Origin of the sequence: Bacillus sp. FSL R10-2780 (assembly GCF_038006125.1) — a bacterium.
GTDB classification, from domain to species: Bacteria; Bacillota; Bacilli; order Bacillales; family Bacillaceae_G; genus Bacillus_A; species Bacillus_A cereus_U.
In genome coordinates, this window is record NZ_JBBOUQ010000003.1 from 1 (window position 1) to 200,641 (window position 200,641).

Sequence of the window (200,641 nt, forward strand, 5' to 3'; positions counted from 1 at the left end):
TTCTACCACATATGCAGTTACTAAATTTGGCATGCGATGTGTTTTTGGGTCAAAAAAATAGAAGGGGTTCAGACGAGATACGTGTAAAACTAGGTCACAGTAATACATTTTTTACTAAACATTGTTTTTCAGTGATATTTGTAACATAAACGTTCGTTTAAGGAACTTCATTTATTTCTAATAAAACTAATAGAAATACAATCAAAAATTAGTTCCAAAACTCATTATCAAAAACAAAGCACCATAAAAAGGGTTAAATATCGTTTATGGAACATTCTTAACGTATGGTAAAACCAAGTTTTTTTCCTTGAAAATTCCTTGGCGTACGAAATTCGCGTGTTGTTGGCGGGACCCCATCGCCATCAAGTTAAGAAATGCATTGTCCCCCAAAACGAAAAAAATGAACTAAATTCCCACGGACAACTATAAAGAGATAAAATCTTCGTTTTGGGAATACTTCAAATTATTAGCTTGATAAGCATGTAAGGTGATCCCTATGTGCTCTTTTTTCTAAAGGCTACGTGTAAGGAATTAAAAAAAACCTAGGGATCAGCGAATTCCTGAGGGGGTACCTGCGTATTATAACATATTTGCAATTACGTTGCGTTTGGGTTTAAAATGCGCATCTTTTTCATTTACATTATAACCACCATATTTAAGTTTATAAGAGTTATGCTTTTTAGATAAAAGTAATTACTTGTTTTATAAACTTGTAACCAAAATAACCACTAAATCCGAATAGTACTATTGCGGCAGATATAGATACCCATTTAATAAAGGTTGGATTTAGAAAACGTCTAGTAAAATGAACAAAGCCTAATAAGACCATATCATGCATAAAGATACCTAATAAAATACCTACAGCTATTAATATAAATGTAGATGTACTTGCATTACCTAATGAAGAGACTAGAACCGGACCAAAGACCCCTATCCAAAATACAATATTAGCCGGTGATATAGCAATCATAAAACTAGATAAATAAGCTGTTAATAAAGATTTATTAGGATCTTCTCCCTCTATGTTAACTTCTGACTTTGCTTCTTTAATACTTTCTATTCCAATAAACATTAAAAACCCAAAACCTAGTAGCCACATAACTGCTTCTACCCATGGAGTGGTTAATACACTAGAGAACCCTAGATAAATCAGGACTATTAAAGATAAATCTACAGTCATTCCTCCTATACCTACAAACCAACCATGTACGAAACCATTTCTTATTCCTTGTTTGGTCATTTGGACAGTCATAGCACCTGCAGGTATTGATAAAGATAAACCTAACAAAATATACGTAAAAAGTGTTACAATCATAAAAATTCTCCTATTTTAGTTAATTACTATTCTTTTCATTTGGTTCAACAAATAGAACTAGAGCATGGCGATTTTTCACATTACTTCTAGCAAGCTCCAAAAAATCGCAAAGTACCCCTTTGTTGAAGATCAATGCCTAAAATCCCATAAGATCCTTAACATGTTTAGCGTTCTTTTTAGATGTTAATTTTTCAAGTAATAAAAATGCAACATCAAAAGCTGTACCTGGATTTGAAGATGTAATAATATTTCCATCTTGAACAATTAAATCATTTTGTACTATTGCACCGAAATTCTTTAACTGCTCTTTTCGTTTACTCGTTGGATGACTGTATGTGATGGCTTTTTTATCTATAAGAATTCCACTTTTTCCAAGTGCTAATGATGCAACACAGATACTGGCAATAGGCTTCTGCTTGGCATAAAAATGTTGAATAACATTTAAGAATTCTCTACTGTATGCATCCTGATAAAAACCAGCTTCTTCAAAACCTCCTGGAATAGCTAGTGCATCAAACTCATCTAATTGAATATCATCAACCGTTTTTTCGGGTATGACAGTAAAATTCCAAGTACAGGTTAATTTATTCCGAAGACCAACTGTTACGACCTCGGTTGATCCATCTCCCTCCCATTTATTCCAACCTAGTACGTCTGTAAATACACTAGCTTCTACTGCTTCAAATCCATCAGCTAATAATAATAAAATCTTTTTCATATCGAAAATCGCCTCCTGATATCCTTATTTTATATAAATATAGAAGGCTGATAAATAAGTTCAATAAGGATATTCGATTGTTTAGCTTTATTATATAAAGAATTTAAGTTATTCTATCTTATAAAAAAAGGTTGGATAATTTATGGATCAAGTTGATAAAAAAATCGTGGGATTATTACAGTCAAATGCAAAAATTTCAATGAAGGATTTAGCAGAAGCCGTTCACTTATCTTCTCCGTCAGTAACTGAGCGAGTACGGAAGTTAGAGGAGCAACAAATTATTGAAGGTTACCATGCACATGTTTCTCTAAAAAAAATAAACCGTCCAATTTCTGCACTTATATTGTTTAAATCAAAGGATTGTAAATCATTAGCTAACTTTTGCTATAATCATCCAGATGTACTTGAATGTTACAGAGTAGCAGGGGAAATTAGCTATATTATCAAATTAGCAACATATTCTGTAGAAAGCTTAGAACAATTTATTGATGATACAATGCAATATGGTACGCCTTCAACGAATATTGTGTTATCTTCTTATGAAAAAAAAATAATTGCTCCCTTTATTAGTGAAGGATAAAAATACTGGCCTAATCAATTAACTATTGCTTACTCAATAATCCTTAATCTTTTAAAAATAGCCCTGATTTTTCTGACTTGTATAAAAAATCAGGGTCTCTAATCATTTTTATCGTTTTGGGGTAATCCATTTTTCTTAGCTTGATGGCGATGTATGGTGACCCCTATTTAGGACATATATTCATTTTAGAAAGGATAATTTTAAAAATGGAAATAGAGAATTTACTTAGAGTTACGACAAGGTGGGAATTAAGAGATTGGCTTGAAGAAAATTCAAAAACAGAAAGATTTTGTTGGGTGATAGTAAGTATAACTGAACAATCAGAAGTGATTCAGTATTTAGATGCAGTTGAAGAGGCACTATGTTTTGGTTGGATTGATGGCATAAAGAAGAAAATATCAGATACTGAACTTGCTCAAAGGCTTTCCCCAAGAAAGAAAAACAGTAATTGGACAGAATTAAATAAGGAAAGAGTAAGGAGATTATATCAATTAGGTTTGATGAAAGAAGAAGGACTGAGAGTTCTTCCTGATATGCGACCTGAATCTTTTACTATAGATGCAGATATTGAAACTCGTCTGAAAGAAGATGACCAATTATATCAAAACTTCATTAATTTTCCTGATCTATACAGAAGGATTAGAATTGATACGATACAAAGTTATAGAAATGAACCTAATATTTTTAATAAAAGATTGGATAAGTTTATTGAAAATACCAGGGAAAATAAAATGTACGGTCAATGGAATGACAATGGTCGCTTAATCAATTATTAAGGGAAGGAAATGAGAATTGAAATTAGAACGTTTGATATCAATCATATTCAAGCTCTTAAATAATGAAATTTTGTCAGCTTCTAGTTTAGCTGATGAATTTCAAGTATCACCACGGACAATTTATAGGGACATCGAAGCTATTTGTGCTGCTGGAATACCAGTTGTTTCTTACCAAGGGACTAACGGGGGATTCGGTATAATAAAGGGATACAAATTTGATAAAAGCTTAATGGGTTCTTATGACATTCTGAATATAATTACAGTATTAAGTAGTTTATCGAATATTTTTAAAGATACAGAAATTGAACATACGATAGATAGACTAAAAGTACTGGATACAAACAGTAATAATAAGTCTTTATTGGTTGACTTGGAAAGCCATAGAACAGAACCCAATTCATTAATGAATCTGCGAAAAGCTATACATGAAAAAAAGGTAATACACTTTAATTATGTAAGTAATAAAAATGAATTTACATCTCGTGAAGTAGAACCTATTCACCTTCATTATAAGTTCCGTAACTGGTATATGTATGGTTATTGTAGAGAACGTCAGAATTATAGAGAATTTAGATTATCACGTATGATGGATGTAACTCTGACACAAGAAAAGTTTCTAAAACATCACGAAATTAAAGACGAAGCATTTTATTCGAACCGTAATCTGGTGGGGTTTGAGGATGTAGTAATCTGGGTGAGTCCTAATTCCTTAGCAGAAGTATTAGATCAATTCCAGAATTCTTCAAAAACCATTAACGATGACGGAAGTATGACAATTACAATTTGTGTTTATCAGCCTCTACAGGCTGGATGGCTTAAATCGATTCTTTTAAGCTTTGGTAGCGGTGCTAAAATTGTAAAACCGATGGAACTGCAATCAATTTTAATAGATGAAGCAAAAAAAATAATAAAAGTTTATGAAGATATATGACAAGCTGCTGTCATATATCTTTTTTTATAATCTAGATATCAACTTTTAAAAAACCAGAACTAAAGGAGTAGATGTTAAATGAACCATGCAAAAAATATGTATAAGTACCATCTTTGGGCTAATAAGGTGTTACTAGAAAGAATAAAAGAATTACCAAGCAATGTCCTATATAAAGAGGCTAATAGTTCATATCCAAATATTGCTCAAACGTTTAGCCATATCTATGTAGTAGATGTTATGTGGTTACAAGTACTTAAAGGAATTGGTATGCAAGAAGCATTGGAAGCTTCTATGGCATTATTAGAAAAGACTAATTTATATTCTGTAGATGAATTTATTAAGTATTTCGAAGAACTAGCTTCACAGTATGAAGAATGGATGAATAGCCAAAAAGATTTAGAACAAAAAATTAATTTGAATAATCCTTGGTCAGGTGCTAGAGAGACTGCATACTCAGAAATTGTATTTCACGTTGCTAACCATGGTACCTACCATCGAGGTAACATAACAACCATGCTAAGACAACAGGGGCACGCTTCAACAATGAATGACCTCGCTTTATATTGGTATCAGAGTTAGGGCAAATAGTACTTGTCAATTAATGATAGTTCATATGAGAATACAAATAAAATATTAATCTGCTTTCTATATAAATGTCCTTTAATAAAACTAACGGTGGCGTTAGCTTAATAAGCCAAATTAAAAATCGGTTCCTAAACGTAAAGGAATCGATTTTTCTATGCTGTAGTTTTCTTAACGTTGTAAATCCGTATTTTCCTGACGTTATCCCTGGTACAAGAAATCCTATATGATAACCAACACTATTTGGTTCTATTGTTACATAAACCACTTATTCCTACTTTTCGGGGGATGGGCAAAAACACCCTTATATGTTTGTTTTATCCTGGTTCTCATTTGTCACCTAAACGTTTGTTTACATGACAAGCGAAAATGAAAGCTTAGACGAATAAAGGAATTTTATAAAAAACCAGATTGGAAATAAAAGTAAGCCTATAACCTATTTTTACACGTATCTCGGCTGTACCCCTAAATGAAAATTCTCTTTTTCTACAGTTTGTTATTTTGAGAATTCAGCTCATTTTTTCTTTTTGGGGTGTTTACTTTTCTTAAGTTGATGGGCATGTTGCCTTACCCCTACTAGATATAAGATTTGTGGCGAAAAATCCATTTCAGCTTTATATCATCTGCATCTCATCTTTACAGGATCCAATTATATTTGTACTTGTAACACATATTAAAACAAGGAAAAGAGGAAATAATATGGCAAAATTTAATGCGAAATTATTAACGACACTAGGTATTTCAACAGCATTATTAGTAGGAGCTGGTAGTACCTATGCAGCTCAAAAAGAAAAAAATGATTCAGTAACAACAAAAGCCTCAACTGAAAATGTTTCGGTAGAAAAAACAATAAAAGCACCAACTTCTGAAGAAATTGAATCAGTATTACAAGGAGAACCTACACCTCCAAGTATTAAAGTAGAAGGTTTATTTTCTACAAATGGGAAGCCTGATTATACTGCTGATTTCTATTTAAACGATGCAAAACTATTTTCTTTATTAAAAATTAGCGCAACAGATTTAAAACAAGAATTAGCTAAAGGTAAAACTGTTGTAGAGATTGCGGCAGATAAAAATATTTCTAAACAACAAGTGATTGATGTGATTTCAAACACACAGATTGACGTACAAATTGAAGGTGAACAAAATGGAGAAACTCCTAAAAGCAACCGTTCAAAGGAAGAAATGTTAAAGGATATTGAGCCCAACGTATTACAAGTTATTGAGCATAAAACAGAAACACCGTGGAAGTAGTAACCGTTTTGGTGCAAAAAAGAATAAAATGCATATATTCCTAAGGGACTTGTATCTTATGCTACAAGTTCAAACAATTGATGGGTGAATTCTTTTTGATTTTGGACAGACTGGTACCGTAAATCAATCTGTTCTTTTTTAAAGTACTAGTATCAGTATATCCAAGTTTAGGAGATTACTTGCAAGAGGCTTTGTTTTTTTGCACCAGAGCCATCAATTCTTCATTGTACGTTTAGATACACGTAATGATTATCAAACGCAACTGGTATTTAACATGGACCATGTACATTTCTTTGATGCTGAAGCACAACTACGTATTAAGTGAAATAGTATCTTTTTGCACCAGAACTCACCAGATTATTTCGGGAATTTTGTACATTTAGAAACAAACGAACCTATTCTTTTTATGTTAAGGAAAAGGTAAAGATACCATCAAAATAAATGAAAAAAGTGTAGAACCTCCGTTCTACACTTTTTTCTGTAAATAGAAATAAAACAACACGCCATCAACTGTATTATGGACCCCATACTCAGCTCCATGAAGTTCTAAAATATTTTTTGAAATGGCAAGTCCAAGACCTGTTCCACCTTGTGAGCGTTGACGAGCTGTATCAACCCGGTAAAAACGATCCCAAATTTTATCTAATTGATCTTCTTCAATATGGGCACCTTTATTTTCTATACAAACTTTTATGCGACTTGGCTCATCTATTGTAGAAATAATAATATTTTCTTTTTCTGGCGTGTAACGAATAGCATTTGTGATAAAGTTTGTGAGTACTTGTTCTATACGATGGTAATTTGCAATGACTTCAATTGCAGAAAGATGTGCGTGAACATGTAATTGCTTTTTTGTTATCTCCATAGATAATTGTTCACAAATATGCTGAATGGCTTGGTCAATATAAAAAACATCCATCTGCATTTTATACGTACCAGATTCAAATTTTGCTAACTCAAGCATATCCACAATTAACATATCCATCTTATCCACTTCTTTTTCCATTGCCTTAAAGTAATACTCTTTCTTATGACTTGCAACACCATCTTTTAAAATAGAAATACAACTTTTCATAATACTTAGAGGTGTTTTTAACTCATGCGATACCCCTGAAATAAACTCTTTTCTTGTATGTTCTAATTTCTTTTCTTTCTCTATGTCTTGCTGTAACTGCTCAATATGCGAATGTAATGTATTTGAAAGTAAATTAATATTTTGAGATAAATCACCGATTTCATCCTTTGACATGACTGGAACCCTTTCCGAGAAATCTAAGTTTACAATTTTTTTGGTTGTCTTGTTTATTTGTAATAAAGGCTTTGCAATCTTTTTTGAATAGTAAAAAGAAGCTAGAAAAATCAGAAGCAACACAAACATAATAATATAGACATAATACTCTTTTATCATTTGTACAGCTTCATCAACCGGCTGCAACGAAGTCATTGAGAAAATGTATGTTATTGCACCGCTTTTATCCTTTATGGGTTTTATTATGAGCTTATATTTAATATCATTCTGCTCATAATCTATTTCTTGTAATGAATCATAGTTAGTATTCTTTTCATTTAGCAATAAGTCTGCCTGAAACTCTTGTATCCTTTCCATAAATAAGTTATTTGTATAAGCAAAATTCGATTGTGTACTGTCAGCCGAAAGTTGAACCTTTGTAATTTTCCCTTCTATATATTTTTGAGGTACTTGTTCATCAAGTTCTTTTTTAAGTTCAAGCTTCTCTTCTTCAAAGTACTCTTTAGAACTATATTTATTTTTAAGTTTTTGTACAATTTCATTTATTTTTTTTTCTAATGCCGGATTTATCAAATTTGGAGTTGCTGTTTTGAAGAATACAGAATAAGGAATGAACGTAGCATTTTTTTGTATCCCTCTTACAGTAACTGTTTCACCTAAAGGGAATATTTCATTTGAAATATTCCTCGTATGATCGTCCGCAACCTTGAAATTATACAGTGGTATAGAAATTGTAGAATTAGCGAATTGATTTTCTTTATTTTTAGACTGATCTAATTTTACTTCTATATAAAAATCATTTACATTCTTTAAATTCCCCTTACTATCTAATGTTGTAATCCATGTATTATGTTCTCGATAGAAATCTTGTTCTAACTTTTGAATGACTTGTGAATTTCCTTCACTTTTTAAATAATCTGTTTCAAAAGAACCCATGTTTGTTTTAATATCATCCACTTTTTTATTCGCATAAAATTGTTTAAAGAATATTGTTTGTCCAACAAAAATGGTTGCCAAGATCAACATACACAACACTGTTGTTAGCATAAATAATTTTAATACAATTCCTCTTTTCATACTTTATCCTCCAATTTACAACTCGCTGGAACGATGGTTATAATTCTCTTAGATTTATCATCCGATTTATTGCGCAATTTACTATACAATCATCACGAACAAATTCATAGCCACAATTTTTGTAATTAAGTGCGCTCTCTGGTAATGACTATACCTTAATTTGGCATTATGTATGTAATTCCGTATGAGTCAAGCTAATGTCTTTTCTTTCTAGTGTGGCTATAGGTAATAGGAAGTGTACATGAATACAAGTACTAGATAATATATGAATTGAATAATTCTTTTTTAAAGGTCCGACTGTCGAATAGTTGTTTCGTTCTTGCAAGTAATAATAGGGGAATATAAGGTTTTGTTGCGTAATTATCTGTCCCTAACTTAAATCCTAGTAACGTATCAGCTTCATCAACGCGAGCCGTCAACGTAGTGAAATTTGACACCTTAAACAGTCCATCCATCTGCTTTGGATAACATAATATCAAAAATAACTAAATGAACTTCGTTTTCTTCAAATAAGGACAATGTTTCGTTCCTATCTATTGCTTCTAATATTTTATATTCCAAATCTAAATAAAATGATTATTGAATGCAAAAAGCCAAATTGCTCTTGATTAGCAACAATTTGGCTTGAGGAACTTGGATTGTAAAAAATTCCTATAAGAAATACAATTCATTTTTTACAATCGATTTATCTTTTGACTTCTTTAATATTAATATTTGCGTGCTTATAAAAGATTAATTTCTTCTTATTATATTCATTCGTGTATGTATTAAAACTATCCTGATCTGAATGGATTTGTTCATAAGATTGATTAACCACTTTTATTTTTTCATTAATTGATTTTAGTTTTTCATCTTTTGCTTGTAGCATTTTGTACAGTTCTTGTTCTAATTGTAATGAGTTTTTATAGTCATCATGTAATTTCTTGAAAGATTCAGCACGATTTTTATACATATCTTGAACTTTTTCAGCCTGTTCTTGTAATTTCTTATCTTCTAATTTTTTTATATATTTATCAACAGACTTCACTTCATTTTGTGCATTTTCTAAGGTCGCTTTCTCTTTCTCTAATACTTTTTCACGATCATTTATGTTTGTTACAGCTTGATCTAACTTTTCTTTCACTACTTGATTGTTCTCTTTTCCTTCAAGTGTAATTTGAGTATATAACTCTTGTCCTTGCTTTTCTAATTCTGCTAATTTTTTCGTATCTTCATACATTGTCTTTTCTTGCTTTGCAGCATTTTCAAATGCTACATATAATTTTTCTTCTGGTTTTTGTCCTAAACAGCCTGACAGCAAAGTTACTGATAAAACTGTAATAAATGCAAGGTTTCTATATATCATCTGCAATTCCTCCTACTTAGATGCGATTATCCTTCCAAAAATTTAATGGGAAATGAGAAGCTTCATCATATACTTCAAATTCATAACCTTTACTACGAAGATCATCAATAATTCTTTGCAACGCCTGTACTGTCTGTGGTTTTTCATGCATTAAAATTACTTCGCGATTTTCCTTAACCTGAGAAATTGTTTTTTGAACAACAGCATCTGGATTTCCTGAGAACCGCCAATCTGAAGAATCTATTGTCCAATCCCACTCTTTCATGCCGACATTTACCATTTTATCCCGTAATTCTTGTTTAAGTCCGGGCATACTCCCATATGGACAACGAACAAGATTTGGATGAGTTCCAGTTACTTCTTTCATGATATTTTGCGCTTGTTGCATTTCTTCAACAAATTTTCCTTGCGTATACAGTTTTCCAAAATCGTGTGTCATACTATGAACACCTGGATAATGCCCTTCATTTACTAAGCGTTTTACACTTTCTTTATGAGCTGGGATATTTCCACCAATCATAAAGAAAGTTCCTTTTATATTATTACTCTTTAAAATATCTAAGATTTCTTTTTGAAATTGACTTGGTCCATCATCAAATGTTAAATATGCTACTTTACGAACCTGACCATTATATTGATCTGGTGCTGTTTTTTTCATTTCGCCCTTTGTTTGCTCACTTGCCAGTTGAACAGTATTTTCTTGGTTCATTACCCCTTTGGCAGGTGATGTGAAGAATTGAAACATAAAAATACCTAGTGTGATACAAGCAACTATTGATATAATCACCGTTGTTTTTAGTCCTTTTGTAAACATTCTAGTATGTCCTTTCTAGTAACCTTTAGTTATATATTTTCTACTGAATAAATTTATTCAGTAAAATTGAAATTTTTAATTATATACTGAACTTTATTTTTGGTTTAGTAGTCTAATTTAACTAGACTACTATTTTTTAAAATATTCTATAACACCATTAACAATTCCAGAGGCTATATCTGTTTGGAATTGTTGTGAATTCATTCGTTCCTCCGTGTCCTGGATCTATGATTATAACTTTTTCTGAATTTCAATTTTTATTAAGATTTCCTTTTAATTTTGGACCTAATAAAAAATAAACTGATACAAAACCTATAAATATCAGGATAAGATATAAAATTATTTTTTTTCAAAAAAAAACTCTTCCTAGGTCAACTTATTTTTAGTGAATATGTTAACAATTTATAGACTTGGTTAAACCGTGAGTGTTATAAAACCCCTACAAATATAAAAATGCATGTGGTATATTGATAAAATTCTCTTTGGTTAACCTTCTGAAATTCTGTCATACCTTTTGGGTACGACTATATGATAAAAGTTTAATGTAAAGATAAAGTGCAGATAACATGCAGATAACATGCATTTTTTTAAAGATTGTTATCTGCAAAAGGGGGCATCGCACACAAAACGGTTGGGATGATTGCTGCTAAATGTTATGTATCTTTTGTTATTTTTTGCATTTTTTATACGAGGGGTACCGCCAGCATTTTGGAAAAAAACCACGCTAAGCAAAAATAAAATAAGCCATCCATTTGGACAGCTCTTTTACATAATTCTCGTTAGCGGAAGTTAAATATTTATTTACGGAACTTACTTGCAAATATTCATCACAAAAATAAATATCAATAATGTCATTTAAAAGCTATCTCTTTTTTCAAATAAAAAACTAAATAAATTTATAATAAATAACCGTTGCATCTAATTCACCATTCGGAGAAATTGCATACCCCGGTATTTTGCCGGATTCTTGATATTCTAACGACTTGTACAATCTATTGGAAGGATCTCCTTCTCTAGTATCTAATACTAAAAGAGACCTGCTTTCTTGTTTTGCTCTTTCTTCTGCTTTTTGCATAAGTGAACGTCCAATACCGTTACGTCTAAAGCTTGGATGAGTCATTAACTTGCAAATTTCAGCTCTGTGGATTCCATTCGGCTTTGTAATTAAATGCAATTGAACACTGCCTGCCACTTTATTGTTTATTTTGGCAATAAACAATATCACCTCTGGTGCTAAAACAGTTTGCCAATACTTTGTCGATTCTTCTTGTTCCAGTGGAGGTAAAAAACCTATTGACGCTCCATCATCTACTACGGTTTTCAAAAGTTCAGAAAGCTCTTCAATATCTTTATCAAGTAGTTTAATCTCTTTTATTTCTAGATTTTGCATTACTTCTCCCCCTTTTTCCTAATTGTACCATTCGAAAGAAGTGATATGTTGTGTAATTTTGTTTGTATATGGTATTCATGTAAGGTTAACATAACGTCCTATTATTGGTAGCAAGGACAAGGAGGAACCCCTACTCTCATAAGGGAACCTCCTTTTTTGTTCGATGGATCTATGCATTTTTTTATACATTCCTATTTTGGTGCGCCTTTTGGCCTCCCCATAGTTCCCTATGTCTCCCGATTTTTTGCATAAAATCTTGCATGCTCTTAGCGTGGGGTTTTTCCGAAATGCTGGCGGTACCTCACCTGGAGATGTCAATTTTTTTTCGTTTGGAGTATTTGCCTTTCTTAGCTTGATGGGCATCTGGTGCTCCCCCATGTATAGGGATAAGAATTGTATGTGGACTAGTATTTTGTTCTATATATTTTTTATTAATAGATACGGTACGTGAAATTATTTCAAGTTCTAATTAAAAGCCCCCATAGACCATAAATCTATGAAAGCTGCCTAAGGGTATTTCTATTCGACTCCATTCTATTGTAGCAAGCTTTCACCAAATAGCAAAAACATAACGATCCAAAACCAAATAATCAAACGAAATGCACTCTTGAATCCTCCCCAGAGAGAAAATGTTTCCTCTTGCATTATTATCCCCCTTTCCTACTTGTCTTTTGGTTCTCCAAACCATTCATACATTGCCTGTCGGCTTATAATCCATTCCTTACGCTTCCCTTCAGGGTGCAAAAAATACTTCACTAAACCTTCTTGTAACATGCGCTCTAAATCATTTATTTGCTTCTCGTTCATTAGAGAGGGGCTATATTTATTCTTAATTGTCTCACGAGGAATCCCCCAATAAAAAGCTGCTTCAGATGGTGTCATGTATTTATCAATTTCTTTCATGGGAATTCTCCTTTGTTTGTGCTTTTCCTTTTATGTTACAATAAATAAAGAAGGAAATGGACTAGATTTCCTTCTACTTCAGTCACTCATTAACTAAGCCCTTTGTTTGCTGTTAAGCAAATGAAGGGTTTTTATTTTGCTTGTTTATATTTACTATCTATGACAGCCAAACGGATCAACTTCAGCTTAATATCCTTACTAAGAGAAAGCCATTCAGATGTACCAATTTTCATATCCTTTTCCTCCCTATTCCCTTTTTATACTTAAAGAAAATTAATCCCTTAAAACATTTGTATTTTACACTAATTTAACAACTAGGGAATCTTCATCATATTCATGAATGTGTAAATCATAGCGCATTTCTGTTGCATCCAGTACTTTACAAAACCTCTGATAGTAAACCGAATTACTTACTTCCATGCCAATTTCTCCATTTCTGAACAGATACTCTAAATCATCAATGATTTCTTTTACTGTATTCTCCAATATTCTCACTCCTTATCTCTATAAATAACCTTGTAAGGTTATTTTACAACAAAATAATCAACCTTACAAGGTTATTTATTTGTTTTTCAGATATTTTATAAAAAATTCTTTATAACATCCTTAATTCACTTTAAACCACTTATTTCCGCTTACAACAAATCCTTTGTTATTTAGGTCTTATGTCATTCACTTTTAAATAAACATTGGTTATATCGAAATCTGAGAAGCCGTTTTTTGATGAAAGTATGATTTTTTAAAGTTAATTCCTAAAAATAACAAAAGAGCTGGATTTTCATCACAGCTCATGTATTGATTGGTTCTGTGTGAGTACATGTCGGATATTGAGAACAACCAAAAAACTTATTTCCTGTTTTATTTGAATTACGAATCACTAAATCATGCTTACATGTTGGACATTTCCGTTCTGCAGGTTTTACCCCTTGATACACATCTTTAGCCGAATATTCGGGATTAATTTTATTAATCAACTTCTGAAGTTCTACACGATCTATTAGTTTTACATGACAAGCTTCCGCTAATTCCTTTGCTTGTCTTGTATATACACTGTTTGTTACAACCCAGCCCTCATGTGCTTTGTAATAGGCTTGTGCTGCATATATCTCTTGTACAGCACTGATGCCAACTCTATTTTTCATCCCGTAACGTTTCGCCTGGATTACAATACGATGCTTCCCCTTCAATACCAGATCCGCTCCAAAATCATTTGACTGCTTTGTGACTGTTGGAGAATAGCCCAACTGTCGAAAGAGAGCTTTTAGGTATACTTCGAATTGATGGCCGTCCATTTTATCTATATAACGAATACCAGACTTAGCCATTCGCTTTAATATTCTTCGCTCCTGGATCTTTCGGTACATAAATTTAGAAATACGAAAAAGAACATAAAGGAAAAAACCATACATCAAAATTTGTAATATGTTTGGCATTTCTGGTAGATTAGACACTTCGCTCCACCTCTTTAATTGGTTTCATTTTCTTTGGTTGGGCTGTTTCTTTTGCCTGTTGCTCACTCACTTGTTTCTTCCGGACGTCGTTCCAATCTTTTTCATTCGTTGGAATATCCTCTTTAAGATCTACAAAGCATTTCATTGTCTGAATGAAGTCTTTCCCAGCCTTATCATTATCAACTGCCATTATGACCTCTTTAATATCGTGCCCTTCTTTTTTGGCATCCATTAAAGATTGAATCACTGTTTTGGACTTCAATCCATGCATAGAAACCAGGCGAGCGTTTTGTATCTTATTTTGCTTGATACTCCAATGAGATAACATGTCGATTGGATCTTCATAAAAATAAATCTTATCCGGTTTACCTACATCAACCGTAAAACCGGCATTGATTTTTTCATAATTCGGGACAATTTGCTTAAAGCTTCCCCTTTTATTCTCCATTTTGACAGTACCTTGACGGTTCATTCCTATTACTTGCCCTTTGCCACCTTCTTCTCTCCATTTGAACACGACATTGTTTTTCTTATCCTGGACGATAAGATCCTTATTAATCAACCAGTTCACCAGGCGAGGATCTATTTTTCTTTCATCAATTAGGTACTGCTTGATCTCTGTTTGTTTCTGCACCTCTAAGTGTTTCGGATAGATGAAAGGCTGCTGCTCTTTTTTGCGTTCCTCTTCAGCTTTTGAACGATCAAACTCTTTGTAATCCCCTTTATTGATGTCTAATACAGCTTGCGGAAATGTCATTTCATAGTACATCATCGCAAAGCTAATCGCTCCATAGCCCTTTTCGCCACGACTATTCCAGGCGTATTGATTCCCTTTAACGATGAGACTGTCATGTTCCGTATGACGGTAATAGTTTCCCTCTTTCTTAAACGTTTCTCCTTTTGCTTCCAGATATGAAATCAAGTCAACTTTTCTTGCTTTCATCGCATCCTCCGTACTGACATGTGCCATTACGGAATCCCCCCTTTACTCTATAAAATGAAATAAAAAAGAGGACTATTCCGTTTCCTAGTCCTCTTTTACATACATTCAATTTTTATTTGTTGAATAAGAATTTTAATCACTTCTCCTGTACGCTGTATGATAAATGAGCGTCAAATTTTTTCCCGTTTTTGTTCGAGATAAACCCTTTAATCTGATCCGTTACATTCTTTTCTAATAACTTTTTCACATGGTTACTACTTAGATTTTTACCAGAGAATGTACCAAAAATAATGAAGTCACAGCCTTTTTTGTATTTCTCACATAAGTAATTACTTTTCCCTACAAGAACTCTACTTTTACATAATGGACATTTGCCAATGGTACGATCTTCAGTCGTTGGAAAACGGAATTTTAAACTTCCGTCCGCTTCCATATAGATAGCTGCTGTAAATTCTCCCTTTTCTCCTTGAAAGCCGTTGATAAAATCCGTTGTTTTATACTGAATTAACTTTTTCATCTGATTACCAGGGATTGCTTTCCCTTTCATCTTGGCTGGTAACATAAAATCACATCCATTTTTATGCTCCGTGCATCCATAAAATGTTTTACGATGAAGCATATCCCCTTTTTTACATTTTGGACATTTACCAAATGACAGCTCCTCTTGTGTTGGGAACTGAAATTTCACTTTCCCTTCATGTAACACTAGATAAGCGGAAAACTCCTTCTCATTGGACTTAAATCCTTTTAAAAGATCCGTTTTCTTATCCTCAAACAGCTTTTTCGCTTGCGCTTCCGGAATCGCTTTTTCTTTAATTTTTTTCGGTAAGGAGATTTCACATTCCGGATAATTACTGCACCCGTAAAAGTTGCCTTTATGAAGGATCTTTCCTTTTTTACAAGGGCATTTGCACACCTCAATTTGTTGATTCCAAGTATTAATAATGCTATCCGACACCTTATCATCCATTGCGCCTAGTTGTTCTACCGTGTCTTTTACAAATGTATTTGTTTTCTCTACAAATTCCTCATATTTCATTTCGTTCTTTTCAATCATGTAAATCATCCCTTCCATTTCAGCCGTATAAGCTGGATTTTTAATTGTATCTACCGGAAAAGCATCTATAAACGCACGACCAATAGGTGTAGTTCGAATTTGATTATTGGTGACATCAATATAGCTACGATCTAACAGTTTCGGAATAAAGGTTTCTTCCGTTGCCACTGTCCCAATCCGTTTTCCTTTCATGAGTTCCTTCAAATGTTCATCATCTAATTTACGTCCTGCCGTTTCCATAAAGGTTAAAATGGAACTTTCCGTATGAAAGGCTGGTTTCTTTGTTCGAGACTCAATCAATTCATACTGAACGATTCTGAAAGAATCTCCTTCTCGTAAAATAGGTATCTGAAATGCTTCAACTGATCCCTCTTCTATATCCTCTTGAAACACACTTAGAAACCCTTTCTCTTGTAGGATCTTCTCTTTTGTACTGTATGTGTTGCCCTCTTGATCTATAAAATGTACTTCTCTTACCAGGTAGATTGCTGGTTTCATAAAATTCCCGATAAATCGTTTTACAATCAAGTCATATAACTGTTTTTCTAATGGATTTCGGTTGGTCCCGACATATAATTTTGTTGTTGGGATGATGGCAAAGTGACTACTGACTAATTCATCATTAAATGTAGTATGTTTTTTTGTAATAGAAGATGGAATTATTTGTTGTACGAGATTTGCATAGGCGTTTTTTTCTAATGCTGCCATTACTTCTTTCACTCGTTCAACTTGTTCTGTAGGTAAGTGCCTGGATGAAGAACGTGGGTATGTGATAAAACCTTCTTCATACAAGCTCTGAATATGTTCTTTTGCTGTTTCCGCATTTATTTTCAGTTTGGCGTGAGCATCTTTGTAGATATCCGTTAAGTTATATAATAACTTTGGTTTCTTTTTTCTCGTACTCTCTTTAAATTCCGTTACGATTACATTCGTTTCTTTCAAGCTATCTCCAAGCTTTTGTAGTGGCGATGGATCTATCAGTTGCTCTTCTGTTTTCATTACTGGTGATAAACCGTTTTCCGTTAGTAGCTTTAAATTGTAATAGGTTTGTTCTTTATAATTTTGGATAGCGATTTCCCTCTGACGGATTTCATTCAAGATACACATTTGAACACGACCAGAAGCCAATAAAAATTGATTTTTTGCTAGTTTGGATGTACAACCTCTCGTAACATTAATTCCTAGAATGTAATCCAGGTATTGCCTCGCTTTAGCGGATTGAGCAAGTCCATCATAATCTGCTCCTGGTTCTAATCGGTTCAAGGCTCCCTCTAGTTCTGCGGCTTCATAAGAAGAGATAAACAGGCGTGATTCTCGCTTGTTCACACCTGCATATTCAACTATTTCACGATAGATAAGCTCACCTTCCTTATCCGCATCACAGGCGTTTGCCACATGATCTACATCGGGACGATTTAACAACTTAACCAGTATCTCAATTTGTTCAAGACTATCCGATTTTGCTTTATATTCCGGCTCTAAAATAATTGGCAAGTGCTCAAATTTAAACTCTTTGTATCTCTCATCCATTTCCTCTGGATATTTTAGTTCTAATAAATGTCCTCGGCACCAACTAATTATGTAATTTTCATTTTCATAGTAGCCATAATATGGCTTGCTCCCTGAATACCTTTGTGAGTTTCTAAATCTAGGTGATTTTAATAATTCAACAGCTACCTTCGACTTTTCGGCAATAAATAATGTTTTCCCCATACGTAGTACCTCCTATTAATCTGCAATTTCAGTTTCACGCTTCCATTTCTTATTTCTTCGCTTTTTCATCATTCTGTGACCAAATAATAACAATGTGTTCAAAAAGACAGCTACAAGGAACATACAGCTCGCAAACAGCCATACATTCATGACATTCGCTCCTTTCGTTTTACAAATGAGAAAGAGGTGATCAGTTACAATAAAGATGTTTAATTCTGCCCTTATAATCACACAAAACACCGTCCAGTTAACCTAGACGGTGTTTTTAATAGTTGTTTAATATCTCTGTATTGTGAATTACATTGCTTAAATTGAATAACAATAAAGTCGTTTAAAATCTAAGTCTTATTCAACAATCGCGCCCGATTCTTGAATAACTCAAGATTAGCTATAAATTCATTCATTTAAAAATCTATAGGACTTTGATATTTAATAATCTTGTTTTAGAGACCATACCAGCACTTTCTAACGTTTGTTTCGAGGGAGTGTTATAATACCAACAACCGCAAATCGGATTTAGATTATTGTCATAACACCATTCCTTTAAATGATGAATTATTGTTCTGCCTATTCCTTTTTTTCTGTATTGTTCATTTGTAAACATGCCCATATTTCCATATCTATCAAGTAACTTACTTGTTTCGATAATCCCTATTCCAAGCAGAATACTTCCTTTGGTGTAGGTGAATATTTCCCTATTTTCAATACGTTCCTCCACTTTATCAAGGAAGTCCTGGCATACCTCAGTTATTTTTGTAGCATCGCTAGGCACCGCAGCCCTGAATTCCCCATCTTTAAATAATTTTTCCTTTGGAACTTCCACTTTGTTATCTTGGAAAAAGTAAGCTTGTTTTTCGATCTTATAATCATGATCTAATACCAAACTTAAAAAAAGTTCGTCGCATGTTGGAACCAGTATTGACCGAATTGAATGATCCTTAAGAACATTTTCAAAAACCTCTTGGGATTTTTTGTAGTATGATAAATCTAAATAAAATTGAGTTAGGGACTGGTTACTCTGTATGGCATAATAACCTGCAACTTCGGAGTTGTAACTGATTGTATAAAATACGGAATTGAGAATGTGCTCCTCTAAAACGGAATCAATAGGAGAGCTTAATGTACTAACATATCTTTGGATTAAATCCCCAATATCACTTTGTTTACATTCTTTAAAATAAAAACTCATGTTTGGACACCTCGTATTTTTGTTGATCTTATTAGTACTCATGCAATATATCTTATTACTCATAAAATAAAGAGAATCTATCCAATAAATCATATAAAAGTATTAGTGTGAAATTCTATTTTAGTTTCGTGAAATCCTTCTCTAACCTCCAAGTTAGTTGTACAATCTTACTTTACAATCTGGCCCTTTTGTTCAATAGTATGACTGGCGTTTTTTAAACAACTTTATTATTCTTTAAACGACTTTATTGTAAATTAAACAACTTTATTATTACTTAACAAGAGGGCTTTTCCCTTTACCCTCTTTCATTTTCAGATATAAAAAAATCACTTTTCGTTTTCTCAATTGAGTAACAAAAAATGATTTAATCTGGTTTTCCTGTTATAAAATTTTTCATCGTTCCATTTCCATTGTTTCTTTTTTTCTACCCGATTTCTTTGTAGCCTTCGACTGCTCTACATTACCTGACTCTGGCTCTTTGTCTTTTTCTTTATGATTCGTTTGTTTTCCGTTCAATGGCTGAAATTTTTTATCTATATCCATTTCCTTTGAGGTTGTAGACTGATTCACCGTTATTCCTTCTTTCCCAAGTTTCTCATCCACCTGGTTTTCTAATTTCACTATATGTTCCTGGCTTACTAGCTCATTATCAATCGAAACATACTTTGTTGTATAATACCGCTCTTCAGCTTTTACACGAGTGACAATACTATCAATATTATCTGGTGTTTCTTCATATTGTGAACGCCTGTATGCTTCGAATTTTCGGCTTAAGTCCTTATCTAATGTAGTTGATTCTTTTTCTTTTGAAAGTTGAATTTGTTGATCTAAAGAGACAATAGGTGCATATCCTTCCTTTTTCATTTCTTTATATAATTCCACTTCTTTTTCATTAAATGAGTAATCTTTTTGTGCCTCCGCTTTATCAACTAAGTGTCCATATCTTTCATCTTTTACGATTTCATCTAGACTCATATTTGCATCCTTTTCATAAACCACAAATGACAAATTTCCTCTCCCGTCAAAAATAGAACTTTGAACCTTTTCATATAAATCTGGTTTTAAAATGTTATCTAAGGAGTAATTTTCCCGTTTCCCGTTCTTTTCCATTAGGAAAACAGATAAATCTTCCCGATTTGTTGAATCTTGATTCCATACAGACAAATAATCAATATCTTTCGTAACAGCATCCATCATGTGGATTCTTGCAACTTCTTCTTCATCGTGCAAACCGTTTGCTAATACTTCAATTGTAACTAAGTGGTTGGGTGTCTCTTTCGATTTTTCTAATGGATTTTCTTGTGCTTTTTCCATCGGTATTTCTTTGTTATTTCTATGATTCACTACCTCATCTTGTAACGCTTGTTTCACTTCATCCGATAGATACCGTTTCTCGTTTAACACTTGTTCATATGGTGTCTTGTAGTCACCATCACCCATATTGAAACGATCCATACTCACAAACTCCATTCTCCCAAAATCCCTATCGACTTCTTTTGGAATGGCAATATGATAACGAGCTTGATCGTAAGGGATGGTTTGACCTCTTTCTCTAGCTTCTTCTCTTGCTTTTTCAATACTTGAAATAGCTTCAGCCATTTTTTCATTGGCTTCTCCAAATGGGATCAGTTGATTATTCTTAAAATTTTCGTTGTCGCTCCATTGAACTAGCATAGTTGGTCGATTAATTTCATTCTGATTTAGTGCTGCATATTTTTCTTGATTCGCTTCGTTAAATGCATCAATAAATTCTTTATCACTCAATTTCCCTGCACCTTCTACAGGTTCAAACGCTCGATTTCTATCTGCTTGTTCCCTTAACTCTGTAAAGGAAACAAGCTCTTGTGTCGTATTACTTAAACTCATGTATTCCACCAATAAAATATTTTTTTCATCTTGCTTTTCATTTCTATTTGCCATACCTTCCACCTCTTTTTCATTTATTTTTTCTTTTTCCTTTTCTAATGTGTTTTGAATTGTCTCAATAAATTCAATGGAAGTTTCATGTACTTCTTTTAACAACTTGGTTTTATCTTTCATTTCTTTTCCTTGTGTCCAGCTTGCTAAATAACCTAAGGAATATTCGCTCGTATCAATCCCAAAATAAGAAGAAACGGTATAAGCTGTCATTTCTGCTTGAAACTCTTTTTCTGGTGCTGTGTAATTCATATGTGTCTCTGCTGTATGAAGTTTGGCATGCGCCAATTCGTGAAGAAGTGTTTTTACATTTTGTAATTCACTGTTTCTAGGATTCAAAGCAACCTCTTTTGTTAGGGTATAGCTCACACCTTTTGCAACACCCAGCTCTGATTTTGGTGCAATGATTTTCACACCGTTTTTTTCCGCAATGGCTTCCATTCCTTTGTACAAACTTTTATAATCTGTTACGCTCCCGTCTAGCCAACGATTCGGAAAAATACGAGGAAGATCTTCCGCTTTTGCGTTCGTTTGGGACACATCAAACACATGACCGACAGCAAAATATAAGCGACCAGGTATCACTTCTACGCTTTTAGATTCGATTTGTTTTTTCTCTTCCTCACTTGCTTTAGTTACTGTTTTCCAAGTGCCTTCTTTGTCTTTAAATTTTGCTACAGTTCGGTTTGGAACAAGGATTTTAATTCCTTTCTCACCCTTCTTAACCGGAAATCCTTTTTCTTTCCAAAAAGAAAAGGAACCCACTGCCCTGGCTCCCTCGAATTGACTCTGTATTAATGAAATATTAGATGGTGAATAGCGATAAAACTTTGCCATAAACGTTAAATAATCTTTTAAATCTCCTGGTGTACGAAAATAACCTTCTACGCTTTTTTCCATCTTTTTTGTTAAAGCTTGCACCGCTTCTTTCTTTTCTTCCGGTGATTTCGTTTGATACTTTTTCTTATAACTGTTACTCATGATCTTCTCCTACTCTTTCACTCGCTCTTTGCAATTCCTCCATTTCTTCTTCATTCCATCTCTCAGCTGTATCAAAGAAAAGCTCATGAGTTTTTACATTAACCGGAACTAACATATTTTCTTGATTCATGACATGGATTGCCAGTTCTCTCACTTGTTCTCTTGTAATTTTAATTGTTAGTTCTTCCTCTTTTACAAGTAACACAATTTCATCTTCTCCAATTTCTTTAATGACTCCTAATGCGATATCTTCACGAAATAATAACATCTAAATAACCTCCTGTTTTTTTATAAAAAGAAACAATGTAGCTTACGTTACATTGTTCTTTGATGCCTCATGATCTATGCGTTTTTGTCTCGCATGACTAATTCGTTCCGCTACGACTTCTTTTGCTATCTTCACACTTCCCATCTCTTGTTTATCAGTTGTAATAAGGCTATCTACGCCCTCTAAAAAGAAATAACCATTTAATAACTCAATTAAAATTTGCGTATTTCTATCCGCACTATTGGCACCAAGACGAATTTTTGTTAGCTCACTTTTTAACACATCGTGTAAGTTATTCGATACCACTTCCGTTATATAATTTAATGACCATTCTGTATTTTTGGCTGCTTCATGTTCCTTGCAAATTCTTCCCATTGCTTCCCCTGTATATCGAATTCCGTGTTCCTCCATGTAATCCTTTAAATAATCCTCTGTCTCTTGATCCATCGTTACCTGTCTTCTAATTGTACTCATTTAATAACCCCTCTCATTTTGGTATGCACTTTCTTTTTGCAAACGCTCATAATACTTTTGGTTCTTCCAGCTTTCATATTCACTTTTAAAAGCACGTTCCACTTTCCTCATAGAATACTGAATAGATACATTCTGTTGAAATTTTTGAAACGGCTTTGACTTTTTCATGTGATGGATTCTCTTTTGTTCTTTATCATATGCCTTCATTTCTTGTAAAAAGGCGTTCCCCATTCTTTTATATAGGTCATTGATTTTATTCGTTTTATAATTTTCATATTGCTTCTTATCATACTTTCCTTCCCCATATGCTTCTTTAAAAACTTGCACTTCTTTATCTAATTTTTGGAGAAACTGATCGTAATCTTTTTTATGATGATGTTGAATATATCGACTGCTTAATTCATCAATTTCCGGCTTCAATGGTTGAATTGTATTGTAGCTATATTGCCACTGTCTTTTATCACTTGGTAACTGTTTATAAATTCGTAAAAACAACGGTTTCAAATGTTGATTGCGCCAATCAAAAACGGAATCCTCTTTTTTCTTTCCCACCATATTGTTTCGAATCAGATCATTAATTTGTTTTTGTTCCTGCTTTCGATCTAACAAATTATTTACGACTTTCCCCTTCATCGCATCCAATGTTTTGGGTTTTCTTTTGCCACGTTCTCTCGTTGGAAAAGGTTCAACAGTTGCTACATGAATATGAATATTATCCGTATTAAAGTGAATGGCTGCCGACCAGATAGAGCTTTTTTCCAACCCCTCTTTTTTTTGCATTTCCTTCATCGCAAGCCGTGTTACATCCATTAACTTTTTTTCATCCAATGTTTTTGTTTTCTCATCATAAATTCCTTGTTTCTCTAGCCAGGGATTATGAAAAGAAATGACATCTTGCCACATGATACTTCCATTCTCATGGGCGGTTTTAAACATTTCCTTTAAGGACTTTTTTTCACTTTCTGTTAAACGATTTGCGTGTTCCGTAAATAGTGCCGATGTCTTTTCTGAATTCCCCATATAGTCTTGATACGTTTCGAACATTTTCGGATTCAGCTTCACTTCACTTTTCGCTTCCTCCCGATCTACATAATCAATATAGTTCTGAAATGCATCCGAACTTGGCAACACAAATTTCGTTTTTAAAACAACACCTGGTGTGACGGAAGACTGAACAGGAACGGCATTATTCATTTTCAACATCCTGCATCATCATTTGAATAAACTCATTCATTTTTTCCATTGCGCTATAACAATCACTCATCATATGGATATTCTTTTCAATGAGATTTTCTAATTCCATTTCCCTTTTATTTTGTTGCTGAAAAAATGCCAACATTTCAATTTGATCTTTCAAAAATTTTTGTCTGGATACTCCTTTCCTTTTTGCGATTTCATCTATTTTCTTTAAGGCAACTGGATCTATATCTCTTATTTTTAGATTCACAATTTCCGCTCCTTTCTGTAATTCTGGGTAGAGATCAAAAAATAGTGAGAAGAGCATAAGGGGTTTCTGCCCCCACCGAGGGTGTGGGGCTAGGCGGAGCCTAGCGAAACGATGGGGGCAAGAAAATCCTCTAGGTGAGTACTCACTGATGACACAAATTAAACTGATGAGTACTCACTGATGATATAAAAACCAACAGATGAGCACTCAATGAGTACTCAAATTTCACTGGTGAGTACTCACTGATGACATGACTATTTTTACTTTTTATTAATTTCTTGTGCCTTTTGCTCTAATTTTTTGATCTTATCTCGTGCAATTTTTTGTTCTCCTTTAAACAATTCCACGTTCTTATCTGATGATTTTATTTTTGATTCTAAGGATGCTATTTTCGATTGCGTTTCCGTTTTTTCCGCATCGGTTTGATACTTCATTTCATCTTTTAGTTCTTTTACTTTTTCATAAACTGTCTTCGCATTTTCTTCTTCCAGTTTGATTGCTTTTCCATAATTTTTGATCTTTGTTTCAATATCTTTTTTGTCTCTTTCTATAAAATCTAACTCATATGTTTTTTTGTCTTCAGCTAACAATTCATCATTTGCTTTTGTTTTTCTTTGATCGGTAAAAATCGACTGAACAAGTTTATTCGGACTTTTTGTTGATGCATTTTCTTCTTCATATTCGTTAACATCTTGTGTGAATTTACGAATATCCATTTGTTCGTTTTCACTGTTTTTATTATAAATATCAAAAGCTAGCGCTCCCCAATTCGGAGATAATTCCTTTACTTCTACTACGTAATTTCCGTTCTCTTCATACAATACTTTGACAGGTAACTGAACACCTGGATTTGCTTTTTGCTGTGCCTTAAATATAAATCCTGTTTCCTCATATCGTTCTATCCGAAAGCGAATTTGTATAAAGTTTTTGTGTGGATTGTATTCCCTTTGTTCTACAATCAATTTCCCCATTCCCGACAACTTAATTACTTTATTTGTTTCCGTATGGAACAATCTTTCATCGTTCGGCATGTAAAATTTAGATGTCAAGAAAGCGAAAAAACCCAAAAATAGAAAGCTGATAATTGCTAAGTAGATCCACGACTTATTTTTTCTTAGATTGATTCTTTCACTCTTCTTACTAATTGCACCTATCACACTCTCACCCCACCTTTTTTCGTTATAAAACTTTCATATTGAGTTCTTCTACACTCGTAACTCGCCATGTTTCCTTTTCTTTTTTTATGATGATTCGCAACACATTGTTTACTTTTTCTTCTCGATTTTGCGTTGAATCTGTCGTGACATTTATAAATTCAGCTAACACATTTATCTCCTCTTTATCGGGTTCATTTTCTTGTAAATAAAACTTCATTTCTATTGGTTTCGTTTTATACGTATCTCCTAATTCGTATTTATCAGTTGGATAAAATTGTTGTAATAGTTCTTCACTCATAATGGATTTTGCTTTTTCTTTTCGCTCATTGTAGCCTTCTTTTTCTCGATGAAATGATAATTGAATAAACGTTTCGGCTGTCGATAAGTACGCTCTTCTCTGTTGTTCTTGTGCGGATGGAAGCACCTTATCCAGTCGTTTTTTTAAATCTTCATTTTGTTTTGTTAGTAATTCATTTGAAAGTTTTAACTGTTTTTCCTTTCCATCACTCATTGATTTTTTGCTCAAATAGATATTAAAAGCTGTCACACCTACAACTAAAATGACAAACACAATAAACAAAGATTTTCGTTTATCTTTCATATCCATTCCTCCTTTACTTCGTAATATCGTTTAGTTGTTTAGTAGCATTCCAGTAGGATTGTATTCCTGTTTTAGCCGCTTCTTCTGAAGGGAAATTTGCTACCACCCATAAATATGTTTTCCCTTCATAGTCAAATATATTGTGCTCTATAAAGTGTGCTATCTCGTTTGCTTTCAATTCCCGATGTAATAGAAAATTATCACCATCTTTTTCAATCAAATAATTCGATGGTTTTATAACTGCATTTTCAAATCCCTTAACTGGTGCTTCTATTAATTTCATTGTAATTTCCCCTTTACTTTTTCATATTTTTAGAACCTTCTTACATGACCAGAAAAGACTTTTTGCCAATACGGATTATTTAAATCTTCAATGGAAACACCTTTATTTGTTTGGCATCCAATGAATGTGTTTTTATCAATTACAATGCCAACATGCCCGTCATGTTTATAGGTATCAAAGAAAATAACATCACCCGGTTTCATATCATTTGCTGATACTTTTGTACCGATTTTATTTAATGTTTCCGTACTTACAGCTCCTATTGGACTGGTATACATCCCTACTTGTTCGAATGCCCAGCGTACAAAACTACTACAATCAAAAATCCCTCTTGCAATGTCATTTGTGTTACGTCCACCACCAAATACATATGTAGAACGCCCTATCCATTGACGACCTACATCGGCAACTTTTGAACCGCTACTTCCTCCACTTCCTGGATTTCCTCCACCACCAGAAACGACAGACCCCGGTTGATAATATTTCAAAACCGCATCGACGTACAGGATATCGCCATAACACGCTTGATACGGTACAGCTTCTGGTCTAAGGCAATGATACATGCCAGTATGTTTTACTTTTTGATACTGTTGTTGTGAAAATTTGATTGCTATTTCTTTCGTATATTTACCACCATTTGCACCAACAAAATCAAAAAATCCTGTTCCGAAGTTGTACGCTTGGAGGGCTGTTTTGATATGATCCATGTCACCAGGACTCGTTACACCAGCTCTTTCTATCGCATGTTTAAACTCCTGTACGCCAGCCCATATGCTGTAATCGGGATCAGTAATACAGTTTGGTGATTTACAATATTTCGTATTAAATGCACCCTCTGATGATTGCATCGGATCACTACCACGTCCTCCGCTCTCTTGCATCATTTGAGCAAGCATTAAAGCGACAAACGGTTCCACGCCAAAGGCTTTTGCATGCTTCCGAATCGTAGGTTCCCATTTCAAAACTTCGGGCGAAACGTTCATGACTTGCCCTTCACCTGTATACGTAATATCACCCGTGTCTGTTCCACTCTCTCCGCCCATTGCCGCAATAAAAATACTCATAACTCCAAGTAAGAGAAAAGAAAAAAGACCCATCACAATTAGTGCTAAAGTGATGAGCCATTTCTTTGGTATAATCTTTAAAACTAGATGCATGGTATTAAGCACCTCCTCCGAATAACATCAATTCTTCGTCCGTTACTTCTACATGGAAGTGAATGTTTTTTACAGCCCCAATACTTAAGATGACATCCCCTGTTGGCAAATGTGGAATCGCTGCAATTTCACTTTCACTTAACTGTCCTGCAAATACTTTTCGTAACATATCTAAACTGTTATTATCTTGCTGCATGATAAATTTGTACTGTGTAAGTTCAAATAGCTTTTTAATTTCATCAATCATTTCTTGTGAAGATCCTTCCGGTACAAAATCTCGAATCGTGTGACTTGCATATAAAAGCCCTGCAAAATATTTTCGATCTTCTCGGCTAAATTTAGTTAAAAACTGTAAAGCATGAGCGCTTTCTTTTTTCGTGTTTATGATATGATGCGCCTCGTCAATAATAATGAAATAACGAATTACATCTTCAAAAGCAAGTTGTTGTTTAGTATATGCCTCTAATTGTGGCGCACCATTGGATATCATTTCATCCCATATTAAATTAAAAACATTAAAAATTTGCGCTTGGAATACTTCCGGTTTAAAATTTGAAATGTTTCGTAAGGAAAACGATACAACTTGTTCTTTTTTAAAGTTTTCAATAGTGGAATGACCATCAAATAATTGTGCATATGCTTCTACTAAATTTACAAGATTTAATTCAATCAACTCTAGACGATGTTTTCTGCTTTCTCCTAAATTCTCATGGTGTTTTCTATTTTCTACATTCTCATATAATTCATCACGAACAAAAGATAAAAAGTTTGAAAAAATGGGATACTCATTTGGTTTTCTTGTTGTAATTTCATTTTTCGCTCCTTTTTCATCATTCCATAATCCCATTCGAATATATAATTTACGAAGCAAATTTTCATATTCTTTAATTTCATCATCTTTTGCTTCTGGCGCAATGAATCGATAAAAAATTGTCAGTTTAGATAGATGTTGAGTGAAACTAACTTCTTCAAGTTCTGCTGTCTTATATACTTGAAGTGGGTTAATTTGACCTTGCGAACCATCTAATGCAATTGTTTTCCCGTTCAGATCACGTACTGTTTCCTCGAATTCACCTACAATATCAAAAATACGAATAAAATGACCTTTACTTGCATAGTCTACTGATTTCTTTTTTAGTAATGTTGATTTTCCAGCACCAGGCTTTCCAATCATTACACCGTTATAAAACTTTCTTTGTTCGTCTTTATGAAAAATATCAAGAATAACATTTCCTTTTGTTTTCGTTGTCCCATAATACGTACCGTATGGATCGTTCAAATAAGAATAGTGAAATGGACATCCACCAGCCAAACTGACTGCCGGAATTTCTTTTCCCTTTCTTCGGTTCACATAATTTTTTTGTGTATCAAAGCTCGTTACGAGCGCATCCCATTCATACTCTTGTTCATTTAAAAAGACAGCTCCTCTAAAGTTATAAGATTCTAATGTTTCCATGATTTCTTTTACTTGTTTTTCTAACTCATCTATTGTTCTAGCGGAAACATAGATACGGATATGAATACGTTTCATGACCTCACCTTGTTTCAAATCCGTATAGAGAGCTTCCAATTCTAAAAATTCATTTTTTGCATCAATCCGATCTATATTATCCTTTGCTGTATCATGCCGAACACTTTGTTCACTCATGGATTTATTAATCGATTCAACAACTTCTTTTCGGTCATCACTCATGACATCTAATGTTGTGATCACATTTGGCATATTCATAATTTGCTCTAACCAAAAATCATTTACTTCTGTTGGATAATCGAAAACATGAATACAAGTACCTAATCCATCACCTGTTTGAACATAATTTTCTTTAAAACTGATTCCCCCTTGTGGCTGAACTTTAGCCAATAAATAAGGGTTGTAACCTTTCTTCTTTTTTAGTTCTTCTTGTTTTTCCTTTTTGGATTTTTTACTTTTGAATGCAAACATATTGTTTCCCCCTTACTACCATATATTTTTAGTTCCCAATTTTGCGTTTTGATTAAACAATTTAAACATAAGCTCTAGCTTTTTCTCTTCATCCACCTCTAATAGTTCGGTAGAGCGTTTGATATATCGCTTTGCTGCATCCACACGTTCTTTTACGATTAACTCCGTTTCTCCGTAAATAAATAAGAAGGCTTCCCGATTGGTTCTACCCCATTCTAAAAACTGAAGTTCTTTTAACTTTTGATTTAAAATTCGTTCATACAAAGGACTGGTACATTCTTTAATTTTCTTCTCAATATATCGTTGTTGTTCGGTTGTTTGACATGGGAAATTTAAAAAAACGAGTTTAATGGACTGTTTGTAGGCTTGATAAAAATACGCATGTGAGAAGATAACAAATGCTTGCTCGTCGCTATTCTTAGAGAACATATCGTCTCCTTCTACTTGAAGAATTTCTAAAAACTCCTCATTTTTCAGTTCAAATATGCCATCCTCTGTCATGTCTACAATTTGCATAATTTCCGCAATACTTTTCTTTACCTTTGGTGGTGCTTCTTCCTTTTTTCTAGATAAAAAACCTAAAAATTTTGGATTTTTCTTTTTCGAAACGTCTTTCTTTGGCTTTTCTTTCTTCTGTTTTTTTATTTTTGGTTCTACCTTTGGTTTTTCTTCTTTCTTTTTGTCGGGTACCACCTTCACAATTTCTTTTGGTTCAGAAATTGATTCTTTTACATTTTTTTCGTTAAATCGAAATGCTTTTTTCTGCGGTCTTTCTAGTTGTTTTGGCTCTTCTTTCTCTACATCTTTTTCGCTGAATAACGCCATATGTGATCCCTCCCTTATTGATCGTTATCAATGGCGCAATATGCACCTTTCCTTCTTAATAATGTAATAATCAACACTTCATACATTCGTTTTTGAGGATTTGTACTTGGTCGCCAAATCATGATAATTGCAATAGCTGCCATGAAAATAAGAAATGGTAATTGAAAGGAATCATGTACGAAGTTCCTAAGAATCATCGTTACAACTAATAAACCAATTAATAAAAAGAAATCTATTAAATAAAGCACTTTATTAATCCGTAATTCTGTACTGATTTCCTTCGGAATCCGATAGCTTCTCATCGGGATTCCCTCCTTTTCGACAATAAAAAATAAGCGTACGATTACGCTTATTTTTTATCTGTATTATTTTTATTTTTGTTCACGATATCTCTCCAACTTTTACCCGTATTTTGACCCATTTGATAAAAACGTTTTGTATTTTGTACCGTTTCAGAAGTATTAATTCGTTCTTGCACTCCTCTTACCTTTTGTTTCATGGATGATGTAGTATTTTTAACTTTATCGGTTGTATATTGTCCTAATGTCCGTGTTTCTTGACTTCTACTTGCTGCCACTTCTTTATCACTTTCATAAGGAATAATCGGGCTACTATGTGTCACCGTTACGATGTCGGCTGATGCCGGGCTTCCTCCACTTGGTACTGGTCTTGGTGTTTCCACTGGTACCGGGCTTCCTCCACTTGGTACTGGTCTTGATGTTTCCATCGGTGCCGGGCTACTTCCACTTGGTACTGGTCTTGATGTTTCCATCGGTGCCGGGCTACTTCCACTTGGTACTGGTCTTGATGCTTCTACTGGTGCCGGGCTACTTCCACTTGGTACTGGTCTTGATGCTTCTACTGGTGCCGGGCTTCCTCCACTTGGTACTGGTCTTGATATTTCCATCGGTGCCGGGCTTCCTCCACTTGGTACTGGTCTTGGTGCTTCTACTGGTGCCAGGCTACTTCCACTTGGTACTGGTCTTGATGTTTCCATTGGTGCCGGGCTTCCTTCACTTGCTCCTTGTCTTACTGTTCCTGGTGTTTGACTTCCTTCATTTGCTCCTTGCCTTACTGAACCTGGTGTTTGATTTCCTTCACTTGCTCCTTGTCTTACTGTTCCTGGTGTTTGACTTCCTTCACTTGCTCCTTGTCTTACTGTTCCTGGTGTTTGATTTCCTTCACTTGCCCCTTGTCTTACTGTTCCTGGTGTTTGATTTCCTTCACTTGCCCCTTGTCTTACTGTTCCTGGTGTTTGATTTCCTTCACTCGCCCCTTGTCTTACTGTTCCTGGTGTTTGGTTTCCTTCACTCGCTCCTTGTCTTACTCCTCCTGCTGTTGGATTTCCTTCACTCGTTCCTTGTCTTACTGCTCCCGGTGTTTGACTTCCTTCACTTGCTCCTTGTCTTACCGTTCCTGGTGTTTGGCTTCCTTCACTCGCTCCTTGTCTTACTCCTCCTGCTGTTGGATTCCCTTCACTCGCCCCATTTTCTTTTCCAGCTTCTTTCATTTCATCTTGAAGGCTTGTTGTTCCCGATTCTTGCCCATTTGCTACCCCAGGGTTTTCATTCCCTTCTTTTTTCATATCTTCTTGAATAGATGGCATACCACCATTCTTTTTATCTTCTTCCTTATTTATGTTACCTTTTTCTTTTTCTTTATTTGCTAAATCATTTCCATTTGCTTTTTTCTTATCTGCTTTTTTCATTTGATCTTGCAAGGACTCTTTATTTTCGGACTCATTCCCTTTTTTCAAGCCACTTATAAGACCAGCCATGCCACCTGTTGCCATTGCTGCCGCACTTGCTGTTTTAGCTGCCGCAACACCAGTTCCTTCCGCTGCACCTTTCGCTCCTTTTCCAATCATATTTCCTAGACCCTTCATTGGTTTTGAATTTGCAAGAGCGCCAATTCCTTTCCCCAGTGCGAAACCACCTGCTAACATGCCCCAACTGCTCTTTAATCCAATATCTATTCCAAATAGCCTTTCTACGACTGCCGGGCCATCTAAAACTGCCATACTAAATGCCGCTAATGCAATCAGATACGGCACACCATTTAATTTGTCATGGAGAAACGCCGTTCCCATTATATATAGCTTCAAAGATAGGAATATCATAATCGTTGCTATAAATATATTGAGGATATTGGATAACACGGCTTTTAACTTTTGACCATTCGCAACATCGGCTGGTGCTAATATGTTGGCTAACAAGTAGTTAAATGCCAATTCATAAAATAATCTAGCTAATTTAATACTCACCAATAACAACGTTGCGCCAGTTATTAGTAAAGTAAAGAATATGTTCCAAAAATTCCAATGCCAGCGATAATACTTTTCGGGAAAGAAATCAAACCAACCATCTTTCAATTCTGCTAGAGATGCGACTCCCATCCCATCCATCACTCTTTTATTTTTCAATAATTTTTGTCCATCATCTGATAACTTTTTATCTTTAGCAAACTCAAAATCCGAATCTATTTTTTCTGTAATATCTATCTGTCTAATGTTTTTTTCTGGAATATGATTTTTCGGATTCATATCCTCTTTCTTTTTCCATCCATTTTGATCTATCACTGCAATATCGGTTACATTCTTCTTAATAATTTCATCACTCAAAGAGCCTTTTTGTTCTGATTTTACAACTGCTATGGCATCATCGGTGAACTTATCAACCTTTGTCATACCAGTACTTAATAAACAAAGTACACTCAGTGTTACGAAAATATTGATGATAATTTGAGAACGGTTCATTTGTTTGTTCATAATGAACATGTAGCCAATATATAAAAACGATATGGCTAAAAGAACGACAAACAATGGATATAACATATCCACAAAATTTTGTATTTCCGGTGAATTAAAGAATCCTTTAATCCCCAGTATGGCATCTGTCACACCTTCTAAAGCATCTACAACTAAAGATAAGCCTACAATTAGGAACCATCCTAGCCAACGCAATACATAATTCACGATGTCCCCTACTTGAAGATAATCCGAGAATGTTTCTAAAACCTTTAAAATCTCTTCATCTTTCACGATTTACCCTCCTCTCATGCTTGCTATTGCCCTAATACTTCTTTTGCTGTCCAACTCACCCTTTCATTTAGTCTGTCGATACGAATAATCAATTTCCCTTTTTGTTCCCGATCTACTGAAAGGAAAAGAACCGCATCTTCTAGACCAAGAATGACCTCATTTTCTTCTGTTACAAATGGCGAGTAGCTATCTAAAATCAATTGCATTTTATCCGTTATTGTCGGTACACCCATTACCTCTTCCCCCTTTATATTTAGATTCAAAAAAGCACTCAATCATTTGAGTGCTTTTCTAACTTGTTACTTGTTCTTTTTCTTCTAAATCACGCAAGATTCGATTAATCTTGTTTTCGACTGCTTGATAAACACTTTTGTCGATGTAGTCATTGTGAGCTAACATTTGAAATTCACTGTAAAACTCGCCCATTTCTTGATTTTCCACTTCATCTATTGATTTGCCTAACTGTGCTAAAAAGAACTTATCAACCAGTTTCAAAACCGCTAAATCAGATTCAAAAAATTCGTTAACCGTTTTTCCTTTCCAATTTTCAATGGAGAGAGAATCAAACGGGCTATCTTCCTGCTGAAACGCCTCTTCCGGAATCTCTTCATCAATTCCCATCATTGTTGGTTCTTCTACTGACTGCGGTGTCTCTATTTGGGAAGAAGCTTCTTGTTCTTGTACTTGTTCTGGTTCTGATGTTTTTTTCTCAATTTGTTCTGCTTTTCTCTCTCCTAGAAAATCTACAATAAGTTTTTTCGGCTCTACATCATCATGTAAAGAGTGGATATCTATATCTAAAATAGATTTATCTGTATCGAACTCTACTCCTAAGTACTCCCATCTATATTTTAAAGCTGTTTCCTTCGTATTATAAATAGGTCGTGGTCTAATTCGTTTCCGCTCATTATCTTGACGCTTTATGACACGAATAACAGCACTTTCTCCTTCTTTAAAACTCATAAGCTCATTTGCTGTTAATAACGGTCGTTGATCTAAACCTTCCGTTTTATTTTTATCCGTAGAAAGACCTTTTCCACTTCGAGAAGGTAGATTAATCGTCTGATTCCCCAGTTTTTTGGACACTTTTTCTGCTGTTTCTTGATCGTTTGTTAGAATGTAGATGGTATTCCCACAGTTTCCATCAATGGTATCTGCATCATCTCCATACTTATTTTTTATTTGTGCGTATGCTTGAACAACAAGGTTAAAGCGAATATTTCTACCGAGACAAACCGTAATAATATTCGCCATTCCTTCAATACTAGGCATGTTTCCAAATTCATCAAGTAAAAATACTACTTCACGGTGGCATTCTCCCCCTCGAGCAAGCGATGCCCCCTTCGCTAATATGAAATAGAGCTGTCTTACAAAAATAGAAGCAATGACATGATTCGAAGAATCATAGTCTGGTGTAATCATGAAAATAGCCACTGGTTTATCAAAATAATCCACTTTTGTTACTTGCATATCTTCATTTTCTTCTACTATTTTAAATTCTGTATGACCTGTCTTTTCATCTATTTTTGTAATAGAAATAGATGTTTTGGTTTGAAGATTTCCCTTTTCATTACATTGAATGGTATCTCCAACTTTTATTACTTGCTTAAAATCTAATACAAAACGTCCTGTAATATCTGCCTTGATAGACTCCTTTGAGCCATCTGGAAATACAATTTCTACTCGTTTTCTGGGTTTTACTTTTCCTTTTATTGTTTTTCCAAAACCGATACGTTTTAAATCCACACTATTTTTTGCTGTCATTTTAGCGATTTCATCAAAAGTAAAAATAGAAAGTCCGTTCATTGTTTGGGTGAAAATTCCACCCCGTGTCGTTCCTTTCGAGAAATTTGAGGTTGCATATTGCATTTTCGCAACACTATCCGCTGGTAAACCTTCAAAGTATAAATCTAATGCATTTTGTGGATCTGCTTCCGGATCTACGATTACCTCTTTTGAACCAAGTTCTGATAACATATTTGCAACTGCATACATCGTGATTTTTTCTTCTGTACCTTCCGCAATGCATTTATCTGTAACGGCTAATATCATGGCATTACACAAGCTCATAGCGCACTGTTGCCAAAAAGGATCTTTTACAGTTGGGTTGTAATACAAGGTGTGTGAGAGTGTCTTACATAATGCCTGTGCCGTTGAATAATCTCCATCTTTATAAGCATCTTTTACAAGCTGCAATAAGTTATAACTCATAGAATCAAGTGGGTTTAACAAGTTCAAAACTTCAATGTGATACCCTCGTTCTTCCAGGGTATCTTTCGATGCCGTAAATAGTTCCCCTTTTGGTGTATTTATAATTAAAGAAGGCTGATGCTCCGCTCTGGAATAAACATCAATTGTTGGAAATACATAAGTTTCCCCTTTACCAGAGCGTGTTGTACCAATGATTAAATTATTTACCGGGCTATCATCAATAAATACCTTATCACCTAGTCGGGAGATAACAACACCGCCGCCACCTTTAAATGATTCCTCTCGATCTGGTACAGCTCGATACTGCTTTTTCAGCTCTTCAACAGTTGTAAAACGACTAGATCCTTTCTGATGATTATTTAAGTTTTTAAAGGAAGATTTCAGCTTATACACCGTTCTTGCAATGGTTCCAATCACTACAAGGAAAACAAGCATGTAGTAAATTGGATGCTCTGCAATTGGCATCCGAAAAAGAAATCCTACCTCTATATGAAATGGTTTGGGATGTAATAAGTCACTAAATGTTGTTTCTATCAGCTCTAAAGATAAGTTGAGTAAAAAATTAGCGATTAAAAACATTCCAACAAACAAAAAAGTACTCAATGGAATGAGTACTTTTTTTTCAGCTAACTTATATTTGATTGAAATTTCTTCCTTGTACATGGGCAAGTAAATCCCCCTTTAAACTGTTACATCTAGTTTTGACTCTTTTTTATTTAATTCTGTCGGCTTCTCTGGATTTGTCGGCTTTTCCGGTTCTGTTGGCTTCTCTGGATTTGTTGGTTTCTCCGGTTCTGTTGGCTTTTCCGGTTCTGTTGGTTTCTCTGGATCTGTTGGCTTCTCTGGATCTGTTGGTTTACCTGGATCTGTTGGTTTCTCTGGATCTGTTGGTTTTTCTGGTTCTGTTGGTTTCTCTGGATCTGTTGGCTTCTCTGGATCTGTTGGTTTCTCTGGATCTGTTGGTTTCTCTGGATCTGTTGGCTTCTCTGGATCTGTTGGTTTTTCTGGATCTGTTGGCTTCTCTGGTTCTGTTGGCTTCTCTGGATCTGTTGGTTTTTCTGGATCTGTTGGCTTCTCTGGATCTGTCGGCTTCTCTGGATCTGTTGGCTTCTCTGGATCTGTCGGCTTCTCTGGTTCTGTTGGTTTCTCTGGATCTGTTGGCTTCTCTGGATCTGTTGGTTTTTCCGGTTCTGTTGGCTTCTCTGGTTCTGTTGGTTTACCTGGATCTGTTGGTTTTTCCGGTTCTGTCGGTTTTCCCGGTTCTGTCGGTTTTTCCGGTTCTGTCGGTTTACCTGGATCTGTTGGTTTTTCTGGATCTGTTGGTTTACCTGGTTCTGTTGGTTTTTCTGGATCTGTTGGTTTCTCTGGATTTGTTGGTTTTTCCGGCTCTATTGGTGGGGTTGGTTTTTCTGTCCCTGTATTTTCCGTATTACTATTCTCACCCTCCGTTACAATTGGTGGGTTCACAATTGCATCTGGTTTCTTCTCTGGTGGAAGAATATCTCCTATACTTGCTACTGAAGAATCAATATTTTGATCGCCAAATGCAAAGTGATCTCCATTCACAGTGACTTGTGGCTTATTATCTGTAATAGCTGCAATCACATTATCTTTTGCTGTATCTTGAATTGATTTATCTGTCGTTTCTTTATCAAAGAGTGCTAGAACACGAGAGGTGGTTTCATCTCCATTTTGAAGATTACTTACAATGGATTTTTCTTTAAAATTAATTTTCGATTTATCAAGCTCTTCGAGAACATAAGCAACTTCATTATCCTTACTTTGAATTGCATTCTCTGTAATTGCTTCGAAATCTTGTTTGTTCAGATTTTCTTTCTTTTCCTCCGGCTTATTCTTATCTAGCTTTTTTGTAATAGCTGTTTTACTTTTGGATGATTCCTTACTTCCAAACCAACTGCAACCTGTCGTACTTAATATCAATGAACCACCAAGAAAAACAATTCCCATTTTTTTGTACAGATTCTCATAATTTAAAGGCATGTTATTCTTTCCCCCTTAGATGTTCTGTAGATCTTTATCAATTTTTTCAATCTTAGCTTTCTTTTCCTCTTCACTTATCGTAGATTGTTGAATATCTCGTTTCTCTAATTCTTTGACCTCTTTCATTACGTTTTTATTTCCTTGTGTTTTGGCAAAAGAATAACAATCTTCATATTTTTTTAGATGTACAAAAGCTTCAACAATAAGCTTTTCACGTCTACCATCCATATTGACTTTCCCCTTAAGTTTGATTACCTCCTCATATTTCTTATTAAGCGCTGCCTTTTCAAAGTTGATTACATCATTTTTGACATCAATTTCATTGATTTTATTCATGTTGTCTATCCCAATAAAATAAGCAACCACACTTTCTGCAAATTTCGGCTCATATTGTAATGCCTTATTTGCCTTTCCGTTTAATAAATAAGTAAATAAAACTGCCTTCTGACTATCTTTATCTAATTCTGTGTAATTGACCTTATCGAAGTATTTAACGGCTTCTCCATACTGCTGAATGGCTGCCTGTTGTAATCCTTTTACTACATATTGTTCCGAACCAGCATTTGCACTCGAAACTGGCTCGGAAGAGAATAACTTAAAGGCAAATATGGCACCAGCTCCCATTAACACCACGCTTCCTATGACACTCGCAATAATCTTGAATCCTTTTCTATTTTCCTTTCCAGGCTTTATTTGTGTTTTCACTTCATCCGATGGACGATAAGAGGGTTCTTCCTTCCTTTCTGGTGATTCTTCATGATATTCATATTCTTCATGAAAAGGAGAATCATTGATTTCGCTTTCTAATGTTTCTAACAGCTCCTTCTTTTGTTCCTCTTGTTCTGGATCTAATTGCATCACATTCATTTTTTTTGAAATGTGATCAAAAATATGATCTGCATATCTCGAACCAAGCGATAACGTACCGTTATAAATTTCATTAGCATGACCATCTAACAAATCGAAATCAATATGTTCTTGCCGCCCTGCCTCTCTATAAACTCGTTCTAATTGTTTCGTTAAGATATAAGCTTCATGAAACGAATATTGCTTACCCGACTCAATTTCTGTTCCATTACTACTCTTAAAAATGACAAACATGGCTTCTCCTTTCTTCCATTTGATTTATATTTACTTTCATATTGATACTTTTATAATCCCAGACAACATATATAACGATGAAGCTACTAACACAATAAAGGTAAATAATGAATAATATTTTAAAGCCCAATTTCCTTTAAACATTCTATAAGTAGCATATCCACCTATCATTATGACGAGCCCAATCATTCCAACTTGAAGTGCTAAATACATAATTCTCTATCCATCTCCTTTTTTACAAAATTCAAATTCTAAAAAAAGGCAACAAAAAAAGCCATACCCTTTGCATAGCTTCCTCATTGCCTTATTTATATTTATTGACTACTTCATCCAAAGAAATGGAAATAATATTTGACCAAATTTAACATTACTCGTTACGCTCTCTGATAAGTACATGCACCCCATTACGATAACGAGTCCGGCTGCCCCACCAATAAACCACCAAACACATTTATGTCTTCCTCGTTCACCACCCCAAATTAAGAGGTAAGCGCCCCAGCAAAATACAATTGCTGTACTAACCTGTGCTCCTCTTTGCATCCATGTAATAAATGAATTACCCGTATTAATTAGACCGTCCATCGCATCACCTAACACTAACATTTGAGCTACTGTTTCCAACATTGACATATACATTCACTCCCTTTTCATTTTTAGATGCTTACACGTTACTAAGTTGACTTAACTCATTCGACTTGCTGTCTTCTTTTACTTCTGTTGATACTGCCTTATAAGCCTGTAAAGCTTTCATTACTAAATCTTGATTTTCTTCAATGTATTTCTGATGATGTAAATGAAGCCAATGGTTATAATCCTCACCATTGGCTCTTAATAAGTTTGCTACCATATCTTTTTCTTTTTTTAATTCCCTTTGTGAAATCGTCACTATATCACCACCTTTCAATGATTATGTGATTACTTCTGATATTGCTCTTTGCAATTTTTAACAAAAAAACTAAGTTCACTTTCAAGTTCTGATGGTTTAATTTGTGGGATTTTAATATCTTTTTTTAATTTTCCTTTTTCATAATATGCTAGTGAATCTCTTTTTTGAGATAATCCCCAATCATACGGGTTACTTGAACCTGGTATATCTTTACCCTCTTCATCTAATTCTTGTACCTGGACTTTTTCTTGTTGAGCTACTTTTTTTACAGCATGAAGCCAATCTTCTCTCTTTTTCTTAGTGGAATTTAACATAACAAAACCTGTGCCATCCTCACTCATGAACTTCTTCATTTCTAACGGACTAAGTTCCATTACTTCCCCTTTTCCCGAACCAAAGACAAATGTTGAACCAATACCAATTGCAATTAACAGTCCAACAACAGCGGAAATGATCCACCCTTTACGACTCATGCATGTTCCTCCCTATGTCATATTTTTATAAGCGATTTTGAAGTGTGATGAGACACTTTTAAACTTCAACATCTGTCTTTATTTTATAACATTTATAGGAAAGTGGGATAGAAAATGGAAATATCATTTATGGCTGGAATGACGAACCCTGTATTGGCATGCGTATAGAAACTAACCCCGACCTAGCTTCTATATGCCCAATACCGCACTACGTATTTTGGCATGAACGTAGAACCTTATGTATCTACTGTTTGTATGGTTCATCGCTTCTTCAGAATGTCAAAATGGGATATTCCTCACGATCACTAGCGCAAACAGATTTTTGATACAATGCATTTTCCAGTGGTCACAGATGAGTTTTACGTTCTTACTCACCCAACGATAATCGTATACCTAACCCCTCTAGTGACCTTTTGAGGGGAGGCACGCATATATATTGTATATTTCACCTTTCTACATCATTACTGAAAGGAAGAGATACACAATATATATCTAAATTGTCAAAGAACAACTTACTTTGTGCTATGTTCTCAGCACACTTCAAAATCGCTTTTTTTATTTACACTTTTGTTTGACAGCTACTAATTCCGCATGTTTATTTTTCCGTTTAGCAATTAAGTTTTGATGTTCATCTCTAACCGAGCGCACTTGATAATAAATTTGAGCTACCTTTTCGATGCTTCCTGTGGTATTTTCAATTGCGATGGTGCCTTTCAGTTCGTATGTTTTTCCATCAAAAGTTTTGACACTATGAGCTTGTGATGCGGCAATATCATAGAACGTGAGCCTTTGTTCTTTTCCCATATGAACGCCTCCTATTTTTGATAAAGAAGGGAGAAAAGCGGTTCTCCCTTGTATAGTTTTCTAGCCATCTAGATAGGATAAAATAGTGAACGAGTGCTTGATATCATGCTAGGATTGTTGTGTTGTACGAAGTGATAATGCGTTGTGCTGCCTCTTTTCCGTATATGTGCTGTAATGCGGATTGAGATTCAACTACAATTGAATGCTGAATGTGGTATGTTGCGCTTTCTTTTAAAAACTGCTCCATATGAGGGATTGGGTACAAATCATATTGATGAAATACCAGGTGAATCGGTCTTATATTCTTGCATTCTGTTAGATACTGAAGAAAATTTGATAATGCTTCTCCTCTCTCTTGATACGTACTTATTTCCGTTTCTATACTGATATACACAACTGATTTTTGTTTTACATCCATTTCAAGAGTTTCATAACCAGTTAGCAAATCATGTTTAATGATGTGATATCCTTGTTTTTGTTTTTCATGATGTGTATCTTCAAAAAAGATGCCTTTCGGATCAAAAATGAAAATAAAATCATTGGTTGTTTCCTTCACACCTTCTATGACCGATTTGTAAGCTCCAAAACGAGCTTTTATGACACCTGCAACCCTTTTCCCTTCATCCAGTTCTCTCAACGCTCTAATCACCTTTGTATACTTCTTAGCTACGCCTAACATGCGTTGCACTCCTTCCTATTTCATTTTCCGCTTACGACTAGTATTGAAACCAAAAATAATCTCTCTGTTTCTCTAATTTCTCATGTTGCTCTTGCTGTTCATCTAAAATTCGTAAAAGTGTACTGATTGTACCTTGCCTTGTTTCTTTTGCTGATAAAGCTAACACGCTAAACATTTGATAGGCCGGATGATCTTTCTTTAATAACTCACTTAACTCTAAAAGATAGTTATCATTTTCTTTTGCTTGTTGTACAAATTCCTTAACCTTTTCTAAATCTAAGTAGTACAAATCTCCATGCCGTTGATTTAAATACAAGATACTTCCTGCCAGTAATTTTGTAGCGGATTCTATCCAGAAATCATACCGTTCTTTCGGCTTAATTACAGTTTGAGCAATAGAAATAGCTTGCATGAGTTCTTTAGAAAGCCAATCACCTTTACGATAATTCGTTCCTTTTCCGGGTTTCCCTAAAACCATTAGATTTTTTTCCTTTTCATATATATTTTTTATATCCAATGGATTAATAAGGCTTTGTTTAACATTACCGATGTAGATTCCGGACATTTCATTTCATCTCCCTCTCGGTTTCTTATATCTTGCTCCCTATCCAAAAAACAACTGTCCAAATGGGAATTACGAGTATGCATGCATTTCGAAATCCAATAGCAAAGCCTAACGGATTTTCATCAATTTCACTAAAATGAGCTTCATATTCTTTCATATCACGATTGAGCTTTCTTACGGTTTCTTACTGCAAATACAGCTCCAATTAACCCAAGTACGACACATGCAAGACCAATCCATTTTATGTATGGATTTTCGGCTTTACCGCCTGTTGTCGGAAGATACGTTTCGATTTTCTTTGGTGTTTGTTCTAGTTGTGGTTTCATAATAATCTGTTGTGGTGTCTCTAGTTGTGGAATAACAGGTTTTTCGGTTACTTTTGGTTGTTCCGGTACCTGTGGTTGTGGCGCTTCTGGCTTTTGTGGTTGTTCTGGCTGTTCTGGTTTTGGTGTCTCTGGTGTAGGTGGTGTCGGTTTCTTCTGATCCTTCACCGTGTGCTTAATAATTTGACCATCCTCTTTAATTTCAAAAGAGAATATTTCTTCATTCAGTAAATAGCCGTCTGGTGCGAATGTTTCTTTATACGTGTACTTTCCGTATGGAAGCTTGAATTTTGCAATGCCGTTTTCATCCGTTTTTCCTTTTGCAACTTCTTTTCCTTGTTCGTTAAAGATAGTAAATTCAGCGTTCGGAAGTTTATTGTTACCATCTGCAATATCTACCTTACTAATCTCCAACTCCCCTATGATTCGCTTGTTTTGCGCTGTTAGCATGACTGTCTTTCCTTGTTCCGAGATACTAAAAGGAATAAGTTCTTTGCTTAACACATAGCCAATTGGTGCTTGCTTTTCAACAAAAGAATATGCTCCAAATGGTAAGTCTTTCACTTCAATCAAACCGTTCTTATCACTTTTGTGTTCGCTTATTTTCTTCCCTTTACTATCTTGTAGAACGAACACCGCACCTTCTAATTTTCCACCTGGATTCTCTCCATCTAATTTTATAAGTCGTACGTTTCCTTTTACTTCTTTATTTTCAACTGTGAATGTTAGCATTTTTCCTTGTTCTTTAATCTCGAATGGATATTTTGTCTGATTAAGAAGGTATCCTTCTACCCCTTTTGTCTCAATAAAATAATACTTTCCATACGGAAGATCCTTCACTTGTGCAATTCCTTGTTCATTTGTAGTGGTTTTTGTAATTTCTTTTCCCTCAGCTGTATACACTGTGAACTCTACTTTTGGAAGAGTTTTTCCGCTGTCACTTAATTTCTTAATCTCGATGTTTCCTTTTACCTTAGTATTTTGCACTGTAATTGTTGCAACCTCGCCTGTTTTAACTTCAATCTGTTGTGGCTGCCCATTCAATACATAACCAGTAGGTGATTTTACCTCTTTAAGAGTATAAGTTCCGATTTCTAAACCAGAAAGGCTTGCTGAACCTTGCTCATTTGTAGTCATAGTGCCTACTTTTTGATTTGCACTGTTCATGACTTCAAATACTGCACCTTGTAGCAATTCTTTTTGTTCTCCCACTTTTACAACTTTCAATCCACCAAGGGATTTCCAGTTTACTTGTAAATCGGCACTCACCTTTTCCTCATTTTTTTCTAAAAGGACTGTTGCATCCTGGACTTTATCAGTTCCTTGATACGCTACTGCCTGCAAATTAGAAAGATTAGATGTTACTTTTAAGGAAAAGTTACCTGTTTGAGAGGATTTCGGTATCAAAATACGGAATTGTTCTCCTAAATTGAATTGTTGTTTTGCTTCACCTTTTGTTGAAACAACTTTCGTTCCATTCGGTGCTTTAGCTAGTTGAACTGTAAATACACCGTTCTTAGCGTTACTTTCAATTTGATACACTGTCGTTTCAAAGTACTCACCGTTTAACTTTGCTTCTTGATTGTCTGTTGGTGTTACATTCATGTACATGTCTTGTGTTTCCTGGCTTGCATTTGCACCATTAATAATGGTTTTTACGGCTTTTGCAACATTCCCATTGCGATGCTGAATTTCGTTAATGTCTATTTGACCTAACGCTGCCCAAACACTAAGCTGTGTCGCATAATGCGCCTCTTTCCAGTCAGAAACTCCTAATTCTTCTGGGCTTTTTTGTGGATATCCATTTAGAAGAACTCGGTACACAACATCGTCTGTACGCCCCATCTCTGGAAGGTCATTACCGTTTGGACTTAATTTCCCATAAGTTAAACAATACGCAATTTGGCCATTCGCATTCTTCAATAGTTCTGTCCGTAGGTCTTTCCCATACATGGGACTAAAACTCCAATTCATTTCATATTTCTCACGATTAATGACTTCAGCACTCGCTTTCGTAAGTGGAAATACAAAATTTAAGACAATTAGAAGCATACTCATGATAATGAGTAACGTTTGATACAATCGTTTCAACATACTAACAGCTCCCTCAAATGATATGCAGTTTTCAAAGATCTATTTAAATCAGAATTTTCTGATTTAAAAACTTAAAAAAATACAATAAAATTATAGCTTTTCCTCGTTGTTCATTTACAATATAAGAGTATAATTGTGTATTACAATAAATATTTCATTCTAATTTTGCTCGATAATACGTAGCTAAAAAGATCTTATCTATCGGTTCATTAAATAGATCAGCAAGAATCCTGGCTCGTTTCTCAATTATTCCTTTCTTTCCAGTTTCAATGTTATATAGCGTTTTAACTGGAATTTTAGAAGCCTGCGAAACTTCTTGAATTGTGAGTCCTCTTGTTTCTCTAACATTACGTAATACAGACAATTTCTCACCCCCTTACATACATTCTATTCTCCTTAAAGTAGAATGTCAACACTAAAGTAGTAATTTTTATACTTAAGTGATAAAAATTACACAAATAAACACTAAAGTGGTAAAAATTATACAAACAGATGAAGGAGGTTAATGCAAGTGGAGAATAATATATTTGGGAAAAACATAAAAAAACTACGAGCAATAAAGGGTCTCAGTCGAAAAGAATTTGCTGATGCAATAAACACCCCATATAGTACAGTCTCTAGTTGGGAAAGTGGAGAAAAAACACCTAAAATTGATCGTATCCCAATAATCGCTAAATATTTCAATGTAAGTGAGTCACAACTATTTCTTCATCCAATGAGCGATACTGAAGTTTTTGAAAAAAGTGATTTTGGTACTGATCCTATAGAGCGTATGGCTCAAATATTAATTGATAAATATAGAAATATTCCAGAAGAACATAAACCAAGAATAGAAAAAGAAATTTTAAGAATTGCACACCTTTTAGAGATAGAAATTGAGATGGAATCTCAAAATAAATAGTTAAAATATATTAAAATTTTTCATCTTCATATATATCAATCAGATCACTAAAAGCATCTAAGTCTCCATCTACAGTTAAAAGTATTTTTATAATTAAATTTTCCCATTTATCCATTAGATTACCACCTTTATATTTTTCTTTGTTCGTTAAAATCCAGTTTAACCATTTAAAAAACTCTTTATAAAGTAACAAAAGACATCGTTAAACGATGTCTTTTGTTACTTTTATATTTTTAAGATTTAGCCCATGCCACCGGGATCAGAACGAAGATATTGAGTTTCCTTTGACAGTGACATATCTTTCTCTTTATTGTCTAATAAACTCATTCCAGAAAACAAAATAAATGTTGTTATACATAATATGGCTATTTTTTTCATTTCACGCCTCCATATTCTAACATTTCTTTATATTCATTATATACTCGTGTTGCGTATTGGGAAAAGAAGTAATCGCCATTTTCAATAAACATTTGTTTGGAATCAGCAATCAATTTTAAATCCATCTTTGCTTGTCCTAAGTAACAATACTGAATAGGACTAAGTTTTTTATTTTTATCTAGAATTCCTAACAAAATATCAATTGCTCTATCGTTATCATTATTTAGTATGAAATATAGTGCTAATTCTGCTGGATGGAGCGTGTTTAAATCAATAGTTTCAATTTCTCTTTTATTTACAAGTTTTAAAAAATTTATATTGTTTACAGCGATTTTATATTTTAAAGCACTCTGATTTTCAAATACTTTCATTGCTCTTAAAGTATGTTTATATGATTGTTTATAATCTGTAAATATTAAACTTTCTCCCTTACGTAGATCAATCGTAGCCTCCATAAACGGAAAATATTTCAAATACTTATGTGACCGTAATTGATTATTACACTCATTAAATTCTTCTATTTTTAGCCTTCTTAATAATGAATAACTCCATATGTCATCTATCCAATATTTATATAGCAACTTTAAATCTTGATTTGTATGTACAGAAATGTTCTGATAAATACGGTTCCTATAGGTATCAAACATTCCAAAGTCTCCAATATCCCCAACAGACAACAAATAGAGAATATCAGAAATAATCTCCATATCTAAAGTTTCTTTTTCTGGAATGCTCTTCCGAATTTCTTCTACCATTAAAATATGCTCTTTAGGATTTCCTCCCCTTGGCCTATCATAAAACAAACTTATTAAAGGTGAATATTTTTTAACATAACTCTCCTTATGCTTACTCGTCATATTGATTAAATATTCTAAAATTAAATCATATCCATTTAAATACGCTATAATAAACAGTCTTTTCATGTTAATTTTTACATTTCTTTCATATTTCGAAAAAACTTCTATACAACATTTTTCATTTATAGCTCTATCTTCATTAAAGAGCGTGTTTGCCATTTTAAATACACTCAGCATGGAAATTTCTTTATGATATCGAAATAAATCTGTTAATGTAGATTTAGGTATGTCAAGTTCTCTTGCAAAACTATCATATGATCTATTTGTCTTATTCATTTGATCTTGCATCTTCTCAATCCAATTACTCATATATCCACACCTCTTTACACATCTTGTTAGAAAATTCAGACACATATATGTGGATTATAACAAACTAATGGTAATAAATTGTATATGTTACTACAAAATCTAGGTGATTCTGCATATTTCTCAATAATTGTTACACAATTAAGATTTTCAAAGTTACATTTTATCCTTAAAACACTTACATAAATACACTTTAGTAGAATTTTTACACTCCAAAGGATTGATATTATTAAAAAAGAACGATAGAATAAAAAGCATAAATAAAAATGACAAATGTAAATAACAACGAACAAATATAGATGAACGCAAAAAAAAACCTACCTCACAAATTTTTAATTGGTTCCGGTCGGCAAACTAGAAACCAGTTAAAAATTCCCAGGAAGTAGGATTTTTAGCACATTAAAATATATTCACTTTTATGTACTTATTTTATCATAAAGTGAATTACTTGTGAAGAAAATCCTCTACTTTTCCAACATTTTTCTGTAATTGTGTGGTGGGAAAAATAGGAGGATTTTTCTATGATATTGCAAAACTTTTTACTTAGTCGAGCAAAAGCGGAACTAAGTCCCCACATCAATCATTTATCCAAAACTCCTGGGGCTATAAATCAATCAATTAAGAAAGTTACTACTTATATTGATAGTATTGTCCTAGAATGCGAAGGTGTTACCACAAAAGATTACCTTACCAAAAGAAAATATGAAGCTTTAGAAACAGTTTTATCGTACCTAGTACAAGAAGGATATTCCCAAGTAAGGCAAGATCATATCAGCAAAAAATCAGGTATTTCAAAACCTGTCATTAACTACGTGTTAACATGGCTGCAAGATCTGGGAGTATGCCAACAAATTAGAGTGCGAAGACACGGTAAGATTGCCCCTTCAATTTACATTTTAACCATACATAACAACTATTTAAAAATTATTGAATACTTCAAGATAAAATGGGCTGTAGCTATTGATGTATGCTCTACTTTCACTGAATTTCTAAGTAAAAAGCTCTTTAAGAAGACTGTTGTAGCCAATCACGAAGATATAAAGAATGATATACAAGTCTCGTCTAATTCTGTAGATATTTTCAGCGCAAACAAACAAGCAAAATCAAATACGTATTGTGAATTAAAAGAAAAGAATAACAGATTACAAGATTTAGACGACTATCTAAGTGAGGATCAGAGAAAGGCTTATTACTACATTTTAAGTCAAGAACTAAATCACCTTAGTGAAAAGGATGCATACACAATTGCTTTAAGGATGCCACCTTATATCGACCGCTATGCTAGATGGGATTTTGAAGAATGTGTGCAATGGTTCCAATACAATGAAGCTCAAAATAGTAATCCCGCACATTTTATAAAAATGTTTGGACAAAGATCTAAACAAAATTGGGAACGAAGAAATCATAACGCAATAGAAAAGAACTCTCTACATGGCACAAATAAAAAAAGAGAATTTGTTTTCTATAATTTCTTAGAAGAAAATAATTAAATTTAAAAAATCATACTAGTATGTAGCCTTGCTTAAAAATATCAAATATAGCAAGGCTATTTGTCATATCCTCTTATAAAAGATCATAAACTTGTTATTTTTCGACACAAGAAACTTCAAAATACAAATCTTTTTATAGAATCTTTTTATGAAGTTCCAGGCAATTTACATATGAGATTAACGGTAACTTATTTCTGGATAATTCGTCATTTACTATCGAATTTATTTTGAAATTTACTAAGAGAAAATCCCGAATAGCTTGTCAGAGTATGTTTAAAGGCATCATAATTTATTCTAATGTTTTTATTGGTTTTACTTTTTAAAACAAGATTTATTTAATATAGCATTCTGAAAATCTTTCTGTTTTGTCTAATTTTAGGGAATCCGATTAAACTTGCAAAATATATAAATAATTATTCAGATTCCTATTATTGGCTTCCCTAAAATCTGATGAAATTCTATTTGTTTCAAATTAAGCACATTAATATGCTCCCCTTCTTCCCCCACTTCTAATATCATTAGCAATTGAATGCATTCTGAAAAGATCGTCCATACTAATAAATGTGAACTCCTAAATAGAGATTTGTAAAATCATTTCGATCTAAGACTAAACACCTCTAATGCCCTGCAGATTTTGTAAAGGTCTAAGACACCCCCATAAGCCATTTTTGGCGAAGATTAAGCCGTTTTAGGAGCCAGGAATATTACTAGTAATATCTAGAATTATCCCTTTTGCCCCTCAATAAAGGACTTATAATTGTTATATATAAGAAACTCAAAAAAATTATTCAAGATTTAAATAATACGTACCTTTTAAATCGAGAATTATTATTCACTAGTAAAACGCTACGTAAACGGATAGCGTTCAAATAGATTTCCTTATTAACTTTTCATGTATTTTAAATTAAAAGAATATTAACTAGATACTAATTCTATTAATGAAAGCTTTGATTCTTGCACATATATCTAGTAAAATTCTTATATTGGAAACAAACTTCTAATAATAAAATTTCAAGTAATTCTTTAATTATTGTATTATCTAATAAATATTCACTTATTTTCAAAGGTGAACGTTATGAAAACGGATAGCGTTTATAATTTAATTACCTCAATACTAGATACATAGACAAATCTAATACACAAGTATCTACACAGGATACCTTTTGAAAGTAATAAAAAATCTTACCTTGTAGCCCTATAAAGATTTCTATTTTTAGAGGAATGATCCTCCTAATAAAGAAAGAATATCTAACACACAAATAATGGAGGTGTGAAATTTGGAATATGGATATTTTGCACAAGAAGTAGCAAAGCAACTAGATATTAATACTAATACACTTCGTAGATGGTCAATTGAACTAGAAAAAATGGAGTACATATTTGAAAGAAATGAACGTAACCAACGAATTTATTATGAAAATGATATAGATATTTTAAAACAAATGAAGGAATACCTAAATCAAAACTGGAAATTAGAAGAGGCCGCTACACGAAGCATGGATATAGTCGGAGAAAACGCCGAAAAAACGGATAGCGTTCAAGAAGAACCTGATACTGAAGTAACACTTCAGAAACGTTCAGAAACGGATATTTCAATAATTCAAGATAAGTTTTCCTATATGTTTAACCAACAAGAAAAAATTGTACAACAAAACCAAGATATTATTAATTTACTATTACAGGAACGCTCAGAAAAGGAAGAAAAAGATTTACAAATTCAGTTACTACAAGAAAAACTGGATAAAACAATTCAATTGTTAAATGAAGATCGCCAAGAGCAACAAGATAACACTAAGAAAACGTTCATTCAACGTTTGTTCAATCGAAACTAATTCGGATATGCATTTTCTATCAAATACATATCCGAATTAGTAAAAAAATAAAAAAAGCGGAAATTACCGCTTTTTTTATTTTTTTTACTCATCTTCACAATGCTGAGTGTACATTTTTCAAAAGGAGTTCCTCTTATATCTTTTTTTTATAGCCATTTAACTTTGAAAGTAAAACATTTTTTTATAATATACATCTAACTAACACTCATCAAACGTTCATATAGCTATACATTTTTACTTAGCTTCATACATACCGCCTTTGTACATTGAAGAGAAGGTAAAGTGATTTAATTTATAATATTATTAATTGAAAAAACCTCAAGAATTCCTGTCTTTTATCATCCTTATCCAAAATACTTTTCTAAATTTAAACGAATCAAAAACATCTTAATCCCTTGATATCAAAAGGCCGAACGCGCCATGAACGCCTAGCGTTCATGCTAAATCCCAGTGTGTATATACTTAAATTCTATATAGTTGTTCCTCAACTCAAATTTTAATTCGATCTTGTATGAAATTTGAAGTATCGGTTGCAATTTTATTTCGTTTTAAGGAAATTCCAGCATGATCACAGCTATATACATATCTCTTTTGCCTTTCCTGTAAACTCCAAATATCCTCAGTATCGTTAATATCAACATATTCATCATACTTTGCAGAAATCAGCAAATTCTTTTATCGATTTTTGGGGAAGATTGACTAGGTTCTATAATTTCCCAACATTTTAATAAAGCTTCATCGGAAGCTCCATATTTTTGCAAGTCTTCTTTAATATTTTTACCAGATCGTGTCTTGCATATTGAGTGCGACATTCGATTGGCATACAATAATGTTACTAATTAAAGCTTTCATTATCGCTAAATCATTGAGCTTTATGAACGCTATTAATAAATTTACATTATACAACCAAAGCAAGGATATCTTAACACCTTATGGTAATGGATTTAATAGCTTATGAACGCATAACGTTCACGTTTTGTAAAGCGTTAATTTAACGCTTTACAAGCGCTCATACTATATTTTTTCAATCTTGTTGTAATGAAATTATTTATTTAATAATTAAAAGATTATCTTCTATATTTTATTATTAAACTAGCTCTTTGTAACACTAGTGTTACAAAGAGCTAAGATATGTTGAAGAGAATTTACTATATTAAAATTTGGTTGTCATTAAGTACTAATCGTTATTATAGCGTTCAGTATATGTTGCAATGAATCTTTTAACCTTATATATAATGATCCAGCTTTAATATTAGCAACTAATATATGTAGTTATAGCTCAGATCTATCTTATCCAGACTTCATTGATATGCCGTCATAACTATATTAATTTGTAGATTAATTCTCGGGATGTTCCTTAAATTATGCTTATTTATTACAAATATAGAATGATAAACTCATTTGTATCATTTAAATAAAACTACAAGGTCAAAATAATGTCCCCCTAAATTTAACAAACAAAGCCTTCTTGATCATCAGCTTGTACATCTTTTATCAAACTTTATAAACTATTTTAGTATCAGTCGCATTTCTCTCAAAAAACTCATAAACGTTGATATTAAAAGGATAGTCGCTACAAAAACGGACAGCGTTCACGTAATGTTAAACACTAAAATAACACTTCGATAACGTTTATACGGTAGAGAATTCAGATACATTCTCTAAAACATCAAATCCTCTTGAAAGTATTAAACTTGCAAATCCAACTACTTTATTTGCAAAAAATGAATTTCAACTTAAATAATTGAGTTGGATCATATACAAAATACTCACTCTAATCGATGCTTTCATTATTACTCTAGACCTAGAGAGCAATACCAAACTTTATTATGTAAACTGTGAACTCGCATTATATACATGGATCAAAGAAAGCAAAACGCCCTAAATTAGTTTACTCGCTCTATGGAATGACACCTACAATGAAACAGGAAAAGGATTAACTTATAATTCTTGCTCTGCAGAGCTCACCCAAATAAAAAGGCAAACTGATACAGGAAGCAAGTTGTGGTTACCAAAATAAAGACGTTAAAAATCTAAAACTTCGTGAGTCGGATTGCTCTTCTTGTAGCCCATCTTACGATAAAGATGTTAACGCAGGACCTAAATCTTAGAAACGAAGCTATTCGTCTCTTAATCGTAGGAATCTCCCACTTCAAACTTAAAAACATATCATAACAAAGTTACATTATACAACCGAAGCAAAGATATCTTAGCCTTATATAACGATACGATTTAGACATAATGATGCAATTTTAATATCAGCAACTAATTTATGTGTCGCTATAGCACAGATCTATATTATCCAGGTTTCATTGATATGTCGTTATAGATATATTAATTTACAGATTGATTCTTGGGATGTTCCTTAAAGCATGTTTATTCATTACAATTATAGGATGAATAGCTCGTTTGTATCATTCGCATCCCCTCAAAAAACTTATAAACGTTGATATTAAAGGGATAATCGCTACAAAAACGGATAGCGTTCACGTAATGTTAAACACTAAAATAACACTTCGATAACGTTTGTGCTATTAGGGATTAGGGGATTCGGATACACCCTCTAAAACATCAAATTCTCTTAAGAATATTACAATTTAAACCTTTAAGTCTAACCTTTATCTCTAAAAATATCTTAAAGGAATCCTATCAACGAATATAGAAAACTTCTCCAGGACCTATACAAATGAAGTACCAAACATACTATTAACTTAAAAAAAGTAAATCTATTCAATACGCTGAAAATAAATATAAAATAAATATATAATAGATATTTATTTTATATTTATTTTATATTTATCGGAGTGGTATTCCTAACACACCAACTCACGAAATAACATTAACCCTATTAAAATTTAAAATGTATCAAAAATATATTTATTTTATATTTTATTGATATCATTCCCTTCTGAACTCTTGATTTCATTCTGATTTTAAGTTATAATATAGTTAATAAATATAAATAAGAAATAAAAATTATAGAGGTGATGTATAATGACAGATTTAAAAGGGAAGAATCTTCATATAGACATTGAAGGTGATATTGGAAACGATTCTTTTAAAGGTTACATCAATGGTGAATACATAAAAATGAAAAACGTATATCAAAGCGTTTACTCAATGCCCAATGTAACTGAAACAAACACACAAAAAAATGTAATCAATTTAGTAGACAACATGTTTGTAAATATTGCTAGTAAATCAATTAGAAGATCCGGGATGTATTTTATTGGTAATCGAGCGATGCTAACAGGGAAGAACCCAAAAAACATGAACATTAAAGTAGGCCAAAAATATAATGATGATTTACCTCTAATTAATATGCTAGGACTAATTGCAAATAAATCAGTTCAGCTTGAGTGGGAAAGAACTGAACAACTACCACAATCAATTAATGTGACTGTTGATCTTATTTCAGCTATTCCAGCAAGCCAATGGACACCTGTAAATGCTAAGCACCTAGAGCAACGTTTTACTAATTCAAATCATGTTGTAGTTGTTTATGTAGGGGAAGAACAAGTAACGGTCAGTTTAGCATTTAACAGTGCAAACATTACTCAAGAAGGTGTTCCTCCTTTATATGCAATCCTTGAAGGCGAAGAAGATATGTTTAGTGATTTCATTAAACTATATAAAGACAAACTTGAGGTAGAGACTGTAAAAAAATCATTCTTTAAGAACAAAAAAATCTTGCATAGTGACATTGGAGATGGAACAACTGAGTATATATACACAGTTGGCGTAAATCCAGTAATTGATGCTTGTAGTGGAGAAAGACGTGGAGTTGGGCACGCTACAGAAGAAGCTGTTAAGCTATTAAACCAAGAGCGTGGAACAAACATTAAACGCCAACAATTTTCACAAATCCTTCAAGATCCAGACCATAAATATCATGAAGAAGCAACTGGGTACTTTAATATCACAAAAGTGGAACAGGCTGAACTTATCTTAGAAGATACAGGTGAAAAATATGTAAGTAACACAGCTAGTGAAGCTGAAATTTTATGTGTATATGGTGGGGGAAGTGTTACTTTTAAAGATGAATTATATGAACAATTATTAGAGTACTGTGAGCGAGTGGGTATGTACTTATTATGGATTCCAGAAAAATATGCTGTAGATATGAATGCTAGAGGGATGCAAGTAATCAAGAAAATTCTTACTCGAAAAAAGGTGAGATAATATGTCTGACAAGAAAAGAGAATCTTTCTTTTGGAATCTCAAAAAAATTGAGAACGAGGAATTCTTTAAATGGTTTGAATCTCAAGGGAATATAGCAGATTCATTATATAAACTTGTCTGTTACTTTATTGATAAACATGGCTTACAAGATGTTGGTGATTATAAGATTCAACAACAAATGCAAAGAGAAATCTTACTTCAAGATAAAGATTTTTTAAATGAGGTTAAACGGTTCCTATTGAATGATTCAAATCTCATTATCAAAAATGAAGACCCTAGCATCCATAATGAGAGAAAATCTCCTAATGAAGAAATTGAGACTTCTGAAGAGCAATCCGATAATGAAGATGTAAAAAAAGAAGACGTTTCTAAATCTGAAACAAAAACTTTGAATGATGAATATGAGGATCTTGATACAGCAAGTTTATTTGGCAATTAGTATATAAATACTCTAAAAAAAAGAGTCCTAGAAATAGGACTCTTTTTAATACTAATTTTTAGCTTTAACTTACATTTTATCGATGATGATTTGTCTTTTATACCATTGGTTTAATTTGCTTCTCGCCGTACTAGAGAGACGCTTTGTTTTTTTATTATAGAATCTAGAAAGAGTAGGCTGTGATATACCTATCTCTATTGATAGTTCTCGCATAGTTATATTCTTCTTCATATGAATAAACTCTATTTTCTCCCTGATAAGTTGTTCATTTTCATTCGTATCTAATGGTTTTTCTACAATTTTTACTGGATGACTTTCCTCATGTATTGTATCAATTGTTTTCTTTTTCGCTAAGTTTTCCATTGAACTAATTAATTCTTTGGGTGGCAATATTACTATTCCTAACTGTGAATAATAGTTTTTAAACCAATTCTTCTTTGTCAGTTTTTCTTCTTCTAAACCATTATGATATTCCCAATGAGAAATTACTTCTTCTTTTTCTAAATCACTAAGAACATTTTCTAATTGTTCACGGATACGATTAGGTTTTTGTTTTTGGTTTATCCCCATAACTGCTAACAAACCTTTATCTCCACCTATAGAATAAGGTCTTTGTAAGCTAGAAAACATTTGACGTATTCTCCATTGCCATGTCAAATATCGAATTAATCTTTTATGATATTTGTGTCTATAACTATTATATTCAAGTGCCTTTTTTGATAATAATGCGGTAGTACTATTAGATCCATATAGATATCCGGATAAGAAACTTCCCGGTTTGATTCGACACGATTCTATCCCCATGTATTCGTTTGTGTTTTTATCTCTCCATAGAACTACGGAATCTAATACAAATAGTCTTTTGATTACCTCGCGTTTTACTTCATAATGCTTACCTGTTTCAGCGCGATCATTTAATACGACTACTTCATTGTCATCATTTAGATATATAAAAATACTCGCTAGGGCCGCAATCCGCTTCGCAACTTTAATTTTATCTTCTACCCTATAATATTCGACACCATTTGCCTTAGCCTTTGAAATACTGCACATTTCTAAAACTTGTTCATATGAAAAATCAATAAATTCATCAGGCGATTTTGCTTCGTTCAACCATTGAATCGTGATGGTATCTAAACAATCTGCAGTTAGATCATCCATATTACTCATTACACCATCTACTAATGTATTCCATCTTGCTGTCTCTTCAATATTCGTTAACTTTAGATCTTCATCTTTATGAGAGGAAAGCTGTGCCACTCCATTACTATCCTTTGTTTCAATAGGATAAGATTTTAACCGTGTGTTTTCATCTTCTTCAAATTGATTTTTAGCTATTCCATCTCTTAACTTATAATAGACCGCGGAGTTATTTACTTCTAAATAGTTTTCATTCAATATGTTCGCATCTGATTCACTTGTTGCTGTGTGCACTATAGTACTAGCTGTCTGATTTTTACGAAACTCTTGTTCAATAAAGACACCTATAGTCTCATGAATAATTAATCTGTATTTATCTATATTTTTAAATATATCTAGAGGAGAAACACCTTTTCTTTGTTGTTGCTCTAACCACTGTACAAGCATTGAAAATGATGGAGAAAGGTATTCTGAAGTCACAATTTTACTTTGATCTGCTTCAACCTCAACATAATAGGAAACCCATTTATGCCACAATTGCTCATCTTGTTTATACAGTTGTTCAGTTATTGATAGTGCGTCTCTAAACAATTGTAGAACGTCTTCCATTTAAATTCGGCTCCTTATATACATTTAGTTATTATTGATCTTAATTTGAAAATAATTAGCTATATGATGTTCCTTTTTATAAAACTAGAAATACAGTCAGAATATTCAATTCTTTCATTTCACCCTTAACATGTTAAGGGCTCTAGTTTGCATACTTATAGCCCACTTTGTAACTGATTATACAAGACTGAATCGATTTGTAAAATCCAAATAGCAATTATACAAGTACTTATACAATAACCTATCTTTCATCCATTAGCTCTTTTTCTAGTAGATTTTCAGTAATATTATTTATAAATACAAAGTTCTACTATTTGTTATATATAAATAAATAGATTATTAAGCCGATACAAAGCATAATTTATACTATCTTATCTTTCTTAAACAAACACCATACATTTTCATAGCAAAGGAATGCAAGTATACTGATCTATACTGCATTCCTTTATTGTAATTGTATGTCCACTATATTTTTATTCTTCCTTTTCCAAAATTAAAAAACTAACATCCAAATTTCTTATTTTTCACCTCTTTCTGGATCCACTCCATTGTAATAAAAACTCTTCATTACATGTCCAAACTATTAGCTATCCCCCCTAAACAACAATAATTTTTAAAATAGTAGTTCCAACTGTATAAAAAACAAATTAAATCTTTACAAGAGAAAACAACTAGGATAAAAACAGATTGTTTTCTTTTATAAGGAAGAACAAAGAAAGAGTGGAAAAGCAATACACAAACGTGTAAATCACATGGAGTAAACCTATAAAAGAATGAAAATTCTGATAATTTATTCGCTAAGGGTTTTCGTTTACTCTTTCTTTGTTATTATGAGTTTAACATTAAAAATAACATAAATCAACAAAAAAACAAAAAATTCTTATATTTTCGACATTTTATTTATCTCGCTCTAATTTCACCTTAAAAACATAGTTACTGTAGCTGTGAACTACCCACCACTTACCGATTATCACCGCTTGAAGTGGGGGATTCCTGATTCTACAAGCATTGCCTATCTCTTACGAGATTCGGTCTTACACGCTCTCCACAGGCGTAGATTATACTGTTCGGACAAGACCTTGCCCTACAGTTATATAGATGTTATGTACATTTAATATGTTGGCTGATACGCAATTTGCGTTAAGCCGGCTTTTTCAATGTTAATCGCTGCATTGTGGTCACGATCCAGTACAGTACCACATTGTTTGCATACGTGCGTACGAACAGAAAGTGATCTCTTAACTGTTTCCCCGCAATTCGAACATTTTTGTGACGTGTAGTGCGGTTTTACCATTACCAAACATCCACCATTTCGTTTTGCCTTGTAGGAGAGGAATGTACGGAACATCCCCCAACCTGCATCGTGGATGGATTTTGCTAGGTGACGGTTACGTACCATATTTTTGATTTTTAGGTCTTCTATACAAATTACACCATAGCTGTTGGTTAATCGGAAGCTTAGTTTGTGCAAGAAATCCTTACGTTGATTCGCTATCTTCGTATGAATTTGTTGTAATTTGTCTACTTGCTTGCACCAGTTCTTCGAACCTTTTTTCATTTTTGAATGTTTACGTTGCGCACGTTTTAATTTACGCTCTTCTTTGCGTAAGAACGTAGGATTCTGAACTTCTTCTCCATTAGATAGAACCGCAAATTTTTTGATGCCTACATCAATACCAGTTGTTTTATTTGCATCACAAATAGAATCTTGGTTTACGTGTTTTTCAACACAAAAAGTCGCAAACCAACGGTTTCCTTGATGTTTTATGACAACTTGTTTAACGCGGCCATCTAATTTACGGTGCCATTTGATATCAATGACCCCTAATTTCGAGATAAGAAGTTTACCGCCTTTTGTGAGAGAACACATACGACGGCTTGTCCCCAAGGAACCATCCTTCTTTTTATATTTGAACATACCAAATTGAGTAAGAGTAATAGAACGATATTCTTTAAAACTTTTCATTTTTGGATAGCCAGCATCCTTTTTAAAGAACTTTTTATAGGCTTTTTCCAAGCGCGCAAACACTTCCTGAAAAGGTTGCGAAGGAACCTCTTTTAAGAAATGATATATCTTTTTATCAAGTTTTTGCTGATTTTGTAATTCATACCGTGTTAAGTCTTTTTTGTTTTGTTTATAATATCGTTGTTTATCTAGCAAAGCGGAGTTATATTGCTGACGACAAATGGAAATCCATCTCTCTAATGTATGTTGTTGTTCTATTGTAGGATAGATTTCAAACCTGTAGTTCAATTTCATTATGTCGTCACCTCCGAATATTTGTTCTAATAACTCTATTATAAACAAATTTTACGATGCTTTACCACTCAGAAGTACTTTTGTTAGGTCGGGCCATTCATCTCCCACCTACGCTTCGCTTAGAGGAAGGAGAATTCTGGCTGAAGTTCGTTAAAAGAGAAGTAAAAGTAAAAAAATGTAAGGATTAAAATATTAATGTTACTTCGAACACCCCAAATTCATCAAAATGAAAATTTATAGCCATATCATGTCCCTTTCCATCAAAACATGAAACAAAAATGACATTATGTAACTCTTTTTACTAACTCGAAATTTTTTTCTAAAAATGCTTCAAGCTTGATATATAAGCTTTTCTACTACACCTATACAATTCGTTATGAAAATTTATAGCTATATGATGTCCCTTTTTTTCAGAAGAAACCCCCATAAACCTTTTTATATTAAGGCTTTACATGTTTATAACCCTATTTTCATGTATTTATGCAACATGAAAATCCATAGCTGTATGATGTCCCCTTTTTTACCCAAACATGAAAACTAGCCTAGCCACTTCATGTTCCTTTTGTAATTATAAAATTACAGATAAACCCCATTAACATCACTATTTAAAAGGGTTCATCTGTTTAATTCACAATTATAAACATGAAAATCCATAGCCATATCATGTCCCTTTTATTTTTTTGAAAATCGATATAACCGTTGATTTAATCATGTTTACAAGGTTTTTTTGCTATTTCCCTTCTTTTCTACCAATATGAAAATCCATAGCCATATCATGTCCATAAAAAAAATTTCAAGAAGTCTGAAACCCCTTGATACACAAGGGATTAAAGGGCGTTTCATCTTTTTATTTTTTCTCTTAAAGGGACGCATTTCAGCAAATTTCGATTTGGTATAATCAAAATTGGTATATTTTATAGTGTTTTGGCATTTATTTCTGAATTTATAGGTAGGAGGTGAAAAAGATGGGAAAATCATTTATTATTCGTAATCAACGTAGTCTAAATGGACAATCTACAAATGCAGTTTTAGTAACACTGAAGTCTTGGCAAAAACTTGTTGAAACTTTCGAAGAGAAATACTACAGCTATAAAGATACATACCTTGAGGATATTGTTGATCATATGACATATGAGGAGCGCATTGCCGATGTGGATGGCTTCGTAGCACAGGCTAAACCATCTTTTTCACGTCGTACACTATCTGCTATTTCGGAAACAATGGGAAGAAAGCATAAATTATATGGCCTTACAAACGCAGATTTGGAAGTCTTCTTATATCTACATAAAAAATGTTACACGAATGGAATCATTCCAAATGTAACAATACATATGATGTGGGAAGATTACAAACTATATAAAGAAGAATTTGCTTACATACAGCATTCTCAATTCTATATTGCATTAAAGAAATTAAGTATACATAACATTATTACGATTGAAAATGAATTAGATGGCCGATATACAATTAAATTAACTCATTTTATGAATGAAGAAACTGAAAAGGCCAATGCATATGTTTATATTAGCCCCGTGGTATTTACGAAAGCTTTCTTTGAGCTATCAGTTGCATCTAAAAAGCTATTCTTAGATATTGCTATGCAACAGCACAGTGAAACTACACTAAAACGTTCCTTAGACAAACAAGATGAAAAAGGGAATAAAACTCATTTTGGTGGGATGTACCGCTTTTTACATAAAAAATATCCACATCAAATCCGCGCAGTTATGACAGAATTAACAACTGCATTACCATGTACAGGGACTTCACTATTCAAAATTTGTAAATTACAAAAAGGGGTTAAGAATAAAAAAAGATATACGACTCTATATCTATCCTTACATACGGATTTCTTATGTGCAAAAGAAACAGGAGAAGTACAGTATCGCGATCCATTCACACCAAAGCTTACTTATGCTCGTAAAGCTCGTTTTATCGAATCCGTACTACAAGAAATGAATATTGGTGAATTTACACAAGACATGAACAAGTTTATCCATGTACTTAAATATACATGCCATCGACAAATTCGAAGCGTAATTCATAGCTTACGTGACATGATAGATCGTAATGAAGAATATCCAAGCAAGTTAGTATATACACTGAAGAAATTATTAAATCAAACATCACAATATCAAATTCTTGATACAGCGGCTAAAGAAGGTATTTATCCTCTGATTACACAACATGTTCCGAAAGAACATAAAGAACAAGCTGTATTTGATTTCGGATTGCATTTCTCTATGTACTCTCTGCGAAACATCAAAAAGCTGTTCCGCAAAACGTATGAGTTACTAAACTACAAATTTGCTGTACCTGTTACAGAGGAATCGTATCACCGCAACTATCTAAAGTATCAAGAAGAAACGTTGTTTAGAAAGTACGCTTATGAACAAGGTACACACCTAAACGCTTATATGGCTTTAGAAATAGAAATACGTGAACTCTTAAAGGCAAGAGGACATAAAGAGCGCTCTATTCCTAGTGATGTTCGGGAATTGTTCATTGAAAAGATAGATAGATTACCGAAAGAAAAGCTTCGCGTTATTGAAGTACCAGATAACTTTAATTTAATTACATTTATGCGTGCCTTTGAACAGTTAATACGCGCTGGTATCCCAGTAACAACAGCTGAGCAAGTACTGACAGCAATGAAAACGAATTAATCATAATCAGCTCTCTATTTTTGAAAAAAATTCAAGATAGAGGGCTATTCGTGTTGATACGTTTATTGTGAAGAATTTTACTCATTCTTCACAATAAGTAACTTTACTCGATTCTATTCATAATAGAGTCTTTTTTTATGCAATCATATACAAAAATAGTGTGATACCTATCTCAATTTCCACACATACTTTCATAAAAACATGTTATGAGTTGTCTAAATACATTCAAATATCTACAAGAAATCATAAGAAAAAAATTAAATTTCGTGGATAAGTAGATAAATAACACATAATGTGAGTAATTTTGTGCAATTATCATTGATATATATAGCTTATACGCCTTCATCTATCAAAAATCATCAATATTAATGTGAGTTATGTGCTAGATCTTAATAATGTTGATTAATTAACACATAATGTGAATCTTTTGTGGGTAAATACAATAAGATTGTTGAGATTCAGTGAATTCACATGAAATTTTACGATTGAATAAATATGTTTAACAATGTATCAATTTGTTTCATTTTTTATGTAGGAATACTAAATTTCATTTATGATTATTTGTAGACTTTAGATCATAATATTGCCTATTTTTCCGTTGTGAGATTCTACCATTTATGATTTTTTACGTAATGAGATGTTAAAAGTGTATGTTACAGTAAGGATATACATACATTTGCCGGTCCTATATAAGTTTTATCTTTATATTTTTAATATATATAAGATATATATTTATATTAGATTTTATTAACTACTCTTCAATTACATTGTTACTAAAATAACTGAAAAGATTAATTTACAATTTTTGATTTTACTTTCGAACCACTTATAAAAGGAATAAATTAGGAAACAATATTTTTTAATCAGGTATATAACTGATTAAAAAAATCATACAATAAAAAAGAGGAGCACATGCTACCAACATGTGCTCCTCTTTTGATAACTGCTACCGTCAGGTGGTCGCTATCAATTATCATTTATTTTTAAGAAAACCACCCTTTTTTTGCTTGCGACGGCGTGAAGAAAGGGGAGTTTTCTTGTTATTAGCACAGTTTCAAAGAATTTAAGATTTTTGTCGAATGTCATTCCAAAATAGGAATGACATATTTTTTTTGGGACAAATTCGAAAATCCGTATCATTATCATATGTATTTAGTGTATCTAGAAATCTATATGGATGGTGAAGACATATGAGTCAATATCAAATGCTGTATAGTACACCTTATCTGTATTCTTCTCGAACATTGAATCAAATGTACAAAGCTAATAAAAATGAAGAAAACATATGCGCTATACAAGAGCATATGTTACGTCACGAAGTATACCTGGACCAACAATACCGAGGTTACTATTATTTAAGTCAAAAAATTGAGGAGGAGTTATACGGCGAAGAACATGCATTGTCATGGAATGAGCTACTGGATGATTATCAACTTTATAGAGATCGGAAGGGGAATTTATCTATCAAACAGAAAGGATGAGATAAACATGACAATCATTGGAGAGTTAGGGATTGTATATGGCGTGACCGGAGCTTCAGTTTTAGGAATAAAATTGCTGAAGAAGAAAGGGCTTTATCTTCCAGGTTGGTTGCTACGTGCGGGTCTTAAATGCTTGTTGATTGGGAGTGTTTGGTACGTTCTAATGGATATACTAGATGTGTTTCTACGTTAGTATTACATCTGGTAGTTGAAAGTAATTATAATAGCGCATCTTAAACAGCTTTTTCTAAGCTTCCATACAGGCTCAACTACCTTAAGGAGGTATGGAGGGAATGTTGTCACTTTTATTAATCCCAGCAACCTTTATAACTGTAGCTTATTTTTATCAAAGTAACGGAATGAGTGATAAGAAAAAAATTGCAACGTTTTTTGAAATTACAAAGATATGTGTTCAACATAAAGGTGAATTACAATACCCCATTTTTATAAAGGAAATTAAAGATGATATAAGTATGAATTATGTTTACAAGTTACCACTTGGTGTACCTAGTCAACTTATCCAAAAGTTAGCTGAAATATTAGAAGAAGGCCTATATAAACCTGTTAAAATATCGTTTCACCAAAGAGAGCTTCATATTCGAGTATTTAGCCAACAAATACCTGAAATGTGGAATTGGTCTAAGGATCTATTAAAAGAGCATACATGGAGCGTTATGGTGGGGAAAGCGTTAGATAAATATGTATATCATGACTTTGAGAAGACACCTCATATGTGTGTAAGTGGAATGACTCGTTTTGGAAAGACAGTATTCTTAAAAAATGTGATGACAAGTTTAATTTTACAACAATCTCAACACGTGAAATTTTTTATTGTTGATCTGAAAGAAGGGCTAGAATTTAGTCCTTATGAAGATCTATCCCAAGTTGTAGAAGTAGCTGAAAACCCGGAACGGGCGTTAGAGATGTTGGGGAGAGTACGCGAAAAGATGATAAAACAGATTGAAATGATGAAGAAGTCCTATTTTACCAATATCATAGACACATCAATTAGAGAACGTTGCTTCATCATAGTAGATGAAGGGGCAAATCTTTGCCCGACACAAGGATTACCTAAAAAACAACGTGATGTATTATTCATGTGTCAGGAGATGCTATCTGAAATCGCAAGAATCGGAGGTGGTTTAGGATTCCGGCTCATATTTTGTACGCAATATCCAACCTCTGATACATTGCCAAGACAAATTAAACAAAATGCTGATGCGAAAATAGGCTTTCGATTACCAACGACGGTCGCTTCACAAGTTGCTTTGGATGAATCAGGACTCGAGGATTTGCCGTCTCTTCCAGGAAGAGCATTGTTTAAAACAGATCGTACAGAGGAAATCCAGGTACCTTATTTAAAGGATACAGACATGTGGAAGTTACTGAAGAAATACAAGGTGGTGAAACAAAATGAGGCATCAAACGCTCAAACAGAAAGCGAGACAAATCGAGATTTTATCTACTTTGAGTAAGTTAGATTTTGCAACCAGGAGGCAATTGCAAGCCATCCACTGCCTAGGAAGTATTCGAAATGCAAATCGTGTATTAAAGGATTTGACGCCGTATTGTCATATTACTAAAATAGCTCGTGAGCATGTATATTATTTAAATAAAAAAGGGCGTGATTTATTAGGAATTACAAGGGAAGTAAAGAAAAGCAGTCAATTACAACACATATTAATGAGAAACGAAGGCTGGATGTGGCTTGGATTTCCAGAATGGAAAACAGAAAGATCTATAGAGTTTTCAATCAATGGTCAACGGTATCAGATTATTCCTGACGCAACGTATTTTGAAAATAATGTTCCCCATTTCGTTGAAATAGATCGATTGCAACATATGAAGGCAAACGAACATAAAATACAGTTATATGGCCATATAACAGATATCTACAAAAGACAGAATGCTATTGTTCCAGTAATTATCTTTTTCACATTATCAGACTATCGGCAATCCAAATTAGAACAATATGCTGCAAAACAAAATGTGTTTATGAGAACGTTCGTGATGGACCACATATTCTAGGAATTTTAAATATTGATATCCCAAAAATCATGATAATCAATGCGGTTATCAAATTTTCTTAGTGTTTTAATGATTTTAGTTGCGGATGTTAAAGTGGGAACACGATCCTTTTTATTCGCTAAATCACTTATTAATGATTTACTTAATCCAGTTTTTTGCACTAACCACTGTTGTTTAATTCCTCTACGATCCAAATAGTCACCAAATGGAGTTCTTTTTTTTCCTAGACCAAACATAAGGAATCCCTCCTAAATAAAGAATATCGTACTTATAGCTTGTACAATATTCCATAAAACTAAACCTTTGTTCATAAATATGGAATTATAATTTGAAACAAAGCATAGAATAATATAAAGAAAATCAAAAAATATGGAATAATTTTGAGGAATCTAGCATTCATAGTAATAGCTACAAGTTGCTGATACACTATCCTAATGGCAACTTGTTGCAAAGTGCATTCTTACAAAATAAAAAGCTTAAATCCATTGGTACACAAGGGTTTAGGCTTTTCTTAATTTATGGAGTAATGAAAACGAGTTTAATAAATTAAGAGATACTATATTGTTCAGTGGTCGAATATTGAAGAAATATATGTATATAATTTCACGTACCACAATAATAATTAAAAAATATTTTCTAAATGGTTGTATAACGCACAACCATAGGTTTACAATAAGAACAAATGTTCTGTTATTGGAGGGTAAAATGATGTTTGATTACTCAAAATGCATGAATCGAATGATTTTCTGCATAGACCTTTGTTCATTTTTTTCCAGTTGTGCGTGTGTCATGAGGGGATTAGATCCTTTAAAAGTAAAATTAGCTGCCGTTGGGGATGTAAATAGAAAAGGGGCAATTGTGCTGGCTGCCACTCCCGAACTGAAAAAGTTGGACATTTCTACGGCAACCAGATTATACGAAATACCAAAAGATCCAAATATAATTATCGTAAATGCAACAATGAGAAGATTTGTTGAAATTTCAAATCAAATCACAGAAATTTATACGAAGTATGTAACGTTAGAGGATCTACACGTTTACTCAATAGATGAGTGCTTTCTAGACATGCAACAAACAGCTCACCTTTTCGGACGTGATCCAATTGTAATTGCTAAACGAATTCAAAAAGAGATATATGATACAACTGGAATAACTGCATCCATTGGAATTGCGCCTAACCTATTCCTTGCAAAAGTTGCTCTTGATGTGGAAAGTAAACATTCAAAATCAAGGATTGCTATGTGGACATACGAAGATGTTTCAAAGAAATCATGGGAAATCAAACCCCTTCAAAAAGTATGGGGAATTGGAAAGGCTACTGAAGAGTCATATCGCTTCTCATATGGTATTGATGAGAGCCTGATTGCTAATAAATACATTCTGAAAAGCACTTCTATTACAAGATGGCAAATATTATTAGAAGACTGTTTTAGCCCCAACAAATTAAAAATGCTTCTTCTAGAACAAATAGAAGAAACCTGTTTTCGCTTACGATCTATTGATAAAAAGCTTTGCGGGAGTTTTCGCAAAGCTTTTGCCATGATATATAATTAATTATAATAGTAATTTTCGTATTTCTTCTGTACTGAGACCAGTGAATTTTGCAATATCTTCTAATGGCATTTCATTCTTATGCATACCACGAATTAATTGAATTTTTCCTTGTTCAATACCTTCTTCTAATCCTTCTTCTCGAGCATGAGCTATTTTAGCTTGTTCATCTAGAAGTATTTTCTCACGAGCTTCATAACCGCTTCAAAAGGTATTTATTTTATAGAAGTACTTCAAATATGAAGTTTTTAATGTTTTGAAGCAATGTTTTTCATAGATATCTACCTCCTTTAAAAGGTGTACCTTTTGGGAATGCTAATAATTGTTTTTATATGTAACTACATAAAATGAATTTGTTCATTGTTAATTTTTTACATAAAAAGTGAAATAGATGAGCAGGTGAAATGAATGTGTATCAGATAGTGGCTATAAAAAGTGGACGAGTTAATCTTGTTACTTTAAAAAGTCAGGAGTTTTATAGATGAGTAAAAAAAAGCAAGAAGCAGAACAAAAATAATACAAAAAAACTTGGAGGTGAGAAAGGCAGGGAAAGTAATGTGAGAAAAGAAAATGCCGTTTCTAAGATTGAGTTAGTAATCCAGGTGATTAAATTTGTAATGGTAGTCGTTGAATTTATTAATTGGTTTCTGTGAGACTGTTTTGAGAGTCCTAATTTAATAGGACTCTTTTAAAATTTTCTTTTTATGTTCTACCTTAAAAATAACAAAGGAGAGCAATAATTTCATATAATAGAAGGATATTGAGAACTTATGATTTAGTATACTAATTAATCATATAGAGTGCTATATCTTGTGGTAGTAAGTGTATATTTGGATTAAATTACGATGTTTTAAAAAAAGACGCGATGCTTTATCTCTTCAATCAAAGTGTTGGATGCAACTTATGATTGGATGAGACAAACAAGGCTTATAATTATGTGAAACTTTTTATTTTGATAAAAGGAGAAATTATTAGATGATAAAGTCGTTGGAAAATTGGTGTATAGATAATGATCGAATGGATATTTTAGAAGAATATGGGGGGAGATTAGGTGAATTTTTGAAGTTTACTAAGCCTTCAAAAATAGCCCATAATAGTTCGGAATATATAAAATGGAATTGTCTAAAATGTGGTTCGTATAAAGCGTTACAAGTCAAAGAACGTATTTTACTAGGTAAAATTGATTGCTTGAAGTGTAAGAAAGAAAAATCATTAAATAAGCGATTTGAAAAACTACAGTCGGAAGCTACAGACATTGGTTATTTAGCAAAGTCAATACAATCATCTATTCCAGAACAATATTTATACTATTATCTAAAAAAAGCATTTTATAATATTGAAAGTCAAAAACAATTTGACTGGTTGGGGAAGATGTCTATTGATATTTATCTCCCTGAATATAGAATAGGAATTGAATACGATGGAGAAAGATTTCACTCAAATAATTTTAATGACGAATTAAAATTTAAGCTCTGCAAAGATAATCAAGTAAAATTATTAAGAATAGTGGAAAGCTCTAAAGAACAACAAACAAAAACAGAGTATCCTGCGGATTGGTATTATTCATACTGTCCAAATCATAATTATGCTAATATTTCTGAAGTGATTTTAGAATTATTAAATTTCATAGATAAAAATAAAGAATCCACGTTTCGTGAATACCCTATCAGTCTAAAGAATGATAGGGGTAATATTGAGAAACAGATAAAAAAAGAATTTGACAAACGAACATTATTCTATAAATGGCCAGAATTAGTGGAGTATTGGGATTATGAAAAAAATGGGGATATACTACCAAATCATGTATTTAAATCAGATAAAAAAAGATATTATTTGAAATGTCCTAAATGTAATAAAGAATATAGCTTTCTTCCTCATAATAGAAGAAAGGCTATTCCTCCATGCTCTTGTGAAAAACCTCAATATGAAAAACGAACAAAGGATATAAGTTCTATATATGAAAATACAGGTTTAATAAACTTTGAGGATAATCTATTAGATAGACAGGTAGAGGATGAGATCTTGCGAGCAGCTAATTGTTTATATGAAAGTTATCGACATTTCGGAACTATTGAAATATGTCATATAGATCAATTCAGTAAACCTTTTCTAGTTTATTACCTTCACAAATATACAAATAAAAAAATATGCTAATCTTCTATAATGGAAGTATTTGGAACGTCATCATAAATATGGAGGTCTTTTATGTATATATCTGATGTGAAAATTTTGAATTACAGAAGCTTTTCGGAGTTTAATGTAAGCTTGAATGAAGGCTTATCTATAATAATTGGAGAAAATAATGTGGGGAAATCCAATTTTTTAGAGGCTTTGAGTCTTATCTTTAATAGTAATTACTCCTTACGAAAACGAACATTGCAACAAGAGGATTTTTGGAATGGACTCAAGATTCAAGGTACTTGGCCAGAGATTACAATTGAGGCAACTTTAAATGGAATCGAAACAGAAAACGAGCTTGCTATTACAAGTAGATGGCTGACAAGAAATCCAGGAGAGGCAAAACTTACCTACAAGTATAAACCAAAGGCAAATATTTCGGTTTCAGCTCCTCTTGATGCTACTCCTATTAGCAAAATTCAGCTTCCCCTTCATGAGTACGAGTGGATAATTTATGGTGGAGAGCGTGAAACATTAGACACCTTTGATTTTAATATGCTATCCAAGTTTGGAGTCGAGTATGTAGGGGCTCTTAGAGATGCAAATGCTGAATTAAAAAAGTCCTCTGGTCAATTACAGAGAATCCTAAAAAATTTCGATCTTGGGGAAGAAGAGCTTCATAAGATTTCAGGGAAAATTGATGAACTTAATGAGCAAATTATGCAAGGTAGAGAAATTCAGAAGGTACAGAGTGATATCAATGAACACCTTGGGAAAATTACTGGGACTATGAGACAGCGAGTGAAAATCCAAATGGGAGAAAGTGACTATGATGCTTTATTGAAAGATTTAAAGGTTCTAATCGGTTCAAATGAAGACAGAGTACATTCTGTTGATATGAATGGTCTTGGTTATAATAATTTGCTGTATATTAGCCTTTTACTTACTCAATATACAGCCATTAAGGAAAAGCGAAATCAAAATCATGACTATGTGTTTCCACTTTTAATTGTTGAGGAACCGGAAGCTCATCTGCATAGTCATTTACAAAAGTTCTTAGCTAATTATTTCTTTAATCAGAAAGTTTTGGGCCAGGTTATTATGACAACCCATTCTTCACATGTTAGTTCTCATGCAGAACTGGATAGTTTAGTAGTGTTTTATAAGGGAAACAATAAGACATTATCTAAACGTATTGGAACAATTTTTGATACAAATAAAAAAGAGGAAAGTGATTATAAACGGTATTTAGAAAGATGGTTAGATGCTACCAAATCTGATATTTTCTTTGGTAGAAAGGTCTTATTAGTAGAAGGAATTGCAGAACGTCTATTAATACCGAAATTTTTCTCTATGCTACAAAAGGGACACGCGGGAGAAGATAAAACATTAGAAAGTGAAGGAATCTCTATTATTTCAGTAGATGGTGTAGCATTTAGGCCGTTTTTACAGTTATTTGGATCAAAGGGATTAGATATGAAGTGTGCTGTTTTGACTGATAGTGATCCAGAATCTGTTCCTGTAATAGACATTCATGGGGATGAAGTGATTGGAAGTGACGACAAGGTTGTAAAAGAGGCAGCTTATCCTACGAAATTTGGTGAGTTTCCAATCTGTTCAAGAACAGCTGGTTTAATTAAAGATTTCAGCACATCCTCTAATATTTATATATCTAGTAATCTTAAAACATTTGAATATGATTTGATGATGGAGAATAATGCATCTTTCTTTCGTGAATTGATTCAAACATACGATATTGGAACAAAAGCAGAAAGGGAAAGAGTTGTTACTTTGGATGGGCACGAATTTGCAAAAGAAGCCTATGAGGTTATTTCAAAGGAGAAGGGTCAATTCTCCCAGTTCATATTAGATGAATTGAATAAAGGGAAAGTTCTACATATTCCAGCATATATCAAGCAGGTATTTAATTTTCTTACGAATGAAGAGGAGGTAAGAAGTGATGGTTGATAATGATGATTTCCGGAGAAGTATAGCATGTGCTCCTCATACTGATTCAATTACTGTACAAGCTGGACCTGGAAGTGGTAAAACGACGTTATTGATAGAGCGGTTGAAATATATAATTGAAAATCGCATAAATGCTTTGTCTGGGCTTGCTTGTATTACTTATACCAATGCGGCTAAAGAAGAAATCATGATGCGACTACAAAATGAAGGGGTGCAGCTACCTACTGAACTGTTTATAGGAACGATTCATTCATTTTTATTGGAGCATGTGATTAAACCCTACTCACACTTTAAGCATAAGGAAGGGATACCATATAAACTTGCTTCTGTGGGCTTTGCTAGGGGATATAAAGATTATATTGCAAATATGTTAGGACGTCCCCATTATCATATTAATGAGAGTATATTTAAAGCGTTCGAGAGCCTGGGCCGTGATGAAAAAGGAAATCCTTATTGCTATAGAGATAAGATTTCTCCTTCAGATGCGTTGACATGGAAGAATTTTATTAAAAATAGAGGGTACATAGATCAACAAGATGTGATTTATCTTTCTTATCTTATTTTAAAAAAGTATGGTCATATTCGGAATGCATTTAGTTCCCGTTTCAAATATATTCTTGTAGATGAGTATCAAGATGTTACTTATTATCAAGAGCAGTTATTTTCTTTGCTAGAACATTCTTCGTTCTTTTGCGTCGGGGATACAAATCAATCAATTTATAGCTTTACAGGAGCAAAGCCAGAAATATTTCAAGCAAAGTGGAACAATGAGAGTTACAGAAACTACATGTTAACCAACAATTTTCGTAGTACGCAACACATTGTCCAGTTTGCTAATTACAAAACAGAAATTGAGCAAACTGGAGCTGGTAACAATGCTACAAGAAAGCAAAAAGTGATATTTATAAAAGATATCAAAGAGGCTTCAGAGGCTATTCAATTGTTTCAAAGTATTTGTACAGATATAGAATGTGAGGAACAAAAGAAGCCATTTATGATTCTAGCTAGACGGAATGATTATGTGAAAAATATAAATAGTCTTTTAAAAAAACAAGAAGTGGAAGCAAGCCCTTTTTTAAAGAAATTAGCAAAAGAGCATTATCGTCGCTTTCAAATCTTGCAAAATTTCATATTGGCTATCTCATATAAACGGAGAAATGAATTTGACAGAGCTGTTGAAAGAATGAGTGAAGCCTTCAGCTATTTATTTTTTAATGAACATCCTAATTATATTGCATTAGTTGAAATTGGATATAGTATGTTTATGTGGAAGAAATTACAGATCTTTACGCTTCAGTTTTTAGATAACCTGGTATTAACAGAAACATCGGTGGAAGAGCTGTTTGTAGTACTGAAAAAATTTCTGATGGAAGAATCAAAAAAACTGTATGGTAAATCTATAGGGAAAAAACTAAATATGCTTAATTACAAATGGAAGAATCAAGTTAAAGCATCAAAGAGTACCATGTTATCCCATCTCATAGAGCAAGTAGAGCTGCAAGGGCACTTTTCTGAAAGTGAAGGCTCTGTTTTAAACATTCATGATGCAAAAGGTCAAGAAGCGGAATGCGTATTGGTAATGGCTGAATACGAATCTCAGCTTAAGGAGTGGCTTGGAAAAAATGGAGAAATAGAAGAAGCACGTGTAGGTTATGTGGCGTTTTCTAGAGCTAGAAAGTTATTATGTGTATGGGCTCCTTCCATTCAAGAAAGCAACTATATGCATTTACAACAACATGTTCAATTTGTAGATAAGACCTATACTGCTGAAATGGAAAGTGTTTAAAGGATATAACTTTCTGTAAGTTATGGTAATGGGATATGAAGTTTGGATAATTATCAAGACAGTGATAGTAAAATAGCTAATTACTTAACTAACTGTCTTTTTGGGCAGTTAGTTATATTTTTAAGTGATATTATCGCTCATATTAGTATTGTATTTTTGGAGATAATGGTTCACTAATTGGGATCCTACTACATCGCCATCAAGTTAAAATTTTATAATGCCCACAAAAAGGACGAATTAAACTATTTCAACAAACAAAACAGGGACACCATTTAGATTAGCGCTTAGTTATAAGCTATAACAAATATTAACATGTAGAGTTTTAATATTTGATAATTATGTTAATTCACAAACGAAAGCCCGGCTTCTCTCCCTAAAAATTCCACTTATTCACTTTATATAAACCACTTTAAATCAACGTCGGTATCATAATGAATTAATAAAAATGTAAATATAGGTTGATAAAGAAGAATGGGGGATTATTACTTATTAATCAATATTAAAATCGGAATATAATCTATTATTTTCCGATGAATTTATAGTTGTAATGAAATATAATTTTCAAATCAATCTTAAACTAGAAAAGTGTACCTTTTGGGTTTTTTATTTATATATATTATCTAACTTATATTTATCAGCTAATGTATTTTTTAGATAGTGGATGTGCAAGTGAAATTATTAATAAGTAAATGAATATATGAAGGAGGGCAAGATTATGAAGAAAGATAAAAAAAGATGATTGGAGGAAAAAAGAGATTGTAAAATTGATCGGGGAATACGACTTGGTGAAATAGCTGTAAGAATTTTAGTTGGATGGATTTTAGTATGTATAAAGTTCATTCTACTTGTTACTATCTTGTTTGGTATTCAATATTTTATTACTAAATTAGCATGAAATAAATCCAATAAAATTCAATAAGTATAGACAAAAAAGCTTATCCGTTAGCACTTAATGATAAGCTTTTTATTGTTGTCTTCATCTCTTTTTCGTTTTAGGGGGGATTTTGTTTTGTTAGCTCAATAGAGATGGGGTGCTATCCCCTAAAGAAAAAGGATCTGATATTCATATCAGATCCTTTTTCACTATGTATAATTATTTCACTGCTTCTTTTAATTCTTTTCCAGCTTTAAAAGCAGGAACCTTTGAGGCAGCAATTTGCATTTCTTCACCTGTTTGCGGGTTACGTCCTGTACGTGCAGATCTTTCACGCACTTCAAATGTACCAAACCCAAGAATCTGTACTTTTTCTTCATTTGCTAGCGCGTTTGTTATAGTATCTAATACAGCTTGTGTCGCTGCAGCTGCATCCTTTTGTATAAGTTCTGCTTTTTCTGCTACTACTTTTGTTAATTCCGTCTTATTCATTTTCTGCACCTCTTTACATATAATTAGGTGACTATTATAACGTGCCTATACTCCTGATGCAATTAATAACATATATCAAAGTAAAAGGTCAATGGATGTATCTGTATCGTGCTGTTGATTCGAAAGGAAACACAATTGATTTTTTTCTAAACAAAACAAGAGACCAGAAGGTTGCAAAGCGCTTTTTCAAGAAAGCTTTGCGATTTTTTCATGTTTCAAAGCCACGTGTTATAACAGTCAATAAGAGCCCGGCCTATCCTATAGCAATTGAACAGTTAAAAAAAGAAAAAAGCATACCTGATGGTATGCAACTTAGACAACAAAAGTATTTGAATAACATAGTAGAACAAGATCATCGCTTTATAAAGAAGCGAATCCGTTCCATGCTAGGGTTCAAATGTTTTGACACAGCTACATCCATTCTTTCTGGAGTAGAAGCCATGCATATGATTAAAAAAGAACAGCTTGATTTACGGGACCATTCTGTCCAAAATCAGAAAAAATTCATCCATTAATTGTTTGGACTTTCAGCATAAGATACGATTTTGTTAGGAATATATGCGCTTTATTCTTTTTTGTTTTATTTTTGCACCAGAACCATTGAACGGATCAACCGAACAACAGCAATTATTATTGCTAATGGTATCTTTGCAACGGTTCATTTTGATTGGTTCTTCTTCCCTTATTTTGTGAATAGATGCTTGAGTACATAGAGTTATGAAAAAATAAAAGATTTGAAATTATCAATGTCAGTGCATATTTTATATATTTAGTTTGTGTTTTGGGCAACAAGTTTTCTTATAAACTAGCATGGATCTATGTTTATAAGAAAATAAATTAAGGTAATAATAGTGACATAGCGATATGTCACTATTTCTTTGAGTTGCGAAGTATAATTTTATAAAATTATACTTTTACTGAAAAGAAAACAATCAAATTTTCTCCTTTGGATTTGAAAATTCCATTTTATTTTCAGAGAACAGTCCATCCTTTTTTTTCATACATCGATCTATAGCATAGTCAATATCTAAAAGCTCTTTATTTGAGAGGTTATTTTCAATTAAGATGATGGGAATATCCTTTAAAGAAAATGGTAAAACAGTATCTGTTATAATTAAATCTATATTTTCAAATTCCATAGCGGATTCATATAATTCCCAAACAAATTTCATTTTCAGGTTTGCTTTCCCCTTGAAATGTCTATTCATGTTATTCAAAGTAAAATCACTGATAATTTGAGAGCGGGATGTAAGATATAAAACATTTGGATACAAGTTCTTTTCTGCAGTAATGTATTGTAACAATAATAAAGTAAAAGACATCGTGACTTTATTATGGCATTTAAAAGCTTTTTTCTCCTCCCAAATACTCTGAATTCCAGCTACTTCTTTTAAAAATATAGGATATTCGTTAGTAATCCCTGTTAATACAGTTCGTTTTGATAAATATTGAAGCTCTGGCAACACACTTCTTACTTTTGCAATACAATAAAGACTAAACATTTTAATGACAAAGGTTTTATCATATAGAAAATCATACTCTAAATACTCTTTAAGAAAATGTAAGAATTCAAGAAACTCCTTACATTCATTTTGAGGAACATGTAAATGCCTAAAACCTTTATCTGCAGAAAATAGTTCTAGCGCCGTTACAATGTCAACTCTTGAATACTTTTCAAGAGCTAATTCAATGGAGTTTATATACTCAAACTCTGAAAATATTAATGCTAAATAAATGTATACTCGTTCTTTTATAGGAATTTCATAGTCTAACATTTCTTCCAATAATAAAAACAAACCATTAAACTCTTTAAAATACCCTTGCTGTATTAATTTCTCTTCAACACCAAAGCGTCGTTCTTCCGCTTCAAAGCCTTTCTGACTCCGTAACATACAAATACTTATAAAGTTTAAAAATAAATTTATACCAAAATGAGTAAGGGTTATTCCGTGTGTTGCCTCTAAATAGATCTTGAGCTTTAGCTTGAACTTTAGCGATATCTTCTGATGCGCTCTAAAGCTCTGAAAATAAGAATTACCATTTGTTAAAAATAAAATCTCGAATAATAATAAGCGAATGGCCCCTTCATTTCCCTCAATATAATAGGGCCTACTTTTTAAAGTTAAAAAAAATGGTTTAATCCTCTGTTCCACTTTCTTGAGTAATTCAACAGTCATGTTACGATTTATATGTAACAACTCTCCAAGTTCTTCTGTTGAATAACCTCTTCTTTCAACCAAGAGATTTAGTAGATGAAAAATTAACTCCTTATGATCATGGATAAATATGCTAGCAACTGTTTCATTTTTGGGATGAATTAATTTCATACCATATCCCTTTTTTGTATGCAAATTCCAAGTTTTAGGAAGGAATTCCCTTATAATTTTAATCTCATTTTGAATAGTTTTATATGAACATCCAATGTAGACTCCTAGTTCTTCAGAGCTAATCCATCCAACTGCTTCTTCTAAATATTTCAATATTAAAAACTGCCTTTTGGTTATAATATGTTTTTCCATAAAAAAATCCCCTTTTTGATATATATCTTTAAACTATTATTAGTCCCCATTGATTCATAATAAAAAACCCTTCTGCCTTTTGAACAAAAATTGAACAAATGCAAGCGTTAAACCAACACCTACTAATAATGCAACAACAGATAAGAATACAGCTTGTACTACTAAGTTATAAGTTAAATAAGGATTTTTTGTACCAATTGTTTTTAATACACCTAATTGTTGTGTTTTTTGTAAAGTAATAACATAGAAGAACACAACAATTAACAACGATGTAATCACAAGTGAAAATGCAATAATCATTGTTAAAGTTCCTTGCTCTTCTTTATACCTAAGAATGTTCTCTGCTTTTATTTCAAAAATGGAAGAAGCATTTGCATTGGATAATCCATTAGCTAACCCCGATACGATAAGTGCAAGAAATGATAATAAAATCATGATTGTACCAATTAATCCGCACCTTAATTTCGACTGTTTTAATTCTTTAAGAGCTAAAAACAGTACTCCTTATTTTGTAATTTGACTATGTATTTATCATAAATAAGGAGTATGAACAGATTATGAATGGACTGTTACAGGTTTTTTAAAAATATAGGATTTATTACGTGATGCACAGGATAGTGTATCGATGGAAATTTGTTGAATAACTTCAGCTTTCAACAAGAAATTTAGTAGCTGAAAAATTAAGTCCTTATGATCATGGATAAATATGCTAGCAACTGTTTCATATTGGGGATGAATTAATTTCATACCATATCCCTTTTTCGTATGTAAAATCCAATTTTCAGGAAGAAATTTTTTTATAATTTTAATCTCATTTTGAATAGTTTTATATGAACAGCCAATGTAGCCTCCTAAATTTTTAGAGCAAATCCTTCAACTGCTTATTTTAAATATTTCAATATTAAAAACTATCTTTTAATTATGATATATTTTTCTATAAAAACCCCCTTTTTGATATATACCCATAAACTATTACTAGTCCCTATTGACTCATCATAAAAAATCCCTCTGCCTTTTGAACAAAAATTGAACAAATACAGAGGAATTATTTTTTATACATGAATTTTTTGTAAAAAAGGGTAATGTTTCGAACAGAAAGTTATTAAAAACAATCCTGATTATATATTAAATATGTGTATGGAAATGTTATTTTTTTTCCCTTGTTAGGGGAAGAAAAAAGGATTTATAAGTTTTGATATCTTGTTATCATCAAAATAATAGAAGGTTTAAAGAGGTGCTGCGAATTAATACATTGCCTCTCTAAGGTAGAAAGAAGAAAAAGAATCTTATGGTTGAGGATATTATGAGTAATTGTAATGTTTCTCATATGGTTTGTGCCGAATTCCTTGTATCTGTAATGTATTTAGATAGACATGCTACGATTCTAAAAAGAAAATTAATAAACTAATATAAGTAAGGGAGAATGATGAGTACATTGTTACTTTAAGATATCCAAAGTGTGATGTATGAAGAAGATGCATATTTGTTAAAATTAATAGTGAACCTAATCCGCTTGGAAATTATTAATGAAATAATTAAACATAAAACATTACATGAAACACAGTTAACCAAAATTCTAGGTATTCGACAATCACCAACATCTCAACATCTATCAAAGATGAGGGGAATAATTTTAAATGTGGAAAGAAACGGTGTGGAAAATTATTATCAAATTAGTAATGAAAAGATGGTACAAATATTTAAAGGATTAAGGTGTCTAATGAAGTAATAGTTGATTAGGTAATCTGAGTTATATAGTATAAGTAAAATATTTTTATATAACTATAGTGAGTAGATTAAATTTAAATAATAAGCAACTGCTGTCTGTAGGAATAGAGGTAACTAATTTGAGAAGTTCACTTTCCCTGTTCCCCCGTGTCTTCTTAAAAGTAACTATAAATCAAGTTGCTTCTATTCCTATGTACAGCATTGTTACGCCAGCCATGTCATGGCTGTACATAATTTAGCAACGTGAAAAAGGATAATAAACAGAAAAGAAGCTATTTGGGGATAAAATAGTTTCTTTTTTGTTGAAAGAATCTAGTTTTTAGCGAGTTATATCGATATTTCAAAGGTGTTTCTTGCTAGTGATTTTCCTTTTTTAAGTACTAGGGGGTGGAAATAGAAACCTTTTCTTATCTTTAGTAAAGTGTAAATGTGTTCTTTATGAATTGTATGGGCAAATCTCAAGTCTAATTTCCTTTTGTTGCAAGCTAAGACATTCACTGGTATCACAAGTGAGTGTCTTAGCTTTTTTGTAGTTAAATTAGGATTTTAAGATGTTGGGGGAGTATTGGAAACTTCTAGATGAACAAATAAAATCCAACTTTGTTATGTGTTCTCTTAACCGTACGAAATCTACTATTACACGACAAAGGAAAGGTTCAAATATTGTATTGTAATTCCATCCCACTCTCTACGAAAGAAAACAAGACAGTAAGATTGACCAAAATGAAAAAATCAAAGATTACGAATTAAGAAGAGGCACTAACCTATAGAATTTTTCAATATATACAGATGTTATGTTGCTTATTTATTTTTATAGTTAAACCGAGTTCGCGGGGACATCAGAGTAATTTAAATAGAATATATGCAAGGGCAAAAAAAAAGAATTAAGACTATTTATAATATTGCAAACTCGAAAGCAGAAGGGACAGGTAACCAGAAGGTTAAAATTGTGAAGTCAACTTAAAGAAACAATATTTACTTTGATAAAGGAAATATTTATGACTGATAGAAGTTCCACATACTGGTAAAGTTATTTGAAGAAGGTCATTGGAAATCCATATAAATGGCTTTCCAATGACCTTGATGATGGATGCTTGTGTCAGATGAAACTTATTGGCGATGACGCTGTGCTTCGGCCACTTCTATAATCATTCAATCGGATTCAAGTTCGGTAAAAATGATGGAAGGTAAATCAACATGAGACGATACCTGTGTTTTCTAACAGGAACAGTTTTCGAATGGAAAATTCGTTACATTCTAGAAGAGAATCATGTGAGATCAGGCAGGAAACACAATCAAAAACATAGCTCAAGTGACAGGCAACAATGTACCATCACAAAAGTTAAATAAAGGGAGGGGGAAAGTTATAAATCGTTAAAATAATCTTAAAATTCTCTGGAAGGAGGAATTTTCACAGTGAAAAAGTATGTTGGTAAGGCGCTAATTCTGATGATGTCGGTGCTATTGTTTTTTCAGCAATTTGCTATATCTGCAGTAGCTGCCACGTCAGAAGTACCAAATTTGGAACTGAATTTTAAAGCGCTACAACAAGAAGTACTTTCTGGAAAAACAGCCGATTTTGAGTTAGATGTAAAAGTGACGGGATCACAAACCACACTAACGAACGGAAAAATCGTTGTGAACTTACCGAAACATTCCGAAGTTCCAGTGGTCTATCCACAGATTCAAAATGGTGTTCCTGATAAAACTTTAACAATTGCAGGGGTTAGTCCAATTTATGATGCGCAGAAAGGTACATTAACTTATACCTTTCCAGAACTAAAATCTGGGCAAGTCTATAAGACTATTATTCAGGCAGTTCCTGAATTAGGAAAAACACCTGTCAGTGATAAAGATAAAAACATCATTGAACTAGAATCAGATGTAAGTATCACGGTAGATCAATACAAGGATGCGTTGAATTCAGGAAAGAAAACAACAAAGGTAATTTCAAATGGAGCTGTTAGTGCTGCTACCGCAACATCAGAAACAGCAAAAGAATCTACCGCAACATCAGAAACAGCGGTAGCATCTAACGCTACACCCGAAACAGCAGTAGCATTTAACGCAACATCAGAAACAGCAAATCTAGAGTTGTATTTAAACTCTTTACAACAAGAAGTGCTTTCTGGAAAAACAGCCAATTTTGAGTTGAATGTAAAAGTAACAGGATCCCAGACAACTTTGACGAATGGTCAAATGGTTGTCAACTTACCGAAGCATCCAGAGGTTCCTGTAATTTACCCGCAAATTCAAAACGGTGTTCCGAATGAAACATTAACGATTGCTGGTGTGAGTCCAATCTATAATGCACAGAAAGGTACTTTAACTTACAAATTCCCTGAATTAGTATCTGGACAAGTCTACAAAACCATTATTCAAGTAATTCCTGAGTTAGGAAAAACGCCTGTTAGCGATAAAGGTAAAAATATTAGGAATCTAGAATCTAATGCGAGTATTAAAGTAGATCAGTATGCGGAAGCTTTGGACTCCGGTAAAAAAACGACAATGGTTATTTCAAATGGAGCAGTGAGTATCTCTAAAGCCTATACTAGTACAAAAAAGTACAGAAATAACAGGTGGACTTTGAGTACTGATAATCCGGTTCAAGGGGACTTAGGTGTTTGGACGATTAAAGCGAGCATCCCTAAAACAGATGCGGGACTTAGCTATATTCAAGAAAATGGTAAAATACGCATTGTTGATCAACTACCTGCAGAGCTTGTTTTTGATCCTACTTTACAAGACTCAGGGTTTACGGGTGTGTACAATGCAACCAATCGAACGGTCACTTGGGAATTTGATGCACCAACGTTTGCTCAGCAAGATCAAGTAAGCGTAAATGGGAACTTATTTGAAAAAGAGTTGAAAATAATTTTGTTGTTCGACCCTAATATTGCCTATAATTCAAAAATTGAAAACAAAGCTACCGCAACGTATCAACCTTATGGGAATATAGCTACTACACCAACGATTAGTGCGTCAGAAACAGCAGAAGTAGGGATTGCGAGTAGTGATGTTGATAAACCTGGTACACCTGGGGGTTGGATTTACGGATTTCATGCAGGAGCGCAAAATGGAATTGGCGGTTATACAAACAATGTGAATTTGGGGTATGTACCAACTGTTACAGATGATGCTCAATTGCAGTTCGGAAATTATATAGCTATCCATCCGTATGGTTTATTACACACAGTCAATTCTGATCCAAACGCTAAGTATCCTGATTTTCAACAAATTGTAGATCAAGGATACGCGTACTATATGATGGAGTATACGATTGATCCAAAATTAGATTTGACACATCTTGAATTAAAAGTTCCCTATTCATATTATAATGCAAGCAATCCAGCACATCCTCTTGCTAAATTACCGGATACTTTTATTCAATTAAAAGTAAATGGTGAATGGAAACAAGAATATCAAATTCAATACCCTATTGGAGATCCTGGGACATTGACGGAGAAGTTTGAGGTATCAAAATTCGGTAAAAATGCTGGTGAACATGTACAAGCTTACCGTGTGATTTACCGAAATGCCTCGGGTCAAATGAACACCGAAGTTTACTCCTATTATGATGTGTATGCAGGTGCAACAGGGACTACTACAAATAGTGTAAAGTATGAATTTAAGCTAAATGATGGCACCAAAGTAGCACTTACACCAATAGATGATACATCCGTGCATGGTAATCGACACGTCAATATTATTAACACTTTTGATACGGCACCAATTGTTCAATCTTCTATTCAGTTTGTAGATGGTGGAAACAAACCGTTAGCGACAGGTTCAAACATACAACGCGGAAACAATCGTATCGAAATTCAGTTCCAAAATGATGCTACGTCAGAAGCGAATATTAGAGGACCACTGGAACTTGTTGCCCTATTACCTAAAGGGGTCAACATACTGGACCAACCCAATATGTTATACAGTACGAATTCAGATAATCCGAAATATCAAGTGATCGGTGAGGTTAACGGCCAACAACAAATCAAATTCACTTTTGATAATTCGCGTTTACTACCTAAAGAAAAAGTAACTGCGAGTTTTGATGTGGATGTCACAAGAACAGCATTGTCAAATTTAGAAATGCAAGTGTATGGATTCTCAGCGAATACAGGGCTAAAAGTACCTACTTCTCAAGGAGATGTTTATACAAAATCGGTTCTAGAAACAGATACAAATGATGTAAATAAAAATGGAAATACGACTCAGCCTCGTGTGAAGTCGGCCAACAAGTATTCGATTATAAAGAACGATAACTTACAAATTACAAAACAAGTAAAAGGTAGTTTAGATAGTGATTTCTCACTATTTGGGCATACAAACCCAGATGGAGATGTAACGTATCGTTTCAATTTAACGAATACAACGAATGAAATTATTGAGCAGTTTATGTTTCTAGATGTATTACCGTCAGTAGGGGATTTAGGAATTACGGATACCACAGAACGAGGTAGTAAATTTGAAACGACATTAAAAGGACCTATTAGCTTTGCGGGAACGAAATGGCAAGACCAGGTCACGGTTTACTATAGTAAGTCCAAAAACCCAAAACGTGATGATTTATACGCAACAGTAGATTATTCGGTCGGTTCTACACCACAACCAAACCCAGCTGGTGCAGAGGATCCAAATTGGATGTTGGCAAGTGCGGTTACAAATTGGAACGATATTCATAGTTTCAAGATTGTCATGAAGGATGGCGTCCAATGGTTAGAAGGACAAGATATTCAATTTGACGTAGAGGCAAAAGCGCCAGCCTTACCAGTAGACGCAGCACTTTTTGATGAAAAGACACCTGAAGTGGACCGTGCTGCATGGAATTCCTTTGCAGTAACAACGAATGGACTTCTAGCTGTAGAACCATTACGGGTAGGGGTTGCAATGAAAGCACTACCTGGATCACTTGAACTTACAAAAGTAGACGATCAAACAGGAAAAGTTCTCTCAGGCGCAACGTTTGAACTTCGGAAATATGAATCAGACAATTCAACGGGGTATTCAGTAATAGCGAGTGGTACTACGGATGAATTAGGGAAACTGATACTTAAGGATCTCCCATTAGGTTCATATAAGCTTGTTGAAACGAAAGCACCAAATGATTATATGCTTTTAAGAGATCCAATAGACGTTAATATTACAACATCCGGAGAAGTGGTAAAACTAACAGTGAAAAACTCCAAAACAGGATGGGTGATACCGGAAACAGGCGGAATTGGAACCACCTTATTCTATGGAATTGGTGTATTACTTATGATAATCGCGTTATACGTATTTCTCCGTAAGAGAAATAGAAATAAATAGATTCAAAAATTTATAGAGACAGTGGGGAAAAGAAAATGAAAAAGATTTTAAGTCTATTATTCATCTTTGTATTAATGTTCTCAAACTTGCCAAGTATGGTTGCAAATGCGGCAACTCCAACGACTGGTACTTTAACAATCCATAAGTATGAACAAGAAAAAAATGGAGCGCCAGGTGCAGAAGGTGACGGTTCTGCAAATCAAACAATTCCTGATGGTGCAAAAGCATTACCGGGTGTAACATTTGAAATTAAGCAAATTACGTCATTTGAAAAGATTACAAATGATGGAAAAATCGCAACGGAAGTAGTAAAAACAGTAACAAATGCAACTCCAATTCAAGTAACAACAGATGCAAACGGGCAAGCGGTATTTCCAAATTTACCACTAGGTCGCTATGAAGTAAAAGAAATTGCTGGTCCACCACATGTTAACTTAAACAAAAATACGTATACAGTTGACGTTCCAATGACAAGCAAAGATGGTGTTGCGTTAAACTATGACGTGCACATGTATCCAAAGAATGAAATTAAACGCGGTGCAGTAGAATTAACAAAAACAGGTGCAGAAGATAAAGCATTAGCAGGTGCAGAATTCTCTATCTTTAAAGCAAATGGCACAGAAGTGAAAACAGGTTTAGTAACAGGTACTGACGGGAAAATTCGTGTAGACGGTTTAGAATACGGCGATTACTATTTCCAAGAAACAAAGGCACCAACAGGATATGTACTAGACTCAACAAAATATCCATTCTCTATTAAAGAATCAGGTACAATTAACGCAGACGGTACAATGACTTCTGGTGTTGTCGTACCAGTAGCAGTGAAAAACTTTGAAGAACCAACAATTGATAAAAAGATTAATAACGATTTAGAGTTTTTACCGATAAATCCGTTAAAAGATTACAATTATGATATTAAAACATTAATTCCAGAAGATATTAAGGATTATAAAAATTATGTGGTAACAGACATAATGGATGATCGATTAGTTATTCAAGGTACACCAGTTGTAACAATTGATGGTGTACAAGTAGATGCAAGCGTTGTAGAAGTAACTGTAGATGGACAAAAAGTAACAGCTACTGTAAAAGATTTTTCAAAGTTAGATGGTAAAAAAGAATTCTATTTACAAATTAAATCACAAATTAAAGAAGGCGTACCGGCAGGAACAGAAATCCCAAATACAGCAACAATTGATTTTACAAACAAAAATGATGTAACGGGTGAGAAAGAGACGAAACCAGTTATTGTTGTACCAACAAATGGTAGCATTTCGTTAACAAAAGTAGATGGTGCAGATGGAAAAACATTAGCGGGTGCAGAGTTTGAATTACGTGATAAAGACGGTAAAGTTGTAGTCGTACAAGGTCAACCAGTAAAAGGTGTATCAGACGAAAATGGTGTTATCACATGGAATAATATCCCTTACGGTGATTACCAAATCGTTGAGACAAAAGCACCAACTTATACAAAAGAAGATGGTTCAACAGGTTCTTACCAAATCTTAAGAGATCCAATCAATGTAACAATTGATGCAGATCATCAAACAATTAAATTAAATGTAGAAAATAATAAGAGTGGTTGGATCCTTCCTTCAACAGGTGGTATGGGAACAATCTTATTCTCTGTAGTAGGTATGTTATTAATGGCTGCAGCAGCATTTGTTTTCTTCAGAAGAAAAGCTGCAAATAACTAAATCATTACAAATTTATACCGGTGAACTGTGAAAAGAGGAGAAGCAAATCGCTTCCCTCTTTTCAATATGTTTACAGATTTAAAGGGGGCACTATGAAACGCAATATCATTTTTGGGTTTATATTTGTATTAGGGCTTGGTATTTTTTTATATCCAACCGTAAGCAACTGGTTAGCAACAAGAACACATTACTCTCAGGTAAGCTCTTTTGATACGAAAGTAAAATCACTTCAAAAGAAAGAACTCGAACGTCGTGAAGAAAAGGCAAAGGAATATAATAAACAAGTTCAGAAATCCACACAATCGCTTTCAGATCCATTTGCGGAAAAGTCAAAAGAGAATCAAAAGTCTTATGCGGACGTGTTAAATATTGGTGATGTCATGGGATATGTTGAAATACCTAAAATCGATGTGAAACTTCCCATTTATCAAGGAACATCTGAAGAAGTTCTGAACCGCGGAGTAGGATATTTAGAGAAGTCTTCTTTACCAGTAGGCGGAGAAAGTACACATACGGTGTTAACAGGACATAGGGGATTACCTTCAGCCAAGTTATTTACCGATTTAGACAAACTGAAAGAATCAGATGTTTTTTATATTCATTCATTAGATAAGGTTCTTGCTTATGAAGTTGATCAAATTAAAGTGGTTTTACCGAGTGAAGTAGAGGACTTAATGGTTGTGGAGAATCAGGATTATGCGACATTGCTTACATGTACGCCTTATGGGGTCAATACACATAGAATGTTAGTGAGAGGACACCGGATTCCTTATGAACCACAAGAAAAAGAAAAAGAAATGATTGCAAAACCATCTATGTTCGATGAGTGGGTGTTAATTGTCCCAATAGCTATTTTAACTATAGTTGTACTCCTTATCCTAATGAGAAGAAGAAAGAAAAAAGAGGTAAACAACTAGAATTAGTGCGTGGTGAATTTATGAAAAAAGTGTTAATAAGTGCGGTATTATTTGTTGTAGGGTTAGGGGTATTTCTATATCCAACTGTTGCAAATTACATGAATCATCGTGTTTATGAAACAGAAATAACGAATTATGAGAAACAGGTGGGCGAATTAGAAGACGAGAATATTAGTAAGAGATTTAAGGCAATGGAAGCTTATAATGGATCATTAAAAGGGCCAACCTTTCATATGGAAGATCCATTTACAAGTAATGAAAAGAAGAATACCACTCTTGTGAATTTCATTAAGAAAGATGATGTATTAGGTACAGTAATCATCCCAAAAATTAACGAAGAGCTCCCTATTTATTTAGGTGCGACTGAGGAGCATCTAAGTATGGGAGTCGGTCAAATTGGCGGGACCGCCTTTCCAATTGGTGGACAAGATACACATACAGTACTAGCAGGTCATCGTGGTTATCATGGTGCCAGGATGTTTAGGCATCTTGATCAACTACAGAACGGGGATAAGTTTTATATTCATATTTTTGGAAAGAAATTAACTTATGAAGTAACTGGTCAAGAAGTAATTTATCCAGAGCAAGTTGAAAAACTCGCAATTGTGAAAGGGAAGGATAAGGCTACACTACTTACATGTGAACCATATACTTCGAGTAAATATCGTTTACTCATTTATGGTGAGAGAGTAAACGATGAAGTAAGTCAAAATAATACAGAGAACATTATCAAACTAAGACAATATCAAAAACAAAACTTTATAAAAACAATTGTTTTTATATTCATGGGGCTTCTAGTTATCTTTTTTGGATTATTTGGTTTATTAAGGAAGAGATAAAGCATTGTTTTAAGATAGAAGAAAAGAAGGTTCTTTTGCAAAGATTACTAAACGGGGACCAACCACATCGCTTTCAAACTAACAAAACAAAATAAGGTTCCGGTGTCTGGTAGCTATCAAATTAAATTAAATAAATTCTTGGTGGACTATGCATTGAAAAATATTGAAAATGGATGTGATTGAGTTTGTCGATTTATGTGAAAAGTGCAGAAGTTTTAAAAGTATTGGCTCATCCGGTACGGATTACAATTTTAATAGAATTAATGACAAGAGGATCATGTAATGTAAATCAAATTGTAGAAATTCTAGGTATCCCTCAATCTATAGTTTCCCAACATTTAATGAAAATGAAATCCCAAAAATTAATTATGAATTATAGAAGAGGAAATGAAGTTTACTATAGTGCTCCCAATAAACAAGTTAATTTTATCATTGAACTATTACTAGAAAAAAAGTCTATAAGTTAATAGATGATATAATCTCGTTCGCTTAACAAATTCAAGTGATTGGTTTTTTTTGTTGCTTAAAATTTCCAGGTCATTAAACTAACCTATTACACCAAAAAAGTACCGAAATTTGGGTTCTGGATTTTAGTTGTAATGGGTTAACGTTTAAAAAACATACTTATAATGAATGTAATAATAATCATCTGTTAATTCTTTATTTAATCTAACATCAGAAGGAACAGGGATAGCTGAAAATATTATATCTGCGAAAGCAGGAGAAGGTACTGGTACTCATATTTTAGCATTTGGTGATGACAATACAGTGAAAGATGGTATTGAACTTTCTGTACCTGGTAAAACAACAAAATATGCTGAAAAATATAGTACATCATTAACATGCACATTAGCAGATGTCCCAGGACAAGAACAAGAAAAATACATGAGGAGACACTGCGATATTATGCAGTGTCTTTTATATAATGAAAAACTGTAATAAGGAAAGGAGGATTACATGTTACAAGGCCACCATATGAAAGATGAATCGCTTCTAAAAGGAGTGGTATTGCCTATGTGAGGGCGGTATTCAGTGAACTCTTCAAGATGTGCCAATGAATGATTGAAGATAGCTATATAAAACAAATATATATAAAGAAGAAATAAAGTTAAACAAATTCATAGATGATAGTGAGGAGAAACTCTTTTACTTAGAATATATGAGGGAAGAGTTCTCTTCATTAAATAAAGCGCTTTCATGTATGGGCAAGGAGATAGAAATTCTAATGAAACAGACGATTGTAGAGATTTATGAAGAGATTTTATCTGGGAAAAGGCGCTTTTTTCCTAAAGGGACATGGAAGGAAGATACACAAAGAGAAATAATAAAATTATTAACACGTCATTTAGTTAACGATATTTTGAAATGGAATGAGAAAGAGATTAAAGATAATTGGAATTTGGAACTAATAAAAAAATGGAAACTAGGTGGTGCGTGTAGTATTTGTTTTAAAGATAGTCCGTATCAAATGTTAGATGCAGCATTTCCAAATCGATTTGAACCATGGGAATTCAAAAGTACACCTAAAAACTATTGGACAAAGGAAAAGGCATTAGAAGTTTTATATTATTGGATTGAAGAAAAAGAACAGTTATCAAGAGAAGAGCTGTTAAATACGTTTGATTATAGGTGGTTGAAAGAAAGATATTTAGATTCTCCTCTTCAAATCCATTGGAATTCTAGTCCGTATCAAATATTAAATGAGGCGTACCCAAATCAATTTCAGCCATGGGAATTAAAGAAGGGGGCAAATAATTGTTGGAAAAGTAAAGAAGAAAGTTTAAAGATTTTTAGAGATATAGTACAAAATCTGAATTTATCTACAGAGGATATGAAGGAACAATATTCATTACATTGGGTAATACAACAAGGATTACGTACCCCATTAAACAAATTCTTTAGAGATAGTCCATATGAAATGTTAAACGCAGCATTTCCAGGTCAATTTAAACCGTGGGATTTAAGAGAAGCACCAAATAAGACTTGGATGAATAAAGGAGAAGCGATAACAATCATTCGAAATGAAATTGAAACATCTTCAATTTCTATATCGGAATTACATAGAATAGGGGTGAAGAAATGGATGATAGAGAAAAAGATGATCACACCTTTCGGTAAATTCTGGAAAGAAAATCCAGTTAAAATGCTAGCTGAATTGTATCCAGAAAACATTAAAAATCATTCGAATCTTTATTTAGAAGACTAGTATATGCTAGTCTTTTTTATTAATTTTCAAATTGAAGTAATAAAGAAAAGACATCCTAAGGTGCTTTCCTCCGGCTTGAACCATCTTAACTTTATTCATATTTATTGAATTTTCTCTTTAGCTTTTTACATTCGTAATGTAAGTCTGCGCATCTAGGCACTAAATATTCAAGCCCCTTAATTATATACTCTGGATCGTATTTTCGACCGCTTATTATGTCACTATTAAAATCGAATAATATTTCTTGATATTTTGGTGCTATGGATTTATATTCATCATTTAACTTGGATAATTCCTCTAGATGTTCTGTAGGTGGTTTTAGAGACATAGGTGATTTTATTTGTTCGTAAATAGAATCAATATTATCTTTGGATAAATCAAGTGTAATCCCAACTTGTCTAAATGATAGTAGTTTTTTCAGTAGAAAAAATCTTCATTATGCCACATCATAACTTGGGATTTAGTTTGCGACAAAGGATGGAGCAGCTAATAAATTAAACATGAGTTTTACAAAAGATACAAAATGTTAAATTCAAAAAACCAGTGATATCCTATTTATATGCTGATATCACTGGTTTTTTATATAGACTAATACATTTTGTATGGATTTATATATGATGTAGAATTGGCTAACTTCGAACTTGTTACCTTTCCTTTTCTTGTTCAGGTATCTCCTTCTTTTGCAATGTATGATTTATATTTTTTATTTTCACGCTGTATAGGAAAATCAGAAGGATTATTGAGTACATCAAAAAAATTTGTTTTCTTGGTTAGACGGATTGTTCTTTCTTGAAATCCAATCATTGGATACGAAGTAATAAAAACCCCTTCAAAAGGTGTACCTTTTGATGCGGAAGTTATTCCTATGAAATTAATGTAAACTTATATTAATTTGTTTTAATATTATATTTATAATTGGATTATTAAGTGATGTAGTGATGGGCAGGATGATTGCACGAATAAAAAACCGTTCATTCTTATAATCTATTCATAGAAAACAAAAGAACCACCCGGAAATAGATCCATAATGGTTCTCTTTACAAATACTTGGTACAATACTTTACTGAACTAGATAAGGTATGGGATTCACTGCATTTGTTTTTTCAAAATTCCACTCGCCGTTATGTAATTCAAAATGAAGATGTTGCCCGGTTGAATGTCCTGTATTCCCCATGTGTCCTATCATTTGTCCGGTTTCAACCCGATCACCCGCTTGTACTGTACGATCCTTCAAATGTGCATAAACGGTTGTATATAATTTCCCATCTATCGTATGAGCAATAAACACAACATTTCCATAGGAATTAGAGTAGTAGGATTTTATTACTTTTCCGCTTGTTGCTGCCAGGATTGGAACTTCACCTGGAGCTGTGAAATCTACTCCGTAATGCATTTCTCCCCAACGAACATCAAATGTAGAGCTGACTATCCCTTTCGTTGGGGACTTGAAAACAGCTGGAATAGAAGGAGTTTCTTGTGGTTTGTTTTGTAATACATAATGTTTAGCTACATATCCAAAGCCTGAACCGAAACGTATTTTATACCAAGAACCTACTGTTTCTACAACTTGTAATTGGGTACCATTTTTTAAAGATCCAATTATTGAAGTGTTAGTTCCCGCTCCGCTTCGCACTCTTAATACAGGAGTTGCAACATAATAAGATGGATTTCCTTGTACGGTGGTTCCTTTAACCATTGAATGGGAACCATCAGAGACAAATTCTTTTTTCACATATCCTGTTTTTCCATTATAAGAAATTTTATACCATTCACCACATTCTTCTAAAATGGAGATGTATTTTCCATTTGGTAGTACACCGAGAATAGTAGATTCAGCATTTGGCTCTATACGAACATTTAATGCAATCGCATTTACAATATATTGATTTTTTGGTTGTGTTTGTTTTGTGGGAGAAAGATAAGATTTTTGCATGTAACCAATTTTATTTTGTACATCTACTTTATACCAGTCAGGTGTTGTTTCTATTATTTTAACTGGAGTATTGAATGTAATATTTCCAATAGAGTTGCTATTTGTAGTAGCATCCTGATACAGATGTGCTTTGTCAAAATTTACAAATTCGATTTTTACTTTGTCATTTTGTGGTATTGATACAGCATGAGAATCAGCTGCTACTACTGAAGGGAGAAGCGTAGCAATTGCAGCAGTTGTTAATGAAAAAGTGGTAGTGATCATCTTCATATAATAATAAGCCTCCTTGGGGAATGTATTACAACATTAAAATGAAAACAATATTAAAGTGAAAGATATATATAAAGAATAGCAGATTTTTAAAAGTTGGGGTAAAAAAATATCAAAAAATGTCGAATTAAACAGAATTTTTAGATTTTTTGTTGATTCGTGTTATTTTTTATGTTAAACTCATAACAACAAAGAAAGAGTCACCGAAAACCCTTATCGGTTAAATTTTCAGAATTTTTAGTGTTATTTATCGGTTTACTCCATGTGATTTACACTTTTGTGTATTGCTTTTCCACTCTTTCTTTGTTCTACCCTATAAAAGAAAACAACCTGTTTTTATCCAAGTTGTTTTCTTTTATAAAAATATAATTTGTTGTTTAACAGTTGGGATTACTATTTTAAAAGTTATTATGGTTTATAGGGGGGCGATAGCTAATAGATTGGATATTTAATGAGAAGTTTGCATTACAATAGAGTGAATCTAGAAAGAGGTGAAAACTAAGAAATTCGGATGTTAGTTTTTTAATTTTGGAAAAGGAAGAATAAAAATATAGTGGATATACAATTACAATAAGGGAATGCAGTATAGATTAGTATACTTGCATTCCCTTATTATATTTATTTTTTTCTTTCTTTCTATATTTTTTTGTTCATAGATACCAGTAGCCATCTCAGTTTGGAATCAAATAAATGCTCTATTATTACTTAAATATATTTTAATCTTATTAAAAATGATCCTAAATCATATCCTGCATTTATTATTGCAATGGCTGAAATTATAGTTAATGGATATTTCACAAATGGATTATAAAAGATTTTTTTTGTTTTTTTCATGTTGTAGTCCTCCATTATATTAATCATCTTATTTTTAATGTTATCATGAACATAGATATAATGATTTGTTTTTTATTAGATATAAAATCCTGTTTGCATGTTTACTTTCATTTTATGTACAATAAGGGAAAGAAATAGTATAAGGCAGGGGGAGGAAGCCCATGTCCAATCAACAATTAGTGAATTTACGTATTGATTTTGCATTTAAACAATTATTTGGTACAAGTGGGAACGAGGATATTCTGGTTGCCTTTTTAAATGCTATGTTACATGATTCTTTAGAATCACCCATTATATCCTTACAGTTAGAAGATCCACATTTGCATCGAGAACATGAAGAAGATAAATTATCGATTTTAGATATCTCAGCGACATTAGATACGGGGACAAAGATAAATGTAGAAATACAGCTGAATAACAATCACGATATGATCAAACGAAGCTTGTATTATTGGGGAAGGTTATACACTTCTCAATTAAAAAAAGGAATGCCATATAGCTCACTTCATAAAACAATTACTATCAATTTGTTAAACTTTGTGATGTTTCCTGAATATGAAGCGTTTCATACAACAGGAATCTTGTGGAATCAGCAACAACAAAAGGTATTGAGTGATGATATAGAAGTGCATACTATTGAAATTCCGAAGTTAATGCAACAATGGCGTAATGAACAAGTAAATCCCTGGGAAGATTCGTTTGTTCGTTGGTTATTATTACTTCCAGCGAATGAAGATGAACACTTAACCCAAACATTGGAGGATATTGCTATGAACCAAGATCCAATTTTACAAAAGGCAATGAATAAGTGGGAACGTATGAGTCAAGATTCTTCTTTCCGTCAAGCCTATGAAGCAAGGGAAAAAGCATTAATGGATGAGGCTGCAAAGTTTGCTCATGCAGAACAACAAGGGATAAAAAAAGGAAGAGAAGAAGGAAAGCTTGCTGAACGTATTCAATTAGTTAGTGGTATGCATAAAAATGGAATGTCAGTAGAGGACATTGCAAAGTTCACGAAGTTAAGTATAGAAGAAATACGAGAAATTTTACAATCCTAAATAGATCAAAATAACACCTACAAATGTTTGTAGGTGTTATTTTTTGGGGGCATTCTCAATCGGGGAAACTTTTACGATCTATGCGACACCAAACTATTAATATGTGAAAAAGTAAACTTTTGGATAAAAGTTTACTTTCATTTTTATTTTTTTAAAAGAACATGTAGAAATTACTACAGGCCTGAAGGGAAGCAACGGGGAGAATGGCTATTCACTGTAGAAGCAATGGGAATTTTATATCCCAAAAAATAAAATATGCAGGATTATAGGAGTTGAGGTTTTTTGAGTAAATTATTTGTTTTTGGGAATGGTTTTGATCTAGATCATAAACTTCCCACAAGTTATGAGCATTTTCATCAATATCTTTTAAAAACTTATCCAGGAGCTAGGAAGTTAACGCCTTCTTATGACGTATCAATTCAAACACATGAATGGGAAATTGATGTTGGTAATACTGAAGCAGTAGCGTTTATTAGGCAGGCAATTAGTGAAGTAGAAGGGGATAACTGGTGGAATGTAGAGAGTAGTTTAGCGCATTTGCCGTTTGAAGATTACCTTAGTGATCAGGAAGATTTGTTTGATTTGTAGAATGATAAAGAGTTATTTAGAAATGTATCTAGAAATGAAGACACGTCAGATGCATTTTATCGTGTTATGTTAAAGTTCCATAATTTTCTTGTAGACTGTTTTAGATCTATTGATATATCTAAAACACGTTTGAATGCAAAGTTTGAGAAGGAAATTGATAGAGAAAATGACTTTTTCCTTACATTTAATTATACGTATGTATTTGAAGAGATATATGGTGCGGAAAATGTATGTCACATACATGGCGAACGAGATGATTTTGATGAAAATATTCTTTTCGGTCATAATCATGATCATGAAGGGGAAGAATATGAAAATTCACATATTGGTGCTACGGAGAGTTTGGGAAAAATACATAGACTATTAAAAAAGGATACGGATAAAGCCTTAGATTTAGGAATCAGGTTTTAAAGGTGAATTTAAAGTGTTTTCTATGAAAGAAAATGAAGAATCTGAGGATGAATAAAAAGAATGCAGATTAAAAACTGCATTCTTTTTATTTAATATCAATTAATTCATAGAGTTTAAACGTGTTCCTATTTTACTTGAATTCAACATAAAATTTTGTGTCTATAATTCCGAAAGCAACTTTACATGGGAACGGATTTTTTCCTGTTGAAGCAGCACGCATACAAGAAAGTACCCAATATTCCAGTTCTAAAGGTAAGCGGTATACTTGAATGCTACCATCATTGGTTTTTACTGATACGATTGGTGTATTTACCCTAGTTGTAGCGAAACCGTCCGTTGTTATCATTGCCACTGCATCATTAGTATGAAAACCGGTGCTTAAAACTTCATAAAGCTTTCCATCTTTCTCATTGATAATCATAGGTATGTTTAAATAAGGATAGTTATTTATATCATTATGAATAACTGTTCTTGAGGTATTCTTTCTTATCTGATTCCCTTGCATTTTATACACTCCTTTATAACAATCCAAACGTGATCACTTAAATCCATTCTATTTTACGTCTATTATATTCGAAAATTGTAGTGTCATCTTATTATAAAAAGCATCGGTACATATGACAGCACTATTTAGCGGATCAATATCAACAACAGTCATATAGCTTGAGAGTAAATAACCGTCTTCATAATGACATAGCAAAAAACAGGTCTTTTCGTTTCAAAATTACAACTAAATCAATTTTGAAACATATCAGTAGAATTCTAGATGTTTTGACACACCTATTTTTAAAAGTAACCCAAAATCCTTATTTGTAAGGATTTTGGGTTACTTTTTTCTTATTCCCCCTTTTCAAGGGGATAGACAAAAACACCCAAGAAACAAAAAAAGCTTGTGATTAGTAATCAAGCAAGCTTTTTTATCAAACTTTATTTAAAAGTTACACATTGTATGTTTTGGTAATACTTATGGTTTAACAGGTGAAGAATCAGTTAGAACATCTACTTCTGCTATAGAAGCAAATCCATTCTTTCCGTTCGTTACTTCCACTTTTACATATTTAGCGGAAACAGGTTCGAATGTTGCCAATTTTTGTGTCGTACTATCTTCCCATGTTCCAGAAGCTACTTTTTGATAGTTACTACCATCCATGCTTGTATAAATATTATAGTTTAAAATACGGCCATTTCCTACTTTATCTTGTCTTGGGAGACATGCTACTTGGGTAATTGTTTTCGTCTGACCGAGATCTAACGTTAAGTTGTATGGATATTGATTTGTTGTACTCCATTTGCTATGCCACATTGTATTTGGGTTTCCATCAATTGCGTTACTAGCTGGATCACGTGATTCCTCACTGTTTGCACTTGCTTTCATTATTTTTTTAGACAATACAGCTAGTGGTTTAACAGGTTTAGCATCCGTCGCTTCCCATATAGGGGCAATTAATGTTGGATTATTTAAAGCTTCTACTTTTTGTCTCGTTTCTTGTGATGCTTTCAGCCCCCATTGATCAAAAAATGGAAGTAAATTTTGTTTCGCTACTTTCGATGTATTGTAAATAAATAATTGTATTTTTTCTTCATTAGGTAATCTCTCTGGTAACTCTCGATATAGTTTGTGAAGATTTGGATAAAAATCTTCACCATATGCTAATTGAAGTTGCCAAAGCATAACAAGTTTCACAAACAAGTCGTCAATATTTTTATATTCTTTATCTGTTTGTTTTAAATATGTAAAGGCTCTATCGTAATCCTTATTTTGTTCTAAACGTGTTGGTTGATTCGGGAATAATTGCTTTTGTGCAGCTAAAGAATATAGGTTAACAGTTACTTCCCACGTACCTCTTCGATCATCCCACGTCCATGGCTGTTGCTGTCTTTTATGTCCTGCTTCATGCATTTGTCCCCATCCAAATTTATTAACATCTAAAGCACTTTCGATTGCGTTACCAGCAGTAGTGAAAAATACTCCATTAGTACTTGCATACATGCCCCAAGTTGGTTTTTTATGATTTTCTGCAAAAGGCCAAATGCGACGAGTTGGACGATGCTTCGGATTCGGGTCTGTTTCAGATAACCCTGATATCTTATCTTGTGCTCGAATCATTTCATCATATTTTTTTAATAGAGGAACAGGATCTTGATCCACAATATATTTCTTGGCACTATCCTGCGTAACGGTAAGTACTGCTTTTTCTGATTTCAATTGTACAGCATGTGCATCTGGGTACTTGTCCATCATTGCAATCCAGTCGTCTTTCGTATGTTTCCCTAGTTCAAAGAATGGAACAGGGCTCCCGCCTTGTGTTACTTTCACCGTAACTGTTCCTTTTTTTTGATAGTTATCAAACCCTAATAAACCACCGTTCGGAGAGGAGATCGTGTTAGAACCAGGAGAAAGGTCAATTTCTTTTCCCGCTTCTTTATCATATTCAGTTGTCCCAATAATCGCTTTAATCTTTTGTGTTCCCGATACCTCAATTGTAACTTGTTCATTCGGTTTTACATAGATTCCTGTTGGCATATATGATATTGTATATGATCTTCTTTCTCTTTCTGCTTCCTCATAGTAACTTCCTGTACCTGGAAGTTTAAACTCCCTCTGTTCATATTGATTTTCAGTTTGCGCGGCAACCGTTTCAGCTTGAACTGTCAAGTTATTTGTTATAGTAGGTGTAAATAGTGTGGTTGCCAAAATAGCAGATGTCGCAAGTACTTTCATCGGTTTTTGGAACATAAAATTATTCTTTTTCTGCATATAAATCATCCTTTCCTTTTCAATTCGTTCCATTAAAGCCCTTTCGATGAATGAATGTAATTGATTTCTATTTCCTGTCGGTTTCATTTTTTTGAAAATTAAGAAATAAGTGCTCGTAAATCGTCCTAGAGTTTGATAAATATAAAACATACCCGAAGAAAGAAATCTCGATCCGTGTTCATACTAAATAATTACGAAAGGTAGGATATGGGAATGGAACGAACCCATTTCCCTTTTTCTTATTACTCCGAATTTAACATCAAACAGGTCGTATAGCAATCAAAATTAGACAATTTTAGCTATTTTTCGACATTTTTTGTCAACTTACTAAAATAGTAGTCTCACGTCTATCAACTAAAAGAATTTGAAATCGGGTGTTTTTGTCTATCCCCTTGAAAAGGGGGAATAAGAAAAAAGGGTTCTGGTGCAAAAACTATAAGATTTATGTAACTAATCTCTGAACCTTAGACATACTAATACTCTAAAAAAGGACGTGATCAGTTTGGAAAAGCAAAACCTATTCAAGTGGAAACATTATCAGCCTGAACTAATCTTATTAACAGTAAGGTGGTGCCTACGGTACAATTTAAGCTTCCGTAACCTGGTGGAAATGATGGAGGAAAGAGGATTATCCATTGCTCACACAACGATTATGCGCTGGGTTCATCAATATGGACCTCAATTAGAAGAGAAAGTACGACATCATCTAAAATCAACAAATGATTCATGGAGAGTCGATGAAACCTATATTAAGGTAAAAGGGCAATGGATGTATTTATATCGTGCCGTTGATTCAGAAGGGAATACCATTGATTTTTATCTAAGTAAATCAAGAGATAAACAAGCCGCCAAGTGTTTTTTCAAGAAAGCCCTGGCTTTTTCGTACGTTTCTAAACCTCGCGTGATAACAGTCGATAAGAACCCTGCCTATCCTATAGCAATTCAAGCGTTGAAAGAAGAAAAACATATGCCTGAAGGCATAAAGCTTAGACAAGTTAGATATCTCAATAATATAGTGGAACAAGATCATCGTTTTATTAAGAAACGTGTGCGTTCTATGTTAGGGTTCAAGTCTTTTGGCACAGCTACATCCATTCTTGCAGGAGTAGAAGTCATGCATATGATCAAAAAAGAACAGATTGATTTACGGGATCAGTCTGTTCAAAATCAGAAAGAATTCATCCATCAATTGTTTGGGCTAACAGCATAAAATACAATTCCGCTAGAAATATATGCGCTATATTCTCATTTATTTTATCTTTGCACCAGAACCTCTTTTTCCACATATGTATACACTCCTAGTCTGTTGAAGTTCTATAATTCTTATTGATGATATCTTGCATGTTTGCGATAAAGAATAGAAGGAATATGATGCCTATGATGCCGCTAACCCAATAATATGTACCTCCAGTTGTGAATTTATCATAGAAGGAGTAGGCGTTCGAGATTACAAGAATTACTGAGCATATAGTAGAAATTACTAATGAACCGAAACTTCTCATGATGGTCACCTCAATTCTAAAAGTTATGATTTTATATATATATATAAAGATTCACAAAGGAATTACCATAGGATTAGTTATGATGAATTACTTACTTCCTAATATATAAAATAATCATGTAACAGATATAAAATATACATAGCGCTTAAAAAAATAATGTGTGGAGGAATTACGGCATAATGTCGAAAAAATAAGAATTGTGAGATTTTTTGTTGATTTATGTCGTTTTTAATGCTATACTCATAACAACAAAGAAAGAGAAAACAAAAACCCTTATCTAGTAAGATATCAGAATTTTTAGTTTTCTACGATTGTTTTACTTCTTGTGCCCTAGAAGTTTGTGCATTTTTTTTCACTCTTTCTTTGTTTTACCCTATAAAAGAAAACAACCTGTTTTTATACAGGTTGTTTTCTTTTGTAAAAATTTAATTTGTTGTTTTTATAACAGTTGGGATTACTCTTTTAAAATTATTATGGTTTATAGGGAGGCGACAAGTAATAGATTGGATATTTAACGATGAGTCTAAATTATAATAGAGTGAATCCAGAAAGAGATGAAAACTAAGAAATTTGGATGTTAGTTTTTTATGCGAATCAAATTCTAATATAAGAAAATAAAGTTAAGTGTCATAGTATAAGGTTATAGTATTACCTATGAAAATTTATTTGGTGCTACCCTTAGTTGACAAATAGCTCAAAAAAAGAACCCAATTAAGGTTCTTTTTTTGATGTTGATTATTTTTGTTCTAAAATACGTTCAACCTCATCTATGCCCAATTTACTGGCTTTAGCAATCGTTTCAAGTGGTACACCAAGTTCATGCATACCTTTAATCATCTGTATTTTTCCTTGCTGAACCCCTTCTTGGATTCCTTCTTTTTTCCCCTCATTACGAGCATGAGCAAACTTTGCAGCCTCATCCATTAAGGCCTTTTCTCTTGCTTCATATGCTTGACGGAAAGAAGAATCTTGACTCATACGTTCCCACTTATTCATTGCTTTTTGTAAAATCGGATCTTGGTTCATGGCAATGTCCTCCAATGTTTGTGTGAGATACTCATCTTCATTCGCTGGTAATAATAATAACCAACGAACAAACGAGTCTTCCCACGGATTAACTTTCTCTTCACGCCATTGCTGTAGTAACTTTGGAATCTCTACAATATGAACTTCTATATCGTCACTTAATAACTTTTGTTGTTGCTGATTCCAAAGGATTCCTGTTGTATGAAACGCTTCATATTCTGGAAACATCACGAAGTTTAACAAGTTTATGGTAATTGTTTTATGAAGTGAGCTATAAGGCATTCCTTTTTGCAATTGAGAGGTGTATAACCTTCCCCAATAATATAAGCTTCGTTTGATCATATCGTGATTGTTATTCAATTGTATTTCTACATTTACCTTTGTTCCTGTATTTAATGTAGCCGAAATATCTAAAATTGATAATTTATCTTCTTCATATTCTCGATGCAAATGTGGATCTTCTAATTGTAGGGCAACAATAGGTGATTCTAAAGAATCTTTTAATATGGCATTTAAAAAGGCAACTAAAATATCTTCATTCCCATTTGTGCCAAATAACTGCTTAAATGCAAAATCGATACGTAAATTTACTAATGAATTGGACATGGTTTTCCTCTTCCTGTTTCAGACTATATCTTTACCTTTATTGTACATAAAACTAAAGTCAATATGCAAACAATCCCCTATGACTTATATAGGGATATAAGTTTTTCTCTTAAAGGAATACATTTGGAACAGAGGGATTAAGTGAAAAGAAATAAAGGTACGCTCAAAAGATTTAATTTTCTGGAAATAAGTATTTACAAAAATATTTATTTGAATTAAAATACGAACTACAAAGATTCGACATTATACGACAAAATGATATTATTTTTCAGAATATTAAAACAACTAGAAGTGAGGTATCTATATGAATCTATTTCGAAAAAAATCTATTTCAGCATTATTAGCACAGTCAGAACAAAAAGGAGCATCTTTACAAAAAGAACTCGGTGCATTTGATCTTACTATGCTCGGGGTCGGCGCTATTATCGGAACTGGGATTTTCGTTCTTACCGGTGTAGCCGCAGCAGAACACGCAGGACCCGCACTTGTTTTGTCGTTTATTTTATCCGGTTTAGCCTGTGTATTTGCAGCATTATGTTATTCTGAATTTGCATCAACTGTACCGGTATCCGGTAGTGCGTACACTTATAGCTATGCAACATTTGGAGAATTAATCGCTTGGATTTTAGGTTGGGATTTAATTTTAGAATATGGATTAGCTTCCTCAGCTGTTGCATCTGGTTGGTCAGGGTATTTACAAGGTCTATTAAGTGGATTTGGGATTACATTACCTACGGCTTTAACAAGCGCATATAATCCTGAAGCGGGAACATATATAGACTTACCAGCAATCTGTATCATCTTTCTAATGACGTTGTTATTAACAAGAGGAGCAAAAAAATCAGCGCGTTTTAATGCTATCATGGTAGCTATCAAACTTTTTGTTGTCTTACTATTTATCGGCGTTGGCGCTTTCTATGTAAAGCCTGAAAACTGGACACCCTTTATGCCGTTCGGCTTCTCTGGCGTAACAACTGGGGCTGCAACTGTATTCTTTGCTTACATCGGATTTGACGCTGTATCAACAGCTGCTGAAGAAGTCAAAAATCCACAGCGTAACATGCCAATCGGTATTATTGCTTCTTTAACAATTTGTACGATTCTATATATCGTTGTTTCATTAGTTTTAACTGGGATTGTACCTTACGATCAGTTAGGTGTGAAGAATCCTGTTGCATTTGCACTACAATACATTCAACAAGATTGGGTTGCTGGTTTCATTTCTTTAGGAGCGATTACTGGAATTACAACTGTATTACTTGTTATGTTATATGGACAAACACGATTATTTTATGCAATTAGCCGCGATGGCTTACTACCAAAAGCACTTTCTCGCGTAAATAAAAAAACAAAAACACCTGTTATCAATAGTTGGATTACTGCTACTATGGTTGCTTTCTTTGCTGGTTTTGTTCCTTTAAGTAAACTAGCAGAATTAACAAATATCGGTACATTATTCGCATTCATCGTTGTATCAATTGGAGTAATTATTTTACGTAAAAAACAACCAGAACTACCGCGTGCTTTTAAAGTGCCTTTGGTACCATGGATTCCTGCTTTAGCTGTTCTATTCTGTGGATACTTAGCATTACAACTCCCAGCAACAACATGGATCGGCTTTGCAATATGGCTTGTAATTGGACTTGTTGTCTACTTCAGTTACGGTTACAAAAATAGTACACTACAAAAGGAACAAAAAGAAGACGTAGCATAATGAAAAAGCTGTTGTCCCATTAGGACAGCAGCTTTTTTCCGTTCTGGTGCAAAGTATTGTACCATCAAACATTTCAATAATCTCATTGAACAAGACCATCGTCATTTAAATTGTCTGGGTTTCAAAACCTTCGCTATGCTGCTCGCACTACTATTTTTTATTCCAATAATTACTTATGTTTACGATACTTCTCTTCCATTAATTGGCCGAACTGGTCGGTTATTCGTTGGGAATAATTTATGAAACGTTTCAATTTGTTTTTTGGACATCTCTATTGTCTGTTTCATCACAATCCACTGGACATTTTCTGTACAAGGAGGTGTTGTCAAAGAACCCATGTAATGGAATGACGAATGATCTGAAGGAAGAAGCTGTTTTATATCAATGGTATGCTGCACATCACCCTGTGAATTTTTGCTGTTCGGGAGATTTTCCCACATTTCTGCAATACCTTCGTTTTTTTGTCCTTCTTTTATCATAATACCTACTACTGCTAACTGACCTTGATCATTTTGATGGACCAGATGTAGTTCCATATCTGCATGTTTTCCTTCAAATTGATGTTCACTTGGTGTATGGAAATGGAATTGTTTTAATGTGTAACGACTTTCTCCCAGCGTGAGATAATCATCAGAACTATTTGCTTTCCCCTCAATACTATGCCCATTATTTTTAATAGAAAATGATATTGGTTGATAATTAATTTGCAAATGATTAGAATCCTCAACTGTTGATTTTATTTGTTCCGTTTTGATATCTATCGGAGATTGTTCTTGCCCATTTAAACACATTTTGTATTCTGGTTTCAATTCTCCCCAGTGCTCTGGACCAGTAGTCCCTTCATATGACCACTGCGTATTTTTCTCTGTAGATTTTTCTTGTGTAGCTGTATCCTTGTTTGACTGTTCTTGTTTTGCTGTGTTACACCCGATCAACACTGCACTCATTGTCAATATAAGGGGAGTTTTATAAAGAAACTTTAAGCCTTTCATACTGTTTCCTCCTAAGATGATAAAATATTGTATTTAAAGAATATTTCATGTAACTAAAGGTTCTGTTACAAATTCACCAAAAATATCAAGAATCTAGAGAAGCATCGTTCCATTATTATGTAATTTAAAATTTTAAATAGAGAAATGGGATATCGGAAGCTATACAGTTAATTTGTGAGCAAAGGAGTAACTGTGCTCATTTCTCAAGTTAGAAAAGCTTTATACAAAGTCAGATTGAAGTAAAAAGTTATTAAATACTATAAGAAATGGAAGCAAGAACATATTACATTTCCTAATTTGATATTATTCCGTGTGTCCTCATTTAGCATTAAATAGAATGACTTCTTACCAATACCCAAAATCGATTTTGTAATCTAATTTGGGTTCCAATTTTATTAATTTGGTCATTTTTATTTGGCATTACTTCATTCATTTCGAAACATGGGCTTGCTTTCCGACTAAATGTTTTGTTATATCTATACTCCCCCCTTATATCTAATCGAGATTGACTTTTAGTTTATATTCATTATAATTATATATAAATTATTAAAAAGAAATCAATATAGATTTATATTCTTTGATGTGATACTATATATTTCTGGTTCTGTTGCAAAGCTTTCGAAACGAAGTTATGCTTTTGAAAAGATAAACGGAAGCGTAATAAGTTAGATATTTTAAAGTAAAACAATTCAAACAAGATATTATTTGGGTGTTTTTGCTCAAATCTGCGAAATGGGGGAATTAGCTTAATTGGGGTCACTTTCCATCACCATCAAGCTAAGAAAATATCCCCAAAATAAAAAAGTGACTTCTCAAGATGAGAATGTACAATTCTATTTTGAGAGCGTCATAAAATTCTTAAGTTGATGGATATATATATGGTAACCCATACTAATTAACGACCAGTATTGTTTTGCGAAAAAAATGTCGAAATTATGCGAAATTTGAATTTTTTTGTCTTGTTATGCTTTATATTTAGTGCTAAACTCATAATACAAAGAAAGAGTAGCTGAAAAGATCCTCCTTTAAACTGAAAATATTGAAAATTCAGTTTAGTATACATCTGATTGATATTTACGCTTACTACTCTTTCTTTGTTTTATTTTATATATTATATCGGGTATAGATAGCGAGGTGACTGAGATGTGATTAATTGGTAAAAGTAGAGTGTGAGTATTCTGTTATTCTTATGACACCTTAATTACTTAAGTGCACATTTATTACAAATATTTGTAAAGGGAATTGAGGCCGATTGTGCCGATCTAGCAATGTGAAATTTGGTTTCATGCAAATAAAGAAATAAGCAACTACAATTAATTATGAATCTAGTCGTCATGCTGAGAATTTAATTGAAGGTTTGGTATAGCGAGATTTAGCCATGAAGTTTATAAGTCATGTAGATTGTGATTAAAATTCTAAATTCATAAGCTGACAAAAATTAGTGAACGTTACTGTTCATTCTTTTAAAAAGCATAGGACTACTTAATTATAAACCTAGGAAATGATATATAAGAGGTACATGAATAAACAAAATTGTTTGTGGTTTTTACTAAATGAATCAAAATTTAGGCAGAGGTTTAGCACAAGCACTTAAGGATGATATTTCGGTGTATGTAGGAGGGAATATAAAATAAAAAGTTTATCCCAAATGAGGTATTAATTTATGTTTGTTTTTTTAATTACACAATCAGTTACAAAAGTTACAAAAACTATTTTTATTATTTAAATAGTCTTAATATTACGGGTGGGAGCATGAAAAAAAATGTCCTTAGGGGGAGGTAAGAGAATCTGGTAAATAAAATTGTGAATCATTAAAAAGGTGCTATCAAACTTGGACATACTGATATTATGAATCTAAAAATGATGGGAAGTAGTATGAATAAGTCAATAGTATTTGAATGAAAACAGTATTAACCAGAAAATTTATGCTTCTAATGAGATGGCATACATGATACAACTTAAGATTGCAAGATTTGATAGGAATGATGCAAGAATATGGCCTTCCCGATTACAATACTATCATATAATTTCATATATCTAAATATTTAAAATTATGATTTTAGATCAGAAAAAATGAGGATTTATGGAGAATAGAAGAATTGTTTATAGAAAATCAATTTTCAAGATTTTAAGGTTATAACAATCGAAAGACAAAAATGCCATCAACCTATTGAGTCATTGTCATAGCATATTCATATTAGTAGCCATCTAAATATAATTGACAGGAGAATGACATGGTAAAAAGAGTGATTTCGATTTCTACGATTATAATGCTATTTATGTTGACGATAGGTCAGAGTTTCACATCTATAATAGCAAGTGCACAAGAATTAAATACAACAGGATTTGTGGATAGTTTTACATTCGACAAAACGGAATTAAATTATGGAGAACGATCGGGAATAAGAGTAGATTTTAGTGATAAATCCGGAAATCAAATGAAGGCTGGAGATACACTAACATTAACACTACCTGCAGAACTAGCAGGGTATAGTAAAGCAATTGACTTGAAGAATGAAAACGGTGTTAGTTTTGGTACTTGCCAAGTAACAACAACTAATGTGGTATGTACATTTAATGATACGGTTGAGAAACTTCAAAACATTAGAGGCTATTTGTCCTTTGAATTCAAAGCAACTAGTAATGTAGGAGTGAATCAAACGATACCAGTTGATACAAATTTAGGTACAAGTTTAGCAACTCAAAGGGTAACAATTAAAGGACCAACTGAGGGGACGGGTACAACAACATTTACTTACAAAACAGGTCAAATTTACCCAGAGGCTCCGAATGAAATCAAGTGGCAGTTGAATGTAAATACTACTGGTTCGGAACAGTTAAGTTCTGATGTTGTTTTGACCGATACTTTACGATCGGGTCAAACATTTAAGCAGGAAGACTTTACTATAATAGTTGGAAATGAGGATTTTACACCACAACAATTTAGGGATAAAGGCTATGGAACGATTACGTTTAACGGTAACTCTTTCGAAATTAGAGGTTATAAGGATTATGTAAGTGGGAAGTATTTCGGTATGCATTATAGCTCGGTTATAACTGATAGCGGAATGAACGAAAAATATTTGTATAATGATTATACAATTAGTTATCAGATTCTAAATCAGCCACCGGTAACCGTTTCAAAGGAATCCGAGGTTAAAAATATAAACGCAGATGGTGGTGCGCAAGGTGATTTACCGCCTAAAGGTACACTAAGAATTGTGAAGCATATTGAAGGAGATAATACAAAATTCATCCCAGATGTTACGTTTAAGTTGCATAAGGAATCGGGTGAACAAATTGGCGATACTTATACAACGGGTGCAGAAGGTATTGTTGAAATGTCTAATTTAGACCCAGGAAATTACTATGTAACAGAGATTAAAGCTCCAGACTATGTGGATTTCGATCCTCAAGTAAAAGTGCCTTTTACAATTGATGCAACTGCTCAAAAAGGTGTAAAGTTGATGATTCCGAATAAGGTGAAAACGACATCCATTTCAGGAACGAAGACTTGGAATGATAACAATGCAACAGATCGTCCGAGCACGATTCAAGTAGACTTACTGAAAAATGGTGACGTAATCCAGACACAAGACGTGACAGCAGCAAACGGTTGGAATTATACATTTGCAAATATACCTGCATATGATAATGACGGTAATGCCTATACGTATACAGTAAAAGAACATCCAGTAGCAGGATATAAATCGGAAGTAAACGGTTATAACATAACGAATACAAAAGATGCAAAAACAACAGTAGCAGGAACGAAAACTTGGAATGACAACAATGCAACAGATCGACCAACAACAATCCAGGTAAACTTACTGCAAAATGGCAACGTAGTTCAAACACAAGACGTAACAGCAGGAAACAATTGGAATTATACGTTTGCAGACCTAGCACAATATGATGCAAATGGCGTTCTTTATACGTACACAGTAAAAGAGCATCCTGTAGCGGGATATAAATCAGAAGTAAATGGCTACAATATTACGAATACAAAAGATGCAAAAACAACAGTAGCAGGAACGAAAACTTGGAATGACAATAATGCATCAGATCGACCAACAACAATCCAAGTAGATTTATTACAAAATGGTAACGTAATTCAAACACAAGATGTAACAGCAGCAAACAATTGGAATTATACATTTGCAGACTTAGCACAATATGATGCAAATGGTGTTCCTTATACGTACACAGTAAAAGAGCATCCTGTATCGGGATATAAATCGGAAGTAAACGGTTATAACATAACGAATACAAAAGATGCAAAAACAACAGTAGCAGGAACGAAAACTTGGAATGACAACAATGCAACAGATCGACCAACAACAATCCAGGTAAACTTACTGCAAAATGGCAACGTAGTTCAAACACAAGACGTAACAGCAGCAAACAATTGGAATTATACATTTGCAGACTTAGCACAATATGATGCAAATGGTGTTCCTTATACGTACACAGTAAAAGAGCATCCTGTATCGGGATATAAATCGGAAGTAAACGGTTATAACATAACGAATACAAAAGATGCAAAAACAACAGTAGCAGGAACGAAAACTTGGAATGACAACAATGCAACAGATCGACCAACAACAATCCAGGTAGACTTATTGCAAAATGGCAACGTAATTCAAACACAAGACGTAACAGCAGGAAACAATTGGAATTATACATTTGCAGACCTAGCACAATATGATGCAAATGGCGTTCTTTATACGTACACAGTAAAAGAGCATCCTGTATCGGGATATAAATCGGAAGTAAACGGTTATAACATAACGAATACAAAAGTGGCAAAATTGACAGTAGAAGGAACGAAAACGTGGAAAGATGGAAACGCAACAGACCGTCCGGCAATGATCAAAGTAGACTTACTACAAAACGGTAACGTAATCAAAACACAAGACGTACTAGCAGTAATGGGTTGGAAATATATATTCGCAGATTTACAAGCATACGATGCAAATGGAGTAGCTTATCAGTATGAAGTGAAAGAACATCCAGTAGCGGGATATCAATCTAGCGTAAGCGGTTATGATATTACGAATACAAAAGTAGGCGAAACAAAAGTAGAAGGAACAAAGACGTGGAACGATAACAACGCAACAGATCGTCCAAGTTCATTTAAAGTAGATTTACTACAGAATGGTAAAGTAGTAGACACAAAAGAAGTAACAGCGGCAACAAATTGGAAGTATACATTTGAAAAACTCCAAGCATACGATACAAACGGAGTAGCTTACATCTATACAGTAAAAGAACAACCAGTAGACGGATACAAATCGGAAGTAAAAGGTTATGACATTACGAATACAAAAGTAGGCGAAACGAAAGTAGAAGGAACGAAAACGTGGAAAGACGGAAACGCAACGGATCGTCCAAGCACGGTTAAAGTAGATTTACTACAAAACGGTAAAGTAGTAGATACGAGAGAAGTAACAGCGGCAACAAACTGGAAGTATACATTTGAAAAACTCCAAGCATACGATACAAACGGAGTAGCTTACATCTATACAGTGAAAGAACAGCCAGTAGACGGATATAAATCCGAAGTAAAAGGTTATGACATTACAAATACAAAAGTAGCACAGACAACAGTAGAAGGAACAAAGACGTGGAAGGACGGAAACGCGACAAATCGTCCGAAAACAATCAAAGTAGACTTACTACAAAATAGCCAAGTAGTTGCGACGCAAGAAGTAACAGAAGCAACAGGTTGGAAATATGGATTCAAAGACTTAGCGGCATATGATGCAGAAGGTAATGCGTATAAGTATGAAGTAAAAGAACAACCAGTAGATGGATATAAATCCGAAGTAAAAGGTTATGACATTACAAATACAAAAGTGGCACAGACAACAGTAGAAGGAACAAAGACGTGGAAGGACGGAAACGCGACAAATCGTCCGAAAACAATCAAAGTAGACTTACTACAAAATAGCCAAGTAGTTGCGACGCAAGAAGTAACAGAAGCAACAGGTTGGAAATATGGATTCAAAGACTTAGCGGCATATGATGCAGAAGGTAATGCGTATAAGTATGAAGTAAAAGAACAACCAGTAGATGGATATAAATCAGAAGTTCACGGTTATGACATTACGAATACAAAAGTAGCACAGACAACAGTAGAAGGAACAAAGACGTGGAAAGATGGCAATGCGACAGATCGTCCGAAAACAATCAAAGTAGATTTACTACAAAACGGTCAGGTCATCAATACACAAGAAGTAAGTGAAGCAACAGGTTGGAAATATACATTCAAAGACTTAGCGGCATACGATGCCGAAGGCAATGCGTACAAGTATGAAGTAAAAGAACAACCAGTAGATGGATATAAATCAGAAGTTCACGGTTATGACATTACGAATACAAAAGTAGCGCAAACAACAGTAGAAGGAACAAAGACGTGGAAAGATGGCAATGCGACAGATCGTCCGAAAACAATCAAAGTAGATTTACTACAAAACGGTCAGGTCATCAATACACAAGAAGTAAGTGAAGCAACAGGTTGGAAATATGGATTCAAAGACTTAGCGGCATATGATGCCGAAGGTAATGCGTATAAGTATGAAGTAAAAGAACAGCCGGTGGATGGATATAAATCCGAAGTAAAAGGTTATGACATTACAAATACAAAAGTAGCGCAAACAACAGTAGAAGGAACAAAGACGTGGAAAGATGGCAATGCGACAGATCGTCCGAAAACAATCAAAGTAGATTTACTACAAAACGGTCAGGTCATCAATACACAAGAAGTAAGTGAAGCAACAGGTTGGAAATATACATTCAAAGACTTAGCGGCATACGATGCCGAAGGCAATGCGTACAAGTATGAAGTAAAAGAACAACCAGTGGATGGATATAAATCAGAAGTTCACGGTTATGACATTACGAATACAAAAGTAGCGCAAACAACAGTAGAAGGAACAAAGACGTGGAAAGATGGCAATGCGACAGATCGTCCGAAAACAATCAAAGTAGATTTACTACAAAACGGTCAGGTCATCAATACACAAGAAGTAAGTGAAGCAACAGGTTGGAAATATACATTCAAAGACTTAGCGGCATACGATGCCGAAGGCAATGCGTACAAGTATGAAGTAAAAGAACAACCAGTAGATGGATATAAATCCGAAGTAAAAGGTTATGACATTACAAATACAAAAGTGGCACAGACAACAGTAGAAGGAACAAAGACGTGGAAGGACGGAAACGCGACAAATCGTCCGAAAACAATCAAAGTAGACTTACTACAAAATAGCCAAGTAGTTGCGACGCAAGAAGTAACAGAAGCAACAGGTTGGAAATATGGATTCAAAGACTTAGCGGCATATGATGCAGAAGGTAATGCGTATAAGTATGAAGTAAAAGAACAACCAGTAGATGGATATAAATCAGAAGTTCACGGTTATGACATTACGAATACAAAAGTAGCACAGACAACAGTAGAAGGAACAAAGACGTGGAAAGATGGCAATGCGACAGATCGTCCGAAAACAATCAAAGTAGATTTACTACAAAACGGTCAGGTCATCAATACACAAGAAGTAAGTGAAGCAACAGGTTGGAAATATACATTCAAAGACTTAGCGGCATACGATGCCGAAGGCAATGCGTACAAGTATGAAGTAAAAGAACAACCAGTAGATGGATATAAATCAGAAGTTCACGGTTATGACATTACGAATACAAAAGTAGCGCAAACAACAGTAGAAGGAACAAAGACGTGGAAAGATGGCAATGCGACAGATCGTCCGAAAACAATCAAAGTAGATTTACTACAAAACGGTCAGGTCATCAATACACAAGAAGTAAGTGAAGCAACAGGTTGGAAATATGGATTCAAAGACTTAGCGGCATATGATGCCGAAGGTAATGCGTATAAGTATGAAGTAAAAGAACAGCCGGTGGATGGATATAAATCCGAAGTAAAAGGTTATGACATTACAAATACAAAAGTAGCGCAAACAACAGTAGAAGGAACAAAGACGTGGAAAGATGGCAATGCGACAGATCGTCCGAAAACAATCAAAGTAGATTTACTACAAAACGGTCAGGTCATCAATACACAAGAAGTAAGTGAAGCAACAGGTTGGAAATATACATTCAAAGACTTAGCGGCATACGATGCCGAAGGCAATGCGTACAAGTATGAAGTAAAAGAACAACCAGTGGATGGATATAAATCAGAAGTTCACGGTTATGACATTACGAATACAAAAGTAGCGCAAACAACAGTAGAAGGAACAAAGACGTGGAAAGATGGCAATGCGACAGATCGTCCGAAAACAATCAAAGTAGATTTACTACAAAACGGTCAGGTCATCAATACACAAGAAGTAAGTGAAGCAACAGGTTGGAAATATACATTCAAAGACTTAGCGGCATACGATGCCGAAGGCAATGCGTACAAGTATGAAGTAAAAGAACAACCAGTAGATGGATATAAATCAGAAGTTCACGGTTATGACATTACGAATACAAAAGTAGCGCAAACAACAGTAGAAGGTACGAAAACGTGGAAGGACGGAAACGCAACAAATCGTCCGAAAACAATCAAAGTAGACTTACTACAAAACGGTAAAGTAGTTGCGACGCAAGAAGTAAGTGAAGCAACAGGTTGGAAATATGGATTCAAAGACTTAGCGGCATATGATGCCGAAGGTAATGCGTATAAGTATGAAGTAAAAGAACAGCCGGTGGATGGATATAAATCCGAAGTAAAAGGTTATGACATTACAAATACAAAAGTAGCGCAAACAACAGTAGAAGGAACAAAGACGTGGAAAGATGGCAATGCGACAGATCGTCCGAAAACAATCAAAGTAGATTTACTACAAAACGGTCAGGTCATCAATACACAAGAAGTAAGTGAAGCAACAGGTTGGAAATATACATTCAAAGACTTAGCGGCATACGATGCCGAAGGCAATGCGTACAAGTATGAAGTAAAAGAACAACCAGTGGATGGATATAAATCAGAAGTTCACGGTTATGACATTACGAATACAAAAGTAGCGCAAACAACAGTAGAAGGAACAAAGACGTGGAAAGATGGCAATGCGACAGATCGTCCGAAAACAATCAAAGTAGATTTACTACAAAACGGTCAGGTCATCAATACACAAGAAGTAAGTGAAGCAACAGGTTGGAAATATACATTCAAAGACTTAGCGGCATACGATGCCGAAGGCAATGCGTACAAGTATGAAGTAAAAGAACAACCAGTAGATGGATATAAATCAGAAGTTCACGGTTATGACATTACGAATACAAAAGTAGCGCAAACAACAGTAGAAGGTACGAAAACGTGGAAGGACGGAAACGCAACAAATCGTCCGAAAACAATCAAAGTAGACTTACTACAAAACGGTAAAGTAGTTGCGACGCAAGAAGTAAGTGAAGCAACAGGTTGGAAATATGGATTCAAAGACTTAGCGGCATATGATGCCGAAGGTAATGCGTATAAGTATGAAGTAAAAGAACAGCCGGTGGATGGATATAAATCCGAAGTAAAAGGTTATGACATTACAAATACAAAAGTAGCGCAAACAACAGTAGAAGGAACAAAGACGTGGAAAGATGGCAATGCGACAGATCGTCCGAAAACAATCAAAGTAGATTTACTACAAAACGGTCAGGTCATCAATACACAAGAAGTAAGTGAAGCAACAGGTTGGAAATATACATTCAAAGACTTAGCGGCATACGATGCCGAAGGCAATGCGTACAAGTATGAAGTAAAAGAACAACCAGTAGATGGATATAAATCAGAAGTTCACGGTTATGACATTACGAATACAAAAGTAGCGCAAACAACAGTAGAAGGTACGAAAACGTGGAAGGACGGAAACGCAACAAATCGTCCGAAAACAATCAAAGTAGACTTACTACAAAACGGTAAAGTAGTTGCGACGCAAGAAGTAAGTGAAGCAACAGGTTGGAAATATGGATTCAAAGATTTAGCGGCATACGATGCCGAAGGCAATGCATACAAGTATGAAGTAAAAGAACAACCAGTGGATGGATATAAATCCGAAGTAAAAGGTTATGACATTACAAATACAAAAGTAGCGCAAACAACAGTAGAAGGAACAAAAACGTGGAAGGACGGAAACGCAACAAATCGTCCGAAAACAATCAAAGTAGACTTACTACAAAATGGCCAAGTAGTTGCGACGCAAGAAGTAAGTGAAGCAACAGGTTGGAAATATGGATTCAAAGACTTAGCGGCATATGATGCCGAAGGTAAGGTATATAAGTATGAAGTAAAAGAACAACCAGTGGATGGATATAAATCCGAAGTAAAAGGTTATGATATTACGAATATAAAAATCAAGGAAGATCCAAAAGATCCGAACGTAGATCCAAAAGATCCGAGCGTAGATCCAAAAGATCCGAGCGTAGATCCAAAAGATCCAAGCGTAGATCCAAAAGATCCGAGCGTAGATCCAAAAGATCCAAGCGTAGATCCAAAAGATCCGAGCACAGATCCAAAAGATCCAAGCACAGATTCAAAAGTTCCACCAACTAAAGAAAATACTAAGACATCAGTATGGCTTCCTAACACAGGTGGAACATCAATGGAGATGATTTCATATATTGTAGGAATGTTGTTGGTAGCTTTAGGTGGATTCGTATTTGTTCGTCAACGAATGAGATAAAAAGACTGGTTATGTTGGTTTGAATTATAGCTTGATCAAAGTATTGCTACAAATATTGATTTATAAATAGAGGAAACCCACACATTTTGAAAAAAGTTTGATCAAAATGTGTGGGTTTTAATTTTGGATTCCTTAAGTTTTTATAAAAAAGATTAATCATCTTATTAAGGTGATTAATCTTCGGTTTACTTCAAAATCAATTGTGTTTTTTGTGTTTACTTTCATTCAATACACCATCAGCTAGAAATTTAATACTCGCTCCTATACTTAAAGCAACTATTACTCCTTCTATTTTAGTCTGATAGAAATTAAATATAAATAATACAACAGAAAGTACAATACTTAAGATAGCACTCATATAATATTTATTCACAGACTAGCTCCTTTTATTGTAATTTTGATAGAGTTGTATTATTGCCCTGTTGGTTTTTAAATTTGTTTTTCTCCTGCAGATTCACTTGTTTTTGCTAACTATTAGTTGAAGAAACAGGAATATCTTCGCTATTTTTGATAACGAAAGTAGGGATATATATAGAAATATCCACTTATAGAAATAGGGGAATTTCTATATTTAAGATTATTAGAAAGTTTATACCTCCCAAGAAGTCCCTACTTCAAACAGTTCGTAAAGCTGCTAAATGGCGAGAGTACAATATGAGATTTTCTTAACATAAACAGATAACCCTTTAGATAATTAAATCTAAAGGGGAAAATTTAATAAATTATATAACTGTACTTCATGGTTCTAGGATGTACCTAAAAAGATGAATAAGAGTTTTCTTTTTTGAGAGTAGATATAGGAAGATTTATATTAACTGTTGTTCCTTTTCCTACTTCACTTTCAATAAGTATCTTTCCTTGGTGCTTCTCAATAATTTTATAACAGATCATTAATCCTAAACCGATACCATTTTCTTTGAGACTATAAAATGGTTCTCCTAGGTAAGGTACACGTTCCTGTTCAATTCCACACCCATAATCAGTAAATCGAATGTTTACCTGGTTTTGATCAGGCACATATTCGATTTGAATCAAGATTTCCCCTCCCATTGAAGTTGCCTCAATTGCATTTTTTAAGATATTTATAAAAGCTTGCTTTAATTGATTCCCTTCACAAAGTATGAATGAAGTATCAGATGTAAACTCAGTTGTAATTTGTATGCAATTCATTATCGCTTGAGGTTCAAGTAACATTACAATTTGCTTCATTAATACATTCAGGTCATTAGTTTTAATTTCTAATGCCTCAGGTTTTGCTAATGTCATAAATTCATTAGTAATACTATCTATACGTTCAATCTCTGCTAACACTATATCTATATAATGCTCAGTGTTCTTATTTTCCATTGATTTTAATAACTGCATGAATCCTTTCATTGCTGTTAAAGGATTTTTAATTTCATGTGCAATTGCAGTGGATAATTGACCTACTACAGCAAGTTTTTCCGATTTTCGTAATAATTCTTCTGTTTTTAAACGTTCTGTGATATCTCGAGAGATACTCAAGAAAACATTTTTGCCATTCAAGTTAAAAACACGGACACCAAATTCAGTTGTAATTGTTTGTCCTGTCGGAAAAACAAATTCATCTTGCAAAGTGAAAGCAGTTTGCCCTTCTCTAATTTTTTCTATCACTCTTTTGATTATCGGAGAATCTGGCGGAACGTTACTAGGAAATGGCATCGAAAGAAGCTCTTCTCTACTATATCCAAATCTTTTACATGCAACAGGATTTACCTCAATAAATCGAGCTGGAAGTTGATCCTCATTTAGCTCTACTACATATACTGCGTCAGTTGCTTGTTCGATGAGCGCACGGTATTTCATTTCACTGTCTCTTAATTGTTGATGTAATTGACGGCGTTCTCTTTCTGCTTGTTTCCTTTCAGAAATGTCTCTACAAATTCCTGATAAAGCAATTATATTGCCCCTTAAATCTAGAATTGGTGAAACCGTCACGTTTACATCAATTAGAGTTTTATCTTTTCGTTGTCTAACTGTTTCTAACCTAGTAATAACAGGGTCTTGTATATTGGTATTACTAATATTTTTGATTAACTCTAAAGTTTCATTCATTAAAAAATCAGGTACGCAAGGTAATTTTTTTCCCAAGCTTTCTTTTTCTGACCAACCAAATATCTTCTCATAAGCTTTATTCGCTTGTATCATATGTCCATCTAAATCAAATATAGTGATAGCATCTACGTTATGATTTACAAATGACTCCAGACGTTCTTTCGTCACCTTTAGTTCATCTTCCGCATTTTTTCTTTTCGTTATATCAACCGTAGAACCAACTACCTCAATAACTGTTCCTTCTCGTATAACAGGCCTAAGAGAGAAAAGGATAATAGTCTCATCAGTTGGCCATGGCAGTTCGAAATTGACTTCTTCACCATCCCATGCCTCTTGATAATATTTTAGTAGTCGAGGAAGTAAATGAAATGGAACAATGGAAGAATCTATGGTCAGTAAACTTTTTCCTACCACTTGTTCGGAGTGAAACCCATGGTGATAAAATAACTGCCCATCACATAAAGTGTGGATAAAATCCCCATTTTCTTTTTTAAATTTAAAAATACCTCCTTGCAATTCATGTACGGTATCCCTTAATACTTGCTTTGATTCTAGTAAAGTTTCATTCGCTTTAGCTAGGTCTTGTGTTAAGTTATATAAATTTTGATAGGATTCCATAAGAAAAACACCAATTAAGAGTCCGCAAGATATAAATAATGTACCTTGGATGTCAAGAAGTATAAGTGAGATAGAAGGAAAAAAGAATCCAAATACCCAATGAATTATGGCTAGATAAACAGCTAGATAAAGAAAGACGCTTTTAAAGGGATGGGTATTTTTGAGATATGTTTTGAATATAGTATATATAGTAGCAATTCCTAAAGCAGCTATCAAAGCTGGTCCCCAATCACCACCAAGGTAGAAAATACGCATAAATAAAATAAAAATTAATGTAATCCAGCCAGCTGTACGACCAAAATAAATAAACGAAATAATAAGAGGAACGGCTCGCAAGTCATAAAACAATCCCATGTGCTTAAAATTAAAAATCATCAAAATAGCAGCTATGATACCTGAATATGTGCCCCAAAATAAATGGATAAATTTGTAATCCATTTTCCTTATAAATACTTGAATAAAAATAGCTGAACTAGCTAGGAAAGAAAAAATAGATAGATTAATGAAGAATCCTGTGAACAGCATGCCATATTCCCCCCTTTTTACATGTATTCGACAAAGAGTATAAAAATCCTACAAATTGCATCATAATTAGACTTATTATTCTAAATAACAAGACTGTTTTTGGAGGAGAGATATGAGTAGTGATAAAAATTTAGCTCCTTTTTACCAGGATTATCAATTGGGTGTGTTGGATAACAATATTTATATAATTTTCAGCACAAAAAGTTTCCATTCCAGAGAAAATCACATTCCAGATTTGTTTGTAATCGATTTTTAATGAATCGTTAATATATTTGGTATCGAATGAGATTATGTTTGTTATTCGGGATTTTAAGTAGCTTAAATGAAATTTCGAAAAAAAAGGGTTTGAGAATGATTTTTTTAAGGTTGTTGCATATATTTTATTAAGTATTGGAATTTTTAAAGGTTATTTTGGCAGGGTTAGCGAGGCTTGTGAAGAAACGTAGTGTAATTGTAAAAATATATGAAAACAAAAAGCATGTAAGGATGAGTTGTAAGCGTACTATTGGAAAGGAAGTGGGGAAATCATGATACATCGATATGAAATTGATTTTTCTGTGATGTATGATGGCAAGGTAACAGACTTACAATCAGCAATTATTCCAGCACATTCTTTAGAAGAAGCAAACAAGAAATTACAATCGGAAGTAAAGCGGAGGTTAGGGAAATGTGTTGTCACAATTGATCATACAAGCTTACTTGTTTCAGAGGATAGTCGATACACAATTGGATGAAATGAGGAGAGGAGTCTTGCAATCAGCAAGGCTTTTTTATCGTTTGAGTTTGATGGAAAGCGAACAATTACAGATTTAGTATATCTACCTCGACAAGATTGGTCAGAAAATGGTCATATTTTAAAGAAATTCGAATAGAAAATGAGTAAATCTTCCTTACAAAAATGTCACATTCCTGTAAGGTTATTAGATAGTTTAGCTACTTTTTCCATGTCATAATAAAGACATAAGAAACGCCAATTAAAAATTATAAGTTATAGGAGAGTGTCAATCATGATTGTAACAACAACGCAGGGAATTCAAGGGAAAGAAATTAGTGAATATATTGATATTGTAAATGGTGAAGCTATTATGGGTGCGAATATTGTCCGCGATTTATTCGCTTCAGTTCGTGATGTTGTCGGTGGTCGTGCTGGCGCTTATGAAAGTAAATTAAAAGAAGCACGTGATATTGCAATGGACGAAATGAAAGAACTTGCAAGACAAAAAGGTGCTAATGCAATCGTTGGTGTTGACGTAGACTACGAAGTTGTTCGTGATGGTATGTTAATGGTTGCTGTAAGTGGTACGGCTGTACGTATATAATAAGTTAGAAAACAGGCTCTCCCCGTAAAGTGTATATGCTTTACGGGGATTTTTTTGTTGAGAAAATTTTGGGAGTATACCCACAAGGCCGCTTGTACACATGTAATCTCAAAATAACATGCCATAATTTCATTTAAGTCAGTATTTAAACATCTTGCAAAAGCGGTAAATAAATGTACACCGAGGTTCCTACTCCAACTTTACTTGTTATACAAATTCTGCCCTGATGACTTTCAATAATTTTGTAACTAATCATTAAACCGAGACCTGTTCCTTTTTCTTTCGTACTATAAAAAGGTTCAGCAAGTTTTGCAATTCTTTCTTCTGGAATACCAATCCCCTCATCTGAAATACAAATTTCGACCTCATTGTTACTTATTTTCTTAGTGGTAATGATTATGTCTCCCCCATGTGGCATTGCTTCAATCGAATTTTGTAAAACATTGATAAACACTTGTTTTAATTGTTTTTTACAACAATCAATATATACAACGTCAGGATCCGTTTGGAATGTGACATGAATATTTGTCATAATTGCCTTTGTGTTAATTAATGATACAACGTTTTCTAAAATTACATCGATGCTCTCTTGTTCAAAAGAACATATCTCAGGCTTAGCAATCGATAAAAATTCATGAATAATAGATTCAATGTGCTCAAGTTCAGAAAGCATGAGTTGAAAATATTTTGATTCATGTTTCATTTGTATCTCTAATAATTGTATAAATCCTTTAATAACAGTGAGTGGGTTTCGCACTTCATGTGCAACCCCTGCAGCGAGTTGACCGACAGTAGCTAATTTATCTGATCTATTTAATAGTTCCTCTGTCTTTTTCCGCTCTGTAATATCGCGAACCATAACCATCACTTTATCTGTTAATAGCGGTAAACATCGTGCTTCAAAAAAGTAAATACTATTATGCATGAGCAAGGAGTATTCTACAATTTCTATGGAATTATTCTGCTGTACCCTTGCAATTGCTTCTTGTAGCTGCAGGGCAACATCTAAAGGTAACACATCCTGAAATTTTTTATACATAAATTGTTCGACAGGTACATAAAATCTTGATGGACAGCCGGCTTTATAATCAACGATTACTCCGTCAAGTCTTGTTAAAAAACATAAGTCTGGGAGTGCTTTAAAAATTAATTCTAACTCTGAAGATTTTTCTATAAGTTTTTCTTCTACCTGTTTCCGATGCGTAATATCAATACCAACTGCCCAGTAACTGTATCCAGGAACAGGGAATTCTTCTGAAAGGTTTGACCACAGGATTGTTTTTTCATCACCGTTTTTACAAGTAAGTGTCATTTCCCAATCACGAAAGTTTTTACCGAGTTCAGAAAATCCATGAAGTAACTGGTTCCGATACGTTTCATCTGGATAAAGTAGCTCTAACGCGCAAGGATTGTTAATAATTTCAGCGGCACTATAACCTGTTACAAGTTCACACTCTCGGTTCCATATGACAATATTCCCTTCTTCATCACAAGCATCAACCATAACGGGCATGTTGTGTAAAATCGTATATAATTTTTCAGCAGGGATAGATTGATCTTTCTGCAATTGCTGTAATGTATTCATTCCTTTATTCGTTATAATCGTTGCAAGGGATTTAAAGTATATAGTGCAAGATTCAATACTATCTTTAGGCGACAAAATCACAAAATCACCAATTGTATTTTCATTGAATATAATAGGGACATGAATTTTTGTATGTAAATGTATATCAGAGGACGGTGTGCCGTAATGAAATATGATTCCTCCGTTGCAATCAAGCAGCTGATGTGAAATCTGTGTTAAAAGATAAAAGTGTTCTGCCATAGTTTGTATTTCTTTTACGTCAATAATCTCGGTCAGTTTGTACATATTCTCTCACCCCTATTTATGTAAACATGCATATGTATTTATTTTTTTAATTTTCTTAGTTTTTATATTATACAAATTAAATGTGTCGAGGTACACAGAAAAGAGGGGTTATTTTAATTTTTAAATGATTCCTGCCAATTTTTCATAAAAATGCTTTCCAAAAACTCGCCTTAAAAACTATGTCCCTGACAGGTACTTTTTTGAATTACTACCTCAACTATCATAAACAATAAATGAAATCTTTACAGAAAAAAAACAACTTGGATAAGGACAAGTTGTTTTTTTCTAAAGGGCACAGCAAAGAAAGAGTGGAGGAAAAAATGCATACACACATGTCAATGATGTAAAGCAAACCAACAAATAAAACTAAAAATTCAGACAATTATATCGCTAAGGGTTTTTGTATACTCTTTCTTTGTAATTATAAGTCTAGCATGAAAATAAAAATAAAACAACAAAAATATACAATTTTCTGTTAAATTCGACATTTTTTCGCGAGTTACCATTTCCAAATTAAGCATCAATTACTAATCTATAAAAGGTGTGTGATCAGTATGGAAAAGGAAAATTTGTTCAAATGGAAGCATTATCAGCCTGAACTAATCTTATTAACAGTAAGGTGGTACCTACGGTACAATTTGAGCTTTCGTAACCTGGTGGAAATGATGGAGGAAAGGGGATTATCAATTGCTCACACAACGATTATGCGTTGGGTTCATCAATATGGACCTCAATTAGAAGAGAAATTACGACATCATCTTAAATCAACAAATGACTCGTGGAGAGTCGATGAAACTTATATTAAAGTAAAAGGGCATTGGATGTATTTATATCGTGCAGTCGATTCAGAAGGTAATACAATTGATTTTTATCTAAGTAAATCAAGAGATAAACAAGCAGCCAAGCGCTTTTTCAAGAAAGCCTTGGCTTTTTCGTACGTTTCTAAACCTCGCGTAATAACAGTAGATAAGAACCTTGCCTATCCTGTAGCGATTCAAGAGTTGAAAGAAGAGAAACATATGCCTGAAGGCATACAACTAAGGCAAGTTAGATATCTCAATAATATAGTGGAACAAGATCACCGTTTTATTAAGAAACGTGTGCGTTCTATGTTGGGATTCAAGTCATTTAAAACAGCAATTTCTATATTGGGTGGTGTTGAAGCCATGCATATGATAAAAAAGGGAAAAATTGATTTACAGAATCAGTCTGTCCAAAATCAGAAAGAGTTCGTCCACCGAGTGTTTGGACTTATAGCATAAAATACGATTCCGTTAGGAATCTACTATCATCCATGTTCTTCTTCATATATTTGCACCAGAACCCATAATTCTTTATTCGAGACAATGTATTCGTATCCCTATAAAAGTAAATGATTAAAAAACTTAATTATTTTTGTTTACTGTGAATGTGAGGTGTTCAAATGGCATATTTACAATTTAAAACTTCATACAAACCACACATTAACTCCACTACATACACAAACTAAAATTGTATAATTTAGGTAATTTCATTCATATTAAACATTCAAACATACTAATATTATGTAATACGGAAGTTACGCTAAATTAGAGAAAACAAATAAGGGAGAGAAAAAACTATGACGAGATTTGCGAACCATCATGTAGATAACACGATTTTAGAAGAGGATGTAGAGCTTTTAAAAGTTATGGCACACCCAATGCGTTTAAAACTGATCAGTGAGCTTTCTAAACATAAAACACTAAATGTAACCCAAATGACCGAAATTTTAAATATTCCACAATCGACAGTATCCCAACATTTATCAAAAATGAGAGGGAAGGTTTTAAAGGGAAATCGTCAGGGATTAGAAATTTACTATAGCATCCAAAATCCTAAAGCTGAAGAAATTATGGGGTTATTAGGTCCTATACAATAGTTTTCTAAATCACTAAATTCAAATGATAAAGTTTATGTAAAATAATAATCCATTTGAAAACTAAGATTTTTTTAAAAGACGCTATACATAGCGTCTTTTTTTATTTTAAGACCTTACTCATGAATATTATGATCATAAGTTTAGGTTTATCTCGTCTCAAACAGAGAGGAGTCGTAACATAAGTTACGACTCCTTCTATTTAATCGTTAAAACCTTGAAGTGATGTCATTCCACACATACACAGCACAGCAGTACGCTAACACAACACCAAACAACATATTTACTAACTCTCTTTCCATCTTACATTCCTCCTTTCATGTTTGACATCTATATATTTTCGATTCATCCCTCCTTTGCAGTTTGATATCTATATGTCTCTGACTCTCTGTAGCTAAGATAAAAGCTAGTGATATAAGGCAGTTTACATTTCCTTAGGTGTTTAGATTTCACCTAATTTTGCCATTAGAGGCTATACTTATATGTTTCTATATAAAAAAGCAGTTTGAAGATTTAGCAGTTTGAGATTTTTTAGTGGTTTAAGCTTTTTTAGCGGTTTAACTTCTTAGCAGTCTTAACTTCTTAGCAGTCTTAACTTCTTAACGGTCTTAACTTCTTAACAGTCTTAACTTCTTAGCAGTTTCAACTTCTTAGTGGTTTAATCTTCGTTAATGGTCTACCGATAAGTAGGGGAGAGGTTACAATTGAACAACGATGTCAAATGTCTGTTTTTCTTTTTGTCGTCTCAAAATAAAAGAATACTCTTTGTTTTGAGATAGTTAATTATTTTTAAATAGAAACTAATGTACCATAAGGATAAGGAACTAAGATAGAAACGCCTGATAAATTGCCATTAGCAACTAATGCGACTTTCACAGCAAATAGTAAAAAATAATTAACTAACATATTTAACGTTACTTTAAAATACCCTAATTGCATCTCAATAACACATCACTACTTGTCTTTTTGAAACGTAACTCAGAAAATCTATACAACTGCCGATAATAAAGATTATGTAAACTAAATAATTATAAACTTATATAGAAAGCCCGTAAAATCTTATTCTTTCTGAATATAAAAATATAGGGACCTTTATCGTTTTCCGTCAGTAGGCGTAAGCCTAACGTTTCTTGGTTCTGGTGCAAAGATAAAATAAAAGAGCATATAGCACATATATTTTTAGTGGAATTGTATTTTATGCTATAAGTCCAAACACTTGGTGGATGAACTCTTTTTGATTTTGGACAGACTGGCTCCGTAAATCAATCTGTCCCTTTTTTATCATATGCATGGCTTCAACACCACTCAATATAGGAGTTGCAGTTTTAAATGACTTAAACCCTAACATATGACGCACACGTTTCTTAATAAAACGATGATCTTGTTCCACTATATTATTGAGATATCTGACTTGCCTTATCTTTTGCCTTCGGGCATATGTTTCTCTTCTTTCAACGCTTGAATCGCTACAGGATAGGCAGGGTTTTTATCTACTGTTATCACACGAGGTTTAGAAATGTACAAAAAAGCCAAGGCTTTCTTGAAAAAGCGCTTGGCTGCTTGTTTATCCCTTGATTTACTTAGATGAAAATCAAGGGTATTCCCTTCTGAATCAACGGCACGATATAAATACATCCATTGCCTTTTCACTTTAATAAAGGATTCATCGACTCTCCATGAATCGTTTGTTGATTTAAGATGATGCCGTATTTTCTCTTCTAATTGAGGTCCATATTGATGAACCCATCGCATAATTGTAGTGTGAGCTGTGGATAAGCCTCTTTCCTCCATCATTTCCACCAACCAGGTTACGGAAGCTCAAATTGTACCGTAGGCACCACCTTACCGTTAATAAAATTAATTCCGGCTGATAATGCTTCCATTTAAATATATTTTCCTTTTCCATACTGATCACACACCTTTTATAGAGTAGTACTATCAGTATGTCCAAGTTTGATAGACCATTTTCATATACTTCAAAGTTTTTTGCATCAGAACCAAAGAAAAAGACATCCTTCCGGATGCCTTTCCACAGTTTCTAGGTTTACACATTTTGTAAATGTGATAGGACGTTAGGTTCGAATCTAACGATTAAAGAAAAAAATCTGAGCAGTTCTATTACATTATATGCTAATCTTGACTAGTAATTCTATGCAATTTTACATATTAGGAGTCACAACACATGCCCATCAAGCTAAGGTCTTGAAGTACCCCCTAAACAAAATTTTGAATTTTTCCACAGTTATTTATGTGAATTCAACTCGTTTTTTTCGTTTTGGGGGCGTTATAAAATTCTTAAGTTGATGGATATGGAGTAGCACCACATACTTATCAAAATTAGAATTTGAAATATCCCCAAAACGAAAATTTTATGACTCTACAGTTATTTATGAGAATTTAGCTCGTTTTTATCGTTTTGGGGAAGAATGTATTTCTTAACTTGATGACGATGGGGGCGAGTCCTTTCATCCACTTTACAAACAAAAACGAAGTCTTTCGCAAGACTCCGTTTTTGTTTGCTTACCAGGAATTACAACCGTTAATAGGAATTGCTTAAACCCTATTAACGGTTATATCGACTTTTTTTAAACTTTGCAACAGAACCCTTGGATTTCAGCCTTTCCAAACCGCGTCAACAACGTTTTCTGGTATTGAAACTATGAATATGATCAAGAAGGGACAAACTCTTCAAGGGGAGAAGTCTGTTCGAAATCACATACAACTTATCAATACGCTCTTCGGTCTCATTGCATAACAGTGGATTCCTAACAGCATCTGTCGCTCTCTTTTCAAATTCGATTATATTTGCACTCAAACCGAACCTTACCTCTTATCCCATGAGAAATCGGATGCTGTCTTTTCCAAAGTACATTCTAATGTCTCTAATTCTGTAAGTCCATATTTTCTATTTAGTGCTTGCAATATTAACCAGTCTGATACATGAATATTACTACTTAAAAATGGCCCATGTAAATACGTACCTATCAGATTTTTGTACAGAAGTCCTTCCTTTTTTTCTGTTACATTATTCCCATATCCCTGTAGAACTTGACCGAGACAGTCAAAAGAATGGAATGTTTGGCCACTATGATTTTCAAAACCCACTATTCTTCCGAATTTTTCAGATTGTACTCTTACATTCCCTACTAATCGACCCACTGAACCCGTGTCCTTACATGATGTATAAAACGGTAATATTCCTAGGCCTTGTATGATATCACTGTTTGCAGTTTCATAATAATCTCCTAATAGTTGATATCCTCCACAAATACAAAGTGCTGCTAAACCATCCTCTATTGCTGCTTTCAATTCTTTTCGAATTGAAAGCAATTGTTCTTGAACTATTTGTTGTTCATTGTCACTCCCTCCCCCAATAAAGATTAGATCAGCCTGAGATACAGGATAATCTTTTACTTGTTCCACATAATGAATATCGGCTTCTATTCCTCTCCATTCTAATTGCTTTTGTAGAATGGTTACATTCCCGCGATCGCCATATAAATTAAGCGTATTGGGGAAGTAATGATAGATAATCAATTTTTTCATAGTACCTCCAGATGTTAAAAACGTAATCGGGCCTTATATATAAATTCTAAGGAAAGTACCCAATTTATATCTTTATTTTTAGTGTCAACTCTCTATTCGGTGTATTTGAAATCTATATACGCTCAGGTGAACTACCCGCCACTTAACGTCCTAACAGAATGTTTGACGTGGGGGCTTCTCGGTTAGTCATTACTTTTGATAGCTAACGAATTAGTCCTAAGACAGCCGAGCTAACTCCCTTGTTCCAAAGGTTATTTTATTGCTATTTATGCTAACGCTAATAGACGTATTGCTTCATTTTTGATATTGATAGCTGAGTTATAATCTCTATCGAGATTTATACCACATATACAAGAATATACTCGTTCAGACAATGATATATCTTTCACAATTCCACAATTGCTACATGTTTTTGTGGAAGGAAACCATTTGTCTATTTTCACAAGTTGTTTGCCTTGTTCTTGTAGTTTATAAGCTAAAAAAGAAGTGAACATACCCCAACCATTGTCAGCAACACTTTTTCCAAAATTAAGTGATTGCGATATCCCTTTCATGTTTAGGTCTTCAATAGCTACAACATCAAAATTAATAGCTAACTCTTTAGACTTATGATGAAGAAAATTCTTTCGTTGGTTCGCTACTTTTTCATGTAATTTCGCTACACGAATACGTTGTTTGTTCCAACGTTCTGAGCCTTTAGAACGTCTTGCTAATACTCGTTGTACCTTTGCTAATTGGTCTAACATTTTACGATAAAACTTAGGATAATTGGCTTTCTCATCCTCAGAACTAACGTATAATCGATCCATTGCAAAGTCTAATCCAACAACTGTTTCTACTTCTTTTTGTAAAATCTCTTTTTCGTATTCTGTCAAGATGGACACATAGTATTTACCAGTAGGTGTCATAGAAATAGTACATGACTTGATAATATGGTCTTGTGGTATTTCTCTATGCTGTTTGATACGTACCATTTTCAATTTTGGCAATTTGATATGACCATTAAGCAACATAATATTTCCGTTTACTACATTCGTTGTATATGATTTTCTATCTTTTTTGCTTTTGAATGTAGGAAAGTCATTTTGACCACTAAAGAAATTCTTATAGGCAGTTTGCAAGTTTAGTTGAGCATTTGCCAAAGCTAATGAATCAACTTCTTTTAACCACTCAAATTCTGCTTTGTATTTCGCAGGAGTTGGAAGCTTTTGTTTCTTTAGTTGTTCCTTATCATCTTTGTATTTTTCGTACGCTTCTTTCCGTTCAGCTAACATTCTGTTATACACGAAACGTACACAACCGAAGGTTTTACGCATAAGATATGCTTGTTCTTCTGTTGGATACAAACGGAATTTATATGCTTTATTATGCTTTGTCATATCATTTCACCTCACATTTCACCTTGATTTTCAATATATTTCTTTACTACGTCTATTGGCGAACCACCAGTAGTTAGTAAGCAAAAACTTCTTGACCAAAACATCTCTTTCCAAAGTTTCTTTTTCACTTGCGGAAAGTCTCTCTTGATTAGTCGAGAACTTGAACTCTTATAAGCATTGATGAATTTTGTCATTTCTGTATTAGGATGTGCCTTGAACAAAATATGAACATGGTCTACATCATGATTCCATTCAACTAATATGATGTTATAGTTTTCAGATAATCGCACACACATGTCTTTTGCATAGTCTGACATATCATCATCAAACGCTTTTCTTCTGAATTTTACGACCAACACAAGATGATAATACAACAAAAATACAGAATGATTATTACTATCTAATTTCATTGATATACCAACCTTTATACCTTATAAGACGGATTATATCAGGGGCGAAATAAAGAGCAAAGCCTTTTGGCTACGCCAAATCGAAATTCATCTCCCACCTACCGTTGGGCTACGCCCTTCACACGCTTGAAGAAGGAGAATGCTTTCAGGGAATTCGTTAAATTATTAAACCAAACGTATATAGATACCATCTTATTTATGATGGGGACGCCGTTCCCTTAGTGCTTAAATATTGCCGGGCAGTATTTAACCCTGTGTAATTACTAATTACGGACGTTTCATTCCCTGCTGCAATGCTATTCTGTATGGCAGCAGAAATATTTGAGATAACTTTTATCCTATTCACAGAAATCCCCGCGTATTTTAAACGCACTGCAAGGTCATGGGCACGTGTTCCTGCACAAATTATATGGCTTACATTGGAGTTTGCTAATAGTTCATAATCTACATCCCAAATCCAAGAGATATCTTTCCCATCAGCAAGCAAGTCATTTAATATAAAAACATATTGTGTAATGTTTTTATTTTGTATGCAATAATCTATCGTGCAGTTCATCCCTTGTGGATTTTTAGCTAAGTTTAGATGGTATATATTTTGTGCAATGAGAAACTGTTGCATACGTCCATTGCTCGTGTGATATTCTCTTAATCCTTTGTGAATTTGCTCATAACTAAAACCTAAAAATTCTCCAGTTTTTATAGCCGTTAGCATATTATATGCATTGTATTCACCCTTCAAATTGGAAGTATAGGATTGATTTTGTATAGTAATCGTTAAGTTATTTTGTGATTGAATTGAAGTAACCTCAACATCTAATACGGGACTACTCATGGAGCACGAACAATAATATTTTCCAAGGTGTCCATAGTGAGTATATATATATTTCAATAGCCGGCCACAACAACAATAGACGGCATCTCTAATATTACTTTTATGAAAATTCCCTACATTTTTCTTTAAACCAAAATACATGGTTTTATGCTTTTCTTTAGTAAAATGTCTACTATATGGATCATCACCATTTAATAGCAAGTGAGCATCGCTAGAATGAATAGCGGTTTGTACTTTTGAAATCAGCGTATTGATTTCTCCATAACGATCCAGCTGATCTCGAAAGATATTTGTTACAACGATCAATTGAGGCTGTATTTGTTTCAGAACTTCGGTCATTGTCAATTCATCGACTTCGAGAACTGCTACTTTCACGCCTTGTATTTTCCCGCGTATATTACTTTTTTTTATAAAAGCAGAGGTAATTCCCTCTAATAAGTTAGATCCTTCTATATTACTGATATATTCACTTTTATTGGACTTAAAAATGGAGGAAACTAAATTACAAGTTGTTGTTTTTCCATTTGTACCGGTAATCAAAACCACGGTTTCCACCTGTGTCGCTAATTTTTGTAATGCATTCTTATATAAGTAATTCAGAATTTTCCCTGGAATGTTAGATCCATTAAAACCCAATTTTTTACTACTATATCCTGCTAACTTTCCAACTATCAATCCTATATAAAATAACAATATTAATCACCTTCCTTACTCGTCTCCTTCTAATTATTTAAAAAGACACTATTAAAATTATTAAAACGTTCTATGAAATTTCCAGTGTTATAAGTTTCTTTTATATCTCAAGTGAACCAAAGTTCCTGTTCTCTAGTAGAGGAGTTCCTATATCATACAATCTTGGGTTCTGGTGCAAAAACTTCAAACTACACGAAAATGGTCTATCGAAAAAGGACAAGTTGATTTATAGAATCAGTCTGTCCAAAATCAGAATATCTTCATCAAGAAACTGCTCGCGTTAACTGTTTGATAGAAGATTCTATTAGGAACCTCCTATTCTTTTTTACAATGTATTATAGTTCTCGCACCAGAACCTTTCATTCTACTTCCGAAATATAAATCTAATCATTAATATTTGTCTATTGTGGCCCCGAGAGAAGAAGATTTAATGAATTCTTTATTTTGATATTTCTTTAATTCATCAGGAGTACCAGTTACTACTGCTCCAACAATCTTCACCTTTTCTGGGTTTAATGTAGGATTATCCTTTTTTAATTTTGTTAATATTTCTTTTGCTTTATCAGCATATTCTCCATAAAACTCAGGGGATTTTAATGTATCTATAAAAAATTCAGGAGATTGCCAGTCGTTTTGTGAATTATACGGATAACCATATATATTTCCACGATTAAAAGATCCCACTTCTTCTTTAAGCTCTTGCTGATTGATACTATGTATCTCTTCATCTGATTCTGTGTCTATCCAAAGCCATTCTGTATTTTGTTTATCTAAAAGTTTTTGAACCTCACTAATTGAATAAGGGCGATCAAAAGATAGCGCATATTCAACATATTTATTTGATCCTATGTCATCAAGTAAATTCAAGTCATTAGGAACTTGTTTATATTGAACTTTCGGATGATAAAAAATAAGCTCTCTTTGTCCATTCTGACTGTTATAAATTTCCCAGCCTTTTCTTTTTTCGTTATAATGATTTATCCAATTAGAAGGTTCTTTTTCTGAACGAATAAGATTATAATGTCCTGTTGACGATTCCCAAGGTATGATACGCTCTCCTATTTTTTTCGAATAAGTGTGAGTTGTGTCAACGGAAAAAGAATTCCAATTATAAAATGATGCATTGTGCTCAATATTAGGTTCAGTAATAGATAACCATACTCCTGTAGCATTATCTTCCTTTGTCAGACGCTCAGATAACCAATAATTGTTCCCTATAGTCAGTCCACTATATAATGCAATTAGTATACTTCCCGTAATAACTACATTTTTTATAATCGCTTTTCTTCTACCTTTATGCATTGTTTTTTCGAATTCCTTATCATCTAAAAAAAGTTCAGATTGATTCTCATCATTCTTTATGTTCATTTTGTTCCCTCCTATATATATCAATAAAAAGTTGTTTGGCTCGAAATACCGTTGTTTTAACAGTCCCAGTAGTAACTTCAAATAAAATGGATATATCTTCATACCGTAATCCTACTACATATTTTAGAATTAAAAATTCTCTATACCTTTTAGGAAGCAAATCTAATGTTTTTTGTATTTCACCACTCTGTTCTTCCTGTAATAGACAATCCTCAGGTAAATCAGGTTCAAGATTTTCTAAGATACATAATTCAATTAAAAACTTATCTTTTCTTTTTTCCCTTCTCAAAATATCATAACTTCTGTTTATAGCTACTCTAAACAGCCAACTTTTTACTTTTTCAGGTGGAATACCTTCTAAGTTTTGAATATATTTTAAAGCTGTTTCTTGTACAATATCTTCTGCATCCTCTCTAGATATTCCAAGTTTTAATAAATAGTTAAAAATAAAAGCTAGGTACTGCTTTAATCGTTTTTGAAAAACATCATCTCGCATCTTTTCCCTCCTACTATATTTATAACGATTAACTTTCAATTTGGTTGACAGGTTAATCAAATTTTTTTACATAATTTTAATTGTTAATTAAAACACGAACAGTTCTTATTTATATTTTAGAATTCTTCCTTATTACAATGTAAACTTTTAACTATTAATTTACATCCATTCCCTTTATTTTATTGAATCTATCGTAAGTCACTCGTTTTCTCCTAAACCACTAATTAAAGGGTTCTGTTGCAAAAAGTCTATAAAACTTGGACATACTATGATTGAAGGATTGCTGCGGCATTGTACAAATATGGAAGTAGAGAAGAATTATGTAGATACACATGGACAAAGTGAAGTTGCTTTTTGTCATTTGCTAGGCTTCCAAATGATTCCAAGGTTCAAAGCTATTCATGCACAAAAATTGTATCGTTCAGATGTAGGTATGCAAGACTCAAATTCCAACTTGCAACCAGTTTTAACTCGACCAATCAATTGGAATTTAATTGAACAACAATGTGATCAAATGATTAAGTATGCTACATCCTTACGGCTTGGTACAGCTGAAACGGAGGCGGTTCTCAAACGATTTACCCGCAACAGTGGACAACCAGCTTATTGAGCACTTAGTGAATTAGGAAAAGCAGGATTTTTATCGACGGTTATAACATGAGGATTTGAAACATGAAAATCAATTGTATTTCCTTTTGAATCAACAGCACGATATAGGTACATCCATTGACCTTTAACTTTCACATACGTCTCATCGACTCGCCAAGAATCCTTGGTTGACTTAAGAGGTTCTGGTGCAAAGATTACTAATTTTCACTTACAATTAATAGTTTCTAATCTAATAATATTTCGACAATGGAATTAATAGTTTTGTTTTGAGCACTATAGTAAACCTCTAATCCTTTTCTATCATTCATAATTAATTTTTGAGATTTCATCTTCGATAAATGCTGCGAAACAGTAGATTGTGGGATACCAAGAATATCTACAATTTGAGTTACATTACATGCCCCTCTTGTAATTAATTCTTTCAAAATTTTAATTCGTATTGGATGAGCTAATGCTTTTAAAACTTCTGCGTTTTTTTCATAATTCAACAAACTAAACATCTCCTTGTGAAATAATATATTTTTATTATATTAATAATTTGATGAATGAAATTATTAATATTCTAGTTTTGCAGAATTTATGCTGCAGCATCTTTTCGATTTAATTTGTGTTTTATTCCATCAACATAATCCGGTATGCTCCAGTCCCCCTTATTCTCTTTTTTGCTTGCATTTCTACTTCCTTTAATTCATCTGAACAATAATATTAAAATGCTTTCAAGAGTAAAAATAGTTTTTGTAAGTTTTATAATTACTTTTGTAATTTAAAAAATATAAGCGACTTATAATAAGTCGCTTATACGTAAAAATCTATTTTATTTTGGTCAATACATCTCAATTTACTCACTGGTCTTCCCACATTTTGATACACCATTTCATTCTCTAATACTTCGATTTCAGTCAAAAACATTACATACTTTCGAATAGAAACTCTCGAAACCCCTGCTAATTTCGCCATTTCATCTGTTGTAAACGCTTGTCCATTAAGCGACTCGATTTTCTGCCAAATTAGTTGCAACGTTTGCTTCGTTAATCCCTTCGGAAGCTCTTTAGTGACAGCGGGTGCTCTTTTTTCTTTTTGTAAAATTAACGAATCTAATTCCGATTGACTAATTTTTGGTTGTTCTTTCATAAAAGTAAGTTTTTCTCGATATACAGTTAATGCCTCTTTAAATCGTTCAAATGTAAATGGTTTAATTAAATAATCTACTACGCCATATTGTAATGCTTTTTTGATACTCCCCATATCATGTACAGCTGAAATCATCATAATATCGATTTCTTTTTCTTGATTCCGAATATGCATTAAAAGCTCAAACCCGGTCTCTTCAGGCATAAAAATATCAAGTAATACTAAATCTACTCGTGATTTCTCTAATACTTCTATCGCTTCTTTAACTGATTTAACTGCATGGACAAGTTCAAACCCTCCCACTTGCTCTAAATAATGTGTATTTAACATTGCCACCATCGGATCATCTTCTACAATCAAAACTTTGATCATCTTATCTCTCATCCCTACTTTTAGGTATTTCAATCGTTATTGTCGTTCCCGTTCCTAACAATGAATGAACATAAATTTCCCCATTTATTCGCTGTATGCTTTCCTTTACAAGATGCAAACCATACCCCCGATTATCACCCTTTGTGGAATAACCTTTTATAAATAATGCATCAATTTCATCCTCTTGTATACCTTTCCCTGTATCTTGTACTGTAATGATTAATGTATCCCCATCTTGTATTCCAACTTCAACCTGCTTCTTCTCACAATTCATCACTGCGTCTAATGCATTATTAATCAAATTTCCGACAATGGTGATCATTTCATGAATGATACGTTCATCATATATTTCTGGTAAGTAAGAATCTTCTTTTATAATTAACTTTATATTTTTCTCTCTAGCATAACTAAGTTTACCTAGTAAAAATCCAGCAAATACTGGGCTTTGAATTTTTTTCATAATCCCCCCAATTTCATATTGATGCTCTGATACCATACTACTTACATATTTCTGCAATTCTTCATACTGTTTCATATGTGTTAACCCTAATACGACATGCATTTTATTCATAAATTCATGAGATTGTGCCCGTAATGCTTCTGCATATAACTTAATACCAGTTAGTTCCTCTGCTAGTTTTCTAATCTCTGTTTTATCACGAAATGTTGCAATCACGCCAACTATTTCTCCTTTTACATATAAAGGAACCCGATTAGTAACAATCGTAACCCCATAAAAATTTAGTTCTTCGTTTAATTGTACCTCGCCTGTTTGCAACACTTCTTTCATACGTGAATTCGGCGTATACAATTCAATATCTTTACCGATAAAATCTTCTGTAAGTCCACCTTTCTTTAATATTCGTTTTGCTTCACTATTAATTAAAGTTATTCTCGCCTCTTTATCTACAGCAATAATACCTTCTTTTACAGATTGTAGCATCGTATTTCTTTCTTCAAGAATTTTCGCTATTCTATGCGGCTCAAGACCAAATAAACTTTTCTTTATATGTCTAGCTAGCAATATCGCTCCTATAATTCCAACTAATATTCCAACACCAACACCGATATAAATAATATGTCTACTTTCTTTCACCCTCTCTTTTATATTATCAGCTGAAATTCCAACAGCGACCGCACCAAGTTGCTCACCTGTGTCAGCAAAAATAGGCACGAATACTCGCATAGAAATCCCTAAAGTTCCTTCTGCTAACGAGACGTGTTCCTTTCCCTTCAATACAGGTCCTTCATCGCCTCCAAGAAAATGATGCCCTATTTTTTGAGGGTCTGGATGAGATTTTCGTATTCCATTCATATCCATAACTACAATAAATTGAACATCTGTACTCTTTAATAGCTTATTTGTATATACCTGAATCAAGGAGGTATCTACCTTCCCCGTCAACCCATCAATTACAATAGAATCATTCGCCACAATACGTGCAATCGTTTTTGCCTTCTCTTCTTGGTTATCTTCTGTCGCTCGTTCAACATTATGGCTAATTAAAATGTCTGTTACGAGTAAAGAAACAATTACAACTGTACACACTAATAATGTGATTGTTTTCCATAAATTCAATAGTTTTTTCTTTTTTTTCATCTCTTCATTGACTCCCCTAGTTCTTCTACGCTATCTTTCGTAAATAAAAAATAAATAAGCTGTTATTATAAGTCTAACCTTGCTTATTTGATGTTATTATACTTTAAATTTACTCGTCATTTCTTGTAATTTTTCTATCGTTTCTTCTCTTCTAAGTTTTAATTAGCTAAACGAATTTATTTCATAATAAAAAATAAAATAAGAGAAATTCAATATAACAAGTATACTAAATTTCTCTTATTTTTCATTTCGAAAATCTAATATTGTCATTACTTTTGTAGCAAGAAGCATAAGATGGCCGTTTTAGTGTTGTCTATGAGTATAGTTAATTTTCAAAACGAAAGAAAGCTGCATAATTTTTAAAAATAATACCTAACTAGGTGTATTTAGCGTGCTCATTTTTAATGGGTAAATAGTATTTTAAGAGTTTTTTAGTTTATTTGAACGAAAGTTCATTTTGTTTCCGTTCTTAAGTTGATGGGCATGTATGGTGACCCCTATCAAAAGATATTGATGGAAAAGATGTTGTAATCGATTTAGCTCGTGAAGAGAAAAATAAAGTATACGATAAAAAATACAGTAAAAAAAGGACACGCTCGTCAGATACTCCTAGCAAGCGTGTTCTTTTACACTTTTCTATCAATGAAACTATTATTTTACTCCTACGTCATTCCAAGCTTTTTGTACAGCTTGATATGTCGCGCTATTAACGCCATCGTAATCAGCAACAGATTGTAATAAAGCAGCACGTGCTTTGCTGAAATCACTTGTTGGTGTTAAGTACGTTGTTAAAGCACGGTAGTAGATTTTTTCTGCTTTTTCCTTACCAATAGCATTGATTGTTAAATAAGCAGCTTTATTTGGAATACCGCTATTGATATGTACGCCGCCATTGTCTCCTTCTTCTGTTGGTGGTAAATATTGATAGTCATTCATATGAGCAGGTTGGCCATACTTTTCAGGATTTGATAAGCTGCGAAGTGCATCTCCTGCAACTTTTGGCGTAGTTACAGCTTCTCCTAAATCCCAGTTGGCTGGATCAACGAAATATCCAAATACATCAGAAAAAGATTCATTTAGTGCCCCGGATTGATTTAGGTATTCAAGCTCAGCTGACTTTTCAGTTACCGCATGTGTTAGTTCGTGTGCAACAACATCAAGCGAACCTGAAAGCGGTGCGAATTCAACACCATCGCCATCACCATAAACCATTTGTTGTCCATTCCAGAATGCATTATTGTAGTTGGTTCCGAAATTGATTCCAGAACGAATCGTTGCACCTTTTCCATCAAAACTGTTACGGTTATGAACATTTTTATAATAATCATATACTTTTCCTGCATTAAAATGAGCATCAACTGCAGGAGCTTGGCTCTTATCTATCCAAGCATTATCTTTATCGAATAGAGCGTAATTATCTGGATTTTGCCAATCAGTGCCATGATTAGTTGTAGTTGTCTCAATAACGCCACCATTCATCGGCTTTGTTGTGTCTTTTAAATAGTATTTTCCATATTGACTGCTATAAGTTGTATTCAGGCTTTTTCGATCCCCTAATACGCCGTTGCCATAGCCTTTTTGCGGAGTATCTGCATCTGTAACTGCATTATATGAATTTACAATTGTTCCATCTTCTGCGTTTACATAGATTTTCCAGTTTGCTCCATAAGGTTTAATGAATTGTAATTGTACTTTATAAGTTAAGTAATAATTCCCGTCTTTTTCATAAACAACTAAATCTGCCTTTTCATTTGTAGATTTTACGGTTTCTTTCATTTGTTCTAACGGAGTCCCATTTGTTTCTACAAATGTATCTTTTTTTGCTAGATTAATATGTTTCCATGCATTTGAAAGGGCAGTTTCATTTGAAATCTTTGCCTTTGTATTTCCTTTCAAACGTTCAGCGGCAGCGGGATGTACGTCTCCGTTTACCGTTGTTACTTTGCCATCACGATCTGTATGAACAATGAAACGTGCACCATCAACTGGAACTTTATTAATAGATTGAATGTACACATAATGTTTCATTCCTAAATCATCTGACTTTATTTCTTTCAGTGTTAAGTCAGTTTGTGGGTTGATTTTAAATAATTCTTTATTTTCTTCAAGGAACGATTTTACCGCCTTTTCTGAGTCTACTTTTTTACCAGATAATTTTCCTGAAAGGAAAGATGGATTTCCTTGTTCATCATTCCACTTTTTTTGAACGACTTCCATTTTGTCCAAAGCTTCTTGCTGCGATACTTGTTCTGCTGCAAAGGCACTTGAAAATGGAGCACCTAAAACCATTCCAGTTGCTAGTAATGTAACGACGGATTTTTTCATTTTTATTTCTCCTCTCAATACTACGTATAATAAAGATGTATCTTATTAAGGAATTATACAGAAAAAACATTATCTTGTTATTATAAATGCAAAATTACATATTTTTTTAAAATTCTAATATTTCTAACGTTCTATCAGCTCCTTGTTATAGAAACATCCTTTCTCACAATGATTTATGGATGGAGGAATTTAGGATGTAATGTTGCTAAACACTCTGTTCCAAAGGTTTTATCATTATTTTTTCCTGGTTCAACTTGAGAATTTAAAGACTGTCCACTATGTAAATCATATTCTAACTGAATTTTTATACCCGCTGTTTGTGCACAACCACCTGATCCAGGATACACACTAGCTAAATGTTTTGGCACTTGGAAAATCGTTGCATCTAAAATACGAATTCGTTGAAAATAAGCAATTGAAGAGCTTGGAATTACTGATGGTTCACAAGTTTTATTTTTTAATCATAAAGAGAAAATATGTTTTAAAAAGCAAACAGCTTTTTTATAGAAACTTTTATTGAGTCCTTCCGGATTAATAAAAGTTCCTGTTGCTGCATGAAGTTGACCGCATAGTCTAACTAAAGAATTACTCGCTACTCGTTGACTAATCCAAACACAGATAGTGGCTAAATCGTGGCCCGAAAACTTACGCTTTCGTTGTACAAAGTCTAGTTCTCTAGCAAGTCATTCTAAAAATGAAGGCGTAAGATATTGATGTAATTCTTCAGAAAATAGTTGTAATTCATCTTGAATTGAGAGATTCATAAAAAACGTCATCCTTTCTAATTTAGCTTATTTAGAAAAGATAACGTTTTTGTATTTGAGGATACTAAAATTTCTTAAGTTGATGGGGTATCGCCGATTTGGAAATCGAAATAAAGAAGTACCAAAAAGCAAATTTAAATATGTAGAAGAAACAAATGTATTTGCTTGTCCGATGGGATCTATTTTAGAGTATGCGAGAACCGATAGAGAAGGCTATCGTCAATATAAGTCTGATCCAACAGATTGTGTAGTTTGTTCATTGCGTGATAAATGTTTTTCAAAAAAACAAAAACAGAAAGTTATTACACATCATATTTGGGAGGAATATAAAGATATTGCCAGAAAAAACAAATTAACAAGTACAGATAAAAAACTATACAAGGTACGCTGCTCGACTATAGAGCGAAGCTTTGCGGACGCCAAAGAACTAAATGGCTATCGATACGCGCGGTTTCGAGGGCTGAAGTCTGTCCAAATGCAAGCGTGTCTCATCGCAGCTTATCAAAACATGAAAAAATAGCTCTCCATCTAACCAAAAGGGGTCTGGTGGAGGGCTATTTTTCTAAATTCTATTATTTTATATTGTTTTCTTTCGCTAAAATCAAAAAAGATTTCCCAACACTCTGAAAGAAAAGACGCTTTAAAGCGTCTTTTCTTTATTTTTATAATTTAGTTGTCTGACGCTTGATAATCATAAATCTTTTCACGAATAGCGGATGCAATAAATTCTTCAATAGAACTGTTCGTTTCTTTTACAATGTTTGTGATTGCATGGTATTCACTGCTTGTTATCGTTACTGCTTTAGTAACACTACTGCTATCTAAATACACACTATTATTAACACGTCTTGTTAATTTTCCTTCTATTATATATGGGGTTAAACAATCAATCCATTCTACCTGCATTTGCATTGGTAATTGAATAATGGATTGACGAACATCAAAGTACCAAAAACCATCTTCCTCAGAAACCTTAATATTTCTTGGTGATACATACTGTAGTATTAAGTCAATTAAGTGAAAAATGTTACTTCGCAATTGATTTGATTTAGGAAAACGAAACTTTACAAACTTTTGGTGATGACTTCTTGGTTTATCGGATAAAATATATGCAGGCTTATATCCCATTTTAATTGAAACTTCTAGTGTCATATTGTTTCCAAACTCGTCAATAAGCACAATATCTCCGCGCTTCGGAATGGATATAATGCGTGCTAATTTATTACCTTCCATAAATTTTTGGAACAATACTACATTATATTTTTGTGAGAATGTATACAGCGTATTGGCCTGATCCAATTGCTGTACCAATCCGTGTATTTCTTCCTCATTTACAAATTTAGTCTCACGATTACGATGTTTCTGTATAGTGCAAGTCAATACTCCTTCTTCTATCCACTTTTCAAGTTGATACATGCTCACATTATAATCTTTTGCTGCTTGATATAAGGTAATTCCTTCTGTTTCACGATCTTCTTTGAGCTTTTTTATGTCCTCTCGCTTAAATAAAAAGCTACCATCTAAACGCCAGGTCTCTCGATTAATTGGATTTAATTGTCCTTGTTTCATAAGAGTACTAAAAATGAAGCTACTAATTCCTAAATAAGCTTTTACTTCATTCGTATTCATATTTATTTCCTGTCTTTCAAACATACCTTTTCCTCCTATGTGTAAACTTCTGTTATGTGAAATCAATAATTTTATTATGTAAAGTTAAATTGATAAAAATATATAATGTGAATTTAATTATAACACAATCATAACTTAATTTATTTTTAAAATCATACGAAATTAAAATTCACTTTCTAATTAAATTATCTTTTATATAATTAGAAATTATATAAAAGATAATTTTAAAAAAATAATTAGATAATAACCATAGAAAATAGAACATTTTCTATAGTTATTCTTCACTTTCATTTTTAGCAAAATTAAATTTACTATGTAAATAATTTTGATTGTATTTCAGTTATAATAATAGATATAAAGGTAATTAATAAGGGGTTGAAGAATAATGAAATTTGAATTGAATACGATTCATAATGAAACTTCTTTAGAAAATATAGAGAAACAAAAACAAAATTTCACAAACATAATTGCAGTATGGAATCATGATTATATAGATCAAGCTGAATTTAAAAAGGAAAATAACGAAAGAAAAAATACTTATACATACGAGGGATTTTCAGATGAAGAGATACTGTACTATTACTTGAACCGGCAAACACATTTTGACCAGGAGAAGCGTATAAAAGATGAATCAAGAACTCTATACGCTCGTGATCTGAGTCAGTTTTACTTCTTTATCAAACAAAGTACAGAATTTCTGCAGCAAGATGTAAAAGATTATAAATTTGGCCAAGTCTGGAGGAATCTAAGAAAACGCCATATCCGTAACTATCAAAAATGGTTGTCCCAGGAGGCAATTTCCAATCAGTCCAAAGAAGGATATAAGCCATCTACTATTAGTCGGAAACTCGGAGTTATTCGCTCCTACCTAAGATGGTTATATGAGATTCAATATATCCAAGAACCCCTTCATGTGGAGATTCTAAGCACGACGGTAAATAAACAACATAAACCCAAACGTGAATTGTCATATGATGAAGTGAAGCAGTTACTAAACTACTACAAGGATAATGAAATTAACTATGCGTTATTGTCGATACTTGCTACTACAGGGTTACGTGTTGCAGAGGTGGCCCATGCAAAGTGGGAAGATCTTGAGTATGACGCTATAAGAGGACGATACTATTTAACGGTTGATACAAAGGGAGATAATGAACGGATTGTTTCTATTAATAAGGAGATTTTTAATCGTATTGCCGCGTTTCGAATTCGAAGAAGATTACCTATAGACATTGGGAATACAAATGGTGGAACGGTATTTCAAACTAAGAACCATACAGCTTATAGAGAGAATTACTTGTCACAATATATTTCTAAAATTATTAAGGATACTCAGTTACCCTTTACAGAGAACATCCGAATTACTCCCCACTTCTTTAGACATTTTTATGTACAGTACTTGTATGATTACAAAGGATTACCACCTCATGTCATCGCAGCTGCAGTCGGTCATAAAAATGATCGGACTACGAAAGAAAATTATCTGAAGCAAAGATTGACGAAAGATAATGATGCCGGGAATTTAATTTTGGAAGATGAATTTTAATTTTAAACACTTGATAATTAGTATTACAGTACTTCAATACTTCAATACTTCAATACTTCAATACTATTGTTTTTAGTTATGTAATTTTTATATAACTAAAAACAGTTTTTCGCCTATTTATTTGTATTTATTCTTACAAGTATTCATTGGTTCTTCGCCAAGAGTCCCTAAAAATTGTCGTATCTATAGGGAAGTGTGTAGAGCCTTGCTGAATTCTTAGTTCGCAGTACCCACAATCGAAAAGTAAAACATTTATAAAAAAAGAGTGCTAGTTATAAAATATAACTAGCACTCTTTTTTTATTGTGCAATTTCAAGGTAATCATAAATTATTTTAATACTCATGGCAATAAATATAATTGGAGTTCCAAATAAAATGGTAATTAATTCGCTCATTACAAATATCCCATAAAATAACCAGCTAACGATTCCGATTAGAGTCGCTGTAAATTTCGGTACTTCGAACTGTTAGCCATCGAAATAAAAAGATTCTTCTGAAATACCGATGTTTCAAAATGAATAACCACTGTTTACCTATAAACTTGCTTAGTCTATCCTGTTAACTACCTAATCTATGCCTTTACTGTCGAACATTCTTTTAAAGAATCAAGATGCTGGCAAAAGTATCTTTGTTTTACTAAATTCTTAGTAGTTTTATATCGAAAATTATTTTATCTTAAATAAACACTCTATACGGCGTTAATAACTCGCTTACTATGTCTTTAGTCTTAATAGTACAATCTAATCTGTTATTGGATGTGTATTGTTGTTTCCCATATGCTAAACAATTTTTCCGTATCTTTCTCATTTAATACATTTAGAAAACTATTTAAAATCATTAAATTTATGTTAGGAACTATTGTAGTCAGGCAGAATGAAAACAAGGAAGAATTGGTATAATGTTATATAAAAAACAAAAAGGAGATTTATTTGGGGGAAGTTATGAAAATATTTTTTGTTTGTGCTAGTCTAATAATAAATGTTTGTGCATTGCCAGCAGCCATGTTTATTGGAGTAATGGCAACTGATGCTCCTGGTAGTGGTCTTAAAGAATTCTTTATTGGTTTCTTTTTTATTCAGTGGTTACCACTACTCTTATTGGTTCTTTCGATATACTTTTTAATTAAAGAAAGGAAGAATAAACTTACGAATACATAACAACATTGGGTAACTATAGGAATTTAACTATATTTTTAATATAAAGAGAAGCGTTGACTGGTTTTGAGATTAAATAGTAATATAGTGATATATTGTAATAGGAATGATTAAGGTAAAAAGGGGAATATAATTATGATGTTGCGTTATGCAAGAGTTAGAGAGATTTTACAGCAAGGATATAATGTATCTTTAGTTAAAAATAGTAAAAATGGTCAAATAAACAGAGTGTGCTTTGAGATTTTAAAAGAGAAAGATCAGAGCTTTTTTCATATTAATGGTGGGAAAATGATTTCTGTAGGAATTAAACAATATACAAATTATTGGATTATGAGTACAGATGAACAAAACCATTACATTGCTATTAATCCGGATTTTGAAAGGAAAAATGCAAATTACGATAGAAATGATGAAAATCAAATGAAGCAAGCTGCATATCTATCTTCTTGCGAGGGGATATTAAGAGCAGTTATTGATTCTAAACTAGATGAAGATAAGAAAAGAGAAATTTTTAATATTCTAGGGAACTAACTATTACTTTAAATTAACACCTAACTATATTCGAATTATGAATGTAGTTAGGTGTTTTATATTTAAGAAAATCAGAAATATAGGGGTACGGAAACGATTCCGGGTATGAGGGGCCACTCTGGAAAAATATTCAATAATAAAAATCGTAGGAATTGATAATTCCTACGATTTTTTGATTAGAATTCTCTAATATTAATTGCAAAATGTGGTTTGAATCTCACTTCAATTGCTTTTTTCTCTTCAGAGCACTGAATATGGAGTGTATCATTGCGAGTATAGACGCGTTCTACAAATTTCATATTAACGTCAAATACACATCCTTCATTATAAGAAAGACTTAATTTAATTGTATTCTCATAAACTGACATAATCATTATTAATTTAAATCCTAAGTGATCCATTTTACGATACAGATACACACCTGCACCTTCAATCAAAAAGTCTTCTGGTTCACTCTCGAATAGCTCTAATAGTTCGTATTCATCATATTTAATATCCAATGTTTATAACCAACCTTCTGCACCGTAAAATAATTTTTATTATTTTTTCTTCGCGGGAACAGCAGTAATAACATCCCCGTTATCATTAAGTATAACATAACCATCTGCTCTACTATATTTCCATGTGCCAGGTGTATCAGCCGGAGCACGAGAACCCGTTTTGATAATATCTTCAACTACATTAGGTGTCATACCACGAGGGTCAATTTTAGAAAATAGCTCGTTATATTCCGCAGAACCTAGTTTATATCCTTTTTTAGCAGCCATTTCCCGAGCTCTTGAATTAAGCTCTGCTCTTATTTCAAGAGTATCTGGAGCCATTCTTTCTAAAGCATGCTCAGTATACTTTCGACCATTGATTACTCCTCCACCTCTTGGCATACTCCATCCAATACCAGAAGTCCCTTTTGTTGCATTTTCAATAGCCTTTCCTTTCTTTTCAAGGTCACCAATTTTCCCTACAACTTTACCAATTACACGTGTAGTACCACCGGATAGTGTACCCCATCCATAATCTTCTGGTCCATATTTCCTACCTGTTACCAGATCTTCACCTTTGATTAACTGTGCAATTTCTATTCCTGTTCCAACACCCGGTGAAATACCTAAGATAAACGCTAGATCTTGGTCATCTTCACGATTATATATTCTAGAAGGATCGCCGCCTAAATCACGTAGTGCATTACTTAAATCAATATTTCCAACGTTGATGGCTGCTGCAGGGATATTATACTTATGTTGGACAACTTTAGAAGCTGTATCCATGAACGCATTCCCAAAATCTAACCCCGTATTTACATCATTATAGATACCTGGTACTCTTTCTTGCAATGCTTGTAAATTTTTTGCTTTGACTGGAACATTCTTTCTTGTTACTTGTACAAGTTCCTCCATCCCAGGTTTCGCCGCATCTATAGAGTGTTTTAATTCGCATGACGTAATCGGATATTATTATGGTATTTCATTACTTACATGTTGTGTAGTATTTGAAAAAAGGTGATTTTAAAAAAGCATACTCTGTATTAGAAAATGAGGTTCTGGTGCAAACATTTTTTGAAGATATAAAGAAGTGAAGAGATTCCTAACGGAATCCGCTTTTATGCTGGAATACCGAATAGTTGATGAATGAGGTTCACTTGATTTTGGACAGACTGCCCCCCTTGAAAGGTTTGTCCTTTTTTCATCATATGCATGGCTTCAACACCTCTCAATATAGAAGTTGCCGTTTTAAATGACTTGAATCCCAACACAGAACGCACGCGTTTCTTAATAAAACGATGATCTTGTTCCACTATATTATTGAGATATCTAACTTGCCTTAGTTGTATGCCTTCAGGCATATGTTTCTCTTCTTTTAACTCTGGAATCGCTACAGGGTAGGCAGGGTTCTTATCTACTGTTATCACACGAGGTTTAGACACATAAGAAAAAGCCAAGGCTTTCTTGAAAAAGCGCTTGGCTGCTTGCTTATCTCAGGTGACTCTTTCTTATCAATCGTAATAACAATTAATTAAGGTCAAAACGATCTGCATTCATTACTTTAACCCAAGCAGCTACAAAGTCACGTACAAACTTTTCTTTGTTATCATCTTGTGCATAAACTTCTGCAATCGCACGTAGAACGGAGTTTGACCCGAACACTAGGTCAACTCTAGTTGCTGTTCTTACTACTTTACCTGTGTTGCGGTCACGTCCTTCGTATACGCCTCCGTCTACACGCTTCCATTCTACACCAATGTCAAGTAGGTTCACAAAGAAGTCGTTAGTAAGTGTGCCTGCACGATCAGTGAATACACCCTGTTTTGTGCCGCCATAGTTTGTACCTAAAGCACGCATACCACCAATAAGGGCAGTCATTTCTGGTGCAGTAAGGCCTAGTAGTTGTGCTTTGTCTACAAGAAGTTCTTCTGGACCAATACTGTACTCTTTCTTTTGATAGTTACGGAAACCATCAGCAACAGGCTCTAGCACGTCAAAGCTTTCTGCATCAGTTTGCTCTTCAGTTGCATCACCACGTCCTGGAGAGAAAGGAACAGTCACATCAAAACCTGCTTCCTTAGCCGCTTTTTCTACCGCAGCAGTTCCACCTAGTACAATTAAGTCAGCAAGACTTACATTTTTCTCAAGATGACTTTGAATGTCTTCTAGTACTGAAAGGACTTTTGAAAGCTGTTCCGGTTGGTTCACTTCCCAATCTTTTTGTGGAGCAAGACGAATACGTGCACCATTTGCGCCACCACGATTATCTGAACCACGGAATGTGCTTGCTGAAGCCCAAGCAGTTGTAACTAGTTCGCTGATTGTAAGTCCTGAGTCAAGAATTAGTACTTTAATTTTTTCTACTTCTTCTTCTGTTAATTCATAATCAACAGTTGGAACAGGATCTTGCCATATAAGATCTTCTTGTGGAACCTCTGGACCGAGATATCTTGCTTTAGGACCCATATCACGGTGTAAAAGTTTAAACCATGCGCGAACAAATGCATCAGCAAAATCATCTGGATTTGCATGGAAACGACGTGAAATCTTCTCATAGATTGGGTCATGACGGAGTGCTAAATCAGATGTAAACATAACTGTCGGAACTTTCTTGGATGAATCTGCTGCATCTGGTGCAAGGTCTTTTTCATCAGGGGCTACAGCCATCCACTGATATGCTCCTGCAGGACTCTTAGTCAACCACCATTCATATCCGAATAATAAATCAAAGTATCCGTTATCCCATTGTGTCGGGTTAGCAGTCCAAGCACCTTCAAGACCACTAGTGATGGTGTCGACACCTTTCCCGCTTCCATATGAACTTAACCAACCTAAGCCTTGTGCTTCAATTGGAGCTGCCTCTGGCTCTGGACCAATTTGTGCAGCATCTCCTGCACCATGTGCCTTACCAAAAGTATGTCCGCCTGCAATTAATGCAACGGTGTCTTCATCATTCATACCCATACGTCCAAAGGTTTCGCGAATGTCGTGAGCACTTGCAATTGGATCTGGCTTACCGTCTGGACCTTCTGGGTTAACGTAAATTAGACCCATCTGAACTGCAGCAAGTGGATTTTCAAGCTCTCTTTCACCAGAGTAACGGTTAGCCCCTAGCATTTCTGTTTCAGTACCCCAGTAGATGTCTTCTTCTGGATGCCAAATGTCTGCACGTCCGCCTCCGAAACCAAAAGGCTTAATACCCATTGATTCAAGACCAACGTTACCTGTTAGAAGCAATAAGTCAGCCCAAGAGATCTTGTTACCGTATTTTTGCTTGATTGGCCATAGTAATCTACGTGCTTTATCAACGTTCGCGTTATCAGCCCAGCTGTTTAGTGGAGCAAAACGTTGGTTACCAGTTCCGCCGCCTCCACGTCCGTCACCAGTACGATATGTTCCTGCAGCATGCCAAGACATACGGATAAACATTGGACCATAGTGTCCATAGTCAGCAGGCCACCAATCTTGGCTGTCTGTCATTAGATCGTGAAGATCTTTTTTAAGAGCTTCATAATCTAGCTTTTTAAATTCATCAGCATAATTAAATTCTTTTCCCATAGGATTAGATTTTTGGTCATGCTGATGAAGAATGTTCAAGTTCAACTGGTTTGGCCACCAGTCTCTATTAGTCGTAGCACTAGATTTGTTACTAGTAACACCACCTTGACTAAATGGGCATCCTCCAGTATTAGCGTTGGTATTAGTGTCCATATTTGTTTCCCCTCTCCATTTCAATTAAGCAGCAAATAATTTGATTAACTTATTAAAACAAATTAACATATTTGATTTTTGCTCTCTTCTCATCACCTCATAGGAGTGAAAGTTAAGCACAACTAAATGATAGCACCTTTCATTTGAAAGTCAATATTAATTTATAATTGTTATTAATAAGTAAACTATATCAATAAATTCGCTTGTAAGTACTTTGAAAATAATGGAAGAAGGTAGAAACAGAGCAACTCTTTGTTGTACCTAACCTATGATAATATCCACATAAAAAAAGTAATACTCATTTAAAATATCTCATGTCTGATTCTCCTAGACCCTGTTTTCTAGAGTATATATTCCCCCTTAAATCAAAGTGGAAAACACAAGATTTCTTCAGATTACGCAATATACTCTTTTAAATCTCCTTTGTTAACTTTTTGTTACCTTCAGATAAGCTATCTATATGTTAAAATTGATCCGTATCCCACTAATTAATTTAGTTAGTTAGTGAAGTTCTCTCTCAAAAATCCCCTAGGGAATAGGGGCCCTTTTCATTTTATAAACCTATTATTCTACTTCATCCCTTTTATCTATAAAGTAAATAAAAATCTTATGATAAAACTCCGTATGCTTTGCATCCCCAAGGATCATCATCCTCAACATCATTGTCCAAGAATATTTCCACTTTCACCTTTTTCCGTTCTCCATAATCATAATACTTTTGTTATAACCCTCTATATATTCTGTTTTCTCTTCTTCTGTATCAACTAATAGGGGGCATCATACATGCCCATCAACTTAAGAAAAGTAAACATCCCAAAAACAAAAAATGAGCAAACTTCTCAAAATAACTAACTGTAGAGAAAGAAAAATTTCATTTAGGGGGGGTACTTCAAAACTTTAGCTTGATAGCGATGTAGCGCTACCACATAATGTGATTAAACTCTATTGCTGTTCTTGTTCCACTACTACACAGACCCCTAATATGAATCCGTTAAAAACATGTGTGACGCATACATAACAAAAAAGTAACAAATTATTCATCAAGTTATATATTACCGAGCACTATGCTAAAATAAAATAAATAACTCCCAATGCTAATGGGGGCTATTTTTAAAATATTGCATAGGAACATCTCTATTCCTAATCCCGTTCCTATGCAAACATAACCTCCTTATGATTAACTCCAGTAACCATAAGGACACTTTAGCGCTGTTGATTTCTTATAAACAAATAATAAAAGGTAGACCCCTCTTATGAAAGAGATGTCTACCTTTTATTGTTTTAACTGGTCCTACTTTAACCGGATTAAAGCCTGTTGAAGTGGCTTTTCCACCTTTCACTCCAGCTTCACCTTTATTCTCTTCTTCTTTTTCGTGGAAAAAAGGTAATTTCAACTTAATTTTCAATTTCTCTCCTATTATTCTGATACTTTCCGACACTTCATCAATTGGAAGATAATTATCACAATTCACATCATGTTCAGCATCTTTTGAAGGTAATCTATAGTAAGGATTTTCTCCTCCTGCATGTACCACCTGTCTCATACAATCCATACAATGGAAGGTCCCAGTGTTTTTCATTTCCATCGTGACATTTTTACAATTCACTTCTGTTCCTTTACCTGTAGTGTTATTCCTTATATAATATGCCTTTCTCATAGGTTTACTTCTACCCATGCAAATGCCTCCAGTTTCACTGTTTTTCTGTATATTAAAATCATAACAATATTGGAATTGTATGTCATTTCAAGTGTCAAGCAATCTCATAGATTACCGGAATACAAACCGTTAACTATATATAACAAGGTCAATGCATACAAAAAACTTTATATATTACCCTGTAAATCAAAGTGGAAAACATAAGATTTCTTCAGATCACGCAACATAATCTTTTAAATAGCACTCACCTTTTCGTAACATGTTCAATAACTTATCTAATTCTTGACTTACTTGAATGACTTCCGGGGAAGTGAGAAAATAGTGTTTTGTTAGTTGAATCATTTCTTCTCTCTTTTTCTTTACCAGGTATCTTGGTGTTATACATTTCGGCATTCATTAGACAACCCACCTTTTATATAAAACTTCTCTATTTCACACGATTCGTTTTTAACGATAAAATTCTATATGTCACATGTATTATTTTTTGTTACCTTTTGTTACCTTCGGATAAGGTAGCTATATGTTAGAATGTTAAAGTATTCACACCCAAGCTATGTACAGGGTTACCACTAAAGAGTCCCTATTCCCCTAGGGACTCTTTACATTTTAAATGTCTGGTTATATTCCGAAACAAGCCTAACTTCAAAAAACTCCCCTTTCTTTTATCTGTTTTGGAGCTATCATATATGATGTGATTTTAAATAAAGAAGTGATATCACTTGGTATTCTAGTCCTAATTATTCTTCTAACAATATCAATTTATATAATTATAATGATGCATACATTTTGTTGTATAGGATTGTATTTTATTCTTTTTAGACTTGAATTGTGGCATATCATTTTGTTTCTTGAAAAAACGTGAAAAAGCATCTGCGAGGTTTTTCAATGAGGATTGAAGAGCGGTACTATCTACTTCTTTTAACCAAAGCGTATCTTGTCGTTTTTTTAATTGCGTAAGCTCGGCAGAGCAAGAAGGATAGGTTAATCCTTTTCCCGCTTCTTTATACGTATCATTCCAAAGAGCAAGAAAATGGTTAAATACAAAGCGACTGCAACCAATCGTTTTAGCAATTAATATTTCTTGTTTCTTATTTGGGTAGATACGAAATTTATATGCTTTATTTACTAACATAGGTTGCACCTCACTTTTTCATAGTATATCTACAGTATACAAAAAACGATAAAGTACAAACTAATTTTCCGCCTCATCGTTTACTTCCTTTCCATTGATATCCTTTTCCCCATACCGTAAGGAGAAACTGAGGATCAGAAGGACTAGGTTCGATTTTCTGACGAAGACGACTAATATTCACATCTATTACTTTTGTGTTACCTACACAACTTATACCCCATATTTTATTTAAGAGTTCATCACGTGAAATTGGTTTTATGGAATTTTTCATTAAATATTGTAAAATAATATGCTCTGTTGGAGTTAAATCAATTACTATCTCATCCCTATATAATTGTTCTTGCAGAAGATCTAACTGAAATGGTCCCGAATGAATCGATTTCATATCCCTTTTATTTTCTTTTACCCTTCTTAGCAATGCTTGTACACGTGCTACTAATTCAATTATACTAAATGGTTTTTTAATATAATCATCTGCTCCAATTGTCAAACCGTGTACCTGATCTTTCTCTTGAACACATGCCGTTAATATAATAATACCAATCTCTTCATTGTTTTTTCGTATTCTTTTGCATACTTGAAAACCATCTATCCCTGGTAACATAACATCAAGTATTACAATATCAACATTATGATTTTCTAAAAGCTCAAGAGCTTTTTCACCTGTATCGGTTTCTAAAACATTGAAACCAGCACGCTTCATATTTAATGTAATAAAGCTACGAATTGTTATCTCATCTTCTAATACTAAAATTGTTGTCATACTCACCGCTCCTTCTCTCTTGTTGATAATCGGCTATGTGTTTGATATAAGATTTAAGCTTCTGGTAGTTTAATTTTTTTGAAATTGCATATACATGAGCTCTTGTTTTCCATATGTATCAACTCCTAGGAGGCACCATATATGTTGATTAACTTAAGAATCTAGTAAAAAACTTCATCCTTTCTATTTAGCTTTTTAGAAAGAATAACGTAGGGATAGTCAAGATTTTAAGTTGATGGACATGGAGCGGTATCCCTAGTTTATCAGTTTTATATTAAGTAAGTGATAGGACTTTTTCGTCTGTAATCTCATTTTCACGCCAATCGCACCACCAAACAATTTATTACGTGAAAACGAAATGTGTTCCATCGTTTTTCCTATAATTTTAGCGTTTTTATATACACTTCAAAACGCTTTGACTAGATAATCCAAGTACTCTTCTGGTCCACTCAAATGAAATTGAATTTTCTGACTTCTGCTTTCTACATCTTCCAGCTGATACATAAGTAACCGATACCAATCGCAACCCTTTCACAACTACTTTAGTGGATTTCTCTAGTTCTATTTCAAACCAATTAGATGCCACAGTCTCACTTCCTTTGCATCAACTATGAAGTATTACTCGCTCCTTTTTAATTTTTTTTAGATGCTTTTCTAGTTCTGAAGGCTCTAATCCATAGAGTTGTCTTCTTCCATCCTTGTAAAATCCGCAATCGATCAGCTGACTAATGATACGCTGTTTTTTCTTTCCACATGATAAGTATGTTGTTCTAGCTTTTTTGGGTCTTTTGCATACTTTCAAGAAATAAATTCTTGTGTTGCCATTTCTACAAACTGAATATCAGACTCTACAAGGTAACGAATATATGCCGTTTTCGCTTTCATATATTCATCTTCATTTTTCCATCTATGATGGCTGCCGTCACAAAGTACAAAAAAGGAAACGTTTCTCAACTGACTTACCAATTTATTCGTTTGACCCTTCGGATTAAATATTTCTTTCGCTTTTTTATGTGCCTGTAACACTTTGTCTTTCGAACATCCGCATACAAGTAAATAATGTGGTATGATTAAACTCATTTTGCTATCTCACCTCTCTATTGCTCTCATACACAATCCAGAAAGGATAAGAACAAAGAGCACGCGTCGATTCTCTACACGCTAACATGATTTGAAAAGCATGATAAGAAGGATGATCCTTTTCCAAATGGCTAGTGCTATATTCTAAAAAGCCGTCATTCTTCTCACCTTGTACAACAAACGCCTTAAAATCGGATAAATGAGCCTGTTCTTTATGCTTATCCTTAATATAAAGGATTGCTCCACTTAAAAATGAATGTGTAGTTCTCACCCACGTTAATCCAGCGCCTTCATGAATCACTTGTTTTGTCATTTCCATTGCGAGTTCCTGTGCTTGCTTTTTCGTTTGAATATCAGCAATTCCATTCGAAACAATCATTTCTTTCACCCTTTCGTAGTTATGTAGTTTTCATATAGCTAAATACAATACAACTAACCAAAATGGCATTACCATTAGGAATCCATTTCTAATCCCTTTTGCAATAGCCAATGGATCATCATTACAGTATGGCATTTCCTTTTCTTCAACCCGCTGCAACATCTTTTTTGGGGGTGAAAGGCTCATATTGAATCTCCTTTCCTTTCAATCTGTTTTCATTTTCCATAACAAACTACCTCCAAAACAGCCTATACAATAAATCATAATAAATTTTATGCAAATTTCTATAATTGCATCCATCACTTCCCAGTATCCTCTCCTCGCAATTAACATTTATTTCAGAAAAAAACCACGGTAAGAAAAGTCAGACAAGAAAAGAGCCAGATTTTACCCCGTTAAGAGTAAATCGACTCTTTAATATTCAAAGGACGTAAGGAATGTAAACTTGTTGAATGTAATCCATCAAACTTTTATTCTCCTAAGAAATTGATATCTTCCCAACCCAAAGGCGAATATCGTACGCTAGGGAATTTTTCATTTAAGAAACTTGGTTTTTCCAAAACGCTGGCGGTACGCCTTTATCGATTATTCGCAAACTACAAAAGGAGCTTAATTCCTTAATTTCACCAATTACTTAATAATTAAAGATACAATTCCTAAAATTATACACAGTATCCCACCTGAAAATTGCCCTAGTCCAGACGCCTCCCCTAAAATTAAGAGATTGAAAATGTTTTTTCTTGTTTGCGTTTTTCCTACAAATGCATCATCTTTTTTCATTTTATATATACCCCATAATACTAAGACTACTCCAAAAAGTATAAATAATAGTTTTAACATCATAATATATTTACCTCTATTCATTAGTTGTATTTTGCTATATTGCTTGATTCTTTCTCTTCAATCGATAACTTAAAAACCCAGATATTCTAGAGGCTAATAAAACAGATGAATTATATTTTTGTTTTTCTAACGAAATAATCGTTCTTGAAGATACAAATACTTTATCAGCTAACTCTTGTTGTGTTATTCCATATTTTACACGTAACTCTTTTATTCTATTTTTCATTGAAATCTTCTAATTAAAGAAAACTATTATAATATTTTTTAGCTAATGTATTCGTAATTAGACAGCATATCATAATGAGAAATAGCCCAGTATTAATCGGAATTATAATCCATTTCGAAAGAAACATCATAAGAATAATCATAACCATAAGAATACTTAAGGTTATATGTGCAGCTTTTCCATCTATTAAATCAACCCTTTCATCATATTCCTTTGATAGCTCTCTTTCTAACTGTTTACCATTAGTTTTATGTTTAGTTTGAGAAACTAAAGCAAAAATTAATAATAATACTCCCGTAAGTATCTTTAAATTCCCCAAATAAAACCCTTCAGTAAGCTCAGCTGCAGTATGATCATACATTATTTCAAAAAAACCCATTGCAATAATTGCAAACGAACATAAATAAAGCTCTTTAAATCTATTTTTCAAACAAATCACTCCTAACACAGCCATATATTCAAAGTTTATTTAAAAGTATATTTTAATCAATATCTTCTTTTTTACATCCTTCATTAGTTAGTGAATAGTACATACTACCCTCGAAAGATATTAATATAATCTCAACCCAATATCAATTCTTTTTTTATAATTTTTATAAAAAAAGAATTGATATTGGGTTTTTAATGACATTTTTCGACAAAAGATTTACTTTTAGCAATTTTCACTTTATAATGATTATAACTTAATAAACATACTACATAACGTGTAATAATTACTTAGTTGAACATATAGTTATCAAAAGAGGGATTTTTAAATAATCCTACAGATGATGAACGAATGCTCATTACGGATTAACATCCGGAGATATAAGGAAATTAAAATTCCAGAAAAGATTTGTGATTAGTATGCTCAAATTTAGAAGATTACCAATTGGTTGGCGAAGTGTAGGGAATACACCAGATTTATGGATTTAATCAGATGTACAAGACCTGACGAGAGGTTTATATATAAAGTAGGTTATGACTCTTTTATTTATTGTCCAATTGGATTTATCATTTTAGCCAAGAAGACTCCTTCCTCAAGGAACGCGAAGTGAGTAGGTGGGAGATGAATTGGCTTCGGACAAGGGATGGCAGGAAGCCATCTTAATTGTTCGACATACATAAACTGTTACTTCACTACCTATCGAATATACGTTTGTTGTATAATAGACACATATCGAAATAGGGGTGAAACGAATGATGATCAATAAAGCATATAAATTTCGTATCTATCCAAATAAAGCACAAGCGACCTTAATCAATAAAACGATTGGCTGTTCTCGTTTTGTATTCAATCATTTCCTATCTCTATGGGATAATGCATACAAAGAAACAGGAAAAGGTTTGACATATGGTACATGCTCTGCCAAACTTCCTGCCATGAAGAAAGAGTTTGTTTGGCTAAAAGAAGTGGATAGTATTGCGATTCAGTCGTCTGTTCGCAACCTTGCGGATGCTTATACACGCCTTTTCAAAAAACAAAACAATGCCCCGCGTTTCAAATCTAAGAAGAACAACATACAATCTTATACCACAAAACAAACAAATGAAAACATTGCCGTTGTAGGAAACAAAATAAAATTGCCAAAACTAGGTCTTGTTCGATTTGCCAAAAGTCGTGAAGTAAAAGGACGTATTTTAAATGCTACAGTTAGACGGAATCCTTCTGGCAGATACTTTGTGTCATTGTTAGTTGAAACAGAAGTGCAAGAACTTCCGAAAACAAATTCTTACATTGGAATGGATGTGGGACTAAAAGATTTCGCCATTTTGTCAGATGGAACAACCTATAAAAATCCGAAGTTTTTTCGATCATTAGAAGAGAAGTTGGCAAAAGCACAGCGTGTTCTTTCTAGAAGAATGAAAGGATCTACTCGTTGGAATAAACAACGAGTAAAAGTAGCTAGAATTCATGAATACATGACGAATGCTAGAAAAGATTACTTGGACAAAATCTCGACTGAAATCATCAAGAACCACGATGTTATCGGTATAGAGGATTTGCAGGTATCGAATATGTTAAAGAATCATAAGTTAGCAAAAGCAATTAGTGAGGTATCATGGTCTCAGTTTCGAACTATGTTGGAATATAAGGCAAAATGGTACGGCAAACAAATCATTGTCGTATCGAAAACATTTGCTTCAAGCCAATTATGTTCTTGTTGTGGATATCAAAACAAAGACGTTAAAAATCTAAACCTACGTAAATGGGACTGTCCTTCTTGTTGTACACACCATGATAGGGATATTAACGCAAGTATCAATCTAAAGAATGAAGCGATAAGGCTTCTAACCGCAAGGACTGTGGAGATAGCCTAATAAATTAGAGTTCGATAGAACTCTTTACTTAGGAATCCCCCTCTTCTAAACGAAGTGAAAGTGGGGGTAGTTCAATGCAGAGTATTTTAGACTGGGTATGCTAAATACACAAGATATATATAGGAGGTTCCCCTTTTTGAATCCGAATAATCGTTTAACAACAAATCAAGGTTCTCCTATAGGAGATAACCAAAATTCTCGTACAGCTTGATCTTGTAATCGTTTTTGTTGCTGTTGTTTTGTTAATCGATGAACAATTACACGAGCTGGCACTTTATCAATCATTTCTACATAAGCATCAGCTATTTTACATGTTTGTCCTGGTTGAAGGGAGTTCATTAACGTCTCCATATCTATCTGTATATATTCTGTACCTTTCTTAATTCTTCCGTCTTGAAAATAATCAAGGTTAGGATTTTTTTGATAAATACGTGTATTCGACTTGATACGAGAGATATAGTAGGCCTCTTTATCTTGTATAATAGGTTTAATGAAAAGAGCCCTAAAGAGATAGGGGCTCTTTAGGGCACGCCTAATCGGGTAAATTGATTAGGAGGAATATGAATATTTTAACATATAGATGACTCATCTGAAGGTAACAAAAAGATAACAAATTAGAATGTATGGCTGTGTGTCCATCTTGATTGAATACGAAAAAGAGATTGTACAAAAAGAAGTAGAAACAGTTGTTGGATTAGGCTTTGCAATGGATGGATTATACGTTAGTTCTGAGGATGAGAAAGCCAATTAGCAAAGGCTCAGAACGTTGGAACAAACAACGTATTCGTGTAGCGAACCAACGTAAGAATTTTCTTCATCATAAGTCTACAGAGTTAGCTCAGTTCTCTTAGGACTAATTCGTTAGCTATCAAAAGTAACGACTAACCGAGAAGCCCCCACTTCAAGTAAGCTCGTAAGAGCTACTAAGTGGCGGGTAGTTCACGGGAAAGACCTATATCCCTATGAAATCAAGGTTTGTTACGTTTATAAATTCCTTAGCGTATAATTTTCTCAAAATGATATGGTGACCCCAAATATTCTTCGATAATCTATTGGGTATATTTGTATGCATCCCCTATATAAATCCTAGGGGATTGTTTGCATGTTGACTTTGTTTTTATGTACAATAAAGATAAAGATATAGTCTGAAACAGGAAGAGGAAAACCATGTCCAATTCATTAGTAAATTTACGTATCGATTTTGCATTTAAGCAGTTATTTGGCACAAATGGGAATGAAGATATTTTAGTTGCCTTTTTAAATGCCATATTAAAAGATTCTTTAGAATCACCTATTGTTTCCCTGCAATTAGAAGATCCACACTTGCATCGAGAATATGAAGAAGATAAATTATCGATTTTAGATATTTCGGCTACATTAAATACAGGAACAAAGGTAAATGTAGAAATACAATTGAATAACAATCACGATATGATCAAACGAAGCTTATATTATTGGGGAAGGTTATACACCTCTCAATTGCAAAAAGGAATGCCTTATAGCTCACTTCATAAAACAATTACCATAAACTTGTTAAACTTTGTGATGTTTCCAGAATATGAAGCGTTTCATACAACAGGAATCCTTTGGAATCAGCAACAACAAAAGTTATTAAGTGACGATATAGAAGTTCATATTGTAGAGATTCCAAAGTTACTACAGCAATGGCGCGAAGAGAAAGTCAATCCGTGGGAAGATTCGTTTGTTCGTTGGTTATTATTATTACCAGCGAATGAAGATGAACATCTCACGCAAATATTGGAGGACATTGCCATGAACCAAGATCCGATTTTACAAAAAGCAATGAATAAGTGGGAACGTATGAGTCAAGATTCTTCTTTCCGTCAAGCATATGAAGCAAGAGAAAAGGCCTTAATGGATGAGGCTGCAAAGTTTGCTCATGCTCGTAATGAGGGGAAAAAAGAAGGAATTCAAGAAGGAATTCAAGAAGGGGTTCAGCAAGGGAAAATACAGATGATTAAAGGTATGCATGAACTTGGTGTACCACTTGAAACGATTGCTAAAGCCAGTAAATTAGGCATAGATGAGGTTGAACGTATTTTAGAGCAAAAATAATCAACATCAAAAAAAGAACCTATTAATTGGGTTCTTTTTTTGAGCTATTTGTCAACTAAGGGTAGCATCAAATAATTTTTTATAAGTAGTAATATAAACTTATATTATGACACTTAACTTTATTTTCTTATTATTGATGAGATCGCTCATTTAAAATTGCATTATATAAAAACTGTGCATACTGTTCCCGTGTAACTTTCATATCCGGAGCAAATTCCCCTTCACCAATACCTGCTGCAATATGGTTTGATTGTACGGCACTAATTGCATCTTTTGCCCATCCCCTCGAAAAGGGGGAATAAGGGGTTCAACCGCGATATATACGTTATCTTAGCCAAGAAAATTAAAATATGAATTTAAAAGGGCCCTTACGTTGAATACATATATTCAACGTAAGGGCGAATTATTTTTGGTTTGAAATAAAGCTTGATTAAAAACAACTTAGGGATCTGTGTAGCCGTTTTCCTTAACGTACAGAAAATTGGCTTGTTGGTTCGTTACTCGTTAAAAATGTTTGTAAAGCTTCTGGAGGTTATATCAACTTGCATTTTATTTGCTAGAATACCATTTAGCTAACCACTCATTCCATTTATCCTTTTGAATAGTAATGGAAAATATAGTGTTTTTATCAGGCTTGTCAGTAAGACATACGGATGTATCATGAACAGATAAATATTGTCCGTGGTTATTTTTTAAAAAGAAGGTTTCAAATCCATAATTAACAAGCGTCCATACTTGTCCATAAGCACGAAATCCTGTAACGCCCACCTCACCATTTGCAGATGTAAGATAGGTTGCATTTGCTTCTATGTACACCTTATTAGATCCTTTTTCAATTGGAATAATTGTAAATATGCTCCTATCTTCTGGGATCCAATTAGATGAAGCAGAAATATTCGTACTATCCTCCCATGTCCGCAAGACGTTATCCCTGTTTCTAATTTTCACAGAAATAGAAGAACATTCTTCATTTTTATGCTGTGTAACGACAGCAAGCTTATGTCTCTTTATCTCAGCAAGTTCATCAGCGCTATAACTAAAAATCCCAGATTCTTTTACTGGATTTGAAGTTAGCGTTGCCAGTTTTCGTTTCTCTTCCGGTAGTGCATGAAAAAGTTTCTCTAGGTCAAAAGAAGCACTACCTGGTTTTATATTTGGAAACTCCTGTTTAATATATTTTAGAGCTAAAGGACCATTCATTTGACCACGATTGTCACTTTTTAAGTAATATGTTTGCCAATTCGTAAGCGCAATACCAGTATTCCCTTCATCTAATTGTTTTTGTGTAATATAATACACATCACGTTCATATAGATCTGAGGCATCTGGATTTAAGTCCACTATGATACCAGCTTGCTTAATCAAAAGTTGTTGACCATGTTTTATCGTTTTATATTCAACTTTCCCATCATTATAGAAAAGTTTAACTCTCTTAGAAAAGTTTTGGTTTTTATAATAATCATACACACTAATACCAAATTCTCCTTTATTAAAAGTAGGAGCTTTGTAAGCACGGTTTTCATTGTTAGCTAGATAATCATTTTTAGCACTTTGTTCGGATAAAAAAATAACAAAAGGCTCTTTTAGAAACGTATCATAGGTATCTCCAAATGTTGTAAGAATCGTTTCTCTTGTATCAACGTCTGCTTTTGCTTTATGTTTTATAAAGGGGTTGAAACTGAATACAATCCCCATCGCTATTCCTACAGGGGGGATTTTTTTTATATATCTCTTTATCTTTTCCTTCATGGATTTGCTCCTTACTTTCTAATTTATACTGTTTTCAACGTATTTACATTCATATCAGTAAGTTTATCTTAATTTAAATCCCTTTCAAAAGTCTTTCATAAATGTTACAAAACCATTTCATTGCTTCTCATACAAACACTTCTGTACTTTTGTAAGTAATTTCTTAAACTTAGACATATCGATAAGAATAAAAGGATTGATACATAAGTAAACCACCGATCATATAGTCTAAAAATACACTTTTGCGAAGAGCTTAACACCATGAATCTCAAAAACATAAGTGTGAGATTATTACTCGTACAGTTATTTTCTCTAGTACTGGAACTATTTATATCTTCCTCAAGGATGCTGTTCTTACCTGGGTTTGTTGAAGATAGTTTCGGTTTACTTGGAATTTGCATTACTACACCTTTATTATTATTTATTGGTGTAATTATGACATATCTTAAGAAAAGGCCTTTGTATAATAAGAACGAGACAAACTATTCCTTTTAGTTAGTATTGATTAAAATAAAAATTTTGTTTTGGTGATACTTAAAAATCTTCGGTTAATGAGCATGGGGCCAAGCTAAAAAATATAGAATACCGTAAAAAATTCGGAATTTTATACGATATTAATGTAAGACTTTTGTAATATTTATGAAAGACTTTTGAAAGGTATTTATACTAAGATAAACTTCGGAACGTTAAATGCAGTTTAACAAATAGAAAAAAATAGGGTAGCACAAAGTGAGGAGCACAATTATGAATGGAAAAGCAAAAAAAAGTATGCGAAAAATCCTTCCTGTAGGGATTGCAATGGGGATTTTATTCAGCGCCAGCCCCGTAACAGAATATAAAGTGAAAGCAGATGTTGATACGTTCGCAACGGTTGTTACAACATTTGGAAGTATCTATGACGCGTTTCTTGCAGAGCCATTTGGGAAATGGTTAGAAGAAATAGATGCAAAGAACAGTTATGCAGCTCGTCTTGAAAACGTTGCTTATAAAGCTCCTACTTTTAACAAAGGGGAATTTGGTATTAGTGTGTTTGATTATAATAAAGATCAAAATTTTAGCAAGAAGATTAAACTTGTTTATGCCAATGGGAAAGTTGAAAATAAAACAATCAAGCATGGACAACAAATTCGTATTAAGGACGCTGGTACAATAGTAGACTTAACTCCTGATGAACCAGAACTATCTAAACATGATATTTTGTATATTACACAAAAACAATTAGATGAAGGAAATACGGGGGTTTCACTTACGAATTTCAAAACCTATTATCTAAAAAGTGACAATAGCGGTGGTAAAAATGTTTTAGCAGCTGAATTTGAACGTCAAGAATTCCCAGGATATTTTCTTACTAATGGTTCTGGTTTACGTGATATTCGTTATGTTAATGAAGATCTTTTTAGTAAACTACCAGAAGGAAAACGAATATTAGCAACAATTACTTCAGAGCCAGTTGGCAAAGACGTTCTTTCGAATTATGCTACGAATGATCCTGAAGCTCGTGAGGATCTGAAGAAACGTATACTTGATATTTACACAAACCATAAAGACGGGGAATATTCTCCTATTTCTATAAAAATTGTAAATGATGGAATAAACCTGCAAGCAGGGGATTATGTCCATGAAGCAGGTGACGGGGATTCAAATTCAGGGACTGCTTTTACAATTACACCGATTAAAAATGGATCTAATAAGGTTATTATATCATCTGTCTTTAATGGGAAAGTAAGATATCTTACTTCTAAATCAGGAGATGGCAGTCAATGGATTTATACTCATGATGGAGATATCAGTTCTGATGAAATATGGGATCTTGTTGTTCGAAAAGACGGTCAGTTTTCTTTAAAAAATAATAAAGGGCAATATTTATACGTTCCTAGAAGTGGTAAAAGTGCACCAGCGAGGACTACTGGTGATATTAATGAAGCTAGTAAACTCACAGCTCGCCTTGCAGCACATGAGTGGAATAATTGGTTGATTGATTGGCATCCTCGTAAGAAAAATGAGACAAAGGTACATGAAGGAAAGACATATGACGGGTTAGAGTTCAAATTTGATGCAAAAGATAACTCTATATGGACTGCATACAATTCTGGAAAATTGATAACAAATAGTTGGATAAAAAGAGATAATTCTCATTATTATGCGGATTCTTCAGGAACTCTTTTAAAGGGCTGGCAAGAAATTGAGGGGAATACGTATTATTTTAATCCAAATAGTAATCACAGGACTTCAGGAGGCGGAACTGTCGACATTGATGGGAAGTACTATAACTTCAATGATGACGGTGTTCTACAGAAATCAGCATGGCAAGATCTATACTATTCCGATGCTTCAGGAGCGTTTATTAAAGAAGGCGTGAAAGAAATTGATAATAAAATTTATTATTTTAAAGATTACAAGCCTACTACAAATGTACTACGTTTAGAAGATCAAGGTGTCACTCTTCGTTTTTCCGACGAAGGTGTGCTTCTGATTGCTTTAGGATTGGATGGAAAAGCTCTAAACAAAACAGTTAATGTTACTTTGGACAATAAAACATTATCATTTGGGAAAGATGGTGGACTTCAGCCACTAGGGATCAGCAAAATAGGTAATACAGTGAATTATTTTAGTTTAGAAGATGGAATTAACTATTCCGGTTGGAAGGAATTTGATGGAAAAAAATATTATTTTAGAGATGGAAAATCTTCTACTGTGAATGGTACAGAAACGATTGACGGAAAAACATATTTATTTAATGACTGGGGACATGCTACTCAGATAGGTTTTGTAAAAACTAACGGTAAAACATACTATTATAATGATAAAGGCGAAATGCAAACAGGCTGGCAAAAAATCAATGATAAATGGCATAGCTTCGAGGATTCTGGAGAAGCTACGGTAGGAAAATTCACAGCTTGGGCACGCTCCGATTCACAGTTTGGATGGTTCGATTACTATGCTAAAGACAATGGCGAGATTTATGTAAACGAAACTGTTTCTCTTCCGACAAAAGATGGATATAAAAAACATATCTTTGATAGTTATGGACATTTTAAGATAGACTGGAACAGTTAAGATCATACAAAAACTATAAATAGGTGTTAAAAAATATAAAATAAAGCAAGAAATTATAAGACTGCAAGGCATTTTTTTCAGAAGGCTTTGCAGTCTGTTTATATTATCGCGCACGGTAATATAAAAATCGAAAACAATCTACAATCTTCTTTCTTTTTAAATCGTTAAGGCTTTTTCTGCCACATATAATGGTGAAAACTAAGGGGGAAAGTGAATGCAGATTGCTTTTGTTCTGCATAGTAACAATTTATATATTAAAAATGAAATGTAAATAGATTTATAATGAATTGGTGTAAAATACGCATAAATCTAGGTGGAGCATTTTTCTTCAATCATGCCATTTTTATCTTGGTTTATTGAGAGTGCTTTTGGATGGTTAGGCATTTTGGCTACCACGCCTTTATTGCTAATTATCGGTTGAATAATTCCACAGCTTAAAAAAGTGAAGGGTTTTGCATAACAAGAACAAGGCAGGGTGTTCCCTTTATTGCATCCATTGTTTCACTATGTATTATGTTATTACCTACTATGGAATTATCGATTGTAATAGCTCTTATAGTTAATGGTCTCATGGTTATCATAACAATTGTATTTTTAGTGCAAGATTTCTATAGACTGGATTAAAAATATAGGTTTATAAAGCTTATTAGCCTAACATTTTTAAGTATCTTGCTGTTACAATATTTGTCTTACTTGTAGGGTTATTGACAGGGTTGCTAGTGATCTTACTTGTAAAAGAGAACAGAGAAATGGAAAAAGTAAAGTATATTTATCAATAACAAGAAAAAAGGCTTTTGTAGATAGCTTGTTTGTTTTCTTCTATCCTTACAGAACTGTCATCCTTGTGTAAGGTTATTAGATAGTTTATTTAATGTTAAAATGTAATAATTAACTTATAAAAATTGATAATGATTTTTTAGAAATTATAGACGAGTGTTGTTCACGATTATAATAACAACTAAAAAATGATTGAGAAAAATTCAACATATACATAATAAGTGGAGGTAAATATAGTGGCTTTAAAAGTATTACTTATCGTTATTGGTGTAGCATTAATTTTATCGGGTGTATATAAAATGAAGAAGTATGATGCATTCGTAGGAAAAACTCAAACCAGAAAAAATCTTTTCAACTTGCTAATTAATGGTCAGAGTTCTGGAATAGGACAATTATTAAGTGGGATTATGTGTATCGTTTTAGCAATCGTAGCCTTTATAATTAAATAATTTGCAAATAAGGGAGCTAAGATATAGAATCTAGCTCCTTTTATTATGATAAACTCTTTAGGAAAAAACAAATATTGTATCATTTTTGGAGATTGATTTGCAACGTAATATATGCAACACCTGCCTTGGGGCTATTTTATGTTGTAGCGTACAGAGAATAAGTTGAAATGTGTCCAAACGTACAATTTTCTTTTTTGGATATGGTGAGGATATCACGGAAAAGTGGGGCGCGTCTCGCACTACGATTTATCACCCAAAGTGACAGCTACACTACTATAAGTGTTTGGCACTTATAAGCATAAATCAGTGACCATAGATATATGCCTTCAAGGATGGAATTTTTTTTTGATAATAATTGCTTAACAGGGGCACGGCAACGATTCTTTCTTTTTGGGGCCATTCAAAAAACAGATAGAATTCAAAGAACATATTGCATTCTATCTGTTTTTTCTTTTTTCACATAAAGAACATTGAGGCTGCTTATACTCTTATCAGTCAGATGGTTTACTAAAACATCATCATAACAGAAATAAAAACTTTTTTATATTTTACTAATATACAAATACTTTTGATGAGTTTTCCTCTAACAAACTAGAATTATAATTAGGTGCTAGTACGATGTTTGTATATGTTCCTGTACCCGAAAGGTATTTGTACCTATGTTTTAACCCCGATGGAATAAAAACAGATGCTGGACTTTCAATTATTTGCAATTCTCCTTCAATTTCAACTTCACATATGAGACCTGTACCATCTATTCTATTCCCCCAAAAAATAAAGGCACTATCACAATGATGTGCATGAGTATCTACATGTCCTTCTAAGTTCTCATCCATATGGGCGTCGTAAAATACACGCTGTATTACATAAAATGAAGCACGTTCATCAGTTCTATAATCCATCTGTACCCAACGCTCTCCTGGACCATCACGATGATATAAAAGCTCAGATGCTCCTTTTACAAATGGTTTACTAACTCGGAGAGACTTTGAAAGCCGAGGCCCTTTTCTTTCTATATGTTTTTGTTGTATGTTCCTTACTCTTCCTATCATTTCAGGTTGAATGCCCTCGTATGCTGAGTAATTCTGCTGAACAGCTTGTATATGATAGGATGCAGTATGAGTAAATATATTCTTTCCAATAATCGGTCTCCAATGATCTACTTGACAACCAGTAGCTAATTGGAGAGAGTGCGTTAATTCAGGAATCATCTGTAGTTTAAAGCATTGTAGATTACGCTTTTGAGATAAAAATACTGATAAATTTAGCAAATCAACAATCCCAGCACGTTCACCTATTCCGCACAATGTAGCATCAATGACAGATGCCCCTGAATCGATTGCAGCAAGAGCATTTGCCATGGCTAATCCTAAATCATTATGAAGATGAACTTCAATCTCACAAGGGAATGTCTCAACAGATTTCTTCACGATTGTCGCACACTGACCTGGCTCCCAAATTCCTACAGTGTCTGCTAAACTGATTCGATCTGCTCCAGCTATATGTGCAATCTGTCCAATGTAGGCGATATCTTCCCATTCCGTTCGTGAAGCATCTTCAATAGTAAAACGGATTTTCATTCCTAAAGATTTTGCTTCTTCAATAGCATGTTTCACCTGATTAATAACATAATCTTTTGATCGATTGGTATACTTTGTTTGTAAAGAAATAGGATTAATAGACGCCCAGATTCCTATCCAATCGGCACCAGCACGATAAGCCGCATGAACTTCTTCTTTTTTCGCCCGAGCATGCATAAGTATTTCGGCGTGCTTTGCAGATGCTGCAACTTCTCGGCAAATCTCTTCTTCTTCTTCAGAGATGCCAGGGTGTCCAACTTCGATAAGACTTACTCCAAAATCCTCTAACATGTGAAGTAATGTAATTTTGTCTTCCTTGGAGAAACGAATACCACATTGTTGTTCTCCTTCACGCAAGGTAGCATCTAATATTGTTAAACCCTTTTTCATTCCTGTTTGCCTTCTTTCGCTTCTATAAAGTTTAATGTTTGTTCGAATAGGGTATTACGATTCTTTTCATAAACAGCCCAGTGTGTAGCATCAGGGATTACTACTTCTTTTTTTTGTTTTGTACTTGTTAATTTTGACATCATATTTCGGTCTGCAAATATGTCATCTTCCCCGTAAATGACAAGTAATGGAGTGGTAATCTTAGATACATCATATAGGGGCTGATTTTTCCAAATATAAAATAAATCTTCAAGTGGACCGACTGGTCGACGAATCGTTTGATTATTTTTCTTACTCATAGGATCTGAATCAATAAAAACTTGTTTTACGGCATCCATTGCTTCGTTTGTAACAATTTTTTTATTTCCCATCATCATATGCCAATGATGCATTCCTTTATCAAAGTCCACCATTTGATAAGCTGGTGCTTCAGGATTAAACTGATTAGGTTGTAGTGGGTTTTCGAAAGGCTGTGTCATCATAGGAAGTGTGAACCCATGCATATATCCATATAAAATAAGTTTATTAATATCTTGAGAATGGGATATTGCATAATTTCCAGCCACAACACCTCCATATGACCATCCAACAATATGAATTTTTTTTACGTTTCTCTTCTTTTTAATCCAATTTACAATTGTTTCTAGATCCTTAGTTGCATCATTCAAATGAATAACCGGACGGTTTTGGGCAGGAGGATCTGACATTTCTTTAGGGCGAGAAGAACGACCAAACCCTCTGAAATCCATAGCCCAAGTATCATACCCTTTTCTGGCATACTCATCCATCCATGAAAATTTTGGTACATCAAATGCTTGAGCTGTAGGTACACTAAATGGTTCTAAAAATAAAATGATTTCATCAGATGTATACTGTTTTTTATTATTTAAGTTTTTATGAAGCAAAAATAAATTTTCTTCTCCTTGCTGAATTTCTAATTCTTGTTTTACCACTTTAGAAGTTTGATCATTTTGAGAGGTTTCTTTGATATTAGAACAACTAGACATAAGTATTATCAAAAAAATCCCTACTAAACTAATATGTGTCCATTTTATCTTCATTTAGAATATTCCTTTCATTTCATAGAAATGATAGCTATGATTCCAGCCGCAATAATTAATCCGGCTGGTAACCCTTTTGTAAATAATACGGCAATAAGAGTACCTATTAAGACACCTAACAATATCATAGGATTCATAGGTAGAACTCCTACACCTTTTCCTCCTATATATGACACAGTAAAACCTGCTAGAATGGATCCTAATCCGATAGGAGAGGTAATTAATTTTATTACGTGTTCACTTGTAATCTTTCCAGATGTAATTGGTACTAAAAGGAATAGCATCAGAAAGAAAATACCAATTGTAAAAGAATATTGTTGAATAAGATGTAATAAAGTTTTTTGTCCAACAGCAAGTAAAACTCCTAATAAACAAGCCGCACCAGCTAGCGCATAATCCTTAACAAGTAGAGCGAGTGTAACAATAATCCCCAGTAACAAAAAAGGAAGCATATTCTCTTACCTCATCTATAATGTTGTATAATCCCAACTATCATTTTCAGGTACAGACACATGTACCATATTTTGATTTGCAAGGTTAATTTGTATTAAATTTGGACTTATTACAGGTTTTAAGTCTTCTCGATTTATTATAAATTTAAATGCTTCAAAGCTTGCTAGAATGCCTACGATATTCGCAACGGGAGACAGCACAGCCCATGGACGATCTTCTTGTACATAATTATTTGCCCATTTCTCATCCGCACCATGCTTGACGGAATGAAGAGCACGTCCATCTTTTAATTTATGAATTTTATTTTGCATTTCTGGTGTTAGCTCTTGTTGATAAGACGGATATCCTAACGCGATTTCATAAGGCGTAGAGTCAGGAGTTAAAGACATGACGCCACCTCTAAAGGGAGGTGTAACTGCAATCCAAATAGAAGGAATCCCTAATTTTTGAGCTGTACGATGGATAATTACTCTCGCTACTAAATTATCAGTTGCATCTATAATGACATCTGTATTCGTTAGAAGTTCTAATGCATTGTCCTCGGTAACAAATTCTTTCGTTATCTCTATTTGTAATAATGGATTAATGTCTTGCAAAACTTCTAAAGCAACATCTGCCTTCGGCTGTCCTAATTTACTGTTGGAGCTTAGCATTTGTCGATTGATATTGCTTGCTTCAAATACATCTTGATCAATAACATGTAAAGAACCCACACCCATTCGCGCCAATTGGATGAGTGTAATTCCTCCTACGCCCCCTGCTCCAACTACAGTAACTCGAGAATTTTTTAATTTCTCCTGCTCTGCTACAGAGATAACACCAATATTTCGCGTAAAACTTTCTTCATATATATTTTGCATATCATTATTTTTTGTTAACAAGTTATATTCCTCCTTACAGTGTTTTATAATCCCATCCACCCTTTGGGACTTCTTTTACTTGAACCGGGATATGACTATCTAAATCCATTACAATGCCTTTAGGCGCTCTAGCTAGAGGTTCACGACCAGTTAAAACTTGTATTGCTTCATGAAAGCTAAATAGTGACAATAGATGAGCACGCATCGGTGTGATAATCCAGCCTGCTTTTCCATCACAAAAATCTTGCGCCCACTCTTTTGGTGCGCCTTTCTCCACAGAATACCAAGCTCGACTTTTCTTTATATCAGCAATTTGTTGTCTTAATTCTTGATTTGTTAATTTGCATCCGACACTTGAGATGTTTAATGCTTCTTCATAAGGAATTCCGGTTGGGAAAAATGTAGAAACAAATCCTCGTGTTGGGGGGCTACCTGACATCCCCACACTTGGTATGCCTAATTCTCTAGCTGTTCTATGTATAATAACTCTTGAAGGCATATCATCTACGGCTTCTACTACAATATCATGCCCTTTTATAAGCTCGATTACATTATCTTCATCTACTCTTGTTTGTATAAAGTTTGTTGATATATAGGGATGTATATCTTTTACAACCTGTTCTGCAACTTTTGCTTTTGGTTCACCTACAACACTAGAAAGCGCTAACATTTGTCTGTTAATATTAGAAACTTCAAATTCATCGGGATCAACACCGGTAATATGCCCTATTCCCATTCGCGAAAACAGAATTGCTTCATATCCACCTACTCCCCCTAGTCCAAAAATAATGACCTTCTTATTTCGAAGACATTCTTGTTCCTGTTCAGAATACACACCAATATTTTTCTTAACCATTTCCCAATAATATGAATCCATATCCATTTTGAAGTCTCCTTTATATGTAGTAACCATTTCAAAAAATAATTCCTCTATCTAAAAATAGTCTAGAAGTATGTCATTTTTGTGTGCTATTTGTAAAAAAATTAAAAAACTTTCAATTCTTAGTTTTTTAACAAATATTACTGATGAACAAGAGGTTAAACTATATTTGGATTGCGCTGATAGTGTTTTACGGGAATACAGATTTACTTTATCGAGCGTTTTATAACCTTGTTGAAAATGGTATTAAATACAATATCGACGGTGGTAAGGTAATGATTAAAGTTAAATCGGATAAAAAGCAGGTAATGGTTGAAATTAAAGACACGGGAATTGGTATCCCCGATGAGGAAAAAAAGAATATATTTGAGCCGTTTTACCGAGTGGATAAATCACGCTCTCGTGAATGGGGTGGCTCAGGCTTGGGACTTTCCATTGTGCAAAATATCATAACCAAGCACAATGGTAACATCAAATAGAAAGGATGCAGGCAAGCAGGCTCAATTGTAATATTATAGAATCTATCTATCGTATGGTAGAGGTTAAAAACATTCTAGGAGGAATTTAATATGAATAAAAAATTAATAATTGCTACACTTGTGCTAGGGGTATCTGTTGTTGGAGGATCTGCATATGCTGCGAGCAACAACGACATGTGGGAAAATACTAAGTCCAGTGAAACTGTCAACTTAGAAGAAATGGCTAAAGAAAAAGGGATCACGTTAGATGAACTAACTGCTCAGCTTGAAAAAGAAGGAAAGCTGACAAAAGCTGCTGAAACAACAGAGGCCAAGCAAGTAGAAACAAGCAATAAATAATATATAGAGTAACTGGAGCTGTCACAAAAGTAAACTTCTGCTAAGAGGGAGCTTTTGAAACAGCTCTGTTGTTCGTGAGAAGAGAAAAAAATATGGAGATCAAGAGTACAAACTAACCGTTATCGGTATTTATAATGCGGGGTATGATGATTTCTTTGAATAGCAAGAAAGTGGAATCCATCTTATATGAGGTGGTCTTTTTTATTCGTAAGGTGTCATATACAATTATACCATGTGCCAAGATCGAGCTGCATAGTATCAAAAATTCAGACCCTATAGGTTCTATTTGTCATGTACATTTTTATCATGTATGGGTTAGTCTAGTGAAAAAATAATTAATATTCATCTACAGTTGGCTGTAATGAGTTCTTAAGTTGATGGATATGTATGGTAACCCCTAACGTAGGAAAATCGGCTTTTTCTTTTCCAAAAAATGTCTTATCGTGAGTTTTATGTCATTTGGTTGGCGGGACCCCTTAAAGTCTTTACTTGTTCTTCTTCAAATTCATAATCTATAGCAAATCTATAAAATGGGAATTCATCTGACTGAATCATACTTTGCATAAGTCTAAATTGATATCTTAATAACGTCACTTCTTTGATTAAATCCATGTTCCTCCTCCTTCATTTCCCTAAATTAACCAGGTTATCATACCAATATATAACTTGAAATACAAATACTTATGATATATCACCCATACAATTTTAATTAACATAACCTATCATTATCAATAGTCAACGATGCATAAAATTTTCGTTATGGGGTTAATTAAAAATCTTAGCTTGATAGCGATGTGACGCTACCCCATGCCCATCAAGCTAAGATTATATAAGTTTAATTTCACTTGAGATTTTTTCTTTTTTCTAAAGATCCAGTATAAGCTCTTTAAAGTTTTGCATACCAAATAAATGAGCTCTATTTTCAAGTTCACAACACTTATTCCTTCTTAATTAACTCTTTTTAGAGGTAATTTCGCAACTTGCTTCCGAGTTCTAAACCCTAATGCGATAGCAGCGCCAATACAGCTAGAAAAACAACCAGCAAACAAATACAATGATGGATCTGACTCACCGATTAAAACGGAAGCTATTCCTCCAATTACCGGGAAAAGTGCAACCATATAGCCACTTTGAGCTCCTCCAATTTTTTCTACAAGCTTCAAATAGAATAACCATGCTACAAATGAAGCAAACAGAGTTAAATATAGCAACCCAAATAAATATGAAAACGATGTTGGAAATATAAATTCTTGTCCTTGAAATAATACAATTACTCCCATCAATATACTTCCCACTGTAAATCCAATGGCATTTGCATAGATAGGATTCACCTTGTGACTTGCATTTCGTGCCGAGCTGGCATCACCTACTGCTGTAATAAGCGTACCTAAGATCGCAACCATAATTCCTTTTATGTCATTGGACCCTTGAAAGTTGTTCAAATTCGGATAGATGAGAATACATACGCCTAATACACCAAAAATCCCCCCAACCAAAACGCGTGAATGTAACTTTTCTTTTAAAAAAATCCGAAGGGCAATCGGGGTCAAAATCACCTTTAATGAAAAAACCAATGTTACGATTGCTGCAGAACTCAAAATTGTGGCGTAATAAAGGCATAAATAGCTTAATGCAAAGTTACATACACCAAAAACTATTAAAAATGGGATATCTTTTCTTGTTGGCATCCCTATTGGTCGAAGGAACAAAACAAGAATCAAAAATAAAAAGGCTGTCATAACTAGACGATAAGTTAAGGATAATTCTAAGCTGACAGGAGTTCCTTGAATTTTTACTGCAATAAAGTTGAGTCCCCATACAATCAAACAAAATATGTACATAAATATTGTCATGAGTTTTCTCCCAAATTAAATTTTTTTCTAAATTCATTATTCATTTATACTGTCATTTCTAAAAGGTACAGTTTACAATAAATACAAATGACAGATGAGGTATTACAATGATGAATGAACTAATATTTAATATCAATCGAGAAAGTAACACTCCTATGTACCAACAAGTTTATCAATACATACGCACTCAGATTTTATCTGGTAAATTAGAAAAGGGTACAAAGTTGCCATCGATTAGACAACTTGCTATCCAATTAGAGGTCAGCAGAAACACAACTCAAGTAGCCTATGAACAACTGCAATCGGAAGGATATATTCGAAGTGAGAACAAAAAGGGATTTTTTGTAGAGGCTACTATATCGGATGAGACACTTAATTATGAACCCATTAGAGAACAGCATCATGAAACAAATCATGCTGCCATGAAAACTATTGACTTTAAGATTGGGACAGTGGATCAAGAGAACTTCCCTTTGAAAAAATGGAGAATGCTTACAAACAAAATCATTAAAGACTCTAGCATGTTTTCATACGGAGAAAAACAAGGCGACATTAAATTAAGGAAGGTACTAGCAGATTACTTGTTTCAATCAAGAGGAGTTAATACTTCTGCAGAACAAATTATTATTGGCAGTAGCACACAGCACTTGTTATTACTTTTGTCGTTGTTGCTAAAGCAAGACTATCATTATCTGGCCGTAGAAGACCCTGGATATAATATGGCAAGGGAACTTTTTGTTCTTCAATCATTTATCATTGATCCAATCCCGGTAAAAGAACAAGGCATCCAGGTCGATATCCTTTTAAAATCGCCTTCTAGACTTTTATATGTCACTCCTACTCACCACTTTCCATATGGAGTGACTATCCCCGTCAATGAAAGATTAAAGTTAATTCAATGGGCAAAAAGGGTGGAAGGATATATTATTGAGGATGATTATGATAGTGAATTTCGATACATCCATCAACCTATACCGTCTCTTCAAAGTTTAGATTCTAATGATAGGGTGGTTTATTTAGGAACTTTTTCAAAAGCACTGCTACCCTCTATCCGTGTCAGTTATATGGTTTTGCCTAGGAGGCTAATAAGTGAATATAAAAAGATACTCCCTTTTCTTGAGCAAACATCCTCATCTATTCATCAGAGAACACTGGCGACCTTTATGAATGAAGGATATTGGTACTCACACTTAAGGAAGATGAAAGCTTTGTATAAACGTAAAATGAATCTATTGAATAGGGAATTATTAAAACATTTTAAGAATTATGTTGAAATAAAAGGTGGTAGCTCAGGAATTTTCGTTATTATTGAAGTGAAAACAGAAATGAGTGAAAAAATGCTAATTGAAAGGGCATATGAACACGGAATTGTAGTTTATCCTTGTTCAAAATATTTCTCGAAATATCTACCACGATATCCGCATATTCAACTTGGATTGGGTGATTTATGTGAACAAAAGATAATAGAAGGAGTTTCTCAATTAGCAAAAATTTGGCTGTAATCTTGATTTTTCCCTTAAAAAAATTTTTTCGTTCTTCCTATTAAAGGTCATCATACATCGCCGTCAAGTTAAGAAATTAATTGTTCCCCCTAAATGAAAATTTTCTTTCTCTACAGGTAGTTATTCTGAGAAGTCAGCTCATTTTTTCGTTTTGAGGACATTTATTTTTCTTAAGTTGATGGATATGGGGTGCAAAGCGTTTTTTCAAGAAAGCTTTGCAGTTTTTTCATGTTTCAAAGCCCCGTGTGATTACAGTGGACAAAAACCCGGCCTATCCTATAGCGATTGAAGAGTTGAAGACAGAGAAAAAGATGCCTGTAGGCATCCAAATAAGGCAGGTAAAATACCTTAATAACATTGTAGAGCAAGATCATCGTTTTATTAAAAAGAGAGTTCGTTCAATGTTAGGATTGAAATCTTTTCGTACAGCTAAATCTATTCTTTCAGGAATAGAAGCGATGCATATCATTAAAAAAGGCCAACTTATTTTACGGGACAAGTCTGTCCAGAATGAAGTGAAGTTTATTCATCAACTATTCGGAATGTCTGCATAAGAATAGATGCCATTAGGAATATATATATACCTCTTTTAAATAAATGCAATCTTTGCACCAGAACCGTTTGAAGTGCATTTCTCATAGATAAAAAAGAGTTGTTCGATTGAACAACTCTTTTTTATCTATAATTTTATTTATAATTAGAATTTGTCAAAAAGGATATAAAACATAATATACTTACATTGACTATAAGCGCAAATATAGTCATAAAATCATTTAAAGGCATTAGTAGAAAGAAGAGTGTAAATATTGCTGAAACAAGTGGAATAAATTTTTGTGAATTACTTATCTCTTTATTTTTATGTAGCTGATAAGATTTTAAAAAGATGATTAATAAAACAAAAGATGTCGGAACTAATCCTAAATATCCCCAACCATCTTCAATAAACCATGGTAAAGAGCGCATTCGAGATGTGAAAATAAATAAATTTAATATTAACATACTAGCTATTATAATATTTAAACGTGAAATGATTGTTATTTTCTTCATTTTAATTACTCCCCAAAATTTAATTTATTTAAGATTTTTGCTGTGACATCAATCAAAGATTACTTAATAAGTTTTTTCAGGTGAATCTATTATAATTATTTTGTTATTTCTATAAATCTTTTTTCAAGTTCATTTAATTCAAATGAACTACATATTCTATGATTTTCTTTGTTTAAAATTCGGTAATGTTGAGAAAGGATGTTTTGTTGTATTTTATAACCATTCAACTCTTTTAGTTCTCGCCACCATAGTTTTCCTCCTAAAGTCTTTGGGAAACTATTATTATAATTTGTAAAAGCAATTGTTTTGATAATCTCGTTAATATCGTCTCCAAAAGTCATATGGACTATATCGCTATCTTCAAAAAGAGTGACCACACACACTGCGCCCGTCCATGTGAGACTGCGTCTCCCTTTTTCTATTTCTATTAAGGTTTTTTTGGATAAACCGATAATTTCAGACATTTTATCTTGTGATAAATCATTTTCAATACGAATAAGTTTTAATTTTTCATTTACTAATTGAATAAATTCTTGTTTATCCATAATATCTCTCCTCTTCTTATGGTGTAATTTTACACTACAAGAGTGTTTTTGTCTATAATAGTGTGATTTTACACTTTGATTTTGTGATATTTATTTTTTAAAAACAGGAGTTCCACCACATCGCTATCAAGCTAATAAAAAGAAATACCCTCAAAATGAATAAAATACGTTATTCTTTCTGTAGAATCATAGGAAAGGATGGCGTTTTTTGTATGTCTATTTCTGTATCTGACGAACTACAACTATTTGCACAGGAGATTCAGAGTCTGTTATCCCCAAATACCTTACAGAATCTAGCTAGAGATGCTGGGTTTGTACAGCGAACAAGTAAGTATCGCGCACAAGATTTAATAGCTTTATGCGTATGGATAAGCCAAAGTGTAGCTACTCTGTTCTTCTATCATGTTTCAAATGCGCCAATTAGGGGTCACCATACACGCCCATCAACTTAAGAGTGTACCAAACTGAACTTTTGTTCAGCCGGGTTAAAACATTCTTAAAATAGAAGTATATTCTTAAAAATGCGCATACCAAATAAACCCTAACGGGTTTCACTTTTTTAATTATGCAATTTTTTTTGTTTTCTCAATCCATTATACTCATAGACAACACCCATAATATCAAAGACAGTCTTCTTCTCATATCTGTGAGATTTTCGTCCATTTTTCTGTAGAAGATGGAACAGGCGGATTAAAATCTTTGTTATTTCTCGGGTGTTTTGCTGTATAGCTTGATAAAGAATGTATAGATGGTCTTGAATCATTCCAATGGCTTTATATTCGCTTAATTCTCTTTTCTTCTTTTGTAAAATTAATTGTCGCATCTTAAACATAGTAGAAGAACATAAAAAAATAGCGATGAGTTTTCCATAAATGTTGCATTCTAATCGCTCTCGTTTGATATTGTGCCAATCATGAATTTGAAATAAGGATTTCCAAGTTTTAAAGATAATTTCAATCTGCCAGCGGAGGGAATAAAAATCATGTATTTGTTCCATCGGAACCCATTCCAAAGGTGTATTGGTAACATAAATGTTCATACCAGCTAATCGTTTGCTTTTCTCTGAGTACGTAATACCCTTTTTACTTTCGGTATACACTTGTTTTTTTTACGTTCTCGAAGTTGTTTTTCAGTTAATCGATATATAATAACGCGTGTAAATAGTTTTTTATCCTTTCCAATATAAGCATCTGTTATTTCATAGACCTGTCCTGGTTTTAAGGTATTCATAATGTGTTCTAAATCAACTTTGATGTACTGAGACTGTTTTTTTACTGTCCCATTTCGAAAGTATTCAGGAAACTCATTTTTGATATACACCATATTATTTAATTTCAGCCGCAATATATAATATACCCCACGTTGGTCCATTTGATCTAAATCGTCCAGTGAATAATAACCCAAATCTCGAATACAAAGGTCGCCAGGCCGTAATGTCGCTAAACATTCTGTTCCAAAGGTTTTATCATTATTCTTCCCTGGTTCAACTTGAAAATTTAAAAACTGCCCACTATGTAAATCATATTCCAATTGAATCTTTATACCTACTGTTTGTGCACAACCACCCGAACCGGGATACACACTAGCTAAGTGTTTTGGCACTTGAAAAATCGTTGCATCTAAAATGTGAATTCGTTGAAAATGGGTTAGTGAAGAACTTGGAATCACTGAAGTTTCATAAACTTTATTTTTTAATAATGCAGAGAAAACATGTTTTAAAAAACAAACAGCTTTTTTATTGAACCGTTTATTTAGTCCTTCTGGACTAATAAGAGTTCCTGTAGCTGCATGTAGTTGACTACACAGTCTAACTAAAGAATCACTCGCTATCCGTTGACTCATCCAAACACAAATAGTGGCTAAGTCATGTCCTGAAAATTTGCGCTTTCGTTGAACAAAATCTAACTCTCTAGCAAGCTCTTCTAAAAATGAAGGAGTAAAATATTGATATAATTCCTCAGCAAATAATTGGAGTTCATCTTGAATCGAAAGATTCATAAAAAATGCCATCCTTTCTGCATATTTCTACAAAAAGAATAGCGATTTTTTCGCTATATGGATACAAATTTATCTTAACTTGATGGTGATGTATAGTGACCCCAAATATGCCCCAAAAACTTTACAGTAATAATTCTCATGTTACCTCGCTGGTTATTAGGATATTTTTTCTTACTATATGCATACTAAACGTACTATAAAAGGTACATAGAAAGTGAGGGAATCATGGCTAAATTTTTGAAGCGTTTAAAATATAGAGACAATCCTAAGTCATTTTCAATACGAGACAATACTCATTTTCAGAAAAAAAATATTGAAGACTCCCTCTTAGGCGCTGATTTATCGAAAAACATAGCTGATATTCAGAATATATTTCGTCAAGCACCTGATTTAGTGATTCGCCGGTTTCAAATAAAAGCAGATGGATTAGAAGCCGCTTTAGTATATTTGTCTGGATTAACAGATAAAGAATTGATTCAAAATCATGTTCTAAGTCCTTTGATGAATAGTGATTTTGATACCAATACGGAACTTCCAATTCCATTAGGACAAATCAAAATTATTAATACGTGGAGTCAGATTGAAAATGCTATTTTTGGAGGAGATAGTGTTTTATTAATCCACAGTCGAACAACAGCACATCAATTGGATACGAAAGGATGGCCACAAAGAAATGTTGAAGACGCTCATAACGAAATAGCTCTAAAAGGTGCGCATCAAGGATTTACAGAAATTAGAAGTCAAAATATCGCAATGATTCGAAGGTATATTCCTCATCGTGAATTAACGGTAAAAGAAATAGTAATTGGTGTACGAAGCAAAACGAGGATTTCTATTTTATATTTGAAAGATGTAGCTTCTGAAGATGTGCTGAAGGAATTAGAAACACGGATTCATAATATTACAGTCGACGCTGTTGCTAGTAATGGGGAACTTATAGAATTCATTGAAGATAACCCGTACTCACCGTTTCCACAATTTATATTAACTGAAAGACCTGATTTGGCAGTATCTCACATTCTACAGGGCAGATTTGTAACTGTAATGGATCATTCGCCTAATGTGTTAATTGCTCCAACAAATTTTATTTCCTTTTTTCAAGGAGTGGATGATTACGGTACAAGGTGGCTAGTTGCTTCGTCTATTCGGATGCTTCGTTTTATCTCCTTTATAATTGCTTTATTTTTGCCTGCGAGTTATGTTGCTTTTATTTCCTTTAATTTTGAAGTTATTCCTGTAGAGCTGTATTTATCTATTGCAGAATCAAGAACGCGCGTACCCTTTTCTCCAGTTATGGAAGCATTACTTATGGAAATAACATTGGAAACGATGAGAGAAGGGGCTTTACGGATACCTACTCCGATCGGTCAGACAGTTGGAGTTGTAGGTGGTATTGTCATTGGACAGGCGGCTGTTCAGGCGGGAATTGTAAGCAACATTATGATTATTGTTGTTGCTATTACAGCCATCTCTTCTTTTGTTATCCCTAATTATGATATGGGAGCGGCAGTAAGACTTTTACGCTTTCCGATGATGCTAGCAGCTGCCTTATTTGGAATTGTTGGACTTGTTATCGGGTGGATGACTTTAATTGGACATCTAATCAGTCTTGAATCGCTAGGTACTCCTTACGGAACGCCATTAGCACCGTTTCGCTTTGCAGATATGAAAGATGCTTTTTTACGCTTTCCTTTATGGGCAATAAGAAGGAGTCCTAAGGGTAATGGAACCATTCAATCTATTCGACAAGGAAAGAATCCTAATAAAAGGTGAAATCATGAAAAATTATGCCTATAATGACATCACTCTTATGCAGTATATTGTTTTAATCAATGGAATGCAGGTGGCCACTGGCGTTTTATCACTTCCGCGCGTGCTTGCAGAAAACGCTGGAACAGATGGATGGATAGCTATATTGATTGGTTGGATATTCTCCACAATATCAGGTGTTTTTATCGTGAAAACTGCTGCAAGATATCCCGAGGACACGATTTATGACATTCTTATACGATTGTTTGGAAAAATAGTAGGGAAAGCATTCGTTGTTATTTACATGATGTACTTCGCTTTTTATACTTGTATCGTTCTTGTAAACGCTATGCTTTTTCTTAAGGGATGGCTTCTTCCGAAAACGCCTGACTATATCGTTATCTTTTTGTTTTCGATTCCTACCTTTTTTGTTGCGCGTAACGGTCCTCGTATTATAGGGCGATACTCCGAACTTTTTTTTTATATGGCGCTTTGGATTCCGTTGTTTTTTTTGATACCGCTTAAAGAGAACGGAAGTTGGATGCCCTTCTTTCCGCTATTAAAAGAAGGATGGAAACCTGTATTAACGGCTGTACCGAACACTATTTTTGCTTATTTAGGGTTTGATATTGCTTTCTTTTTATATCCTTTTTTACAAAAAAAACAGTATGCAGTCCATGGAATGGTTATTGCAAACACATTAACGATGTTATTTTATTTATTTACTACTATTGTTTGTTTTGCTTATTTTAGCCCTGATAGCATTACGCAATATAATCAACCGGTACTAAATTTAGTGAAAGTAATTGAATTTCGTTTTTTAGAACGTTTTGACATGATTTTATTGGCTGTTTACTTAACCATTGTTTCCACATCATGGATTCCTGCCCTATACTGTTCTGTATTTTGTTCAAGCCAATTACTTGGAAAACAAGATCATAGCTCTCATGTAGTTGTTCTCTTATTGCTCATTATCGGCATCATATTTTGGACTCATCCTAGTTGGAATGAAGCCGAAATTTGGCAACAGGTATTTTCGAATGCTGGATTAGGATTAACCTATATATTACCTATCATTTTATGGCTGTACTGCTGTCTATATGAGAAGTTTCGCCAGGGGAGGATACATTGAAAAGAAAAGTACTATGTTGTATTTTATTATCGGTGTTCATGATGACTGGATGCTTTGATCAAACAAATGTTGAAGATGTTTCTCTTACTCTTGTTCTTGGTATTGATTTAGATCGTAATGATAATTTATTAGTGTATATATCTAGCCCTGTTTTCAATAAAGAAGCAAAGATAAAAGAAGAAACTACTGGTGTGAAATCTGCTACGGTTCGAAAATCTAGAGAGCAATTTGATGCTACGGTTATGGCGCTTACCGCGGGAAGTAAAACACAGGTTATTTTAGTTGGAAAAAGGCTACTGAAACGAAAAAACTGGGAAAATCACCTCGATCCATTTTACCGAGATCCCAAAAATACAGTTACCGCAAGGGTTGTCGCTGTAGATGGACCTGTTTCGGACGTCATCTTCTATAGCCCAAAAGATAAGCCGCGGCTTCCTATATATTTAACAAAACTAGTTGATACCGCTTCTTTAAGAAATATCACAGTAAAAACAACTCTTCAAGAACTATATGAACAAAGAGCAGACAAAGGGGTAACAGCAAATATTACTGAGGTGAAAAAAAAGAATAAAATATGGGTGACAGGTACAGCTTTATTGGATGAAAAAGGAAAGTATAAATTAACGCTAAAATCTGATGAAACCAAACTATTACGCATTTTGCAACAAAGAACTACAGGTGAGTTTCCATTCACAATTCCAATTAAGCTAAAGTCGGATAGCCAAGATAAAGATTGGATAAGTTTTACTGCCAATGGTATTAAAGTAAAGACAAAGGCAAGATATGATAATCATTTTATATTTAATGTAGATGTAAAGATGAGAATCGGTATTACAGAACGGCTTTTTTCGTTTAATACAAAAAAGGACGCAGCAAAATTACAAAAAGCGATTGAAACTAAGCTGGAAGCTGATTTCAAGCAATTAATACAAAAAATGCAAACTGCCAAAATCGATCCTATTGGGCTTGGAGGATATGCAAGAACTTACACATATCCAGAATGGAAAAAAGTCCAAAATAAATGGAATAATGAATTAGCAAAGGGCGATGTAAACGTCAAGGTTAAGATTAAAATTGGCGGGATGGGAACGATTAAGTAACACGAATTCAACTGGAATTCGTACTGAAATTGCAAGTACCTTCTATTTTAGAAGTGGAAATGTCTTTAATAGGGGTTCCGCCCCATCACAATCAAGCTAAGAAAAGCAAATACCCCAAAACGAGAAAATTGGCATCTCCAGGTGAAAAGGTACAATTTTTTATTTTGGGGTGCTATAAAATTTTTAAGTTGATGGACATGGGGTCACCATATCAAAAAAAGAAAATTGTACGTTTAGACATAAAAATGACACATTTCGATTAGTTCTCTGTACGTTAAGGAATTAGTTTGTATATTTGAGGAGATGTACGAGACAGATGTGAATTTAGGGGGATCCAATATTTTCTATTCAAATATGATAGAATAGAAGTATATGCAAAACGGAGGAAAAACAAATGAACTCAAACACAAAACAGTTTATTAATGATATCCAGCAAAGAAAGAACAATTATATAGAAAATGTATTAATAGCAATACAACACCCTAAAAAAGAGCAATCTGAACAGGTCATTCAAAATATAGTAGAGAAGATGGATATGATGATCAGTTTAGTTACTACTTACATGGCTATTGAATCAGAATCTATGAAAGAATTAAAAGAGCTTCAGAAAGAAATTATTCATGCTCAAGCATATATTCAAAAACGAAAACTTGAAGAAACACAGAGATAAAACCCTGTGTTTTTATTGGGTCGTCTATGACGCCGATCTGTTATAAATTAAATTAGATGTAATTTGATTATTGTTTTGGCATAATCCATACAATTTGTTGAATGCGTACAATATATGGCACCGTATCTTCAATGAGCAAATGATCTGGTTTCACATCTTTTAACTTTCCTCTTACAGTTTCAATAACCACATGTTTACCAATTACTGATTGTAATGTCTGATATACGTAGGGATTGGGTGTACTTACCATATGTTGTTCACTCAAGTCATTTCCTTCCGAATAACTCATTCTATAAGACTCCTTTCTAACTTGCATTCTTTCTCCTAATATATGATATAAATCTTATAAATATGCTAGAAGGATAATTCATTATAGGAACGGAAATAACATTTTAATAAGGTACGGTTTCTATTTCTAAATTGCTAAAAAATTATTTATATAAAGTTACTTTTACTAGTTAATAGGTGATGATATATGGATATTTTGAATGTACATTCAGGTTGTTCTTTTCAAGACATGTGTCATTTTAAATACGCCCTTTGTTAGCATACTGCTCATACTTTTTCTGAGATTCTTTCGTAATACGTGCGTTAAGTAAAATTGCTAACAATAAAAACACTCCATATTTTCCTCCTGTAGCTCCTATGATAATCACACTACTACAAACAAGTACAATTAATAGGATAAACGAAACTAAATAAATACGATCATAATTCTTTGACATCTTCTCGTATTTTATGCGTTCTTTCCTTGCATCCATCTAAATTCCTCCTTTACATTATCCATTTCACTCTCAAATAAATCTTGCCCTTAAAAAGGAAACAATATATCGTTTTAAATAATTAGTTTGTTTTTTTATCAACTAATTTATATAACGTAAAAAGAAATCCTACCAATATTAAGCTTTCCACCATGATAATCCCGACCCTCTCCTTCCTTTTAACCCCAACACATCAGATAAAAGTTATGTATATCCCATATTAGCTGTAGCAAACAAAAAGGATCTTCCCTTCTCGTAAAGGCTGATCCTTTTCTTCGTTCATTCAACTATTTTTAGCTATTCTTGATTAATTAGAATAACAGCTGGTCCATCTACACGAATTCCACCAACTTCGATTTTTTCATAAGGCTCAACCGTAATAGAAATGATCCCTTCCCGCTTCTTTAATTCATTACTTAATTCTTTTGTTAACATTTTTTTCATGTGTGCACTCCTTCTTACTGCTTAATTTACTATTGTTATGTAAATGAAATTTAAAATGGTTTCCTGGTCTGGAAACCATTTTTTGTAGTTGACCATATGGTGTTACCAGTTTGCTTATCAATTTTACGTAAAGAAGATAAACAATTACTATTCACTGTATCAGTAGATGTAAGAAATTCTTAAAGATAGCGGTGAGATTGATTGTTTTTTCTTCTAGAAATAATGACTTAGATAGTATATTACCTAAAACAATGAAAGCCCTACCTCTCTTTCATCCTTACGGCTCCTTGTCCGTGCCAGTGTGAATCAGGATTGCAAAAATCAAGTGACTATTTAATCGAGTTATTTGATGCAACTTCGAACGTTCGTAAAAGAAATTTAAAAATAAAAATGGATTAGATTGAAGTAATAACAAAAGAGGTTCCTACTCTAAAAGTGAGTTGAAGAAGTTGAATGTCTTTGAAATGATTTACTTTTAATAATAATCATATTCCCGAAAAATTCAGGATATTTTCGGGGGATGTAATACATTATCTATAATGAATCTTAACAGAAACTTTTTATTTGATTTTCAGTGATTCCTTTAATTAATCCTAGTTCACTAATCAAAAATTCATGTGCGTTATCCAACATTTTTTTTTCGCTTGTATTAAGTGCCTTTTCTTTCTTCATACGCATTAAATCACGTACAACTTCAGCACCTTCTTGTATTTCACCCGTTTTTATTTTGTCCGTGTTCACTTTATACCTTTGTTTCCACGGCAATAATCTATCTGATTCTCCATGCTGAAAAATGTGTATAATGTGTTTTAATGCAAGTATATCAGTAACTGGGCGTATACTCGAACTCAATATTTTACCCATAGGAATCATGACTTGCATATTACTGATTGACATTTTTATAACATAATACCGTTGTTTTTTCCCTGAGAATTCTTTTTCTTCTATGGCTTCAATTATACCTGCTCCGTGCATTGGATAAACAATGTTATCGCCAATTTGAAACATATAATCCACCTCCATATATGGTAACCTTGTTAAGCTTAACATATATGTGATTTTTTATCAAATATTTAATAATATCATAAATTTATTTTTAGTGTCAATATCTTTTTCTTCAAAAATAAAATTTAGTAAAAACAGCACCAAATTTATAGGGAGCGTGTCGGATTTCGAATAAAGGGAAGGGGGATTTTCCCGCGTATATTCTGAAACCTCTACTAATTAACGTAGATCAGTTTTCCCTTGAAAACGACCAAATCGATCCCGTATTTTTTTCAATCTTGTGTGGTACTCCAAAATCTCAATTCTTGCTTTTTCAGCTAGAGGTGCAATTGGTCTTAAATCTTTTAACCCCCAATAATCAACCACTACATCAAGTACTTGATCAAAATATTGTAGCGGTCCATAGTTAGCTTCTTTTGCAATCACAGCCATTCTATTTTCAAAATCAGGCATGACAGCACCTGGCATTTTAAAATTCATAATTACATTGGCAATATGATAGCAATAATTAGGTTCCAATTCCAAATGTGTTCGAATGACGTCTCGATAAAACGCATAATGAAGAGTTTCATCTTTTGCAAGACGGCGTAATAATGTAGCAAGATCTGGATCATGCTTACTTGCAACCTTAGCTACATTATTGTAAAACACCATCGTTGCAAGTTCTTGTAGCGTCGTATATGTCATTGCTTCGATTGGTGTGTGAAAATCGGGCTCAAATCCACCCTCAACGACTGACTTTCTTAATTCATGTAATCGTTTGGGATTCACACTTCGAGTGAGTAGTAAATATGTCTCCAATAAATTCGAATGTTGATCCTCTTCTGAAGTCCAAGTATGAATAAAGTCTGTAATAACAGAAAGGGACCCTTTAAAAGTCGCAGATAAATACGTTGTAAACCATGGTAAATTCACTTCTGTTAATAAAGCTGTTTCAATGGCCGTAATTACACCAGAAGGAAGAGTAACTTGACTTTCATCCCAAGGAACTCTTTTAAAGTCCATTCCCTTATCCCATGGTAAAAACTCATGATAACCCCAGTCTATCTTCTGCGCTCTTATTTTATGTTGTTCATACAGTTCTTTTAAACGTGGTTCTAATCGGAAATCTAAATCATTTGTTAGCATATATAAGTGCCCCCTTTTCTTATCATAGATAGTCATTCTATTTTTACATTCATTTTTATCCTTAAAAATTTTCTACAAATAAATATTACTTTCCTTTATTTAAGTCAAACATAACAAATTTGTAACAAAACTCTTTAAGAGCCCTATATTTTTATATGATTTTTTCAAATCAAAAGGGGAACCGTTACATATATTGTCCTTTTTTATAAAAGGGGTTCTGATGCATACGGTGTGTTGCTTAGCCTAGATAAAAAAACGATCATCAGTAAATAGAGAATAACATTCATGGATGAAGATACTCGTCATGTTGTAAATCTTGGTGATTGTAAAAAGGTGCATGCCCATAAAGAATCGTTTTATAATAAAGATTGATAAACAATTAATCTTTCCTGCGTTTTCACTACTTTCTAATTTTGTTATTGGTAGCAAAAACTGAAAAGAGTAATGGTATTTTATACACACTAACAACTTATTTAGATGTAAAATCCAAGATGTTAGATTAAGCGCTTGAAAAATATATACAGTTGATGAGATAGCCTTAAACGACAATTCTCAACAAGATCACTGTACATTGGCTATGATGGGGTTATTTTCACGGTTAGACCGTGCACAAAGGGAAGAGGCGATAAACATGCAGTCAACGGAAGCGCATATGAAGGAAAAACAACGTAGAGAAAAAATAGAAATAATATTTAGTCACAGGGTAAAAGGAGAAAGTTATTTTCACGGTTCCTCCTATCAATGGAAAAACATTGTATACCAAAATTATAATAGGATACAACAAAAAGAGTTAGAAATTGAACAACTCATTTTAAAAATGGAGAAATCAGGGATTCGTTTTACGCAACACCGTTTACTTATACAATATCCCGTCATTGATTTTGTAAAATATATAGCTAAGGTTAATAAGGAAACCCTCGAAATACAATAATTATGATTATATGTTCAAAATAAATAATCATATTCAAAGGAAACCTGTATAAAAAGTTTATTTTTGAAACTTTGTTAACGAAAAGTTCAAAACTCATTGCAATATTCTTTTTATTCTCAATACTCTTCATCTTTGTTATAATAATAACCATAACGTATTCTAGTCGTTTGTATATCTTCAGATTTTGTGAATTTTATTACACAAAAAGACAACTCTTAATTAGAGTTGTCTTTTATTTTTTCTCGATATACATAATACTATCCTGGTGCAAAAACTCCAAGATTCTTACAACCAGATAAAAAGTAGGATTTCTCATAGGAAAGATACTACCTTGTTTCCTCATATTCCTTCATTATTTTATAAAACGTATTTTTCTTTAGCTCTAACATTTGCATAAACATAACAGCTGTTATTTCTCCACTCTTCCATTTTGAATGAGTTTCTTCTATTTATACAAGTCAAACCTGTCCAAAATGTTCTGAAAAGAACAAGGCACAAGACAGAAAATACAATTGTACATGTGGGTTTGAGAAACATCGTGATATCGTTGGGGCGATGAATATTCGCTACGCAACTGTGATTGATGGTAACAGTCAATCAGCCTAAGCACCTATATGGTCTGGTTTAGGAGGGGCAATGAGATGCCCTCATCTTGAAGGCTGTTCAAAACAGAAATGGACTGCGAACGCTTAGTCATTCAAGAATCCCACCCGTTAATCCGTAAGGATTAGGGCTTGCAACTTCAGTCGTGGGAGTCTCAAGAAGGTATTGTGATTATGGAGAACGGACAAAAGGCGAAAGTGGAAATATTCTTGGCCAATGATGTTGAGGATGACGATGATCCGTGGGTATGTAAGCGTACGAAGTTTTATCATAAGAGTTCTATTTGCTTTATAGAGAAAAGAAATGAGATAGAATGATAGGTTTAATGAAAAGAGCCCTAAGGAGATAGGGGCTCTTTAGGGCTCGCCTAATCGGATAAATTGATTAGGAGGAATATAAATATTTTAACATATGGATGACTCATCTGAAGGTAACAAAAAGATAACAAATGAGAATGTATATGGCAATGAAGATTTTTACTGTAAAAAACGGATCAAAAACAGAAATTTGCATCAAAGAGTTAATTGAAGAAGGTGTGGCGAGATTACCCTTGTTTGAAAAGAAAATGAAGATTTTAGATTTTTCTTTAGACCTTTAAAGCATAGATAATCGAAGGGAAAAAAGTTATATACTCATGATTTCTGGCTATACAAAGCGACTGCAACCAATCGTTTTAGCAATTACTATTTCTTGTTTCTTATTTGGATAGATACAAAATTTATATGCTTTATTTACTAACATAGGTTGCACCTCGCTTTGTTATAGGACATCTACAGTATACAAAAAAACGTAAGCTTACGCCTACTGGCATTCATCTCCCACCTACCGTTGGGCTAACGCCCTTCACACTCTTGAGGAAGGAGTATTCTGTCAGGAAACGATAAATTGTACCCCTGTTATTTCTCTATTTTTCCACTTTGGATAAATTTCTTCCATTTTAATGAAATAGCTCATATTTACCAAGATTCCTTTCCCACCTGAAATTGATAAAAAGACATCTTCATTATTTGAAGATGTCTTTTTATTCACTGCACTGAGTCACAATTATTTTAGTACCTTTTTAAATTTGCGACCAAAAGTAATTACCATACCTGCAAGAACCATCAATATGCCCAATGCTGCACTGTTATTTGTACTTGCACCCGTTTTCGGAAGCTCTTTATATGTATCTTCTTTTTTATCAGAAGTACTATTGATTGAGATATTACTGTTACCAGTATCAGAGCCATTGCTGTTGTTAGTACCAGTACTGCCATTATCAGCACCATTACCGTTGTTGGTATTGTCATTACCATTGTCTTTATCTTTCACAACCACTTTTTGTATTGTAGTTACCTCATTACCACCGGAGTCACGAACAAGGAATTTTACTTCGTAAGTACCAGTTTTAGATGTATCTACTTCAGCAAATTGTATTACTTTATCAGTAATATCGCCATCTTCTTTATCAATAGCTTTAACCCCAGACATTGGATCGAATTTGTCTCCTACATTCATATTCACTTCAGCAGGTACAGTTAACCCAGGCTCTTGATCTTCAACAGGTTTTTCTTTTTCTTTAACTGTTACAGTTTGTGTTTGAGTTGCCAAATGACCTGCAGAATCTTTAACTGTGTAAGTTAAAACATACGTACCCGGTTTAGTAGTATCTACTTTACCTTCAACTGTTACTTTAGAAGTAAGGTCTCCGTCTTCTTTATCAGTAGCGGATACTCCTGCCATTCGGTCGAATTGTTCACCTACATTCATTGTTGCTCCAACAGGTACGGTTAATTTCGGTTCCATATCTGGAGTTTCTCCGCTTTCTTCTACAATTACAGTCTGTGTAGCTATTGCATTAACCCCTTTAGAATCGACAACCGAATACTCTACAATGTATTTACCCGGTTTAGTAGTATCTACATTACCTTTATATTTGACTTTGCTTGTTAAATTGCCATCTTCTTTATCGGTAGCAGACACTTCTGACATTGGGTCAAACGTATCTCCTACATGTAACGTAGTTGTAAATAGTACTTTTAACACCGGAGCTTGGTCTTCCGAAGGTTTTTCTGCCGCTTTAACAATTACAGTACGTAATTTAATTACTCGATGACCTTTAGAATCCTCCACAACATACTTAATTTTGTAAGTACCCTCTTTATCAGTACCTTGGTCTCCGCTATATGTTACTTTAGAAGTAAGATCATCATCTTCTTTATCGATAGCTTTAACCCCACTCATTGGGTCGAATTGATCACCAACTGTTAATACTGTTTCCTCCGGTACTGTTAACTCTGGCTCTTTGTCTTCAGCAGGTTTTTCTTTAACTGTTATAGTTTGTGTTTGAGTTGCCAAATGACCTGCAGAATCTTTAACTGTGTATGTAATCGTGTAAGTGCCAGGTGTATTTGTATCTACATTACCTTCATATTTTACTTCCGACGTAATATCACCATCTTCTGTATCCGTAGCATTTACATCTTTCATTGGATAGAATTTATCTCCTTCAGTAATTGTCGTTTCTGAAGGTACTTTTAGTACTGGCGCTTCATCTTTTGTTTCTTCTTTCTCTTTAACCGTTACTGTTTGTTTCGCAGTTACTTTATGACCTTTAGAGTCTTTAGCTGTATAAGTTAACTCGTAAGTACCTGGTTTAGATGTATCTACTTTACCGTCAACTGTTACTTTATCAGTAATGTCGCCGTCTTCTTTATCAGTAGCAGACACTCCTGACATTGGGTCGAATTGATCACTTACATTCATTGTTGCTCCAACAGGTACTGTTAATTTCGGTTCCATATCTGGAGTTTCTCCGTTTTTTTCTACAATTACAGGTTTAGAATCAGTGGCCTGCCAAATAGGTGCGGTTAATATCGGATAGTTCAAAGCTTCTATTTTTTGTCTCGTTTCTTGTGATGCTTTCAGCCCCCATTGATCAAAAAATGGAAGTAAATTTTGTTTCGCTACTTTTGATGTATTGTAAATAAATGCTTGTATTTTCTCTTCATCCGTTTTTGGAAGTAGATCCTCTGGTAACTCTCGATATAGTTTATGAAGATTTGGATAAAAATCTTCACCATATGCTAATTGAAGTTGCCAAATCATTACAAGTTTCACAAATAAGTCATCAATATTTTTATAGTCTTTATCTGTTTGTTTTAAGTATGTAAAGGCTTTTTCGTAATCCTTATTTTTTTCTAAACGTGTTGGCTGATCTGGGAATAATCGCTTTTGTGCAGCTAAAGAATATAGATTAACAGTTACTTCCCCCATACCTCTAAAATCGCTCCACGTCCATGGGGATTGTTGCCTTGCATGTCCCGCCTCATGCATTTGTCCCCATCCAAATTTATTTACATCTAAAGCACTTTCGATTGCGTTACCAGCAGTAGTAAATACGGCTCCATCAAGAGAGGCATACATGCCCCAATCTGGTTTGTTAGGATTTTCTACAAAAGCCCAAATGCGGCGAGTCGAACGATGTAAAGGATTCGGGTCTGTTTCAGATAACCCTGATATCTTATCTTGTGCTCGAATCATTTCATCATATTTTTCTAGTAGAGGAACAGGATCTTGATCCACAATATATTTCTGAGCACTATCACGAGTAACAGTAAGTACTGCTTTTTCCGATTTCAATTGTACCGCATGTGCATCTGGATACATTTTCATCATCGTAATCCAGTCTTCTTTCGTATGCTTCCCTAGTTCAAAGAATGGAACAGGGCTTCCGCCTTGTGTTACTTTCACCTTAACTGTTCCTGTATCTTGAGAGTTATCAAATCCTAATAAACCACCGTTTGGAGAGGAGATGGTATTAGAACCAGGAGAAAGATTAACTTCTTTTCCCCATTGTTTATCATATTGATGCGTCCCAATAATCGCTCTAACCTTTTGCGTTCCCGATACTTCAATCGTAATTTGTTCATTCGGTTTTACATAGATTCCTGTTGGCATATATGTTTTTTGCTCACTTCTTCTTTCTCTTTTTGCTTCACTACTAAAACTTCCTGTACCCGGAAGTTCAAACTCCCTCTGTTCATATTGGTTTGTAGTCTGTGCAGCAATTGTTTCAGCATGAACAGTCAAGCCATTTGTCATGATAGGTGAAAATAATGTAGTTGTCAAAATAGCAGATGTCGCAAGTACTTTCATCGGTTTTTGGAACATAAAGTTATTCCTTTTCTGCATATAAATCATCCTTTCCTTTTCAATTCGTTCCATTAAAGTCCTTTCGCTGAATGAATGTAATTGACTTCGATTTCCTGTCGGTTTCATTTTTTGAAAATTAAGAAATAAGTGCTCGTAAATCTTCCTATAGTTTGATAAATATAAAACATACCCGAAGAAAGAAATCTCCATCCGTGTTCATACTAAATAATTATGAAAGGTAGGATATGGGAATAGAACGAACCCATTTCCTTTTTTTCTTATTACTACGAACTTAACATCGAACAGGTCGTATAGCAATCGAAATTAGACAATTTCAGCTATTTTTCGACATTTTTTGTCACCTTACTAAAATAGTAGTCTCACGTCTATCAACTAAAAAAGTTTGAAATCAGTAAAGCGAAAAATGAGGTTCTGTTGCAAAGTTTTGTAACACATAAAGATATGAGAAAATTGAGGTCCAATTTTATGAAACCGTTAATATATTCTGTAATTCGTTGTACGCCGAAAAGATGGAGTCTATTTTCACAAAAAATGAGGTATAATTTTTGTTGAAGAGCAATCTGTAAGTCCCAGTAAAATATGTGGTAATTTTAAATGGGATATGCAATACATATTCGAAAAGAGATACTGCACTAATAATAGTGTTCTTATCTCTTTTTTACTTATATTATGTAGGAATTAATTGAAGGGAAATTCAGCCTCTAAAAGGATGTTCCGTCTAACTTTTTCAATTTCATGTTTACTATATAGTTTTTATATAACAAGAAAAAAGTAGGGGAAAGAAGCGCAAATAACAATTTCCTAATGAAGAATTGGTAGAAAGATTCCTTGTTTCACAACTCGTTGTCACTTAGGTTTAGATCAAGCTCGATTAGAACTAACAGCTATGTTTGAAGATAAAAAATAAAGAACCCTCTCCTCTGCAAGAAAAGGAATTCTTTATTTACACAAAAATATTGACGGTACCTGAAGTAGTACATCTCTATAAAAGAAACATACAACCTTACCAACAAATACAAGGTTGTATGTTCTTAATATCATTTACATGTATTCAGGAGCAATCCTGTCCTTTTTGTACAGTACCTTCTATTGGTTGTCCTATTTGTACAATCGGTCCGTTTTGTACAATCTTAGCACCTTCATATAATTTATCTGCATAATTTTTAAGGTCCTGCCAGCTATCCTTCGCTATCTTCAGATCTATTTTTAATAAAGCAAGCCTGTCTGGGTTAATGTTATCAACATTTTTTAGTAAAGAATCATATTTTGATCCTATTGTATGCCACTGATTCGATATATTTTGTAGCGCATCAATAGCTGTATCAATTGTTGCAGTCATAAGTTCCGTTTTATTTTTGGCATCTGTCAAAATAACTAATTCTGCCTCTGCTCCAGAAATTCTGGACTTTAATTGTTCTATTTCTTGCTGTGCAGATGCGATATTCTTGTCAGCAGTGACAATCAATGGTATACCAACTGGAGGCATTAATACAGCTGCAGCTATATAGCCACCACGTTTATCATAGTTTTCTTTAATTATATTATTATAATTACTGATTTGTTGTTCTAGAAGTGGAATACCGGCGTTCGTACTTTCTAAAATAGAGATCAATTGATTTGAATCAGCTTTAAAACTTCTTGTATCTTCGCCCATTTTATTTCGGAATGTTTTCAACTTTTCTAGTAGTCCATCCACTTCTTGACTATCTTTCAAGATATTATTATATAATTTCTCCAGTTCATTTTTAAATGTCACTGTATCTTTTTGATCCAAAGCAGCTAGTAATTGATTATAACTCGCTTGAAAGGTATCATTATAACTTACAATATTCTGATTCGTTTTCATCATATGAGGCTTTAGATCATCAAACCAATATATTGCATTCGTTTGCGCATCAGTTTGATGCTGAATCATGTTTGCTTGTAAATCACCATTTATAGAACTTATTTTACTTAAATCTGTCAGTTGTTGATTAATGATTGTTAGAGCATATGAATCAATTGTAAGAATACTTGCCCCCATTTTCTCCATTACTTCTTTATATTTATCTGGACCAAGAGAATAGCTCTGACCATCTTCTTGCTGTTGGGACACACTATTTTGCACAGTTTGTTCTGCTGCAAAAGTATGAAGTGGGATTACATTACTTGCTGCCATTCCAGTAATGATCGTTGATAAAATAACTTTCTTATACAATTTTTTATTCACCTTTTTCACCTATTCTCTCAAATATATCACGTATTTTATTAAATCCATAAGCTTCTATTCTTTACTTCAAATGAATTACGATTATTGCAAATAAAATAACATATTAAAATAGAGGTTTTCATACTTTCTTATTTTATAATCTTTATCAAGTTTCATAACTATATAGGAAATCTCCTGCTCAAACTTGAACAGGAGACTCATATTATGTGTTCTTCAAAAGGGAAAGTCAGTATATTATATTTTTCATTACTTCGGAAATTTCTTGAAGTAATACTATTTTTTCTCTTCTACGAATTTAATCTCAGTAGTTTGAATGTTTTCAGCATACTTGTTAACCTGTTCCCAGCTACGTTTAGCTATATTCAGATCTGCTTTTAATAAAGTAAGCTTGTCTGGGTTAATTCTGTCAACATTGTCATTCAATGATTTATATTTTGCCCCCATTGTCTGCCACTGATTCTTTACATTTTCAAGAGCAGTAATAGCTGCATCAATTGTTTCTGTTAAATTATTAGTATTATTTTTCAAGAGCGTTAACTTACCTACCTGTTGTTGCGCAGTTGAAATATTTTTTGATAGGTTTATAATCTCATCTTGTGCTGTCTTTATCTGCTGCTGCGATGTAGTAACTCCGTATATCCCGCCGCCTAATGCACCTGCACCAATAGGCGCAAAGATAATTGTAGCAGTTAAGTATGCACCGAGAGCAGTTGCAACCGACGATGCAATATAAACTTTATTATTCTCATCAATTAATGTTTGATTTGTTTCGATTTGTTTCTGCATCAATGGAATTCCAGCGTCTTGACCAGATAAAATATCTGTGATTTTGTTAGCATCAGTTTTTAAATTTTGTGTATCCAGTTCTAATTTGCCGCGAAAGACTTTCAAATCTTGCACTAACCTGTCCACTGCACCTTTATTCTCTGAAATACTATCATCTAAACTTGTAAGCACAGCTTTTAGCGTTTCTTTGTCATTATTATTTGCAGCTTCTACCAAAACATCATAATAATTTTGAAATTGTGTATTATAATTGATAATATTTTGATTCGTTTGGATTATTTGCGGTTTCAAACCATCTAACCATTGTTTTGCATTTGTTTTAGAAGCATCGTGGTTGTCCTTAATGCTTTTTTGTAAATCATTGTTAATTACAGTTAAACCATCAAAATTAACATTTGCTTGTTTAACAATAGTTAAAGCATACAGGTCCATTACCAACATATTGGATCCAGTTTTCTCTAGCGCATCTTTAAGCCCTTCTGGTCCAAGTGAATACTCAGGGTAGTTATTTTCTGCATCTGCATAAATAGGTGCTGGTTTTGTTGTATTTTCCGCTGCCGAGGCATATGATGGCGTAATGCTACCCGCTGCGATTGTTGCAATTAATGTAGATAAAGCCATTACTTTATAAGGTTTTTTCATAATATTCATATCTCCTTATATTATATTATTAAGAATTATTTTCTTCATTCTACTATTTTGCCTCTGTTACTTTTATGTTTGTAACACTATTTTCATATTCCGTTGTTTGTTTATTCAATTCATCCGTAAACGTTTTGAGTTCTTTTAATTGTGTTTGTAATGCATTAGAATCTATTTTCGCATCAGTATTAAGACTTCTCTTCATTTGAATCATTGTGTCATTAAAGATGTCCCAACTACTTACTAGCTTGTCAAAACTCTCAATTTGCTTTTTAACTACTCTTGTAAAGTTATTTAACTGTAGATCAATAAGTGTCATTTGAGTTGCTTGCACTTCAATTTTCGATAATTTTTGTAGCAATAGAATTTTTTGTTGTTGCTTCTGACGAACATCATTATTCAGTTTTGTTACTTCATCATTTTGGACTTGTCCAACTTGGTTATAAATCACTTCCAAGTTAGACGTGTCTAAAGTATGATCCTTACCTGCGTCTTTCCAAATATCAATAACCGACTTTCCAATATTTATAGAACCTTTTACATTTTCTTTTGGTAGAGCTAGAAGTTTTGTATAATCATCTTGAATGTTTTCCTCAAGTTGTCTAATTTCCGTTCTTGATTTTTCAATTTCTCCGCCTGAACTCTTATAACCTTCAATCGCTCTGCTAACTTTACTAGAAAAGCTCTTACTATCTTCAACCAAGTCATTTTTATAATTGTTTAAGTCTACTGAAGTTCCTTTCATATCATACTGAATTGCTTGCATTTGATCTTGAAGTGCATTAAAAGTACTTACAAAGTCTTCTTTTGCTTGCGAATCGTCATTCATTTTTTCAGCTAGTTCAACCAATATATCATAATAATTTGTAAATCTTGTCCCAAAATCCTGCATGTCTTGATTTACATTGAATAGTTTTGGATTATATGTATCCAGCCAGTCTTGAACATGGTTTCTTGCAGTACCTTGATCAGTTGTTATTCCAGGTATAGCAGTTACTTCAAGGTTTGGTTGCTTTAATATGATTAGCCCATATCCTTGAATTAATGGCGTCTGTGATCCTAATGTCTTAATCGAATCTGATAACCTATTCATAGCAACTTGATTTTGACTACTTGTTAGTTGTGAATAAGTTGTTTTACTTTCTGCAAAAGTATTTACAGGTAAGAAGCAACTTGTAGATACTGCTGTAACTAATAACCCTGCGACTAACGTTTTTTTCATGGTAACTCCTCCTATTAATTGGTGTTTTTTGATAAAATAGTTGGACTAAATTTTAAAGGTTTAATTTTTATTTATATGAAATCTAGCCTTGCAACTATTTATGCTTTCATTAGCTTTCAAATGAATGGTATGATATTCATTTGAAAGCTGGAGCTGCTTCACTTGCAGGAAGCCCAGATAGATTGAATCGTTGCTCCTATCATTAATCCTGCCATGACTTTTTTGATAGCGTTTTCATAAGATCCCTACAAGATTACAAAAAATGAAATTATGCTTGTACATTGCTTATACTTTTACCTCGGAATAAAATAAGATCATTTTTGCTATGTAGAGACTTAGAATGCTATTTTTTATAAATGTGATACTTTTGTGATTTTAGATTGTTTCTAAAATTAATTAACTGAGTATTGAGAAAATTAATCCGACATAATGTTACTTGCAACTTCACTGCACTTTTTATTCGTATAATCTTCTCCTTTCTTAGTGGTCGTACCAATTACACCTTTATTAAAACATTAAATTTTTAATGCGTAAATAGTAGAATTTTGTCGAATAAATCCAAAAATTCTACTATTAAGCGTTAGTTCCTCTGGCAATATTATCCTGATAAAATTACTATTTAATCCTATTTATATTCAATCTTATTCAATTAATTATAATTATTATAAGTTAATATATACATTAAAAAGATAGTTAATTTAGCTCACAAAAAAAAATGCAATGTGATTTAATTATATTAAAATAATTCAATCACATCCTGCATACTCATTACCTTTATTTGTATATGTATAATTGCATGATTATATAAGGACTTAAATAAGATGTGTTCTTATAAATAACTAGCTGTAGAGAAAGAAAAATTTTTATTTAGGGTCTACTTAAAATCCTTAAGTTGATGGGCATGGGGCCACACCCCCGTAGGGAGAATTGAGGGAGGACAGACTCTAGTATGCAGTGCAATGGACACTGGGATTTTTACAGAAACTGAAGGAACTATTACCTATAAAGGTCCTGACATTGAGCTGAAAGCATACTCGGATAATCCTTTTGTGGGTTCAAACGAGTGTGACTTACAATTAACAGGCCCTAATGCAGAATATTATTCCATTTTCCATGCTTGCGGTTCTGGTGACACCAATGCGCATATGCGGTACCAAATATATCCAAAAACAAATTGATTTTAAAATAACAACTCAACTTTCAAACCTAAAAATTTGCAAAATGAAAGCCTTTCAGCGGAGACACTATTTCACACACAATCCGCAAGAGTACAAACAGCGTATTCTGGTGGATTGCAATGAAGAACGCATTCGGTATTAAGAGGGGGCAAGAACATGTTTTGGTGTAGACTCTAAAATAAACAAGTTTAAATAACAACTTCCTCTTTCTAAAATTATGTAAAAAAGTTAGCACGAATCTAGCTTTTTCTTTTTTGATCACGGGTGTTCTCATGTCTTTATTCATCATGTTTTGAATGTATACTTTTGCTAGTGTTTTTGAAGAAAATAGATGAAGTGAAATAAAGTCAATGAAATCAACAAAACAAATGTAAACTAATGGGTAAAAGTTTACATTCGGATTTTGAATCATTTATAGCTAATTTTGTAATAAATTTCTCAATATAGATATACTTAGTAACTATGGTTTTAATATTCAAAATTAACAAAAATTGAAGTATAATAAAAATATGATGGTTATCACTTTTGTTTACTCCTTGTGCTAAAGATAAGATTGTGTTCCCGATCTTATCTTTTTTCTTTGTAGATTTTTGATACAAAAAAAGGAATCCTTATAATAAGGATTCTGCAACAAGAACTAACAATAATAAATCGTTATAATTATTGTATAACTCAACTAGTTTTACACGTATCTCGTCTGAACCCCTTCTATTTTTTTGACCCAAAAACACATCTCATGCCAAATTTAGTAACTGCATATGTGGTAGAGATCTTACGAATCGTACCTTCAGGAAAATCACCTATTCTTTTACGTAAAGTAGATGAATCTATTCCCCATTCTTCGCAAGCTTCAGTGCTACTCATAATTTCATTATTTGATAAATCAAGATCTCCCCAGTTTACATCCCTAAAAGGAAAATCTTCCATGTTATACAGTAATTCATCCAATATTATCTTCTCATCACCCTTAAAAACTATAAGATTATTTATATTAGAATTCTCCCATGAAATTTCCAACTCTTCCACACTTAAAAATTCACTATCTGCTAAGCCTTTAAAACTTTTTTTGGGGTTCTCCCATGTTAGATAATAAAGACCTTCCCTTACTTTAAATATAGCTAGATCCCATGTTTTTTCTGGATTCATTCCTTTATAAATTCTTTCTGCAATCATTCGTTTTCTCTCCTTAACTTTCACGTTTGCGTGATTTGTAGTCCTATTATATCACGCAAACGTGAAAGTAGAAGTCTTTTTTATAAAAATAAAATATTAATTTTTGTTTGTAATCAAGTAACTTTGCACGTATCTCGTCTGAACCCCATAACGAAAACATTGTTATATCAAGGGATTTTACCTTAACGTACAGAATCTGCGAAATGTTGGTGCTACCCCATCACCATCAAGTTAAGCTTATATAAGTTTAATTTTACGTAGAATTTTTTCTTTTTTCTAAAGGTCCAGTGTAAGTTCTTTAAAGATTTGCATACTAAATAAACCCTATTGGGTTTCAATTTTTTTGATTATGCTACATGATTGTGAGACATAGTAAAGTCATATACGACGCCTAAGATATCAAAGACTGTTTTCTTCTTGTACCGGTGAGATTTTCTCCCGTTTTTCTCTAAAAGATAAAACAAACGCAGTAAAACTTTTAATAATTCATGGATGCCCTTCTGTAATCCTTCATAAAACAATAGATAATAATTCTTTATCATATAGATGGATTTGTATTCACTTAGCTCTTTCTTTTTCTTATCCAAGAGTAACTGACGCATTTTGAACATCGTCGATGAACAAAGTAAAATACTAATGAGTTGTCCATATAAATGGCATTCTAAACGCTCTTTCTTGATTTCTTTGCACTTGTTAATTTGAAAGAAAGATTTCCATGTTTTGAACAAGATTTCAATTTGCCAGCGTAATGAATACAAGTCATGGATATGTTCCGTTGGAACATTTTCTGCAGAAAGATTCGTTATATACACGTTGATTCCACTCAACCTTTTACTTCGTTCTTTGTAGGTAATACCTTTCTTCTTTTCTTTTTTGGCTTGTTCCTTCAGTCTTTTCTCTGTTTGTTCTTTTGTTAATCGATGAATAATAACACGAGCTGGTATTTTTTGATACTGCCCAATGTATGCTTCTGAAATCTCCATTGTTTGACCAGGTGACAATTGATTCATGAGTTCTTCCATATCTAACTGAGTAAATAGTGTTCCTTTCTTCACGGTCCCATTTCGAAAATACTCTGGATTATCATTCTTACGATAGATTCGAGAATTTAATTTCAAACGTGAGACATAGTAGGCTTCCTTTTCATGGATCTTTTGTAAATCATGTAAGTCGAAATACCCTAAATCTCTTATGCACAAGTCTTTTGGTTGCAGGCCTTGTAGACTTATTGAACCAAAAGTTTTATCATTTTCTCTTCCTTCTCCTACATAAACGTGCAGGAACTTTCCACTCAATAGGTCATACTCCAATTGAATTTTAACTCCTGCCGTATGGCTGCTTCCACCCGAACCTTGATAATGTGAAGAAAACTTATCTGGAAGCTGAAATGTTGTAGAATCTAGAACCCGAATGCGCTTGAATATCGCAGTATATTGATGAATCATTTCTTGTGTTGAATGGATTCTTTGAATTAAAAGGTTAGCTAGAACTTGTTCAAGAAACTGTACTGCGGAAACATTAAATCGTTGATTAAGTCCTTCAGGACTGATAAGAACACCTGTAGATACTTCAAGGCAGCTACATAATTGTGTGAGTGATGTACTTGCGAACTGTTGACTAAGCCATACACATAAAGCAACTAACTCCTGTGCTTGATATTTACTCTTTCGCTGAACGAATCCTTTTTCTTTGGCTAGGTGTTCTAGAACATGAGGAGACATATGTCGTTGTAATTCTTCAGCAATCAGCTGAAGTTCATCAAGAATCGAAAGATTCATAAAGAAACGCCATCCTTTCTGAGCTAGCTTGTTTAGAAAGAATAACGTTTTTTTATACCTGGGGATAGTGAAAACTTCGCGTCTTTCTTACAAACATCGTGACTCTATTTCAAATTCACAGTTTTCTGTTCTTTTTAAGGAAACTAAATTGGATATATATGTTAATATAGAGAAGGAATTGTAAAGAAACGTACTTAAGATATCGCATGCAGAAGGATATATAGTGAGTATTAGTTATGGTCATTGGGAAAGTTCTTTTTAATTAATATAAGTTATATATGGAATAAAGAAACATAAATTTCATAATATTCTACTTTAGCTTTTGACACAGATTTATCAAAAATAGTTTCAAAGGAAGGGAGTTACTTTGAAAATGAAAATAGCAAAACCAAAATCTAAAAGTGTATGGAAAAAAAGGATGCTTATATCCCTTATAGTAGTTTTCGGATTGGCTCTTGTGGGAGTCAGTTATTGGAATCTTTCACCAGCTCCCAAGGCATTTTTGATTAAAAAAGCTTTTGAAGGAGGAACATTTGTTCAATCGGATAACTATGACAATGCCTTAAAAGAAACAAGAATCGTTAGAGATATCAATTATAAATCTAAATTTCCAGATGGAACATTGGACATCGTTTATCCGAAAAATCATACAGAAAAAACTCCTGTTATTTTTTGGGTACATGGAGGTGGATTTGTGGGGGGAGATAAATCAGATATTACTGGGTATGCGGTAGAATTAGCTGCTCGTGGTTATACAGTGGTGAATATAAACTACGCTCTTGCTCCTAAAAGAGAATATCCTACGCCAGTACTCCAACTAGGTGAAGCTTATGAATACATAAAAGAAAATGTAAAGAAATATGACTTAAAACTAGATCGTGTTTATTTTGCAGGAGATTCTGCTGGAGCACAAATATCTGGTCAATTCGTTAATATTCAGACATCTGAAGAGTATGCAAAATTAACAAAGATTGACGCTATTGTTGATCCTTCTACAATAAAGGGCGTACTGCTATTTTGCGGTCCATATAATATGTCTGAATTAGCTAAGATAGAATCAACTAAAGAAATACAAGATTTTATGCGTACCACTGGTTGGGCTTATTTGGGCAAAAAAAATTGGGAAGGATCATCAGAAGTAAAAATAGCTTCGATTTTAAATCATGTTACAAATAATTATCCACCAGCATTTATCACAGATGGGAACACTGGATCATTCGAAGAGCAAGGTAAAACATTGGCTTCTGCTTTACAAAGTAAAGGAGTGCCTGTAGATAGTCTTTTCTTTGATAAAAATATTTCTGGTGAGTTAGCACATGAATTTCAATTTAAAATGAATACCCAAGCAGGTTTAGAAACCTTTAACAAAGTTCTGGAATTTTTAAGTGAAAATAAATGATACGTTTAGGGATACCGTCACATCGCTATCAACCTAAGAAAAGCAAATACCCCAAAACGATAAATAAGCTTTTTCGTTACAAGAAAGCCTAAAAATTTCGTTCTGGGGGTGTAATAAAACTTTAGCTTGATGGGCATGGGGTAGCACCAACATTTCGCGGATTCTGTACGTTAAGGTAAAATCCCTTGATATAACAATGTTTTCGTTATGGGGTTCAGACGAGATACGTGCAAAGTTACTTGATTACAAACAAAAATTAATATTTTATTTTTATAAAAAAGACTTCTTCTTTCACGTTTGCGTGATATAATACGACTAACAAATCACGCAAACATGAAAGTTAAGGGGAGAAAACGAATGATTGCAGAAAGAATTTATAAAGGAATGAATCCAGAAAAAACATGGGATCTAGCTATATTTAAAGTAAGGGAAGGTCTTTATTATCTAACATGGGAGAACCCCAAAAAAAGTTTTAAAGGCTTAGCAGATAGTGAATTTTTAAGTGTGGAAGAGTTGGAAATTTCATGGGAGAATTCTAATATAAATAATCTTATAGTTTTTAAGGGTGATGAGAAGATAATATTGGATGAATTACTGTATAACATGGAAGATTTTCCTTTTAGGGATGTAAACTGGGGAGATCTTGATTTATCAAATAATGAAATTATGAGTAGCACTGAAGCTTGCGAAGAATGGGGAATAGATTCATCTACTTTACGTAAAAGAATAGGTGATTTTCCTGAAGGTACGATTCGTAAGAT

The 200,641-nt window shown here is 33.5% G+C and carries 149 protein-coding genes and 31 pseudogenes; 65 read left to right on the plus strand and 115 right to left on the minus strand.

Features of this window, described 5'->3' with window-relative positions:
• Positions 1 to 679 precede the first annotated feature (679 nt).
• Positions 680 to 1,315 carry a LysE family translocator gene (locus NSQ47_RS26300; protein ID WP_341038628.1) on the minus strand — a complete coding sequence of 212 codons (636 nt, stop codon included), beginning with the start codon at positions 1,313 to 1,315 and terminating at the stop codon, positions 680 to 682.
• Positions 1,316 to 1,451: 136 nt separating this feature from the next.
• Complete coding sequence (locus NSQ47_RS26305; RefSeq protein ID WP_059038301.1) at positions 1,452 to 2,033, minus strand: DJ-1/PfpI family protein; 582 nt, start codon at positions 2,031 to 2,033, stop codon at positions 1,452 to 1,454.
• Positions 2,034 to 2,175: 142 nt separating this feature from the next.
• Between NSQ47_RS26305 and NSQ47_RS26310 the strand changes: the two genes are divergently transcribed.
• The 5 genes and pseudogenes from NSQ47_RS26310 to NSQ47_RS26330 form a co-directional block, all read left to right on the plus strand.
• Positions 2,176 to 2,613 carry an Lrp/AsnC family transcriptional regulator gene (locus tag NSQ47_RS26310; RefSeq protein WP_341038631.1) on the plus strand — a complete coding sequence of 146 codons (438 nt, stop codon included), beginning with the start codon at positions 2,176 to 2,178 and terminating at the stop codon, positions 2,611 to 2,613.
• A 206-nt stretch (positions 2,614 to 2,819) separates the two neighbouring features.
• Entirely contained in the window at positions 2,820 to 3,389 is a 570-nt protein-coding gene (locus NSQ47_RS26315; RefSeq protein ID WP_059038420.1) for a YdeI/OmpD-associated family protein, read from the plus strand.
• A 16-nt stretch (positions 3,390 to 3,405) separates the two neighbouring features.
• Positions 3,406 to 4,320, plus strand: a complete 915-nt coding sequence (locus tag NSQ47_RS26320; protein ID WP_341038633.1) for a helix-turn-helix transcriptional regulator — start codon at positions 3,406 to 3,408, stop codon at positions 4,318 to 4,320.
• A gap of 78 nt (positions 4,321 to 4,398) precedes the next feature.
• A complete protein-coding gene (locus tag NSQ47_RS26325; protein ID WP_059038295.1) occupies positions 4,399 to 4,899 on the plus strand; it encodes a DinB family protein in 501 nt (166 codons plus the stop codon).
• A 912-nt stretch (positions 4,900 to 5,811) separates the two neighbouring features.
• Positions 5,812 to 6,156: pseudogene (locus NSQ47_RS26330) on the plus strand (hypothetical protein); the annotation flags it as partial.
• A gap of 56 nt (positions 6,157 to 6,212) precedes the next feature.
• Here the strand turns inward: NSQ47_RS26330 and NSQ47_RS26335 are convergent.
• The 38 genes and pseudogenes from NSQ47_RS26335 to NSQ47_RS26520 form a co-directional block, all read right to left on the minus strand.
• Positions 6,213 to 6,296, minus strand: a pseudogene (locus tag NSQ47_RS26335) (IS6 family transposase); the annotation flags it as partial.
• A gap of 326 nt (positions 6,297 to 6,622) precedes the next feature.
• The gene (locus NSQ47_RS26340) at positions 6,623 to 8,482 is read right to left on the minus strand and encodes a sensor histidine kinase (protein WP_341038634.1); all 1,860 of its coding nucleotides are present in this window, start codon (positions 8,480 to 8,482) and stop codon (positions 6,623 to 6,625) included.
• Positions 8,479 to 9,055 (minus strand): annotated as a pseudogene (locus tag NSQ47_RS26345) (response regulator transcription factor); the annotation flags it as partial. The pseudogene NSQ47_RS26345 and the gene NSQ47_RS26340, both read right to left, overlap by 4 nt.
• 112 nt (positions 9,056 to 9,167) lie before the next feature.
• Positions 9,168 to 9,827 carry a YkyA family protein gene (locus tag NSQ47_RS26350; protein ID WP_341038635.1) on the minus strand — a complete coding sequence of 220 codons (660 nt, stop codon included), beginning with the start codon at positions 9,825 to 9,827 and terminating at the stop codon, positions 9,168 to 9,170.
• Between the two features lie 16 nt (positions 9,828 to 9,843).
• Positions 9,844 to 10,641, minus strand: coding sequence for a peptidoglycan-N-acetylglucosamine deacetylase (locus NSQ47_RS26355; RefSeq protein WP_341038636.1), 798 nt, complete (start codon positions 10,639 to 10,641; stop codon positions 9,844 to 9,846).
• Between the two features lie 886 nt (positions 10,642 to 11,527).
• A complete protein-coding gene (locus NSQ47_RS26360; protein ID WP_341038638.1) occupies positions 11,528 to 12,031 on the minus strand; it encodes a GNAT family N-acetyltransferase in 504 nt (167 codons plus the stop codon).
• A 660-nt stretch (positions 12,032 to 12,691) separates the two neighbouring features.
• Complete coding sequence (locus tag NSQ47_RS26365) at positions 12,692 to 12,934, minus strand: hypothetical protein (protein WP_002139963.1); 243 nt, start codon at positions 12,932 to 12,934, stop codon at positions 12,692 to 12,694.
• 297 nt (positions 12,935 to 13,231) lie between these two features.
• A complete protein-coding gene (locus NSQ47_RS26370; RefSeq protein ID WP_341038641.1) occupies positions 13,232 to 13,420 on the minus strand; it encodes a hypothetical protein in 189 nt (62 codons plus the stop codon).
• Between the two features lie 302 nt (positions 13,421 to 13,722).
• On the minus strand, positions 13,723 to 14,385 hold the full coding sequence (locus tag NSQ47_RS26375) for a restriction endonuclease (RefSeq protein WP_341038643.1): 663 nt from the start codon (positions 14,383 to 14,385) through the stop codon (positions 13,723 to 13,725).
• A complete protein-coding gene (locus NSQ47_RS26380; RefSeq protein WP_341038645.1) occupies positions 14,378 to 15,355 on the minus strand; it encodes a DUF3991 and TOPRIM domain-containing protein in 978 nt (325 codons plus the stop codon). Before NSQ47_RS26380 ends, NSQ47_RS26375 begins: the two co-directional genes overlap by 8 nt.
• Positions 15,356 to 15,464: 109 nt before the next feature.
• Positions 15,465 to 18,098 carry a type IA DNA topoisomerase gene (locus NSQ47_RS26385; RefSeq protein WP_341038649.1) on the minus strand — a complete coding sequence of 878 codons (2,634 nt, stop codon included), beginning with the start codon at positions 18,096 to 18,098 and terminating at the stop codon, positions 15,465 to 15,467.
• 15 nt (positions 18,099 to 18,113) lie between these two features.
• Positions 18,114 to 18,248 carry a hypothetical protein gene (locus tag NSQ47_RS26390; protein WP_255290656.1) on the minus strand — a complete coding sequence of 45 codons (135 nt, stop codon included), beginning with the start codon at positions 18,246 to 18,248 and terminating at the stop codon, positions 18,114 to 18,116.
• Positions 18,249 to 18,510: 262 nt separating this feature from the next.
• Entirely contained in the window at positions 18,511 to 19,287 is a 777-nt protein-coding gene (locus tag NSQ47_RS26395) for a GNAT family N-acetyltransferase (RefSeq protein WP_097988994.1), read from the minus strand.
• A 393-nt stretch (positions 19,288 to 19,680) separates the two neighbouring features.
• Positions 19,681 to 22,185 carry an LPD25 domain-containing protein gene (locus NSQ47_RS26400; protein ID WP_341038657.1) on the minus strand — a complete coding sequence of 835 codons (2,505 nt, stop codon included), beginning with the start codon at positions 22,183 to 22,185 and terminating at the stop codon, positions 19,681 to 19,683.
• A complete protein-coding gene (locus NSQ47_RS26405; RefSeq protein ID WP_016093911.1) occupies positions 22,178 to 22,453 on the minus strand; it encodes a hypothetical protein in 276 nt (91 codons plus the stop codon). Before NSQ47_RS26405 ends, NSQ47_RS26400 begins: the two co-directional genes overlap by 8 nt.
• A 42-nt stretch (positions 22,454 to 22,495) precedes the next feature.
• Entirely contained in the window at positions 22,496 to 22,927 is a 432-nt protein-coding gene (locus NSQ47_RS26410; RefSeq protein ID WP_078178727.1) for a hypothetical protein, read from the minus strand.
• Positions 22,928 to 24,121, minus strand: a complete 1,194-nt coding sequence (mobP2, locus tag NSQ47_RS26415) for a MobP2 family relaxase (RefSeq protein ID WP_061674695.1) — start codon at positions 24,119 to 24,121, stop codon at positions 22,928 to 22,930. It lies immediately after the preceding gene.
• Positions 24,114 to 24,374 carry a hypothetical protein gene (locus tag NSQ47_RS26420; protein WP_341038660.1) on the minus strand — a complete coding sequence of 87 codons (261 nt, stop codon included), beginning with the start codon at positions 24,372 to 24,374 and terminating at the stop codon, positions 24,114 to 24,116. Before NSQ47_RS26420 ends, mobP2 begins: the two co-directional genes overlap by 8 nt.
• 260 nt (positions 24,375 to 24,634) lie before the next feature.
• Positions 24,635 to 25,531 (minus strand): hypothetical protein, encoded by an 897-nt coding sequence (locus NSQ47_RS26425; RefSeq protein WP_201035047.1) that lies wholly within the window; start codon positions 25,529 to 25,531, stop codon positions 24,635 to 24,637.
• Positions 25,532 to 25,553: 22 nt separating this feature from the next.
• Positions 25,554 to 26,132 carry a MerR family transcriptional regulator gene (locus NSQ47_RS26430; RefSeq protein WP_078214260.1) on the minus strand — a complete coding sequence of 193 codons (579 nt, stop codon included), beginning with the start codon at positions 26,130 to 26,132 and terminating at the stop codon, positions 25,554 to 25,556.
• A 13-nt stretch (positions 26,133 to 26,145) separates the two neighbouring features.
• The gene (locus tag NSQ47_RS26435; protein WP_044440889.1) at positions 26,146 to 26,415 is read right to left on the minus strand and encodes a hypothetical protein; all 270 of its coding nucleotides are present in this window, start codon (positions 26,413 to 26,415) and stop codon (positions 26,146 to 26,148) included.
• 29 nt (positions 26,416 to 26,444) lie between these two features.
• Positions 26,445 to 27,572 carry a bifunctional lytic transglycosylase/C40 family peptidase gene (locus NSQ47_RS26440; protein ID WP_085313574.1) on the minus strand — a complete coding sequence of 376 codons (1,128 nt, stop codon included), beginning with the start codon at positions 27,570 to 27,572 and terminating at the stop codon, positions 26,445 to 26,447.
• Between the two features lie 4 nt (positions 27,573 to 27,576).
• A complete protein-coding gene (locus tag NSQ47_RS26445) occupies positions 27,577 to 29,514 on the minus strand; it encodes a VirB4 family type IV secretion system protein (RefSeq protein WP_341038662.1) in 1,938 nt (645 codons plus the stop codon).
• Between the two features lie 15 nt (positions 29,515 to 29,529).
• Positions 29,530 to 30,339 (minus strand): hypothetical protein, encoded by an 810-nt coding sequence (locus NSQ47_RS26450; protein ID WP_341038664.1) that lies wholly within the window; start codon positions 30,337 to 30,339, stop codon positions 29,530 to 29,532.
• A 14-nt stretch (positions 30,340 to 30,353) separates the two neighbouring features.
• Positions 30,354 to 30,641, minus strand: coding sequence for a DUF5592 family protein (locus tag NSQ47_RS26455; protein WP_002090859.1), 288 nt, complete (start codon positions 30,639 to 30,641; stop codon positions 30,354 to 30,356).
• Positions 30,642 to 30,688: 47 nt separating this feature from the next.
• The gene (locus NSQ47_RS26460; protein ID WP_341038667.1) at positions 30,689 to 33,379 is read right to left on the minus strand and encodes a pLS20_p028 family conjugation system transmembrane protein; all 2,691 of its coding nucleotides are present in this window, start codon (positions 33,377 to 33,379) and stop codon (positions 30,689 to 30,691) included.
• Positions 33,380 to 33,402: 23 nt separating this feature from the next.
• Complete coding sequence (locus tag NSQ47_RS26465; RefSeq protein WP_000538816.1) at positions 33,403 to 33,612, minus strand: hypothetical protein; 210 nt, start codon at positions 33,610 to 33,612, stop codon at positions 33,403 to 33,405.
• Positions 33,613 to 33,670: 58 nt separating this feature from the next.
• On the minus strand, positions 33,671 to 36,253 hold the full coding sequence (locus tag NSQ47_RS26470; protein WP_341038807.1) for a VirD4-like conjugal transfer protein, CD1115 family: 2,583 nt from the start codon (positions 36,251 to 36,253) through the stop codon (positions 33,671 to 33,673).
• A gap of 18 nt (positions 36,254 to 36,271) precedes the next feature.
• A complete protein-coding gene (locus tag NSQ47_RS26475) occupies positions 36,272 to 37,591 on the minus strand; it encodes a hypothetical protein (RefSeq protein ID WP_341038670.1) in 1,320 nt (439 codons plus the stop codon).
• A 15-nt stretch (positions 37,592 to 37,606) separates the two neighbouring features.
• Entirely contained in the window at positions 37,607 to 38,692 is a 1,086-nt protein-coding gene (locus tag NSQ47_RS26480) for a hypothetical protein (RefSeq protein ID WP_341038673.1), read from the minus strand.
• Between the two features lie 321 nt (positions 38,693 to 39,013).
• Positions 39,014 to 39,322: a hypothetical protein gene (locus NSQ47_RS26485; protein ID WP_002090834.1), complete on the minus strand. Its 309-nt coding sequence runs from the start codon at positions 39,320 to 39,322 to the stop codon at positions 39,014 to 39,016.
• A 31-nt stretch (positions 39,323 to 39,353) separates the two neighbouring features.
• On the minus strand, positions 39,354 to 39,578 hold the full coding sequence (locus NSQ47_RS26490) for a hypothetical protein (RefSeq protein WP_061675828.1): 225 nt from the start codon (positions 39,576 to 39,578) through the stop codon (positions 39,354 to 39,356).
• A gap of 29 nt (positions 39,579 to 39,607) precedes the next feature.
• Entirely contained in the window at positions 39,608 to 40,051 is a 444-nt protein-coding gene (locus tag NSQ47_RS26495) for a hypothetical protein (RefSeq protein WP_098131561.1), read from the minus strand.
• A gap of 555 nt (positions 40,052 to 40,606) precedes the next feature.
• A complete protein-coding gene (locus NSQ47_RS26500; RefSeq protein WP_341038676.1) occupies positions 40,607 to 40,855 on the minus strand; it encodes a hypothetical protein in 249 nt (82 codons plus the stop codon).
• A gap of 103 nt (positions 40,856 to 40,958) precedes the next feature.
• Positions 40,959 to 41,534, minus strand: a complete 576-nt coding sequence (locus NSQ47_RS26505) for a hypothetical protein (RefSeq protein WP_341038677.1) — start codon at positions 41,532 to 41,534, stop codon at positions 40,959 to 40,961.
• A gap of 37 nt (positions 41,535 to 41,571) precedes the next feature.
• Positions 41,572 to 42,099: a hypothetical protein gene (locus NSQ47_RS26510; RefSeq protein WP_445662110.1), complete on the minus strand. Its 528-nt coding sequence runs from the start codon at positions 42,097 to 42,099 to the stop codon at positions 41,572 to 41,574.
• Between the two features lie 158 nt (positions 42,100 to 42,257).
• On the minus strand, positions 42,258 to 44,516 hold the full coding sequence (locus tag NSQ47_RS26515) for a SpaA isopeptide-forming pilin-related protein (protein WP_341038678.1): 2,259 nt from the start codon (positions 44,514 to 44,516) through the stop codon (positions 42,258 to 42,260).
• A 154-nt stretch (positions 44,517 to 44,670) separates the two neighbouring features.
• Positions 44,671 to 44,880 carry a helix-turn-helix transcriptional regulator gene (locus NSQ47_RS26520; RefSeq protein ID WP_105587762.1) on the minus strand — a complete coding sequence of 70 codons (210 nt, stop codon included), beginning with the start codon at positions 44,878 to 44,880 and terminating at the stop codon, positions 44,671 to 44,673.
• Positions 44,881 to 45,027: 147 nt separating this feature from the next.
• Here NSQ47_RS26520 and NSQ47_RS26525 point away from each other — a divergent pair, with 147 nt between their 5' ends.
• Positions 45,028 to 45,417: a helix-turn-helix domain-containing protein gene (locus NSQ47_RS26525; protein ID WP_078174605.1), complete on the plus strand. Its 390-nt coding sequence runs from the start codon at positions 45,028 to 45,030 to the stop codon at positions 45,415 to 45,417.
• Between the two features lie 240 nt (positions 45,418 to 45,657).
• Here NSQ47_RS26525 and NSQ47_RS26530 read toward each other — a convergent pair whose 3' ends face one another.
• Positions 45,658 to 45,795, minus strand: coding sequence for a hypothetical protein (locus NSQ47_RS26530; protein ID WP_240381085.1), 138 nt, complete (start codon positions 45,793 to 45,795; stop codon positions 45,658 to 45,660).
• Entirely contained in the window at positions 45,792 to 46,961 is a 1,170-nt protein-coding gene (locus NSQ47_RS26535; protein WP_240381086.1) for an AimR family lysis-lysogeny pheromone receptor, read from the minus strand. Before NSQ47_RS26535 ends, NSQ47_RS26530 begins: the two co-directional genes overlap by 4 nt.
• 518 nt (positions 46,962 to 47,479) lie before the next feature.
• On the opposite strand from NSQ47_RS26535, the gene NSQ47_RS26540 reads away from it, so the two are divergent.
• The 4 genes from NSQ47_RS26540 to NSQ47_RS26555 all read left to right on the plus strand — a co-directional run bounded on the left by NSQ47_RS26540 (position 47,480) and on the right by NSQ47_RS26555 (position 54,901).
• A complete protein-coding gene (locus NSQ47_RS26540; protein WP_341038682.1) occupies positions 47,480 to 48,448 on the plus strand; it encodes a Replicase RepFR55 in 969 nt (322 codons plus the stop codon).
• 1,277 nt (positions 48,449 to 49,725) lie between these two features.
• The gene (locus NSQ47_RS26545) at positions 49,726 to 50,280 is read left to right on the plus strand and encodes a MerR family transcriptional regulator (RefSeq protein ID WP_000455687.1); all 555 of its coding nucleotides are present in this window, start codon (positions 49,726 to 49,728) and stop codon (positions 50,278 to 50,280) included.
• Positions 50,281 to 53,274: 2,994 nt separating this feature from the next.
• Positions 53,275 to 54,462, plus strand: coding sequence for a ParM/StbA family protein (locus tag NSQ47_RS26550; protein WP_000130744.1), 1,188 nt, complete (start codon positions 53,275 to 53,277; stop codon positions 54,460 to 54,462).
• A gap of 1 nt (position 54,463) precedes the next feature.
• Positions 54,464 to 54,901, plus strand: coding sequence for a hypothetical protein (locus tag NSQ47_RS26555; protein WP_001280890.1), 438 nt, complete (start codon positions 54,464 to 54,466; stop codon positions 54,899 to 54,901).
• A gap of 69 nt (positions 54,902 to 54,970) precedes the next feature.
• On the opposite strand, the gene NSQ47_RS26560 is transcribed toward NSQ47_RS26555, so the two are convergent.
• Positions 54,971 to 56,650, minus strand: coding sequence for a helix-turn-helix domain-containing protein (locus NSQ47_RS26560; RefSeq protein ID WP_283750625.1), 1,680 nt, complete (start codon positions 56,648 to 56,650; stop codon positions 54,971 to 54,973).
• Between the two features lie 1,111 nt (positions 56,651 to 57,761).
• Positions 57,762 to 58,910 carry an RNA-guided endonuclease InsQ/TnpB family protein gene (locus NSQ47_RS26565; protein ID WP_246907838.1) on the minus strand — a complete coding sequence of 383 codons (1,149 nt, stop codon included), beginning with the start codon at positions 58,908 to 58,910 and terminating at the stop codon, positions 57,762 to 57,764.
• Between the two features lie 965 nt (positions 58,911 to 59,875).
• Here NSQ47_RS26565 and NSQ47_RS26570 point away from each other — a divergent pair.
• From NSQ47_RS26570 to NSQ47_RS26590, 5 genes are all read left to right on the plus strand, one after another.
• On the plus strand, positions 59,876 to 61,576 hold the full coding sequence (locus tag NSQ47_RS26570; protein WP_088099240.1) for a hypothetical protein: 1,701 nt from the start codon (positions 59,876 to 59,878) through the stop codon (positions 61,574 to 61,576).
• A 1,190-nt stretch (positions 61,577 to 62,766) separates the two neighbouring features.
• The gene (locus NSQ47_RS26575) at positions 62,767 to 63,057 is read left to right on the plus strand and encodes a hypothetical protein (protein WP_033714602.1); all 291 of its coding nucleotides are present in this window, start codon (positions 62,767 to 62,769) and stop codon (positions 63,055 to 63,057) included.
• A gap of 7 nt (positions 63,058 to 63,064) precedes the next feature.
• Positions 63,065 to 63,250 carry a hypothetical protein gene (locus NSQ47_RS26580; RefSeq protein WP_002107213.1) on the plus strand — a complete coding sequence of 62 codons (186 nt, stop codon included), beginning with the start codon at positions 63,065 to 63,067 and terminating at the stop codon, positions 63,248 to 63,250.
• Between the two features lie 100 nt (positions 63,251 to 63,350).
• Positions 63,351 to 64,532, plus strand: a complete 1,182-nt coding sequence (locus NSQ47_RS26585; protein WP_341038690.1) for an FtsK/SpoIIIE domain-containing protein — start codon at positions 63,351 to 63,353, stop codon at positions 64,530 to 64,532.
• Positions 64,471 to 65,085: a replication-relaxation family protein gene (locus tag NSQ47_RS26590; RefSeq protein ID WP_002107215.1), complete on the plus strand. Its 615-nt coding sequence runs from the start codon at positions 64,471 to 64,473 to the stop codon at positions 65,083 to 65,085. Before NSQ47_RS26585 ends, NSQ47_RS26590 begins: the two co-directional genes overlap by 62 nt.
• Positions 65,086 to 65,090: 5 nt before the next feature.
• On the opposite strand, the gene NSQ47_RS26595 is transcribed toward NSQ47_RS26590, so the two are convergent.
• Positions 65,091 to 65,321, minus strand: a complete 231-nt coding sequence (locus tag NSQ47_RS26595) for a helix-turn-helix domain-containing protein (protein ID WP_000467332.1) — start codon at positions 65,319 to 65,321, stop codon at positions 65,091 to 65,093.
• A gap of 472 nt (positions 65,322 to 65,793) precedes the next feature.
• Between NSQ47_RS26595 and NSQ47_RS26600 the strand changes: the two genes are divergently transcribed.
• Positions 65,794 to 66,639, plus strand: a complete 846-nt coding sequence (locus NSQ47_RS26600) for a Y-family DNA polymerase (RefSeq protein WP_341038693.1) — start codon at positions 65,794 to 65,796, stop codon at positions 66,637 to 66,639.
• Here NSQ47_RS26600 and NSQ47_RS26605 read toward each other — a convergent pair.
• Positions 66,640 to 66,840, minus strand: a pseudogene (locus NSQ47_RS26605) (Rpn family recombination-promoting nuclease/putative transposase); the annotation flags it as partial.
• 771 nt (positions 66,841 to 67,611) lie between these two features.
• On the opposite strand from NSQ47_RS26605, the gene NSQ47_RS26610 reads away from it, so the two are divergent.
• Genes NSQ47_RS26610 through NSQ47_RS26620 form a run of 3 tightly spaced genes read left to right on the plus strand, consistent with a single transcriptional unit; the run spans position 67,612 to position 72,508 of the window.
• Positions 67,612 to 68,790, plus strand: coding sequence for a zinc-ribbon domain-containing protein (locus tag NSQ47_RS26610; protein ID WP_341038695.1), 1,179 nt, complete (start codon positions 67,612 to 67,614; stop codon positions 68,788 to 68,790).
• 51 nt (positions 68,791 to 68,841) lie between these two features.
• Positions 68,842 to 70,722 carry an ATP-dependent nuclease gene (locus tag NSQ47_RS26615; protein ID WP_341038697.1) on the plus strand — a complete coding sequence of 627 codons (1,881 nt, stop codon included), beginning with the start codon at positions 68,842 to 68,844 and terminating at the stop codon, positions 70,720 to 70,722.
• Complete coding sequence (locus NSQ47_RS26620; RefSeq protein WP_000228155.1) at positions 70,715 to 72,508, plus strand: UvrD-helicase domain-containing protein; 1,794 nt, start codon at positions 70,715 to 70,717, stop codon at positions 72,506 to 72,508. The genes NSQ47_RS26615 and NSQ47_RS26620 overlap by 8 nt, the downstream gene beginning before the upstream one ends.
• Positions 72,509 to 73,601: 1,093 nt before the next feature.
• On the opposite strand, the gene NSQ47_RS26625 is transcribed toward NSQ47_RS26620, so the two are convergent.
• Positions 73,602 to 73,874, minus strand: coding sequence for an HU family DNA-binding protein (locus NSQ47_RS26625; RefSeq protein WP_078181488.1), 273 nt, complete (start codon positions 73,872 to 73,874; stop codon positions 73,602 to 73,604).
• Positions 73,875 to 73,942: 68 nt separating this feature from the next.
• On the opposite strand from NSQ47_RS26625, the pseudogene NSQ47_RS26630 reads away from it, so the two are divergent.
• Both NSQ47_RS26630 and NSQ47_RS26635 read left to right on the plus strand, forming a co-directional pair.
• A pseudogene (locus tag NSQ47_RS26630) lies at positions 73,943 to 74,389 on the plus strand (IS6 family transposase); the annotation flags it as partial.
• Positions 74,390 to 74,467: 78 nt separating this feature from the next.
• Positions 74,468 to 74,647: pseudogene (locus tag NSQ47_RS26635) on the plus strand (CPBP family glutamic-type intramembrane protease); the annotation flags it as partial.
• Between the two features lie 159 nt (positions 74,648 to 74,806).
• Here the strand turns inward: NSQ47_RS26635 and NSQ47_RS26640 are convergent.
• Positions 74,807 to 76,393: a helix-turn-helix domain-containing protein gene (locus NSQ47_RS26640; protein ID WP_341038701.1), complete on the minus strand. Its 1,587-nt coding sequence runs from the start codon at positions 76,391 to 76,393 to the stop codon at positions 74,807 to 74,809.
• A gap of 84 nt (positions 76,394 to 76,477) precedes the next feature.
• A pseudogene (locus tag NSQ47_RS28295) lies at positions 76,478 to 76,735 on the minus strand (FtsX-like permease family protein); the annotation flags it as partial.
• 2,802 nt (positions 76,736 to 79,537) lie between these two features.
• Here NSQ47_RS28295 and NSQ47_RS26655 point away from each other — a divergent pair.
• From NSQ47_RS26655 to NSQ47_RS26685, 7 genes and pseudogenes are all read left to right on the plus strand, one after another.
• A complete protein-coding gene (locus NSQ47_RS26655) occupies positions 79,538 to 83,431 on the plus strand; it encodes a SpaA isopeptide-forming pilin-related protein (RefSeq protein ID WP_341038704.1) in 3,894 nt (1,297 codons plus the stop codon).
• A 35-nt stretch (positions 83,432 to 83,466) separates the two neighbouring features.
• A complete protein-coding gene (locus NSQ47_RS26660) occupies positions 83,467 to 85,128 on the plus strand; it encodes a SpaA isopeptide-forming pilin-related protein (protein WP_341038706.1) in 1,662 nt (553 codons plus the stop codon).
• A gap of 92 nt (positions 85,129 to 85,220) precedes the next feature.
• On the plus strand, positions 85,221 to 86,045 hold the full coding sequence (locus NSQ47_RS26665; protein ID WP_335695708.1) for a class C sortase: 825 nt from the start codon (positions 85,221 to 85,223) through the stop codon (positions 86,043 to 86,045).
• Between the two features lie 20 nt (positions 86,046 to 86,065).
• On the plus strand, positions 86,066 to 86,884 hold the full coding sequence (locus tag NSQ47_RS26670; RefSeq protein ID WP_335695707.1) for a class C sortase: 819 nt from the start codon (positions 86,066 to 86,068) through the stop codon (positions 86,882 to 86,884).
• 185 nt (positions 86,885 to 87,069) lie between these two features.
• Positions 87,070 to 87,351: an ArsR/SmtB family transcription factor gene (locus NSQ47_RS26675; RefSeq protein WP_078181480.1), complete on the plus strand. Its 282-nt coding sequence runs from the start codon at positions 87,070 to 87,072 to the stop codon at positions 87,349 to 87,351.
• Positions 87,352 to 87,565: 214 nt separating this feature from the next.
• Positions 87,566 to 87,823 (plus strand): annotated as a pseudogene (locus NSQ47_RS26680) (WxL domain-containing protein); the annotation flags it as partial.
• A 286-nt stretch (positions 87,824 to 88,109) separates the two neighbouring features.
• Positions 88,110 to 89,090: a DUF4046 domain-containing protein gene (locus tag NSQ47_RS26685; RefSeq protein ID WP_341038711.1), complete on the plus strand. Its 981-nt coding sequence runs from the start codon at positions 88,110 to 88,112 to the stop codon at positions 89,088 to 89,090.
• Positions 89,091 to 90,150: 1,060 nt separating this feature from the next.
• On the opposite strand, the gene NSQ47_RS26690 is transcribed toward NSQ47_RS26685, so the two are convergent.
• Together NSQ47_RS26690 and NSQ47_RS26695 are read right to left on the minus strand one after the other, a co-directional pair.
• Entirely contained in the window at positions 90,151 to 91,293 is a 1,143-nt protein-coding gene (locus NSQ47_RS26690) for an SH3 domain-containing protein (RefSeq protein WP_341038712.1), read from the minus strand.
• 705 nt (positions 91,294 to 91,998) lie between these two features.
• Positions 91,999 to 92,127, minus strand: a complete 129-nt coding sequence (locus NSQ47_RS26695; protein WP_341038713.1) for a hypothetical protein — start codon at positions 92,125 to 92,127, stop codon at positions 91,999 to 92,001.
• A gap of 161 nt (positions 92,128 to 92,288) precedes the next feature.
• Here NSQ47_RS26695 and NSQ47_RS26700 point away from each other — a divergent pair, with 161 nt between their 5' ends.
• Both NSQ47_RS26700 and NSQ47_RS26705 read left to right on the plus strand, forming a co-directional pair.
• Complete coding sequence (locus NSQ47_RS26700; protein WP_098323289.1) at positions 92,289 to 93,185, plus strand: Rpn family recombination-promoting nuclease/putative transposase; 897 nt, start codon at positions 92,289 to 92,291, stop codon at positions 93,183 to 93,185.
• Between the two features lie 282 nt (positions 93,186 to 93,467).
• Positions 93,468 to 94,184: pseudogene (locus tag NSQ47_RS26705) on the plus strand (AbiH family protein).
• A gap of 130 nt (positions 94,185 to 94,314) precedes the next feature.
• On the opposite strand, the gene NSQ47_RS26710 reads toward NSQ47_RS26705, so the two are convergent.
• The 3 genes and pseudogenes from NSQ47_RS26710 to NSQ47_RS26720 all read right to left on the minus strand — a co-directional run bounded on the left by NSQ47_RS26710 (position 94,315) and on the right by NSQ47_RS26720 (position 96,975).
• Positions 94,315 to 94,689 (minus strand): hypothetical protein, encoded by a 375-nt coding sequence (locus tag NSQ47_RS26710; RefSeq protein ID WP_078181996.1) that lies wholly within the window; start codon positions 94,687 to 94,689, stop codon positions 94,315 to 94,317.
• Positions 94,690 to 94,737: 48 nt separating this feature from the next.
• Positions 94,738 to 94,884 (minus strand): annotated as a pseudogene (locus NSQ47_RS26715) (YolD-like family protein); the annotation flags it as partial.
• A 264-nt stretch (positions 94,885 to 95,148) separates the two neighbouring features.
• A complete protein-coding gene (locus NSQ47_RS26720; protein ID WP_341038716.1) occupies positions 95,149 to 96,975 on the minus strand; it encodes a M60 family metallopeptidase in 1,827 nt (608 codons plus the stop codon).
• Between the two features lie 469 nt (positions 96,976 to 97,444).
• Between NSQ47_RS26720 and NSQ47_RS26725 the strand changes: the two genes are divergently transcribed.
• Positions 97,445 to 98,152: an IS6 family transposase gene (locus tag NSQ47_RS26725; RefSeq protein WP_341038718.1), complete on the plus strand. Its 708-nt coding sequence runs from the start codon at positions 97,445 to 97,447 to the stop codon at positions 98,150 to 98,152.
• Between the two features lie 88 nt (positions 98,153 to 98,240).
• On the opposite strand, the gene NSQ47_RS26730 is transcribed toward NSQ47_RS26725, so the two are convergent.
• Positions 98,241 to 98,444 carry a hypothetical protein gene (locus NSQ47_RS26730; RefSeq protein WP_088099778.1) on the minus strand — a complete coding sequence of 68 codons (204 nt, stop codon included), beginning with the start codon at positions 98,442 to 98,444 and terminating at the stop codon, positions 98,241 to 98,243.
• A gap of 735 nt (positions 98,445 to 99,179) precedes the next feature.
• Positions 99,180 to 100,076, minus strand: coding sequence for an Rpn family recombination-promoting nuclease/putative transposase (locus NSQ47_RS26735; RefSeq protein WP_000071773.1), 897 nt, complete (start codon positions 100,074 to 100,076; stop codon positions 99,180 to 99,182).
• Between the two features lie 304 nt (positions 100,077 to 100,380).
• Between NSQ47_RS26735 and NSQ47_RS26740 the strand changes: the two genes are divergently transcribed.
• Positions 100,381 to 101,790, plus strand: coding sequence for an amino acid permease (locus tag NSQ47_RS26740; protein ID WP_002162378.1), 1,410 nt, complete (start codon positions 100,381 to 100,383; stop codon positions 101,788 to 101,790).
• Between the two features lie 51 nt (positions 101,791 to 101,841).
• A pseudogene (locus NSQ47_RS28300) lies at positions 101,842 to 101,939 on the plus strand (IS6 family transposase); the annotation flags it as partial.
• 30 nt (positions 101,940 to 101,969) lie between these two features.
• Here NSQ47_RS28300 and NSQ47_RS26750 read toward each other — a convergent pair.
• A complete protein-coding gene (locus NSQ47_RS26750) occupies positions 101,970 to 102,782 on the minus strand; it encodes a carbonic anhydrase (RefSeq protein WP_341038721.1) in 813 nt (270 codons plus the stop codon).
• Between the two features lie 2,234 nt (positions 102,783 to 105,016).
• Here NSQ47_RS26750 and NSQ47_RS26755 point away from each other — a divergent pair.
• Positions 105,017 to 113,458 carry a Cna B-type domain-containing protein gene (locus NSQ47_RS26755; RefSeq protein WP_341038723.1) on the plus strand — a complete coding sequence of 2,814 codons (8,442 nt, stop codon included), beginning with the start codon at positions 105,017 to 105,019 and terminating at the stop codon, positions 113,456 to 113,458.
• A 196-nt stretch (positions 113,459 to 113,654) separates the two neighbouring features.
• Here NSQ47_RS26755 and NSQ47_RS26760 read toward each other — a convergent pair whose 3' ends face one another.
• Entirely contained in the window at positions 113,655 to 113,831 is a 177-nt protein-coding gene (locus NSQ47_RS26760) for a hypothetical protein (protein WP_341038724.1), read from the minus strand.
• A gap of 383 nt (positions 113,832 to 114,214) precedes the next feature.
• Positions 114,215 to 116,677, minus strand: a complete 2,463-nt coding sequence (locus NSQ47_RS26765) for a PAS domain S-box protein (protein ID WP_341038726.1) — start codon at positions 116,675 to 116,677, stop codon at positions 114,215 to 114,217.
• 112 nt (positions 116,678 to 116,789) lie between these two features.
• On the opposite strand from NSQ47_RS26765, the gene NSQ47_RS26770 reads away from it, so the two are divergent.
• From NSQ47_RS26770 to NSQ47_RS26780, 3 genes are all read left to right on the plus strand, one after another.
• Positions 116,790 to 116,933 carry a hypothetical protein gene (locus NSQ47_RS26770; RefSeq protein WP_002162238.1) on the plus strand — a complete coding sequence of 48 codons (144 nt, stop codon included), beginning with the start codon at positions 116,790 to 116,792 and terminating at the stop codon, positions 116,931 to 116,933.
• Positions 116,934 to 117,204: 271 nt separating this feature from the next.
• Positions 117,205 to 117,411 (plus strand): hypothetical protein, encoded by a 207-nt coding sequence (locus NSQ47_RS26775; RefSeq protein WP_070129399.1) that lies wholly within the window; start codon positions 117,205 to 117,207, stop codon positions 117,409 to 117,411.
• Between the two features lie 273 nt (positions 117,412 to 117,684).
• On the plus strand, positions 117,685 to 117,996 hold the full coding sequence (locus NSQ47_RS26780; RefSeq protein ID WP_000637500.1) for a heavy metal-binding domain-containing protein: 312 nt from the start codon (positions 117,685 to 117,687) through the stop codon (positions 117,994 to 117,996).
• A 145-nt stretch (positions 117,997 to 118,141) separates the two neighbouring features.
• Here the strand turns inward: NSQ47_RS26780 and NSQ47_RS26785 are convergent, their stop codons facing one another.
• Entirely contained in the window at positions 118,142 to 119,866 is a 1,725-nt protein-coding gene (locus NSQ47_RS26785) for a PAS domain-containing sensor histidine kinase (protein ID WP_341038729.1), read from the minus strand.
• A gap of 554 nt (positions 119,867 to 120,420) precedes the next feature.
• Here NSQ47_RS26785 and NSQ47_RS26790 point away from each other — a divergent pair.
• Together NSQ47_RS26790 and NSQ47_RS26795 are read left to right on the plus strand one after the other, a co-directional pair.
• Positions 120,421 to 121,128 carry an IS6 family transposase gene (locus NSQ47_RS26790; RefSeq protein ID WP_078181353.1) on the plus strand — a complete coding sequence of 236 codons (708 nt, stop codon included), beginning with the start codon at positions 120,421 to 120,423 and terminating at the stop codon, positions 121,126 to 121,128.
• A 338-nt stretch (positions 121,129 to 121,466) separates the two neighbouring features.
• Positions 121,467 to 121,766: an ArsR/SmtB family transcription factor gene (locus NSQ47_RS26795; RefSeq protein WP_000196513.1), complete on the plus strand. Its 300-nt coding sequence runs from the start codon at positions 121,467 to 121,469 to the stop codon at positions 121,764 to 121,766.
• Positions 121,767 to 122,958: 1,192 nt separating this feature from the next.
• Here NSQ47_RS26795 and NSQ47_RS26800 read toward each other — a convergent pair.
• A pseudogene (locus tag NSQ47_RS26800) lies at positions 122,959 to 123,669 on the minus strand (IS6 family transposase).
• Between the two features lie 738 nt (positions 123,670 to 124,407).
• On the opposite strand from NSQ47_RS26800, the pseudogene NSQ47_RS26805 reads away from it, so the two are divergent.
• Positions 124,408 to 124,518: pseudogene (locus NSQ47_RS26805) on the plus strand (IS6 family transposase); the annotation flags it as partial.
• A 68-nt stretch (positions 124,519 to 124,586) separates the two neighbouring features.
• Here the strand turns inward: NSQ47_RS26805 and NSQ47_RS26810 are convergent.
• From NSQ47_RS26810 to NSQ47_RS26835, 6 genes are all read right to left on the minus strand, one after another.
• Positions 124,587 to 125,309 (minus strand): type 1 glutamine amidotransferase, encoded by a 723-nt coding sequence (locus tag NSQ47_RS26810; protein WP_002107093.1) that lies wholly within the window; start codon positions 125,307 to 125,309, stop codon positions 124,587 to 124,589.
• A gap of 266 nt (positions 125,310 to 125,575) precedes the next feature.
• Positions 125,576 to 126,688: an RNA-guided endonuclease TnpB family protein gene (locus tag NSQ47_RS26815; RefSeq protein ID WP_335471212.1), complete on the minus strand. Its 1,113-nt coding sequence runs from the start codon at positions 126,686 to 126,688 to the stop codon at positions 125,576 to 125,578.
• An 11-nt stretch (positions 126,689 to 126,699) separates the two neighbouring features.
• Complete coding sequence (tnpA, locus tag NSQ47_RS26820) at positions 126,700 to 127,098, minus strand: IS200/IS605 family transposase (protein WP_002162328.1); 399 nt, start codon at positions 127,096 to 127,098, stop codon at positions 126,700 to 126,702.
• 196 nt (positions 127,099 to 127,294) lie between these two features.
• Positions 127,295 to 128,623 (minus strand): MurT ligase domain-containing protein, encoded by a 1,329-nt coding sequence (locus NSQ47_RS26825; protein ID WP_002107096.1) that lies wholly within the window; start codon positions 128,621 to 128,623, stop codon positions 127,295 to 127,297.
• 390 nt (positions 128,624 to 129,013) lie between these two features.
• Positions 129,014 to 129,991 (minus strand): anti sigma factor C-terminal domain-containing protein, encoded by a 978-nt coding sequence (locus tag NSQ47_RS26830; protein ID WP_098988911.1) that lies wholly within the window; start codon positions 129,989 to 129,991, stop codon positions 129,014 to 129,016.
• Positions 129,975 to 130,487: an RNA polymerase sigma factor gene (locus tag NSQ47_RS26835; protein ID WP_137077055.1), complete on the minus strand. Its 513-nt coding sequence runs from the start codon at positions 130,485 to 130,487 to the stop codon at positions 129,975 to 129,977. Before NSQ47_RS26835 ends, NSQ47_RS26830 begins: the two co-directional genes overlap by 17 nt.
• A gap of 268 nt (positions 130,488 to 130,755) precedes the next feature.
• Between NSQ47_RS26835 and NSQ47_RS26840 the strand changes: the two are divergent.
• A pseudogene (locus NSQ47_RS26840) lies at positions 130,756 to 131,094 on the plus strand (Tn3 family transposase); the annotation flags it as partial.
• A gap of 17 nt (positions 131,095 to 131,111) precedes the next feature.
• Here the strand turns inward: NSQ47_RS26840 and NSQ47_RS26845 are convergent.
• From NSQ47_RS26845 to NSQ47_RS26870, 6 genes and pseudogenes are all read right to left on the minus strand, one after another.
• Positions 131,112 to 131,273, minus strand: a pseudogene (locus NSQ47_RS26845) (DDE-type integrase/transposase/recombinase); the annotation flags it as partial.
• Between the two features lie 47 nt (positions 131,274 to 131,320).
• Positions 131,321 to 131,587 (minus strand): ArsR/SmtB family transcription factor, encoded by a 267-nt coding sequence (locus NSQ47_RS26850; RefSeq protein WP_002107101.1) that lies wholly within the window; start codon positions 131,585 to 131,587, stop codon positions 131,321 to 131,323.
• Positions 131,588 to 131,891: 304 nt separating this feature from the next.
• Positions 131,892 to 132,599 (minus strand): response regulator, encoded by a 708-nt coding sequence (locus NSQ47_RS26855; RefSeq protein WP_341038738.1) that lies wholly within the window; start codon positions 132,597 to 132,599, stop codon positions 131,892 to 131,894.
• Position 132,600: 1 nt separating this feature from the next.
• Complete coding sequence (locus NSQ47_RS26860) at positions 132,601 to 134,199, minus strand: sensor histidine kinase (RefSeq protein WP_341038740.1); 1,599 nt, start codon at positions 134,197 to 134,199, stop codon at positions 132,601 to 132,603.
• 651 nt (positions 134,200 to 134,850) lie between these two features.
• Positions 134,851 to 136,524 (minus strand): M4 family metallopeptidase, encoded by a 1,674-nt coding sequence (locus tag NSQ47_RS26865; protein ID WP_341038742.1) that lies wholly within the window; start codon positions 136,522 to 136,524, stop codon positions 134,851 to 134,853.
• A 191-nt stretch (positions 136,525 to 136,715) separates the two neighbouring features.
• Positions 136,716 to 137,288: pseudogene (locus NSQ47_RS26870) on the minus strand (IS4 family transposase); the annotation flags it as partial.
• A gap of 79 nt (positions 137,289 to 137,367) precedes the next feature.
• Between NSQ47_RS26870 and NSQ47_RS26875 the strand changes: the two are divergent.
• Positions 137,368 to 137,849 (plus strand): annotated as a pseudogene (locus NSQ47_RS26875) (transposase); the annotation flags it as partial.
• A gap of 108 nt (positions 137,850 to 137,957) precedes the next feature.
• On the opposite strand, the gene NSQ47_RS26880 reads toward NSQ47_RS26875, so the two are convergent.
• Positions 137,958 to 138,941 carry a DNA-binding protein gene (locus NSQ47_RS26880; protein WP_341038745.1) on the minus strand — a complete coding sequence of 328 codons (984 nt, stop codon included), beginning with the start codon at positions 138,939 to 138,941 and terminating at the stop codon, positions 137,958 to 137,960.
• Between the two features lie 361 nt (positions 138,942 to 139,302).
• Here NSQ47_RS26880 and NSQ47_RS26885 point away from each other — a divergent pair, with 361 nt between their 5' ends.
• From NSQ47_RS26885 to NSQ47_RS26895, 3 genes are all read left to right on the plus strand, one after another.
• On the plus strand, positions 139,303 to 140,463 hold the full coding sequence (locus tag NSQ47_RS26885; protein WP_341038747.1) for a tyrosine-type recombinase/integrase: 1,161 nt from the start codon (positions 139,303 to 139,305) through the stop codon (positions 140,461 to 140,463).
• A gap of 941 nt (positions 140,464 to 141,404) precedes the next feature.
• Complete coding sequence (locus NSQ47_RS26890) at positions 141,405 to 141,620, plus strand: hypothetical protein (protein WP_098988703.1); 216 nt, start codon at positions 141,405 to 141,407, stop codon at positions 141,618 to 141,620.
• Between the two features lie 132 nt (positions 141,621 to 141,752).
• Positions 141,753 to 142,148, plus strand: coding sequence for a hypothetical protein (locus NSQ47_RS26895; RefSeq protein WP_098540481.1), 396 nt, complete (start codon positions 141,753 to 141,755; stop codon positions 142,146 to 142,148).
• A 176-nt stretch (positions 142,149 to 142,324) separates the two neighbouring features.
• Here the strand turns inward: NSQ47_RS26895 and NSQ47_RS26900 are convergent, their stop codons facing one another.
• The 15 genes and pseudogenes from NSQ47_RS26900 to NSQ47_RS26970 form a co-directional block, all read right to left on the minus strand.
• Positions 142,325 to 142,648 (minus strand): hypothetical protein, encoded by a 324-nt coding sequence (locus NSQ47_RS26900; protein ID WP_341038752.1) that lies wholly within the window; start codon positions 142,646 to 142,648, stop codon positions 142,325 to 142,327.
• Between the two features lie 39 nt (positions 142,649 to 142,687).
• Positions 142,688 to 143,587 (minus strand): annotated as a pseudogene (locus NSQ47_RS26905) (S-layer protein); the annotation flags it as partial.
• 158 nt (positions 143,588 to 143,745) lie between these two features.
• A pseudogene (locus NSQ47_RS26910) lies at positions 143,746 to 144,120 on the minus strand (DDE-type integrase/transposase/recombinase); the annotation flags it as partial.
• A 34-nt stretch (positions 144,121 to 144,154) separates the two neighbouring features.
• Entirely contained in the window at positions 144,155 to 146,338 is a 2,184-nt protein-coding gene (gene katG, locus NSQ47_RS26915; RefSeq protein WP_341038754.1) for a catalase/peroxidase HPI, read from the minus strand.
• 1,220 nt (positions 146,339 to 147,558) lie between these two features.
• Positions 147,559 to 148,014: a hypothetical protein gene (locus NSQ47_RS26920; protein WP_002107118.1), complete on the minus strand. Its 456-nt coding sequence runs from the start codon at positions 148,012 to 148,014 to the stop codon at positions 147,559 to 147,561.
• A 198-nt stretch (positions 148,015 to 148,212) separates the two neighbouring features.
• Positions 148,213 to 148,389: an aspartyl-phosphate phosphatase Spo0E family protein gene (locus NSQ47_RS26925; RefSeq protein WP_002107119.1), complete on the minus strand. Its 177-nt coding sequence runs from the start codon at positions 148,387 to 148,389 to the stop codon at positions 148,213 to 148,215.
• Positions 148,390 to 148,780: 391 nt separating this feature from the next.
• Positions 148,781 to 149,128 (minus strand): annotated as a pseudogene (locus NSQ47_RS26930) (helix-turn-helix domain-containing protein); the annotation flags it as partial.
• 73 nt (positions 149,129 to 149,201) lie between these two features.
• Positions 149,202 to 149,891, minus strand: a complete 690-nt coding sequence (locus tag NSQ47_RS26935) for a response regulator transcription factor (RefSeq protein WP_078181893.1) — start codon at positions 149,889 to 149,891, stop codon at positions 149,202 to 149,204.
• Positions 149,892 to 150,495: 604 nt separating this feature from the next.
• Positions 150,496 to 150,693, minus strand: coding sequence for a Fur-regulated basic protein FbpA (locus NSQ47_RS26940; protein WP_078181894.1), 198 nt, complete (start codon positions 150,691 to 150,693; stop codon positions 150,496 to 150,498).
• Entirely contained in the window at positions 150,690 to 150,971 is a 282-nt protein-coding gene (locus NSQ47_RS26945; protein ID WP_002107123.1) for a hypothetical protein, read from the minus strand. The genes NSQ47_RS26940 and NSQ47_RS26945 overlap by 4 nt, the downstream gene beginning before the upstream one ends.
• Positions 150,972 to 150,975: 4 nt before the next feature.
• Complete coding sequence (locus NSQ47_RS26950) at positions 150,976 to 151,350, minus strand: hypothetical protein (protein WP_002107124.1); 375 nt, start codon at positions 151,348 to 151,350, stop codon at positions 150,976 to 150,978.
• Positions 151,351 to 151,380: 30 nt separating this feature from the next.
• On the minus strand, positions 151,381 to 151,536 hold the full coding sequence (locus tag NSQ47_RS26955) for a hypothetical protein (protein ID WP_002107125.1): 156 nt from the start codon (positions 151,534 to 151,536) through the stop codon (positions 151,381 to 151,383).
• Between the two features lie 444 nt (positions 151,537 to 151,980).
• Positions 151,981 to 152,193, minus strand: coding sequence for a hypothetical protein (locus NSQ47_RS26960; protein WP_098988691.1), 213 nt, complete (start codon positions 152,191 to 152,193; stop codon positions 151,981 to 151,983).
• Between the two features lie 20 nt (positions 152,194 to 152,213).
• A pseudogene (locus NSQ47_RS26965) lies at positions 152,214 to 152,419 on the minus strand (helix-turn-helix transcriptional regulator).
• A gap of 13 nt (positions 152,420 to 152,432) precedes the next feature.
• Positions 152,433 to 152,849: a DUF2178 domain-containing protein gene (locus tag NSQ47_RS26970; protein ID WP_078181897.1), complete on the minus strand. Its 417-nt coding sequence runs from the start codon at positions 152,847 to 152,849 to the stop codon at positions 152,433 to 152,435.
• A 749-nt stretch (positions 152,850 to 153,598) separates the two neighbouring features.
• Here NSQ47_RS26970 and tnpB point away from each other — a divergent pair.
• Complete coding sequence (gene tnpB, locus NSQ47_RS26975; RefSeq protein ID WP_341038758.1) at positions 153,599 to 154,720, plus strand: IS200/IS605 family element RNA-guided endonuclease TnpB; 1,122 nt, start codon at positions 153,599 to 153,601, stop codon at positions 154,718 to 154,720.
• A 195-nt stretch (positions 154,721 to 154,915) separates the two neighbouring features.
• On the opposite strand, the pseudogene NSQ47_RS26980 reads toward tnpB, so the two are convergent.
• Positions 154,916 to 155,200, minus strand: a pseudogene (locus NSQ47_RS26980) (IS4 family transposase); the annotation flags it as partial.
• A 151-nt stretch (positions 155,201 to 155,351) separates the two neighbouring features.
• Between NSQ47_RS26980 and NSQ47_RS26985 the strand changes: the two are divergent.
• Positions 155,352 to 155,559: pseudogene (locus NSQ47_RS26985) on the plus strand (RNA-guided endonuclease TnpB family protein); the annotation flags it as partial.
• Between the two features lie 328 nt (positions 155,560 to 155,887).
• Positions 155,888 to 156,796 carry an Rpn family recombination-promoting nuclease/putative transposase gene (locus NSQ47_RS26990; RefSeq protein WP_341038766.1) on the plus strand — a complete coding sequence of 303 codons (909 nt, stop codon included), beginning with the start codon at positions 155,888 to 155,890 and terminating at the stop codon, positions 156,794 to 156,796.
• Positions 156,797 to 156,926: 130 nt separating this feature from the next.
• On the opposite strand, the pseudogene NSQ47_RS26995 reads toward NSQ47_RS26990, so the two are convergent.
• Together NSQ47_RS26995 and NSQ47_RS27000 are read right to left on the minus strand one after the other, a co-directional pair.
• Positions 156,927 to 157,085: pseudogene (locus NSQ47_RS26995) on the minus strand (S-layer homology domain-containing protein); the annotation flags it as partial.
• Positions 157,086 to 157,345: 260 nt separating this feature from the next.
• Positions 157,346 to 158,545 (minus strand): hypothetical protein, encoded by a 1,200-nt coding sequence (locus NSQ47_RS27000; RefSeq protein ID WP_341038767.1) that lies wholly within the window; start codon positions 158,543 to 158,545, stop codon positions 157,346 to 157,348.
• 744 nt (positions 158,546 to 159,289) lie between these two features.
• Between NSQ47_RS27000 and NSQ47_RS27005 the strand changes: the two genes are divergently transcribed.
• Positions 159,290 to 161,602, plus strand: coding sequence for a cell wall-binding protein (locus NSQ47_RS27005; protein WP_341038769.1), 2,313 nt, complete (start codon positions 159,290 to 159,292; stop codon positions 161,600 to 161,602).
• A gap of 1,013 nt (positions 161,603 to 162,615) precedes the next feature.
• The gene (locus NSQ47_RS27010; protein WP_204208966.1) at positions 162,616 to 162,828 is read left to right on the plus strand and encodes a hypothetical protein; all 213 of its coding nucleotides are present in this window, start codon (positions 162,616 to 162,618) and stop codon (positions 162,826 to 162,828) included.
• Positions 162,829 to 163,379: 551 nt separating this feature from the next.
• Here NSQ47_RS27010 and NSQ47_RS27015 read toward each other — a convergent pair.
• Genes NSQ47_RS27015 through NSQ47_RS27035 form a run of 5 tightly spaced genes read right to left on the minus strand, consistent with a single transcriptional unit; the run spans position 163,380 to position 168,055 of the window.
• Positions 163,380 to 164,798: a homocitrate synthase/isopropylmalate synthase family protein gene (locus NSQ47_RS27015; protein ID WP_002107136.1), complete on the minus strand. Its 1,419-nt coding sequence runs from the start codon at positions 164,796 to 164,798 to the stop codon at positions 163,380 to 163,382.
• On the minus strand, positions 164,795 to 165,859 hold the full coding sequence (locus NSQ47_RS27020; RefSeq protein WP_002107137.1) for an alpha/beta hydrolase: 1,065 nt from the start codon (positions 165,857 to 165,859) through the stop codon (positions 164,795 to 164,797). Before NSQ47_RS27020 ends, NSQ47_RS27015 begins: the two co-directional genes overlap by 4 nt.
• 14 nt (positions 165,860 to 165,873) lie before the next feature.
• Complete coding sequence (locus tag NSQ47_RS27025) at positions 165,874 to 166,311, minus strand: DUF441 family protein (RefSeq protein WP_002107138.1); 438 nt, start codon at positions 166,309 to 166,311, stop codon at positions 165,874 to 165,876.
• A 15-nt stretch (positions 166,312 to 166,326) separates the two neighbouring features.
• Positions 166,327 to 167,193, minus strand: coding sequence for a HesA/MoeB/ThiF family protein (locus NSQ47_RS27030; RefSeq protein ID WP_002107139.1), 867 nt, complete (start codon positions 167,191 to 167,193; stop codon positions 166,327 to 166,329).
• 13 nt (positions 167,194 to 167,206) lie between these two features.
• Entirely contained in the window at positions 167,207 to 168,055 is an 849-nt protein-coding gene (locus NSQ47_RS27035) for a HesA/MoeB/ThiF family protein (protein WP_002107140.1), read from the minus strand.
• Between the two features lie 143 nt (positions 168,056 to 168,198).
• Between NSQ47_RS27035 and NSQ47_RS27040 the strand changes: the two genes are divergently transcribed.
• Both NSQ47_RS27040 and NSQ47_RS27045 read left to right on the plus strand, forming a co-directional pair.
• Complete coding sequence (locus NSQ47_RS27040) at positions 168,199 to 168,531, plus strand: sensor histidine kinase (RefSeq protein ID WP_341038771.1); 333 nt, start codon at positions 168,199 to 168,201, stop codon at positions 168,529 to 168,531.
• A gap of 90 nt (positions 168,532 to 168,621) precedes the next feature.
• Entirely contained in the window at positions 168,622 to 168,870 is a 249-nt protein-coding gene (locus NSQ47_RS27045; RefSeq protein ID WP_341038772.1) for a hypothetical protein, read from the plus strand.
• 474 nt (positions 168,871 to 169,344) lie between these two features.
• On the opposite strand, the pseudogene NSQ47_RS27050 reads toward NSQ47_RS27045, so the two are convergent.
• A pseudogene (locus NSQ47_RS27050) lies at positions 169,345 to 169,482 on the minus strand (DUF1878 family protein); the annotation flags it as partial.
• Between the two features lie 335 nt (positions 169,483 to 169,817).
• Entirely contained in the window at positions 169,818 to 170,723 is a 906-nt protein-coding gene (locus NSQ47_RS27055) for a DMT family transporter (RefSeq protein WP_002107144.1), read from the minus strand.
• 110 nt (positions 170,724 to 170,833) lie between these two features.
• On the opposite strand from NSQ47_RS27055, the gene pdxR reads away from it, so the two are divergent.
• Complete coding sequence (pdxR, locus tag NSQ47_RS27060) at positions 170,834 to 172,225, plus strand: MocR-like pyridoxine biosynthesis transcription factor PdxR (RefSeq protein ID WP_341038813.1); 1,392 nt, start codon at positions 170,834 to 170,836, stop codon at positions 172,223 to 172,225.
• A gap of 191 nt (positions 172,226 to 172,416) precedes the next feature.
• Positions 172,417 to 172,779: pseudogene (locus NSQ47_RS27065) on the plus strand (DDE-type integrase/transposase/recombinase); the annotation flags it as partial.
• A gap of 133 nt (positions 172,780 to 172,912) precedes the next feature.
• Here the strand turns inward: NSQ47_RS27065 and NSQ47_RS27070 are convergent.
• Positions 172,913 to 173,272, minus strand: coding sequence for a hypothetical protein (locus NSQ47_RS27070; RefSeq protein ID WP_002107147.1), 360 nt, complete (start codon positions 173,270 to 173,272; stop codon positions 172,913 to 172,915).
• A gap of 95 nt (positions 173,273 to 173,367) precedes the next feature.
• Complete coding sequence (locus NSQ47_RS27075) at positions 173,368 to 173,817, minus strand: helix-turn-helix transcriptional regulator (RefSeq protein WP_002107148.1); 450 nt, start codon at positions 173,815 to 173,817, stop codon at positions 173,368 to 173,370.
• 212 nt (positions 173,818 to 174,029) lie between these two features.
• Here NSQ47_RS27075 and NSQ47_RS27080 point away from each other — a divergent pair.
• Positions 174,030 to 174,203 (plus strand): annotated as a pseudogene (locus NSQ47_RS27080) (IS4 family transposase); the annotation flags it as partial.
• A gap of 173 nt (positions 174,204 to 174,376) precedes the next feature.
• Here the strand turns inward: NSQ47_RS27080 and NSQ47_RS27085 are convergent.
• Positions 174,377 to 175,815, minus strand: a pseudogene (locus NSQ47_RS27085) (IS4 family transposase).
• A 225-nt stretch (positions 175,816 to 176,040) separates the two neighbouring features.
• Here NSQ47_RS27085 and NSQ47_RS27090 point away from each other — a divergent pair.
• The 4 genes from NSQ47_RS27090 (at position 176,041) to NSQ47_RS27105 (ending at position 180,466) form a co-directional block, all read left to right on the plus strand.
• On the plus strand, positions 176,041 to 177,588 hold the full coding sequence (locus NSQ47_RS27090) for a spore germination protein (RefSeq protein ID WP_341038774.1): 1,548 nt from the start codon (positions 176,041 to 176,043) through the stop codon (positions 177,586 to 177,588).
• A 4-nt stretch (positions 177,589 to 177,592) separates the two neighbouring features.
• Positions 177,593 to 178,696: a GerAB/ArcD/ProY family transporter gene (locus tag NSQ47_RS27095; protein ID WP_341038776.1), complete on the plus strand. Its 1,104-nt coding sequence runs from the start codon at positions 177,593 to 177,595 to the stop codon at positions 178,694 to 178,696.
• Entirely contained in the window at positions 178,693 to 179,796 is a 1,104-nt protein-coding gene (locus NSQ47_RS27100) for a Ger(x)C family spore germination protein (RefSeq protein WP_341038778.1), read from the plus strand. The genes NSQ47_RS27095 and NSQ47_RS27100 overlap by 4 nt, the downstream gene beginning before the upstream one ends.
• A gap of 394 nt (positions 179,797 to 180,190) precedes the next feature.
• On the plus strand, positions 180,191 to 180,466 hold the full coding sequence (locus NSQ47_RS27105) for a hypothetical protein (protein ID WP_002107154.1): 276 nt from the start codon (positions 180,191 to 180,193) through the stop codon (positions 180,464 to 180,466).
• A gap of 67 nt (positions 180,467 to 180,533) precedes the next feature.
• On the opposite strand, the gene NSQ47_RS27110 is transcribed toward NSQ47_RS27105, so the two are convergent.
• From NSQ47_RS27110 to NSQ47_RS27130, 5 genes are all read right to left on the minus strand, one after another.
• Positions 180,534 to 180,755, minus strand: a complete 222-nt coding sequence (locus NSQ47_RS27110) for a DUF2642 domain-containing protein (protein ID WP_341038781.1) — start codon at positions 180,753 to 180,755, stop codon at positions 180,534 to 180,536.
• Positions 180,756 to 180,993: 238 nt separating this feature from the next.
• Positions 180,994 to 181,227 (minus strand): hypothetical protein, encoded by a 234-nt coding sequence (locus NSQ47_RS27115; protein ID WP_000340033.1) that lies wholly within the window; start codon positions 181,225 to 181,227, stop codon positions 180,994 to 180,996.
• Positions 181,228 to 181,524: 297 nt separating this feature from the next.
• The gene (locus NSQ47_RS27120) at positions 181,525 to 181,671 is read right to left on the minus strand and encodes a BC1881 family protein (protein ID WP_000738547.1); all 147 of its coding nucleotides are present in this window, start codon (positions 181,669 to 181,671) and stop codon (positions 181,525 to 181,527) included.
• A gap of 546 nt (positions 181,672 to 182,217) precedes the next feature.
• Complete coding sequence (locus NSQ47_RS27125; protein ID WP_215555551.1) at positions 182,218 to 182,679, minus strand: CarD family transcriptional regulator; 462 nt, start codon at positions 182,677 to 182,679, stop codon at positions 182,218 to 182,220.
• Between the two features lie 216 nt (positions 182,680 to 182,895).
• Positions 182,896 to 183,804, minus strand: a complete 909-nt coding sequence (locus NSQ47_RS27130) for an acyl-ACP desaturase (RefSeq protein ID WP_002107157.1) — start codon at positions 183,802 to 183,804, stop codon at positions 182,896 to 182,898.
• Between the two features lie 631 nt (positions 183,805 to 184,435).
• Between NSQ47_RS27130 and NSQ47_RS27135 the strand changes: the two genes are divergently transcribed.
• Positions 184,436 to 184,735: a hypothetical protein gene (locus NSQ47_RS27135; RefSeq protein ID WP_341038793.1), complete on the plus strand. Its 300-nt coding sequence runs from the start codon at positions 184,436 to 184,438 to the stop codon at positions 184,733 to 184,735.
• A gap of 326 nt (positions 184,736 to 185,061) precedes the next feature.
• Here NSQ47_RS27135 and NSQ47_RS27140 read toward each other — a convergent pair.
• Positions 185,062 to 185,184 (minus strand): annotated as a pseudogene (locus NSQ47_RS27140) (recombinase family protein); the annotation flags it as partial.
• A gap of 1 nt (position 185,185) precedes the next feature.
• Here NSQ47_RS27140 and NSQ47_RS27145 point away from each other — a divergent pair.
• The 3 genes and pseudogenes from NSQ47_RS27145 to NSQ47_RS27155 form a co-directional block, all read left to right on the plus strand.
• A pseudogene (locus NSQ47_RS27145) lies at positions 185,186 to 185,341 on the plus strand (zinc ribbon domain-containing protein); the annotation flags it as partial.
• Positions 185,342 to 185,511: 170 nt separating this feature from the next.
• The gene (locus NSQ47_RS27150) at positions 185,512 to 185,655 is read left to right on the plus strand and encodes a hypothetical protein (protein WP_171904055.1); all 144 of its coding nucleotides are present in this window, start codon (positions 185,512 to 185,514) and stop codon (positions 185,653 to 185,655) included.
• 143 nt (positions 185,656 to 185,798) lie between these two features.
• Complete coding sequence (locus NSQ47_RS27155; RefSeq protein WP_002162343.1) at positions 185,799 to 185,936, plus strand: hypothetical protein; 138 nt, start codon at positions 185,799 to 185,801, stop codon at positions 185,934 to 185,936.
• 50 nt (positions 185,937 to 185,986) lie between these two features.
• Here the strand turns inward: NSQ47_RS27155 and NSQ47_RS27160 are convergent.
• The 7 genes and pseudogenes from NSQ47_RS27160 to NSQ47_RS27195 form a co-directional block, all read right to left on the minus strand.
• Positions 185,987 to 186,079: pseudogene (locus NSQ47_RS27160) on the minus strand (helix-turn-helix domain-containing protein); the annotation flags it as partial.
• Between the two features lie 303 nt (positions 186,080 to 186,382).
• Positions 186,383 to 189,511, minus strand: a complete 3,129-nt coding sequence (locus tag NSQ47_RS27165; RefSeq protein ID WP_341038794.1) for an immunoglobulin-like domain-containing protein — start codon at positions 189,509 to 189,511, stop codon at positions 186,383 to 186,385.
• Between the two features lie 1,033 nt (positions 189,512 to 190,544).
• Positions 190,545 to 191,702 carry a non-hemolytic enterotoxin subunit C gene (nheC, locus tag NSQ47_RS27175; protein ID WP_341038795.1) on the minus strand — a complete coding sequence of 386 codons (1,158 nt, stop codon included), beginning with the start codon at positions 191,700 to 191,702 and terminating at the stop codon, positions 190,545 to 190,547.
• Between the two features lie 273 nt (positions 191,703 to 191,975).
• Positions 191,976 to 193,130, minus strand: a complete 1,155-nt coding sequence (gene nheB / locus NSQ47_RS27180; protein WP_341038798.1) for a non-hemolytic enterotoxin subunit B — start codon at positions 193,128 to 193,130, stop codon at positions 191,976 to 191,978.
• 52 nt (positions 193,131 to 193,182) lie between these two features.
• On the minus strand, positions 193,183 to 194,352 hold the full coding sequence (gene nheA / locus NSQ47_RS27185; RefSeq protein ID WP_341038800.1) for a non-hemolytic enterotoxin subunit A: 1,170 nt from the start codon (positions 194,350 to 194,352) through the stop codon (positions 193,183 to 193,185).
• 1,886 nt (positions 194,353 to 196,238) lie between these two features.
• The gene (locus NSQ47_RS27190; protein ID WP_098270702.1) at positions 196,239 to 196,703 is read right to left on the minus strand and encodes a helix-turn-helix domain-containing protein; all 465 of its coding nucleotides are present in this window, start codon (positions 196,701 to 196,703) and stop codon (positions 196,239 to 196,241) included.
• Between the two features lie 347 nt (positions 196,704 to 197,050).
• Positions 197,051 to 198,481, minus strand: coding sequence for an IS4 family transposase (locus NSQ47_RS27195; protein WP_341038803.1), 1,431 nt, complete (start codon positions 198,479 to 198,481; stop codon positions 197,051 to 197,053).
• Between the two features lie 373 nt (positions 198,482 to 198,854).
• Between NSQ47_RS27195 and NSQ47_RS27200 the strand changes: the two genes are divergently transcribed.
• Positions 198,855 to 199,880: an alpha/beta hydrolase gene (locus tag NSQ47_RS27200; protein WP_048517123.1), complete on the plus strand. Its 1,026-nt coding sequence runs from the start codon at positions 198,855 to 198,857 to the stop codon at positions 199,878 to 199,880.
• Positions 199,881 to 200,237: 357 nt separating this feature from the next.
• Positions 200,238 to 200,641, plus strand: a 404-nt coding sequence (locus tag NSQ47_RS27205) for a hypothetical protein (RefSeq protein ID WP_341038805.1), incomplete at its 3' end; no start/stop codon positions are given.

Coding starts and splice junctions, on each gene's coding strand:
- NSQ47_RS26300 (WP_341038628.1), bottom strand. CDS start 1,315: ATGATTGTAACACTTTTTACGTATATTTTGTTAGGTTTATCTTTATCA.
- NSQ47_RS26305 (WP_059038301.1), bottom strand. CDS start 2,033: ATGAAAAAGATTTTATTATTATTAGCTGATGGATTTGAAGCAGTAGAA.
- NSQ47_RS26310 (WP_341038631.1), top strand. CDS start 2,176: ATGGATCAAGTTGATAAAAAAATCGTGGGATTATTACAGTCAAATGCA.
- NSQ47_RS26315 (WP_059038420.1), top strand. CDS start 2,820: ATGGAAATAGAGAATTTACTTAGAGTTACGACAAGGTGGGAATTAAGA.
- NSQ47_RS26325 (WP_059038295.1), top strand. CDS start 4,399: ATGAACCATGCAAAAAATATGTATAAGTACCATCTTTGGGCTAATAAG.
- NSQ47_RS26340 (WP_341038634.1), bottom strand. CDS start 8,482: ATGAAAAGAGGAATTGTATTAAAATTATTTATGCTAACAACAGTGTTG.
- NSQ47_RS26350 (WP_341038635.1), bottom strand. CDS start 9,827: ATGATATATAGAAACCTTGCATTTATTACAGTTTTATCAGTAACTTTG.
- NSQ47_RS26355 (WP_341038636.1), bottom strand. CDS start 10,641: ATGTTTACAAAAGGACTAAAAACAACGGTGATTATATCAATAGTTGCT.
- NSQ47_RS26360 (WP_341038638.1), bottom strand. CDS start 12,031: ATGCAAAATCTAGAAATAAAAGAGATTAAACTACTTGATAAAGATATT.
- NSQ47_RS26365 (WP_002139963.1), bottom strand. CDS start 12,934: ATGAAAGAAATTGATAAATACATGACACCATCTGAAGCAGCTTTTTAT.
- NSQ47_RS26380 (WP_341038645.1), bottom strand. CDS start 15,355: ATGGCACATGTCAGTACGGAGGATGCGATGAAAGCAAGAAAAGTTGAC.
- NSQ47_RS26385 (WP_341038649.1), bottom strand. CDS start 18,098: ATGGGGAAAACATTATTTATTGCCGAAAAGTCGAAGGTAGCTGTTGAA.
- NSQ47_RS26390 (WP_255290656.1), bottom strand. CDS start 18,248: ATGAATGTATGGCTGTTTGCGAGCTGTATGTTCCTTGTAGCTGTCTTT.
- NSQ47_RS26395 (WP_097988994.1), bottom strand. CDS start 19,287: ATGAGTTTTTATTTTAAAGAATGTAAACAAAGTGATATTGGGGATTTA.
- NSQ47_RS26400 (WP_341038657.1), bottom strand. CDS start 22,185: ATGAGTAACAGTTATAAGAAAAAGTATCAAACGAAATCACCGGAAGAA.
- NSQ47_RS26405 (WP_016093911.1), bottom strand. CDS start 22,453: ATGTTATTATTTCGTGAAGATATCGCATTAGGAGTCATTAAAGAAATT.
- NSQ47_RS26410 (WP_078178727.1), bottom strand. CDS start 22,927: ATGAGTACAATTAGAAGACAGGTAACGATGGATCAAGAGACAGAGGAT.
- mobP2 (WP_061674695.1), bottom strand. CDS start 24,121: ATGAATAATGCCGTTCCTGTTCAGTCTTCCGTCACACCAGGTGTTGTT.
- NSQ47_RS26430 (WP_078214260.1), bottom strand. CDS start 26,132: ATGAAAGATAAACGAAAATCTTTGTTTATTGTGTTTGTCATTTTAGTT.
- NSQ47_RS26435 (WP_044440889.1), bottom strand. CDS start 26,415: ATGAAATTAATAGAAGCACCAGTTAAGGGATTTGAAAATGCAGTTATA.
- NSQ47_RS26440 (WP_085313574.1), bottom strand. CDS start 27,572: ATGCATCTAGTTTTAAAGATTATACCAAAGAAATGGCTCATCACTTTA.
- NSQ47_RS26445 (WP_341038662.1), bottom strand. CDS start 29,514: ATGTTTGCATTCAAAAGTAAAAAATCCAAAAAGGAAAAACAAGAAGAA.
- NSQ47_RS26450 (WP_341038664.1), bottom strand. CDS start 30,339: ATGGCGTTATTCAGCGAAAAAGATGTAGAGAAAGAAGAGCCAAAACAA.
- NSQ47_RS26455 (WP_002090859.1), bottom strand. CDS start 30,641: ATGAGAAGCTATCGGATTCCGAAGGAAATCAGTACAGAATTACGGATT.
- NSQ47_RS26465 (WP_000538816.1), bottom strand. CDS start 33,612: ATGGGTGTACCGACAATAACGGATAAAATGCAATTGATTTTAGATAGC.
- NSQ47_RS26470 (WP_341038807.1), bottom strand. CDS start 36,253: ATGTACAAGGAAGAAATTTCAATCAAATATAAGTTAGCTGAAAAAAAA.
- NSQ47_RS26475 (WP_341038670.1), bottom strand. CDS start 37,591: ATGCCTTTAAATTATGAGAATCTGTACAAAAAAATGGGAATTGTTTTT.
- NSQ47_RS26480 (WP_341038673.1), bottom strand. CDS start 38,692: ATGTTTGTCATTTTTAAGAGTAGTAATGGAACAGAAATTGAGTCGGGT.
- NSQ47_RS26485 (WP_002090834.1), bottom strand. CDS start 39,322: ATGTCAATGTTGGAAACAGTAGCTCAAATGTTAGTGTTAGGTGATGCG.
- NSQ47_RS26495 (WP_098131561.1), bottom strand. CDS start 40,051: ATGAGTCGTAAAGGGTGGATCATTTCCGCTGTTGTTGGACTGTTAATT.
- NSQ47_RS26500 (WP_341038676.1), bottom strand. CDS start 40,855: ATGGGAAAAGAACAAAGGCTCACGTTCTATGATATTGCCGCATCACAA.
- NSQ47_RS26505 (WP_341038677.1), bottom strand. CDS start 41,534: ATGTTAGGCGTAGCTAAGAAGTATACAAAGGTGATTAGAGCGTTGAGA.
- NSQ47_RS26510 (WP_445662110.1), bottom strand. CDS start 42,099: ATGTCCGGAATCTACATCGGTAATGTTAAACAAAGCCTTATTAATCCA.
- NSQ47_RS26515 (WP_341038678.1), bottom strand. CDS start 44,516: ATGTTGAAACGATTGTATCAAACGTTACTCATTATCATGAGTATGCTT.
- NSQ47_RS26530 (WP_240381085.1), bottom strand. CDS start 45,795: ATGAAAAAAATAGCCATATTATGTATAACAACATTTATTTTGTTTTCT.
- NSQ47_RS26535 (WP_240381086.1), bottom strand. CDS start 46,961: ATGAGTAATTGGATTGAGAAGATGCAAGATCAAATGAATAAGACAAAT.
- NSQ47_RS26540 (WP_341038682.1), top strand. CDS start 47,480: ATGATATTGCAAAACTTTTTACTTAGTCGAGCAAAAGCGGAACTAAGT.
- NSQ47_RS26550 (WP_000130744.1), top strand. CDS start 53,275: ATGACAGATTTAAAAGGGAAGAATCTTCATATAGACATTGAAGGTGAT.
- NSQ47_RS26555 (WP_001280890.1), top strand. CDS start 54,464: ATGTCTGACAAGAAAAGAGAATCTTTCTTTTGGAATCTCAAAAAAATT.
- NSQ47_RS26560 (WP_283750625.1), bottom strand. CDS start 56,650: ATGGAAGACGTTCTACAATTGTTTAGAGACGCACTATCAATAACTGAA.
- NSQ47_RS26565 (WP_246907838.1), bottom strand. CDS start 58,910: ATGAAATTGAACTACAGGTTTGAAATCTATCCTACAATAGAACAACAA.
- NSQ47_RS26570 (WP_088099240.1), top strand. CDS start 59,876: ATGGGAAAATCATTTATTATTCGTAATCAACGTAGTCTAAATGGACAA.
- NSQ47_RS26575 (WP_033714602.1), top strand. CDS start 62,767: ATGAGTCAATATCAAATGCTGTATAGTACACCTTATCTGTATTCTTCT.
- NSQ47_RS26580 (WP_002107213.1), top strand. CDS start 63,065: ATGACAATCATTGGAGAGTTAGGGATTGTATATGGCGTGACCGGAGCT.
- NSQ47_RS26585 (WP_341038690.1), top strand. CDS start 63,351: ATGTTGTCACTTTTATTAATCCCAGCAACCTTTATAACTGTAGCTTAT.
- NSQ47_RS26590 (WP_002107215.1), top strand. CDS start 64,471: ATGAGGCATCAAACGCTCAAACAGAAAGCGAGACAAATCGAGATTTTA.
- NSQ47_RS26595 (WP_000467332.1), bottom strand. CDS start 65,321: ATGTTTGGTCTAGGAAAAAAAAGAACTCCATTTGGTGACTATTTGGAT.
- NSQ47_RS26600 (WP_341038693.1), top strand. CDS start 65,794: ATGTTTGATTACTCAAAATGCATGAATCGAATGATTTTCTGCATAGAC.
- NSQ47_RS26610 (WP_341038695.1), top strand. CDS start 67,612: ATGATAAAGTCGTTGGAAAATTGGTGTATAGATAATGATCGAATGGAT.
- NSQ47_RS26615 (WP_341038697.1), top strand. CDS start 68,842: ATGTATATATCTGATGTGAAAATTTTGAATTACAGAAGCTTTTCGGAG.
- NSQ47_RS26620 (WP_000228155.1), top strand. CDS start 70,715: ATGGTTGATAATGATGATTTCCGGAGAAGTATAGCATGTGCTCCTCAT.
- NSQ47_RS26625 (WP_078181488.1), bottom strand. CDS start 73,874: ATGAATAAGACGGAATTAACAAAAGTAGTAGCAGAAAAAGCAGAACTT.
- NSQ47_RS26640 (WP_341038701.1), bottom strand. CDS start 76,393: ATGGAAAAACATATTATAACCAAAAGGCAGTTTTTAATATTGAAATAT.
- NSQ47_RS26660 (WP_341038706.1), top strand. CDS start 83,467: ATGAAAAAGATTTTAAGTCTATTATTCATCTTTGTATTAATGTTCTCA.
- NSQ47_RS26665 (WP_335695708.1), top strand. CDS start 85,221: ATGAAACGCAATATCATTTTTGGGTTTATATTTGTATTAGGGCTTGGT.
- NSQ47_RS26670 (WP_335695707.1), top strand. CDS start 86,066: ATGAAAAAAGTGTTAATAAGTGCGGTATTATTTGTTGTAGGGTTAGGG.
- NSQ47_RS26685 (WP_341038711.1), top strand. CDS start 88,110: ATGAAACAGACGATTGTAGAGATTTATGAAGAGATTTTATCTGGGAAA.
- NSQ47_RS26690 (WP_341038712.1), bottom strand. CDS start 91,293: ATGAAGATGATCACTACCACTTTTTCATTAACAACTGCTGCAATTGCT.
- NSQ47_RS26695 (WP_341038713.1), bottom strand. CDS start 92,127: ATGAAAAAAACAAAAAAAATCTTTTATAATCCATTTGTGAAATATCCA.
- NSQ47_RS26700 (WP_098323289.1), top strand. CDS start 92,289: ATGTCCAATCAACAATTAGTGAATTTACGTATTGATTTTGCATTTAAA.
- NSQ47_RS26710 (WP_078181996.1), bottom strand. CDS start 94,689: ATGCAAGGGAATCAGATAAGAAAGAATACCTCAAGAACAGTTATTCAT.
- NSQ47_RS26720 (WP_341038716.1), bottom strand. CDS start 96,975: ATGGAACGAATTGAAAAGGAAAGGATGATTTATATGCAGAAAAAGAAT.
- NSQ47_RS26730 (WP_088099778.1), bottom strand. CDS start 98,444: ATGAGAAGTTTCGGTTCATTAGTAATTTCTACTATATGCTCAGTAATT.
- NSQ47_RS26735 (WP_000071773.1), bottom strand. CDS start 100,076: ATGTCCAATTCATTAGTAAATTTACGTATCGATTTTGCATTTAAGCAG.
- NSQ47_RS26740 (WP_002162378.1), top strand. CDS start 100,381: ATGAATCTATTTCGAAAAAAATCTATTTCAGCATTATTAGCACAGTCA.
- NSQ47_RS26750 (WP_341038721.1), bottom strand. CDS start 102,782: ATGAAAGGCTTAAAGTTTCTTTATAAAACTCCCCTTATATTGACAATG.
- NSQ47_RS26755 (WP_341038723.1), top strand. CDS start 105,017: ATGGTAAAAAGAGTGATTTCGATTTCTACGATTATAATGCTATTTATG.
- NSQ47_RS26765 (WP_341038726.1), bottom strand. CDS start 116,677: ATGCTGTTCACAGGATTCTTCATTAATCTATCTATTTTTTCTTTCCTA.
- NSQ47_RS26770 (WP_002162238.1), top strand. CDS start 116,790: ATGAGTAGTGATAAAAATTTAGCTCCTTTTTACCAGGATTATCAATTG.
- NSQ47_RS26775 (WP_070129399.1), top strand. CDS start 117,205: ATGATACATCGATATGAAATTGATTTTTCTGTGATGTATGATGGCAAG.
- NSQ47_RS26780 (WP_000637500.1), top strand. CDS start 117,685: ATGATTGTAACAACAACGCAGGGAATTCAAGGGAAAGAAATTAGTGAA.
- NSQ47_RS26785 (WP_341038729.1), bottom strand. CDS start 119,866: ATGTACAAACTGACCGAGATTATTGACGTAAAAGAAATACAAACTATG.
- NSQ47_RS26790 (WP_078181353.1), top strand. CDS start 120,421: ATGGAAAAGGAAAATTTGTTCAAATGGAAGCATTATCAGCCTGAACTA.
- NSQ47_RS26795 (WP_000196513.1), top strand. CDS start 121,467: ATGACGAGATTTGCGAACCATCATGTAGATAACACGATTTTAGAAGAG.
- NSQ47_RS26810 (WP_002107093.1), bottom strand. CDS start 125,309: ATGAAAAAATTGATTATCTATCATTACTTCCCCAATACGCTTAATTTA.
- NSQ47_RS26815 (WP_335471212.1), bottom strand. CDS start 126,688: ATGACAAAGCATAATAAAGCATATAAATTCCGTTTGTATCCAACAGAA.
- tnpA (WP_002162328.1), bottom strand. CDS start 127,098: ATGAAATTAGATAGTAATAATCATTCTGTATTTTTGTTGTATTATCAT.
- NSQ47_RS26830 (WP_098988911.1), bottom strand. CDS start 129,991: ATGAACATAAAGAATGATGAGAATCAATCTGAACTTTTTTTAGATGAT.
- NSQ47_RS26835 (WP_137077055.1), bottom strand. CDS start 130,487: ATGCGAGATGATGTTTTTCAAAAACGATTAAAGCAGTACCTAGCTTTT.
- NSQ47_RS26855 (WP_341038738.1), bottom strand. CDS start 132,599: ATGATCAAAGTTTTGATTGTAGAAGATGATCCGATGGTGGCAATGTTA.
- NSQ47_RS26860 (WP_341038740.1), bottom strand. CDS start 134,199: ATGAAAAAAAAGAAAAAACTATTGAATTTATGGAAAACAATCACATTA.
- NSQ47_RS26865 (WP_341038742.1), bottom strand. CDS start 136,524: ATGAAAAAATCCGTCGTTACATTACTAGCAACTGGAATGGTTTTAGGT.
- NSQ47_RS26880 (WP_341038745.1), bottom strand. CDS start 138,941: ATGTTTGAAAGACAGGAAATAAATATGAATACGAATGAAGTAAAAGCT.
- NSQ47_RS26885 (WP_341038747.1), top strand. CDS start 139,303: ATGAAATTTGAATTGAATACGATTCATAATGAAACTTCTTTAGAAAAT.
- NSQ47_RS26890 (WP_098988703.1), top strand. CDS start 141,405: ATGAAAATATTTTTTGTTTGTGCTAGTCTAATAATAAATGTTTGTGCA.
- NSQ47_RS26895 (WP_098540481.1), top strand. CDS start 141,753: ATGATGTTGCGTTATGCAAGAGTTAGAGAGATTTTACAGCAAGGATAT.
- katG (WP_341038754.1), bottom strand. CDS start 146,338: ATGGACACTAATACCAACGCTAATACTGGAGGATGCCCATTTAGTCAA.
- NSQ47_RS26920 (WP_002107118.1), bottom strand. CDS start 148,014: ATGGGTAGAAGTAAACCTATGAGAAAGGCATATTATATAAGGAATAAC.
- NSQ47_RS26925 (WP_002107119.1), bottom strand. CDS start 148,389: ATGCCGAAATGTATAACACCAAGATACCTGGTAAAGAAAAAGAGAGAA.
- NSQ47_RS26935 (WP_078181893.1), bottom strand. CDS start 149,891: ATGACAACAATTTTAGTATTAGAAGATGAGATAACAATTCGTAGCTTT.
- NSQ47_RS26945 (WP_002107123.1), bottom strand. CDS start 150,971: ATGAGTTTAATCATACCACATTATTTACTTGTATGCGGATGTTCGAAA.
- NSQ47_RS26950 (WP_002107124.1), bottom strand. CDS start 151,350: ATGATTGTTTCGAATGGAATTGCTGATATTCAAACGAAAAAGCAAGCA.
- NSQ47_RS26955 (WP_002107125.1), bottom strand. CDS start 151,536: ATGAGCCTTTCACCCCCAAAAAAGATGTTGCAGCGGGTTGAAGAAAAG.
- NSQ47_RS26960 (WP_098988691.1), bottom strand. CDS start 152,193: ATGATGTTAAAACTATTATTTATACTTTTTGGAGTAGTCTTAGTATTA.
- tnpB (WP_341038758.1), top strand. CDS start 153,599: ATGATGATCAATAAAGCATATAAATTTCGTATCTATCCAAATAAAGCA.
- NSQ47_RS26990 (WP_341038766.1), top strand. CDS start 155,888: ATGTCCAATTCATTAGTAAATTTACGTATCGATTTTGCATTTAAGCAG.
- NSQ47_RS27000 (WP_341038767.1), bottom strand. CDS start 158,545: ATGAAGGAAAAGATAAAGAGATATATAAAAAAAATCCCCCCTGTAGGA.
- NSQ47_RS27005 (WP_341038769.1), top strand. CDS start 159,290: ATGAATGGAAAAGCAAAAAAAAGTATGCGAAAAATCCTTCCTGTAGGG.
- NSQ47_RS27015 (WP_002107136.1), bottom strand. CDS start 164,798: ATGAAAAAGGGTTTAACAATATTAGATGCTACCTTGCGTGAAGGAGAA.
- NSQ47_RS27020 (WP_002107137.1), bottom strand. CDS start 165,859: ATGAAGATAAAATGGACACATATTAGTTTAGTAGGGATTTTTTTGATA.
- NSQ47_RS27025 (WP_002107138.1), bottom strand. CDS start 166,311: ATGCTTCCTTTTTTGTTACTGGGGATTATTGTTACACTCGCTCTACTT.
- NSQ47_RS27035 (WP_002107140.1), bottom strand. CDS start 168,055: ATGGATATGGATTCATATTATTGGGAAATGGTTAAGAAAAATATTGGT.
- NSQ47_RS27040 (WP_341038771.1), top strand. CDS start 168,199: ATGAACAAGAGGTTAAACTATATTTGGATTGCGCTGATAGTGTTTTAC.
- NSQ47_RS27045 (WP_341038772.1), top strand. CDS start 168,622: ATGAATAAAAAATTAATAATTGCTACACTTGTGCTAGGGGTATCTGTT.
- NSQ47_RS27055 (WP_002107144.1), bottom strand. CDS start 170,723: ATGACAATATTTATGTACATATTTTGTTTGATTGTATGGGGACTCAAC.
- pdxR (WP_341038813.1), top strand. CDS start 170,834: ATGAATGAACTAATATTTAATATCAATCGAGAAAGTAACACTCCTATG.
- NSQ47_RS27070 (WP_002107147.1), bottom strand. CDS start 173,272: ATGAAGAAAATAACAATCATTTCACGTTTAAATATTATAATAGCTAGT.
- NSQ47_RS27075 (WP_002107148.1), bottom strand. CDS start 173,817: ATGGATAAACAAGAATTTATTCAATTAGTAAATGAAAAATTAAAACTT.
- NSQ47_RS27090 (WP_341038774.1), top strand. CDS start 176,041: ATGGCTAAATTTTTGAAGCGTTTAAAATATAGAGACAATCCTAAGTCA.
- NSQ47_RS27095 (WP_341038776.1), top strand. CDS start 177,593: ATGAAAAATTATGCCTATAATGACATCACTCTTATGCAGTATATTGTT.
- NSQ47_RS27105 (WP_002107154.1), top strand. CDS start 180,191: ATGAACTCAAACACAAAACAGTTTATTAATGATATCCAGCAAAGAAAG.
- NSQ47_RS27110 (WP_341038781.1), bottom strand. CDS start 180,755: ATGAGTTATTCGGAAGGAAATGACTTGAGTGAACAACATATGGTAAGT.
- NSQ47_RS27115 (WP_000340033.1), bottom strand. CDS start 181,227: ATGGATGCAAGGAAAGAACGCATAAAATACGAGAAGATGTCAAAGAAT.
- NSQ47_RS27120 (WP_000738547.1), bottom strand. CDS start 181,671: ATGAAAAAAATGTTAACAAAAGAATTAAGTAATGAATTAAAGAAGCGG.
- NSQ47_RS27125 (WP_215555551.1), bottom strand. CDS start 182,679: ATGTTTCAAATTGGCGATAACATTGTTTATCCAATGCACGGAGCAGGT.
- NSQ47_RS27130 (WP_002107157.1), bottom strand. CDS start 183,804: ATGCTAACAAATGATTTAGATTTCCGATTAGAACCACGTTTAAAAGAA.
- NSQ47_RS27135 (WP_341038793.1), top strand. CDS start 184,436: ATGCAGTCAACGGAAGCGCATATGAAGGAAAAACAACGTAGAGAAAAA.
- NSQ47_RS27150 (WP_171904055.1), top strand. CDS start 185,512: ATGGAGAACGGACAAAAGGCGAAAGTGGAAATATTCTTGGCCAATGAT.
- NSQ47_RS27155 (WP_002162343.1), top strand. CDS start 185,799: ATGGCAATGAAGATTTTTACTGTAAAAAACGGATCAAAAACAGAAATT.
- NSQ47_RS27165 (WP_341038794.1), bottom strand. CDS start 189,511: ATGCAGAAAAGGAATAACTTTATGTTCCAAAAACCGATGAAAGTACTT.
- nheB (WP_341038798.1), bottom strand. CDS start 193,130: ATGAAAAAACCTTATAAAGTAATGGCTTTATCTACATTAATTGCAACA.
- nheA (WP_341038800.1), bottom strand. CDS start 194,352: ATGAAAAAAACGTTAGTCGCAGGGTTATTAGTTACAGCAGTATCTACA.
- NSQ47_RS27190 (WP_098270702.1), bottom strand. CDS start 196,703: ATGATTGCAGAAAGAATTTATAAAGGAATGAATCCAGAAAAAACATGG.
- NSQ47_RS27195 (WP_341038803.1), bottom strand. CDS start 198,481: ATGAATCTTTCGATTCTTGATGAACTTCAGCTGATTGCTGAAGAATTA.
- NSQ47_RS27200 (WP_048517123.1), top strand. CDS start 198,855: ATGAAAATAGCAAAACCAAAATCTAAAAGTGTATGGAAAAAAAGGATG.